Annotated in this window: 216 protein-coding genes, 4 tRNA genes, 1 other RNA gene, 3 pseudogenes and 2 riboswitches (2 of these 226 running past the window's edge); of the genes and pseudogenes, 102 read left to right on the forward strand and 122 right to left on the reverse strand. The window is 56.5% G+C overall.

Features of this window, described 5'->3' with window-relative positions; genetic code table 11:
• From solA to BM007_RS04440, 4 genes are all read left to right on the forward strand, one after another.
• A protein-coding gene (solA, locus tag BM007_RS04425; RefSeq protein WP_090417368.1) for an N-methyl-L-tryptophan oxidase crosses the window boundary here: on the forward strand, positions 1-389 show its end. 730 nt of this gene lie to the left of the window's left edge; 389 of the gene's 1,119 nt are visible here — the last part of the coding sequence; its start codon lies beyond the left edge, outside the window; it ends in the stop codon at positions 387-389.
• A 59-nt stretch (positions 390-448) separates the two neighbouring features.
• Entirely contained in the window at positions 449-562 is a 114-nt protein-coding gene (locus tag BM007_RS04430) for a DUF2770 family protein (RefSeq protein ID WP_032645429.1), read from the forward strand.
• A 208-nt stretch (positions 563-770) separates the two neighbouring features.
• Positions 771-1,337 (forward strand): cytochrome b, encoded by a 567-nt coding sequence (locus tag BM007_RS04435; protein WP_090418219.1) that lies wholly within the window; start codon positions 771-773, stop codon positions 1,335-1,337.
• Position 1,338: 1 nt separating this feature from the next.
• Positions 1,339-1,917: a YceI family protein gene (locus BM007_RS04440; protein ID WP_090417370.1), complete on the forward strand. Its 579-nt coding sequence runs from the start codon at positions 1,339-1,341 to the stop codon at positions 1,915-1,917.
• Positions 1,918-1,958: 41 nt separating this feature from the next.
• On the opposite strand, the gene BM007_RS04445 is transcribed toward BM007_RS04440, so the two are convergent.
• A complete protein-coding gene (locus BM007_RS04445; RefSeq protein ID WP_024909001.1) occupies positions 1,959-3,008 on the reverse strand; it encodes an oxygen-dependent tRNA uridine(34) hydroxylase TrhO in 1,050 nt (349 codons plus the stop codon).
• Between the two features lie 221 nt (positions 3,009-3,229).
• On the opposite strand from BM007_RS04445, the gene BM007_RS04450 reads away from it, so the two are divergent.
• The 3 genes and pseudogenes from BM007_RS04450 to BM007_RS04460 all read left to right on the forward strand — a co-directional run bounded on the left by BM007_RS04450 (position 3,230) and on the right by BM007_RS04460 (position 6,402).
• Entirely contained in the window at positions 3,230-4,156 is a 927-nt protein-coding gene (locus tag BM007_RS04450; protein ID WP_090417373.1) for a Kdo(2)-lipid IV(A) acyltransferase, read from the forward strand.
• Positions 4,157-4,299: 143 nt separating this feature from the next.
• Positions 4,300-5,517, forward strand: coding sequence for a multidrug efflux MFS transporter MdtG (gene mdtG, locus BM007_RS04455; protein WP_090417375.1), 1,218 nt, complete (start codon positions 4,300-4,302; stop codon positions 5,515-5,517).
• Between the two features lie 181 nt (positions 5,518-5,698).
• A pseudogene (locus BM007_RS04460) lies at positions 5,699-6,402 on the forward strand (integrase core domain-containing protein).
• Positions 6,403-6,850: 448 nt separating this feature from the next.
• Here the strand turns inward: BM007_RS04460 and BM007_RS04470 are convergent.
• Positions 6,851-7,417: a DUF2778 domain-containing protein gene (locus tag BM007_RS04470; protein ID WP_322742063.1), complete on the reverse strand. Its 567-nt coding sequence runs from the start codon at positions 7,415-7,417 to the stop codon at positions 6,851-6,853.
• 490 nt (positions 7,418-7,907) lie between these two features.
• Here BM007_RS04470 and BM007_RS04475 point away from each other — a divergent pair, with 490 nt between their 5' ends.
• The 4 genes and pseudogenes from BM007_RS04475 to BM007_RS04490 all read left to right on the forward strand — a co-directional run bounded on the left by BM007_RS04475 (position 7,908) and on the right by BM007_RS04490 (position 9,435).
• Positions 7,908-8,411: a hypothetical protein gene (locus tag BM007_RS04475; protein WP_061715554.1), complete on the forward strand. Its 504-nt coding sequence runs from the start codon at positions 7,908-7,910 to the stop codon at positions 8,409-8,411.
• Complete coding sequence (locus BM007_RS04480) at positions 8,408-8,608, forward strand: hypothetical protein (protein WP_048990092.1); 201 nt, start codon at positions 8,408-8,410, stop codon at positions 8,606-8,608. Before BM007_RS04475 ends, BM007_RS04480 begins: the two co-directional genes overlap by 4 nt.
• A gap of 181 nt (positions 8,609-8,789) precedes the next feature.
• Positions 8,790-8,976: pseudogene (locus BM007_RS04485) on the forward strand (IS4 family transposase); the annotation flags it as partial.
• 84 nt (positions 8,977-9,060) lie between these two features.
• Positions 9,061-9,435 (forward strand): MysB family protein, encoded by a 375-nt coding sequence (locus BM007_RS04490; RefSeq protein WP_014831418.1) that lies wholly within the window; start codon positions 9,061-9,063, stop codon positions 9,433-9,435.
• A gap of 6 nt (positions 9,436-9,441) precedes the next feature.
• Here BM007_RS04490 and BM007_RS04495 read toward each other — a convergent pair whose 3' ends face one another.
• The 3 genes from BM007_RS04495 to mdoG all read right to left on the reverse strand — a co-directional run bounded on the left by BM007_RS04495 (position 9,442) and on the right by mdoG (position 13,827).
• Positions 9,442-9,669 carry a YceK/YidQ family lipoprotein gene (locus BM007_RS04495; RefSeq protein ID WP_090417379.1) on the reverse strand — a complete coding sequence of 76 codons (228 nt, stop codon included), beginning with the start codon at positions 9,667-9,669 and terminating at the stop codon, positions 9,442-9,444.
• A gap of 83 nt (positions 9,670-9,752) precedes the next feature.
• Positions 9,753-12,281, reverse strand: a complete 2,529-nt coding sequence (gene mdoH / locus BM007_RS04500) for a glucans biosynthesis glucosyltransferase MdoH (protein ID WP_048991549.1) — start codon at positions 12,279-12,281, stop codon at positions 9,753-9,755.
• Positions 12,274-13,827, reverse strand: coding sequence for a glucans biosynthesis protein MdoG (mdoG, locus tag BM007_RS04505; protein WP_021240787.1), 1,554 nt, complete (start codon positions 13,825-13,827; stop codon positions 12,274-12,276). The genes mdoH and mdoG overlap by 8 nt, the downstream gene beginning before the upstream one ends.
• A 254-nt stretch (positions 13,828-14,081) precedes the next feature.
• Between mdoG and mdoC the strand changes: the two genes are divergently transcribed.
• Positions 14,082-15,221, forward strand: a complete 1,140-nt coding sequence (gene mdoC, locus BM007_RS04515; RefSeq protein ID WP_024908993.1) for a glucans biosynthesis protein MdoC — start codon at positions 14,082-14,084, stop codon at positions 15,219-15,221.
• Between the two features lie 33 nt (positions 15,222-15,254).
• On the opposite strand, the gene ymdB is transcribed toward mdoC, so the two are convergent.
• From ymdB to csgB, 5 genes are all read right to left on the reverse strand, one after another.
• Complete coding sequence (ymdB, locus tag BM007_RS04520; protein WP_024908992.1) at positions 15,255-15,797, reverse strand: O-acetyl-ADP-ribose deacetylase; 543 nt, start codon at positions 15,795-15,797, stop codon at positions 15,255-15,257.
• A gap of 106 nt (positions 15,798-15,903) precedes the next feature.
• On the reverse strand, positions 15,904-16,224 hold the full coding sequence (locus BM007_RS04525; protein WP_090417381.1) for a type 1 fimbrial protein: 321 nt from the start codon (positions 16,222-16,224) through the stop codon (positions 15,904-15,906).
• A 164-nt stretch (positions 16,225-16,388) separates the two neighbouring features.
• The gene (gene csgC, locus BM007_RS04530; RefSeq protein WP_090417383.1) at positions 16,389-16,721 is read right to left on the reverse strand and encodes a curli assembly chaperone CsgC; all 333 of its coding nucleotides are present in this window, start codon (positions 16,719-16,721) and stop codon (positions 16,389-16,391) included.
• 61 nt (positions 16,722-16,782) lie between these two features.
• Positions 16,783-17,235 carry a curli major subunit CsgA gene (csgA, locus tag BM007_RS04535; RefSeq protein WP_048991545.1) on the reverse strand — a complete coding sequence of 151 codons (453 nt, stop codon included), beginning with the start codon at positions 17,233-17,235 and terminating at the stop codon, positions 16,783-16,785.
• Between the two features lie 41 nt (positions 17,236-17,276).
• Positions 17,277-17,732 (reverse strand): curli minor subunit CsgB, encoded by a 456-nt coding sequence (csgB, locus tag BM007_RS04540; RefSeq protein ID WP_090417385.1) that lies wholly within the window; start codon positions 17,730-17,732, stop codon positions 17,277-17,279.
• A gap of 742 nt (positions 17,733-18,474) precedes the next feature.
• Between csgB and csgD the strand changes: the two genes are divergently transcribed.
• Genes csgD through csgG form a run of 4 tightly spaced genes read left to right on the forward strand, consistent with a single transcriptional unit; the run spans position 18,475 to position 20,816 of the window.
• Positions 18,475-19,125 (forward strand): biofilm master transcriptional regulator CsgD, encoded by a 651-nt coding sequence (gene csgD / locus BM007_RS04545; RefSeq protein WP_090417387.1) that lies wholly within the window; start codon positions 18,475-18,477, stop codon positions 19,123-19,125.
• A gap of 4 nt (positions 19,126-19,129) precedes the next feature.
• Complete coding sequence (csgE, locus tag BM007_RS04550; protein ID WP_048991542.1) at positions 19,130-19,519, forward strand: curli production assembly/transport protein CsgE; 390 nt, start codon at positions 19,130-19,132, stop codon at positions 19,517-19,519.
• Between the two features lie 23 nt (positions 19,520-19,542).
• Positions 19,543-19,956 carry a curli production assembly/transport protein CsgF gene (csgF, locus tag BM007_RS04555; RefSeq protein WP_023311106.1) on the forward strand — a complete coding sequence of 138 codons (414 nt, stop codon included), beginning with the start codon at positions 19,543-19,545 and terminating at the stop codon, positions 19,954-19,956.
• A gap of 26 nt (positions 19,957-19,982) precedes the next feature.
• The gene (gene csgG / locus BM007_RS04560; RefSeq protein ID WP_024908984.1) at positions 19,983-20,816 is read left to right on the forward strand and encodes a curli production assembly/transport protein CsgG; all 834 of its coding nucleotides are present in this window, start codon (positions 19,983-19,985) and stop codon (positions 20,814-20,816) included.
• Positions 20,817-20,859: 43 nt separating this feature from the next.
• Here the strand turns inward: csgG and BM007_RS04565 are convergent, their stop codons facing one another.
• From BM007_RS04565 to ghrA, 4 genes are all read right to left on the reverse strand, one after another.
• Positions 20,860-21,342 (reverse strand): DUF1097 domain-containing protein, encoded by a 483-nt coding sequence (locus tag BM007_RS04565; RefSeq protein WP_139210879.1) that lies wholly within the window; start codon positions 21,340-21,342, stop codon positions 20,860-20,862.
• 96 nt (positions 21,343-21,438) lie between these two features.
• Positions 21,439-21,993, reverse strand: a complete 555-nt coding sequence (locus BM007_RS04570; RefSeq protein ID WP_029740002.1) for a TorD/DmsD family molecular chaperone — start codon at positions 21,991-21,993, stop codon at positions 21,439-21,441.
• 21 nt (positions 21,994-22,014) lie between these two features.
• Positions 22,015-22,752, reverse strand: coding sequence for a phosphatase (locus BM007_RS04575; protein WP_090417389.1), 738 nt, complete (start codon positions 22,750-22,752; stop codon positions 22,015-22,017).
• 84 nt (positions 22,753-22,836) lie between these two features.
• Positions 22,837-23,775 carry a glyoxylate/hydroxypyruvate reductase GhrA gene (ghrA, locus tag BM007_RS04580; protein ID WP_090417391.1) on the reverse strand — a complete coding sequence of 313 codons (939 nt, stop codon included), beginning with the start codon at positions 23,773-23,775 and terminating at the stop codon, positions 22,837-22,839.
• Between the two features lie 232 nt (positions 23,776-24,007).
• Here ghrA and BM007_RS04585 point away from each other — a divergent pair.
• Positions 24,008-24,095, forward strand: a tRNA-Ser gene (locus BM007_RS04585).
• Positions 24,096-24,227: 132 nt separating this feature from the next.
• On the opposite strand, the gene BM007_RS04590 is transcribed toward BM007_RS04585, so the two are convergent.
• Positions 24,228-25,133 carry a LysR family transcriptional regulator gene (locus BM007_RS04590; protein WP_024908979.1) on the reverse strand — a complete coding sequence of 302 codons (906 nt, stop codon included), beginning with the start codon at positions 25,131-25,133 and terminating at the stop codon, positions 24,228-24,230.
• 109 nt (positions 25,134-25,242) lie between these two features.
• Here BM007_RS04590 and BM007_RS04595 point away from each other — a divergent pair, with 109 nt between their 5' ends.
• The 4 genes from BM007_RS04595 to BM007_RS04610 all read left to right on the forward strand — a co-directional run bounded on the left by BM007_RS04595 (position 25,243) and on the right by BM007_RS04610 (position 27,208).
• The gene (locus BM007_RS04595) at positions 25,243-26,103 is read left to right on the forward strand and encodes a pirin family protein (RefSeq protein WP_090417393.1); all 861 of its coding nucleotides are present in this window, start codon (positions 25,243-25,245) and stop codon (positions 26,101-26,103) included.
• Positions 26,104-26,123: 20 nt separating this feature from the next.
• On the forward strand, positions 26,124-26,801 hold the full coding sequence (locus tag BM007_RS04600; protein ID WP_024908977.1) for an isochorismatase family protein: 678 nt from the start codon (positions 26,124-26,126) through the stop codon (positions 26,799-26,801).
• Between the two features lie 137 nt (positions 26,802-26,938).
• Positions 26,939-27,026, forward strand: a tRNA-Ser gene (locus BM007_RS04605).
• 44 nt (positions 27,027-27,070) lie between these two features.
• Positions 27,071-27,208: non-coding RNA, RtT sRNA (locus tag BM007_RS04610), on the forward strand.
• Between the two features lie 200 nt (positions 27,209-27,408).
• Here BM007_RS04610 and phoH read toward each other — a convergent pair.
• From phoH to efeU, 4 genes are all read right to left on the reverse strand, one after another.
• The gene (phoH, locus tag BM007_RS04615; RefSeq protein WP_024908976.1) at positions 27,409-28,197 is read right to left on the reverse strand and encodes a phosphate starvation-inducible protein PhoH; all 789 of its coding nucleotides are present in this window, start codon (positions 28,195-28,197) and stop codon (positions 27,409-27,411) included.
• Between the two features lie 499 nt (positions 28,198-28,696).
• Entirely contained in the window at positions 28,697-29,980 is a 1,284-nt protein-coding gene (efeB, locus tag BM007_RS04620) for an iron uptake transporter deferrochelatase/peroxidase subunit (protein WP_090417395.1), read from the reverse strand.
• Positions 29,981-29,985: 5 nt separating this feature from the next.
• Complete coding sequence (gene efeO, locus BM007_RS04625; protein WP_048989838.1) at positions 29,986-31,113, reverse strand: iron uptake system protein EfeO; 1,128 nt, start codon at positions 31,111-31,113, stop codon at positions 29,986-29,988.
• Between the two features lie 40 nt (positions 31,114-31,153).
• A complete protein-coding gene (efeU, locus tag BM007_RS04630) occupies positions 31,154-31,987 on the reverse strand; it encodes an iron uptake transporter permease EfeU (RefSeq protein ID WP_032648962.1) in 834 nt (277 codons plus the stop codon).
• 251 nt (positions 31,988-32,238) lie between these two features.
• Here efeU and BM007_RS04640 point away from each other — a divergent pair, with 251 nt between their 5' ends.
• On the forward strand, positions 32,239-33,423 hold the full coding sequence (locus tag BM007_RS04640) for a NupC/NupG family nucleoside CNT transporter (RefSeq protein WP_024908972.1): 1,185 nt from the start codon (positions 32,239-32,241) through the stop codon (positions 33,421-33,423).
• A 71-nt stretch (positions 33,424-33,494) separates the two neighbouring features.
• Here the strand turns inward: BM007_RS04640 and BM007_RS04645 are convergent, their stop codons facing one another.
• Together BM007_RS04645 and putP are read right to left on the reverse strand one after the other, a co-directional pair.
• The gene (locus BM007_RS04645) at positions 33,495-33,914 is read right to left on the reverse strand and encodes a DUF3574 domain-containing protein (RefSeq protein ID WP_032648964.1); all 420 of its coding nucleotides are present in this window, start codon (positions 33,912-33,914) and stop codon (positions 33,495-33,497) included.
• Between the two features lie 113 nt (positions 33,915-34,027).
• Positions 34,028-35,536 carry a sodium/proline symporter PutP gene (gene putP, locus BM007_RS04650; protein WP_090417397.1) on the reverse strand — a complete coding sequence of 503 codons (1,509 nt, stop codon included), beginning with the start codon at positions 35,534-35,536 and terminating at the stop codon, positions 34,028-34,030.
• A gap of 423 nt (positions 35,537-35,959) precedes the next feature.
• Between putP and putA the strand changes: the two genes are divergently transcribed.
• Entirely contained in the window at positions 35,960-39,922 is a 3,963-nt protein-coding gene (gene putA, locus BM007_RS04655) for a trifunctional transcriptional regulator/proline dehydrogenase/L-glutamate gamma-semialdehyde dehydrogenase (protein WP_090417399.1), read from the forward strand.
• 51 nt (positions 39,923-39,973) lie between these two features.
• Positions 39,974-40,369 carry a lysozyme inhibitor LprI family protein gene (locus tag BM007_RS04660; protein ID WP_024909640.1) on the forward strand — a complete coding sequence of 132 codons (396 nt, stop codon included), beginning with the start codon at positions 39,974-39,976 and terminating at the stop codon, positions 40,367-40,369.
• Here the strand turns inward: BM007_RS04660 and rutR are convergent.
• On the reverse strand, positions 40,366-41,004 hold the full coding sequence (gene rutR / locus BM007_RS04665; protein WP_045417154.1) for an HTH-type transcriptional regulator RutR: 639 nt from the start codon (positions 41,002-41,004) through the stop codon (positions 40,366-40,368). The two genes, BM007_RS04660 and rutR, sit on opposite strands and share 4 nt — an antisense overlap.
• Before the next feature lie 245 nt (positions 41,005-41,249).
• Between rutR and rutA the strand changes: the two genes are divergently transcribed.
• The 7 genes from rutA to rutG are packed head-to-tail and all read left to right on the forward strand — an operon-like array spanning position 41,250 to position 46,684.
• Positions 41,250-42,341, forward strand: coding sequence for a pyrimidine utilization protein A (gene rutA, locus BM007_RS04670; RefSeq protein ID WP_023617762.1), 1,092 nt, complete (start codon positions 41,250-41,252; stop codon positions 42,339-42,341).
• Positions 42,341-43,030, forward strand: a complete 690-nt coding sequence (rutB, locus tag BM007_RS04675) for a pyrimidine utilization protein B (protein ID WP_090417400.1) — start codon at positions 42,341-42,343, stop codon at positions 43,028-43,030. The genes rutA and rutB overlap by 1 nt, the downstream gene beginning before the upstream one ends.
• 11 nt (positions 43,031-43,041) lie before the next feature.
• The gene (gene rutC / locus BM007_RS04680) at positions 43,042-43,428 is read left to right on the forward strand and encodes a pyrimidine utilization protein C (protein WP_008499822.1); all 387 of its coding nucleotides are present in this window, start codon (positions 43,042-43,044) and stop codon (positions 43,426-43,428) included.
• 7 nt (positions 43,429-43,435) lie between these two features.
• On the forward strand, positions 43,436-44,236 hold the full coding sequence (gene rutD / locus BM007_RS04685; protein WP_090417401.1) for a pyrimidine utilization protein D: 801 nt from the start codon (positions 43,436-43,438) through the stop codon (positions 44,234-44,236).
• 9 nt (positions 44,237-44,245) lie between these two features.
• Positions 44,246-44,836 carry a malonic semialdehyde reductase gene (locus BM007_RS04690; protein ID WP_023327079.1) on the forward strand — a complete coding sequence of 197 codons (591 nt, stop codon included), beginning with the start codon at positions 44,246-44,248 and terminating at the stop codon, positions 44,834-44,836.
• Between the two features lie 9 nt (positions 44,837-44,845).
• A complete protein-coding gene (gene rutF, locus BM007_RS04695; protein ID WP_023327078.1) occupies positions 44,846-45,340 on the forward strand; it encodes an NADH-dependent FMN reductase RutF in 495 nt (164 codons plus the stop codon).
• Positions 45,341-45,361: 21 nt separating this feature from the next.
• Positions 45,362-46,684 (forward strand): pyrimidine utilization transport protein G, encoded by a 1,323-nt coding sequence (gene rutG / locus BM007_RS04700; RefSeq protein WP_090417403.1) that lies wholly within the window; start codon positions 45,362-45,364, stop codon positions 46,682-46,684.
• On the opposite strand, the gene BM007_RS04705 is transcribed toward rutG, so the two are convergent.
• On the reverse strand, positions 46,672-47,595 hold the full coding sequence (locus BM007_RS04705; protein WP_090417405.1) for a DMT family transporter: 924 nt from the start codon (positions 47,593-47,595) through the stop codon (positions 46,672-46,674). The genes rutG and BM007_RS04705 overlap by 13 nt on opposite strands.
• A gap of 117 nt (positions 47,596-47,712) precedes the next feature.
• Positions 47,713-47,886 carry a con-10 family general stress protein gene (locus tag BM007_RS04710; RefSeq protein ID WP_024909630.1) on the reverse strand — a complete coding sequence of 58 codons (174 nt, stop codon included), beginning with the start codon at positions 47,884-47,886 and terminating at the stop codon, positions 47,713-47,715.
• Positions 47,887-48,277: 391 nt separating this feature from the next.
• Here BM007_RS04710 and wrbA point away from each other — a divergent pair, with 391 nt between their 5' ends.
• Positions 48,278-48,874, forward strand: a complete 597-nt coding sequence (gene wrbA / locus BM007_RS04715) for an NAD(P)H:quinone oxidoreductase (protein ID WP_024909629.1) — start codon at positions 48,278-48,280, stop codon at positions 48,872-48,874.
• 20 nt (positions 48,875-48,894) lie between these two features.
• The gene (locus BM007_RS04720; protein WP_008499832.1) at positions 48,895-49,122 is read left to right on the forward strand and encodes a YccJ family protein; all 228 of its coding nucleotides are present in this window, start codon (positions 48,895-48,897) and stop codon (positions 49,120-49,122) included.
• Positions 49,123-49,157: 35 nt separating this feature from the next.
• Here BM007_RS04720 and agp read toward each other — a convergent pair whose 3' ends face one another.
• Complete coding sequence (gene agp, locus BM007_RS04725; RefSeq protein WP_090417407.1) at positions 49,158-50,399, reverse strand: bifunctional glucose-1-phosphatase/inositol phosphatase; 1,242 nt, start codon at positions 50,397-50,399, stop codon at positions 49,158-49,160.
• 152 nt (positions 50,400-50,551) lie between these two features.
• Between agp and BM007_RS04730 the strand changes: the two genes are divergently transcribed.
• On the forward strand, positions 50,552-50,995 hold the full coding sequence (locus BM007_RS04730; RefSeq protein ID WP_090417408.1) for a winged helix-turn-helix transcriptional regulator: 444 nt from the start codon (positions 50,552-50,554) through the stop codon (positions 50,993-50,995).
• A gap of 125 nt (positions 50,996-51,120) precedes the next feature.
• Complete coding sequence (locus tag BM007_RS04735; RefSeq protein WP_090417410.1) at positions 51,121-51,915, forward strand: SDR family NAD(P)-dependent oxidoreductase; 795 nt, start codon at positions 51,121-51,123, stop codon at positions 51,913-51,915.
• A gap of 1 nt (position 51,916) precedes the next feature.
• Here BM007_RS04735 and BM007_RS04740 read toward each other — a convergent pair whose 3' ends face one another.
• Complete coding sequence (locus BM007_RS04740) at positions 51,917-52,276, reverse strand: winged helix-turn-helix transcriptional regulator (RefSeq protein WP_090417412.1); 360 nt, start codon at positions 52,274-52,276, stop codon at positions 51,917-51,919.
• 100 nt (positions 52,277-52,376) lie between these two features.
• On the opposite strand from BM007_RS04740, the gene BM007_RS04745 reads away from it, so the two are divergent.
• Positions 52,377-53,126: an SDR family oxidoreductase gene (locus tag BM007_RS04745; RefSeq protein ID WP_024909624.1), complete on the forward strand. Its 750-nt coding sequence runs from the start codon at positions 52,377-52,379 to the stop codon at positions 53,124-53,126.
• A 1-nt stretch (position 53,127) separates the two neighbouring features.
• On the opposite strand, the gene BM007_RS04750 is transcribed toward BM007_RS04745, so the two are convergent.
• The gene (locus BM007_RS04750; protein WP_090417413.1) at positions 53,128-53,631 is read right to left on the reverse strand and encodes a DedA family protein; all 504 of its coding nucleotides are present in this window, start codon (positions 53,629-53,631) and stop codon (positions 53,128-53,130) included.
• Positions 53,632-53,791: 160 nt separating this feature from the next.
• A riboswitch (M-box (ykoK) riboswitch) is annotated at positions 53,792-53,961 on the forward strand.
• Positions 53,962-54,021: 60 nt separating this feature from the next.
• Between BM007_RS04750 and BM007_RS04755 the strand changes: the two genes are divergently transcribed.
• Positions 54,022-55,023, forward strand: a complete 1,002-nt coding sequence (locus BM007_RS04755; protein WP_032648991.1) for a magnesium transporter — start codon at positions 54,022-54,024, stop codon at positions 55,021-55,023.
• A gap of 45 nt (positions 55,024-55,068) precedes the next feature.
• Here the strand turns inward: BM007_RS04755 and hpxK are convergent, their stop codons facing one another.
• From hpxK to hpxU, 7 genes are all read right to left on the reverse strand, one after another.
• On the reverse strand, positions 55,069-56,307 hold the full coding sequence (gene hpxK / locus BM007_RS04760) for an allantoate amidohydrolase (protein WP_090417415.1): 1,239 nt from the start codon (positions 56,305-56,307) through the stop codon (positions 55,069-55,071).
• The gene (locus tag BM007_RS04765) at positions 56,304-57,545 is read right to left on the reverse strand and encodes a pyridoxal-phosphate-dependent aminotransferase family protein (RefSeq protein ID WP_061715577.1); all 1,242 of its coding nucleotides are present in this window, start codon (positions 57,543-57,545) and stop codon (positions 56,304-56,306) included. The genes hpxK and BM007_RS04765 overlap by 4 nt, the downstream gene beginning before the upstream one ends.
• A 13-nt stretch (positions 57,546-57,558) precedes the next feature.
• Positions 57,559-58,296, reverse strand: coding sequence for an amino acid ABC transporter ATP-binding protein (locus BM007_RS04770; RefSeq protein ID WP_023327069.1), 738 nt, complete (start codon positions 58,294-58,296; stop codon positions 57,559-57,561).
• On the reverse strand, positions 58,277-58,933 hold the full coding sequence (locus tag BM007_RS04775) for an amino acid ABC transporter permease (RefSeq protein WP_072034229.1): 657 nt from the start codon (positions 58,931-58,933) through the stop codon (positions 58,277-58,279). Before BM007_RS04775 ends, BM007_RS04770 begins: the two co-directional genes overlap by 20 nt.
• On the reverse strand, positions 58,933-59,598 hold the full coding sequence (locus tag BM007_RS04780) for an amino acid ABC transporter permease (RefSeq protein WP_090418222.1): 666 nt from the start codon (positions 59,596-59,598) through the stop codon (positions 58,933-58,935). Before BM007_RS04780 ends, BM007_RS04775 begins: the two co-directional genes overlap by 1 nt.
• A gap of 4 nt (positions 59,599-59,602) precedes the next feature.
• Positions 59,603-60,385, reverse strand: coding sequence for a transporter substrate-binding domain-containing protein (locus BM007_RS04785; RefSeq protein WP_090417417.1), 783 nt, complete (start codon positions 60,383-60,385; stop codon positions 59,603-59,605).
• Positions 60,386-60,576: 191 nt separating this feature from the next.
• Positions 60,577-61,416, reverse strand: a complete 840-nt coding sequence (gene hpxU / locus BM007_RS04790; RefSeq protein WP_023311063.1) for a MurR/RpiR family transcriptional regulator HpxU — start codon at positions 61,414-61,416, stop codon at positions 60,577-60,579.
• A 142-nt stretch (positions 61,417-61,558) separates the two neighbouring features.
• Between hpxU and hpxW the strand changes: the two genes are divergently transcribed.
• Genes hpxW through hpxZ form a run of 4 tightly spaced genes read left to right on the forward strand, consistent with a single transcriptional unit; the run spans position 61,559 to position 65,118 of the window.
• A complete protein-coding gene (gene hpxW / locus BM007_RS04795) occupies positions 61,559-63,142 on the forward strand; it encodes an oxamate amidohydrolase (protein WP_090417419.1) in 1,584 nt (527 codons plus the stop codon).
• 10 nt (positions 63,143-63,152) lie between these two features.
• Positions 63,153-63,341: an oxalurate catabolism protein HpxX gene (gene hpxX, locus BM007_RS04800; RefSeq protein WP_024909607.1), complete on the forward strand. Its 189-nt coding sequence runs from the start codon at positions 63,153-63,155 to the stop codon at positions 63,339-63,341.
• Positions 63,338-64,735, forward strand: coding sequence for an AtzE family amidohydrolase (locus BM007_RS04805; RefSeq protein WP_090417421.1), 1,398 nt, complete (start codon positions 63,338-63,340; stop codon positions 64,733-64,735). The genes hpxX and BM007_RS04805 overlap by 4 nt, the downstream gene beginning before the upstream one ends.
• Complete coding sequence (gene hpxZ, locus BM007_RS04810) at positions 64,732-65,118, forward strand: oxalurate catabolism protein HpxZ (RefSeq protein ID WP_032649007.1); 387 nt, start codon at positions 64,732-64,734, stop codon at positions 65,116-65,118. The genes BM007_RS04805 and hpxZ overlap by 4 nt, the downstream gene beginning before the upstream one ends.
• A gap of 42 nt (positions 65,119-65,160) precedes the next feature.
• Here the strand turns inward: hpxZ and puuE are convergent, their stop codons facing one another.
• From puuE to BM007_RS04825, 3 genes and pseudogenes are all read right to left on the reverse strand, one after another.
• Entirely contained in the window at positions 65,161-66,093 is a 933-nt protein-coding gene (gene puuE, locus BM007_RS04815) for an allantoinase PuuE (RefSeq protein ID WP_090417423.1), read from the reverse strand.
• Positions 65,981-66,849 (reverse strand): annotated as a pseudogene (locus BM007_RS04820) (aspartate/glutamate racemase family protein); the annotation flags it as partial. The gene puuE and the pseudogene BM007_RS04820, both read right to left, overlap by 113 nt.
• Complete coding sequence (locus tag BM007_RS04825) at positions 66,849-67,565, reverse strand: GntR family transcriptional regulator (RefSeq protein WP_061715585.1); 717 nt, start codon at positions 67,563-67,565, stop codon at positions 66,849-66,851. The gene BM007_RS04825 and the pseudogene BM007_RS04820, both read right to left, overlap by 1 nt.
• 144 nt (positions 67,566-67,709) lie before the next feature.
• Here BM007_RS04825 and BM007_RS04830 point away from each other — a divergent pair, with 144 nt between their 5' ends.
• A complete protein-coding gene (locus tag BM007_RS04830) occupies positions 67,710-69,206 on the forward strand; it encodes an NCS1 family nucleobase:cation symporter-1 (RefSeq protein WP_070533571.1) in 1,497 nt (498 codons plus the stop codon).
• A gap of 102 nt (positions 69,207-69,308) precedes the next feature.
• The gene (gene guaD, locus BM007_RS04835) at positions 69,309-70,625 is read left to right on the forward strand and encodes a guanine deaminase (RefSeq protein WP_090418225.1); all 1,317 of its coding nucleotides are present in this window, start codon (positions 69,309-69,311) and stop codon (positions 70,623-70,625) included.
• Here guaD and uraH read toward each other — a convergent pair.
• Both uraH and uraD read right to left on the reverse strand, forming a co-directional pair.
• On the reverse strand, positions 70,605-70,928 hold the full coding sequence (uraH, locus tag BM007_RS04840; protein ID WP_090417425.1) for a hydroxyisourate hydrolase: 324 nt from the start codon (positions 70,926-70,928) through the stop codon (positions 70,605-70,607). The genes guaD and uraH overlap by 21 nt on opposite strands.
• Positions 70,925-71,425 carry a 2-oxo-4-hydroxy-4-carboxy-5-ureidoimidazoline decarboxylase gene (gene uraD / locus BM007_RS04845; RefSeq protein WP_090417427.1) on the reverse strand — a complete coding sequence of 167 codons (501 nt, stop codon included), beginning with the start codon at positions 71,423-71,425 and terminating at the stop codon, positions 70,925-70,927. The genes uraH and uraD overlap by 4 nt, the downstream gene beginning before the upstream one ends.
• A gap of 236 nt (positions 71,426-71,661) precedes the next feature.
• Between uraD and hpxO the strand changes: the two genes are divergently transcribed.
• Genes hpxO through BM007_RS04860 form a run of 3 tightly spaced genes read left to right on the forward strand, consistent with a single transcriptional unit; the run spans position 71,662 to position 74,815 of the window.
• Positions 71,662-72,816, forward strand: coding sequence for an FAD-dependent urate hydroxylase HpxO (gene hpxO, locus BM007_RS04850; protein WP_090417429.1), 1,155 nt, complete (start codon positions 71,662-71,664; stop codon positions 72,814-72,816).
• A gap of 17 nt (positions 72,817-72,833) precedes the next feature.
• Entirely contained in the window at positions 72,834-73,868 is a 1,035-nt protein-coding gene (gene hpxD, locus BM007_RS04855) for a molybdenum cofactor-independent xanthine hydroxylase subunit HpxD (protein ID WP_061715591.1), read from the forward strand.
• An 11-nt stretch (positions 73,869-73,879) separates the two neighbouring features.
• A complete protein-coding gene (locus BM007_RS04860) occupies positions 73,880-74,815 on the forward strand; it encodes a PDR/VanB family oxidoreductase (protein ID WP_090417431.1) in 936 nt (311 codons plus the stop codon).
• A gap of 140 nt (positions 74,816-74,955) precedes the next feature.
• Here BM007_RS04860 and BM007_RS04865 read toward each other — a convergent pair whose 3' ends face one another.
• Genes BM007_RS04865 through BM007_RS04875 form a run of 3 tightly spaced genes read right to left on the reverse strand, consistent with a single transcriptional unit; the run spans position 74,956 to position 79,275 of the window.
• Complete coding sequence (locus BM007_RS04865) at positions 74,956-76,146, reverse strand: glycoside hydrolase family 88 protein (RefSeq protein WP_090417433.1); 1,191 nt, start codon at positions 76,144-76,146, stop codon at positions 74,956-74,958.
• 13 nt (positions 76,147-76,159) lie between these two features.
• Positions 76,160-77,440, reverse strand: coding sequence for an oligosaccharide MFS transporter (locus BM007_RS04870; RefSeq protein WP_090417435.1), 1,281 nt, complete (start codon positions 77,438-77,440; stop codon positions 76,160-76,162).
• Positions 77,437-79,275: a DUF2264 domain-containing protein gene (locus BM007_RS04875; protein WP_090417437.1), complete on the reverse strand. Its 1,839-nt coding sequence runs from the start codon at positions 79,273-79,275 to the stop codon at positions 77,437-77,439. The genes BM007_RS04870 and BM007_RS04875 overlap by 4 nt, the downstream gene beginning before the upstream one ends.
• 228 nt (positions 79,276-79,503) lie before the next feature.
• On the opposite strand from BM007_RS04875, the gene BM007_RS04880 reads away from it, so the two are divergent.
• Positions 79,504-80,361: an AraC family transcriptional regulator gene (locus tag BM007_RS04880; protein WP_090417439.1), complete on the forward strand. Its 858-nt coding sequence runs from the start codon at positions 79,504-79,506 to the stop codon at positions 80,359-80,361.
• A 72-nt stretch (positions 80,362-80,433) separates the two neighbouring features.
• Here the strand turns inward: BM007_RS04880 and cobT are convergent, their stop codons facing one another.
• The 21 genes from cobT to BM007_RS04985 are packed head-to-tail and all read right to left on the reverse strand — an operon-like array spanning position 80,434 to position 97,539.
• Positions 80,434-81,489, reverse strand: a complete 1,056-nt coding sequence (gene cobT / locus BM007_RS04885) for a nicotinate-nucleotide--dimethylbenzimidazole phosphoribosyltransferase (RefSeq protein WP_090417441.1) — start codon at positions 81,487-81,489, stop codon at positions 80,434-80,436.
• 11 nt (positions 81,490-81,500) lie between these two features.
• Positions 81,501-82,109 carry an alpha-ribazole phosphatase gene (gene cobC / locus BM007_RS04890; protein WP_090417443.1) on the reverse strand — a complete coding sequence of 203 codons (609 nt, stop codon included), beginning with the start codon at positions 82,107-82,109 and terminating at the stop codon, positions 81,501-81,503.
• A gap of 3 nt (positions 82,110-82,112) precedes the next feature.
• Positions 82,113-82,871 carry an adenosylcobinamide-GDP ribazoletransferase gene (gene cobS / locus BM007_RS04895; protein ID WP_024908231.1) on the reverse strand — a complete coding sequence of 253 codons (759 nt, stop codon included), beginning with the start codon at positions 82,869-82,871 and terminating at the stop codon, positions 82,113-82,115.
• Complete coding sequence (gene cobU, locus BM007_RS04900) at positions 82,862-83,413, reverse strand: bifunctional adenosylcobinamide kinase/adenosylcobinamide-phosphate guanylyltransferase (protein WP_024908230.1); 552 nt, start codon at positions 83,411-83,413, stop codon at positions 82,862-82,864. The genes cobS and cobU overlap by 10 nt, the downstream gene beginning before the upstream one ends.
• The gene (locus BM007_RS04905) at positions 83,410-84,933 is read right to left on the reverse strand and encodes a cobyric acid synthase (protein ID WP_090417445.1); all 1,524 of its coding nucleotides are present in this window, start codon (positions 84,931-84,933) and stop codon (positions 83,410-83,412) included. Before BM007_RS04905 ends, cobU begins: the two co-directional genes overlap by 4 nt.
• Positions 84,930-85,748, reverse strand: coding sequence for an energy-coupling factor ABC transporter ATP-binding protein (locus BM007_RS04910; RefSeq protein WP_090417447.1), 819 nt, complete (start codon positions 85,746-85,748; stop codon positions 84,930-84,932). Before BM007_RS04910 ends, BM007_RS04905 begins: the two co-directional genes overlap by 4 nt.
• Positions 85,749-85,759: 11 nt before the next feature.
• Positions 85,760-86,437 carry an energy-coupling factor ABC transporter transmembrane protein gene (locus BM007_RS04915; protein ID WP_024908227.1) on the reverse strand — a complete coding sequence of 226 codons (678 nt, stop codon included), beginning with the start codon at positions 86,435-86,437 and terminating at the stop codon, positions 85,760-85,762.
• Positions 86,424-86,705, reverse strand: coding sequence for an energy-coupling factor ABC transporter substrate-binding protein (locus BM007_RS04920; RefSeq protein WP_047040056.1), 282 nt, complete (start codon positions 86,703-86,705; stop codon positions 86,424-86,426). Before BM007_RS04920 ends, BM007_RS04915 begins: the two co-directional genes overlap by 14 nt.
• 1 nt (position 86,706) lies before the next feature.
• Complete coding sequence (cbiM, locus tag BM007_RS04925; RefSeq protein WP_024908225.1) at positions 86,707-87,444, reverse strand: cobalt ECF transporter S component CbiM; 738 nt, start codon at positions 87,442-87,444, stop codon at positions 86,707-86,709.
• Positions 87,441-88,154, reverse strand: a complete 714-nt coding sequence (locus tag BM007_RS04930; RefSeq protein ID WP_024908224.1) for a cobalt-factor II C(20)-methyltransferase — start codon at positions 88,152-88,154, stop codon at positions 87,441-87,443. Before BM007_RS04930 ends, cbiM begins: the two co-directional genes overlap by 4 nt.
• A complete protein-coding gene (locus BM007_RS04935) occupies positions 88,151-88,945 on the reverse strand; it encodes a sirohydrochlorin cobaltochelatase (RefSeq protein ID WP_090417449.1) in 795 nt (264 codons plus the stop codon). The genes BM007_RS04930 and BM007_RS04935 overlap by 4 nt, the downstream gene beginning before the upstream one ends.
• A 10-nt stretch (positions 88,946-88,955) precedes the next feature.
• Complete coding sequence (locus BM007_RS04940) at positions 88,956-89,741, reverse strand: cobalt-precorrin-6A reductase (protein WP_048989906.1); 786 nt, start codon at positions 89,739-89,741, stop codon at positions 88,956-88,958.
• Positions 89,738-90,463: a precorrin-3B C(17)-methyltransferase gene (locus BM007_RS04945; RefSeq protein WP_024908221.1), complete on the reverse strand. Its 726-nt coding sequence runs from the start codon at positions 90,461-90,463 to the stop codon at positions 89,738-89,740. Before BM007_RS04945 ends, BM007_RS04940 begins: the two co-directional genes overlap by 4 nt.
• Entirely contained in the window at positions 90,463-91,518 is a 1,056-nt protein-coding gene (cbiG, locus tag BM007_RS04950) for a cobalt-precorrin 5A hydrolase (RefSeq protein ID WP_090417451.1), read from the reverse strand. The genes BM007_RS04945 and cbiG overlap by 1 nt, the downstream gene beginning before the upstream one ends.
• The gene (locus BM007_RS04955; RefSeq protein ID WP_090417453.1) at positions 91,499-92,272 is read right to left on the reverse strand and encodes a cobalt-precorrin-4 methyltransferase; all 774 of its coding nucleotides are present in this window, start codon (positions 92,270-92,272) and stop codon (positions 91,499-91,501) included. Before BM007_RS04955 ends, cbiG begins: the two co-directional genes overlap by 20 nt.
• Complete coding sequence (locus BM007_RS04960) at positions 92,265-92,834, reverse strand: decarboxylating cobalt-precorrin-6B (C(15))-methyltransferase (protein ID WP_090417455.1); 570 nt, start codon at positions 92,832-92,834, stop codon at positions 92,265-92,267. The genes BM007_RS04955 and BM007_RS04960 overlap by 8 nt, the downstream gene beginning before the upstream one ends.
• Positions 92,824-93,429 carry a cobalt-precorrin-7 (C(5))-methyltransferase gene (locus BM007_RS04965; RefSeq protein ID WP_090417456.1) on the reverse strand — a complete coding sequence of 202 codons (606 nt, stop codon included), beginning with the start codon at positions 93,427-93,429 and terminating at the stop codon, positions 92,824-92,826. The genes BM007_RS04960 and BM007_RS04965 overlap by 11 nt, the downstream gene beginning before the upstream one ends.
• The gene (gene cbiD / locus BM007_RS04970; protein ID WP_090417457.1) at positions 93,423-94,562 is read right to left on the reverse strand and encodes a cobalt-precorrin-5B (C(1))-methyltransferase CbiD; all 1,140 of its coding nucleotides are present in this window, start codon (positions 94,560-94,562) and stop codon (positions 93,423-93,425) included. Before cbiD ends, BM007_RS04965 begins: the two co-directional genes overlap by 7 nt.
• Positions 94,559-95,191 carry a cobalt-precorrin-8 methylmutase gene (locus BM007_RS04975; protein ID WP_090417459.1) on the reverse strand — a complete coding sequence of 211 codons (633 nt, stop codon included), beginning with the start codon at positions 95,189-95,191 and terminating at the stop codon, positions 94,559-94,561. The genes cbiD and BM007_RS04975 overlap by 4 nt, the downstream gene beginning before the upstream one ends.
• 12 nt (positions 95,192-95,203) lie before the next feature.
• Positions 95,204-96,163: an adenosylcobinamide-phosphate synthase CbiB gene (gene cbiB / locus BM007_RS04980; protein WP_090417461.1), complete on the reverse strand. Its 960-nt coding sequence runs from the start codon at positions 96,161-96,163 to the stop codon at positions 95,204-95,206.
• Positions 96,160-97,539: a cobyrinic acid a,c-diamide synthase CobB gene (locus BM007_RS04985; RefSeq protein ID WP_090417463.1), complete on the reverse strand. Its 1,380-nt coding sequence runs from the start codon at positions 97,537-97,539 to the stop codon at positions 96,160-96,162. The genes cbiB and BM007_RS04985 overlap by 4 nt, the downstream gene beginning before the upstream one ends.
• 99 nt (positions 97,540-97,638) lie before the next feature.
• Positions 97,639-97,815, reverse strand: a riboswitch (cobalamin riboswitch).
• 453 nt (positions 97,816-98,268) lie between these two features.
• Here BM007_RS04985 and BM007_RS04990 point away from each other — a divergent pair.
• Positions 98,269-99,135 carry a GHMP family kinase ATP-binding protein gene (locus BM007_RS04990; RefSeq protein ID WP_090417465.1) on the forward strand — a complete coding sequence of 289 codons (867 nt, stop codon included), beginning with the start codon at positions 98,269-98,271 and terminating at the stop codon, positions 99,133-99,135.
• On the opposite strand, the gene BM007_RS04995 is transcribed toward BM007_RS04990, so the two are convergent.
• The 3 genes from BM007_RS04995 to cobA are packed head-to-tail and all read right to left on the reverse strand — an operon-like array spanning position 99,127 to position 101,658.
• The gene (locus tag BM007_RS04995) at positions 99,127-99,774 is read right to left on the reverse strand and encodes a precorrin-2 dehydrogenase/sirohydrochlorin ferrochelatase family protein (protein ID WP_090417467.1); all 648 of its coding nucleotides are present in this window, start codon (positions 99,772-99,774) and stop codon (positions 99,127-99,129) included. The genes BM007_RS04990 and BM007_RS04995 overlap by 9 nt on opposite strands.
• A gap of 4 nt (positions 99,775-99,778) precedes the next feature.
• Complete coding sequence (gene cobD / locus BM007_RS05000) at positions 99,779-100,849, reverse strand: threonine-phosphate decarboxylase CobD (protein WP_090417469.1); 1,071 nt, start codon at positions 100,847-100,849, stop codon at positions 99,779-99,781.
• 38 nt (positions 100,850-100,887) lie between these two features.
• Positions 100,888-101,658: a uroporphyrinogen-III C-methyltransferase gene (cobA, locus tag BM007_RS05005; protein WP_090417471.1), complete on the reverse strand. Its 771-nt coding sequence runs from the start codon at positions 101,656-101,658 to the stop codon at positions 100,888-100,890.
• Between the two features lie 518 nt (positions 101,659-102,176).
• Between cobA and glmS the strand changes: the two genes are divergently transcribed.
• From glmS to cobO, 10 genes are all read left to right on the forward strand, one after another.
• Complete coding sequence (glmS, locus tag BM007_RS05010) at positions 102,177-102,626, forward strand: methylaspartate mutase subunit S (protein WP_024907732.1); 450 nt, start codon at positions 102,177-102,179, stop codon at positions 102,624-102,626.
• The gene (gene glmL / locus BM007_RS05015; protein ID WP_024907733.1) at positions 102,626-104,014 is read left to right on the forward strand and encodes a methylaspartate mutase accessory protein GlmL; all 1,389 of its coding nucleotides are present in this window, start codon (positions 102,626-102,628) and stop codon (positions 104,012-104,014) included. Before glmS ends, glmL begins: the two co-directional genes overlap by 1 nt.
• A gap of 18 nt (positions 104,015-104,032) precedes the next feature.
• Positions 104,033-105,478 carry a methylaspartate mutase subunit E gene (locus tag BM007_RS05020; protein WP_024907734.1) on the forward strand — a complete coding sequence of 482 codons (1,446 nt, stop codon included), beginning with the start codon at positions 104,033-104,035 and terminating at the stop codon, positions 105,476-105,478.
• On the forward strand, positions 105,478-106,719 hold the full coding sequence (locus BM007_RS05025; RefSeq protein ID WP_024907735.1) for a methylaspartate ammonia-lyase: 1,242 nt from the start codon (positions 105,478-105,480) through the stop codon (positions 106,717-106,719). The genes BM007_RS05020 and BM007_RS05025 overlap by 1 nt, the downstream gene beginning before the upstream one ends.
• A 3-nt stretch (positions 106,720-106,722) precedes the next feature.
• Positions 106,723-108,093, forward strand: coding sequence for an acyclic terpene utilization AtuA family protein (locus BM007_RS05030; RefSeq protein ID WP_048989929.1), 1,371 nt, complete (start codon positions 106,723-106,725; stop codon positions 108,091-108,093).
• Entirely contained in the window at positions 108,090-108,407 is a 318-nt protein-coding gene (locus BM007_RS05035; protein ID WP_024907737.1) for a DUF4387 domain-containing protein, read from the forward strand. Before BM007_RS05030 ends, BM007_RS05035 begins: the two co-directional genes overlap by 4 nt.
• A 165-nt stretch (positions 108,408-108,572) precedes the next feature.
• Positions 108,573-109,865 (forward strand): dicarboxylate/amino acid:cation symporter, encoded by a 1,293-nt coding sequence (locus BM007_RS05040; protein WP_090417473.1) that lies wholly within the window; start codon positions 108,573-108,575, stop codon positions 109,863-109,865.
• Between the two features lie 54 nt (positions 109,866-109,919).
• The gene (glsA, locus tag BM007_RS05045) at positions 109,920-110,921 is read left to right on the forward strand and encodes a glutaminase A (protein WP_061715612.1); all 1,002 of its coding nucleotides are present in this window, start codon (positions 109,920-109,922) and stop codon (positions 110,919-110,921) included.
• Between the two features lie 72 nt (positions 110,922-110,993).
• Positions 110,994-112,646, forward strand: a complete 1,653-nt coding sequence (locus BM007_RS05050) for a class I fumarate hydratase (protein WP_090417475.1) — start codon at positions 110,994-110,996, stop codon at positions 112,644-112,646.
• A gap of 9 nt (positions 112,647-112,655) precedes the next feature.
• Positions 112,656-113,258 carry a cob(I)yrinic acid a,c-diamide adenosyltransferase gene (gene cobO / locus BM007_RS05055; RefSeq protein WP_090417476.1) on the forward strand — a complete coding sequence of 201 codons (603 nt, stop codon included), beginning with the start codon at positions 112,656-112,658 and terminating at the stop codon, positions 113,256-113,258.
• Between the two features lie 47 nt (positions 113,259-113,305).
• Here the strand turns inward: cobO and BM007_RS05060 are convergent, their stop codons facing one another.
• Positions 113,306-114,211, reverse strand: a complete 906-nt coding sequence (locus BM007_RS05060) for a LysR substrate-binding domain-containing protein (protein ID WP_048989940.1) — start codon at positions 114,209-114,211, stop codon at positions 113,306-113,308.
• 463 nt (positions 114,212-114,674) lie between these two features.
• Positions 114,675-114,762, reverse strand: a tRNA-Ser gene (locus BM007_RS05065).
• 277 nt (positions 114,763-115,039) lie between these two features.
• On the opposite strand from BM007_RS05065, the gene BM007_RS05070 reads away from it, so the two are divergent.
• The 5 genes from BM007_RS05070 to BM007_RS05090 all read left to right on the forward strand — a co-directional run bounded on the left by BM007_RS05070 (position 115,040) and on the right by BM007_RS05090 (position 120,081).
• Positions 115,040-116,176 carry a D-alanyl-lipoteichoic acid biosynthesis protein DltD gene (locus tag BM007_RS05070; RefSeq protein WP_061715613.1) on the forward strand — a complete coding sequence of 379 codons (1,137 nt, stop codon included), beginning with the start codon at positions 115,040-115,042 and terminating at the stop codon, positions 116,174-116,176.
• Positions 116,177-116,304: 128 nt separating this feature from the next.
• Positions 116,305-117,423 carry an MBOAT family O-acyltransferase gene (locus tag BM007_RS05075; RefSeq protein WP_090417478.1) on the forward strand — a complete coding sequence of 373 codons (1,119 nt, stop codon included), beginning with the start codon at positions 116,305-116,307 and terminating at the stop codon, positions 117,421-117,423.
• The gene (locus BM007_RS05080; protein WP_090417480.1) at positions 117,420-118,853 is read left to right on the forward strand and encodes an AMP-binding protein; all 1,434 of its coding nucleotides are present in this window, start codon (positions 117,420-117,422) and stop codon (positions 118,851-118,853) included. Before BM007_RS05075 ends, BM007_RS05080 begins: the two co-directional genes overlap by 4 nt.
• A 17-nt stretch (positions 118,854-118,870) precedes the next feature.
• Positions 118,871-119,089: an acyl carrier protein gene (locus BM007_RS05085; RefSeq protein WP_008499867.1), complete on the forward strand. Its 219-nt coding sequence runs from the start codon at positions 118,871-118,873 to the stop codon at positions 119,087-119,089.
• A gap of 155 nt (positions 119,090-119,244) precedes the next feature.
• Positions 119,245-120,081, forward strand: a complete 837-nt coding sequence (locus tag BM007_RS05090) for an alpha/beta fold hydrolase (RefSeq protein WP_046091808.1) — start codon at positions 119,245-119,247, stop codon at positions 120,079-120,081.
• 106 nt (positions 120,082-120,187) lie between these two features.
• Here the strand turns inward: BM007_RS05090 and BM007_RS05095 are convergent, their stop codons facing one another.
• A complete protein-coding gene (locus tag BM007_RS05095; RefSeq protein ID WP_021240841.1) occupies positions 120,188-120,445 on the reverse strand; it encodes a YjhX family toxin in 258 nt (85 codons plus the stop codon).
• A 314-nt stretch (positions 120,446-120,759) separates the two neighbouring features.
• Between BM007_RS05095 and BM007_RS05100 the strand changes: the two genes are divergently transcribed.
• Positions 120,760-121,164, forward strand: a complete 405-nt coding sequence (locus tag BM007_RS05100) for a GNAT family N-acetyltransferase (protein WP_024907748.1) — start codon at positions 120,760-120,762, stop codon at positions 121,162-121,164.
• A 65-nt stretch (positions 121,165-121,229) separates the two neighbouring features.
• On the opposite strand, the gene BM007_RS05105 is transcribed toward BM007_RS05100, so the two are convergent.
• Both BM007_RS05105 and BM007_RS05110 read right to left on the reverse strand, forming a co-directional pair.
• A tRNA-Ser gene (locus BM007_RS05105) sits at positions 121,230-121,317 on the reverse strand.
• A gap of 130 nt (positions 121,318-121,447) precedes the next feature.
• A complete protein-coding gene (locus tag BM007_RS05110) occupies positions 121,448-123,076 on the reverse strand; it encodes an ABC transporter substrate-binding protein (protein WP_090417482.1) in 1,629 nt (542 codons plus the stop codon).
• 269 nt (positions 123,077-123,345) lie between these two features.
• Between BM007_RS05110 and yccA the strand changes: the two genes are divergently transcribed.
• Entirely contained in the window at positions 123,346-124,005 is a 660-nt protein-coding gene (gene yccA, locus BM007_RS05120; protein ID WP_023335168.1) for an FtsH protease modulator YccA, read from the forward strand.
• Between the two features lie 53 nt (positions 124,006-124,058).
• On the opposite strand, the gene BM007_RS05125 is transcribed toward yccA, so the two are convergent.
• Positions 124,059-124,535, reverse strand: a complete 477-nt coding sequence (locus BM007_RS05125; protein ID WP_048991046.1) for a hypothetical protein — start codon at positions 124,533-124,535, stop codon at positions 124,059-124,061.
• Positions 124,532-125,287 carry a winged helix-turn-helix domain-containing protein gene (locus BM007_RS05130; protein ID WP_090417486.1) on the reverse strand — a complete coding sequence of 252 codons (756 nt, stop codon included), beginning with the start codon at positions 125,285-125,287 and terminating at the stop codon, positions 124,532-124,534. Before BM007_RS05130 ends, BM007_RS05125 begins: the two co-directional genes overlap by 4 nt.
• Before the next feature lie 309 nt (positions 125,288-125,596).
• Here BM007_RS05130 and BM007_RS05135 point away from each other — a divergent pair, with 309 nt between their 5' ends.
• The 6 genes from BM007_RS05135 (at position 125,597) to tusE (ending at position 131,824) form a co-directional block, all read left to right on the forward strand.
• Positions 125,597-126,340, forward strand: a complete 744-nt coding sequence (locus tag BM007_RS05135) for a fimbrial protein (RefSeq protein WP_048991051.1) — start codon at positions 125,597-125,599, stop codon at positions 126,338-126,340.
• Positions 126,341-126,414: 74 nt separating this feature from the next.
• Positions 126,415-126,921 carry a CS1 type fimbrial major subunit gene (locus BM007_RS05140; protein WP_061715619.1) on the forward strand — a complete coding sequence of 169 codons (507 nt, stop codon included), beginning with the start codon at positions 126,415-126,417 and terminating at the stop codon, positions 126,919-126,921.
• Between the two features lie 72 nt (positions 126,922-126,993).
• Entirely contained in the window at positions 126,994-129,711 is a 2,718-nt protein-coding gene (locus BM007_RS05145; protein WP_090417490.1) for a TcfC E-set like domain-containing protein, read from the forward strand.
• A gap of 1 nt (position 129,712) precedes the next feature.
• Positions 129,713-130,864 (forward strand): CfaE/CblD family pilus tip adhesin, encoded by a 1,152-nt coding sequence (locus tag BM007_RS05150; protein ID WP_090417493.1) that lies wholly within the window; start codon positions 129,713-129,715, stop codon positions 130,862-130,864.
• A gap of 10 nt (positions 130,865-130,874) precedes the next feature.
• Positions 130,875-131,426: a LuxR C-terminal-related transcriptional regulator gene (locus tag BM007_RS05155; RefSeq protein WP_090417494.1), complete on the forward strand. Its 552-nt coding sequence runs from the start codon at positions 130,875-130,877 to the stop codon at positions 131,424-131,426.
• Between the two features lie 68 nt (positions 131,427-131,494).
• Positions 131,495-131,824, forward strand: a complete 330-nt coding sequence (gene tusE / locus BM007_RS05160) for a sulfurtransferase TusE (protein ID WP_008499913.1) — start codon at positions 131,495-131,497, stop codon at positions 131,822-131,824.
• Here tusE and yccX read toward each other — a convergent pair.
• The 3 genes from yccX to BM007_RS05175 are packed head-to-tail and all read right to left on the reverse strand — an operon-like array spanning position 131,821 to position 133,470.
• Complete coding sequence (gene yccX / locus BM007_RS05165) at positions 131,821-132,102, reverse strand: acylphosphatase (protein ID WP_024907755.1); 282 nt, start codon at positions 132,100-132,102, stop codon at positions 131,821-131,823. The two genes, tusE and yccX, sit on opposite strands and share 4 nt — an antisense overlap.
• Before the next feature lie 11 nt (positions 132,103-132,113).
• Positions 132,114-132,902 carry an AraC family transcriptional regulator gene (locus BM007_RS05170; protein WP_032649118.1) on the reverse strand — a complete coding sequence of 263 codons (789 nt, stop codon included), beginning with the start codon at positions 132,900-132,902 and terminating at the stop codon, positions 132,114-132,116.
• A 10-nt stretch (positions 132,903-132,912) separates the two neighbouring features.
• A complete protein-coding gene (locus tag BM007_RS05175; protein WP_061715622.1) occupies positions 132,913-133,470 on the reverse strand; it encodes a kinase inhibitor in 558 nt (185 codons plus the stop codon).
• 174 nt (positions 133,471-133,644) lie between these two features.
• Here BM007_RS05175 and rlmI point away from each other — a divergent pair, with 174 nt between their 5' ends.
• Together rlmI and hspQ are read left to right on the forward strand one after the other, a co-directional pair.
• On the forward strand, positions 133,645-134,835 hold the full coding sequence (gene rlmI / locus BM007_RS05180) for a 23S rRNA (cytosine(1962)-C(5))-methyltransferase RlmI (protein ID WP_090417497.1): 1,191 nt from the start codon (positions 133,645-133,647) through the stop codon (positions 134,833-134,835).
• A gap of 60 nt (positions 134,836-134,895) precedes the next feature.
• Positions 134,896-135,213, forward strand: coding sequence for a heat shock protein HspQ (gene hspQ / locus BM007_RS05185; protein WP_008499919.1), 318 nt, complete (start codon positions 134,896-134,898; stop codon positions 135,211-135,213).
• A 37-nt stretch (positions 135,214-135,250) separates the two neighbouring features.
• On the opposite strand, the gene BM007_RS05190 is transcribed toward hspQ, so the two are convergent.
• Entirely contained in the window at positions 135,251-135,664 is a 414-nt protein-coding gene (locus tag BM007_RS05190) for a CoA-binding protein (protein ID WP_008499920.1), read from the reverse strand.
• A gap of 173 nt (positions 135,665-135,837) precedes the next feature.
• On the opposite strand from BM007_RS05190, the gene BM007_RS05200 reads away from it, so the two are divergent.
• Positions 135,838-136,500 carry a curli synthesis inhibitor gene (locus tag BM007_RS05200; protein ID WP_032638793.1) on the forward strand — a complete coding sequence of 221 codons (663 nt, stop codon included), beginning with the start codon at positions 135,838-135,840 and terminating at the stop codon, positions 136,498-136,500.
• A gap of 80 nt (positions 136,501-136,580) precedes the next feature.
• A complete protein-coding gene (mgsA, locus tag BM007_RS05205) occupies positions 136,581-137,039 on the forward strand; it encodes a methylglyoxal synthase (RefSeq protein WP_023311034.1) in 459 nt (152 codons plus the stop codon).
• A 58-nt stretch (positions 137,040-137,097) separates the two neighbouring features.
• On the opposite strand, the gene helD is transcribed toward mgsA, so the two are convergent.
• A complete protein-coding gene (gene helD / locus BM007_RS05210) occupies positions 137,098-139,152 on the reverse strand; it encodes a DNA helicase IV (RefSeq protein ID WP_090417499.1) in 2,055 nt (684 codons plus the stop codon).
• A gap of 123 nt (positions 139,153-139,275) precedes the next feature.
• On the opposite strand from helD, the gene BM007_RS05215 reads away from it, so the two are divergent.
• Entirely contained in the window at positions 139,276-139,722 is a 447-nt protein-coding gene (locus tag BM007_RS05215) for a YccF domain-containing protein (RefSeq protein ID WP_032649128.1), read from the forward strand.
• Positions 139,723-139,742: 20 nt separating this feature from the next.
• Complete coding sequence (gene yccS / locus BM007_RS05220) at positions 139,743-141,905, forward strand: YccS family putative transporter (RefSeq protein ID WP_048991028.1); 2,163 nt, start codon at positions 139,743-139,745, stop codon at positions 141,903-141,905.
• On the opposite strand, the gene BM007_RS05225 is transcribed toward yccS, so the two are convergent.
• Positions 141,862-142,488, reverse strand: a complete 627-nt coding sequence (locus BM007_RS05225) for a TfoX/Sxy family DNA transformation protein (protein WP_023311030.1) — start codon at positions 142,486-142,488, stop codon at positions 141,862-141,864. The genes yccS and BM007_RS05225 overlap by 44 nt on opposite strands.
• A 217-nt stretch (positions 142,489-142,705) precedes the next feature.
• On the opposite strand from BM007_RS05225, the gene sulA reads away from it, so the two are divergent.
• The gene (sulA, locus tag BM007_RS05230; RefSeq protein WP_024907764.1) at positions 142,706-143,215 is read left to right on the forward strand and encodes an SOS-induced cell division inhibitor SulA; all 510 of its coding nucleotides are present in this window, start codon (positions 142,706-142,708) and stop codon (positions 143,213-143,215) included.
• Positions 143,216-143,569: 354 nt separating this feature from the next.
• Positions 143,570-144,625 (forward strand): porin OmpA, encoded by a 1,056-nt coding sequence (gene ompA, locus BM007_RS05235; RefSeq protein WP_024907765.1) that lies wholly within the window; start codon positions 143,570-143,572, stop codon positions 144,623-144,625.
• 63 nt (positions 144,626-144,688) lie between these two features.
• Here the strand turns inward: ompA and matP are convergent, their stop codons facing one another.
• Positions 144,689-145,141, reverse strand: a complete 453-nt coding sequence (matP, locus tag BM007_RS05240; protein ID WP_008499929.1) for a macrodomain Ter protein MatP — start codon at positions 145,139-145,141, stop codon at positions 144,689-144,691.
• A 186-nt stretch (positions 145,142-145,327) separates the two neighbouring features.
• On the opposite strand from matP, the gene BM007_RS05245 reads away from it, so the two are divergent.
• Together BM007_RS05245 and fabA are read left to right on the forward strand one after the other, a co-directional pair.
• Entirely contained in the window at positions 145,328-147,088 is a 1,761-nt protein-coding gene (locus BM007_RS05245; RefSeq protein ID WP_090417501.1) for an AAA family ATPase, read from the forward strand.
• 68 nt (positions 147,089-147,156) lie between these two features.
• On the forward strand, positions 147,157-147,675 hold the full coding sequence (gene fabA, locus BM007_RS05250) for a 3-hydroxyacyl-[acyl-carrier-protein] dehydratase FabA (protein WP_008499931.1): 519 nt from the start codon (positions 147,157-147,159) through the stop codon (positions 147,673-147,675).
• A gap of 71 nt (positions 147,676-147,746) precedes the next feature.
• Here the strand turns inward: fabA and rmf are convergent, their stop codons facing one another.
• The 6 genes from rmf to rlmKL form a co-directional block, all read right to left on the reverse strand.
• Positions 147,747-147,914 (reverse strand): ribosome modulation factor, encoded by a 168-nt coding sequence (gene rmf / locus BM007_RS05255; protein WP_013097261.1) that lies wholly within the window; start codon positions 147,912-147,914, stop codon positions 147,747-147,749.
• 256 nt (positions 147,915-148,170) lie between these two features.
• Positions 148,171-148,737, reverse strand: a complete 567-nt coding sequence (pqiC, locus tag BM007_RS05265; protein ID WP_024907767.1) for a membrane integrity-associated transporter subunit PqiC — start codon at positions 148,735-148,737, stop codon at positions 148,171-148,173.
• On the reverse strand, positions 148,734-150,374 hold the full coding sequence (pqiB, locus tag BM007_RS05270; RefSeq protein ID WP_024907768.1) for an intermembrane transport protein PqiB: 1,641 nt from the start codon (positions 150,372-150,374) through the stop codon (positions 148,734-148,736). Before pqiB ends, pqiC begins: the two co-directional genes overlap by 4 nt.
• 4 nt (positions 150,375-150,378) lie before the next feature.
• Complete coding sequence (gene pqiA, locus BM007_RS05275; protein ID WP_024907769.1) at positions 150,379-151,632, reverse strand: membrane integrity-associated transporter subunit PqiA; 1,254 nt, start codon at positions 151,630-151,632, stop codon at positions 150,379-150,381.
• A 13-nt stretch (positions 151,633-151,645) separates the two neighbouring features.
• Positions 151,646-153,553, reverse strand: coding sequence for an ABC transporter ATP-binding protein (locus tag BM007_RS05280; RefSeq protein ID WP_024907770.1), 1,908 nt, complete (start codon positions 153,551-153,553; stop codon positions 151,646-151,648).
• Positions 153,554-153,565: 12 nt separating this feature from the next.
• Positions 153,566-155,674: a bifunctional 23S rRNA (guanine(2069)-N(7))-methyltransferase RlmK/23S rRNA (guanine(2445)-N(2))-methyltransferase RlmL gene (gene rlmKL / locus BM007_RS05285; protein ID WP_008499936.1), complete on the reverse strand. Its 2,109-nt coding sequence runs from the start codon at positions 155,672-155,674 to the stop codon at positions 153,566-153,568.
• Positions 155,675-155,772: 98 nt separating this feature from the next.
• On the opposite strand from rlmKL, the gene BM007_RS05290 reads away from it, so the two are divergent.
• Positions 155,773-156,882, forward strand: a complete 1,110-nt coding sequence (locus BM007_RS05290) for a YcbX family protein (RefSeq protein ID WP_090417503.1) — start codon at positions 155,773-155,775, stop codon at positions 156,880-156,882.
• Here BM007_RS05290 and zapC read toward each other — a convergent pair.
• Both zapC and pyrD read right to left on the reverse strand, forming a co-directional pair.
• On the reverse strand, positions 156,879-157,421 hold the full coding sequence (zapC, locus tag BM007_RS05295; protein ID WP_090417505.1) for a cell division protein ZapC: 543 nt from the start codon (positions 157,419-157,421) through the stop codon (positions 156,879-156,881). The genes BM007_RS05290 and zapC overlap by 4 nt on opposite strands.
• Before the next feature lie 166 nt (positions 157,422-157,587).
• Positions 157,588-158,598: a quinone-dependent dihydroorotate dehydrogenase gene (gene pyrD, locus BM007_RS05300; protein ID WP_024907773.1), complete on the reverse strand. Its 1,011-nt coding sequence runs from the start codon at positions 158,596-158,598 to the stop codon at positions 157,588-157,590.
• Between the two features lie 248 nt (positions 158,599-158,846).
• Here pyrD and ssuE point away from each other — a divergent pair, with 248 nt between their 5' ends.
• The 5 genes from ssuE to ssuB are packed head-to-tail and all read left to right on the forward strand — an operon-like array spanning position 158,847 to position 163,087.
• Positions 158,847-159,422 carry an NADPH-dependent FMN reductase gene (gene ssuE, locus BM007_RS05310; protein WP_024907774.1) on the forward strand — a complete coding sequence of 192 codons (576 nt, stop codon included), beginning with the start codon at positions 158,847-158,849 and terminating at the stop codon, positions 159,420-159,422.
• Positions 159,415-160,377 carry a sulfonate ABC transporter substrate-binding protein gene (locus BM007_RS05315; protein ID WP_090417507.1) on the forward strand — a complete coding sequence of 321 codons (963 nt, stop codon included), beginning with the start codon at positions 159,415-159,417 and terminating at the stop codon, positions 160,375-160,377. Before ssuE ends, BM007_RS05315 begins: the two co-directional genes overlap by 8 nt.
• On the forward strand, positions 160,374-161,519 hold the full coding sequence (gene ssuD / locus BM007_RS05320; protein WP_024907776.1) for an FMNH2-dependent alkanesulfonate monooxygenase: 1,146 nt from the start codon (positions 160,374-160,376) through the stop codon (positions 161,517-161,519). Before BM007_RS05315 ends, ssuD begins: the two co-directional genes overlap by 4 nt.
• Before the next feature lie 9 nt (positions 161,520-161,528).
• Positions 161,529-162,320, forward strand: coding sequence for an aliphatic sulfonate ABC transporter permease SsuC (gene ssuC / locus BM007_RS05325; protein WP_090417509.1), 792 nt, complete (start codon positions 161,529-161,531; stop codon positions 162,318-162,320).
• Positions 162,317-163,087 (forward strand): aliphatic sulfonates ABC transporter ATP-binding protein, encoded by a 771-nt coding sequence (gene ssuB, locus BM007_RS05330; protein WP_090417511.1) that lies wholly within the window; start codon positions 162,317-162,319, stop codon positions 163,085-163,087. Before ssuC ends, ssuB begins: the two co-directional genes overlap by 4 nt.
• Before the next feature lie 49 nt (positions 163,088-163,136).
• Here the strand turns inward: ssuB and pepN are convergent, their stop codons facing one another.
• Positions 163,137-165,749 (reverse strand): aminopeptidase N, encoded by a 2,613-nt coding sequence (pepN, locus tag BM007_RS05335; protein ID WP_090417513.1) that lies wholly within the window; start codon positions 165,747-165,749, stop codon positions 163,137-163,139.
• Between the two features lie 254 nt (positions 165,750-166,003).
• Here pepN and pncB point away from each other — a divergent pair, with 254 nt between their 5' ends.
• The 4 genes from pncB (at position 166,004) to aspC (ending at position 171,846) form a co-directional block, all read left to right on the forward strand.
• Positions 166,004-167,206: a nicotinate phosphoribosyltransferase gene (pncB, locus tag BM007_RS05340; RefSeq protein WP_048991015.1), complete on the forward strand. Its 1,203-nt coding sequence runs from the start codon at positions 166,004-166,006 to the stop codon at positions 167,204-167,206.
• Between the two features lie 166 nt (positions 167,207-167,372).
• Positions 167,373-168,773 carry an asparagine--tRNA ligase gene (asnS, locus tag BM007_RS05345; protein ID WP_090417515.1) on the forward strand — a complete coding sequence of 467 codons (1,401 nt, stop codon included), beginning with the start codon at positions 167,373-167,375 and terminating at the stop codon, positions 168,771-168,773.
• Between the two features lie 606 nt (positions 168,774-169,379).
• Positions 169,380-170,471, forward strand: coding sequence for a porin (locus BM007_RS05355; RefSeq protein WP_023615888.1), 1,092 nt, complete (start codon positions 169,380-169,382; stop codon positions 170,469-170,471).
• 184 nt (positions 170,472-170,655) lie between these two features.
• Positions 170,656-171,846, forward strand: a complete 1,191-nt coding sequence (aspC, locus tag BM007_RS05360; protein WP_024907783.1) for an aspartate transaminase — start codon at positions 170,656-170,658, stop codon at positions 171,844-171,846.
• Positions 171,847-171,897: 51 nt separating this feature from the next.
• On the opposite strand, the gene BM007_RS05365 is transcribed toward aspC, so the two are convergent.
• From BM007_RS05365 to cmoM, 7 genes are all read right to left on the reverse strand, one after another.
• Positions 171,898-172,545 (reverse strand): MBL fold metallo-hydrolase, encoded by a 648-nt coding sequence (locus tag BM007_RS05365; RefSeq protein WP_023311009.1) that lies wholly within the window; start codon positions 172,543-172,545, stop codon positions 171,898-171,900.
• A 20-nt stretch (positions 172,546-172,565) separates the two neighbouring features.
• A complete protein-coding gene (locus BM007_RS05370) occupies positions 172,566-173,117 on the reverse strand; it encodes a peptidoglycan L,D-endopeptidase MepK (RefSeq protein ID WP_023335137.1) in 552 nt (183 codons plus the stop codon).
• Positions 173,118-173,291: 174 nt separating this feature from the next.
• A complete protein-coding gene (gene ldtD / locus BM007_RS05375) occupies positions 173,292-175,115 on the reverse strand; it encodes a L,D-transpeptidase (RefSeq protein WP_090417519.1) in 1,824 nt (607 codons plus the stop codon).
• 178 nt (positions 175,116-175,293) lie between these two features.
• Positions 175,294-179,745 carry a chromosome partition protein MukB gene (gene mukB / locus BM007_RS05380; RefSeq protein WP_090417521.1) on the reverse strand — a complete coding sequence of 1,484 codons (4,452 nt, stop codon included), beginning with the start codon at positions 179,743-179,745 and terminating at the stop codon, positions 175,294-175,296.
• On the reverse strand, positions 179,745-180,449 hold the full coding sequence (gene mukE / locus BM007_RS05385) for a chromosome partition protein MukE (protein WP_008499954.1): 705 nt from the start codon (positions 180,447-180,449) through the stop codon (positions 179,745-179,747). Before mukE ends, mukB begins: the two co-directional genes overlap by 1 nt.
• Complete coding sequence (mukF, locus tag BM007_RS05390; protein WP_024907787.1) at positions 180,430-181,752, reverse strand: chromosome partition protein MukF; 1,323 nt, start codon at positions 181,750-181,752, stop codon at positions 180,430-180,432. Before mukF ends, mukE begins: the two co-directional genes overlap by 20 nt.
• A gap of 3 nt (positions 181,753-181,755) precedes the next feature.
• Positions 181,756-182,535: a tRNA uridine 5-oxyacetic acid(34) methyltransferase CmoM gene (cmoM, locus tag BM007_RS05395; RefSeq protein ID WP_032649174.1), complete on the reverse strand. Its 780-nt coding sequence runs from the start codon at positions 182,533-182,535 to the stop codon at positions 181,756-181,758.
• Positions 182,536-182,659: 124 nt separating this feature from the next.
• Here cmoM and elyC point away from each other — a divergent pair, with 124 nt between their 5' ends.
• Positions 182,660-183,439 carry an envelope biogenesis factor ElyC gene (gene elyC, locus BM007_RS05405; RefSeq protein WP_090417523.1) on the forward strand — a complete coding sequence of 260 codons (780 nt, stop codon included), beginning with the start codon at positions 182,660-182,662 and terminating at the stop codon, positions 183,437-183,439.
• Here elyC and BM007_RS05410 read toward each other — a convergent pair.
• From BM007_RS05410 to BM007_RS05470, 13 genes are all read right to left on the reverse strand, one after another.
• Positions 183,416-184,309 (reverse strand): YcbJ family phosphotransferase, encoded by an 894-nt coding sequence (locus tag BM007_RS05410; protein ID WP_090417525.1) that lies wholly within the window; start codon positions 184,307-184,309, stop codon positions 183,416-183,418. The two genes, elyC and BM007_RS05410, sit on opposite strands and share 24 nt — an antisense overlap.
• Positions 184,310-184,451: 142 nt before the next feature.
• Complete coding sequence (gene kdsB, locus BM007_RS05415) at positions 184,452-185,198, reverse strand: 3-deoxy-manno-octulosonate cytidylyltransferase (protein ID WP_090417527.1); 747 nt, start codon at positions 185,196-185,198, stop codon at positions 184,452-184,454.
• Positions 185,195-185,377 (reverse strand): protein YcaR, encoded by a 183-nt coding sequence (gene ycaR / locus BM007_RS05420; RefSeq protein ID WP_006174474.1) that lies wholly within the window; start codon positions 185,375-185,377, stop codon positions 185,195-185,197. Before ycaR ends, kdsB begins: the two co-directional genes overlap by 4 nt.
• 45 nt (positions 185,378-185,422) lie before the next feature.
• The gene (locus BM007_RS05425; RefSeq protein WP_090417529.1) at positions 185,423-186,652 is read right to left on the reverse strand and encodes a winged helix-turn-helix domain-containing protein; all 1,230 of its coding nucleotides are present in this window, start codon (positions 186,650-186,652) and stop codon (positions 185,423-185,425) included.
• Positions 186,653-186,696: 44 nt separating this feature from the next.
• Positions 186,697-187,674 (reverse strand): tetraacyldisaccharide 4'-kinase, encoded by a 978-nt coding sequence (gene lpxK / locus BM007_RS05430; protein ID WP_024907791.1) that lies wholly within the window; start codon positions 187,672-187,674, stop codon positions 186,697-186,699.
• Entirely contained in the window at positions 187,671-189,419 is a 1,749-nt protein-coding gene (gene msbA / locus BM007_RS05435; RefSeq protein ID WP_024907792.1) for a lipid A ABC transporter ATP-binding protein/permease MsbA, read from the reverse strand. Before msbA ends, lpxK begins: the two co-directional genes overlap by 4 nt.
• Positions 189,420-189,455: 36 nt before the next feature.
• A complete protein-coding gene (locus BM007_RS05440; protein WP_090417531.1) occupies positions 189,456-191,720 on the reverse strand; it encodes a ComEC family protein in 2,265 nt (754 codons plus the stop codon).
• A gap of 214 nt (positions 191,721-191,934) precedes the next feature.
• Positions 191,935-192,222, reverse strand: coding sequence for an integration host factor subunit beta (gene ihfB, locus BM007_RS05445; protein ID WP_008499965.1), 288 nt, complete (start codon positions 192,220-192,222; stop codon positions 191,935-191,937).
• A gap of 170 nt (positions 192,223-192,392) precedes the next feature.
• The gene (gene rpsA, locus BM007_RS05450) at positions 192,393-194,066 is read right to left on the reverse strand and encodes a 30S ribosomal protein S1 (RefSeq protein ID WP_008499966.1); all 1,674 of its coding nucleotides are present in this window, start codon (positions 194,064-194,066) and stop codon (positions 192,393-192,395) included.
• A gap of 111 nt (positions 194,067-194,177) precedes the next feature.
• Positions 194,178-194,861: a (d)CMP kinase gene (gene cmk / locus BM007_RS05455; RefSeq protein ID WP_024907794.1), complete on the reverse strand. Its 684-nt coding sequence runs from the start codon at positions 194,859-194,861 to the stop codon at positions 194,178-194,180.
• Positions 194,862-195,046: 185 nt separating this feature from the next.
• Entirely contained in the window at positions 195,047-196,330 is a 1,284-nt protein-coding gene (gene aroA / locus BM007_RS05460; protein WP_024907795.1) for a 3-phosphoshikimate 1-carboxyvinyltransferase, read from the reverse strand.
• A 69-nt stretch (positions 196,331-196,399) separates the two neighbouring features.
• Complete coding sequence (gene serC, locus BM007_RS05465; protein WP_024907796.1) at positions 196,400-197,488, reverse strand: 3-phosphoserine/phosphohydroxythreonine transaminase; 1,089 nt, start codon at positions 197,486-197,488, stop codon at positions 196,400-196,402.
• A gap of 162 nt (positions 197,489-197,650) precedes the next feature.
• Positions 197,651-198,343, reverse strand: a complete 693-nt coding sequence (locus tag BM007_RS05470; protein ID WP_023310994.1) for a DUF421 domain-containing protein — start codon at positions 198,341-198,343, stop codon at positions 197,651-197,653.
• Between the two features lie 127 nt (positions 198,344-198,470).
• Here BM007_RS05470 and ycaO point away from each other — a divergent pair, with 127 nt between their 5' ends.
• The 4 genes from ycaO to pflA all read left to right on the forward strand — a co-directional run bounded on the left by ycaO (position 198,471) and on the right by pflA (position 204,773).
• The gene (ycaO, locus tag BM007_RS05475; RefSeq protein WP_090417532.1) at positions 198,471-200,231 is read left to right on the forward strand and encodes a 30S ribosomal protein S12 methylthiotransferase accessory factor YcaO; all 1,761 of its coding nucleotides are present in this window, start codon (positions 198,471-198,473) and stop codon (positions 200,229-200,231) included.
• 406 nt (positions 200,232-200,637) lie between these two features.
• Positions 200,638-201,495 carry a formate transporter FocA gene (gene focA, locus BM007_RS05480; protein ID WP_008499974.1) on the forward strand — a complete coding sequence of 286 codons (858 nt, stop codon included), beginning with the start codon at positions 200,638-200,640 and terminating at the stop codon, positions 201,493-201,495.
• A gap of 51 nt (positions 201,496-201,546) precedes the next feature.
• Positions 201,547-203,829, forward strand: a complete 2,283-nt coding sequence (gene pflB, locus BM007_RS05485; RefSeq protein WP_048990994.1) for a formate C-acetyltransferase — start codon at positions 201,547-201,549, stop codon at positions 203,827-203,829.
• 203 nt (positions 203,830-204,032) lie between these two features.
• The gene (gene pflA / locus BM007_RS05490; RefSeq protein ID WP_024907799.1) at positions 204,033-204,773 is read left to right on the forward strand and encodes a pyruvate formate lyase 1-activating protein; all 741 of its coding nucleotides are present in this window, start codon (positions 204,033-204,035) and stop codon (positions 204,771-204,773) included.
• Positions 204,774-204,808: 35 nt separating this feature from the next.
• Here pflA and BM007_RS05495 read toward each other — a convergent pair whose 3' ends face one another.
• From BM007_RS05495 to lrp, 10 genes are all read right to left on the reverse strand, one after another.
• Positions 204,809-205,330, reverse strand: a complete 522-nt coding sequence (locus tag BM007_RS05495; RefSeq protein WP_090417534.1) for an anti-virulence regulator CigR family protein — start codon at positions 205,328-205,330, stop codon at positions 204,809-204,811.
• Between the two features lie 123 nt (positions 205,331-205,453).
• Complete coding sequence (locus tag BM007_RS05500) at positions 205,454-206,602, reverse strand: MFS transporter (protein WP_023335120.1); 1,149 nt, start codon at positions 206,600-206,602, stop codon at positions 205,454-205,456.
• Between the two features lie 275 nt (positions 206,603-206,877).
• The gene (locus tag BM007_RS05505; RefSeq protein ID WP_090417536.1) at positions 206,878-207,741 is read right to left on the reverse strand and encodes a dimethyl sulfoxide reductase anchor subunit family protein; all 864 of its coding nucleotides are present in this window, start codon (positions 207,739-207,741) and stop codon (positions 206,878-206,880) included.
• Between the two features lies 1 nt (position 207,742).
• On the reverse strand, positions 207,743-208,360 hold the full coding sequence (locus BM007_RS05510; protein WP_021240882.1) for a DMSO/selenate family reductase complex B subunit: 618 nt from the start codon (positions 208,358-208,360) through the stop codon (positions 207,743-207,745).
• A gap of 10 nt (positions 208,361-208,370) precedes the next feature.
• Entirely contained in the window at positions 208,371-210,815 is a 2,445-nt protein-coding gene (gene dmsA / locus BM007_RS05515) for a dimethylsulfoxide reductase subunit A (RefSeq protein WP_090417538.1), read from the reverse strand.
• Between the two features lie 210 nt (positions 210,816-211,025).
• A complete protein-coding gene (gene serS / locus BM007_RS05520; RefSeq protein WP_008499983.1) occupies positions 211,026-212,318 on the reverse strand; it encodes a serine--tRNA ligase in 1,293 nt (430 codons plus the stop codon).
• 92 nt (positions 212,319-212,410) lie between these two features.
• Positions 212,411-213,754 (reverse strand): replication-associated recombination protein RarA, encoded by a 1,344-nt coding sequence (gene rarA, locus BM007_RS05525; protein WP_024907805.1) that lies wholly within the window; start codon positions 213,752-213,754, stop codon positions 212,411-212,413.
• A gap of 9 nt (positions 213,755-213,763) precedes the next feature.
• Positions 213,764-214,378, reverse strand: a complete 615-nt coding sequence (gene lolA / locus BM007_RS05530; protein WP_024907806.1) for an outer membrane lipoprotein periplasmic chaperone LolA — start codon at positions 214,376-214,378, stop codon at positions 213,764-213,766.
• A 128-nt stretch (positions 214,379-214,506) separates the two neighbouring features.
• Positions 214,507-218,190 (reverse strand): DNA translocase FtsK 4TM domain-containing protein, encoded by a 3,684-nt coding sequence (locus tag BM007_RS05535; RefSeq protein ID WP_090417539.1) that lies wholly within the window; start codon positions 218,188-218,190, stop codon positions 214,507-214,509.
• 135 nt (positions 218,191-218,325) lie between these two features.
• Positions 218,326-218,820 carry a leucine-responsive transcriptional regulator Lrp gene (gene lrp / locus BM007_RS05540; RefSeq protein WP_000228469.1) on the reverse strand — a complete coding sequence of 165 codons (495 nt, stop codon included), beginning with the start codon at positions 218,818-218,820 and terminating at the stop codon, positions 218,326-218,328.
• A 545-nt stretch (positions 218,821-219,365) separates the two neighbouring features.
• On the opposite strand from lrp, the gene trxB reads away from it, so the two are divergent.
• The 5 genes from trxB to infA all read left to right on the forward strand — a co-directional run bounded on the left by trxB (position 219,366) and on the right by infA (position 225,189).
• Entirely contained in the window at positions 219,366-220,334 is a 969-nt protein-coding gene (gene trxB, locus BM007_RS05555) for a thioredoxin-disulfide reductase (RefSeq protein ID WP_090417544.1), read from the forward strand.
• 114 nt (positions 220,335-220,448) lie between these two features.
• Positions 220,449-222,215: a heme ABC transporter permease/ATP-binding protein CydD gene (gene cydD / locus BM007_RS05560; protein ID WP_061715647.1), complete on the forward strand. Its 1,767-nt coding sequence runs from the start codon at positions 220,449-220,451 to the stop codon at positions 222,213-222,215.
• Positions 222,215-223,936, forward strand: a complete 1,722-nt coding sequence (gene cydC, locus BM007_RS05565; RefSeq protein WP_090417546.1) for a heme ABC transporter ATP-binding protein/permease CydC — start codon at positions 222,215-222,217, stop codon at positions 223,934-223,936. Before cydD ends, cydC begins: the two co-directional genes overlap by 1 nt.
• Positions 223,937-223,981: 45 nt before the next feature.
• A complete protein-coding gene (gene aat / locus BM007_RS05570; protein WP_090417548.1) occupies positions 223,982-224,686 on the forward strand; it encodes a leucyl/phenylalanyl-tRNA--protein transferase in 705 nt (234 codons plus the stop codon).
• Positions 224,687-224,970: 284 nt separating this feature from the next.
• Positions 224,971-225,189 (forward strand): translation initiation factor IF-1, encoded by a 219-nt coding sequence (gene infA / locus BM007_RS05575; RefSeq protein WP_002211347.1) that lies wholly within the window; start codon positions 224,971-224,973, stop codon positions 225,187-225,189.
• A gap of 71 nt (positions 225,190-225,260) precedes the next feature.
• On the opposite strand, the gene BM007_RS05580 is transcribed toward infA, so the two are convergent.
• The 3 genes from BM007_RS05580 to clpS all read right to left on the reverse strand — a co-directional run bounded on the left by BM007_RS05580 (position 225,261) and on the right by clpS (position 228,637).
• A complete protein-coding gene (locus BM007_RS05580; protein WP_090417550.1) occupies positions 225,261-225,710 on the reverse strand; it encodes a hypothetical protein in 450 nt (149 codons plus the stop codon).
• A 299-nt stretch (positions 225,711-226,009) separates the two neighbouring features.
• A complete protein-coding gene (clpA, locus tag BM007_RS05585) occupies positions 226,010-228,289 on the reverse strand; it encodes an ATP-dependent Clp protease ATP-binding subunit ClpA (RefSeq protein WP_024907813.1) in 2,280 nt (759 codons plus the stop codon).
• A 27-nt stretch (positions 228,290-228,316) separates the two neighbouring features.
• On the reverse strand, positions 228,317-228,637 hold the full coding sequence (gene clpS, locus BM007_RS05590; protein WP_006174393.1) for an ATP-dependent Clp protease adapter ClpS: 321 nt from the start codon (positions 228,635-228,637) through the stop codon (positions 228,317-228,319).
• A 267-nt stretch (positions 228,638-228,904) separates the two neighbouring features.
• Between clpS and cspD the strand changes: the two genes are divergently transcribed.
• Positions 228,905-228,974 carry the 5' portion of a cold shock-like protein CspD gene (cspD, locus tag BM007_RS05595; RefSeq protein WP_006809408.1) on the forward strand. It continues 152 nt past the right edge of the window, so the window shows 70 of its 222 coding nt (coding positions 1-70); it begins with the start codon at positions 228,905-228,907; the stop codon falls past the right edge of the window.

Here is a 228,974-nt window from a genome sequence, read left to right on the forward strand (position 1 = left end):
GCGATCAGTTCTACGGTTTCCCTTCCGAGAAAGACGCGCTGAAAATTGGTAAACACAACGGGGGCCAGGCGATCACCTCCCCTGAAGAGCGTAAGCCTTTCGGCGCCTTTCCTCAGGATGGTTCGGAAGCCTTCTCATTCCTGCGGAATATTCTTCCGGGCGTCGGTGGCTTGCTGTATGGCGCAGCCTGTACCTACGACAACACGCCGGATGAAGACTTCATCATTGATACGCTGCCCGGGCATGACAACACCCTGCTCATCACCGGGCTGAGCGGCCACGGCTTTAAATTCGCTTCCGTGCTGGGTGAAATCGCCGCGCAGTTTGCTCAGGGTATCACGCCGCAGTTTGATCTGACGCCCTTCTCACTCTCGCGTTTTAACGGATAATCCACACGGGCTCCGGACGTCCCGGGGCCCGTTTCACTCACACTGCATTACGGGGCGTTATGCGCAGGATCGTTAGCTTTCTGATGAATAATATTCGCGAGCACTTCATGCTCTATCTCTTATTGTGGGCGCTACTCGCCATTATTGATTTTGTTTACATTGTATTTTATTGAAAAGCCCGACTGACAATAATTGACATTTATTTAGCTTTATTGAAACTCTCAATTTCATCTTGCACGAAGACATTGAATTACCTTTATCAATCCTGTTCAAAAGTGCTGAAATAAATAAAATAAAAATCAATAGACAATTATTTCAGTTGCAATATCCCGCCTTCCCGTTCATTTTTACTTTCCGGTTAATTTGAAAATGGACATTCTGATGCAATTGCGTAACTCCTCCCGGCGCTACGGAATAATATCCATAAGTTTGCACTGGATATTTGCTCTTGCCGTCTACGGTATGTTTGGACTTGGGCTCTGGATGGTCACGCTCAGCTATTACGATGGCTGGTATCACCAGGCACCGGAGTTACATAAAAGCATTGGTGTCCTGCTGATGCTGGGCCTGGTTTTCCGCGTGATCTGGCGACATATTTCCCCACCGCCTGCCGCGCCGAAGACCCACAGCAAATTTACCCGCGTCGGTGCAGTCGCCGCGCATATTGCGCTCTATGCGCTGCTCTTCGCCATTCTGATTAGCGGATACCTTATCTCGACGGCGGACGGTAAGCCGATTAGCGTCTTTGGCCTTTTTGACGTCCCGGCAACGCTCAGCGATGCGGGCGCTCAGGCTGATACCGCAGGGGTCGTACACCTCTGGCTTGCGTGGAGCGTCGTGATCCTGTCCGTACTGCACGGGCTCGCCGCCCTCAAACACCATTTTATTGATAAAGACGATACGCTAAAGCGCATGCTTGGCCGCTCGTCAGTTGACTCTGGAGCATAAAATGAAAAAACACCTGCTGGGTATCGCCCTGGGTTCTCTGTTATTCACCGCCGGTTCCGCCGTGGCGGCTGATTATAAAATTGATAAAGAGGGCCAGCACGCTTTCGTCAATTTCCGTATTCAGCATCTGGGATACAGCTGGCTGTACGGTACCTTTAAGGATTTTGACGGCACATTCACCTTTGACGAGAAAAATCCTGCCGCCGACAAGGTCAACGTGACCATTAATACTAACAGCGTTGATACCAATCATGCTGAACGAGATAAACATCTGCGCAGCGGGGAATTCCTCAATGTCGGGAAATACCCACAGGCTACTTTCACCTCCACGGAAGTGAAAAAAGACGGTGATAGGCTGAATATTACCGGCAACCTGACGCTTAACGGCGTAACAAAACCGGTCACGCTTGATGCTAAATTACTGGGTCAGGGTGACGACCCGTGGGGCGGTAAACGCGCAGGTTTTGAAGCAGCGGGTAAAATTCACCTGAAAGATTTTAATATCACAACCGATTTAGGCCCGGCGTCTCAGGACGTGGAGCTGATTATTTCCGTTGAAGGTGTACAGCAGAAATCATAATAGATTCGCCCGGCAGGCTTTTGCCGTGCCGGGCGTTATTATCATTCCGGGTCAGGGATACCCAGTTTGGTATTCAGACGGCCGCGGGATTTATTGAAAATCTTGTTGCCGTTTTCACGTCCTGCACGACGACGACGCTGCTCTTCTTCCGGCAGGATGCTCTCTTCGCTGCACAGCTCGCTACAGCAGCCGTTAAACTTCTCGGCACAGGCCGGGCACTGAATAAACAGCAGATGACACCCGTCGTTTTTGCAGTTGGTATGGGTATCGCACGGCGCGCCGCACTGGTGGCACTGGGCAATAACGTCTTCCGAGATACGCTCCCCCATACGCTCGTCAAAGACAAAGTTTTTCCCGATAAAGCGTACCGGTAAACCCTGTTCACGGGCGCGGCGGGCATACTCGATAATGCCGCCTTCAATATGCCAGACCTTATTAAAACCGTTGTGCTTCATCCACGCGCTGGCTTTCTCACAGCGGATACCGCCGGTGCAGTACATAACGATCTTTTTATCTTTATGTTCCTGCATCATCTCAACCGCTTTGGGCAGCTGCTCGCGGAAGGTGTCGGCCGGGATTTCCATCGCGTTCTCGAAATGCCCCACTTCGTACTCATAGTGGTTACGCATATCAATGAACACGGCATCCGGATCGTCCAGCATCGCATTCACTTCTGCAGCCTTCAGATATTCGCCGACATCCGCCGGGTTAAACTCAGGATCGTCGATACCGTCCGCCACGATGCGTTCACGCACCTTCATGCGCAGCACCCAGAAGGATTTCCCGTCATCATCCAGGGCAATGTTCAGGCGTAAGCCGTCGAGGGCCGGATCGAAGTGATAAAGAACGTCGCGGAAAGCGCTGACTTTGCTTTCCGGTACGCTAATCTGCGCGTTGATGCCTTCACGGGCAAGGTAGACGCGTCCGAAGACGTTCAGGGCCGTGAACGCCTGATAAAGCGCATCGCGGGTTGCCTGCGGATCGTTGATCGTGAAGTATTTGTAGAAAGAGATGGTGGTGCGCGGTTCGGTTTCAGCCAACATACGCGCTTTTAACATCTCATTCGACACGCGGTTGTGTAACACTGGCATGGTGTACAGTCCTGGAATCGTTAGAGAGAATGAAAAATCGGTCGGCATCATATAGCAAATAAAACTAATTTACATCCACACAATTTACGCTACATTTCACACACCCTGATTAATCAGGCTTAACAATTGCTGTATTCGTGCACGCTTCGAAAGCAGATATTTTGGCTACGTCTAAAAAAATGAGACACTAGCAAAACAGGACGTTTGAACACAGGAAAGACATGACCCAGTTACCAAAATTTACTGCCGCCCTTTTGCATCCCCGCTATTGGTTGACCTGGCTTGGCATTGGCTTTTTATGGCTCCTGGTACAGCTTCCCTACCCTGTAATTTTTCGGTTGGGTAAATTTCTGGGCCGTTTCGCGCAGCTGTTTATGAAGCGTCGCGCCAAAATCGCGTACCGCAATCTTGAGCTCTGTTTTCCGCAGATGAGCGAGACAGATCGTCACGATATGGTCTCGAAGAATTTCGAATCCGTCGGGATGGGGCTCATGGAAACCGGTATGGCGTGGTTCTGGCCAGACAAACGCATGGCCCGCTGGAGCGAGGTGACGGGAACCGGCATGGATCCGGTGCATACGCTTCAGGCCAACCAGACGGGCGTTCTGCTGATCGGCGTCCATTTTCTGACGCTGGAAATCGGGGCACGCATGTTCGGCATGCAGGCACCCGGCATTGGCGTTTATCGTCCTAACGATAACCCGGTCATCGATTTAATCCAGACCAACGGCCGCATGCGCTCCAACAAAAGCATGATCGACCGTAAGGATCTGAAGGGCATGATCCGCGCGCTGAAATCCGGTGAAGTGGTCTGGTATGCCCCCGACCACGACTATGGTCCGCAGGCCAGCGTATTTGTCCCCTTCTTCGCCGTTGACGAGGCCGCCACAACCACCGGCACCTGGATGCTGGCGCGGATGTCCAAAGCTGCCATCGTGCCTTTTGTTCCTCGCCGTAAACCGGATGGTTCAGGCTACGAGCTGATGATGCTGGAGCCGGAACTCGCGCCGCCGCTTGACGATGCAGAAACCACCGCGCGCTGGATGAACAGCGTTGTGGAGAAGTGCATCATGCTCGCCCCGGAGCAGTATATGTGGCTGCACCGTCGCTTTAAAACGCGGCCAAAAGGCACGCCGTCCCGCTATTGATTTTCAACGTGCGGCCCTCAGGGCCGCATGCTGTTTTAGCTTTAAAAGCTCCCCCTCATTGCGGCAATCATAACCCAGGCGCATAATTAGCATGCTTATTACTTCATGCTTCAGGTGCTCAGCACCTCATTATGCGGATTGTTATGTCACCCTCAGATGCCCCCATAAACTGGAAGCGTAACCTCACGGTTGCTTGGCTTGGCTGTTTTCTTACCGGCGCGGCGTTTAGCCTGGTCATGCCCTTCCTGCCGCTCTACGTCGAACAGCTGGGCGTGACGGGTCACAGCGCGCTCAATATGTGGTCCGGCCTGGTATTCAGCATCACGTTCCTGTTTTCTGCGATAGCCTCGCCCTTCTGGGGCGGCCTTGCCGATCGCAAGGGACGTAAAATCATGCTGCTGCGCTCGGCGCTGGGGATGGCCATTATCATGGCGCTGATGGGCGTGGCGCAAAACGTCTGGCAGTTCCTGATCCTCCGCGCGCTGCTGGGCCTGCTGGGGGGCTTTATTCCCAATGCCAATGCCCTGATTGCCACACAAATTCCCCGCCATAAGAGCGGCTGGGCGCTGGGCACGCTTTCAACCGGCGGCGTGAGCGGCGCCCTGCTGGGGCCACTGGCCGGTGGACTCCTGGCCGATAGCTATGGCCTGCGGCCGGTTTTCTTTATCACCGCCAGCGTGCTGTTCCTGTGCTTTATCGTCACCCTGCTCTGTATTCGGGAAAACTTCACGCCTGTCGCCAAAAAAGAGATGCTCCACGCCAGGGAGGTGCTGACCTCGCTTAGAAATCCCAGACTGGTGCTGAGCCTGTTCGTGACGACAATGATTATCCAGGTGGCTACCGGGTCGATTGCCCCTATTCTGACGCTGTACGTTCGCGACCTGGCGGGTAACGTCAGCAATATTGCGTTCATCAGCGGGCTGATTGCCTCCGTACCCGGCGTGGCGGCGCTACTGAGCGCCCCGAGGCTGGGAAAACTGGGGGACCGGGTGGGTCCGGAAAAAATCCTGATCTGCGCGCTGGTGATTTCCGTCCTGCTGCTTATCCCGATGTCGATGGTGCAAACGCCATGGCAGCTGGGCGTCCTGCGCTTTTTGCTGGGTGCCGCCGACGGCGCGTTGCTGCCCGCCGTACAGACCCTGCTGGTCTACAACTCCACGAACCAGATTGCCGGGCGTATTTTCAGCTATAACCAGTCATTCCGGGATATTGGTAACGTCACCGGACCGCTGCTCGGGGCCGGGATCTCTGCCAGCTTCGGCTTTCGCGCCGTCTTTATCGTGACGGCGGGCGTCGTGTTGTTCAATGCCATTTATTCGTGGTTCAGTTTATCCCGCGCGTTACGGCCCGTGACGGAATAAGACGAACGCCTGAAGCTTATTTTCGCATTCATACTTGCAGAATCTTATATTCAGCTATTCTTTCCCTGAAACCTTCTGGAAAACAGGGAGACACTAATGACCATGTACGCTGACCTGCTCCTCGTTGATTAAGACACCGCGATGTAAGTAATGTCTTCATAAGCCACATGAGGACATCCCCATGAAGAAGCGTTTTTCCGACGAACAGATCATCAGTATCCTCCGCGAAGCTGAAGCAGGGGTTTCTGCCCGTGAGCTCTGCCGCAAGTACGCCATTTCCAACGCCACCTATTATACCTGGCGTAAGAAGCTGCTTGCCGAAGCCATGCTGGATAAGGAGGCTCTTCAGTGGCCCTGGGGCGAAAGTACTGACGACAGACCAGAAGCGGGAAGCCGTGGTATTGATGTGTGATGCGACCGGTCGCAGGATCAAGTGCCTGACCTGTGTGGACGACTTCACGAAGGAGTGCCTGACATTACCATCGCATTCGGGATTTCAGGCGTTCAGGTCACGCGTATTCTGGACAGCATTGCACTGTTTCGAGGCTATCCGGCGACGATAAGAACTGACCAGGGGCCGGAGTTCACCTGCCGTGCAATGGATCAATGGGCTTTTGAGCATGGTATTGAACTGCGCTTAATCCAGCCGGGCAAGCCAACGCAGAACGGATTTATTGAGAGCTTTAACGGGCGATTTCGCGATGAATGTCTGAATGAGCACAGGTTCAGTGATATCGTTCACGCAAGGAAAGTCATTAATGACTGGCGGCAGGATTATAACGATGTCGTCCACATTCAGCACTGAATTATCAGACGCCATCAGAGTTTGCAGCACGGTGGCGGAATGGAAAATGTGAAAGTAAACAAACCGACATTACTAACTGATGGTTGTATCTAATACGGGGGGCAGGTCAGGACGGTTATCACATTGCCAATAACTTCATAAACAAAATCGTTAATAATATATTTTTCCATAAACTCACCTCATCTATTGTTGATGTATTTATTGTTATAGTCAGTAATTAAGTACCAAAAAACACCCTCACCATATACAGTGAGGGTACTTAATAAAATGAGGTATTAGCGATTGGCCTGAAACTTTCTTAGTACCAAACGTGTGAGCAAGAACAGTATGATAGCGTAGATAAGTACCATCAGGATTAAGGCGATGAACCTTACCGGATCTGCATCAGCTTCATATGAACCACTCAGGCCGGAACCGAAAGTACTATAGGCGGTATCCATGACCCATTGCGTTAGTCCATTGAGAGGCTTACCGAAACTTGATAGCCACCATGCAAAGACAATACAGATACTGTATATGGCCGCATTCTTAACGAATCCTGCACTTCGCATAGTCGCTCCCCCCTTGCACATCAACATAACCATATGCCATCAATCCAGTCCTTGATCCTGGTACTTTAACCTTTTTAGTACGGAGCAACTGACTACGTACAGTATAGAAATCGGGTCGATTGACGAAAGTAATACACCCCTCAGAGAAACCAGAACCATCCGGCCTGAGTGGATGTAACCGGAAACTACCACGCGATACACCGTTAATCATTATGCTATCTGTCATGGTTTGAGCACTGAAGAGTGCAAACCATTCGGAGTGGTCATTACCTGTGATTGTATCAACGCCCCATGCCCGGATCTTATTCAATGTAGAGCCAGTTGGCCTATCAACTATCCAGTACCGTCCAGTAGGTATTGCACTGTTTGGTAAGTACGCACAGTTGGGATCATTGGTATATGGGTTTTGCCCACTGAATGCAGAGAAAGTTCCTATTCCATAGACGTGTAATTTGGCATAGCCATTTTTATCAATGTCGTCGTATGTCATCCTCATTATTTGCATTTTGTTTTCCCTGCTGTTTGCATAGGGCGATTCTATCATGTGTCGAGTAATCGAACATCACCACTATAAGGTAGGTAAGTACGCGAAGGGATTCAACAGCCCGCAACCCTGACAAGGAGCAAGGCGACGCGTAATTACTCGCAAAGACTTTAGGTACGTAGTACCGACCCCAATCACTTTGATTCAGTACTATCATCTGTCGAGCAAAGTGAGTAATAACGCCTTGCGGGTTTTCGAGTACTGGCGTGACCTGCCTCCATCGGTAGATACATCTTGTTTATTATTCGGAGGTTTATTACTGTTATGTGGAATATGGATAGGGAGAAACATGGGAAGGATTCATGAGCTACAACTCGCTTATACTGAACAAACTTGATGCTGATCGCTACATGGCTAACCTGCTGGATAAAGCCTTGCTGGTGTTCAACAGCAAGCCGTACAACAGGCTCATTTAATATACTCTGGGGTGGAAAGGCTTTCGTGGTATAGCTCGTGCTTCCTCGACAACTACCAGGACGTATGTACACGTTTGAAGCAAGAAGATAAGAGGTTCTTGAAGGCTCTTGTAGTACTCGTAAAACATCATGACACTATAAGAGAGATGCTTGAAATCTATATCAACTATATGTTTGAAAATCTCTCAGACCAGCGCATCAGGAACATTACGTTAATCTTGTCTAAAGCAGGAGCTGGGTTTACAACTGCCACCCTTACCAAGTTTACCATTGCGTACACTATCGCTACGTTAGCGGCTTCAAGTCTTTCAATGCAAGTATCGATCTCCTCGGCACTCACCAAATGGTCAACGCGTGGTGTAGCTGCGGCGGGAATATATGGGTACGCACAGGTAGCTTCACAGGCTGCGGAACGTCTTTTATATAAACATAGTCGGTACTATAGAGATCTCTATAATCGTGATCTGGAAATGTTATACTTCCTGGTTGAACCAATAATTGATCGTGTTGACGTACACAACCAATACCAAAAAAGCGATAACGATATTGTTTCTGATATTCTTAGGATAGTACGATGAAAAAAATGTTTAGCGTGTGGTGGCAGGAATTAGTTAGGCTTGTTATGCAAGTTTATATACCTATTGGTTTAACTATTATTTTCGGTATGCTCGCCGTCACCTTTTGGGAAGATTATGCATTAATATCTACTGTTATATTCCTGATAGTTGCATTTATTGTCAGCGATCGTTTATTCAAACCAAAAAAGAAGCGTTGATATGGAATCAAGAAAAAGCCCCGCTTAATGGGCAATGCCGTTCAGTTAAGGAGCGGTTGACCGATTCTTTACCGCGGCACTATAACGGCTTCCACTACAGGGAGCCGTTTTCTTATGCCATTTCTCAACGACCTGCTCGTTTTCAGCGACGGTTCGCCCATGTCGTCGTCTGCCGCCATCGGAGATGTCAGTACTGGTGAATACCGTCAATCCAAAAACAATTAGAGCACATGTGTGGAGATCTGGAAGCGGTGTTCATAACAAAACGCCTCCAGCCATTAAGGCCGAGGGCAGTTAAGATGTCAAAAATCCGTTACGCGGTGAACTCTCGTGCCGCACCGCTTAAGTGGGCGGCATTGAATGTGTGACGTCTTATTTTCACATTCATACTTGCAGAATCTTATATTCAGCTATTCTTTCCCTGAAACCTTCTGGAAAACAGGGAGACACCAATGACCATGTACGCCACGCTGGAAGAAGCTATTGATGCCGCTCGTGAAGAGTTCCTCGCCGACAACCCCGGCGTTGATGAAGAAGATGCTGACGTGCAACAGCTTAATATCCAAAAATACGTTCTGCAGGATGGGGATATTATGTGGCAGGCCGAATTCTTTGCCGATGAAGGTGAAGAAGGGGAATGTTTGCCGATATTGAGCGGTGAAGGTGCGCAGGCCGTCTTCGATGGCGACTATGACGAAATCGAACTTCGGCAGGAATGGCTGGAAGAGAACACGCTACACGAGTGGGATGAGGGCGAGTTTCAGCTCGAGCCACCGCTGGATACGGAAGAAGGTCAAACCGCAGCCGATGAGTGGGACGAGCGTTAATTTACGCTATTCGTAAGGGCCATGGCTGGCATCAATCGGCAGCAACAGCGTGTCGAAAATCAGCGAAAACGGCAGATCGAGCATGGTCAGGTAACGCCATGCGGAATCACGGAGATCCCATTTTACCCCCGGGTAATACTGATTACCGTGGCCTTGCCCTGGAATGGTGCGACTGATGATACTGCCGCAGCCGCTGAGCAGGCATGCCATCATGACGACGATGGTTATTCTCATCTCTAACCTCTAAAAAAATACCGGCCTCGCAGCCGGTATTTTATCTGGCGGGTAGCGCTTCGCTACCCGCCCTGCTTAACGACTTACTTCGCCTTCAGTGCAAGCGGATTCAGCTTCACGCCCTTATAGTAGTTCACCCACGAAGAGTATTTCTCCGGAGCGGACCACACGCGGTAGTGAAGACGCGCCATGGTCACCGGGTCGCTCAACAGCACCAGTCGACGGTCGCGGTTGAGTTTTTCCGGGGTCTCGTTAAGCGCCTGCTCAACGTGACGATCGCGGGCAATCTCCAGCACCTGGCTGGCACGGTGACGCGCAGTGGCCATCGCCGTTGCCAGGGCGTTGAATGACGGGTTAAACACGGCGTGCATAAAGCCGTCATCCAGCGTGCGATTGCGGTTCTGCTCGAGATAACGATCGGTATCCACCAGCACCTGCGGCGGGGAATACTCTTCCGGGATCAGGAACAGTTTCCAGCGTTTGGTCCGCAGCCCCACCGTTGAACGGCTGGAGATCACGGAGACAAACGGCGACAGGATCAGCGAGAAGACAATCGGCGCCAGCCAGAACAGAAAGCGCAGATCCAGCCAGGCCATTCCGGCCGCCCACACCAGACCCAGCAGCAGCTGAGAACCGTGGCGCATAAAGGCTTCGCTCCACGGCGTGGAGTCGTCATCACGCTGCGGTGAGTTCCAGACCACTTCCCAGCCCAGGAACGCACTGACCACAAATACGGTGTGGAACAGCATACGCACCGGTGCCAGCAGCACGGAGAACAGCACTTCCAGCAGCAGTGAAAGGGTCACGCGGAAGAAACCGCCGTACTCTTTCGAGCCTTTGCACCAGATCAGGATGATACTGAGCAGCTTAGGCAGGAACAGTAGCACCATGGTGGAGGCAAACAGCGCAATCGCCAGCTCCGGACGCCACTGCGGCCACACCGGGAACAGCTGCCGCGGTTGCAGGAAGTATTGCGGCTCCGTCAAGGCATGGACCACCTGCAGCGCAGTGGAGAGCGCAAGGAACATAAACCACAGCGGTGCGGAGAGATAAGACATCACGCCCGTCAGGAACACCGCACGGTGAACCGGGTGCATCCCTTTAACAAGGAACAGACGGAAGTTCATCAGGTTACCGTGACACCAGCGGCGGTCACGCTTGAGCTCGTCCAGCAGGTTCGGCGGCAGCTCTTCGTACGATCCCGGCAGGTCGTAGGCAATCCAGACGCCCCAGCCAGCACGACGCATTAGCGCTGCTTCCACGAAGTCATGCGACAGAATAGAGCCTGCAAATGACCCCTCACCCGGCAACGGCGCCAGCGCACAGTGCTCAATGAACGGCTTCACGCGGATGATGGCGTTGTGACCCCAGTAGTGCGACTCACCCAGTTGCCAGAAGTGCAGACCCGCGGTGAACAGCGGCCCGTAGACACGGGTGGCGAACTGCTGGCAGCGCGCATAAAGGGTGTCCATGCCGGACGCTTTTGGCGAGGACTGAATGATACCCGCGTTAGGGTTGGCTTCCATCAGACGCACCAGACCGCTCAGGCAGTCACCGCTCATGACGGAGTCCGCATCCAGCACGACCATATAGCTGTACTGATTACCCCAGCGACGGCAGAAGTCATCGATGTTACCGCTTTTACGCTTCACACGACGGCGGCGACGGCGGTAGAAGATCTGCCCTTCGCCCTGCACTTCTGCAATCAGCTCCATCCACGCTTTTTGTTCTGCAACGCAGATATCCGGGTTGTAGCTGTCGCTCAGGATGTAAACGTCAAAATGCTCCGCGTTACCGGTCGCCTTTACGGACTCCCAGGTCGCACGCAGGCCCGCAAATACGCGGTCAACGTCTTCGTTACAGATAGGCATAATCAGCGCGGTACGGTGCTCGGGATTGAGGGGTTCATCCCCGACCGTTGACGCCGAAATGCTGTATTTGTCACGCCCCATCAGCAGCTGCAGGAAGCCCATCAGCGCGGTCCAGAAACCGGCCGAGACCCAGCAGAAGAGAACCGCGAACAGCAGAAGGATGCCGCTCTGCAGAATATACGGCAGCAGCTGCATGAAGGAGACCCAGAGATCCTGGCCCATCATGTCCGTCGGGTTGATGAACGCCCAGCCCTGATAAGGCAGGATGGTTTTCATGTACCAGGTCGCGACGACCGTCTGCGCCAGCGTAAGAAGCAGCAGGATATAGCGACGGATGGTCCCCACGGTACGCCATTTCTGTTCGGACGCCTGCTCTTCTTTTGTCAGGCGCGACAGATAGCGCGGCGTCACATCACGCCCGCGCAGGCGATCCCAGAAGCGGCCCACCGGGTTGGTGCGCCATGGATCGGGGAACATTGAGGAACGCGTGGCCTTCGGCATCGCCTGAAGCTGATCGCGTCCTTCATCGTCTTTAATCAACTGCCCTTCCGCCAGCGAGTCCGGCCAGGCCTGCTCCAGACGCGCCTTGACTGACCCGAGCGGCGTATCATCATCACGGGAAAACTGACGATGTTCACCATCCAGCGCGGTGTGAACCGCGCGGATGTCGCTCTTAGGCAGTGCCGCTTTTTCGATATCCGTCAGCGGCATGGCATCAATATATTCAGATGTATTATTCATTGGCAGGTAGCTGATAGCTCCAGGTTTCACTCAGCGGCTGATCGTTACTGACCAGCGCAGCACGCATTTCAGTGGTCTGTTTCGGATCTTTCACTTTCACGCGCAGGGTCAGACGCCAGCCTTTGGTTACCGGGTTGTAACGCACGGTATTCTCAACGATTTCACCGTTATCACCGATGCTGGCCTGAGCGGCAACGGCGGTGTCCGGCGACAGTTTCTTCATATCCTGGCCGGTGAAGTCCACGACAAACGCCACGGTCCCGTCAGGCTGACGGATAAGATTAGACTGCTTCACATCACCCGTTGAGCGGCGAGTCTGCATCACATACGCGTTATCCGGCGCATGCAGCTTATCTTCGTCGCGGCTGAAGGTAATGGTGTACTTGAAGTTCATCTCTTTACCGGCTTCCGGCAGCTGATCCGGTGTCCAGTAAGCGACGATGTTATCGTTGGTTTCATCGTTGGTTGGAATTTCTACCAGCTCGACTTTACCTTTACCCCAGTCACCGTTTGGCGTGACCCAGGCGCTTGGACGCTGGTCATAACGATCGTCCAAATCTTCAAAGCGGGAGAACTGACGACCACGCTGTAGCAGGCCGAAACCTTGCGGGTTTTCCATTGCGAAGCTGCTCACCGCCAGATGTTTCGGGTTATTCAGCGGACGCCAGATCCACTCACCGTTACCGGCATGAATAGACAGACCGTTGGAGTCATGCAGTTCCGGGCGGAAGTTGGTTGCCGGAGACGGCTGGTTCGGCCCAAACAGGAACATGCTGGTCAGTGGCGCAACGCCCAGTTTGCCTACTTTGTCACGCAGGTAAACCTTGGACTGTACGTCAACCACCGTGTCACGACCCGGCATAATCACAAAGCGATAGGCGCCGGTTGCACGCGGGGAATCCAGCAGCGCATAAATGGTCAGACGTTTGTCAGTTGGTTTTGGACGCTCAATCCAGAACTCACGGAAACGTGGGAACTCTTCACCTGATGGCAGCGCGGTATCAATAGCCAGACCACGCGCAGAAAGCCCGTATACCTGCCCCGCGCCAATGACGCGGAAATAGCTGGCACCCAGCATGCTGACGATTTCGTCGTTTTTATCTTTGCTGTTGATCGGGTAAAGCACCTTGAAGCCTGCGAAGCCCAGGTCTTTCACCGTATCTTTATCGTGTTGCACATTGCCAAAATTGAAATAATCCGGGCTGTACTTAATCTTACGAACCGCTGTCGCCGTCACTTCATTGATGGCAACAGGCGTGTCGAAGTACATACCCTGATGATAAAATTCAAGCTTGAACGGGGTTTTGATATTGCTCCAGTACGCTTTATCGTGATTGAACTGGATCTGCTGATAGTCCGCATACTTCATGTCGCGGAAAACGGAGGGCAAGTTACTTTTCGGCGCTTCGTAGCTCTTGCCTGCCATCGATTTTGCCTGTTTTGCGACATCGTCGATGTTAAAGGCCAGTGCCGATGAGGTATACAGTGACAACACCACTGCAGCACCCAACCAACGCATTTTCATCATCTGTGGTTTATGTTTCATAATAAGTAAGCACTTCCCCCTTTGTGTGCTTATATCGATCCGATCCATTTTAATGGAAACTCAGGCAATCCGACAACATTATCACTGCTTTGTTCAGCTGCTGGCTCAGGGATTAAGCAAATGAAAGAACCCGCTATTCACTTTGCGTGCTTATCCTGGAGACAGGGTGTCGGTCTTGGTGTAGGGTTGCCTTCGAATGTAACCATTATGAGTCTTAGGGATAAGACGAAAAGTCTGAGAATGCACAACGTTATATGAGCACAACACCAACAGAACGTGAATATTTCCTCGACTCGATCCGGGCATGGCTGATGCTATTGGGGATCCCCTTTCACATTTCACTGATTTACTCCAGCCACACCTGGCACGTGAATAGCCAGATGCCCTCCTGGTGGCTGACGCTGTTTAATGACTTTATTCACGCCTTCCGTATGCAGGTGTTTTTTGTCATATCCGGCTATTTCTCTTACATGCTGTTTCTGCGATACCCGCTCAAGCGCTGGTGGAAAGTGCGCGTAGAGCGCGTGGGGATCCCCATGCTGACCGCCATTCCGTTGCTGACGCTGCCCCAGTTCATTATGTTGCAGTACGTGAAGGGTAAAGCGGAGAACTGGCCGAATCTGACACTGTATGAAAAGTACAATACGCTAGTCTGGGAGCTGGTATCCCACCTGTGGTTCCTGCTGGTCCTGGTGGTGCTCACCACGGTGAGTCTGTTGATTTTCAGCCGCCTTCGCCACCATCTAAGTACGAAAGCCGACGTCTTTTTCGCCAACGTTACGATGGGCAAACTGTCAGTGCTCTTCTTGCTGTTGGGGATTGCCTATGCCGCTGTGCGACGGACCCTGCTTATCGTCTACCCGCCGATTTTGAGCGACGGGTTATTTAATTTTGTGGTGATGCAGTCGCTGTTCTACATTCCCTTCTTTTTAATCGGCGCGCTGGCGTTTATTCATCCGAAGCTTAAATCGCTGTTTGTCACCCCGTCACCGTGGTGCGCACTGGGAGCCACTCTCGCGTTCGCGGCCTATCTGCTAAATCAGCGCTACGGGAGCGGCGACGCCTGGATGTATGAAACGGAAAGCGTGATCACGATGCTGTTGGGCCTGTGGATGGTGAACGTAGTATTCGCGTTGGGCCACCGTTTGCTGAACTTTAAGTCTCACCGCGTGACCTACTTCGTTAATGCTTCGCTGTTTATCTATCTGGTGCATCACCCGTTGACGCTTTTCTTCGGAGCTTACATCACACCGCACATCGCCTCCAACACGCTGGGCTTCTTTACCGGGCTGGTGTTCGTTGTGGGGGTGGCGATCGTACTCTACGAAATCCATCTGCGGATCCCGCTGCTGCGTTTCCTCTTTTCAGGAAAACCGCAGGCGAAAGCCTCTTAGAACACGCGGCGCACCGGATGCGCCGCGTTTGCTTCAGCTTTCCAGCTCTTGTCTGCGCTGAGTTAGCAGCCGCTGATAAAGATGCGTGGTGTCGTCGTCGAAACAGACAAAAATCACCTTCTCCGGCAGCGGTTTTAACGACAGGTAGCGGTAAACGGTTTCTACGGCGATCGTTGCGGCGGCGGCCTTAGGGTAACCATACACGCCGGTGCTGATGGCCGGGAACGCCATCGTTTTATAGCCGTTGTCGGCGGCCAGCCGTAAACAGTTCCGGTAAGCCTCTTCCAGAATACTCGCTTCGTGCTGGTCCCCGCCATGCCAGACGGGCCCTACGGCATGAATAACCGCTCTGGCAGGCAGATTGCCCGCAAGCGTAATCACCGCGTGACCGGGAGGACATTCGCCCTGCTGTTGCCGCACGGTTTTACAGGCTTCCAGCAGCTGCGGTCCGGCAGCCCGGTGGATAGCCCCGTCCACGCCGCCTCCCCCCATCAGGGAGGGATTGGCCGCATTGACGATAACGTCGACGTGCATGGTCGTAATATCGCCATGAATAATGTCAATTTGCGGTTTCATAAAGCCCCTCTGCAACCCGCCTTTTTCTTAAGTGTATCGCAGAGGAGACCGGGAGAAAAAACTATCAGAAAAAATCCTCTTCCACCGCTGGGCGGGAGAGTGCGCATTAGCGATACTGGATTTCGACAACCGCGAGCGTTTTTTCAGGATTAAGGTATTTCATATTGAGCGTCGCCAGGTTTGAGTCACTCACTTTCCCGTTAAGCGCCTCTTCATAGCTCACCATACGCGTTTGCATACGGTTATTATCTGGACATGACATTGCAAATTGTTGCTTCTGGGGAGTGACTTCACAGGGGTCTGCGACAATGGCACCGCGAAAATGAATGACACCCCCGTCAACAACTGTGGCCGAATAAGCCGGGATACTCAAAGTAGAAACGACCAGACCCAGACCTGCCGCGAGTCGAGCAAAATAGTTATTCATTATAGGTACTCCTCAATGAAAATCGTCCATGAGGGGTAAACGCGCTTCATTTATTACGGCAAACGAAGCCTCACGTTAAGGAACATAACGACCAGGTCCCTGATATCAGCATAGCTCAACGGCACAGACCCGCCACATTCGCAACGCATTGATTTCATGAATATTTAGATCGAACTTCCCGCCGGTGACCACTGTTGTGATAAATGAAGCGATTTTCCATCTGAAACGGTGACCACGATTTTTACCGTGTCTCCTGCGTTAATATTTAAACTCAGGCGCATTAAATCAATCGTCTGATTAGCGGGTATAAAAAGGGTATTTTGCTGTCGGGACGAACTTTGTCCCCCCTGCCCTTCCCGAACAGAAACAATTTGAACCTGACAATCACACGACTTCGCCAGAGTGACCTGCGGAACAATGGTGGTCATGTTTTCCTGCTGCGACGTTTTGAAGGTTATCTGGCTGGAAAGCGCGGCGAGTAGAATTAAGGTATTCATGATGAACTCCCGAAAAAAAACAGGGCTGATGCCCTGTTTTTTTGTAGCACAGATTTCAGTATCAGTACTGATGAGCTGTCGCGTGGTTACCAAAACCGATCTGGGTAACGTTAACAGTTGAGTTGGACGCAGTCTGGTCTACGAGTGCACCGTTAAAGCCGCCGGTCTGGCTAACATTCATGACGGATTTTTTACTGTTCCACTGATCAAGTGTCGCACTGTTGCCAAATCCTTTCTGGGTCAGGTTGATTTTACTGTCATCAGAACCCTGACCAACGTCAGCACCGTTACCGCCACCTTTCTGGGTAATATTCAGCACGGAATTTCTGGCGTCTGTCTGCAGAGCAACCGCGGAGTTACCGCCACCGTCCTGATAAATATTCAGGGTTGAATTAGGGCCACTGTATCCACCGTGACCATGTCCATGACCCCAACCGCCCTGATTAATAGAACCCGCCATAGCACTACCAGAAACTACGATTGCTGCAAGTGCTGCCACTTTGATAAATTTCATGGTAAACCCCCATCGGATTGATTAAAGTCGTCGCGAAAGCGCTAATGTTGAATAACGTTAATAGCCATTTGCGACTGTTTCTGCACTACAACTGCGGTTTTCTGCGTACCGTACTGCGTAATATTTGCTCTATTACCCGACCCTTTCTGGATAATTTTCGCGCTATTACCGTATCCATCTTGCGTAATACCTGCATCATTCGCGTTACCGCTCTGATCGATCCAGGCTAAATTGTAACTCCCTGATTGATCAACCCTCGCTCTGTTGCCTGCCCCATCCTGGGAAACAATGGATAAGAGTCTTGAACCGTCCTGGCGAACCTCAGCGTTATTGAAAACGCCCCGTTGACCAATAATGGCTGCCTGATTTAGTGATGAAAGACTTAATTCGTTAACCGCAAAATTATATTCAGAATTTGCCAAATCTGAATTCGCTGCGGTTACAAATCCAGGCGCACCCAGTAATGTAAACATCATAATTAACGATGTGTTTTTCATGTTGTCACCCTGGACCTGGCTATTTAATCACTCCATGTTTAAACGACTCGTATTGTGTTAACGCGTCGTTACGGTGAAGAGTATGTCCGCTGAAACATTTTAAATATCTCACCCGCGTGGCTTATTTTTATTTATCGGGTCACCACAAAGTCGTAATTTACATCAAAAATCACTTTAATCAGGCCAGCTTATATTTTTTATTAAAGGTGTGTTGCGAAAGGGTGTACAACGAGACGAAGGCTGTCCACGCTTCCTCCCGGGTTGTTTAAACGTAACGGCAGGAGAACATTTTTCTCATCGCGTGACACGTAGCTTCTTTTCTTAAGCCAGACAGTCACTCATTCGCGGGCTTAGAAATAATCTGAAACTCATACTTAATTAATGCTTTACAAAAATAGCAAATAACATTAAAAATCAAATAATTAAAAATATTTGTATGATTTTTAAAATCTGTGCACATCTATTTCTGTGTACAACTTTCTCATCAATTATTGCCATTCCAAACATCCTAATTTCACAAATTAATATTGATTTTTACATCCTGTTACATGTTTAACACTTGCTTTAAACTTCGTAAAAGCTAGATTGAAATTAGATGTACGAAATTGGTTTTATATTTACCTCCCTGTGGAGGTTATGGTCTGATTCTACACACAGCAGTGCAACATCTGTCAGTACTTCTGGTGTCCTCTTTTAAACAGGAGGACAGCTGTCAGGTGCCAAAATAAAGTGGGGTTTCATCATGTATAATGAAGTCCATAGTTTACATGGTCATACATTACTGTTGATCACAAAACCTTCTTTGCAAGCGACAGCATTATTACAACATTTAAAGCAATCTTTATCACTGAACGGGAAATTGCATAATATTCAACGTTCTTTTGATGATATTGCACCTGGCAGCATCATTCTTTTCGATATGATGGAAGCTGATAAAAAGCTTATCCATTACTGGCAGGATATTTTAAGCAGGAAAAACAATAATATCCGCGTGCTATTGTTGAATACGCCTGATGAATATCCTTTCAGAGATATTGAAAGCTGGCCGCATATCAATGGCGTGTTCTACGTCACGGAAGAAGAAGACCGGGTGGTAGAGGGGCTGCAAGGTATATTGCGCGGAGAGTGTTATTTTTCGCAAAAGCTTGCCAGCTATCTCATCACGCACTCCGGAAATTATCGCTATAACAGCACAGAGTCAGCACTGCTCACGCACCGTGAGAAAGAGATCCTGAATAAGTTACGCATTGGTGCTTCAAATATTGAAATCGCCCGTTCGTTATTTATCAGCGAAAATACGGTAAAGACGCACCTTTATAATCTTTTCAAGAAGATAGCTGTGAAAAACCGAACTCAGGCGGTTTCGTGGGCAAACGATAACCTCAGGCGTTAATCACATGAAGCGCACGTTGAGTTGGATCGCCGCAGCGAGTTTCCTGCTCGCTGCTGGGAATCTGAAGGCCGTCGAGGTCGAAGTTCCCGGATTGTTAACAGACCACACTGTCTCATCGGTCGGGCACAGTTTTTACCGTGCCTTCAGCGACAAATGGGACAGTACCTACACGGGTAATATAACAATCAACGAGCGGCCCAGTGCACGATGGGGAAGTTGGATAACAATAACGGCTAATCAGTACGTTATTTATCAAACGTTTTTATTCCCGACCAAAATAGACTTCGATAAAAACGTAGTCTTAGCACTGGCACAATCAGAAGACGCTATTAATCGCCTGCAAATAGATAAAGCCCTATTAAGCACCAGCGATTTAGCAAAAGACGAGTTCTAGCGAACCGATATGCGGAGGCTGTCATGCGTATTGCATATGCAGTTGTTTCGATAATGCTGATCACACCCATCAGCTGGGCCGGAAACATGACGTTTCAGTTCCGTAACCCTAACTTTGGCGGTAACCCTAACAACGGTGCGTTCCTGCTGAATGAAGCTCAGGCGCAAAACTCCTATAAGGACCCAAGCTTAAAGGATTTTAGCATTGATACCCCATCCGCCCTGGACAACTTCACGCAGGCTATCCAGTCGCAGATTTTAGGCGGGTTATTGACCAACATTAATACCGGTAAACCCGGCCGAATGGTGACCAACGATTTTATCGTTGATATCGCCAACACGGACGGACAGCTTCAGCTGAACGTGACCGATCGTAAAACCGGAAGGATTTCCACCATTCAGGTTTCCGGTCTTCAAAGTAATTCAACTGACTTTTAAACAATAGCTAAATAAGGACAACGATCATGCAGCGCTTCCTGATATTTGTTGCAGTGTGCTTATTGAGCGGTTGTTTAACTGCTCCACCTAAAGAAGCTGCAAAACCAACATTAATGCCTCGGGCCCAGAGTTATCGTGATTTAACGCATTTACCTGCTCCAACGGGGAAAATATTTGTCTCCGTATACAATATTCAGGATGAAACCGGGCAATTCAAACCTTACCCGGCAAGTAACTTCTCCACGGCAGTGCCGCAGAGCGCCACCGCGATGCTGGTTACCGCGCTCAAGGATTCGCACTGGTTTATTCCGCTGGAACGTCAGGGTCTTCAGAACCTGTTGAATGAACGAAAAATCATTCGTGCCGCACAGGAAAATGGTACCGTCGCGGCCAATAACCGCACGCCTCTGGAATCTCTGGCGGCAGCGAACGTAATGATTGAAGGATCGATTATTGGTTACGAAAGTAACGTTAAATCGGGTGGTGCGGGCGCGCGGTACTTCGGTATCGGTGCGGATACCCAGTACCAGCTTGACCAGATCGCCGTTAACCTGCGTGTGGTCAACGTCAGTACAGGCGAAGTGCTCTCTTCGGTGAACACCAGCAAAACCATTCTGTCTTATGAAGTTCAGGCTGGGGTATTCCGCTTCATCGATTACCAGCGTTTACTGGAAGGTGAAATTGGCTACACCTCTAACGAGCCGGTCATGATGTGTCTGATGTCAGCCATTGAAACCGGCGTGATCTACTTAATCAACGACGGTATCGACCGCGGGCTGTGGGATCTGCAAAACAAAGCAGACGTGCAGAACCCGATACTGGTGAAATACCGCGATATGTCAGTCCCTCCGGAATCCTGACAGGAAGCGCATAAAAAAGGCGAGATGATTATCTCGCCTTTTTTTATTCACTCACTGCCGTGATGTTTTGCGCTTTTTCCCGCCGCGACGCCAGCCATAGGCCGCTGTTTTTCATGGCATAGCCAAACAGCAACCCCAGCGCCAGTGAAGGGACCACCAGCTTCCAGTCACCCTGCCCTGCAAAGGTCGCGCACGCCCCCATAAAGGTTCCCGGCACAAATGAAAGCAGCAGATGCTTAGCCTGGATGCACATTAAAAAGGCGACGACGCCCGTCATGATATACCCCAGCAACTCCAGATGCGGTGCCAGCGCGCTGCCTTTCATGATCACCAGCGCCCAGATAACGCCGCTCATTAGCGTGCAGCCTGAGATAAAGAGCCCTTTTACGCCCCCCTGCGGACAGGCGAAATAGGCGGTACAGCCGAGGAATCCGGCCCAGCTGAGCAATCCGAGAGACACGGCTACCCATCCCCAGAGCCCGGAGAGAATACCTGTCGTTATTGCGATACAAAGTAATATGTTCATGGCGCGCATCTTAGCAGAAGCGCACCATAGAAATGAGATCATCAGCACATTACATGCAAAATGAACTGATGAGTTGCAGAATTTATGTGACTTACATCACTCTTCGTTCTCTTCTTCCAGCTCATCCCACATTGCCGCGATAGCGTCGCGGGTCAGCGGCGCCAGCGTTCTCCAGAATGGCGAGGTGGCATGCGCTTCAACTTTACCCAGGAACGTCCCGACCCACGGCAGCAGGTACGTTTCGAACAAGGTTTCAATGGCTTCGTTCTCATCATCACCGGCGTTATCTTCAATCCAGGACGCTGCCAGCAGCAGCGTACCGATATGATCGGCTGGCGTATCGCTCAGCGGCATACCGCGAGTGGAGAGGAAAGCACGGACTTCCGCTTCCGTCGCCCCTTCCTGCCAGGCAGAACGGTATGGCGAAACGCGGCACTCATCGCCGACAAACAGCGCATTGTAGTCGGTCGCAATCTGCTGCATGTCGCAGCTTTTTTGCAGACGTTCCAGTAAATCATCCTGTTCCAGCGGCCAGTTCTGCGCCAGTTTACCTTCACGAATTAACGTAAAAAGTGGCACCAGCAGCGGGTCTTGCGGCTGGCGATAATAGAGCGTACCCAGCACGCGGCAGAGGATGGAAAACTCGTTCATTTTTTTTATTCCATTACACAATTAAAGATCGGCAAATTCGGCAATCGGTTCCATTCCGCGCGACTCGAGGAAATCGAGCATGCGGCGTGGGGTCACGTTCAGGATTTGCGCTTCCGGGAAGTTAACATCATTCAGCACTTTCAGGCACTCGCTGAAATCACCCAGCGTAAACGCGGTATGAGAGTCTGAGCCCAACGCCACCATGCCACCCGCTTCACGCACGGCGGCCGCCACGGCGCGACAGTTGTCTTCGCTGCCCTTACGCGAGTGAACAAAGGAGGAGTTATTAATCTCCAGCGCCACGCGGTGTTTTGCTGCCGCCTGCGCGACAGCCTGAATATCAATCGGGTACTTCGGGTTACCGGGGTGGCTGATAATGTGCACATTGCCGCTGGCGATAGTGGCAATCATCGCCGCGGTGTTGGTCTCTTTATCCTGAGGCGGGAAAACCGGCTCATGAAAACCGGCGAGGATAAGGTCCAGAGACGTCAGCATCGGGCCGGTGCAGTCGATCTCACCGTCGATATTTTTGATGTTCGCCTCAATGCCGCGCAGTATCCCAATGCCGTCCACCAGACGTGGCCAGATCCGCATATTCACAAAGTGCCAGTAGTGCGGCGCATCCGCCATGTCCGGGCCATGATCGGTGATCGCGAACAGCTTAATACCTTTAAGCTTCGCCTGAGCGATATAATCATGGAGGTTGCTATACGCGTGGGTACTGGCGACGGTGTGCATATGCAGGTCAACGGGATACATCTCTTTCTCCTCTGCGGTTTTTCCAAAGGATAGCAGTTATCAGCGGCGAATATTAGCAAAAACCCGGCGAACGCCGGGTTTCTCTCAGTAGCCGCGCTGCCTATCGACCTGCCCGGTGACCGCATGACCCTTTTCCATTTCGCTGATGGTATGGGATATATAGGCCACCGCTTCTGCCGGACGCGTCACGGCAGCCACATGTGGCGTCATCGCGACGCGCGGGTGCTTCCACAGCGGGCTTTCAGCGGGCAGCGGTTCACGGCTATAGACGTCCAGCATGGCACCTTTTAGCTTTCCGTTGTCCAGAGCCTTCAGCAGATCGCCTTCCACAACATGAACTCCGCGCGCCAGGTTCATCAGGTAGCTCTGATCGACGAGCTGATTGAGCAAGGTTTCATTGATGATCCCTACCGTTTCCGCCGTGTTTGGCAGCAGGTTGATCAGCACGCGCGTGCCGTTCAGAAAGGCCGGAAGCTCATCCGTTCCGGCAAAGCTCTCTACGCCCGGATAGTCCTTACGGCTGCGGCTCCAGCAGCGCAGCGGGAAGCCCCACGGAGCGAGAGCTTCAGCCACTTTTGAGCCCAGCACGCCCGCACCGAGGATGCCGATCGTAAAGTCTTCGCGACGGTACTCAGGCAGCGGCTCCCAGTGGGCCTGCTGTTTAAAGGCCTGATAGTCATCAAAGCGGCGGAACCAGTGCAGCACCTGGCTGACGGCATATTCCTGCATTTGCTGGCCCATTCCGGTATCTTCGAGACGGAACAGCGGGATCTCTTCCGGCAGCATTTCAGGGTGTGCCTTCAGTTTGCTCAGAATGGAATCCACCCCAGCTCCCAGGGCAAAAACGGCCTTCAGCTTGCGGCCCTGCAGCATCTCAACCGGCGGGTGCCAGACCAGCGCATAGTCGGCATGTTCATTATCGCCACGCTTCCACTCACGTACGCGTGCGCCGGGTAACGCCGCCGTAAGCGCCTTGATCCAGTATGCCGTATCAAACGTGGGGTGATAGAAGAGTATATCCATAGTTATTCCTGCCTTTTATTGCGCTGTTTTGTTTTCATTTTCAAATGGATTGCCAGCATAACAAATTTATTGCGTAACTGTGTTGCTGATAAAAAAGACGCTTTCAGCACATTTAAGAATCATGTTGCCTGAAGTTTGTCTAAACGCGCTAAATTACTGAAAAAGTGAGTTGACGGCAGTTCGGCTTTTCCTTACATTAGCGCCCGTCCCGGCAGCAACGGGATGACAATATGGTGAGGTGTCCGAGTGGCTGAAGGAGCACGCCTGGAAAGTGTGTATACGGCAACGTATCGGGGGTTCGAATCCCCCCCTCACCGCCATATTCGAGATGAGAGCTCGTACGAAAGTACGGGCTTTTTTCTTTTATATTCTCCGAAAGGGGGGATTCGAACCTTGAAACTCCCTGCGCTCTTTATGTCGGGTGGCGCTGCGCTTACCCGACCTACGAAAAGCTACTCTTCCACCATCTTCGCATACTCTTCAGTCAGAAAATCCACCAGCGTCCTGACCGACGGCAGCATGCCGCGCCGCGAAGGATAAACCGCGTGAATCACTTCCCGTCGGGGTTCCCACGCGTCCAGCACCCGTACCAGTTCCCCTGACGCAAGCTGATCCTTCACCATCAATATCGGCAACTGTACAACGCCCACGCCCGCCATCGCCGCTTCCCGCAGTGCCAGCATGTCGGTGGTAATAAAGCGCGGTGCGTAGTGGATCTCCGCTTTCGCCCCCTCTGGACCACTGAGCTCCCATTTATGCACCTGTTTACCGGCCCCCATACTTAATCCAGGCCATTCACTGAGCTCGGAAGGCATTCGCGGTTTACCCATACGTTCAATCAACTGCGGACTTGCCACCAGGCAGTGCCCCCTGTCAGCCAGCACCCTTAAGACCAGATCGCTATCATCAAACGGACGCGGACGCACGCGGATAGCGACATCAATACCTTCGCCAACAAGATCGACCCGACGATTGGTGGCCTCAAGCTGGAGATTAATCCCGGGGTAGCGCGCCATAAACCGCGCCAGCATCGGTCCCACGTGGACGTGCAGTAACGTGACGGGACAGGTGATCCTGACGACGCCGCGCGGCTCAGCCTGCAGCGCAGCAACGGCCTCCTCTGCCGCTTCTGCTTCTATCAGCATTGCCTTACAGTGCTGATAGAAAGTGTGCCCCACTTCCGTCACCGTAAACTGCCGCGTCGTGCGCTGTATCAACCGTACGCCAAGCCGCTCCTCCAGCTGCGCGATCCTACGGCTCAGTTTGGACTTGGGTTGGTCAAGCGCCCTTCCCGCCGCCGCAAACCCCCCGTAGTCCACCACCTTCACAAACCAGACGAAGTCATTGAGATCCTGCATAAGTCCTCATTGTTCTATTTTCGGAACAGTGAATGCCATTTTCACTATCTACCGGGATATTAACCCTGAATATAAGCTAATTACATCAACAGAACATCAGGAGTTAATCATGAAAAACGTAACAGGCGTTTATACCGCTCCTCGTCAGCACTGGGTTGGCGATGGTTTCCCGGTCCGTTCAATGTTCTCTTATCAAACCCACGGCGAGCCGCTGAGTCCGTTCCTGCTGCTGGACTACGCAGGCCCGTACACCTTTCCGGCAGATGGTGCGAAACGCGGCGTAGGCCAGCATCCTCACCGGGGTTTTGAAACGGTCACCATCGTTTATTCAGGTGAAGTGGAGCATCGCGACTCCACGGGTAAAGGCGGTGTGATTGGCCCCGGCGACGTGCAGTGGATGACCGCAGGCGCAGGTATTTTGCACGAGGAGTTCCACTCAAGCGCGTTCTCGCAGAAAGGCGGCGAACTGAAAATGATGCAGCTTTGGGTCAACCTCCCTGCGAAAGACAAGATGGCCGCACCGGGCTACCAGAGCATCACGAAAGCCGACATCCCGGTGGTGACGCTGCCTGACAACGGTGGAACGCTGCGGGTCATTGCCGGTCGCTACGACACGGTTACCGGCCCGGCGCACACCTTCTCACCGCTCAACGTCTGGGACATCGCGCTGAACCAGGGAAGTCATCTGGCGCTCAATCAGCCCGAAGGCTGGAGCACCGCGCTGGTGGTGCTTGAGGGCAACATCACGGTGAACGGTACCACTCAGGCAGGTGAAGCCCAGCTGGTCGTACTGAGTCAGGAAGGCGACAAACTGCACCTTGAGGCAAGCAGCGATGCAAAAGTGCTGCTGATGGCCGGCGAGCCGCTGAATGAACCCATCGTGGGCTATGGCCCGTTTGTGATGAACAGTAAAAGCGAAATCAACGAAGCCATTCGTGATTTCAACTCCGGCCGCTTCGGCCAGATCTGAACGTAATAAAGGAGAAGAAGATGTCTACACCTGCTAATTTTAATGGCTCCCGTCCGGTTATTGATGTGAACGATGCGGTGATGTTGCTTATCGATCACCAGAGCGGTCTGTTCCAGACCGTCGGAGATATGCCAATGCCAGAGTTGCGCGCTCGTGCGGCAGCGTTAGCGAAGATCGCGACCCTGGCGAAGATCCCGGTGATCACCACCGCGTCAGTTCCACAGGGACCGAACGGACCGCTTATCCCGGAGATCCACGCCAACGCACCGCATGCGCAATATGTTGCCCGTAAAGGTGAAATCAACGCCTGGGATAACCCGGAGTTCGTGGCCGCGGTAAAAGCCACCGGGCGCAAAACGTTGATTATCGCGGGCACTATCACCAGCGTCTGTATGGCCTTCCCGTCAATTAGCGCGGTGGCGGACGGGTACAAAGTATTTGCGGTGATTGATGCCTCCGGCACCTACAGCAAGATGGCGCAGGAGATCACCCTGGCGCGCGTGGTGCAGGCCGGTGTGGTTCCGATGGATACGGCGGCGGTGGCCTCAGAGATCCAGCGAACCTGGAACCGTGAGGACGCGGCGGAGTGGGCTGAGGTGTACACCCACATCTTCCCGGCTTACCAGCTGCTGATCGAAAGCTACGGCAAAGCACAGGAAGTGGTTAAAAACAGCGAAGTGCTCGATTCTCAGCGTTAATAACCCGTGCTGCGACAAGAGCTGATTAAGGCTTAACCGAACGCACACTAATACAGAAAATCTGCTTGACCGTTTTAGCGCAACTCCCTATAGTAGCGCCCCGTTGCCCCCCAAGCGGTCAGGCAGCAAAACAATATGGTGAGGTGTCCGAGTGGCTGAAGGAGCACGCCTGGAAAGTGTGTATACGGCAACGTATCGGGGGTTCGAATCCCCCCCTCACCGCCATATTTGAAGAAGAGCTCGCATGAAAATGCGGGCTTTTTTTTCGCATGTTGCACGCCTGCGGGGGGATGAGAATCCCCGACCGGGGTTCGACAACTGGCGACAGCCAGTTGGACAGACTGAGAGCGTAGCGAACAGTCTGCCCGCAGGGCGAGCGAAGCGAGTCAATCCCCCCCTCACCGCCATATTTGAAGAAGAGCTCGCATGAAAATGCGGGCTTTTTTTTCGCATATTGCATGCCTGCGGGGGGATGAGAATCCCCCCGGTGCTATATGCAGCTCGATGCGGCCTGAGCCCCTCACCCTAGCCCTCTCCCCAAGGGAGAGGGGATAAAATGCACAAAAAACAAAGCCCGGTTTCCCGGGCCTTGAACACAACAGCAAACTCAATAATACGCTTGCAGCGTGCGCTGGCAGAGCGCCGAACGCACGCAGTCCTCTTTGGTGAAGCGTACCACCCCAATCATCTCATCTTCCTCAAAACGTGACATGGCGTCGCTCAGCCCGGATTTCACGCCGGATGGCAGGTCACACTGGGTAATATCGCCGTTAACGATAACCGTCACGTTCTCCCCGAGGCGCGTTAAGAACATCTTCATTTGCGCAGCGGTCACGTTCTGAGCCTCGTCAAGAATGACGACCGCATTTTCAAATGTACGTCCGCGCATATAGGCGAACGGCGCGATTTCCACCTTGCCAATCTCTGGTCGCAGGCAGTACTGCATGAAGGATGCACCCAGCCGCTTCACCAGCACGTCATAGACGGGCCTGAAGTACGGGGCAAACTTCTCCGAAATATCTCCGGGCAAGAAGCCGAGATCTTCATCAGCCTGCAGTACCGGACGGGTAACAATGATTCTTTCCACGTCCTTATGGATCAGCGCTTCCGCCGCTTTGGCTGCACTAATCCAGGTTTTCCCGCATCCGGCTTCACCGGTTGCAAAGATGAGCTGTTTACTCTCGATAGCATTCAGGTAGTGCGCCTGAGCCTCATTGCGCGCCACAATTGGAGAATTATCACGGCTGTCTCGGGCCATGCCAATTGCCTCTACGCCACTCATCTGCACAAGCGAGGTGACCGATTCTTCTTCACGCTGTTTATGGCTACGTGAATCCCGTCTCAGCACACGTTTTGCTTCGCGACGAGCTTTGATCACTGCTTTTTGTCTTCCCATGGATAGCACCTTGAGTTGTTGGTATTCATCACACGCGCCAGCTTCGGCACGATTATGCGCACGAACATCAGAGGGTTGGCTTCCTTGTAAGCCATTGCTTGCTTTATCGGATGACGATACGGAACAGCTACGCGCACCGTTCTGCACGTCGGTCGAATCAGATTCTTGAGGAAGGGGGGAGAATTTAGTGGTGAGGAAATCGCTGCCGGAGTCTGAGCCTCCGCGCCGGGTGCTGCGGTTGTTATGTTTACCTTGTCCAGTACAGGACGCAACCATTCGCGATCTCCATAGTGATTCAGCATCACTGCCGGGAACTACCGCTGTCTTATCTTAAGTACATCAGGAGTTATCACAAATGCAACATTTATTTTACCTGAATGCAACTTTTAAGACTGCACCTGCAGTAGATTCAGTCTTATATAGAAATATTACAGAAATATAACAACAAGATAGTCATATGAAAAAATAATGTCCCCGCGAACTATCGCAGGGACGATTATCAGGCTTCGATCAGCCCTTGAGCGAGGTACGCGTTACTGTCGCGCGCCCCTGGCAGGGCAAAGAAATAGCCGCCGCCGATAGGTTTAATGTACTCTTCCAGCGCTTCACCGTTGAGCCGCTTCTGCACGGTGAGAAAGCCCTTTTCCAGATCGTGCTGATAGCAGACGAACAGTAGCCCCATATCAAGCTGACCGGAGTTGGTCACGCCGAGCGAGTAGCTGTAGCCCCGACGCATCATCAGGCTCGACTGCGTCTCTTTGGTTCGCGGATTGGCAAGGCGAATATGGCTGTCGAGCGCAATTACATCGCCATTGGGATCGCGGGCGTAGTCAGGCACATCATGCTCGTTCTTCATACCGAGCGGTGCCCCGCTTTGCTTATCCCGACCAAAGATCGTCTGCTGCTCTTTCAGCGGCGTGCGGTCCCAGAACTCCACGTGGAACTGAATAATCCGCACCGCCTGATAGCTGCCGCCCACCGCCCATGCCGGTTCGCCCTGATCGGCAGTGACCCACACCACCTCCTTCATGAGCGCACCGTCGTGGCTGTCCGGGTTGGCCGTACCGTCCTTAAAGCCCAGCAGGTTCACCGGTGTCTCTTTTCCTTTGCTGCGGGCGGCGTGGTCCGAGATAAACCCTTCCCGCTTCCAGCGCACGCTCAGCAGATCCGGCGTGTGCTTGATGATGTCGCGCAGGGCGTGGATCACCGTGTCCTGGGTATTGGCGCAGATCTGCAGGAGCAGGTCGCCGTGACACAGCGCCGCATCCAGGGAGTCATTCGGGAAGCGCGTCATTTTTTGCAGCGCCTTCGGCTTCTGTTTTGCCAGCCCATAGCGCGCGTCAAACAGCGATTCACCGAGCGAAACGGTAATGGTCAGGTTATCCGGGGCGATAAACGGCCCCAGAATGCCGGAGTCCATTGGCGGCAGACGCGGGTTCGGCGTATCGGGCGCCGGTCCACCGGCGGTAAGAAACGCGATGCGCGTCGTCAGCAGGCGGAACAGGCGTTCCAGATCGGCTTTATCGCTGGCCAGCGAATCAAAGGCCACCAGCATCATAGACGCCTGCTGCGGCGTCAGGATACCCGACTGATGCTCGCCATAAAACGGCTGCGTCTCCATGCGGGCATTGGGTGACAGCGTGCCGGGTGCGCTTTGCGGTTTCGCCGCATGCGCCACCGGACAACCACCGGCCAGAGCAAGCGCGCCCCCCAGCGCCCCTACTCCCTTTAACAACCGACGACGTGAAGGCTCAACCACGTCGTTCTCGCTATGCTTATTCATCGTGCTTAGTCCAGACCCAGTACGCCACGCAGCAGAGAGAGATCTTCCGCCAGGGCGGTGATCGGACCTTTCAGCGCGTTGCGGTCGGCATCGGTCAGCTTGTCGTAGGTCTCAAACCCGTCTTTGGTGCGGTACTTCGCCAGAATGGTGTCGACCTTTTTGAAGTTGGCATCCACTTTGGCCAGCAGCTCGCCGTTCTCTTTCTGCAGCTGAGGACGCAGCAGGTTAACAATTTTCTGCGCGCCGTCGACGTTAGCCTGGAAGTCCCACAGGTCGGTATGGCTGTAGCGATCTTCTTCGCCGCTGATTTTGCTCGCGGCCACTTCTTCAATCAGCCCGGCCGCACCGCCCACCACTTTTGATGGCGGGAAGGCCAGCTCGCTGATGCGCTTTTGCAGCTCCAGCACGTCGCTGTTCAGCTGGTCGGCATACTTCTCCATCCCTTTGGCAGAATTATCGCCAAACAGGGCTTTCTCCAGACGGTGGAAACCGGTGAATTTCGGATCGGCCGCTTTCTGCTCGAAATCATCTTCGCGGGCGTCAATGCTGCCATCAAGGTCAGAGAACAGCTCGGCGATCGGCTCGATGCGCTCGTAATGCTGACGGGTTGGCGCATAGAGGGATTTCGCTTTTTCGATATCCCCGGCCTTCACCGCATCGGTAAAGGCTTTGGTTGCCGTCGCCAGCTCCGCCGTCTCTTTGGTGACGTAGGCTTTATACGCGGTAATCGCATCGCCCAGGCTCAGCACCGCAGCGCCTTTCGCCGCATCGGCCGTCGCTTCACCTTTGACGATCAGCTTCCCTTTAGGGTTGGTCAGCAGACCGCAGGTCATCTCATACTCGCCCGGCTGCAGGTTGGCGGTCATCTTCTGGCTGAAGCCAGGGGCGATATTTTCACGCTCCTCCACCACCAGAACCCCTTTCAGGATCTCCCACTCCAGCGCCTTCTGGCTGTGGTTCTGAATAATGAACTGGGTTTTGCCGCTGTTCACCGTGAGGGTCATCGGCTCGCACTGCTTGTCGTTGACGGTGACCTTTACCTGTGGAACATCCGCGCCCCAGGCGGAGAATGCAGAAGCGAACAGCGCGGCAATGCCTGCGCATAACGCACTACGACGGAACTGAATTGCCATGACTCTTCCCTTTAAAAGTATGTTGTAACTAAATCTAAGATTACGGCGCAACGCGCGACGCCTGCGTGCCGGTACGCGGCGGCATAGCGAACAGCACCAGCGCCGGAACCAGATAAATAAAGTACATCGCCACTTCGCTGACGCTCGGCGTTTCCTGATAGCCGAAGATACCTTCGAGCAGGGTGCCGGTCAGAGAGTGCGTGGAGAGGACGTTGCTGAGGTCGAACGCCACGTCCTGGAAGTGGTTCCACAGGCCCGCTTCATGGAAGGCGCGAATCGCCCCTGCCGCCAGACCCGCGGCCACCAGCAGAATAAACAGGCTGGTCCACTTGAAGAAGGCGCCCAGGTTCAGGCGGATACCGCCCCAGTACAGCAGAAAACCGAGCACCACGGCCGTGGCGAGGCCCAGCATGGCCCCCAGCGGCGGCCAGATCCCCACATCCTGCTGAAACGCCGCCAGCAGGAAGAAAACAGACTCCAGCCCTTCGCGCGCGACGGCGAAAAAGACCATCATAATGAGCGCCCAGCCGTGGTTATTGCCCTTTTGCAGCGCGTTATCCACCGCCTGCTCCAGCTGCACCTTCACGTTACGGGAGACCTTACGCATCCAGAACACCATCCAGGTGAGGATCACCACCGCAATCACGGCGACGATACCCTCAAACAGCTCCTGCTCTTTCTGCGGAAACTCGCCGGTGGTTTCGTTGATGAGAATACCGAGGCCCAGACAGAGCGCCGCGGCAAGGAATACCCCGATCCACATGACGCCAATCCAGCGCCCGCGCTGGGTTCGCTTCAGATAACTGGCGATGAGGCTCACGATAAGGGCGGCTTCGAGCCCTTCACGTAACATAATGAGAAATGGAACAAACATGCCGACACCTTAAATGTTTATCGCGGTCAACTGATGCAAAGAAAGGTAAATTCTTGTGATAGTGATTATCATTACGGCAGAAAGAAACACAAGCGAAATGTGCGGTGTTTTGATAACGAGTTGTAAACGCCCAGCCTGATAATAGTTTCAGGTGTTATCGTTAAGTTTATAAGTTATAACGAAAATGCCCATTTACGCTGATTCAGGGCTGTGGCTAAATAACCGCCTCAAACACCTGGTGAAATTAAATTATGTTTAAAATTGTCCATTTCCTGCTGGCGCTGGTCATTATTCTCGCGCTTGCCTGGCTGGTGAGTTTCGACCGCCGAAAAATTCGCATTCGTTTTGTTTTACAGCTGATTGTCATAGAAATTGCTCTGGCGTTCTTTTTCCTGCACGCCGAAAGCGGGTTATTCCTGATTAAATACGTCTCAGGATTTTTTGAGTCGCTGCTCAAATTTGCCGGTGAAGGTACCAATTTCGTCTTTGGCGGCATGGGAGAAAAAGGGCTGGCGTTCATTTTCCTCGGCGTACTTTGCCCGATTATTTTTATTTCCGCGCTGATTGGTATTCTTCAGCACTGGCGGATCCTGCCGATTTTTATTCGGGTAATCGGTACGCTGCTGTCAAAACTGAACGGTATGGGCAAGCTGGAATCCTTTAACGCGGTGAGTTCGCTGATCCTCGGTCAGTCAGAAAACTTCATTGCCTACAAAGGCGTGCTGGGCGATCTCTCCTCTCGTCGTCTCTTCACCATGGCAGCCACGGCGATGTCGACGGTCTCCCTGTCGATTGTCGGGGCGTATATGACCATGCTCGACGCTAAATTTGTCGTCGCGGCGCTGATTCTGAACATGTTCAGCACCTTTATTATTCTCACGGTCATCAACCCGACGCGCCCGGAAGCGGAGCCGGATATCAAACTGGAAAAACTGCATGAATCGCAGAGCTTCTTCGAGATGCTTGGCGAGTATATTCTGGCCGGTTTTAAGGTGGCGATGATTATTCTGGCGATGCTGATTGGTTTTATCGCGCTTATTAGTGCCGTTAACGCCCTCTTCTCCAGCGTATTTGGTATGAGCTTCCAGCAGATCCTCGGCTATGTATTTTATCCCCTGGCATGGCTGGTAGGGATTCCGCTGAGCGATGCCTTAAACGCGGGCAGCATTATGGCAACCAAGCTGGTGGCGAATGAATTTGTGGCGATGATTGAGCTGCAAAAAATAGCGCACCAGATGTCCCCGCGCGGGCTGGGCATTTTATCCGTCTTCCTGGTGTCGTTCGCGAACTTCGCCTCCATCGGCATCGTGGCCGGGGCGATTAAGGGCCTGAACGAGCAGCAGGGTAACGTGGTGTCGCGGTTTGGTCTGCGCCTGGTGTACGGTGCGACCCTGGTGAGCCTGCTGTCGGCGAGCTTTGCGGGGTTGGTGCTGTAAGTTTTGTGCCGGGTGGCGCTGCGCTTACCGGGCCTACAAAACAACAACGGCGGGTTATCCCGCCGTTTTCATTAAAACTGCACGCACACCGGCTGGTCGACACGCATCACCGACTCCTGCGCGAAGCGTGATTTATAAATCCCGCGCAACGCTTCGATGTTCTTCTCGCTCTGCGCATCTTTACCGTGGATCAGCATCAACGCCTTGCTCGGTTCACGCGCCACTTTTCCGTCGTTCCCCAGCCACTGCCCGCGGGCATCAAACACCGTTAGGCCATCGCGGAAACGCGGCGTCACGTCCTGGTCAACAAACTGCTGCCATTCGTTGCTGGTGATCTGCGCCCCGGCAGGACGGTTTAAGCCGAAATAGAGCGTGGTTTGCTGCATCTGGTTATCCGCTTTGCAGGTTTCTACCGCCGCATGTTGCGATGGCGCGTTGCAGCCCGCCAGCATCAATAATGCTGCCGCCATTAACCCTGTTTTGATTGTCATGCTTCGCTATCCTCATTGTTATAAGCACAGCGATATCAACGTAAATTGCAGAATTTAGCAAGAGAGGTTTATTCCCTCTCCCCTTTGGGGAGAGGGTTAGGGTGAGGGGAGAATTATTCCGGCTGCAGCTTAGACGGCGGTGCGGAGTGGTAGTGCGCGTCTGCTTCCGCAAAGCGTTTCTGCATGGAGGCAGACGGTGCTTTACCCAGCAGGCTGAAGACCACGATACCGATGCTGCCGAAGATGAAGCCTGGGATGATTTCGTACAGGCCCAGCCACGCGAACTGTTTCCAGACGATAACGGTCAGCGCACCGATAATCATTCCCGCCAGCGCGCCGTTACGGGTCATACGTGACCACATGACGGAGAACAGCACGACCGGACCAAACGCCGCACCAAAGCCCGCCCACGCGTAGCTCACAAGGCCCAGCACGCGGTTTTCCGGGTTGGCCGCCAGCGCGATGGCAATCAGCGCCACCACCAGCACCATAAAGCGCCCTACCCACACCAGCTCTTTCTGGCTCGCGTTTTTACGCAGGAAGGCTTTGTAGAGGTCTTCGGTGATCGCACTGGAGCAGACCAGCAGCTGGCAGCTCAGGGTGGACATTACCGCCGCCAGGATCGCGGAGAGCAGAATACCGGCAATCCACGGGTTAAACAGAATCTGCGCCAGCTCGATAAACACGCGCTCGGCGTTCTGGTTTACCGCGCCCGCCTGCGCCGGGTTATTGCTGAAGTAGGCAATACCGAAGAAGCCGACCGCACACGCGCCCGCCAGACACAGAATCATCCACGTCATACTGATGCGGCGCGCATGAACGATGGTATGGTGAGAATCCGCCGCCATAAAGCGCGCCAGGATGTGCGGCTGACCGAAGTAGCCCAGACCCCAGCCCATCAGGGAGACGATGGCGACAAAGTTCAGCCCTTTCAGCATGTCGACGTTTTCGATGCTCTTCTGCTTGATCACTTCCAGCGAATCGCCAAAGCCGCCAACGGTGAAAATCACAATCACCGGGGTCAGGATCAGGGCGAAGATCATCAGGCTCGCCTGCACGGTGTCGGTCCAGCTTACGGCCAGGAAGCCGCCCACGAAGGTATAGAGGATGGTCGCCGCCGCACCGGCCCACAGGGCGGTTTCGTAGCTCATGCCGAAGGTGCTTTCGAACAGACGCGCGCCGGCCACAATGCCGGAGGCACAGTAGATGGTGAAGAACAGCAGGATAACCACCGCGGAGATAATGCGCAGGATGCGGCTGTTATCTTCAAAACGTCCGGTGAAGTAATCCGGCAGCGTCAGGGCGTTGTTGTTGGCCTCGGTGTGCACGCGCAGACGGCCTGCCACCAGCTTCCAGTTGATCCACGCGCCGACGGTCAGGCCGATGGCGATCCAGCTTTCCGAAATACCGGAGATGAAAATCGCGCCCGGCAGCCCCATCAGCAGCCAGCCGCTCATGTCGGATGCGCCCGCAGAAAGTGCGGTCACCATCGGGCCTAAACTGCGTCCGCCCAGAATGTAGTCGTCAAAGTTCTTCGTTGACCGCCACGCCAAAAACCCTATCAGGATCATGCCAAAAATATAAACGAGAAATGTCACCAGCATCGGTGTGCTAATAGCCATTCAAATTCTCCAAAAGTGTCGAGCGACAGCCGTCCGGGCTGCCTTGTTATATGATCACCGGAACGAGGTGAATGTATCTTGTGTTTCGGTTGGGCGCGCTATCCTGCCGTATGCGCCTTCCGCTGACAAACGATTTAACACTGCATTTACATCAATTTCATCCCCGGTTTGATACAAGTTTCCTGTAGGTTGCACTCGCTCACGCTTTTACGGGTTGCACCTTTTAAAAGTGTTAACTCCCGCATAAAAACAGGCTTCCCGGGACAAAGGCAGCACGTTTTTCCAGCTAACCATCCGTTAACAATTCATTCATTTCCCGGGTTGCAAACCAGGTCACATTTAACACGGTTGCACAAAGTTGCAACATGGTGGATATTTCACGCTAACGACCAAACACGATGAAAGCACAACAGGAGCTTTGGCATGGGTATGACCACCATGGGGGTTAAGCTGGATGACGCAACCCGCGAACGGATTAAGACCGCAGCGACCCGCATTGACCGCACGCCGCACTGGTTAATTAAGCAGGCGATTTTTAACTATCTCGAAAGACTCGAGAGCGACGAGGGCCTGCCGGAGCTGCCTGCCCTGCTCGCCGGTGCCGCCAATGAAAGCGAGGAAGCGCCAGCCGCTGGCGATGAAAGCCATCAGCCGTTCCTCGAATTCGCCGAGCAGATCCTGCCGCAGTCCGTCAGCCGTGCCGCCATCACCGGCGCGTACCGCCGCGCCGAAACCGACGCCGTACCGATGCTGCTGGAGCAGGCTCGCCTGCCGGAAGCCGTTGCCGCCCAGGCGCACAGCCTGGCGTACCAGCTGGCTGACAAACTGCGTAACCAAAAAACCGCCACCGGCCGCGCCGGGATGGTTCAGGGTCTGCTGCAGGAATTTTCCCTCTCCTCACAGGAAGGCGTGGCGCTGATGTGCCTGGCAGAAGCGCTGCTGCGTATTCCGGATAAAGCCACCCGCGACGCGCTGATCCGTGACAAGATCAGCAACGGTAACTGGCATTCCCACATTGGCCGCAGCCCGTCGCTGTTCGTTAACGCGGCAACCTGGGGCCTGCTGTTTACCGGCAAGCTGGTCTCTACCCATAACGAAGCCAACCTGTCCCGCTCCCTGAACCGCATCATCGGCAAGAGCGGCGAGCCGCTGATCCGCAAAGGCGTGGACATGGCAATGCGCCTGATGGGCGAGCAGTTCGTCACCGGGGAAACCATTGCCGAAGCGCTGGCGAACGCCCGCAAGCTGGAAGATAAAGGTTTCCGCTACTCGTACGACATGCTCGGCGAAGCGGCCCTGACCGCCGCCGACGCGCAGGCCTATATGGTCTCTTACCAGCAGGCGATCCACGCCATCGGTAAAGCGTCCAACGGTCGCGGTATTTATGAAGGCCCGGGCATCTCGATTAAGCTTTCCGCCCTGCACCCGCGCTACAGCCGCGCGCAGTACGACCGGGTGATGGAAGAGCTCTACCCGCGCCTGAAGTCCCTGACCCTGCTGGCGCGCCAGTATGACATCGGCATCAACATCGACGCCGAAGAGGCCGACCGTCTGGAGATCTCCCTCGACCTGCTGGAAAAACTGTGCTTCGAGCCGGAGCTGGCGGGCTGGAACGGCATCGGCTTCGTTATCCAGGCCTACCAGAAGCGCTGCCCGTTCGTCATTGATTACCTGATTGACCTGGCCAGCCGCAGCCGCCGTCGCCTGATGATCCGTCTGGTGAAAGGGGCCTACTGGGACAGCGAAATCAAACGCGCCCAGATGGAAGGGCTGGAAGGCTATCCGGTCTATACCCGCAAGGTCTATACCGACGTCTCTTACCTCGCCTGCGCGAAAAAGCTGCTCGGCGTGCCGAACCTGATCTATCCGCAGTTCGCCACCCACAACGCCCACACCCTGGCGGCAATCTACAGCCTGGCCGGGCAGAACTACTACCCGGGCCAGTACGAATTCCAGTGCCTGCACGGCATGGGTGAACCGCTGTATGAGCAGGTGACCGGTAAAGTGGCGGACGGCAAGCTGAACCGCCCGTGCCGTATCTATGCTCCGGTGGGTACCCACGAAACCCTGCTGGCGTACCTGGTGCGTCGCCTGCTGGAAAACGGCGCGAACACCTCCTTCGTTAACCGCATCGCTGACACCACCCTGCCGCTGGACGAGCTGGTGGCCGACCCGGTGCAGGCCGTAGAGAAGATGGCGGCCCAGGAAGGCCAGATTGGCCTGCCGCATCCGAAGATTGCCCTGCCGCGCGAGCTGTACGGCAAAGGTCGCGTTAACTCGGCGGGCCTGGATCTCGCCAACGAACACCGTCTGGCATCCCTCTCCTCTGCCCTGCTCAACAGCGCATTGCAGAAGTGGCAGGCCAAACCGATGCTGGAGCAGCCCGCTGCTGACGGCGACATGCAGCCTGTTATCAACCCGGCAGAGCCAAAAGATATCGTCGGCTACGTGCGTGAAGCCACCGATGCGGAAGTGGATCAGGCGCTGGACAGCGCTGTGAATAACGCTCCTATCTGGTTCGCCACGCCGCCACAGGAGCGTGCCGCCATTCTGGAGCGCGCGGCGGTGCTGATGGAAGATCAGATGCAGTCGCTCATCGGTATTCTGGTGCGCGAAGCGGGTAAAACCTTCAGCAACGCCATCGCCGAAGTGCGCGAGGCGGTCGACTTCCTGCACTACTACGCCGGTCAGGTGCACGATGATTTCGACAACGAAACCCACCGTCCGCTCGGCCCGGTCGTCTGTATCAGCCCGTGGAACTTCCCGCTGGCGATCTTCACCGGCCAGATTGCCGCCGCGCTTGCCGCAGGCAACAGCGTGCTGGCAAAACCGGCAGAGCAGACCCCGCTGATTGCCGCACAGGGCATCAATATTCTTCTGGAAGCCGGCGTACCGGCGGGCGTGGTCCAGCTGCTGCCGGGCCGCGGTGAAACCGTGGGCGCCAAACTGACCTCCGATAACCGCGTGCGCGGCGTGATGTTTACCGGTTCGACCGAAGTGGCCTCGCTGCTGCAGCGCAACATTGCCACTCGTCTGGATGCACAGGGTCGTCCTACGCCGCTCATCGCGGAAACCGGCGGCATGAACGCCATGATCGTTGACTCCTCCGCCCTCACCGAGCAGGTGGTGGTCGACGTGCTGGCCTCCGCCTTCGACAGCGCAGGTCAGCGCTGCTCCGCCCTGCGCGTGCTGTGCCTGCAGGACGACGTGGCGGACCACACGCTGAAAATGCTGCGCGGCGCGATGGCCGAATGCCGCATGGGCAACCCGGGCCGTCTCACCACCGACATCGGGCCGGTGATCGACGCGGAAGCCAAAGCCAACATCGAAAACCACATTCAGACCATGCGCGCGAAAGGCCGTCCGGTGTTCCAGGCGGTGCGTGAAAACAGCGAAGATACCCGCGAGTGGCGTACCGGCACCTTTGTGCCGCCTACGCTTATCGAGCTGGCGAGCTTCGACGAGCTGAAAAAAGAGGTCTTCGGTCCGGTACTGCACGTGGTGCGCTACAACCGTAACAACCTCAACGAGCTGGTTGAGCAGATCAACGCCTCCGGCTATGGCCTGACGCTTGGCGTACATACCCGTATCGACGAGACCATCGCGCAGGTAACCGGCAGCGCCAAAGTGGGCAACCTGTACGTTAACCGCAACATGGTTGGCGCGGTCGTGGGCGTGCAGCCGTTCGGCGGTGAAGGCCTTTCCGGCACCGGTCCGAAAGCGGGCGGTCCACTCTACCTGTACCGTCTGCTGGCGAACCGACCGGAGAACGCGCTGGGCGTCACCCTGGCACGTCAGGATGCGGAATATCCGGTGGATGCACAGCTGAAAACCGTGCTGACGCAGCCACTTGAAGCCCTGATCGCCTGGGCGGAAAAACGTCCTGAACTGCGTGCCGTGGCGCAGCAGTACGGCGAGCTGGCACAGGCCGGTACGCAGCGTCTGCTGCCGGGGCCGACCGGCGAGCGCAACACCTGGACGCTCATGCCGCGCGAACGCGTACTGTGCGTGGCCGATAACGAGCAGGACGCGCTGGTGCAGCTGGCTGCCGCGATGGCAACCGGGTGTGAAGTGCTGTGGCCGGACGATGCGCTACATCGCGATCTCGCCAAACAGCTGCCGAAAGCGGTCTCGGCCCGCATTCACTTCGCGAAAGCCGATGCGCTGCTGACGCAGCCGTTTGATGCCGTGATTTATCACGGTGATTCCGACCAGCTGCGCGAACTCTGCGAGCAGGTTGCGGCCCGCAGCGGGGCAATTGTTTCGGTGCAGGGCTTCGCCCGCGGTGAAACCAACCTGCTGCTGGAACGCCTGTATGTAGAACGCTCTCTCAGCGTCAATACCGCGGCGGCAGGCGGTAACGCCAGCCTGATGACAATCGGCTAACGCTGTGCTAATAAGGCTCCGGAGACGGAGCCTTATTTAATTGGGGAGTGTATGAAACGATTTCTTATCGCAGGCGCAGCACTGCTGCTAAGCGCCAGCGCGCTGGCCGACGAGTGCGACAAAGCGACCACCCAGCTTGAACTGAATACCTGTAGCGCGCAGCAGTACCAGGCTGCCGATAAAAAGCTCAACCAGACCTATCAGGCCGCCATCAAGCGTGCGGCTGCCCCCCAGCGCGATCTGCTGAAAAAAGCGCAGCAGGCGTGGATTGCCCTGCGCGACGCGGACTGTGCGTTTATCGGTTCGGGGACGGAAGGCGGGAGCGTCCAGCCAATGATTGTTAACCAGTGCCTGGCGGAAAAAACCGTGGAGCGCGAAGCGTTTCTGGCCTCGCTGATGCAGTGCGAAGAGGGCGACTTAAGCTGCCCTCTCCCACCGGGGAACTAACGCAGGCGGATCCCTTCGATAATCATCCGCTGCACGTTTTCCAGGGTGCTGTGGAAAAACGCTTCGTCCTGGAGCGTTTTTCCAGTCACCGCCTCGACCTGGGCCGCAAAGTCAGCGTAATGCTGGGTGGAGGCCCAAATCATAAAGATCAGATGATGCGGATCGACCGGAGCCAGTTTTCCGCTGGCCACCCATCCGGCGATAATGGCCGACTTATCGTCCACCAGCTGTTTTAAATCTCCGGTTAATTCCGCCTGCAACAGCGGCGCCCCCTGCAGCATCTCAAGACAAAACAGTCGTGAAGCCTGCGGGTAATCGCGCGACACCTCCAGCTTCAGGCGAATGTACTCTTTGATCGCCACCAGCGGGGCCAGCTCTTCGCGGAACGCTTTCAGCGGCGCCAGCCAGATATCGAGGATCTGCTGCATCACCGCGACATACAGCGCCTCTTTCGACGGGTAGTAGTAGAGCAGATTGGTTTTGGATACCCCGGACTGCTCCGCCACCTGCTCCAGGCGCGTGCCGTGAATACCAAACTGCGAAAAGGTCTCCAGCGCCGCGCTGAGGATCGCCTGTTTCTTAGCGCTCACCGCCTGCGAACGTTTACCTGGTGTTTTCACTGCGCCTTGTGCCATTCCCGCTCTCCTTATTCTGCGTTGCCCTCAGCATAGCAAAACCCCCGTCTCGTCACGACATTCTGCACTCCGATCGCGCATGAATGCCTGTTTTCTGTGCAATGTTTTTGACCAGTTAGTCCACATTTAATCCAATCAAACCACCAACTTCTGATTAACACATTAATAACACAGCCATTTTCAAAACTGGCACTGCCTTTGCAAAAACACCGTTACACCTGCGACGTAATGAAGAGAGGTTCGTGATGAAAATTGGCGTATTTGTACCCATCGGCAACAACGGCTGGCTTATCTCGACCACTGCACCGCAATACATGCCGACCTTTGAGCTAAATAAAGCCATCGTGCAGAAAGCGGAGCACTACCATTTCGACTTTGCGCTTTCGATGATCAAGCTGCGCGGCTTTGGCGGCAAAACCGAATTCTGGGACCACAACCTGGAGTCCTTCACCCTGATGGCCGGGCTGGCCGCAGTCACCTCGCGGATCCAAATCTACGCCACCGCCGCCACGCTCACCCTGCCCCCGGCGATCGTGGCGCGCATGGCCTCCACCATCGACTCCATCTCCGGCGGGCGCTTTGGCGTCAATCTGGTCACCGGCTGGCAAAAACCGGAGTACGAGCAGATGGGGCTCTGGCCGGGGGACGATTACTTCTCGCGTCGCTACGACTACCTGACCGAGTACGTGCAGGTGCTGCGCGATCTGTGGGGTACCGGAAAAAGCGATTTCAAAGGTGACTTCTTCACCATGAACGACTGCCGCGTCAGCCCGCAGCCGTCGGTGCCGATGAAGGTGATTTGCGCCGGGCAGAGCGACGCGGGAATGGAATTCTCGGCGAAATACGCCGACTTTAACTTCTGCTTCGGTAAAGGTGTGAACACGCCTGCCGCCTTCGCCCCGACCGCCGCGCGCATGAAAGAAGCCGCCGACAAAACCGGGCGCGACGTGGGCTCCTACGTGCTGTTTATGGTGATTGCCGACGAAACCGACGACGCGGCGCGCGCAAAATGGGAGCGCTATAAGGACGGCGCCGACGAGGAAGCCCTGAGCTGGCTCACCGAGCAGAGCCAGAAGGATACCCGCTCCGGCGCGGACACCAACGTTCGTCAGATGGCCGACCCGACCTCCGCCGTCAATATCAACATGGGCACCCTGGTCGGCTCGTACGCCAGTGTTGCGAGAATGCTCGATGAAGTGGCGGCCGTTCCCGGGGCGGAAGGCGTCCTGCTGACCTTCGATGACTTCCTCACCGGTGTGGAGACCTTCGGCGAGCGCATCCAGCCGCTGATGCAGTGCCGCGCCCACATTCCTGCCGTCACGAAGGAGGTGGCGTAATGACAACCCTTAACGCACGCCCGGAAGCCATCACCTTTGCGCCGCAGCAGAGCGCGCTGATCGTGGTGGACATGCAAAACGCCTACGCCAGCCAGGGCGGCTATCTGGATCTGGCGGGGTTCGACGTCTCCGCCACCCGACCGGTGATTGAGAACATTAAAACCGCCGTCGCCGCCGCGCGCGCCGCGGGCATGCTCATCATCTGGTTCCAGAACGGCTGGGACGATCAGTACGTCGAGGCCGGCGGCCCCGGCTCGCCCAACTTCCACAAGTCGAACGCCCTGAAAACCATGCGTAAACGGCCCGAGCTGCAGGGCAAACTGCTGGCGAAGGGCGGCTGGGATTATCAGCTGGTGGATGAACTGGTCCCGCAGGCGGGTGATATCGTCCTGCCGAAACCGCGCTACAGCGGCTTTTTCAACACCCCGCTCGACAGCCTGCTGCGCAGTCGGGGCATTCGCCATCTGGTGTTCACCGGCATCGCCACCAACGTCTGCGTGGAGTCGACCCTGCGCGACGGCTTTTTCCTCGAGTATTTCGGCGTGGTGCTGGAAGACGCGACCCATCAGGCCGGGCCGGAATTTGCCCAGAAGGCGGCCCTGTTCAATATCGAAACCTTTTTTGGCTGGGTCAGCTGCGTCAATGATTTCTGCGACGCCCTGAATCCTCCGCTCGCCCGTATCGCCTGAGGAGACACACGATGCCGAAATCCGTAATTATCCCGCCGGGCACCAGCACGCCCATCGCCCCGTTTGTTCCCGGCACCCTCGCCGACGGCGTGGTGTATGTCTCCGGCACGCTGCCGTTTGATAAAGACAACAACGTGGTGTTTATCAACGACCCAAAGGCGCAAACCCGCCACGTGCTGGAGACGATCAAAACCGTGATCGAAACGGCGGGTGGCACGATGGAGGATGTGACCTTCAACAGCATCTTTATCACCGACTGGAAAAACTACGCCGCGATTAATGAAATCTACGCGGAGTTCTTCCCCGGCGATAAACCGGCCCGTTTCTGCATTCAGTGCGGGCTGGTGAAGCCGGACGCGCTGGTTGAAATCGCCACCGTTGCGCACATCGCGAAGTGAGGCGGCCATGAAACTCTCCGTCTCACCGCCCCCGTATGAGGGTGCGCCCGTGGTGGTCCTTATTTCCGGTCTCGGCGGCAGCGGCAGCTACTGGCTGCCCCAGCTGGCCGCGATGGAACCGGAGTATCAGGTGGTGTGCTATGACCAGCGCGGAACGGGCAATAACCCCGACGCCCTGCCGGAAGGGTACAGCCTGGCACAGATGGCGGACGAACTGGCCCAGGCGCTGGCAGAGGCCGGGATCGCGCGCTACAGCATCGTCGGCCACGCGCTGGGGGCGCTGGTCGGCCTGCAGCTGGCCCTCGACAGGCCCGACGCCCTCACCGCGCTGGTGTGCGTCAACGGCTGGCTGAGCCTCAACGCCCACACCCGCCGCTGCTTTCAGATCCGCGAGCGCCTGCTGCATTACGGCGGCCCGCAGGCGTGGGTTGAGGCGCAGCCGCTGTTTCTCTACCCGGCAGACTGGATGGCCGCTCGCGCCCCCCGTCTCGAGGCCGAAGAGGCCCTGGCGCTGGCCCACTTTCAGGGAAAAACCAACCTGCTGCACCGGCTTAGCGCCCTGAAAAAGGCCGACTTCAGCCGCCACGCCGCACGCATTCGCTGCCCGGTCCAGATCATCTGTTCCGCCGACGACATGCTGGTGCCCTCTGTCTGCTCGTCTGAGCTGCAGGCTGCGATCCCGCACAGCCACAGCGCGGTGATGCGCCAGGGCGGACATGCCTGTAACGTCACCGAGCCGGACACCTTTAACACCCTGCTGCTGAACGGGCTGGCCAGCCTGCTGCACAGTCATGAACACGCTTTATAAGGAGCTGTAATGAGCGAAGCCATTAATCCCACCGCGCTGGAAACGCTGTTCACCGGCGCCCGCACCCATAACGGCTGGCAGGATATTGCCGTCAGCGACGAGACGCTGCGCGAAATCTACGACCTGATGAAATGGGGGCCAACCTCCGCCAACTGCTCCCCGGCGCGCATTGTGTTTGTGCGAAGCGCGGAGGGAAAAGAGAAGCTGCGCCCGGCGCTCTCCAGCGGCAACCTGGAGAAAACGCTCACCGCTCCGGTCACGGCGATTGTGGCCTGGGACAGTGAATTCTACGAACGCCTGCCTGAACTGTTCCCGCACGGCGATGCCAGAAGCTGGTTTACCGCAAGCCCCGCGCTGGCGGAAGAGACCGCCTTTCGCAACAGCTCGCTGCAGGCCGCCTACATGATTTTCGCCTGTCGCGCGCTGGGGCTGGACACCGGCCCGATGTCGGGCTTTGACCGCCAAAAGGTCGACGAGGCCTTTTTCACCGGCACGACGCTTAAAAGCAATCTGCTGATCAACATTGGCTACGGCGACCCGGGCAAACTTTACGGCCGCCTGCCGCGCCTGACCTTCGACGATGCCTGCGGGCTGGCGTAAGGAGCGATGATGACGACACCGGATAAACAAACCTTTCGCGACGCCATGGCCTGCGTCGGCGCGGCGGTGAATATCATCACCACCGACGGTCCCGCGGGGATGGCAGGCTTCACCGCTAGCGCGGTGTGCAGCGTCACGGATTCCCCACCCACCCTGCTGGTGTGCCTGAACCGCGGCGCGTCCGTCTGGCCAACGTTCAGCGAAAACCGCACGCTGTGCGTGAATACCCTGAGCGCCGGGCAGGAGCCGCTCTCAAACCTGTTTGGCGGCAAAACGCCGATGGAAGAACGCTTCGCCGCCGCCCGCTGGCAGACGGGCGACACCGGCTGCCCGCGCCTGGAGGATGCGCTGGCCTCGTTTGACTGCCGCATCAGCCAGGTGGTGAGCGTCGGTACCCATGACATTCTGTTTTGCGACATTGTTTCGATTATTCGCCACCCCGCGCCGCAAGGGCTGGTGTGGTTTGACCGCGGCTACCACGCGCTTATGCGCCCCGCCTGTTAACCCGCTTTAAGGAGACAGACCATGTTCGGATTTCCCCACTGGCAGTTGAAATCGACCTCCACAGAAGCAGGCGTGGTCGCGCCGGATGAACGCCTCCCGCTCGGGCAGACGATGGTGATGGGCGTCCAGCACGCGGTTGCGATGTTTGGCGCCACGGTGCTGATGCCGATGCTGATGGGGCTCGATCCCAACCTCTCTATTCTGATGTCGGGTATCGGCACCCTGCTGTTCTTTTTTGTCACCGGCGGGCGCGTGCCCAGCTATCTGGGATCCAGCGCCGCCTTTGTCGGCGTGGTTATTGCCACCACCGGGTTTAACGGCCAGGGGATCAACCCCAACCTGAGCGTGGCCCTCGGCGGCATCATCGCCTGTGGTCTGGTGTATACCCTGATTGGTCTGGTAGTGATGAAGATTGGCACGCGCTGGATCGAGCGCATGATGCCCCCGGTCGTGACGGGCGCCGTGGTGATGGCGATTGGCCTGAACCTCGCCCCGATTGCGGTCAGAAGCGTCTCCGCCTCGCCGTTTGAAAGCTGGATGGCGGTGATCACCGTGCTGTGCATCGGCCTGGTGGCGGTGTTCACGCGAGGCATGATCCAGCGGCTGCTGATTCTGGTCGGGCTGATTGTTGCCTGTCTGGTGTATGCCCTGCTGGCGAACGTTTTTGGTCTCGGCAAGCCGGTGGATTTTACGCTGCTGCATCAGGCCGCCTGGTTCGGCCTGCCGAAAGTGACCTCGCCCACCTTTAACACCCAGGCGATGATGCTTATCGCACCGGTGGCGGTGATCCTGGTGGCAGAGAACTTAGGTCACCTGAAGGCGGTCGCGGGAATGACCGGGCGCAGCATGGATCCGTACATGGGCCGCGCGTTCGTCGGTGACGGGCTGGCAACCATGCTCTCCGGTTCCGTGGGCGGCAGCGGCGTCACCACCTATGCCGAAAACATCGGCGTAATGGCGGTGACCAAAGTCTACTCGACGCTGGTCTTCGTGGCGGCGGCGGTAATGGCGATGCTGCTCGGCTTCTCACCGAAATTCGGCGCGCTGATCCACACCATTCCGTCACCGGTTATCGGCGGGGCATCGATTGTGGTGTTTGGGCTGATCGCCGTGGCCGGCGCGCGCATCTGGGTGCAGCATCGGGTCGATCTCAGCCAGAACGGCAACCTGATTATGGTGGCGGTCACGCTGGTGCTGGGCGCGGGCGATTTTGCCCTGACGCTGGGCGGCTTTACGATCGGCGGGATTGGCACGGCGACCTTCGGCGCGATCCTGCTTAACGCCCTGCTGAGCCGCCGGATGGCTGATGCGCCGCAGGGCGCCGTCGTGCATCAGGATTCCTGATTTAACGTCGCGCTGTCATTTTCTGGCAGCGCGTTTTTCTTCCGTTTGAGCTTCAACTCGCTCACCAGCACCCCGGCGACAATAAATGCCGCGCCCACCAGGGCCAGCAGCGGCAGACGTTCCCCAGCCAGTCGCCCGAAAATGCCCGCCCAGACAGGTTCACCGGTATAAATCACCGTCGCGCGGGTTGGCGATACGCTGCGCTGCGCCCAGTTCATGGTGACCTGAATAATGGCGCTGAAGATACCCAGACCCAGTGCGACCACAATCAGCCCAGTGGACATCGGCGGCACGGACTCCCCTGCCGGAACCATCGTCGCAAAGGCCACCAGCGACGCGGTAGCAAGCTGTACTACCGTAACCCGCTTGACGTCCACCTTGCCCGCCCAGGCGCTGATCAGGATAATTTCCGCCGCAATCGCAACCGCCCCGACGAGGGTGATGATCTCGCCCGGCCCCAGCGCCAGGAGGTTGTTTTCCGGCCCGGCCAGCAAAATCAGACCGATAAACGCCAGCACGATGCCAATACAGGACATCAGACCGGGCAGCCGCCCCAGGCACAGCCACTGCAATAGCGGCACCAGCGGCACATACATCGCGGTGATAAACGCGGATTTGCTGCTGGAGATGGTCTGCAATCCCCACGTCTGCAGGCTGTAGCCCATCGCTATCGCGACACCAATGGCCACGCCGGCCTTCAGCTCTTTGAGCGTCAGACCCCGCAGCGTGTTAAGCGAAATCAGCCCTACGGCAAGCGCCGCCGTCGCAAAGCGCAGACCAACGAAGAAGAACGGATCGCTGAGGGTCACCGCGTACTGAACGGCCAGAAACGTCCCGCCCCAGAACATGGTGATGAGAATGAGGATGGCTTCCTGCGGTTTTACGGAGAATTTAAAGCGTGAGACAGACATGCGGCACCAGCAAGTGAGAACAATTCTGTAGTGTGCGTTGCCTTTGGTTACAGTTCAATGTTGCAGAAATAAAAAAACCGCCGGGAGATCCCGGCGGCAGGGGTTCAACCCGGCGTGTTACTTACTGCTGCTGCCGTGGCTGTTTTTACCCCCTTTCTTGCCAGCTTCAGATGCGCGTTGCGGGTCATTCTTGAAGTTGCCCCCGCTATGCTGGCCACCTTTACGGCCTGCTTCTGATGCTCTTTCACGGTCTTCTGCGAAATTACCTGAACCACCACGATGGTTTGCCATTTCTAACCTCCAGAATGTGAAACATTAGACATCATATTGCATTCAGTAAAAGAGGATTCTTTCACCTCGCAACACAAGGACAGTGCCTTTATCTGTGCCGCGTGAAACTAAGCTTAGTGGAATGCCGCTATCCGGCAAGCCGCAGGTAATATTCTGCAACATGAACTCAGCCTTTCGGGTGAGATGACGCGACGGGAATGCATAAACCTTTCTTATCATTTTAAAAATCCGCACCGGGAAAGTTGTATCATTTTGCTACAAAGTCATTTTTCTACGCATGTTGTTATAAATCAAATAAATGGCGTTCATTTTTGCAGTCTGGCTGTGATGACATATCTTTAAAAGAACGCAGCGATCCGCTGTCAGAAAAACCAACGAGGAGTGATGCAAAATGGCAAAAGTTCTGGTGCTCTATTATTCCATGTATGGACACATTGAAACCATGGCTCACGCGGTAGCAGAAGGTGCAAACAGGGTTGATGGCGTTGAGGTTGTGGTCAAACGCGTACCGGAAACCATGCAGGCGGAAGCCTTCCTGAAAGCCGGGGGTAAAACACAAAACGCCCCGGTCGCCACCCCGCAGGAGCTGGCGGATTATGATGCCATTATCTTCGGCACCCCGACCCGCTTCGGTAATATGTCGGGCCAGATGCGCACCTTCCTCGATCAAACCGGCGGACTTTGGGCATCCGGGGCGCTTTACGGCAAACTCGCGAGTGTATTCAGCTCTACCGGGACCGGCGGCGGCCAGGAGCAGACGATTACCTCAACCTGGACTACCCTTGCTCATCACGGGATGGTGATTGTGCCGATTGGCTACGGCGCACAGGAGCTGTTTGACGTTTCCCAGGTGCGCGGCGGTACGCCGTACGGCGCAACCACCATTGCCGGTGGGGATGGCTCACGTCAGCCAAGCAATGAAGAACTGTCTATCGCCCGCTATCAGGGTGAATATGTCGCGGGTCTGGCCAAAAAACTGAACGGCTAACACCCAACAGGAGGACAAGCATGCCAACTCAAGAATCCAAAGCTCACCACGTGGGCGAATGGGCAAGTTTACGCAACACCTCTCCGGAGATTGCCGAAGCTATCTTTGAAGTCGCGAAGTACGATGAAAAGCTGGCCGAGCAGATTTGGGAGGAAGGTAACGATGAGGTGCTGGTGCGCGCCTTCGAAAAAACGGACAAAGACTCGCTCTTCTGGGGCGAGCAAACCATCGAACGTAAAAACGTCTAAGCGTTTCCCCCCGCTATCACGCGGGGGGTGCTCCTTTACTTCGCCGCGTTATTCATCACCGCATTGAATTTGTCGACAGGACAGAAGCCGTTCGCATCTACCGGGCAGCCCTTCAGCTCCAGCGTCACGCGCTGTGCCGGAGACTGCAGCGAAAGCACGCTGGCGTTACGCAGTTGCTCTGAGCTCTGGTAGACATACTCAATTTTCATCAGCTCCTGGTTGGCATTTTTGTCGTGCCAGCGCTGGAAGACAATTTTGCCGCCAATCGGGGTGCGCTCCTGCTGGTCGTGCAGCTGATAGGGTTTGAAATCCAGGGCGGTGAGCAGGGAAGCAATGTTCGAGTCATGCCCCACCAGCAGGGTGATCTTAGGTGCTTTCGCCTGGTCGGTGACCAGGGTTCTATCGATATATTTCACCAGCGGCTTCGCCACGTTTTGTGCCACCTCGGTGGAGGTAAACAGCGAATCCTGATAGCCGTTCTTCAGCTTCGACAGCACGCGCCACTGCTGGTCGGTCTTGATTTCACCCCAGGCGACCTGGTCGGCCGGGAAGCCTTCGTAATATTGCAGCGTGAACGCATCCACCAGCGAGTTACCCACCTTCAGCGGCCCGGATACGCCAGGCTCTTTTTCATAGTCGGCGCTGAAGGTATCTTTCGCATCCGCCAGCGAGCAGACTTTTTTCTCTTTGCACGACGGCGAGTCGGCGTAGTTTGTCATCTGCTCCAGCAGCTTGTAGCTGTCTGCGAGCTGCATTTTCTGCCGCTCGGCCTCCATCGCCTTCAGCGCTTTTTCGCGGAATTCCGATGAGTTGTCGGTAATCACCGGATTGAAGGTCGGATCCATGGTGCCCATTTTTTCCTGATGGTGCACAGGAACGTCGCAGCCCGGGAACGCGCCGGTAATGAAGAACTGTGCGGTCGCGACGGTACGCTGCAGGCTGTTGGCATAAGCGTAAACGCTATCCGCCGCTGGACATTCTCCCGTCTTCACCATCCCCTGCTGCGCCAGCCACTCGCGCATGTAATGGCCCATATAGACCTCCAGCACGCCGCCTTTAGTGGTGAGCTGACCGCCCGGCACCTCCCACTCCGGCCACTGCTTCGGCGTGGACTGCTCCAGCACGCTGCCGTTGTTGGCGAGCGGCGCGCGCAGGTTATGGCGACTCATGATTAAAACTTGCTCCAGCTGATACCCTTCCGGCGTCTCTTGCGCCTGCACGCCAAACGTTGCTGAAATGGAACCGGCGACTGCCAGCGCGAGTAGTGCTTTTCTCATCCCTAATTCCTCACTCGTTTTAAAATGTCGCGCTCAGTGTGACAGATTCGTCACAATTTTCCGGGAAGCATTTCTCAAACTGATGATTAACGTGCTTACGGTGTGTGCCAATTAGTTTTATAATAAAACCACACCCTGCCGGAGAATTCGCTGTGAAACGTACCCGCCTCGAAGAGAGCACCTGCCCCGTCGCCCGTTCGCTGGATATCATCGGCGACTGGTGGTCGCTGCTGATTGTTCGCGACGCGCTCCGCGGGATTAAACGCTTCGGCGAGTTTCAGAAAAGCCTCGGTATTGCGAAAAACATGCTGACCACGCGGCTCAAGCTGCTGGTAGACGAAGGCATTCTCCGGCTTCAGCCCGCCTCCGACGGCAGCGCCTGGCAGGAGTATGTCCTGACCGACAAGGGACGCGCCCTGCAAACCGTGCTGGTTGCCCTGTCCCAGTGGGGGAATGAATTTTTGTTTACTGAAAACGAATGCGGCACCGTGCTGGTCGATTCCGAACAGCGCAAACCCCTGCGCAAACTGGCGCTTATCGCCGACGATGGGCGCGAACTGACGCCTGAAGAGATAGTGGCTAAACTCCCCTCCTGACCGTTCCCGACGGCAAAAGCACAAAATGATCGCCAACATGGTTGCATTATAAAACCAAATAGCAGAGAGTTAATTCAGTTTCATCTTGAAACCAAATAACCCACTTTGCTTTGAGGTAACACACGATGACTACGCAAATCACCACCGCCCTGATCACGGGTGCCTCCTCCGGGATTGGCGCCGTTTATGCCGATCGTCTTGCCGCGCGCGGTGCCAACCTGGTGCTGGTCGCTCGCCGCGAAGATCGCCTGAAAACCCTCGCCGCCGACCTGCGCGCGCGCTATGGCGTGGCCGTCGATATACTGGTGGCCGATCTTACCGATGAAGCCGGGATCCGCGCCGTGGAAGAGGAGCTGCGCAGCAATACCGCCATTGATACGCTCATCAACAACGCGGGCACCGCGCAGATGGCACCGTTCCTCGCGGGCGAGGTAGCGCAGCATCAGGCCATTAATACCCTGAACACCACGGCGCTGATGCGTTTGACCTACGCCATCCTGCCCCGCCTGGCGCAGAATAACCGCGGCACGCTGATCAATATCGCGTCCGTGCTGGCCCTGCACGTCCGGGCGGGAAGCGCGCTCTACAGCGCCACTAAGGCGTGGGTACTGAGCTTTACCCGTGGGTTACAGGAAGAATTTGCCGACAGCAGCGTGCGTATTCAGGCCGTACTGCCCGCCGCCACCGCAACGGAGATCTGGAGCCATTCAGGCGTCACGGTGGACGATCTGCCGGAAGGTTCGGTAATGACCACCGACGATATGGTGGATGCGTCGCTGGCGGGTCTGGATCAGGGCGAACCGATCACCATCCCGCCGATGCATGATGCAGGCCTGTGGGAGCGCTACGAAGCGGCGCGCCTTGAGCTGTTTAGCAGCGCACGCACCGGCATCCCGGCACCGCGCTACGTAAAACAGTAGCCTAACGCTGAAGCTGGTCGCCGTACTCGCTCATCCAGGCGGCCAGCGGCGAGAGTGCGTCCTGCAGGGTTAACCCCAGCCCGGTGATCTGATACTCCACGCGCGGCGGGATCTCCGGGTAGACCGTCCGCGTCACCAGCCCGCGCTGTTCAAACAGGCGCAGCTGCTTCGTCAGCTCTTTCTGGGTGATGGGTGCAGCCGCCCGCAGCAGGTCGCCAAAGCGTACGGGCGTATTAAAGACAATCAGGCGATAGAGAATGGGGATCGCCCATTTGCCGGAAATCAGGTTCACAAACTGCGTCATCGGGCAGGTATACGCCTCAGATTTTTTTTCACAGCACACCTCCAGCATTTCTGCCATAGCATACCTCTTGCCTAGTTAGTATCCATTTGGTACCTGGTTTCCTTTCGATACTAACGTTTCTATAGTGCTTTCTCCAGAGACATTTCAGGAGAAGAACATGGGTCGTTTAACCGATAAGTATACGTTGATTACCGGCGGCACCAGCGGCATCGGTCTTGCCACCGCGCAGGCGTTTATCGCCGAAGGGGCGCGCGTCGCCGTGACCGGACGCAACCCGGACACCCTCGCCGAAGCAGAGCGCATTCTGGGCGATAAGGCCTGGGTGATCCCAACCGATGCGGGCGATATCGCGTCGCAGAAAGCGCTGGCGGAAACCCTCGCCGCCCGCTGGCCGCGCCTCGACGCGGTGTTTCTCAACGCCGGCGACGTAACGCACGCGCCGCTGGAAGCCTGGCAGGAGGATGCGTGGGATCGCCTGATGAACATCAACCTGAAGGGACCGTTCTTTTTAATTCAGGCGCTGCTGCCGCTGCTGAATAACCCGTCGTCGGTGATCCTCTGCGGCTCCGTGAGCGCGCGCATCGGCCTGCCCACCAGCAGCGTGTATGCCGCGAGCAAGGCCGCCCTGCTGTCGCTGGCGCGCACGCTGTCGGCGGAGCTGCTGCCGCGCGGGATCCGCGTTAACGGTCTGAGCCCCGGTCCGGTGGAAACCCCGGCCTTTACCAAAACGGGCTTAAGCGAAGAAGCGCTTAACGCGATGATGGCGGAGATCATCAAGCTGGTGCCGCTCGGCAGAATGGGCTCGACGACGGAGCTGGCAAAAGCCGCGCTCTATCTGGCGTCCGACGAGTCGAGCTACACGGTAGGAACGGAGCTGCTGGTGGACGGCGGCATGGGGAGTTTGTAACTCAAAAGGCGCTGATGCCGGTGACGATGCCGACATACAGCGCCGCCCATACGCAGGCGGAAATCAGGCTGACGGCGTAGACCTTTGCTGCATTCAGCCTGAGCATCCCCGCCGCCAGCGGGACGATGTAACGCAACACCGCCAGAAATCGCGACGTAAAGAGCACGATGACACTGTTCTTTTGCAGCTGATGCTGTACCCGCAAGAACTTGTCGGCATGCTTTGAGGTAAAACGCGTGACCAGCCGGGTGTGCCCCATCAGCTGGCCGATATGGTAGTTCAGCACCGAGCCCGCCGTTGCCCCCAACACCACGGCCAGCCACGCCAGCGCAGGATGCATGCTCGCCTGGCTGACGGTCATGCCCGCCAGCAGCATCACCGAGGCGGGCGGCAGCACGGAGGAGATCAGCACCGTCGACTTGCTCAGCGCCATCATAAATAACAGCGCGAACAGATGTGCCGGATACAGCGCAAAATGATTCAGCAGATTATCAAACCACGCCATTTGCTTCTCCTCCGTTGATTATATAATCCTCCATTAGAAATGAATGACCTTAAATAAACCATCAACGCTTTATTAAATAAGATTCTCCTAAACCGTTCTTAAACATTATTTAATTTCCCGAGCGGCAATATCAAATAAGCGTATTATTTCCCTCGTTTTACAACGATCTCGTTATGGCGAGGCTCCTGTACAAATACACGTTATCGCTCTGGTAGGTTCGAGAGAATCGACACAGGGTAAAACAGGCACTGTCGAATCAAGGCTTTGTCAGTATAACTTCCCTCACGGGATACGGTGTACAGTGCTGAACCCAGGACGTGGGGATCTCCTCTTCGACATGCCCTGTCTTGCTCGCCCCTGAGAGATTTTATTATTCAAAGGGAATTCACTATGTCTTACGCTATTCACAACCAAAACCTGGCATTCAATGACAGCGCGATCGCGCAATATATGAATACCGATTTTATTGTCCTCGATATTTCATTATGCGTGGCGCTGGCGCGCGAGCAATTCTTCGAAAAATTAAAAGACGACGATATTCCGTCTCATATTTTTATTGAAGACAATGGCCGCCTGGCGGGCATGATTGCCGTGCGTAAATTGCTGCAGACCGCCGATACGGTACAGCCGGTGAAATCGCTGATGATTTCGCAGTTTTTGCAGGTCAAACCGGAGGATGAACGTGCCGACGTTGCCGGGCTGCTGGCGCACGGCGGCGCGGACGTGGTGCCCGTGGTCACCCACGGCAAGCTCGTCGGCTGTCTGACCGAGCGCGAAATCGCCCATCTGCTGGAAGATGACGTCACCGAGGATGCTCAGCTTCAGGGGGCGACGCTGCCGCTGGAGAAGCCCTATCTGGACACCAGCCCGTATAGCCTGTGGAAAAAACGCTCCGTCTGGCTGCTGCTGCTGTTTGTCGCGGAGGCCTACACCAGCTCGGTGATCCAGCATTTTGAAGAGGCGCTGGAGTCCGCCATCGCGCTGGCGTTCTTCATTCCGCTGCTGATCGGCACGGGCGGCAACAGCGGAACGCAGATCACCTCCACCCTGGTGCGCGCCATGGCGCTGGGGGAAGTGCGTCTGCGCGACGTTGGCCGCGTGCTGCGTAAAGAGATGACCACCTCGCTGATGATTGCCGCCACGCTGGGTCTGGCCGGATGCATCCGCGCCTGGATGATGGGGATTGGGCTGGAAATCACGCTTATCGTCAGCCTGACGCTGGTGTGCATTACGCTCTGGAGCGCGATTGTGTCGTCCGTCATTCCGATGGTGCTTAAGCGCTGCGGCATTGACCCGGCGGTCGTCTCCGCCCCGTTTATCGCGACGCTGATCGACGGCACCGGGCTGATTATCTACTTTAAGATCGCGCAATATACGCTGGGGCTGGAGTAACGCTGTTCCCTGCCGGGTGGCGCTACCGCTTACCCGGCCTACAAATTAACGCGCAACACCGTCAGCCAGCGTTCTCACCGCCCGCCCAAACGCCTCAATCGCCAGGGCGACATCCTCAGCCATCACCGATTCGGCCGGATGGTGGCTGACCCCGCCCTTACAGCGCACAAACAGCATCCCCACCGGCCAGCGTTCGGCCAGCGCTATGGTGTCATGCCCGGCGCCGCTGGGCAGGGATAACGAGCGCCCCTGCACCGTTTCAACGGCCTGCCCCAGCAGATCCTGCAAACGCGCATCGCACGGCGTGGCGGCGATACGGTAAAACTCCTCGGCGCTGAAGCTCAACCCGCGACGCGCGGCAATCGCCTGCGCCTGCGCCAGCAGTTCAGCGAGCAGCGCGTCAAGCGGGGCATCCTGCGGGCCGCGAATATCCAGCGAGAGCGCAACCTCGCCCGGGATCACGTTGACCGCGCCGGGCAGGCAGCGCAGCTCACCGACCGTCGCCACCCGGTTGCCGCCCTGCTGTCGGGTGATGTTTTCGATCACCACCATCCATTCGGCGGCGGCGGCCAGGGCATCCTTACGGTGACTCATCGGCACGGTACCCGCGTGTCCGGCCTCGCCGGTGAAGCGGCAGCTGAGGCGGCGCGCGCCGTTAATGGCTTCCACCACGCCCAGCGCCAGCCCTTCCTGCTCCAGACACGGCCCCTGTTCGATGTGCAGTTCCAGACAGGCGCTGAAATCGTCCTGATGACGTGCCGCGAGCGCCACGCGGGCAGGATCGAGCCCCGCCTGCACCATCGCCTGCGCCACGCTGATGCCCTGAGCATCGCACGTCTCCAGCCAGCCCTGCGGCCAGGAGCCCGTAATACCCCGGCTGCCTAACAGGGTGATCCCAAAACGGGTTCCCTCTTCGTCGCCAAAGCCGACAATTTCTATGGCCTGCGCCAGATGCAGACCCTGCTGGTGCAGGCTGTCCACCACTTCGATGGCGGTGAGCACCCCGAGCATGCCGTCGTAGCGCCCGGCGTTGCGCACGGTATCCAGATGAGAGCCGAGCAGCACCGCCTGCGCCCCTTCCTGCGCGCCCTCATAGCGACCGCAGATATTGCCCACGCTGTCCTGCCAGACGGTCATGCCCGCCTGGCGCATCCACTCCCCGACCAGCTGGTTGGCCTGCAGATGCTGCGTGGAGAGATAGACCCGTGTCAGCGCATCCGGGGTTTCGCTGATGGCGGCCAGCGCGTCGGCCCGCGCCATCACCCGCTCTGCCACCGGGCTCATTGCGGCGTCTCGCGGCTATAGTGGTCCCACGCGGCCTGCATGGCGGCCCCCTGCGTGGTGGTGAATTTGAGGTAGTTCAGCACCGACTCCAGCGCGCTCAGGGTGGTCATCACGCAGTCCTTGCGCGCGTTATAGCCCATGGTGCCAATGCGCCACACTTTACCGTGCAGCGGGCCAAACGAGGTGCCGATTTCAATCCCAAAATCCTCCAGCATCAGCTTACGCACCTGGTCGCCGTTGATCCCCTGCGGAATGACCACGCCCAGCACGTTGTTCATCTTGTGCTTCAGGTCGCCGAAGGTCTCCAGCCCCATCGCCTGAATGCCCTTCAGCAGCGCATCGCCGTGCAGCCTGTGGCGGGCGATGCCGTTATCCAGCCCTTCCTGCAGGATCAGCCGCGCGCATTCGCGGGCGCCAAACAGCGCGGTAGTGGCTTCGGTGTGGTGGTTCAGGCGTTCCGGCCCCCAGTAGTCCATCACCATGCCGAGATCGAAATAGTTGGAGTAGATCATCTCCTCGTCGCCGTCGCGGTGGGCGTCGGTGCGAATGCCCTCTTCCACGCACTTGCGGCGGCGGATCGCCTCTTCCATCCGCGCGCTAAGCGTGATCGGCGACGTGCCCGACGGGCCGCCGAGGCACTTCTGCATCCCGGCCGAGACGGCGTCCAGCCCCCAGGCGTCGGTCTCCAGCGCGTTACCGCCGAGCGACGCGGTGGCGTCGGTATAAAACAGCACGTCGTAGCGGCGGCAGATCGCGCCCAGCTCCGCGAGCGGTTGCAGCATGGTGGTGGAGGTGTCGCCCTGCACGGTCAGCAGCAGGTGCGGACGAATACGCTTAACCGCATCCTCGACCTGGTCTGGGGTAAACACCTCGCCCCACGGCACCTCGATGGTATGCACCTCCGCGCGGCAGCGGCGGGCAATTTCGCACAGCAAGTGGCCAAAGCGGCCAAAGACCGGCACCAGCACCTTATCTCCCGGGCGAATGGCGGAGACCAGAATGGCTTCAATTCCCGCGCGGGAAGTGCCGTCCACCAGCATCGTCCAGCGGTTTTCGGTGCGGAACACCCCGCGGTAGAGCGCCATCACCTCGTTCATGTAGTGGGTCATGGCCGGATCGTACTGGCCGATCAGCTGGCTCGACATGGCGCGCAGCACGCGCGGGTCGGCGTTGATCGGGCCCGGCCCCATCAGCAGGCGCTGGGGCGGATTGATTTGCGGAAAGCGTGCGATATCCATTGTTCAGTCCTTATCAGTTGAGGCCGCGCACGGAGGAGATGAACTGCTTCAGTTCCGTGGTCTGCGGGTTGGCGAACAGCGTTTTGCTGTCGCCCTGCTCCCAGACTTTCCCCTGGTGCATAAACACCACGCGGTCGCCCACTTCGCGGGCAAAATTCATTTCATGGGTAACCAGTATGAGCGTCATCCCCTCGGCCGCCAGCTGCTCCAGCACTTTGAGCACTTCGCCTACCAGCTCCGGGTCAAGGGCGGAAGTGATCTCGTCGCAGAGTAATACTTTAGGCGACATCGCCAGCGCGCGGGCAATCGCCACGCGCTGCTGCTGGCCGCCGGAGAGGCTCGACGGGTAGTAATCCAGACGATCGCCGAGGCCAACCTTCTCCAGCATCTGCTGCGCCAGCGCCCGGCATTCGGCGGCGCTTTTCTTCAGCACCCGACGCGGGGCGAGCATCACGTTCTCCAGCGCCGTCATGTGCGGGAACAGGTTGAAGCTCTGGAACACCATCCCGACCGAGCGGCTGATTTCACGCGCCTGGGAATCCCGGTCGGTAATGGTCATGCCGCCCAGCTTGATGCTGCCGTCCTGATAGCCTTCCAGTCCGTTGATGCAGCGCAGCAGCGTGCTTTTGCCCGATCCGCTGCGCCCGATAATGGAAATCACCTGGCCCATGTCGATATCCAGATCGACGCCCTTGAGCACGTGGTTATCGCCGTAGTACTTCTGCACCTGATTAATGGTGATGAGAGGCATTGAATTTCGTCTCCAGATAGCGGCTGTAGCGCGACAGCGGATAACACAGAATAAAGTAGCCGAGCGCCACCAGCGCAAAGACCTTAAACGGCTGATAGGTCACGTTGGTCAGCATGGTCCCGGCCTTGGTCAGCTCGATAAAGCCGATAATCGACGCCAGCGCGGTGCCCTTGATCACCTGCACGGCAAAGCCGACCGTCGGCGCAATGCCGATGCGCAGCGCCTGCGGGGCGACCACGCGAAACAGGGTCTGGCCGAAGGTCAGCCCCAGGCAGCGCGACGCTTCCCACTGCCCTTTCGGCAGGGCGCGAATGCTGCCGTTCCAGATATCGAGCAGAAACGCGCTGGTGTAGAACGTCAGCGCCAGCGAGGCGGCGGTCCACGGCGAGACGTCGATGCCGAACAGCGCCACGCCAAAGAAGGCCAGGAACAGCTGCATCAGCAGCGGCGTGCCCTGAAACAGCTCGATATAGCCGCGGATGATGCGCTTCACCGTGCGCCCGCCCGTCAGGCGCAGCAGCAGCAGAGGCAGCGTCACCGCCGCGCCGCCGACGAAGGCCACCAGCGACAGCAGTACCGTCCAGCGCCCGGCCAGCAGCAGGTTGCGAATAATGTCCCAGTCGGTAAAGGTGGTCATCATGCCTGCACCCCCAGCCATTTGCGTCCCGCCGCCATCATCAGCTGGCGCAGGGTAATCGACAGCGCTAAGTAAATCCCGGTGGTCACCAGATAAACCTCAAAGCTTAAAAACGTTCTGGACTGGATCAGGTTGGCGGCGAAGGTCAGCTCTTCATAGGAGACCTGCGATACCACCGACGAGCCGAGCATCACGATGATGCACTGGCTCACCAGCGCCGGGTAAATGCGCTGCAGTGCGGGCGGCAGCACCACGCGAATAAAGGTCTGCAGGCGGGTCAGCCCCAGCACGCGTCCGGCCTCCCACTGCCCTTTCGGCGTGACCTGAATGCCCGCGCGGATAATCTCGGTGCTGTAGGCGCCCAGGTTCACCACCATGGCCAGCAGCGCCGCTTCCCCCGCCGTCATCTTCAGCCCCAGATTCGGCAGGCCGAAGACGATGAAAAACAGCTGGACCACAAACGGCGTGTTGCGGATAATTTCCACGTACGCGCCCCAGATGCGGCTGAGCCAGGTCGTGCGTCCGCTGCGGATCGCCGCCCCGACAATCCCCGTTGCCAGCCCGCCGACGGTTGCCATCACCGTCAGCTGAACGGTGACCCACAGCCCGGCCAGCAGCTCCGGCCAGTGCGGCCAGAGGGCTGAAAAATCAAGTTGCTCAGTCATCGGCTCAGGCGCCAAGGTTTGCCGGCAGCGGGGCCTTAAGCCATTGCTCGGACAGGCCGTTCAGCGTACCGTCCTTGATGCCCTGCTCAATCAGCGCATCCACTTTTGTCTTCAGGGCCGGTTCGTTCTTCTTCAGGCCAATAAAGCACGGCGAATCTTTCAGCATAAAGCTCGGCACCGGGGCTTTCGCCGCGTTCTGGCGCGAAATGGCCGCCACCACAAGGTTGCCGGTTGCCACGTACTGCACCTGACCGGAGAGGTAAGCGGAGAGCGTGGTGTTGTTGTCTTCGTAGCGCTTCACCTCCGCGTCTTTCGGCGCCAGGCCGGTCAGCACCATGTCCTCCACCGCCCCGCGCGTCACGCCGATGGTTTTTCCGCTGAGCGCGGCGGCATCCTTCAGTTCAGCCCCTTTCGGACCAAACACGCCGAGGAAGAACGGGGCGTAGGCGCGGCTGAAGTCGATCACCTTCTCGCGCTCCGGGTTTTTACCGAGGCTGGAAATGACCAGGTCCACCTTGTCGGTTTGCAGGTACGGCACGCGGTTGGCGCTGGTTACCGGTACCAGCTGCAGCTTGAGCTTCATCTGTTTAGCCAGGTAGCGCGCCATGTCAATGTCGTAGCCCTGCGGCTGCAGATCGGTCCCCACCGAGCCAAACGGCGGGAAGTCCTGCGGCACGGCAATGCGAATGGTGCCGCGCTTCTCGATATCCTGAAGCTGGTCAGCCTTTGCCGGCAGCTGTGTGAAGAGGCATGCGGCCCCGGCCAGTGCAATCAACAATTTTTTCATGGTGCTTCCCCGTAACGTTAACATGAAACAAAAGATTCTTAGAATGTGATTTTGCAACTAATGTGCCAGATAAGACGAAGCGGGAAATATTGTTGTAAAGCCTGATAAAACGCGGGCGGGTCGAAAAAACGTGCGTTTCTCCGCCCCGTCAGCTGCACCATTTCAATGCAAAGCACCAGCCTGATGCCCCATTATCGTTGTTCGAGTTCGTCCAGCTGCTGGTAGAGGGAGGCAATTTCGTGAATGCGCGGACGGCCTTTATCGAGAATTTCATGCAGGAAGGCGTTCGCCAGCAGGTTGATCAGGCTGTTGACCGAGGAATAGCTGTCATAGGCCGAGACGCTGTCCAGCGGGGCGCAGAGCTGCCAGCTCGCCAGCGGGAACAGGCTGTGCGCCTGCGGCTCGCACATCAGCAGCACCGGAATACCGCTGCTCTGAAGCTGCTGCATCAGCGGGCGGATAATGCGCGGGCGGCGGCGGAAGGCCATCATGACCACCAGATCGTCCGGCGTTAAATCCACCAGCTCCTCGCCCAGGCTCTGCCCCGGCTGCGGCAGGACCAGCACCTGACCGCGCGCCTGCAGCAGCTGCTGGCGCAGGTGCAGCGCCGCCGGATAGGCGTTACGCATGCCGATAATGACGATGCGCCGCGCCTTAACCATGCAGGCCATGGCGTCGGCAAACTGCTGCGCGTCGAGGGCATTGACCCACTGGGTCAGGTTCGCCATCTCCTGCTTATAGTGACGCGCCAGCAGCGTATTGCCCTGCACCGCATCGCGGTTATCGGTGAGCGGCATCCCGCTCTGGCGCAGGGTGCGCAGCTCGTCGCGCATGTCTTTATATTTCTCATAGCCCAGACGCTTAAACAGACGGCTGACCGTGGCTTTCGACACCCCGCTCAGCTGCGCCAGCTCGGCGCTGTTGTAGCTAATGAGATCGTCAAAATGGTCGAAAATAAAGTCCGCCACCCGCTGCTCCTGCGGCGACAGCGACGGGTACTGTGCTTTCAGACGTTCATCCAGTTGTTCCATAGCGCCTCTGTAACTTTTGTTTCATCACATTTTGCCTTTCATTCTACCTTTCATTATACGTGCCAGTTTACTGAAACTTTTCTTTCAGAACTGGAACAGCTTTTGCAGCACCTTGTGACCTTCAGGGTTACGAGGACTCCTCATGCAAAGTAATGTCTCCACACACGGTATGGCGGTTGCGCCCCACCACCTCGCCAGCCAGAGCGCGCTGGCCGTGCTGCGCGAAGGCGGCAGCGCCATTGAAGCGATGGTCGCGGCGGCGGCCACCATTGCCGTGGTTTATCCACATATGAACGGGCTGGGCGGCGATGGCTTCTGGCTTATCGTGCCCCCGGAAGGCGAACCTGTCGCCATTGATGCCAGCGGCGCGGCGGGATCGCGCGCGACGCTGGCTGCCTACGACGGGCTCACGCAGACCCCCCATCGCGGCCCCCGTGCGGCGCTAACCGTCGCTGGCACGGTGAGCGGATGGGACGAGGCGCTGAAGGTCTCGCGCGAGATGACCGACAGGGCGCTGCCGCTGGCTCGCCTGCTGGCCGACGCCATTGACTATGCGCAGAACGGCACGCCGGTCACAGCCTCTCAGGCCCACGCCACGGCCAGTAAATTCAACGAGCTGAAGGACGTTCCCGGCTTCGCGGAAACCTGGCTGGTGGACGGCAAGCCGCCGCAGGTCGGGAGCCGTTTTTATCAGCCCGCCATGGCCACGACCCTCACGCGCCTGGTGGAGGACGGCCTGGACAGCTTTTATCGCGGCCCGCTGGCGGAAGTCCTGGCGCGCGGCATGGAGACGCTGGATCTCCCCGTGACGCTGGCCGATCTCAACGCTCACGCCGCCCGACGCACCGCGCCGCTGAAGCTGCAGCATCAGCAGGGGGAGATCTTTAACCACGCCCCGCCGACGCAGGGACTGGTCTCGCTGGCGATACTCGGCATTACCGACCGCCTGAACATGGCGGAAGCCGACGACGCCGAAACCCTTCACCGCATTGTTGAAGCCACCAAGCTGGCCTTTGGCCTGCGGGATGCCCACATCACCGACCCGCGCGCGCTGAAAACCGATATTCAGGGTCTGCTGGATCCCGCCGCTCTGCAGGCGCTTGCCGACAGGGTTGACGACGGCCGCGCCGCGCCGTGGGGAGCCGGCAAAGGCCCCGGCGATACGGTGTGGATGGGGGTAATGGATAAAAGCGGGCTCGCCGTGTCGTTTATCCAGAGTATCTATCACGAGTTCGGCAGCGGCGTGGTGCTGCCCGATACAGGCATCGTCTGGCAGAACCGGGGCGCATCGTTCAGCCTCGATCCGGCTCATCTTCTGGCCCTCGCGCCGGGCAAACAGCCGTTCCACACCCTGAACCCGGCGGCGGCGCGTCTGAAGGACGGTCGCGTGATGGTCTACGGATCGATGGGCGGCGACGGGCAGCCGCAAACCCAGGCCGCGCTCTTTACCCGCTACGTTGTTCAGGGCGTCCCCCTGCAGGAGAGCATCACCCGCCCGCGCTGGCTGCTGGGACGTACCTGGGGACAAACCTCGGATACCTTAAAGCTTGAAGGGCGTTTTTCACCCGAGACGGTCGCGCGCCTGCAGGCCCTCGGTCACGAGGTGGAGCTTTTTCCTGACTTTAGTGAAGCCATGGGCCACGCGGGCGCCATTGTTCGCCACCCCAACGGGCTGTTCGAAGGGGCATTTGACCCGCGCAGCAACGGCGCGACAGCCGGATTCTGAGGAGAAAAAAATGACGACACACCAACCCGACTGGCAGGCCTATCTGGCGCAAATGGAAACCGTGCTCGGCGTTGAGCTGGACGACGCCCGCCGCGCCGAGCTGCAGCTGCAGTTCAGCCGCATTGCCAGCATGGCCGCTCCGCTGATGGCGCTGCCGCTCGACGACCGTCTGGAGATCGCAGGAGTGTATAAAGCATGAGGCTACACGAGATGAGTATCGGCGCGATCCAGCATGCGCTGAACGCGGGAGAGCTGAGCGCTCGTGAGATTGCCCGCCAGACGCTGGAGGCGATTGCGCGCGTGAACCCACAGATCAATGCCTGGACCGCCGTGACGGAAGCACGCATGCTCGCCGAAGCCAACAATATAGATACCCTGCGACGGGAAAAGCGTCCCCTGCCGCCGCTGGCGGGCGTGCCTTATGCGGTGAAAAACCTGTTCGACGTTGCCGGCCATACCACCCTCGCCGGGGCCGAGCTGTTCAGCCAGCGTCCTGCCGCCGCCGCTGACAGCTTCGCGGTGCGCCAGCTGCGCAGCGCGGGCGGGCTGCTGACCGGGATGGTGAATATGGACGCCTACGCCTACGGCTTTACCACCGAAAACAGCCACTACGGCACGACGCGTAACCCGCACGACCTGGCGCGCATTGCAGGCGGTTCGTCCGGCGGCTCAGCCGCCGCCGTGGCCGCCGGGCTGGTGCACTTCTCGCTCGGCACCGACACCAACGGCTCAATTCGCGTTCCGGCCTCCCTGTGCGGCATCTATGGCCTGAAGCCCACCTTTGGCCGCCTGTCGCGATCCGGCAGCCATCCGTTTGTCGCAAGCCTGGATCATATCGGCCCCTTTGCCCGCCGCGTGTGCGACCTGGCGTCCGTGTACGACGCCCTGCAGGGGCGGGACACCAGCGACGGTTTTCAGGCAGAGAGCTCCCGCGAGCAGACGCGCCCCCTGCTCGATCGCGGGCTTGACGGCCTGCGCTGCGCGGTGCTCGGCGGCTACTTCACCACCTGGTGCGACACGGACGCCAGAGACGCCGTGGCGCGGGTGGCGAAGGCGCTCGATGTGCAGGATGAGCTGCAGTTCCCGGACGCCGAGCTGGCGCGCTCTGCGGCGTTTATCATCAGCGCCTCGGAAGGGGGAAACCAGTACCTGCCCGCGCTTCGCCGCGAGCCCGAGCGCTTTGAGCCGCACTCCCGCGAACGCCTGCTGGCCGGGGCGATGATCCCCTCCGCCTGGTACATTCAGGCCCAGCGGTTCCGCGCACACGCCCGGCAGGCGTTTAAAACCCTGTTCGCGCAGGCCGACGTGCTGATCGCCCCGGCCACCCCGCGCAGCGCCACGCTGGCGGGCGAGCAGACCATGGAAATTAACGGTCAGCCGCTTCCCATTCGCGCCAGCATGGGGATGCTGACTCAGCCAATTTCGTTTTTGGGCCTGCCCGTGACCACCGTTCCGCTGCGTACCGCGCAGGGTGCACCTATCGGCCTGCAACTGATTGCCGCGCCGTTTAACGAGCAGGCCTGCCTGCGCGTCGCGCGGGTTCTGGAGGAGAGCGGCATCACCGATGCCCGTCCGGCGGAGATAGCAGCATGATGAATCACGATGACATTAACCTCCCGTGGGTGGTTGCCGAGGTGACGGCCGCGTTTTACCGCTATGAGGACGCGCTGGTGAGCAACAACGTTGCGGTGCTGGACGAGCTGTTCTGGCACGACAAAAACACGGTTCGGCTGGGGGCGGGTGAAAACCTGTACGGGATTGATGAAATCCGCGCCTTTCGCGCGGCGCGCCCCGCCGCCGGGCTGCAGCGGACGCTGCGCCACACCGTCATCACCACCTTCGGGGAGGATTATGCCGTGTGCAGCACCGAGTTTACCCGCGAGAGCACAGAACGTATTGGCCGCCAGCAGCAGACGTGGGTACGGTTTGCCTACGGATGGCGGATCGTGGCGGCGCAGGTGAGTTTGATGTCGTAGGCCGGGTAAGTCGCAGCCGCCACCCGGCAAAACATCGCACACTTACTTCTGAAACGGATGCACCTCCCGCCAGTGGTCTGCAATCTGCTGGCGGGTACAGACCCACACCCGCTCGTGCTGCTGCACATAATCCAGGAACCGCTGCAGCGCGCGAAAACGCCCCGGTCGCCCCAGCAGGCGGCAGTGCATGCCGATGGACATCATCTTCGGCGCGCTTTCCCCCTCTTCGTACAGCACGTCAAAACTGTCCTTCAGATACGTATAAAACTGCTCGGCGGTGTTAAACCCCTGCGCGGTGGCGAAGCGCATGTCGTTCGCATCCAGCGTATAGGGCACAATCAGGTGCGGTTTGCGGGCGCCGTCGCCGCAGGCCACTTCCGTCCAGAAGGGCAAATCGTCGCCGTAGTAGTCGCTGTCGTAGTCGAAGCCGCCATGCTCCACCACCAGTTGGCGGGTGTTGGGGCTGTCGCGCCCGGTGTACCAGCCCGTCGGCGGCTTGCCGAACAGGTCGGTCAGCACCTGCACCGCTTTGTGCAGGTGTTCGCGCTCCTGTTGGACATCCATGTGCTGATAGTGGATCCAGCGCCAGCCGTGGCTGACCACGTCGTAATCCGCCGCCTTGATTGCCTCGACGATCTCCGGATGACGCGCCAGCGCCATCGCCACGCCGAAGACCGTCAGCGGCAGGCCGCGTTTCTGAAATTCATTGTGGATCCGCCAGAACCCGGCGCGGCTGCCGTATTCGTAGAGGGAGTCCATCGACATGTGTCTGTCCGGGTAGCTGGCCGCGCCGATGATGTCCGAAAGGAACTGCTCGGAACCGGCATCGCCGTGCAGAACGTGGTTTTCCGCCCCTTCTTCGTAATTGAGCACAAACTGCACGGCGATGCGCGCCTGATTCGGCCACCGCGCGTGCGGCGGGTTGCCCGCGTAGCCGCGCAGATCCCGCGGATAATCCTGTTCGAAAAGCCCCATTGCCACCCCCAAAAATTAAAATGAATTCAATGCCTGAAAATGCCCGCTTAACGCTTTGTTCTCCGGGAACGCCAGATCCCCGTGCTTGCTGGTCGACAGCCCCAGCGCCACCAGCGATTCCACCATCTTCACCGCCGCGCTGACGCCGTCGATCACCGGCACGCGCAACTCGCGGGTCAGCTCCTGCGCCAGGGTCGCCATGCCGCCGCAGCCCAGCACGATGGCGCCGCAGCCGTCCTCTTTCAGCGCCTGTATACAGCGCGCGCGCACTTTTTCCTGCGCCAGACCGCTACCGTCTTCCAGCGCCAGTACCGGAAGGTCGATGGCATGCAGCGCCGCGCAATGGTCCTGAAAGCCATACTGGTGCAGCAGATGACGGGCAATAATCAGCGTGCGCGGCAGCGTGGTGACCACCGAAAAGCGCGTCGCGACCAGCGTCGCCATATGCATAGCGGCTTCGGCGATGCCGATAACCGGCCCCTGCGCCAGCTCGCGCGCCGCCAGCAGGCCCGGATCGCCAAAGCAGGCGATCACGTGACCGTCCACGCCCTGCTCCCTGCCTTTTTTGATCTGTTCCAGGACACCAACGGCGGCGATGGCCTCATCAAAGTGGCCTTCTATAGACGGCACGCCCGCGCTCGGGCAGACCGCGAGGATCTCCGTCCCGGGTGCCGCCACCGCGCGGGCCGCCGCGCCGATGGTTTCCGTCATGGCGAGGCTGGTGTTGGGGTTGATCACTTGTATACAGACAGACATTACGACTCCTTGTGGCCGGCAAACAGCCGGGCAAAATCAGGCAGGCACTCGCCCGCCCGCTCGAAGCAGAGGCTGGCGACAATATGTTCAAAATGGTGCATTAGGGCATCGCTTAATGGCTCAAGCGCCTTCTGGCGCAGCAGATCCACCAGCTGCTCGTGATCGTTGCAGCGGCAGCCCTGACGCCACGGCGCGCCCCAGGTGGCGATCACCAGCGACGAGCGCTGGCTCAGGCCGATCACCATCTCAGTGATCACCTGGTTGCCGGAGATGGCCTGTAGCTGAATGTGGAAATTGGCGGAGTGGCGAATCGCCGCCGGGCCGTCATAGGCCTCGTGCGCCTGCTGTTCCTGCCGAATAATGGCCTCCAGCGCGGCAAGATGCGGCGGCTGGCAGTGCGCCAGCACGTCCGGCAGGTTGGCGACCTCCAGCAGGGCGCGGGTGCGGAAGATGTGCCTCGCCTCTTCCACCGTCGGGCTGGCGACGTGTGCACCACGCTTGGGCGTCAGGGTGACCATTTGCACAGCCGCGAGTCGTTGAAGCACCTTGCGGATGCCCGTGCGGCTCACGCCAAAGACCTCGGCCAGCGCCTCTTCCGGCAGTTTGCTCCCCGGCAGCAGCTGGTGTTCGACAATCGCGGTCATCAGCGCCTGAAAGATGGATTCGTCTTTGTCATGCAGGTCTGGCGCGGTCTGCAGGGCGTTTATGTTGTTCATTTACCACTCCGAATTTTACTTTCCGTTATCGAATCGTATACATAAAAATAAAATTTTGCATACAAGATTTATTATTTTGGCCTGAATCCTGCAACACCGTTTGCACTCCCACTCAACGGGTTTTCATTCACAGGAGCAGGTTTCATGCCAAACAGTCAAAACGCGCAGCAGGGTACGGCCGCTGATTCCGGTGCGGTTTACAGCCCACGTCTTTGCAATGAGGATCTGGCACCGACGCGTGACCAGAACTGGAGCTGGTACAACATCTTTTCGTTCTGGATGTCGGACGTTCACAGCATGGGGGGTTATGTTGTCGCCGCGAGCTTCTTTACGCTCGGGCTGGCAAGCTGGCAGGTGCTACTCTGCCTGCTGGTGGGGATTTGCATCGTGCAGCTGTGCGCCAACCTGGTGGCCAAACCGAGCCAGATGGCGGGCGTGCCCTATGCGGTGATCAGCCGTCAGGCGTTTGGCGTGTTCGGGGCCAATATTCCGGCGGTGATCCGCGGGCTTATCGCCTTTGCGTGGTACGGGATTCAGACCTATCTCGCCGCCAACGCCCTGATGCTGGTGGCGCTGAAGTTCTGGCCGTCGCTCTCTTCACTCACTACCGGCGCATTCCTGGGCCTGTCGCATCTGGGCTGGATCTGCTTTGCCATTATGTGGGTCCTGCAGGCGATGGTCTTCTGGCATGGCATGAGCGCCATCAAGCGCTTTATTGATATCGCCGGTCCGGCGGTCTACGTGGTGATGCTGGCCCTCGCCGGCTGGATTGTATACAAGACCGGATTTGACGGGATCTCCTTTACCCTCGCCAGTAAATCCCTGAGCGCGGGCGAGCAGACCTGGCAGATGATCACCGCCACCGCGCTGGTGGTCTCCTACTTCTCCGGCCCGCTGCTCAACTTTGGCGATTTCTCCCGCTACGGCAAAAGCATGGGCGAGATCCGCCGCGGCAACCGCTGGGGCCTGCCGTTTAACTTCCTGCTGTTCTCCATCGTCACCGTGGTGATTGTGTCCGGCACCCAGTCGCTGTTTGGCCGCATGATCACCGACCCGATTGAGACCGTCAGCCGCGTGGGCAACGATCTGGCCGTGGCGATTGGCCTGCTGACGATGATCACCGCCACCATCGGGATCAACATCGTGGCGAACTTCGTCTCCCCGGCGTTTGATTTCTCGAACTGCTCGCCGCAGAAGATCAGCTTCCGCACCGGGGGCATGATTGCCGCCGTCGGCTCGATCCTGCTCACCCCGTGGAACCTGTTCAACTCGCCGGAACTTATCCACTACACCCTGGACGTGCTCGGGGCGTTTATCGGCCCGCTGTTCGGCATTCTGATTGCCGACTTCTACCTGATTAAGCGCGGCAAGGTGTCGGTTGACGATCTATTCGACGACACGCCAAAGGGCAAATACTGGTACCGCAACGGCTTTAACCCGAAAGCCATTGGCGCGCTGATCCCGTCCGTTGCCGTGGGCCTGATCATCAGCTTTATCCCGGCCCTGCATGAGGTGGCGAACTTCAGCTGGTTTATCGGCGTCTTCCTGGGCGGCGTCACCTACCGCTGGCTGGCGCGGGAAGAGCGCGAAACGGCAGGCGCGACGTCGTTCGGTTCCCGCGTGGCGACGCAAAAAGAGTAACCCCTCCCTCCGGCCGCAGCGTATCTGCGGCCCGTTCATTCTGGCACCGTTCTTGCTGAGCCTTCTTACCCCCGCTACGCAAACACGAAGGCAAGAACCATGATGGAATACCAGACTGCGATACGCGGTGCATTTTTTGATATTGCCCGGGTCTGCGACAGCGCAGACGCCATTGCCGAGCACGCGCGCTACCTTGAGGACGGACTGCTGTTTATCCAGAATGGAAAAATTCTGGCACAGATGCCGTGGCAGGAGGGCGAGCAGTATCTTGACCCGCACATAGGCTATACCGACCTGCGCGGCAGGTTGCTGCTGCCCGGTTTTGTTGACACCCACGTCCACTATCCGCAAACGGAGATGATCGGCGCCTTCGGCGAACAGCTGCTGGAGTGGCTGACCACCTACACCTTCCCGGTGGAGAGCCAGTTTTCCGATGAAGCCTACGCGAAAGAGATCGCCGAATTTTTCATACAGCAGCTGGTGAGCAACGGCACCACCACCGCACTGGTGTTTTGCACGCTGCATCCGGAATCGGTCGAGGCGCTGTTTACCGAGGCCCTGCGCCTGAACATGCGCCTTATCGCCGGAAAGGTGATGATGGACAGACACACGCCGGACTACCTGAGTGAAGACGCGAAGCAGAGCTACCGACAGACGCGGGCGCTGATCCAGCGCTGGCATCACCGTGGACGGTTGGGCTATGCGATTACGCCGCGCTTTGCGCCGACGTCATCACCCGAGCTGCTTGCGGCGGTCAGCCTGCTCAGAGAGGAGTTTCCGGATACCTGGCTGCAGACCCACCTGAGCGAAAACCCCAACGAAGTGGCCTGGGTAAGCGACCTCTGGCCGGAGCACGAGCGCTATCTGGACGTGTATCACCACTACGGCCTGACCGGCGAGCGCAGCGTGTTTGCCCACGCGATTCACCTTCACCACAGCGAGTGGCAGTGCCTGCATGACACCGGCTCGGCGGTGGCGTTTTGCCCCACCTCGAACCTGTTTCTCGGCAGCGGGCTGTTTCGCCTGCCCGCCTGCTGGCAGCACAGGGTGCGGATGGGCATCGGCACCGACGTCGGTGCAGGCACCACCTTCAGCATGCTGCGCACCCTGGGGGAAGCCTACAAGGTGGGCCAGCTTCAGAGCTACCGCCTGCGCGCCAGCGAGGCGTTTTATCACGCCACGCTGGGCGGCGCGCACGCCCTCCGGCTGGACGATAAGATTGGCAACTTCGCGCCCGGCAAAGAGGCGGATTTCGTGGTTATCGATCCTGACGTAACGCCGCTGCAGCGCCTGCGCAATCGCCGCTGTCAGAATATCTACGAGCAGCTCTTTGTGCTGATGACCCTGGGCGACGAGCGCAACATCAGTGAGACCTGGGTCAACGGCGAGCGGGTGTGGTCAACTGCCCCGGTAGGTTGACCACCCGCCGGGCGCAATCACAAACGGCAGATGGAAATGCTCGTCTGCCGTTTCTCCCGTCACAAAATCAATTTGCGCACAGGGGTAGAGCGTGTCGCGACCGGTTTCGCGAAACCACGCGCCGAACTCCGCCACCAGTTGGTAACGGCCCGCGGGCAGAGAGGGAACGAACGCGGCGATGCGCCCCTGGGCGTTGGTCACCCCCGTGGCCAGCGTCTTCCCGTCCTGTTGCAGATGAACCGTTACGCCTTCTGCGGGTTTGCCCGTCGAAATATCAAGAATATGGGTGCTGAGTGTGCTCATTCGCTAATGACTCCTTCCAGCCGTAGCAGCGTAATTTCCCGCAGCTGTTCCAGCGCGGCACGGATTTCCTGCGCATCGCTGTTTTCCAGCCGCGCGTGCAGGGCCTGTAATATCTCCTCGCCGCTGCGGCCCTTCGCGCGGATCAGAAAGACGCGTCCGAAGCGGGCCTCGTAGCGAGCATTTCCTTCACGCAGCGCCTGCGCAAGGGCGGCATCGCGATCGTTCACCGCCCCCTGCTCCTGGCGCGACAGCGCCGCCTCCGCCTGCGCGCCCGCGGGCTTTTCCCCGATGCGCGGATGAGCGCTCAATGCTTGCGTTAATACCGCTTCATCCCAGCGTTGCGCCAGGGCCTGCGCCGCAATGAACAAGGCTTCCCGGCTCGAATAAGGCCGTCCGTCAACCAACGCGTCGGCCCAGCCGGGTATCGCCACGCAGGGTTGAAGCAGCGTAAGAGCGTCTTTCTCAGGCAGCTGATTGAAATCGTGCAGTGCGATCATAGGTTCTCCTTGATTATCCTCCTGCTTATTGCACAAACCACGCCACTCTTGAGGCAGACGTGAAACAGTCGATTCCGGATGGCTGACCAGGAAATTTTTGATTCAAAAAAAGGCACGCTCACCGCGTTTGCGCACCTTAGCAGTGCAAACCTCTCACTCACAACGCCGTTTTCGCCACTCTGCAGCCTGGTACGCAAATTGCTGAACGTCTTTACACCCTGCAAAAGGAGAGAAGCATGAGAGCAATCGTTATTGGTGCGGGTATTGGCGGCCTGAGCGCCGCCGTCGCGCTGAAAAAAGCGGGCATCGACTGTACCGTATTTGAAGCCGTAAAGGAGATCAGGCCCGTCGGGGCGGCCATCTCCATCTGGCCTAACGGCGTGAAATGCATGCAGCACCTCGGCATGGGCGACATCATCGAGACCTACGGCGGACCGATGCGTTTTATGGCCTATAAGGATTACCGGCGCGGCGATACCCTGACCCGCTTTAGCCTTGCTCCGCTGGTTGAGCGTACCGGCGGGCGTCCCTGCCCCGTCTCGCGCGCTGAGCTTCAGCGCGAAATGCTGGACTTCTGGGGGCGCGACAAAGTGCAGTTCGGCAAGCGCGTCGAACGCGTAAATGAAGACGACTCGGGCGTAAGCGTGACCTTCACCGACGGCACCACGGCATCCGGCGATTTCCTGATTGCCGCCGACGGCAGCCACTCGGCGGTTCGCCCGTACGTGCTGGGGTATACCCCCGAGCGCCGCTACGCGGGCTATGTGAACTGGAACGGACTGGTGAAGATTGACGAAGAGATCGCCCCGGCGCACCAGTGGACCACCTTCGTTGGCGAAGGCAAGCGCGTGTCGCTGATGCCCGTCTCCGGCGGACGCTTTTACTTCTTTTTTGACGTGCCGCTCCCTGCGGGCCTGGCGGAGGATCGCACCACCCTGCGCGCCGATCTCACGGGCTACTTCCGCGGCTGGGCGCCGCCGGTGCAGACGCTTATCGCCGCGCTGGATCCTGACACCACCAACCGCATTGAGATCCACGACATTGAGCCGTTCGACAGCCTGGTGCGCGGCAACGTCGCGCTGCTCGGCGATGCCGCGCACAGCACCACGCCGGATATCGGCCAGGGCGGCTGCGCAGCGATGGAAGACGCCGTCGTGCTGGGGGAATGCCTGCGCGAAAACCACAGCATCACGCTGGCGCTGCGGCAGTACGAGGCGCTGCGCTGCGACCGGGTACGCGACCTGGTGCTGAAGGCGCGTAAGCGCTGCGACGTCACCCACGGCAAAGACATGGCGTTGACGCAGGCCTGGTATCTGGAGCTTCGAGAGGAGACCGGAGAGCGCATCATCAACGGTCTGTGCGAGACCATTCAGGGCGGCCCGTTAGGCTGAACGTAAGAGGGACAACGATGAAAAGAGAACCGACTCCACCCGCCCACTGCACGTTTGAGCCAGAGGACTGGCTGCGTCTGGCGAAATGCTGGCATCCGGTCGCGCGCGCCTGCGACGTCGGTCCGGCGCCGGTCAAAGCGACGCTACTGGATGAACAGCTGGTGATTTACCGCATAAACGACCAGGTCGTGGTCGCCCGTGACGTTTGCCCGCACCGCGGCGTGCCGCTGACGCTCGGCTTTCACGACGAGCACGGGATTATCTGCCCCTATCACGGCCTCCGCTTTGGAGAGGACGGGCGCTGCAACCGTATTCCCTCCAGCCCCGACCAGCCCGTTCCGGCGAAGCTGAACCTGATTAACTACGCCGTGGAGGAGCGCTTCGGCCTGATCTGGACCTGCCTGGCCTTTGATCCGGATAACCCTGCGCCGCTGCCCGCCATGCCGCACTGGGATGACGACGGATTTCAGCAGATTAACTGCCCGGCGTTTGAGGTGAATGGCTTTGCCGGGCGACAGGTGGAGGGGTTTCTGGACGTGGCGCACTTTGCGTGGATCCACACCGATACTTTTGCCGATCCCAATAATCAGCTTGTGCCCGCCTATCAGCCGCAGGAGACGCCGTTCGGCTTCGTGGCGGATTACTGGAGTTCAGTGAGCAACTATCCCGCCAGTTCCCCCGTGCAGGCGCCAGAAGGCTTCCAGTGGCTTCGACATTTTGAAATGCATCTGCCGTTTACCGCCACCCTGACGATTCATTTTCCGGGAGAGTCGAGACTGGTGATCATGAACGCCGCGTCGCCCGTGTCGTCGCGCGTTACCCGCATGTTCGCCCCTATCGCCCGTAATTTTGACCTGCATATACCGGTGGAGGACGTGCATGCCTTCAATCTGCGCATCTTCGAAGAAGATCGTCTGATGGTGGAAACCCAGCGCCCGGAAAGCCTGCCGCTGGACCTCACCCTGGAAGCCCATATTCCCGCCGATAAAAGCTCAATTGCCTACCGTCGGGGACTGAAGAAGATGGGCTTTGGCGAATTTTTCCTGGTATGACGGAGGCCGCTATGCTGAGCGTAATTGTTGACGGGCTGTGGCGCGAGGGCGACAAAAGCCTCGCCGTCAGGCTGGTGGCTGAAGACGGCGAAGCGCTGCCGCCGTGGCAGCCCGGCGCGCACATTGATGTCCACCTGCCCTGCGGCGTGGTACGCCAGTATTCCCTGACCGGGGCCTGTGAGGAAGAGAGCTATCTTATCTGCGTGGGGCGGGAAACCGCCTCGCGCGGCGGATCGCGCTACGTTCACGAAACACTGCGTCCGGGGCAGAAGCTGCTAATTTCAGCCCCGCGCAATCTGTTTCCGCTGGTTCAGGCAGAACGGGTTTTATTGCTGGCGGCGGGGATTGGCATTACGCCGCTGTATGCGATGGCCCTGCAGCTGAAGGCCGCCGGCACGTCGTTTTCGCTGCACTATTACGTCAGGAAGCGCGAAAGCGCGGCGTTTGCGCGCGAACTTTCGCAGTGCGGTGAGTGCATCATTCATACTATCAGCCCGCGCACAGCGCTGGCAGAGCATCTCCCCATGCCTGAAGCGGGTTTGCGAGCCTGGGTCTGCGGACCTGCGGGGTTCATGGAAAAAGTGCGTGAGGTCGCCACGGCGAAGGGATGGGATGACGCCCATCTTCACAGCGAGGCGTTTCAGCCCGCGTCCCCTGCCACAGGCGACGTCGCGGGCGAGATCTTTACGGTCAAGCTGGCCTCCACCGGGGAGCGCTGGCCGGTGCCTGCGGACAAAACCATTGCCCAGGTGCTGCAGGCAAACGGCGTGGACGTTCCGCTGTCCTGCGAAATGGGGATCTGCGGCGCCTGCCTGACGCCGGTGATTGACGGCGTAGTGGATCACCGGGATAGCGTGCAGTCGGAGGCGGAAAAAAGCGCAACGGACCAGCAGGTGGCGCTGTGCTGTTCGCGGAGCCATTCCGGGGAGCTGGTGATTGGGCTGTAAACCGTCTGCACACGCTTTCTTGCCGGGTGGCGCTGCGCTTACCCAGCCTACAATCCGTAACAATATCAATATATTGCACTATTCATTGTAGGCCCGTGCAAGCGTAGCGCCGCCGGGCGAAACGCACAAGCGCTTAAGGATTACCAGTACGGGTGCCAAATCTGTCGCAGCCGCGCCAGCAGCTCAAGATAGAAATAGTCCCCCCAGCTACAGCACTGATCGACCCCCTTACCGCTGCCCATATGATAAACCGAGTGCTGCAGCAGCCCTTCGGTCGGATCGTCGTCGTGAGCAAGGTAGTTATCGGTCAGCGACAGCGCGATACGCAGCGCCATCTCTTCATAATATGCACGGTTTGCGTCGAGTGTCGGCAGCGCCTTAACCAGCTCCAGCAGGCCACAGGCGGCAATCGCCGCCGCTGAACTGTCGCGCACGGCGTCGGTACCGAGCAGCGCCAGATCCCAGTGGCAAACATCATCTTCCGGCAGACGGTTGAGGAAGTAATGCGCCAGGCTGCGCGACAGCTCAACCATCTGCTTATCGCCGGTGTGCTGATAGCTGAGCAGAAAACCGTAAATGCCCCATGCCTGGCCGCGCGACCAGCACGAGGTATCGCTGTAGCCCTGATGGGTGTTGCCAAAGCGCGGCTCGCCCGTCTGCACATCCATATAGTAGGTGTGATACGTCGAGGCATCTTCACGCACGATATAGGCCGCGGCCTGTCCTGCGTGCGCCGTCGCCGCCTGCGCATAGCGCGGATCCCCGGTCTGTTCGCTGGCCCAGTACAGCAGCGGCAGGTTCATATTGCAGTCGATGATCATTCTTCCCTGCTGCTCCGGGTCGTTTAAATCACCCCACGCCTGAATAATGTTGGCCGTCGGATTAAAGCGCTCCATCAGGCGATCGGCAGCCAGCAGCGCCGACTGACGAGCGGCTTCGTTGCCGGTGAGGCGCCAGGCGCTGATGCAGGAGAGCGAATAGAGGAACCCGAGATCGTGCGTTGCGGTGTCGATGCGCTGCTCAATACGCCGGGCGAACGACGGTAAATAGCGCTCTGCGGCTTCGCGATAATGCGCTTTGCCGGTCATCTCCCACGCCAGCCACAGCTGGCCAGGCCAAAAGCTGGTGGTCCATTCCACGTTATCGGTGCGCGGCCAGACCCCCTTCTCACAGGCCTCACCGGGGAACTTATCGCCGAAGGCGACAATATTTTTGTCGAGCTTGCGCGTGACGCGGGCTAACGCCGCCTCCAGCTTCTGGCTCAGTGCCAGGCGATCGACCTGATGCAGTTCGATTGGCCGCAGCGCTTCGGTGATAACAGATTTGGTCATAACAACTCCTGAATTAATGTTTGGCCGGTTCAACCGGGGCGGTATCTAAAGCCGGAGCAAAGGATCGTGAGTCATCGCGCGTCGACTGACAGCGCGACAGCGTAAAGGCGGAAATCAGCGTAAATACCAGGGCGCAGCAGCCCATCAGCAGATAGGTATGCTCAAAGCCAATCCTGTCGTACAGATAGCCGGCAGGTGGGGCGACCACAATCGAACCCACGTAAATCATCGCCTGGTAGCCCAGCAGGTACATCGTGGCGTTAACCCGACGATGGAAATGCTCCGCGATGTATTTGAAGACCGAGATGAGCAGCAGCGCGATCTCGACGCCATAAAACGGTTTGATGATGGAGATAACAATCGGGTCGCTGGTCAGCCCGGAGGCGATCAGCCGCGCTCCGACCACACAGCCGCAGAACAGCAGGCCGCGCTTGGCGCCGTAGTGATTCACCAGCCACGGGATAAACATCATCATCACGAATTCCATCCCCGACTGGACGGTACTCAGGTAGCCGTACCAGGCATTCCCCTGCTCTTTGGTGGCGAAGAACGACACGAAGTAGCGCGGGAACTGCTGTTCGGCGATAAACATCATCCACGCCACCCCGGCGACGTAGAGGCTGAACATCCAGAATTTGCGGTTTTTCAGGAGCATCAGCACGTCGGCGAAGACGATCTTATTTGCGGAAATAACGCTGTTATTGCGCAGCTGCTCGTCGCCGATTTTGAGGCTAATCAGCACCAGCAGCATCAGTACCGAGGTCCCGCTGCTAAGCAGAAAGTTGGCCAGCGGGGTGACGTTAAACAACAGCCCGGAGACCGACGCCGCCATCGCCCAGCCCAGTGAACCCCACATTCTGATGCGGCCAAACTCCAGCCCGTACAGGCGGCTAAAGCGGTCGGCGTAAGATTCAGACGCCGCCACGCCGGCGTACCAGCCCAGGCTCAGATACAGCGCGCCGATGATAATCCCCGCCATCGCATGGCTTTGCAGCAGCGGCTGGTACACCAGCGCGAAGAACGGCGCCATCAGCGCGGAAATGGCGCAGACAAAATAGAGCAGCCACTTGCTCATGCCGATTTTGTCCATGATGTAGCCGTACACCGGCTTCAGAACCACCGCGAAGACACCGTTGATGGCGAACACGCTGCCGATGGTGACGCTATCGAGGCCCACTTTCTGGCTCAGCCACAGGGCGTACAGGCCAAAGCTGGATGACCACGTGAAGAAGTAAAGGAAAATAAAGGTACTCATTTTGTACTGCGCGGCGCGTACGGACGATGATGTGCTCATAGCGATGCCTCCGGAGCCAGAACGAGCGTCGTTTCTTGTCGTGCCGTCACGAAGCGTACCGCGTCATCGCTAATGAAGGCCTGCGGGCAGCGTTGCGGATCGAAGTCGGCGGCATTTCCCGCCCACACCGCGCTGATTAACATATGCTTGCCGGGGTCGAGCTCGCCGCGCAGCACCGGCACCGCCGCGCGCTCGGCGAACAGCAGATTACTGTTCGGCGGCGTCACCACCGTCTCGCCGCGGCGGGCGTGCGGGTGTAGACAGAAAATGGCTGAGACATCCCGGGCACTGCGTAACCAGCAGGCACCGTCACTCTCGTGTACCTGCGGCTGCGGGCGGTTCGCCAGGCTAAAGCCACCCTCCGCGCAGTCCAGCGCGCGCCGGGTATTGATGCGATGGACGCGTAGCTGCCAGTCGCCCAGCGCCAGCAGCCAGCTCTCAATCTCCACGTCGCGCCACGGCAGCCAGCGGCTGTAAATGGTGCCGTTAGAAGTGACCACGTGCTGGCATTCGCGGCGGCCACGCCAGTAGTTATCCTTTTCGGCCAGCAGCAGCATCGAATCGGGCGCGGCATGGTTCAGGCCGTAGCGCCCGCGTTCGATGGTGAAGCCAAAGCGGGTGGAATAGGCAAATTTGCAGTATTTCGCTTCGGTGTTCACGAAGTTGTTCAGCTCCAGCTGGCCGGACGTCAGCATCCACAGGTGATCGTCCTGATGCACCACCACCTGATCCGCGTGGGCTATCGTGTGCCGGGCGGGCAACGGCGGCAGCGGCAGCTCGGCCGCCTGCCAGAAAGCATCGCCCTCATCTAATGCCAGCACCAGCAGGGTCTTCAGGCCCCAGTACGGCGACCCCGGCGCGTTGTAGTCTTCCGCCATCGCCAGATTCGGGTAGCTGTAACCGACGCTCAGCACGCCGTCGCGGTCGAATATCGGCTGCTTTAGCCACCAGCGCAGATGACGCAGAACGATGCCCTTAATCGCGCCGGGCGAAAAGACCTCCAGCCCGGCGAAGGCCGCCGCACTCCAGAACGCCGCCTCGGCAAAGCGGTAGGTCAGGCTACGGCCAAACGGGATCGCCGCGCCGTCTTCGGCAAAGAAATGGATGAAGTCAGAGGAGAAACGCGCGGCCCGCTGACGCAGCGTTGCACAGCGCTTTGGATCGACCCCGGCCATGAGCTTCGCGTAAATCAGGCCATAGAAATGGAAGCCCATCGAGATGTAATAGTCGCGCGGCCGTCCCGGACCATCGGCGTACCAGCCATCGCCGAGGTAGTAGTGTTCCATGGCAGCAAAATGATCTTCCAGCGCCTGCGGGTTGGTCGGCATGCCGCAATAATGGAAGCCGACCTGCACCAGAATCGGGAAGAAGTGCCAGTTGTTATCGGGGATTTCCTGGGTCTCGCACTGCTTTAGCCAGCGCCATAAATTCTCTTTCTCCGTCTCAGTGAAGTGTGCCAGTACGGTTTCACCCGCCAGCGCCAGCAGCAGCCCGTAGGCCGCCATCTCGACGATTCGCTGATCGTAAGGCCCGACGTCTCCCCAGTAATCGGCATGCTGCGGATCGGTGCCGTTTTTTATCGCCTGTAAATAGAATGAGAAGTGCTGCGGCTCGCTGCCGCCAGCTAACAGCGGCGTCACGCCCCACAGCAGGCGGGAAAACGTTTCCATGCTCGCCACCTGCTGGCCGTAGTGAGCGGTAAAGTTCGCTAAATCAATGCGGCTGGCGTCTTTTTTAAACCAGGGCGACACCGCGTTCAGCATGTCGTTAACCAGCCGTAGCACCTCTTCCCGGCTTGTCAGTGGATTATCCAGATGAATATTTTCAGGTTGCACAGGGTCCTCCCGCATTACACGAGGGTAGAGATAAGTTATTGTTATTAGGCTTTTTAAAGCCACGAGTGCGACGTCTGAATGAAGAGTAACTGCTTTTATTCCCGGCGCTGAGTGAGCAGACTCACAAAATTAAACCGCCATTTCATTTTTGCTGGATTTTGTCGAACGCGAGGGGGATAAATTACAAATGATGGCCTAAAAATTTAAATCTGTTGTCCTGGAGGTAATATGGGTGAAACGCAGCTGCTGGAACGGATTACGCTCGATCGGCAGGCCATTTCTTTTAACCGCATGTCCACCACCAGCGCAATTTACTACCACTGGCATCAATGCGTTGAATTGCTCTATATCTCCAGCGGCTACGGCATCGTGGTGGTGGATAATCAGCACTACACCGCCCGTCCGGGGCGATTATTTATCTTCCCGCCCTTCCGTTTGCACAAAGTGCAGGTCGATCATAGCGATAAGAATCCCTATCACCGCACCACCATGCACATTGAGCAATCGGTGGTCGAAAGCGCACTCAGCACGTTCCCGCGCCATCAGGCCCGGTTCGCCGCGCTGGCCGCCAGCAATCTTCCGGCGCAAATCTACGATCTCAGCGAGCACGCAGCGTTTATCGAAAGGATCCTTGAACAGTTTCAGCGCCTGGAGGGCAACGAGCAGACCGAGGCGTGCGAGGTGGCCTTTCTGATGATGCAGCTCATGACGTTTCTGCCCGAGCAGCCGCAGCCCTACCCGCCGCGCCAGCAGACCGTCGCCTCGCGGATTATGAGCTGGGTCGAAGCCCACTATGCCAGCAAGTTTTCACTCGACCAGCTAGCGCACGACCTGGGGCTTTCGCGCAGCTATACCTCACGCATTTTTCGCCAGCAGACCGGCGGTAGCATCCACGAATATTTGCTGACCCGGCGGATAAAAAGCAGCTGCGAGCTGTTGCGGTACAGCGATGAGCCAATTGACGCTATTGCGCTGGCAGTCGGGTTTAGCGAGGTGACCTATTTCATTACCTGCTTTAAAAAGATGATGCGTCAGACGCCGCTGCAGTATCGACGTCGTATCCGCTGCACCAGAATGCCCTGTTAAGGGGGGGTTGACCGCTGGCCCAAAGCTGGACGCTTTCCGGCGTCCAGCCTGGCTGGGGTTTTTGCCTTTCCGTCATGCCGGAACGGGCAACTCAATGCCGCTTTGCGCCAGTTGCCCCATCTCGCAGTACATTGCGCAGGCCGCGCTGACGATAGACATTGCCAGCGCGGCACCGCTCCCTTCGCCAAGACGCATGTCAAGATGGATAAACGGCGCCAGCCCAAGGTGCTCCAGCGCGCGCCTGGCCCCCTTTTCGGCGGAAAAATGAGAGGGAATACAGTAGTTCTTCACTTCTGGCGCAATCTGACAGGCGGCGATGGCGGCGGCATACGAGAGAAAACCGTCTAACACCACGGGCAGTCCGCATGCGCCAGCGCCCAATATCACCCCGGTCATGCCCACCAGGTCATAGCCGCCGACTTTGGCCAGCACATCAACCGCATCGCGCGCATCCGGCTGGTTTATGCGTATCGCCTGCCGGACTATGGTTTCCTTATGCTGCACCCGGTCCTGCGGCAAATTGGCCCCAATCCCCACCACATCATGCGGATCGCTGTCGGTCAGCACGCTGATGATTGCCGAGGCCGGCGTCGTATTGGCAATACCCAGCTCGCCTACGCCAAAGACGGAGATCCCCCCCTGCGCGCGTTTTTTAACGAGGCTGGCACTCGCCAGCAGCAGGTGCTCGGCATCCTGACGGCTCATCGCCGGTCCCTGAGCGATATTCCCGCAGCCGCGCGAGAGTTTAAGGCTGAGCATATTGTCGATAGGCTCGCCGTCAATACCGATGTCAACGGGCAGTACCGACGTCTGGCTATTGCGGGCCAGCACACACACTCCGGTCAACCCCTTTTGCATATTGACGGCCTGAAGCCAGGTCACCACTTTCGGCGTCACGGCCACGCCTTCATCAAACACGCCATGGTCGGCGCACATGACGATAATCTCTTTTTGCAGATTATCGAGCCTGTCGATGCCCCACATTCCCGAAAGCTGTATTGCCAGACTTTCCAGCCGACCCAGGCTGTTTGTCGGCTTTATTAAGCCATCAACATGCCTTGAGGCCGCCTGAATCTTCTGTTTATCAAGCGGTCTGATGGCCGCCGCCAGCGCCTTCACTGTCCCCATCCTCATCACCCTCACTCTTCTGTTTGCCAAACGCTTCTGCCATTAAATACCCGTAACACCCAATGCCCGCCCCGATTTTCAACGACCGTGTAGGCATCGTGACTGAACGGGAAATGCCACATCGCCGCCACGGGCATCCCTAACCAGGTTGCCAGCAGCAGGCTCAGCACGCCCTGATGCGCCACAATGAGCATGTCTTCACGCTGCTGCAGCTGACTCATCGCATCCGCCGCCGCCCTGACGCGCGCGGCGAAATGCGGGAAGGCTTCGCCGCCGTCTGGCGTTGCGTTTTGCCAGTCATCCATCCAGCGCTGCCACGACGCGGGACTTTCTTTTTCGATGTCGCTGAAGTGACGCATCTCCCATTCGCCAAAATCCAGCTCGTTAAGCCGCGCATCGACGTGGACATCATGGGCTGTCGGCACGATAAGCCGCGCCGTTTGCTGAGAACGCTGCAGCGCGCTGACGCGCGCGTGCCCGAACGCGACCCCGGACAGGTACCCGGCAACACGCTGGCTTTGGGCAATGCCCTGCGGCGAGAGCGCCAGATCGGTACTCCCGTAAAATACGCCGCTGATGTTAGCGGTTGTTTGACCGTGACGAACCAGAAAAAGACGCATACATCAGACCCACAGTAGCGACAGCAGGAAGACCATTTCACCGATCTCCTCCATCGCGCCCAGGGTATCCCCCGTCAGCCCGTTCAGTCGGCGGCTTAAAAATGTCTTTACCGCGTTGACGACCATCCAGGTGATGACGCTGGCGATAAGCCCGTGCGCCCCGGCCAATAGCCCCACGAGCGCCACGCCGATGCAGAGGGTGATGACCGTCTCTTTGCCGCTGATATGGCCGAGATAGGCGTTTGCCATTCCAGCCCCTTCGCGCGCATAGCGCTGCCGGTACATGGCCAACACCATTGCCGTTCGCCCGACGATCGGCGCGCAGACCAGCAGCGCAAACAGGGTATTAACCGGAAGGTGGGCCAGGGAAATTACCGCAGCGACTTTGATAAGGATGCAGAATACGATGGCCAGACCGCCGTAGGTTCCCAACCGGCTATCGCGCATAATCTCCAGCATTCGTTCGCGGGTGCGGGCAGAAAAGACGCCATCGCAGGTGTCCGCCAGACCGTCCAGATGAAACCCGCCGGTCAGCAGCACCAGCGCCAGAACCCAGGCGACCGCGCCGATATAGATCCCACCGCCGGTCTGGCTCACCGCCAGATAGCCCAGGGCAGCCAGCACGCCAACGATCAGACCCACTACCGGGAACCAGGGGACGCCACGGCCATACTGCGAAAATTCAACGCCGTCGCTCCACTTTTGCGGCACCGGAATGCGGGTAATGAATCCCAGCGTCGCCCACAACATTTTTAACGGCATTTAATCTTTACTCCAATTCCCGAGACAACCAGCCACACTTCCTGCGCCGCCTGCGCCAGCCTTTGGTTCGCGCGCCCGGCAATATCGACAAAATGACGCGCCAGCCGATTCTCTGGCGTGATGCTCATGCCCAGCTCATTGGTCACAATATAAACCGGCGCCGCCGACTGCTGGCAGGCCGCAATCAGGTCGTCCACCTGCTGTTGCAGCACCGCCTCAAGCGCGGAAAAATCGAGGGTCTCCGGCGACGCGCCGCCGCTGGCGTCATAGAGCAGGTTCGACAGCAGGGTAGTGACGCATTCCAGAACCACGCCTTCGCCCGGCTGCACCTGGTGGCGAATCACGTCGCCCAGATCGCGATACCCTTCCCAGGTTCGCCAGTGCGCAGGACGCTGAGCGCGGTGCTTGTCAACGCGCAGCGCCATCTCTTCATCGGTAATCACCGACGTCGCGATATACAGCACGCGCTCGCACTGCTGCGCCGCCAGCTGTTCGACGTGCGCACTTTTCCCGCTGCGCGCGCCTCCGGTGACCAAAATCATGCGCCTTCCTCCTGATGCTCCCGCATTATTTGATAGATCTTTTTAATATCAATATGTTCTCTCATCGCGCTCGCCAGGATATCAAACTGTTGCGCTTTCCAGGCGGCGTAATCTACCGCAACGTCTAAGGGCGCCAGTCCTTTGCGCTGGCGCAAGCCGTCCACCATCGCGCGCGTGAAGGCATCGTTATCGAATAGCCCGTGGAGATAGGTCCCTATCACCTGCCCGTCAGCGCTGATGGCACCGTCCGCGATGCGCTCGCCCTCTTTTTCCAGAAACAGCGCCGGGCTACCGTCGGATGTCAGTTGGGTCTCTCCCATATGGATCTCGTAGCCCTGCACCTTAATGCCCGCTGCCGACTTAAGCCACGCCGGGAGCGCCGACGCCATCTGCGCCGAGACCTGCGTCGTGGTTTTTCGCTGCGCGAAGCGGGTCACGGTATGGAGCAGACCCAGCCCCGGCTGGGTTCCCAGCCCCGACTCCACCTCATCAATGATGGTGTCGCCAAGCATCTGGTAGCCGCCGCAAATGCCCATGACGGGCACGTTCTGCTGGTGGGACTGGAGCACCGCGTGCGCCATGCCGCTTTCCCGCAGCCAGGCCAGATCGCCCAGCGTATTTTTACTGCCGGGGAGAATCACGAGATCGGCCCCCGCCAGCTCCTGGGGATAACGGACATAGCGCACGCGAACATCGGGCTGCGCCGCCAGGGCGTTAAAATCGGTGAAGTTGGAGATATGCGGTATCTGCACCACGGCAATGTCGATATCGCGCTGGGCCGTTCGCAGGTATTTTCCCTTTTGCAGCGCCACGCCGTCTTCATCTTCCAGATCCACATCCAGCCATGGCATCACGCCCAGCACCGGCACGCCGGTCAGGTTTTCTATCTGCTCAATACCCGAGTAAAGCAGCGCAACATCGCCACGAAATTTATTGATGATGACCCCTTTCACCCGCGCCCGCTCGTGGTCGTGCAAAAGCGCCAGCGTGCCGTAGATGGCGGCAAACACGCCGCCTCTGTCAATGTCCGCCACGAGGATCACCGGGCACTGCGCCATTTCGGCCATCCCCATGTTGACGATATCGCGATCGCGCAGGTTAATCTCCGCCGGGCTGCCCGCGCCTTCCAGCACCACCACGTCATACTCTCCGGCCAGGCTGTTATAGACGTCGCGGATCTGCTCCCGCAGGCGCGGTTTGTACTCGTGGTAGCTGACCGCGTCCATATCGGTCGCCACCTGCCCCATCAGCACCACCTGCGCTTTACGATCGCTGGTCGGTTTTAACAGCACCGGATTCATCCGTACGTCCGGCGTTATCCCCGCCGCCTGAGCCTGAAATATCTGCGCGCGGCCCATCTCTTTACCCTCCGGCGTAATACCGGAGTTGAGCGCCATATTCTGCGACTTAAACGGTGCGGTACGCAGGCCATCCTGATAAAAAATCCGGCACAGCCCCGCCACCAGGACGCTTTTACCCACGTCAGAAGCGGTGCCCTGCAACATAATTGCCTGCGTCATGAGGCCTCCTTCATTACGTTTTTTTGTCGCATACGGCTGAAAAATTCATCTTCGGTTTTACATAACGGCAGGCCAAGCTGCGCGTGCAGCTTGACGAGCCAGGGCTGCGTTAATCCGGCCCGTTCAATCAGTTCGCCGCGGGCAAAGACCTCACCCGGCGCGCCGTGCGCCAGCACTTCTCCCTGACGCAGCACGTAAACGGCATCGCTCACTTCGTAAATCAGGTCAATATCATGACTGGAGATCACCACGTGGTTCCCCTGCGCCACAATGCGCCTGATAATCTCGATCATCTGCGTGCGTCCTGAAGGATCAAGCCCGGCCGTGGGCTCGTCCAGCAGAAGATAGCGGGCGCCCAGCACCAGCGCCCCGGCAATGGCGACGCGCTTCTTTTGCCCGTGGCTCAGGCACTGGATCGGCTGCTGGCGAAAACGCTGCGCGTCAACCAGCGTCAGCGCATCGTCGACGCGCCGTGCAATCTCCGGTTCCGCCACGCCCAGATTGCGCAGGCTGAAGGCGATGTCGCTATCAATATCGGTATAAAAGATCTGCTGATCGGGATCCTGAAACACCGTTGCCACCTGCTGACGGAGCGCCAGCAGTCCGCGCTTGCTGTAGTCCAGCGGCTTCCCCTGCCACAGCACCGCACCCTGCTGCGGCTTCAGCAGGCCGCTCAGATTCATAAATAACGTCGACTTTCCGCAGCCGTTAGCTCCGACCAGCCCGGTGACGGGATGGGCCGAAAAATCCAGCGTCAGCCCTTTGAGCACCTGCGCCTCCTGATAGCGAAACCAGAGATCGGCGGTGGTAAGCATGGTGCGATTCCTTACAGGGGAAAATCACCCTGGTAGAGTTTAATATCCAGCGTGGTCGCCATCTGCTGATAGCGAATCAGCACCCGGGTAAACAGCAAACCAACCAGCATCGCCAGCGAGCGATAGCCCTTTGGCAGGCTACGATAGCCAAAACGCAGCGTCTGCGCGCGGTGAATTGCCAGCGCTTCGTCTAACAGAATAAAAATAAAGCGCCAGGTCAGCAGGATCTGCTCGGTAAGCAGGCGCGGCACGCGCGCCCGCTTAAGCAGCACAATCAGCTGCGGAAACGGCAGGTTCAGCACCAGCCAGAAGGTCGCCGCCAGCGCGGCAAGGCTGCGCCAGAAGGTTTCATTGGCGGCAGTCAGCCCGGACGCGGTTATCCCCAGCCAGTAGTGCCCCACCGGGACGCCTGCCGCCAGCGTGTTCGGGTCACGGGTGACGCTAAAGAGGATCGTCAGCACGCCGACCAGCAGAAAGCCAAACGGCAGCGCCATCCAGCGGCACCAGCGCCAGAAGGTCATCCGCAGCAGCCAGCAGGTCAGTCCCGCCGTCAACGCCAGGACGATCCCCTGCCCCAGCGGCGGCAGCGCAAACGCCAGCGTCATCAGCGCCAGCCAGAGCAGAAACTTGCGTTCCGGCGCCACGTGAGCCCAGCGGCTCTGATAGCTTAGCCTGTCAAGCCCGGTCATCACGGCGCTGTCTGCCTTTGGTGTAGCCCAAAATATAGAAAATCACCGCTGCGCCAATGGAGCCCTGGAGCGTAAACAGCAGGCTTTCAATTTCGCCGCTGGCGGGTTCATAGAGCGGCGTGAACCACGGCGTGTAATGCGGCGCCACAACCTGAATTTGATTTTCGGCTTCACCATCCGAGCCGCCAAACTCCCCCCCGTGATCGATAAAAAATGGTAGTACGATCAGAGCAACCACCATCGCCAACAGCATCAGCGTCTTTTTCATCTCAGTGTCCTTGTGCGGTAATCAGCTGACGTTTGGTCAACTGGTCATAAATCATGACGGTTAACAGTCCCTCCGCGATGGCGATGGGGATCTGCGTCAGGCAGAAAATGCCCATGAATTTCACAATCGACCCCGTTGCACCTGTCGCCGGGTCCGGGAACGCCGCGCCAAGCTGGACTGAGGTGACAAAATAGGTCACCAGATCCGCCAGCATCGCGCACAAAAATACCCCGACATCACGACGGAGCCCGGCACGGCAGGCCATTTTCCACACCATGTACCCGACAACCGGCCCAATCACCGCCATCGACATGCCGTTCGCGCCAAGCGTGGTTAACCCGCCGTGCGCCAGCAGCAGCGCCTGAAACAGGAGCACGATGGCGCCGAGAATAGCGACGACGCCCGGCCCGAACAGAATCACGGCGAGCCCGACGCCGGTCGGATGCGAGCAACTGCCGGTCACCGAGGGGATCTTCAGCGCCGACAGCACGAAAATAAACGCCCCGCACAGCGCCAGCAGGACTTTCTGGTGGCTATCCTCCTGCACGATACGGCGCAGGCGCACCAGTCCATACCACAGACACGGTAAGAAGATCAGCCACCACGCCAGCGCCCACATGGGCGGTAAAAAGCCTTCCATGATGTGCATCGCGAACGCCTGCTCCGGCACCACCATCAGCAATAGCGCCGCCGCCAGGCCACTTAATGACAGCTGTTTAAGCTGTTGTTCGAGTTTCATTGCGCATACTCCCACTGTTTGTTGACCAGAATGGTCGAGAAATAGGGTAACGGCTGGTCGTCAGCAACCTCATCCAGATGCCGCCAGCACTGCTCGCCGGGGAGCGTGGCCTCTGACATCATCAGCGCGCAGTTCAGCAGCCCGGCCTGCGTCAGCAGCGCTTTGATGCGCGCAAACCGGCCATAGACCTTCATCAGCACCAGGCTGTCGTGCTGCTGCAGCGCCTGCGCAATCTCCGCTTCCGGCGCGGTGCATGCGATCACCGCCAGCGACTGCTGTTCCATCGCCAGCGGCGTTTTGGACCGCGCGGCAATCGCGGCAAACGACGTCACGCCGGGCACAATTTCCAGCCAGTCCGGGCTGCCGATGCGCTGGAGTAAGAACACCCAGGTACTGAACAGCATCGCGTCGCCCAGGGTGATAAAGCCAACCTGTTTTCCGTCGTTCACCTCCGTTACTAACGCGTCGGCCACCGCATCCCACACCGCCTCCTTTTCAGCGCTGTCGGCGCTCATGGGAAAGTGGCAGCAGCGGATTTCAGTCTGCTCGCCGACATATTCACGAACGATAGAAAGCGCCAGACTGTCGCCCCCTTTTCGTCCCGCCGGGGCGTAGAGAATATCCAGCGAACCGAGGATCCGTGAGGCTCGCACGGTGATAAGGTCCGACGCGCCCGGCCCGGTGCTGAGGGCGTACAGTTTGCCGCTCATGCTGCCTCCTCCATCGCCACGCTCAGCGCCTGCTGTAAATGGGCGACGAACATCGCGCGCACCGCCGGGTTTTCGCCCAGCCCGCTCAGCCACGGCGTTGCCGGGATCCCGGCAGCGTTAAACAACGTCTTCCAGGAGTCCTCGTCATCAGAGGCCATATCGTTAATGGCGTGATCGCCCGCCACCAGCATCAGCGGCATCAGATGCACGGCGGTGACGCCTTGTTTACAGAGGCTCTCAATCAGGATGTCGACTTCCGGATAGCTCTCCACCGCGCCGACGCGGGCCGGGAAGCCCTGGGCCATCATCATGTGGTCGAGGCAGGCATAGGCCGCAAAGGCGTGATGGCTGGCGCCGTGGCCCATAAACACCACTTTTTCCGTGGCCCCAAGCGTCGGCATTTGCTGTTGTAAGGCGCGCATCAGCTGCGCGTAATCGTCGTGGCTGCTCAGCAGCGGTACCCCCAGCGTCAGGCGGGTAAAGAGCGGGCGCAGGCTCTGCACTTCACGGACGATTTTCTCGTACTCATCGCCGTTGATGATGTGCAGGGACTGGATCGCCACGTCCTGATATCCCTGAGCCGCAAGCTTTTTCAGCGCCTGCAGCGGCGTATCGATCTCAATGCCGTCACGCTGTTTGAGCTTGCGAATGATCATCCCGGAGGTGAATGCCCGAAACAGCTCGCGGTCAGGGCAGCTTTCCGCCAGCGCACGCTCGCAGGCCACAATGTTTTTCTCGCAGGTATCGTGGTAGCTGGTACCAAAGCTGACCACCAGAAGCGCCTTTTTCATCTCTAACTCCTTAAGCAGCGGCCAGCCAGCGGGCTAAGCGCCCGGCGAATGCGGCCTGACTTTCCAGTAACTCGTCTCCCGTCACCAGCGGCGCCGGGCGTGTAATCACGATGCAGGGGATGCCCGCATCCAGACAGGGTTGAACCTTTTCCCGATAGCCGCCTTCCGCACCGGACGCTTTGGTGATCATCACGTCAGCCCGGCACTGGCGATAAAACGCCGCGTTAAACTCAGCGCTGAATGGCCCGCACATCGCGAAGATCTCGGTAACGCCAAAGCCAAGCCCGGCGCATTGCTCAAGGACCTCGGGCACCGGCAGCACCCGGGCCAGCAGCGTTTTCTCCGGCAGCCCGGCGCGCCAGCGCGCCAGATCTTTACTGCCGGTGGTCAACAGCACGCGTTCGCCCAGCCGCCGCGCGATGTCGCAGGCCTCTTCTATGCCCGGCACGCTGTAGAGCAGCGGATGCGTCAGCTCGCTGAGCTGTTCGGGGCGCTGATAGCGGCTAAGCAACACGCCCACCGTTTCACAGGCCGCCAGGATGTTGCGGCTGACCACCTCAGCGTAGGGATGCGATGCGTCAATCACCCAGCGGGTCCTGTTTTGCGCAAGCCAGTCAACCATCTGCTGCGGCTCCAGGCGGCCACAGCGCACCCGGCCATTAATGTCGCCCGCCAGCCGCTGCCCGGTGGCCGTCGCCACCGACAGGGTGTAGGCCACGCCGGCCGCATCCAGCTGCTGGCAGATCGCGCGGGCATCGCTGGTGCCGCCCATGACCAGCACGTCGCCATAGTTCACAGCACATAGCCCCGGGGTGTGATCATCAGCCCCTCCTGAACGTAAGTGGCCTTATTTCCGACGATCACCAGGCTTGTCATATCGACCGGCTCAAAGTCCATGTCGCCCAGCGTGGTCAGCCACTTCTCCTGCTTTTTGCGCCCGGCAGACTTCACTACCCCTACCGGCGTTTGTGGGCTTTTGCTGGCGGACAGCAGCTCAAACGCCCGTGCCAGATGGCCCTCGCGACCCCGGCTGCGCGGGTTATAGAAGCAGATGACGAAGTCCGCTTCTCCCGCAGCAACAATGCGTTTTTCAATGACCGGCCACGGCGTCAGCAGATCGCTTAAGCTGATGTGGCAAAAATCGTGCATCAGCGGCGCGCCAAGCAGAGACGCGGCGGCGATACTGGCCGTCATCCCGGGGATCAGGCGAACCTCAACGTCCAGCTTCTGTTTGCTGACCAGTTCCAGCACCAGCCCCGCCATGCCATAAATACCGGCGTCGCCGCTGCTGATAAGCGCGACGTTATGCCCGGCCTGCGCCAGCTCGATCGCCGCCTGACAGCGTTCAATCTCTTTGCACATCCCGGTTTTGATCACCTGTTTGTCGCCGGTGAAGGCCTTCACCAGATGGGTATAGGTTTTGTAGCCAACGATGATTTCTGCCGCCTGCAGCGCGTCTACGGCTTCCATGGTCATCATGGCCTGCGAGCCCGGGCCGATTCCAATTACGGTTAACATCAGTGTGAAACTCCCAAAGTGATAGTGACGCCCTGTTCGCGCAGGGTTTCTCCTCGTAGTTGCCCATGGCTCAGCAGCCACGCTGCCGGTCCCGAGACGCTCCCCACCCCAACCGTCTGGCGTACAAACGGTGAAGTCGGAAAGCGGTGTTCGTGCTCACGCAGCGCGTCAGCGGTAAAGGTTTCAAACGGCACACCCCAGCAGGCGGCAAGCTGAAGCAGGCCCGCTTCGTCTTTTTTAAGGGAGACGCTGCCAATCGCTTTCAGCGCCAGCGGATCGAACTGATGCGCCGCAAGCTGGCGCATTAACAGGGTCGCCAGCAGCGGATACGGCGTGTCGCGTCGACAGCCGATGCCCGCCACGACCCGCTGGGGAACCAGCGTCCAGTGCGGTAACGGCAGTTCCGGCAGCGTGTTGCGCAGCGTAATGCACACCAGCGCATCCAGTTCCGGGAGGTGCTGCAGGTCGCTCACGGTGATAAACCCGCGCCGATCGCACTGACTGACGTCGTCGTCGAGTTCCGCATCCCACCACAGCCCTACCCGCTGATGGCTCACCAGCATCTGGTTGACGATTTTCACCGTCGTTCGGAAATCGCGCATTCGGGCATTCAACTGGAAGGCAAGGGTATCCAGCGCGGCCATCTCGTTGACGTCCGTGGCGGTGGTAATCACCGGATCCGCCCCCAGCATTTCCGCCAGATAGCGGGTCAGCGCATTCGCCCCGCCAGCATGGCCGGAAAGCAGGCTAATCACGTGCTGCCCACGCTCGTCGATCACCACCACCGCCGGGTCGCTCAGCTTGTCGTGGATGAGTGGCGCCAGAACGCGCACCGCAATGCCGGTGGCGCCGATAAAAATCAGCGCCGGGTAGCGCGTGAACGCCTCGCGCACCGCCGGGGCAAAGCCGCCATCGAAGGAGATAAAGCCCTCTTCCCGCAGGCCCTCGCTGGTAAAGCAGGTGACCGGCAGCATTGCCGCCAGACGCTTCGCCAGCCGCACGCCGCCCGGCGTCAGGCAAAACAGCGCGATGGGCTCAGGCTTTACGGTATTCATGGCTAAAATCCGCGGCATAGAGTTTTGAGTAGTGATACTCCTCGCCCAGGAACTTCCCGACCAGAATGAGCGCCGTTTTGCGGATCCCCGCCTCGCGTACTTTGTCGGCGATATCCGCCAGCGTGCCGCGGACGGTGTGGCTTTCCGGCCAGGTCGCTTTATAAATGACGGCAACGGGCGTGGTGGCCGGATAACCGCCTTCAATCAGGCGTTCCGCCACCCGGTGAATACGCTGGACCGAGAGATAAATCGCCATGGAGGTCTGATGGCTGGCAAATGACTCCAGCTGTTCACGTTCCGGCACCGGAGTGCGGCCTTCGAGACGGGTAATAATCAGGCTCTGCGAGACTTCAGGCACGGTGTATTCCGCCCCAAGCTCCGCCGCGGCGCCGAGGAAAGCGCTGACGCCGGGCACCACCTGCCAGGCAATACCGCGCCTGGTCAGCTCTTCGCCCTGCTCGCGGACGGAGCCGTAGAGCGAGACATCGCCGGTCTGCAAACGTACCACCGTTTTTCCGGCCTTCACGCCCGCCGCCATCAGGTCGATTATCTGTTCTAAATGGAGTTCCGCGCTGTCGTGGCATTCGGCTCCCTGCGGGCAATACGCCAGCAGCTCGGTATTGATCAGCGAACCGGCATAGATAACCACCTGCGCCTGCTGCAGCAGCCGGTAGCCCTTGAGCGTGATGAGCTCACGGTCACCGGGACCGGCACCGACAAACCACACGCAACGGGAATCAAACGTCTCAGACATGGTGTTCTTCCTTCTGACAGGCGATAACAAAAACGGGATTATTCGGTTTGAAAAAGTGGCCGCTGCCGAGCGGGGTCAGCGCGGAGACCTGCATTTGCAGGCAATCAATGTTCTGGACGCCGATCTGCTGCAGATGGGCCATCGCGATAGTGAGGTTTTCCATCAGGATAAACGTCATCACCAGACGTCCGCCGGGATGTAGCTGGCGCAGGGACCAGTCAATAAGCGAGGTCAGATGGCCGCCGCTGCCGCCCATAAAGACCGCATCGGCCTTATCCGCCACCGGTAACGGCGCAACGCCCGGCAAAATCGCGATATTGCGACAGGCAAAATGCTGGCGATTTTCCGCAAGCAGCTGCAGAGCCGCAGGGTTACGCTCTATGGCCGTCACGTGCAGCGAGGGAAACAGCAGCGCCGCCTCTATCGACACGCTCCCGGTTCCCGCACCGACGTCAATCAGGTGGCTGGCGCGATGCAGCTCGAGCTTCGTGAGGGCCAGCGCGCGTACCGCCTCTTTGGTCATCGGCACCGTTTCGCCGCGCAGAAACAGTTCATCTTTCATCGAGGATCACCACCGCATTCATCTCATAGTCGGCACTGACCTCACTGACGGGCAGCCAGTGGATCCGTTCATTTTCCATCGCCAGGTTTTCACCAATCACCATCCAGCGATGGCCCTTCCCGCGCGCCACCAGCTGCGCGGCAATCTCTTTCGGCCCGCACTGGCTATCGGTGACCATCGCCACTTTGCGATGCCGTGCCAGCTCGTCAACGTTCACGCTGCGGCCATGGCTGCTGGTGAGCCACATCTCATTCATATCAATGCCCGCCTGCGCGCACAGGTACTGCACCGCGCTGATACCGGGAATAATGCGCACGCGCGCCATACCGAAATGCGCCACCATCCGCGATCCGATGCCGTAAAAGAGCGGATCGCCGGAGGCCACGATCACCACCTTTTTCTCCTGACGCGCCTCAACCCAGGCCAGCAGCGCCGGAATGTTGGCCCCCAGGACAAACGTCTCGCCGCAAAACGCCGGGAACTGCAGCAGATGGCGTTTTCCGCCGACCAGCGCATCGGCGCGATCGATCGCTTCACGCGCGGCGGGCGTCATCAGGCGCAATCCCGCAGGCCCCATTCCCACGACCGTTAACATTGCAGCGCCCGGGCAATCGCCTCGACCGGGCGGTTGCTGCCCAGCACCTGGTTATCAAAGGAAAACAGAATGGCGTCACAGGTCGGCGGATTTTTGGTAAAGCGCAGCATCTGCATTACGCGCAGGCAGATCCGTTCGGCGAGATGGCTGTAAAGCGCCTGAAAACCCCAGGTGTCGATGTGTTCCATCGCCGCTTCGGTGGTATCGCACTCGCTGACGACGGTGAGTAATTCCAGCGGCGCACCGAGCAGCGCCAGATGCGCCACCAGCGTTTCCATGCGCGCATCGGCGATATGGCTGTGGGTGTGGAATATCCCGGCGGCAATTTTGATGAGCTTGCCGGGATGGCCGACCAGCACTATCTGGCGAAACCCCAGCCGCACCGCCTCTTCAATCATGTAGCCGACAAAGTTGCTCATGGTGACCACGACATCTTGAACAATGCCCATCTGCTCGCGCACAAAGCGCTCGCCATGATTGCCCGGCACCAGCACGACCCGCTCCAGCCCGGCCGCGCGTTTAATTTCCAGCTCCAGAGAAAGCGAGCGTTTCCAGCTCTCCTCTGACATCGGCGTGACAATGCCGGTGGTGCCGATGATCGAAATACCGCCCAGGATCCCGAGGCGTGAGTTGTAGGTTTTCTGCGCACGCTCTTCGCCTTCAGGGGCGAAGATTTCCACGTTGGCCCCGCGCGTCGGGCCAATCGCCTCGCGCACGGCGGACTCAATGGTGTGACGCGGCGTGCGGTTGATCGCCGCGCTGCCGATAGCCAGGCCAATGCCTTTGCGCGTCACGGTCCCCACGCCTTCGCCGCCCGCCAGCGTAATCTCGCCGCTGTCGTTGAGCGTCACGCGGGCGAAAATCAGCATGCCGTGGGTGGCGTCGACGTCATCACCGCCGTCTTTGCGGATGGCCGCAATCGCCTGCTGCCCTTCAATGTGCGGCGATTCCACGTTCAGACACAGCGTGACGCCGGAGGGTGTCACAATGGAGACCTGATGAATGAGGTGCTGGCGCAGCACCATCAGTGCGGCGACTTTCGCTGCCGCGGTCGCACAGGAGCCGGTGGTGTAGCCTTTACGTAATGCCTTCCCGTTATGCCATACCGGGGAATCGAAGGTGGAATCGCTCATCGCGCCCCCTGCAGGTAATAGAGCATGGCGTTTACAATCGCCGCCGCCACATTGCTGCCGCCTTTGCGCCCGAGTGCCGCAATCGCGGGCAAATGGCTGTGCGTCAGCGCCTCTTTCGATTCCGCCGCCCCCACAAACCCCACCGGGACGCCCACCACGCCGCTGACGGCAACATCATGCTCAAGCAGGCGAAACAGCGCCGTGGGCGCATTGCCAAAGACGAAGATCTTCTCGCTCTCTTCCGTCACCGCGATATCCACGGCCGCCATCGAGCGGGTGATTCCCTGGGCCTTTGCCTGCGCCACCACCCGCGGGTCGCTGATATAGCAGCGGCATTCGCCCCCGAATGTGGACAGCAGCGTTTTGTTGATCCCGGAGAGCGCCATCGTGGTATCGGTATAGATAACGGACGGGCGACGGAGCGCCGCGCAAAGCTGATCCAGCGCGTCATCTGAAAACCAGAGAATATCCAGCCAGTCGAAATCTGCGGTGGTATGGATCACCCGCTTGACGATCGCCTCATGCAGCGGGCTGGCGAACCGGTACTCCGGCCGCGTTTCGCGAATGATTTCGCCAATGATGTCGAAACTTTTGGCTTCAATCGCCTGGGGTTGCTGGATGTATTGCATTGTCTTTTGTCCTCAGGCCACGCCAGCCATCAGCCAGCGTGCTGCGATAAACAGCGCCAGCGCCAGGGTGGAGGAAACCCACATCAGTCGAATCGTTCGGGAAATGTCGTCTACCGCAATCGGGCGCAGGGCGTCGCCGATCCACGGCTTTTCCACGCGCTGGCCAAAATAGGTGTTGGGTCCGCCAAGCCGGATGCCCAGCGCACCGGCAACCGTTGCTTCAGACCACGCGCAGTTGGGGCTGCTGTGGTTATAGCGGTCGCGCCAGCCGACGCGCAGCGCGCGGGAGGGATCCTCGCGGCATAGCCACGCCGCAACGCCCAGCAAGAGCCAGCTCAGGCGCGCGGGGATAGCGTTCGCCACGTCATCCATACGGGCGCTGATCATGCCGATCGCGCGGTATTTTTCATGCTTGTAGCCCACCATTGAATCGAGGGTATTCACCGCCTTATAGGCCATCGCCAGCGGCGCGCCGCCCAGCAGGAGGAAGAACAGCGGGGCGATAACGCCGTCAACCGTGTTCTCCGCGACGGTCTCCACCACCGCCCGGTTGATCTGTTCCGGCTGAAGCTGAGAGGTATCGCGCCCCACTATCCAGGAGAGCTTTTCGCGGCTTTCATCAAGGTCGCCTGCCCGCAGCGGGCGTTCAACGTCCAGCGCGGCGTTTGCCAGACTGCGCCCGGCCAGCACGGTAAATATCATCCACACCTCAATCGCCCAGCCCAGCCAGGGATGCACCCATCGTCCGAGCGCCAGCACGCCCCAGGCTATGCCCCAGGTCAGCCCCACGACGGCCAGCCACATGACGCCGCCGCCAATGCGTAACGCCGCGTCGCTATGGCAGCAGCGGCGAACACCCCGCTGCACCGCATTGATCAGGTTGCCTATCCAGCGCACCGGATGCGGCCAGTGTTGCGGGTCGCCGATGATGACATCGAGCAGCCACGCGACGCACCATGCCATCAGGGTCATAGCGCCCCCCTCGCCGCCGTCAGCCAGCGGCTGAGCATCGTGGGGCGTTGGGCAAAGTGGAGGTGCAGGTAGCTTGCGAACGTGTTGCCAACCTGCCAGCCACCCGCCCATTCCTGCATCGTCACGCCATCACGCACTTTGCGGCACGCCAGTACCGCAGGGGTTTGGGGGGAGAAGTCGGAATAGTGAAACTCATGCCCACGCAGCACCTCCCCGCTATCGGCCAGCAGCGTGGGCTGGCGCGCCTGCGCCTCACAATAGCCAAAACGGGTCAGCCGTTTACCCATCCTGCTGTGGCCGGGGATAATATTGGCCATCCGGTGGGTAACCCCCTCGCTATCTTCCAGCGTGCTGCCGAGGTACATCAGCCCACCGCATTCGGCGTAGATCGCCACCCCGCGCCGGTGCGCCTCCCGCAGGCTGGCGAGCATCGCGGTGTTTTCCGCAAGCCGTGCCGCATGCAGCTCCGGGTAACCGCCCCCGAGCCAGACCATCTGGCAGTCAGGTAAGCGGCTATCGCGCAGCGGGCTAAAGCGGATAATGTCGACCCCGGTACGTTCAAGCAGCGTGATGTTATCCGGGTAATAGAAATTGAAGGCCTCGTCATCGGCCATCGCGAGCGTTAACCCGCGCCCGGCGTCCCCGTCAGGGCGCGCGGGCCAGGCGCCCTGCGGTAGCGACGCCATCTGGCTGAGCGCGAGAAGTTGTTCGATATCCAGCGTACGTTCAAGAATGGAGGCAAAATTTTGCCAGGTCTGCGGGTCCGCGGCCGACTCCCGGGCGGTGACCAACCCAAGATGGCGCTCGGGCAAACCGACGCCCTCAACGTGCGGCACATAGCCCAGGACGGGTAGCGTGCAGTAGTGCTCAATGGCCGTTTTGAGCAGTTGATAATGTGATTCGCTGTTGACGCGATTGACAATCACCCCGGCAATATTGAGGGTAGGATCGAACCGCTGAAAGCCCATTACGGTCGCGGCAATCGACGTAGAAACCGCCTTGCCGTCCACCAGCAGAACCACCGGACAGCCCAGCTGTTTTGCCATCGCGGCGGTGCTGCAATAGTTCGGATCGGTGCCGTAGCCGTCATACAGCCCCATCACGCCTTCAATGACCGCGATATCCGCCTGCTGCATATGCTCGCAAAACAGCGCATTGAGTATTGGCTCAGGAAGCATGAAGCTGTCGAGGTTGCGGGAGGAGGTGCCGCTGACTTTGGTATGCCAGCCGGTATCAAGATAGTCAGGGCCCACTTTATACGGCTGGACGCGTAATCCACGCTGTTTTAACAGACTCAACAGGCCAAGCGTCACCGTGGTTTTACCACAACCGCTTCCGGTACCTGCCAGAACAAACGCGTACTGCTTTGCCGCCATGACCCCGATCCTGTCCAGGGTGGTTGGGAGGTATAGATACACGTCGTCCCAGTCTTTCGACTGTATGATGCATCAGTACAACCCACTTCCCACCGAAGTTGTTGAACGTTCCCGACAGGCAGGTCTTCTGGCTTAGCGTCCTCCTCGCCCGTCCTTCCCAATCTCGCGATCAGTGGTCATTACGGGGTCGTCAGCATCACAGCAGCGGGGGCTGCGGGGGATTGTCACCCCCTTCCCTGCCACAAATGTGGCAAAACCTGTCGGCTTACATTATGAGAAAGAGTTCGTTCTCAAAACAGCAATGCTATTTGCGGCGCTTCAATTCACCTTAGGCAAATACTTAACCACAAATGAAAACCATGCTGAGTAAAACGTGGCGCCAGAATAATTGACACCTTTCTCAATAACTCAACGTTTTATCACAAAAAATAAAAAGCAAAGATAATCACGCTTAAAATCTCAATATTTATTGTTCTATGACAAGTTATTGCACTACTTGATATTTTTTCATTTTATTGTGATCAAAATTCATCAGGATATTAAAGCCCGGTAAAAACATAATATTGCTGTTCAACGTAAGTCAGTGTGATTTCATTGATGCATTACGCGTTCAGCAGGATCGCAAAATAATATGGAGACTATCCAGGTCGGAATTTGCGGTATATCAAGGTAAGAGGAATATCCTCATGACACTATGCTCCAGAAATTTCTGACCAGTAAGGTGGAAACGTGGCTGTTGCGCAATGCCCCGCGTCGTGCGGTGAGCTTATCCAGGGCTGGATTTTGGGCAGTGAGAAGCTGGTCTCCTGCCCTGTCGAATGGTACAGCACCGTTGAGGTGAGCCACGGCTCACCCGTGGCGGATGAACGCCCGCTGTCGCGCGCGATGGTCGAGCGATTGTTGCAGCACTGGCATTATCCGGCGCAGCTAAGCCAGGATATCCGCATTGACGTGCACTCGACCATCCCGGTTGCCAAAGGGATGGCCAGCAGCACCGCGGATATCGCCGCCACCGCCGTCGCCACCGCCCACCATCTGGGGCGTCAGCTCGACGAAAGCACGCTGGCAATGCTTTGCGTTTCGCTCGAACCCACCGACAGCACCGTGTTTCGCCAGTTGACCCTTTTCGATCATAACGACGCTTCCACGCAGATCGCCTGCCACGCCCAGCCCGCTCTCGACCTGCTCGTTCTGGAAAGTCCGCAAACGCTGCGTACGGCAGATTACCACCGCATCCCGCGTCAGGCGGGGCTACTGGCCGGTGCGCCAGCGCTGGAACGCGCGTGGGGAAAAGTCCAGGAGTCCTGCATAACGCAAAACCCTTATCGGATGGGCGAAGCGGCCACCCTCAGCGCCATCGCCAGCCAGACGCTGTTGCCTAAACCGGATTTTGACGCACTGCTCTCACTGGTGGAGGAGTGCGGTATTTACGGGGTAAACGTGGCGCACAGCGGCAGCGTCGTGGGTCTGATGCTGGACAGAAATAAAGACGATGTCGATTATGTGAAATGGCTGCTGGTAAAAAAACAGCTCACCCGCCACTGGCCTGAACAACACCTGCTGCGGATGGTAAAAGGCGGCGTGACGCTACTCTGACAGCAGCCTGTGCTGAATGAGCCACTCGACCTGCTGTCTGACCTCTTGCTCGTGCTCCTGCGCTAAAGCCTGCTGCAGCGGAGCATGCCGGAAGAACGCGCCCCAAAATGCACGCTTGCGCTCCCGGTCACCGCATGCGCGATTAATCCGTTCACGCAGCGTCCCCGCCAGCCGCACGCTTTCCCGCATGCCCGGAGGAAGGTGGGCGGCGACATGCGCTTTGAGGATCTTGCTGTACACCGGCGCGTTGCCCCCGCAGCTCAGCGCAATAATGACCGGCGAATGGTCGATAATGGCCGGTGAGATAAAGGTGGCAGTCGAAGGATCGTCCGTGACATTGCAAAAGATACGCTCCGCGCTGGCGGCTGCGGCGACCTGACGGTTCACCTGCGGATCGCTGGTCGCGGCAATGACCAGCCAGCACGATTGCAGATACTGCGGCGAAAACGTCGCCGGAAACCACTTGATGTCACCGCTCGCGTGCAGGCTGGCGAGTTCCGGCGTCAGGGTGGGCGCAACCAGATGCAGCACCGCTCCGGCGGCCAGCAGCCCCTTCGCCTTATGCGTCGCCACCTGCCCGCCACCGACGATCAGACAGCGTTTCCCCTTCAGGTTGCAAAAAATCGGGAAATAGTCCATCGCCTTAGCCTTGTAAAACGTGAGTCAGCGCGGCAATAAACCGGCGGTTCTCCGCCTCGGTACGCACGGCAATCCGGTAGTAGTCGCGATCGAGCCCTGGATAGTTTTCGCAGTGGCGGATAAGAATGTGATGGCCGAGCAGCGCCGCCTTCAGGTCGAAACCCGGACGAAGACAGCGGAAGAAAATAAAGTTGGCCTGCGGATTCCAGACCGCCAGCGATGAAAAGCGCGCCATCGCCTGCCACAGGAAATCCCGCTCCCGGGCGATAAAGGCGTGGCTGCGAGCAATATAGTCCTCATCCGACAGCAAATGTTGCCCCACAAGCGCCGAGAAGGCATTCACGGACCAGGGCTCACGGGTGCGTTTCAGCTGGTGAATGGTTTGCGTATTGCCGCTCAGCAGATACCCAAGGCGCAGCCCGGGAATAGCAAAAAACTTGGTCAGGGATCGCAGCAGGTAAAGATAGCGTGACTCCGCCAGCCGCGGCGCCAGCGTGGAGCCCTGCGGCAGAAAATCGATGAACGCCTCATCCACAATCAGCGCAATCTGCAGCGATTCGCACAGCGAGGCCAGCCGGTCGAGAAGACCGGCATCAGGCATGAGTCCGGTAGGGTTGTTTGGCGTCGCGATGAACAGGCAATCGGGCCTGTGCGCGCGAACGGCGTCCAGTATGGAAACATCCACCTGGAACCCGTTCTGCTCACTCAGCGCATAGTCAATTATCTCGCAACCCTGCTGCTGTAATGCCCGGCGATATTCGGCGAAGCCCGGTACCAGCAGCATCGCCCGGCGAGGGGCAAGCGTTCGCACCAGGCCATAGATCAGCTCCGTTTCGCCATTCCCGGCAATCGTCTGGTCATAGTCACACCGGCTGGCGGTGGCCAGCGCCTGGTGAAGATGGCGGTATTCAACGTCCGGGTACTGCATGATGATATCCAGATGGGACACAATGAGCGACCTGACGCGATCGGGCAGCCCTAACGGATTGATGTTCGCGCTAAAGTCCACCAGCAGCTCGGGATCGATCCCCAACTGCAGCCCCGTTTCCAGAACGTTACCACCATGCTCACTCATTCGTTTCACTCGTCCATTTCGAAAATGTCAGGATAACATCAGACCACAACCTGATTCAGCGCGATATGTGATGCGGTAAACGCCAGTATCTCCTGCAGGCTGACCACCTCACCGATGACGATAAGCGCCGGAGCATGCAGTTTTTGACGTTCAACCTCGAGGTGGATATCGGTCAGCGTACCTTTGGCGATCTGCTGACGCGACTGGCTGGCATACATCACCACCGCCACCGGCGTTTCAGCGGACATGCCTCCCTCGATGAGCTGCTGGCAGATTTCCGTCAGCCGCGTCATTCCCATCAGAACGATCAGCGTTCCGTTGATTTGCGCCAGGGCATGCCAGTTTTGCGGGTCGTTCCCCTGGCACATATGACCGGTCACAATATGAAAGCTGGAGGCGTAATGACGGTGCGTGACCGGGATCCCGGCATAGGCCAGTCCGCCAATCGCGGAACTGATCCCCGGCACAATTTCGAACGTCAGGCCGGCTTTCGCCAGCTGCTCGGCCTCTTCGCCCCCGCGGCCAAAAACGTAGGGGTCCCCGCCTTTCAGGCGCACCACCTGGCGCCCTTCCCCGGCATGCTTGACCAGCAGGGTATTGATTTGTTCCTGAGGCACCGGATGATGGCTTGGGGTTTTACCGACATCAATAATCAGACAGCCTGCCGGAGCCTGAGCCAGAAGTTCAGGGTTTACCAGGCGATCGTGAACAATCACCTCCGCATGGCGGATACAGTGCAGACCTTTTACCGTAATCAAAGACGCATCGCCAGGCCCTGCCCCTACAAGCCAAACCTTCCCTTTACTCATCGTTATATCCTCAGATTAAATATTTAAAGACGCAAGAAAGCGGGTAATTAAAATTAGTGCTGAATTATACATCCCCTCCACACGTCAAAAATTTGATGTATTTATCACTCTTTCTTAATTTTACGAATGGCGTTTATGACCAATATCAATAAAACAGTGAATACCGTCTTCCCTCTGCCATTACGACATTATTGCTTTGGTCATCATGCTTAAAAAAACATATAAATCGCCTTCAGCAATAAAACAGGCGCGCGATCACAAATATTAAAATGGTTTTGTCAGCGACGTTTACAGATAAATATCAACCCTAAAATAAATCGCACACAAGTAACTGATATAAAACATTTTTCAATGCAACATCGTTACCATCATCATTTTTGGAAGGATTTTTTGAAAATAGATCAATTGCATCCCTTTCGCCTTCAAAACACACTCCAACACCATTAACAGACCCAATGTACATTAACCGTTTTTAATACCCATTTTATTTTCACTATCAGCCCTACAGAGGATTACCCATGAAGAAATCAACACTTGTTATTGGCGTCATTGGTGCTGACTGCCATGCGGTAGGCAATAAAGTTCTGGATCGTGTTTTTACTTCCCATGATTTTCACGTCATCAATCTTGGTGTGATGGTGAGCCAGGATGAATATATTGATGCGGCCATCGAAACGGGTGCTGATGCTATTGTCGTTTCATCCATCTACGGCCATGGCGACATCGACTGCCTGGGGCTGCGCGAGCGCTGCATCGAACGCGGTATCGGCGACATTCTGCTTTTTGTTGGCGGTAACCTGGTCGTGGGTAAGCACGATTTCGCCGATGTCGAAGCCAAATTCAAAGAGATGGGTTTCAACCGCGTGTTCGCTCCGAGCCACGACCTGGAGGACGTCTGTCAGCTGATGGCGAACGATATACAACAGCGTCAGCGCGTTGAAGAGCTCTGTCTTGAAGAGGGCTTCTGATGCAAATCGTCTCAGTCGACATTGGTTCGACGTGGACCAAAGCCGCGCTCTTCACGCCGGAGGGTGATGCGCTAACGTTGGTCAACCACGTTCTGACCCCGACGACGACCCACCATCTGGCGGAGGGTTTCTTTACCAGCCTGAACCAGGTGCTAAACGTTGCCGATGCGCGACCGTTGCTGAACAGCGGGGACGTTACGCTGAAATACTCGTCGTCGGCAAAAGGCGGGCTCGCCGTTGCCGCAATGGGTCTGGTGCCGTCAATAACCCTGGAATCAGCCAAAGTCACCGCCCATTCAGCGGGTGCCAAAATCGCCCAGTACTACTCGTACAAACTGAACCGTCACGATATCCAGGCGCTGGAGGACTCCCCGCCGGACATTCTGCTGTTCACGGGCGGTACGGACGGCGGCGAAGAGAGCTACGGACTTGCCAATGCCCGCGCGCTGGCAGCGTCAACGCTGGACTGCGCCATTATTTACGCCGGAAATCGCGATATTCAGGACGACGTGCAGGCCATTCTTGGCCACAAAGATCTGATCGTGGTCGACAACGTTTTGCCTGACCTCGATCACCCGAATCCGTATGCCGCCCGCAAGGCTATCTGCGATGTCTTTCTCTCCCGCATCGTGAAGGGGAAAGGGCTGGACGTTATCGTCGGGGAAACCGGCGAAGAGCCGATGCCCACGCCGTGGACCGTCTACGAGCTGGTGAAAGCGATAAGCGACATCGACAGCGCGTGGAAAGAATTCATGCTGATCGACATGGGCGGAGCCACCACCGACGTCTATTCCGCCAGCGCCAACATGCTCTCCCCGGATACCGTCCTGCACGGCGTGCCTGAGCCGTTTGTGAAACGCACCGTAGAGGGCGACCTCGGCATGCGCGTCTCGGCGGTGGTGGTTGGCGAGAGTACGCAGGAACTGGTGAACGCGGTGTTCGCCCACCAGCCTCAGCGCAGGGAAGCGTTCTATGGCTATCTGCGCCATCTGGTCGCGCATCCGGACTACCTCCCTGCTACCGAAGAAGAAAAGCATTTCGACACGCTGCTGGCCGGGCTGTGCGTGGGGTACGCCAGCGAGCGCCATGCCGGCACCAAAAAACAGGTCTGTACCTGCGTAGGCAACGTCGATTTGCAGATGGGGCGCGATCTGACCACCGTGCGCAAAGTGGTGGGTTCCGGGGGATGGCTCTCCCGCGCCAGCCAGTTCGATATTCACCGCTGGCTGAAGTACCGCGAGCTGGACGACAGCAGCAGACGCGTTCTTTTACCCGGGCAGTTTGACTATTACCGCGATGCAAAAGGTCTGCTTCCTCTGCTGGCGAACGTCGCCAGGCTGGACCCGCAGGCGGCGGCTCGCACCAGTATTCAATGTTTAACCCTATAAAACCTAAGGCAGCAACGAATGGAACTTCGAAATAAAAAGCTAACCCATGACGAATTCATGACTGAGCGGCAACAGGTCTTGCAGACCTGGCAAACCGGCAAGGACGTTGAGAACTTCGAAGATGGCGTGAAGTACCAGCAAACCATTCCTGAGCAAAAACGCTTTTCTCACGCCCTACTGAAGGCGGACCAGGAAGGTAAAACCCTGAGCCAGCCGCGCGCAGGCGTAGCGCTGATGGATGAACATATCGCCCTGCTCAAAACGCTGCAGGAAGATTGCGATTTGCTGCCCAGTACCATCGATGCCTACACCCGTCTGAATCGCTATGAAGAGGCGGCGGTAGGGATCCAAAAATCCATCGAAGCGGGCACCTCCAAACTTAACGGCTTACCGGTCGTTAACCACGGCGTCGCCGCCTGCCGCCGCATGACTGAAGCGCTGGAGAAACCGATTCAGGTACGTCACGGCACGCCGGATGCGCGCCTGCTGGCGGAGATCGCGATGGCCAGCGGCTTTACCAGCTATGAAGGCGGCGGTATCTCCTACAACATTCCGTACGCCAAGCGCGTCACTCTGGAAAAATCTATCCGCGACTGGCAGTACTGCGACCGCCTGATGGGCCTGTACGAGGAGAACGGCATTCGCATTAACCGTGAACCGTTTGGCCCGCTGACCGGCACCCTGATCCCGCCGTTTGTGTCCCACTCGGTGGCGATTATCGAAGGTCTGCTGGCGCTGGAGCAGGGCGTGAAGTCAATTACCGTCGGCTACGGCCAGGTCGGTAGCCTGACGCAGGATATCGCCGCGATTCAGGCTCTGCGCGAGCTGTCCCACGAATATTTCCATAACCACGGCTTTGACGATTACGAGCTGAGTACCGTCTTCCACCAGTGGATGGGCGGCTTCCCGGAAGATGAGTCGAAAGCGTTTGCCATTATCTCCTGGGGCGCAGCGGTTGCCGGTATGTCCGGGGCGACCAAAGTGATCACCAAGAGCCCGCACGAGGCGTTCGGTATTCCGACCGCCGCCGCAAATGCCCAGGGGCTGAAGGCCTCGCGTCAGATGCTCAACATGGTCAGCGATCAGAAGTTCCCGCCGTGCGCCGCCGTCGAGCAGGAAGTCGAGCTCATTAAGAGCGAAGTCCGCGCCGTGCTGAAGAAAGTCTTCGAACTGGGCAACGGCGATGTCGCGCGCGGGACGGTGCTGGCGTTTGAAGCGGGCGTGCTGGACGTACCGTTCGCCCCTGCCTCCTGCAACGCAGGCAAAATTCTGCCGGTGCGTGATAACGCCGGTGCCATTCGCGTGCTTGAAGCCGGTGCGGTTCCGCTGCCGAAAGATATCCTCGCCCTGCATCACGATTACGTCGCCGAGCGCGCGCGTTTTGAAGGCCGTAAGCCCTCATTCCAGATGGTTGTTGATGACATCAACGCGGTATCCCACAGTAAATTAATAGGAAGACCATAATGAAAATTAAGCAGGCCCTTTTCACCGCAGGCTACTCCTCGTTCTATTTCGACGATCAGCAGGCCATCAAAAACGGCGCCGGTCATGACGGGTTTATCTATACCGGCAATCCGGTAACGCCTGGATTTACGTCCGTTCGTCAGGCGGGTGAATGCGTATCCGTACAGCTGATTCTGGAAAACGGCGCGGTGGCGGTGGGCGATTGTGCAGCGGTGCAATATTCAGGGGCAGGCGGTCGTGACCCGCTGTTCCTGGCTGAACACTTCATTCCGTTCCTCAACGATCACATCAAGCCGCTGCTGGAAGGCCGTGACGTTGACCGGTTCCTGACGAATGCCCGTTTCTTTGACGAACTGCGTATAGACGGCCATCTGCTGCATACCGCCGTACGCTATGGTCTGTCGCAGGCGCTGCTCGACGCGGCGGCACTGGCGACCGGCCGCCTGAAAACGGAAGTCGTGTGTGATGAATGGCAGCTGCCGTGCGTTCCGGAGGCCATTCCGTTATTTGGTCAGAGCGGCGACGACCGCTATATCGCCGTCGACAAGATGATCCTCAAAGGCGTTGACGTACTGCCACATGCGCTTATCAACAACGTGGAAGAGAAGCTGGGCCTGAAAGGGGAAAAACTGCGGGAATATGTACGCTGGTTATCCGACCGCATCCTGAGCCTGCGCACCAGCCCGCGCTATCGCCCGACGCTGCACATTGACGTGTACGGCACCATCGGTCTGATTTTCGATATGGATCCGGTACGTTGCGCCGCCTATATCGCCAGCCTCGAAAAAGAGGCCCAGGGCCTGCCGCTGTACATTGAAGGGCCGGTGGATGCGGGTAACAAGCCGGATCAGATCCGCCTGCTGACCGCCATCACCCACGAGCTGATGCGTCTGGGTTCCGGCGTGAAAATCGTTGCCGATGAGTGGTGTAACACCTATCAGGACATTGTGGACTTCACCGATGCGGGCAGCTGCCACATGGTGCAGATTAAAACCCCGGACCTGGGCGGTATTCACAACATCGTTGATGCGGTGCTGTATTGCAACAAGCACGGCATGGAAGCCTATCAGGGCGGTACCTGTAACGAAACGGAAATCAGCGCCCGCACCTGCGTGCACGTGGCCCTCGCCGCTCGCCCGATGCGCATGCTGATCAAACCGGGCATGGGCTTCGATGAAGGTCTTAACATCGTGTTTAACGAAATGAACCGCACCATCGCACTGTTGCAGACTAAGGATTAAAAGATGGCACGTACATTTAAGATCTTATCGCCAACGGCTATCCTGGGCTATGGCTTCCCGGAAGAGAGCTTTCGGAAGGCCATGGAAGCGTCGCCGGATCTTATTGCGGTCGACGCAGGCTCTTCCGACCCTGGCCCCCACTACCTGGGGGCAGGTAAGCCTTTCACCGACCGGGCGGGGGTAAAACGCGATCTGCGCTATATGATCGTGGCTGGCGTTAAGCACAACATTCCGGTGGTGATCGGTACCGCCGGTGGGTCCGGCGCCGCGCCTCATCTGGAGTGGTGCCGCCAGATAATCCTTGAGATTGCTCAGGAAGAGAAACTCTCATTCTCCATGGCGCTGATCCCGTCGGATGTCGATAAAGCCACCGTGCATCAGGCGCTGGATGACGGGAAAATCACCGCCCTGGATTTCGTTCCGGAACTGACCCACGAGGCTATCGAAGAGAGCACCTATATCGTGGCGCAGATGGGTATCGAGCCTTTCCAGCGGGCGCTGGCGGCCGGGGCGCAGGTGGTGCTGGGCGGACGGGCGTACGATCCGGCCTGCTTTGCCGCGCTGCCCATCATGCAGGGCTTCGATGAAGGTCTGGCGCTGCACTGCGGTAAGATCCTCGAGTGCGCGGCGATTGCCGCTACGCCGGGGTCCGGCTCCGACTGCGCGATGGGCATCATTGACGATAACGGCTTTACGCTGAAAACGTTTAACCCGAAGCGTAAATTCACCGAAACGTCGGCGGCGGCGCACACCCTGTACGAGAAATCTGATCCGTACTTCCTGCCGGGGCCGGGCGGCGTCCTGAACCTGAAAGGGTGCAGCTTCAAAGCGGTCAACGAGGGCGAAGTGTACGTCAGCGGTTCCCGCCACGAAGAAACGCCGTACGCGCTGAAGCTGGAAGGCGCCCGCCGGGTCGGCTTCCGCTGTCTGACCATTGCCGGTACGCGCGACCCGATCATGATTGCCGGGATCGATAATATCCTCGAAGAAGTGCAGGTCAGCGTGAAGCGCAACCTCTCGCTGAATGACGACAGCATCCGCATGACGTTCCACCTGTACGGAAAGAATGGCGTGATGGGCAACCATGAGCCGATGCAGTCCGCCGGGCACGAACTGGGTATTTTGCTGGACGTAGTGGCCCCCACCCAGGATATCGCCAACAGCGTCTGTTCGCTGGTGCGCTCTACCCTGCTGCACTACGGCTATGAAAACCGGATCGCAACAGCGGGCAATCTCGCGTTCCCGTTCTCCCCTTCCGACATTCAGAGCGGCCCGGTGTATGAGTTCTCAATCTACCACCTGATCGAAGCGAGCGACGCGCTGCGTTTTGATTTCCACCTCGAGCAGGTCACGCCAGAAGGAGTTCAGCTATGAAACAGGGTATTTGCTCACTGGCGCAGGTCATTCGTTCTAAAAACGCCGGACCGTATGAGCTGGTTCTGGATATTTTATTTAAAACGCGTGAAGACTATCAGCGGGTAAAAGCCTCGGAGCAATTAACGCCGCAGCTTATTGCCCGTTTATATAACGTTAAGCCTGACTTTATTCATCGCATTATCTGGTTCGATCCGGCCAATGCGGTCAAAATCGTCATGCCTCGCGATATTATCTCCGGTAACGTCGGTGACAATGATGTCTATGGTGCCCAGCAGCATGCACCGTTATTAAGTATCGAGTTTGATCTGTAACACTACAAATACAACAACGTCCATTGGGATATAGATATTTGCTGTATCACTGTATTCCAGATAATTCATGCGGTTGGTCACAACAAACGTGCGTCTGAGCGGTTCATCAGGGCTCAGGCGCACGCGACCCTACACATTAACCAACCTTTATCCGATGGAGTAAACATGAAAAAAATAAGCTTAACGAAAATGATCATATTAGGTTTGATACTCGGCATGATTGCCGGGGTGGTCATTAATAATATGGCATCAGCAGATACAGCAAAAACGTACGCACAGGATATCTCTATTTTCACTACCATATTCTTACGCATGGTGAAAATGATTATCGCCCCGCTGGTCATTTCCACCCTGGTGGTCGGCATAGCCAAAATGGGTGATGCTAAAACGCTTGGCCGTATATTCTCCAAAACCTTTTTCCTCTTTATTTGCGCCTCGCTGCTGTCCATCGCCCTGGGGCTGGTTATCGTCAACATCTTCCAGCCTGGCGCAGGCATTAACTTTGTTCCCCATGACGCCGGGGCCGTTGCGGCCGTTCAGTCCGAGCCGTTCACGCTGAAAGTGTTTATCTCTCACGCGGTACCGACCAGCATCGTTGATGCGATGGCCCGCAACGAGATTCTGCAAATCGTGGTGTTCTCGATTTTCCTCGGCTGCAGCCTGGCAGCCATTGGTGAGAAAGCCGACCCCATCATTAAGGTGCTCGACTCTCTGGTGCATGTGATGCTGAAGCTGACGGGTTACGTCATGCTGTTTGCCCCGCTGACCGTATTTGCCGCGATCTCCGGACTGATTGCCGAACGCGGTCTGGGCGTGATGGTCAGCGCCGGTATTTTCATGGGTGAGTTCTACATGACGCTCGGCCTGCTGTGGGCGATTCTGATTGGCCTGTCCACGATGATTGTCGGTCCGTGCATCAGTCGTCTGACTAAAGCGATTCTCGAACCTGCGCTGCTGGCCTTTACGACCTCAAGTTCAGAAGCGGCTTTCCCGGGCACGCTGAACAAACTGGAAAAATTCGGCGTCTCCTCCAGGATTGCCAGCTTTGTCCTGCCCATCGGCTACTCCTTTAACCTGGTCGGCTCAATGGCCTACTGCTCGTTTGCGACCGTGTTTATCGCCCAGGCGTGCAACATCGAACTGAGCATTGGCGAGCAGATCACCATGCTGCTGATCCTGATGCTGACCTCTAAAGGTATGGCGGGCGTGCCGCGCGCATCGATGGTGGTTATTGCCGCCACGCTCAACCAGTTCAACATTCCGGAAGCGGGTCTGATTCTGCTGATGGGCGTCGATCCGTTCCTCGACATGGGCCGTTCCGCCACCAACGTGATGAGTAACGCAATGGGTGCCGCTATCGTCGGTCGCTGGGAAGGCGAGCACTTCGGCGCCGGCTGCCGCGGCAAGGTTCCGGCCAAAGAAAGCTCTGCTTCAGAAACTGAAATCGCCATGTATTGATTACAAAGGCCAACCGTGGTTGGCCTTTCGTCTTCCGATGTACAGGAAAGCCCCATGAAGATAAACATTTTCGGCGTCAGCCTCTTATCCGTCAGCCTGATGTTTAGCGCTGCCACGCTGGCGCAAACCGCGCCGGACTATACGCAGCTGCTTGAACAGGCTCACCAAAAATTCAAAGGTAATCATGAGGGGAAGGTCGCCGACTACATCCCTGCCCTGGCGACCTATAGCCCCGACAATTTCGCCATCACCCTCGCCACGGTCGACGGCAAGATTTACCAGGTTGGCGACGTGAAAAAAGCGTTTCCAATGGAGTCGCTGAGCAAGGTTTTCACCCTGGCGTTGGCGATGGAGCAGCGCGGTCCGCAGGAGGTGCTGGATAAACTCGGCGCCAGTGCGACCGGTCTGCCCTTCAACTCCGGTTTAGCCATTGAGCTGACCAAAGGTGCGCCGGAAAACCCGCTGGTGAATGCGGGGGCGATGAGCACGGTTAGCCTGATTGAGGCGAAAGATAAGACCGACCGCTGGAACACGATCCTCAATAACCTGAACGCGTGGGCCGATGCCTCGCTGACCGTCAACGAGCCGGTGTTCAAATCGGAAATGGAGACCAATCAGCATAACCAGGCGCTGGCGATGCTGATGGCCTCCTACAACAGCTTTTATGGCGATACCCGTGAAGCCGTCGAAATCTACACCCGCCAGTGTTCCGTAGACATCACCGTTGAGCAGCTCGCCAAAATGGGCGCGGTGCTGGCGAACAAGGGCAAATCGCCTTTCAACGGTAAGCAACTGCTGAATGAACGCTACGTGCCGCAGGTTCTGGCGGAAATGGCGATTGCCGGGCTGTACGACGGCAGCGGCAAATGGCTGTACACCGTTGGGATCCCGGCGAAGAGCGGCGTCGGCGGCGGCATGGTTGCCATCGTGCCCGGTCAATACGCCATCGCGGTCTACTCGCCACCGCTGGATGCCGCCGGGAATAGCGTCCGCGCCCAGCAGACGATTGCGTATGTTGCCGGGGCGACGCAGGCCAGCCTCTTTTTAGCCCATTGACTGTGATTTTGTCAGCCGGGCGCGGCAGCTGCGCCAGCGCCCGGCAAAAACAACCACAAAGTGAGAAGTACTATGTCTAAACCATTTGTCTGGCAGGAACTGTTTGTTCAGAGTAACGATACGACGGAATATGAACTCCTCAGCACACAGCACGTTACGGTGACGGAGTTAGAGGGCGAAGAGGTCATTAAGGTGGCGCCTGAGGCATTGACCCTGTTGGCCCAGCAGGCCTTTTATGAAGCCTCATTCTTCCTGCGCGCCGGACATTTAACGCAGATAGCCAGCATTCTGCACGACCCGCAGGCCAGCAGTAACGATAAGTATGTCGCCCTGCAGCTGCTGCGCAACGCCGAAGTGTCGGCAAAAGGCGTCCTGCCAAACTGTCAGGATACCGGCACGGCCACCGTTGTGGCGAGCAAAGGCCAGCACGTCTGGACCGGCGGTGATGATGCCGAAACGCTGAGCAAAGGGATTTATACCACCTTTAGCGAGTGTAACCTGCGCTACTCGCAAAACGCACCGCTGGACATGTATACCGAGGTTAATACCCAAACCAACCTGCCGGCGCAGATAGACATCAGCGCGACGCCGGGGAGCGAATATCGCTTCCTGTTTGTCAATAAAGGCGGCGGATCGGCTAACAAAGCCGCGCTGTTCCAGGAAACGAAATCGATTCTGCAGCCGGAGAAGCTCACCGCGTTCCTGATCGAGAAGATGAAGTCGCTCGGTACCGCGGCCTGTCCACCGTATCACATTGCCTTTGTGGTCGGCGGCCTCTCTGCCGACCAGGCGCTGAAGGTGGCGAAGCTGGCCTCAACAAAATATTATGACAACCTGCCCACCAGCGGGAACGAGCTGGGCCAGGCGTTCCGCGATACGGCGCTGGAATCCACGCTGCTCAACGCCAGCCGCGAATTCGGCATCGGTGCCCAGTTTGGCGGCAAGTATTTCGCGCACGATATTCGCGTCATCCGCCTGCCGCGTCACGGCGGCTCCTGCCCTGTCGCCATGGCGCTCTCCTGCTCCGCCGACCGAAATATCAAAGCGAAAATCAACAAGCACGGTATCTGGCTGGAGAAGCTGGAACATAACCCAGGGAAATATATCCCCGACGCCAGCCGTGAGGAACACGACGCCCGAACCGTACAGATCAACCTGAACCGCCCGCTGCGCGAGATCCTGCGCGATATGTCTGCCCTGCCGATCGGCACCCGGCTGTCGTTAAGCGGCCCTATCGTGGTCGCACGCGATATTGTTCACGCAAAAATCAAAGCCCGGCTGGATAACGGCGAGCCGATGCCGGAGTACATGAAAAACCATATCGTCTATTACGCCGGTCCGGCGAAAACACCGGAGAATCAGGCCTGCGGCTCCCTCGGTCCGACCACCGGCGGGCGGATGGACGGCTACGTCGATGCTTTCCAGGCCGCGGGCGGAAGCCTGATCATGCTTTCCAAGGGCAACCGCAGCCAGCAGGTTACCGATGCCTGCCATAAGCACGGCGGCTTCAACCTCGGCAGCATCGGCGGTGCGGCGGCGCTGCTGGCGCAGCAGTATGTGAAAAGCCTGCGCTGCCTTGAGTATCCCGAACTGGGCATGGAGGCGGTATGGATGATGGAGGTCGAGAATCTGCCCGCCTTTGTGCTGGTTGACGACAAAGGGAATAATTTCTTCAGCCAGTTTGAGCAGCAGCATCGCTGTGCATCCTGCCCTGCGGGACATTAAGGAGCCACTATGGAAGCGCGAGCTAACGCAGAAAAACACCGCCAACGACAGCAAAAGCGCAAAGAGCAGGTTGATATCCGCGTGGCGGCGGCAACAGAGAAGAAAGGCATTCTGATCGTCTTCACCGGCAACGGAAAAGGCAAGTCCACCGCCGCCTTCGGTACGGCGACGCGTGCCGTCGGCCACGGTAAAACCGTTGGCGTCGCGCAGTTTATTAAAGGCCAGTGGGATAATGGTGAATACAACACCCTGCATCCGCTCGGCGTCGAGTTCCACATTATGGGCACCGGCTTTACCTGGGAGACACAAAACCGGGAGACGGATATTCAGGCCGCAGCGGCGGTGTGGCAGGAGAGCAAGCGCATGCTGGCTGACCCGAGCTACGACCTGGTGGTTCTCGATGAGCTCACCTATATGCTGGCTTATCACTATCTGGATACTCAGGAGGTGATCGCGGCAGTTGAGAACCGTCCGGCGCAGCAGACCGTGATCGTCACCGGACGCGGCTGTCACTCGCAGTTACTGGCGCTTGCCGACACGGTCAGCGAAATGCGCCCGGTAAAACACGCATTTGACAGCGGTATTCAGGCGCAGGAGGGCATTGACTGGTAAGCGTGTCGGTACCGGATGGCGCGCCGCACTGCCGCCATCCGGTGTTATTACGCGGCCGGCGATACCACTGATTTTTGTAATAGCCACTCGCGGAAGGTTTGTAACGGCAGGGACTGAGCCTTTTCCTCCCGCCACGTCATGATGAAGCGGTTGCCGGTGCGGATAGGAACATCACAGGGGATCACCATCTCGCCGCAGTCCAGGTCATGCTGGATGGCGAAGCGGGGAAGCAGCGCGACCCCAAGATTCGATCGTACTGCGGCAATCAGCATCGAGAGGAGGTCAAAGCGCGGGCCAAGGTTCACGTCCGGACTGGTGATACCGGACAGCGCAAACCACTCCTGCCAGCCATTGATGCGAGTGCTTTGGTGTAACAGCGGAAACTCACTGAGCAGCTCCTCAACCCCCAGCTTCTGCTCCGCGCTGGGGAGCAAGCTTCGGCTGCATACCGGCAGGATCTCCTCTTCAAATAAATAATCGACTTCCGACCACGGGGGACAAAAATCGGCGCGCATAATAGCCGCATCGTATTCACGATTTAAAAAATCGCCGATATTGGCCAGCGAGTGAATGTTAACAATAATATCAGGATTTAATTTATTAAACTCCCATAAATTAGGGATCAGCCAATGCGTACTGAAGGTGGGATTTACCGCCAGCTCCACAACCTGAACGGCAGGCTGCCAGGACATTATCATATTTGTATCGCGTTCCAGCTTATTAAGCGTCTCTTTGACGATATTCAAATAATGCTTGCCTGCTGCATTCAGAAAAATCCGCTTTTTGGCATGATTGAATAATGAGGTGTGTAAAAACTCCTCCAGGGCCGTCACCTGTCTGAACACTGCACTCTGCGTTAACGCCAGCTCTTCTGCCGCGCGGGTATAGCTTTCGTGACGCGCCACAACTTCGAACGTCACCAGCAGCTCGCTCTTGGGGATTTTTCCTCTCATCATGTCTTCCATTCATGGTGGGTAACAGTAATTTTTTGAAGCGAATAAACCCTGCTTCAGAACGATACCGCCATTATATTTTAGTTATGCTCTGTCGGCAGTGATCCACACCATGATTTAATCAGTTTTGCGCGTCAGGCCAAACTACTTGCAGAAAATGAAATGAAACATGAAAGATTATTAAGAACCTGTTCTCTTTTGTGCCTCGTGTAATGGAGACAGCGTCTTATTATATGAAAAATCATATGGCCATTAAAAACAGGAATAGCATAGGGCTGGACGTTAAAAAATATAAAACAAAACGTTGTGCTAAAAATAGAACAGGGTTCTGTGTACGTCTTTTGATCAGCGGCGCACCCGCGTGACGGATGCCAGAGCACCGTTCCAGCGCCTCTTCAGCACGCAAGCAGAAACCGGCTCAAAACAAAAAACCCAGATCGTATAACGATCTGGGTTTCGAATTTGGCGGAAGCGTAGAGATTCGAACTCTAGAACCCTTTCGGGTCGCCGGTTTTCAAGACCGGTGCCTTCAACCGCTCGGCCACGCTTCCAAAGTGAGGCGCACTATAAACATCTATTAGCGCCTTGTAAAGCAGGAATTTTTCTATTTTTAGCCACCGGCGTTTGACTGCGCAAAAATCACCCAGGCGCTTACCGCGCATCGGTCTCTGCTCCCTTGTACATACCGTTACACAGCAACGCTCATCCTTTTAAATCGCTCTGGTATAGAATGCCACAAAAATAGACGGCCATTTGTTGTGTAATTGTTATAAATCTGAGTACCGACAGATTTTAGAAATTACTGCCATGCAGTGTTACTGGTTGATGATGAAAATCAAAAATACGCTTTGCTTACATATCCTGATGGCGACCCTGGCCATTTTGTTCCTGTGTGTTCACCCGCTGGTGACGAGCTTCGATCCGCCCCTCACCTTCCAGCCGCTGATTAAATCAATGGAGGGCACGCCGAAAGAACAAGCGGAAAAAATTGCGACTATTTCCCATGCCTTACAAGGTAATGCGATTTTCTTCATTGGCGCGTCTGAGGTTGCCACCTCAGAAGATGAACATTACGCTGTATATAATTACTTTAATAAGCAATTGCACACACCCGTTGTGGCGTATGGCGATGCGTTTGTCGATGACGAAACGCAGTTTTTACTGTTCTCGCGTTTTAAAAATAGCCTTAACGCAAACAGTAAAGTTGTTTTACTTCTGGCACCTGACAGCTTTTACTCAAAAGGGCTGCCACCGGCTATCTATGCCGATAATTTCCCCGGTTCTATTTTTAATCCGCTGATGAAGGACCCGCAGGCGCGCCCGCTGCTGGTTAATTATTTAAAGCATATTAATAGTAAAGAGATAAGCCATTTAACCTTTGGCCAAATGCGCGTCTTTGGCTGGCACCCCGATCTGATGTGGGACGAGCTGAGCTTCCAGTTTGCGAACGTCTGCACAATGATAAAAAACGACTGGCTGGCGCTGCTCAACGTCACGCCCCAGACGGTACAACCGTGGCCGCAGCAGCCCACCGCCCACATTACCCCTGACTGGGATAAAGAGCTGGCGAACGCGCGCGAGTTAAATAAAAAACGCCAGCAGAGCGCAGCCACGCTGTGGATGGACAAAACGATTTACGAAGAGGACGGTAAGCCGCAACAGTGGGATGACACGCCGGTCGTGCCTGCGCAAATCGCCGCGTTCAGTAAAACCGTCCAGCTGCTGAAGGAACGTCACGTGCAGGTAATTGCTATCGTCGACCCGGTTAACCCCTGGGCGCTTTACAATACCGATACCTTCCGCCCGGTTGATAAGCAAATTAAAACCATTCTGGAAAAGAACCAGATCCCTTATTTAGATATGTACGCCATGCCTTATCAGAATGGCTGGAACTGGGATCGTTTGCACCCTTCCGAACTGGCCTGGGTTCCTATGATTCGCTTTATTGCACAGAGCTTTAAATAATGAAAATCGCGATCCGTCTTTTTTTCCTTTATCTCCTGCTGGCGATCACTATCGTCGCGTGGACCTCTGTCGATGACAGCATGAGTATGCAGCTGCATTTTGAATATCAAAAGTTCTGAGGCCGAATGATGTATAGCTCAGGAATGTTTTTTGTCTATTTGTTTTCATCCGCTCTGGTGTTTGCGCTGGTCAATCGCGTATTACGTCATCGCCTGACTTATTTATCGGCCTTATCTGTCCTGGCTGCATTAGGCTGGGGCTATATTTTTCAGGGTGATTACCGTGTTCCCGCGGTCGTTTTTATCAGTTTTTACCTTGTCGCCGCGTTAAAAGAAAAAGGATGGTTAAAAACCTGGCAAGCTATTGTATTAACGCTGCTTCCTTTATTTTTAGTGAAATTACACGTTAATCATCATCTCGGCATGATCGGCCTCTCTTTTATGACGTTCCGCGCAGTGGACGTGCTGCTCTATCGCAGTAAAAAAGAAGGCCAGAATTTCCTGCACTATTTCTGCTATCTGTTTATGCCCTTTATCATCCTGGCAGGCCCCATGTACCGCTGGCGGACATGGATGAGTGACGTCAGCAAGCCCGTGTTTGCCCTTAACCGTGAACAGTTTTTGGTCGCGTTAGAGCAAATCGTTACCGGCATTATCCAGAAGTTCCTGTTTGCCATGCTGGTTGATTCACTTGTCGTGCAGCCCTGGAACCATAAGCCGTTTACGCTGACCGTGGGCGTGGTGATGTCGATTGCCTATAGTGCCTACCTCTACTTTGATTTTGCGGGCTACAGCAATATGGCCATCGGTGCGGGCCGCCTGTTTGGGTTGAACATTCCGGCAAACTTCAATATGCCCCTTCTGGCAAAGAACCCGCAGGACTTCTGGCGCCGCTTCCACATCAGTTTGTCTGAATGGCTGCGCGATGTAGTCTTTATGCCCGTCTATATGAACCTGATGAAGTTCAACTTTTTCCGTCAGAACAAAACGCTGGCGCAAAATATCGGTATTTTTTGCACCCTGTTCTGCATGGGGGCATGGAATGGCCTGGAACGCCATTACGTCATCAGCGGCGCGCTGTTTGGCGCGATTTCCGTTACTCATAACATGCTGCTGTGGTCAGCCAAGCGCAGCCCGGCATTGCACCGCGGTTTGCAGTATCCGGCCGTTGCGTTTTTAGGGAGAATTCTGACGCTGGGAAGCGCCGCGGGATCCCTTTACATCTTTAGTGGAATGTCACCTCTATGAAAAATCACTCCGATCTTCAGGAACTGCAGGATTTCTTACGTGCGGCATTATGCGATCCCGCCTCCCCGCAGCAACTGGCCATCAGCGGCAGCGACGAAGCCTTAAGCTGGCTACAGCTTTCTGCTGCCGTGACGGACTGGGCACAGCGCTATCAGCGTTGCCAGCCTGTTGCCGGTACGCCGGTCGTCTTGTACGGACACCAGCAGGCCGAGTTCGCCGTGGCGATTTATAGCTGTCTGCTGCACAACATTCCGTACATCCCGGTGGACTGCATCTACCCACAGGAGCGCCTGCGGGAGATCTGCCATCTGGCCAATGCCCCTTACTATTACGACGTTGCGACCCGGCAGTTCATCGCCACGGGTGAACCGGGCAAGGTGCTGGAGGAGCAGGATCTGGCCTATATCATGTTTACCTCAGGCAGCACCGGCAAGCCTAAAGGGGTGCAGATTGGGCGTGAAAGCGTATGGCACTTCATGAAATGGGTCAGTCAGGACTTTTCGCTGCCGGAAAAACCGGTGCTGATGAACCACGCGGTGTTCAGTTTTGACCTCTCCCTGATCCCTTTGCTAGCGAATCTGGCGATGGGCGGACACATTGTGCTGAACGCCAAAGACGATATTCAGAAAGAGAACTGGCTGGAGCGACTGAAAAGTAATGCGGTCTCCGCCTGGGTTTCCACCCCCTCTTTTGCATACCAGCAGCTGCTTTCCCCGCAGTTCAACAGCGAGTATTTGCCTGCGCTCAACGTCTTTATCTTCATTGGTGAAGTGTTAAATAAGGCGCTGGTTAAACAGCTCCGCCGCCGTTTCCCGCAGGCCAAAATCATCAACTCCTATGGCCCAACGGAAGCGACCATCGCGACGACCGTGGTTGAAATCACGGATGAGATCCTGAACAGCGACAGCGCCGTGCTGCCGGTGGGGGTCATGATGCCTGAGAGCAGAATGGAAATTTCCTCTGAGGGCGAGCTGATTATCTGGGGTAAAAACGTCATGCGCGGCTACCTCGGCCTGCCGCAGGAGAATGCAGAAAAATTACTCCGTCGGGAAAATGAAGCATTTCGCGGCTACCGGACAGGCGATCTGGGCTATGAAGCGGGGCTTATCTATTGCCAGGGCCGCAACGATAGCCAGGTCAAACTGAATGGCTACCGTATTGAAATCAATGAGATTGAAAACCGCCTGCTGGCGATGTCCGGCATCAACGAAGCGGTGGTTCTGCCGCTGATGAAATCCTGCGGCAGCGTGCTGCGCATTGCCGCATTCTGCGTGACAGAGTTGGCGCCGGATACCATCAAAACGTCGCTGTCGAAGGTGGTTCCCCACTATATGGTGCCTTCACAAATTATCGTAAAAGACGCTTTGCCGCTGAATCCTAACGGCAAAATTGACCGCAAGCTGCTGGACGCTTACGCCCGCACAAATTAATGACCCCAGGAAAAATTATGGAACAAGAAATTCTCGCCCTGTTCGAAAAAGTGTTATCCCGCAAGGTGGGCTTTCACGATGAACTGATTGAATCCGACATTCTCGACTCCATTCTGGCGGTCGATATGGTCCTGGAGGTGCAGGACGTTTACGGCTGCATGATCCCGCCAACTGACGTGGCGACAGTGCTGAAAACCCCGGCGGACCTGGCCCGCTATATTGAAGAAAACCGTTAAACGCCCCTGCTGTTAATCCTGTCCTGAAGGCTCTGGCGCATCGCGCCAGAGCCCAGACGCAAAATGAATATCCATCACCGGAATTAAACCAACCGCTTTTGTGATTTCTCCTACACTTTAGGGGGCGTGTTGTTCTTAACAGAGGAGTCTGCGGTATGGCATTCGTAACCACGAAAGACGGCGTCAATATTTACTACAAAGACTGGGGCCCAAAAGAGGCCCAGCCTATTGTCTTCCACCACGGCTGGCCGTTGAGTGCCGATGACTGGGATAACCAGATGCTCTTCTTCCTTGCAGAAGGCTATCGCGTTATCGCTATCGATCGCCGCGGACATGGACGATCGGACCAGGTGAGTGAAGGCCACGATATGGATCATTATGCGGCCGATGCGTCAGCCGTGGTTGAAAGCCTGGATCTGCACAATGCCGTGCATGTCGGCCACTCCACCGGCGGCGGCCAGGTCGCCCGCTATGTTGCGCGGTATGGACAACCACAGGGGCGCGTCGCCAAAGCGGTGCTCGTCAGCGCCGTTCCCCCTCTGATGGTAAAAACCGAAACTAACCCCGGCGGCACGCCCATTGAGGTTTTCGACGGCTTCCGCAAAGCGCTGGCGGCTAACCGCGCCCAGTTTTACCTCGACGTTGCCAGCGGTCCTTTCTACGGCTTTAATCGGGATGGCGCGGACGTTTCGCAGGGGACGATCCAGAACTGGTGGCGTCAGGGGATGATCGGAAGCGCCAAGGCCCACTACGAGGGGATTAAGGCTTTTTCAGAGACCGACCAGACGGAAGATTTAAAAACCATTACGGTTCCCGTTCTGGTGTTGCAGGGCGATGACGATCAGGTCGTGCCGTATAAAAATGCTGCCCTGCTGCAGGACAAGCTGCTGGCGAACAGCGTGCTGAAAATTTATCCGGGCTTCCCGCACGGGATGCATACCACCCATGCGGATACCATCAACGCGGACATTCTGGCTTTTATTCGCTCATAACGCCGTGTTTCTTGCCGGGTGGCGCTGCGCTTACCCGGCCTACATTCCGCCACGATATCCCGTTCAATGCATCAACGCCACCCGAGGGTGGCGTTGTTTATTCTGCTCAGCGATTATCCAGCTGGGCGCGAACGTTGTTCAGCCCGGTGGTGTTGATTCGGTAAGGCTGCCCGTTCACGGAACGGATCAGCTTTTTGGTGCGGAGTTTTTTAAAGACGCTGAGCGTACAGTCGCTCAGCACCAGCCCTTCGCGGGTGTAGCACTCAACGGACGTGACGCGGCCAGAACTGTCGCGGACGTGCACAATACGTCCACCTTTGGCGAGAACGTGTAAGGTACGTTGTTCCTGACGGGATAAATTCATACTGGAAAACCTGTGTAATCATCATGCGTAAAAACGAGCCCACACCCGCAGGTGCGTGCGTAAGGTTTAAGCGCAGCGATAACCAGTCCGTCCTGAAAAGGGCGAGAAGCTGATTATCTGATGAAAACATTCTCCAGCATCAAAGCCTCGGTAAGAGATGAAAAGGCATTTACGGGGTGAATGATAACGCGAGTTTTTTACAGGGGAATAGCGGGAAGTTAAAAGTGTGAACGGGATCGGTCCGTAAAATCGTCTTTCGTCAATTTTACTGCCAGACTGAAACCCTTTACTGAACACCGACTGGAGCTCCTCTTATGCCTGATAACTATACCGTGGTTGAAACCGTCCCCACTGCAGAAGCGTTTTGCCGGCTGCGCGAGATCTCGGGTCTTAGCCCTCGCCCGCTGGAAGCGGCACAAAAAGCGCTGCCCGGCAGCTGCTATGGCATGCATATAGTGTTTCAGGGAAAACCGGTCGGTATGGGGCGCATCGTGGGGGATGGTGCGTTGAATTTTGATATTGTCGACGTCGCGGTTGATCCGCTTCATCAGGGGAAAGGGCTGGGCAGAATCATTATGGAAACGCTTGTTGCCTGGCTGGATAACCACGCCTGTAAAGGAGCGTACGTTTGCTTAATGGCGGATGTTCCTGAGCTTTATGCAAAATTTGGTTTTACGCTCGTTCGCCCGGCAAGCGAAGGGATGGCCAGAGTCTGGTGAAGGGCAAATCCGCGTTAAGACAAAAATAAAAACCCCAGGTTAACGAGTAACCTGGGGTTTATATCTGGCGGAAGCGCAGAGATTCGAACTCTGGAACCCTTTCGGGTCGCCGGTTTTCAAGACCGGTGCCTTCAACCGCTCGGCCACACTTCCTAAGTGAGGCGAACTATAAACACCTCACCGCGTGCTGTAAAGAGTGGTGGCACTCGTTCGCTGTAAAAATAGTCAAAACGTGTTTAATCGGTTGAACTGACAACACATCGACGATTTTATCAGCACAGGCCTAGTGTTTTTTGATGTACATGTCTTTCGTGTAATAGTACCCCAGCTTATCCGGCGTAAATCCACCGACCCACGGTTTAACCAGGTGCGTTCGGACGTAGTGATAAACCGGAATGGCGGGCACATCGCGTCCCAGCAGATCTTCCGCCTGCTGGTAGAACTTACCCCGCTCTTCCGTTGTTTTGGCTTTTGCGGCATTCACCAGCGCCTGGTCATATTCCGGATTGCTGTACTGGCTGGTGTTTTCGCTGTCGCCGGTGCGGAAGGTGTTCAGGAAGGTCGCCGCATCGTCGTAATCGGCAATCCACGCGTAACGCACCGCGTCAAAGTTGTGGGTGTGCATGGTATCCAGCATGGTTTTCCACTCCTGATTTTGCAGCTTCGCCTCCACGCCGAGGTTCTTTTTCCACATGGAACTGGCCGCAATCGCGATACGCTGGTGCGATTCAGAAGTGTTATAGAGCAGGTTAAAGCTCAGAGGGTGGCTTTCGTTGTACCCAGCCTCGTTGAGAAGTTTTTTCGCCTCCGCGATGCGCTTGTCCAGCGGCCAGCTGGCGTAATCCGGGTTCTGGAGCTTAACGCCGCCAATATCCGGCTGGCTGATGAGCCACGCCGGGCGCTGCCCCTGCCCTAATACTTTTCCGGCAATGATGTCTTTATCGAGCGCCATGTTCAGCGCCTTGCGCACGCGCGCGTCGTTGAACGGCGGACGGGTGGTATTGAATTCGTAGTAATAGGTCGCAAGCTGAGGTGAAACGTCAAGTTGGCTGCCCAGGGTTTTCTTGAGCTGGGCAAACTGGTTAATCGGCACCGTGTAGACAATGTCAATTTCGCCCGCTTTATAGCGGTTCACATCTGCGGCCTCGGAGGTGATAGGCAGATACGTCACCTTGTTAATCACGGTATGGTCATTATCCCAGTAGCGCGGGTTGCGCTCCGCCACAATGCGTTCGTTGACCACCCACTGCGACAGCTTATACGCCCCGCTGGTGACGATATGTTCAGGCTTGGTCCACTTGTCGCCAAAGCGGCCAATCAGCACTTTGTCCACCGGCACCAGTGACGGGTGCGCCAGCATGGCCAGGAATGCCGCATTAGGCTGCGTCAAAGTGACTTCCAGCGTGGTGTCGTTTATCGCTTTCACGCCCAGCGTATCGGGGGCTTTTTTCCCCTGCGCAATATCCGCACCATTCACAATGTGCATGTTGCCTGGATAGCTGGCATACGGAGAAGCGGTTTTAGGATCAACCAGACGCTGCCAGCTCCAGACTACATCTTCCGCGGTGATGGCAGTGCCGTCGCTCCAGGTGATGCCCGGGCGCAAATGGAACGTCCAGACGGTGTTGTCCTTGTTCTCCCATTTTTCCGCCAGTCGGGGCTGAATGTCCCCCGTCGGGGAGACACTGACCAGCCCATCGAATAAATCGCTGATAATATTGAATTCGACGTCGCTTTCGACTTTATGCGGGTCGAGCGAGGCCGGCTCATTACCGTTGTTCCTGACCAGTTCCTGCTTCTCTGCCAATTGGGTTCCTGCCGGCACGTTAGCCGCCCAGGCAGCCGTGCTGGCGCACAGGATCCCTGCGGTTAACAAAGAGAGTGTAAAGTTCGTGCGTGTTTGTGGTTTCATTTCCTTCGCCTTATTGTCTGTTTTATGACGATCCGGAAATAACTCTTAGCGTTCGAATGGTAATAACGCAATATTTTTCAGTAACCTATAAGAGCTTGATCTGGTAAATTGTCGCAAACCGCTGTTCATACTGGTGAAACGCACTTCTGCAGAATAAATAACCACCTCCAGCACTAACGTGCTGAGTAAAGATGGGTAAAACCACTTTGAGACTGGCGCCCCGTTTCCTATTCTTTCCGCTAATTACATCTGTCATAAGAGAGTGACTCATGGATCGTATAATTACTTCTTCGCGCGACCGCACATCGCTACTCAGTACCCACAAGGTGCTGCGCAATACCTATTTCATGCTTAGCCTGACGCTGGCATTTTCGGCGATCACCGCCACCGCCAGCACCGTGCTGATGCTGCCGTCTCCGGGGCTGATCCTGACCCTGGTGGGCATGTATGGTCTGATGTTCCTGACCTACAAAACCGCTGACAAACCGGTCGGTATTCTGTCTGCGTTTGCCTTCACCGGCTTCCTGGGCTACATCCTGGGGCCGATGCTGAACGCATATCTGTCTGCCGGTATGGGTGACCTTATCGGCATGGCGCTGGGCGGTACCGCGCTGGTGTTCTTCTGCTGCTCGGCCTACGTGCTGACCACGCGTAAGGACATGTCCTTCCTCGGCGGTATGCTGATGGCGGGTGTGGTAGTTGTGCTGGTGGGTATGGTGGCAAACATCTTCCTGCAGCTGCCTGCCCTGCATCTGGCGATCAGCGCCGTGTTTATTCTGATTTCTTCCGGCGCGATCCTGTTTGAAACCAGCAACATCATTCGCGGCGGTGAGACGAACTATATCCGCGCCACCGTGAGCCTCTATGTGTCGCTGTACAACATCTTCGTCAGCCTGTTGAGCATCCTGGGCTTCGCCAGTCGGGATTAAGCACAACGGATATGAAAAAGGAGAATGCCCCGGCATTCTCCTTTTTTTATGCCCTACTCACCCCGGCAAATATAGGTCGGATAGCGCCGGTCCTGAATCAGCCACACGGAAGGCGAGAGTTCAGAGATCGTGAGGTAGTAGCGTGCAGTCGGACTGGCAAAGCTCCCCCACTGGGCGTCAGGCGTATTGTCGTTGTGTCGACGCCAGGTTTCAGTGTAGCTCAATACAATGACGTTATCATCGTCCCGCTGCTGCCAGGTAAAGTCCACGTCCCTGTCAACGATCAGATTTTGCCCGTCAGCCCTTGCCGCGCCTTTATAGGTGGTCACTCCGGTACCGTCCCGATGAAAATAGAACTGGGCAACGGTATTGACCTTCACTTCGCTGGTTTTTCCCTCATTGCGCGTAAAGTTAAATTCGGTGCTACAGGCCAGCACATCCTTTTTAAACACACAGCCGGAATAGTAAAACAGCGCCAGGGCACTGCCGACCAACACACCACCCAGACCAAAGAGAAGTTTTATTTTCATATTTGGGCCCCGCTTTTATAACGGATGGTTTTGCACAGGCTGGATTTACTGACCGGGCAGGCGCCAATGAACACCTCATCTGCGGCGGCAATAGAAAAACGGGCGCTGAAATAATAAATGTCGTACTCCTCACGTTCGCACGCCACGTTATTGGCCGCCAGCTGCGCCGCTAATTTCGATAACACCAGCGGTCTTCCGTGATCGTTGATAATCCAGAGACGACAACGCGCGATTTTCTCCTTAACCGGCATGAGTTTCGCCGGGACGAATATCCCCTGCTGCCGGCTAAAGTAGAAGCTCGCCCCCAATGCAGCAATAATCAATATGGCCGGAATCCCCCACCTTTTCAGGGAAGCGCGCTGAGGCTTTTCCACTTGCGGTGCAGACGGAGGCTGCGGATCAGCGGGTTGAATACTCTCTCCGGGCTGAAAAATCACATCGGCCTCAAAACGAAACCCATAACGGGGTACGGTTACGATAAATTCGTACCCCTCTCCCAGTGCCTGGAAGCTTTTACGTAATTCGCTCACCGCTTTATTGAGATTATTTCCCGATGGCGTAAAGCCAAACTCCTCCCACACGCGGGTAATCAATTCCTCCCGACTCAGGTCATGCCCTTTGTGTTTAATAAATTCCTGTAAGAGGCGAACGGCGGGTGCCGAAAGCGTTAATACAGATTCCGGTTGTCCAACAAGACTTATTGCATGTGCTTCAGGATCAAATAACAACGAATTATTGCATATAAAAAACATCTTTTATTCTCGGCTGTTACCGCATGCTTTTTAATCCCTGGTACATCGACATGAAAACCCTCTCCTGACTTGCTTATTTTCTCATCAGAAGGAATTTTCTCCCCATCCCTGGTCGCGGTATTTTCGCTTAACTATACAACCTTAAAGCCAGAAAATCAGGATAAAAAACTGTATATAACGAGTTAATTAATACAAATTTTCACAAACCGCTGTTCTGGTTAAAGTTTCCCTGCCCTGAAGCGATACGAAAGCAGACGGTGTCCTGGTGTTAACGCGCCGCCTTTAAACTCAGAGCAGGCAGACTTGATTGTGAAACAGAAAAAAAGAGTGAGCGTCACAACCGCCCTTTATGTCGCCGCGCTGTCACTGCCATTTTTCCCGGAAATGGCACTGGCCAATATGAGCGTGTATCCCATGGAACTTAACGTAGATAAGTCCGGTGCGGCGCAAATTAAGGTGGCGTCAAAAACGGATGATATTCAGTTCATTCGGGTGAGGCAAAAGAAAATTCTTAATCCCGGCACGGCCCTGGAAAAAGAAATTGATGTGGCGTCGTGGAAAGAGGGTGGCGTTGTTGTCACGCCGGAAAAATTCGCCCTTGCGGCAGGCGCAATGCGCGTGGTTCGCCTGGTATCGCTTACGCCCCCGGAAAAAGAGACGACCTGGCGCGTCTATTTTGAAGGGGTCAAGCAGCCTGACAGCATTATTCCGGGCAAGGCAGAAAGCCCTGCTGCGACGGCAAGACTGGGCGTCAATGTGATCTGGGGTGCCCTGATCCATCTCGCACCGAAAAAAAGCGTGGTTGCGCTGTCAATTGACCCTCAGAGGGGAACGTTAAAAAACAGCGGCACGTTGCGCGTGCCGCTCAGAGAGATCGGTATTTGTGATGCGGATTCGTCGTGCAGATGGATTAAAGAAGACGCGACGATTTATCCGGACACCGAACGGAAATTAAAAACGCTCTCGAAGGTACAAGGCCAGAAATATAAATTCCGCTACTTCAACTGGCTGAATAAAACCGCTGAAGAAGCTGATTTACCCGTCGTGCAATAACACGACGTTACCGTAAAGACCCAAAGGGTTTGTTTAAAGAGCCAGGGTGCTCATTTGTAAATATGGAGATATCAATGCGTAAGTATTTTAAACCTCTGATGATTGTTGCCGCGATGACCACGTCCGTTAGCGCGCTGGCGATTCAAAAAGATATTACCGTCAACGCCAGCGTTGATTCACAGCTGGATATGACCCAGGCCGATAACACACCGCTGCCGGCAAGCATCGATATGCAGTACCTGCCTGGCCGTGGCCTGGAAAGCTACCGCCTGAATACCAAGGTGTGGTCTAACTCCGCGACCAGCAACGTAAAAGTCCGTCTGGTTAGCGCCGCGAAGCTGGCGAATGCTGACGGTGCTGAGACCATCCCAATGACGGTGATTCTGGGTGATAAAACCCTCTCTACCGCAGATGTGGAATATACAGGCGCCGAACTGTTCCCGGGGAGCATTGAAAACGGTTCAGCGGTACTGCCGCTGACCATTTCCCAGACCACCAAAGGCATTCTGAAAACCGGTCAGTACAGCGGCGTTGTCAGCCTGATGCTGACGCAGGCGACGACCACGGAAGGCGGTGCGTAACACCACTGCACCTAAGGAATAACGTCAGAGGGTGCTCACCCTCTGACGTCAGGATGATGTCGAGGCTCGTTCATGGCGTTTCACAGAAATACCCTCCTCTTTGTTGCTTTGTTACCCGCTTCCATCCAACTCGCCTGCGCCGGAATGGCCGTCCCGCCAGGTTTTGAAGATCTGGCGAAGACGCAGCGCCTGTGGACAGAGGTGAACCTCTATGGCGAGGCGCTTGGCCTTTTTGAAACGGATATCACGCTTGAAACGGTCAGCTTTGTCGCACCTGAAACCGTGGTAGCGGCCATCAAACGCCGGTTTAATGACGACCCATCGCTTGTTGCCACCGTGTCTGCCGCGCTGGCTGTTCCGCTTGCCCGTAACGGCAACCTGGCCTGTAACAGCAACGGCTCCGCAACGGGCTGTGATTACATCGATACCGACCGTGCGGCCATTATTTATGACGAGAATAACGCCCGCATTAACCTGTTCCTGGACAAGAAATTTCTGCCTAAGCAGACGGCAGAGAATCAATGGTATCAGCCTACTCAGGGCACCGAAAATGCGCTGATCCATCAGCAAAACATTAACTTCGTTGCCGACAGGGATTATCAGTCGGCAACCGTGCAGGGCAACGGCGCGCTGGCGCTCACGCAGGACGGCTATGCGAATCTCGACTGGACCTGGCTGGGGCAGCGTTCACGGCAGAAGCAGCTGCAGGAGGTCACCGTCAACAACGCCTGGTTTCGCCAGGATATCCTGCGTCAGTACTATGTTCAGCTGGGCGAGATGGATACCCGCGATCTGTTCAGTAACGCCGGTGGGAATATCAACCTCAGCCAGCTGCCGCTGGGCAAAATTCGCGGCCTGCGCACGGGTTCAACAAGGGCATGGATGAACCCGGTTCAGCAGTCGAAGGGAACCCCTGTGACCGTGCTTCTTTCCCATGACGCGCGTATCGACGCCCGCCGGGGCAATCAGCTGCTGGCGAGCTTTTATCTGAATGCCGGGGCGCAAACCCTGGACACGCGTTCGTTCCCGGACGGGAGCTACACCGTGACGCTCTCCATCTATGAAAATAACCGGCTGACGCGCACCGAGCAGGTGCCGTTTACCCGAACCGGCATTACGCCATTCGACCGCGTCGAGTGGTTCCTGCAGGCGGGCGAAACCGATAATAGCGATCAAAACGAAGAACGCCGCGCGGTTGCGCAGGCGGGCGTACGCCTGCCCGTCACCCCGACGCTGGCGCTGACCAGCGGCGCAACTTTCAAGAAAAACCAGCGTTTCCTGGAAAATGCGATCGACTGGAGCCGGGGCTTCAACGCGGGCCCGATCGATGGCGTGCTGAGTACCCGGTTTAGCTACCTCTACGGCAGCGAAGGCCAGCGCGGCAATATTCAGCAAATCAGCTACAACGACGGTTTTTCTTTGAGCGTCTATCGCAACGCGTTATCCGCTGAAAACTGCACCACCCAAAGCGCGGGATTTGACGCCGTGAACGGCTGTTATCGCACCCTCTCGGTGATGTTCTCCGTCCCGGTCGGCGCCTGGTATGCGAGCCTGGGGTATTCGGATAACCGCAACGAAGGCCGGTACGTTTCACGCCGTGAGCTCCCGGACAGCGACGATCGCCACGATGCGGGTCTGCCGTGGGAATCGGTCTATATGACCCGCACGCGCACGCGGGCCTGGCAGGGAGGCCTGAGCAACGCCTTCAGTACCCATGGCCTGAACATTAACAGCAGCATTAACCTGTTTATGCGTAACGATGACTCCCGCGACGGCAGGGATAAAGGCGGCTACCTGAGCGTGAGCCTGTCCATGGCGCATAACCGTCAGGGTGATGCGTCAAGCTACACCTCTCTGGGCGCAACGTGGCAGCACCAGCAGCGTGAAAAAAACCAGCTGAGCTACAGTGTGGCGCATAACTGGTATGCCGATGCCCGCGGTGAAAATGAGTATGGCCTCAGCGCGTCGGGCATTAACAGCGACTCGCTGAATACCTCAGCCTATACGCGCCAGGGCGGACGATATGGCAACGGAAGCCTGACGGTCAGCGATGCCTGGGATCGACAGGATCGGCGCCATACGCTGAGCAGCAGCGGTAACTACAGCTCAACGCTCGCGCTGTCCCGTTCTGGCCTGTGGCTGGGCCGCTGGAGCGACGGTCGCCCTGCTTCCGCCGTCGCGGTGAACGTGGCCACGCCGGAAGATGCTCAGGATCCGCGCGTCGCCGTATCGCTGGATAATAGCGGCAGTGCAGACATTCCGGGCAATAGCCGCGCCCTCTTCGCGGTACCGGGCTATCAGCAGACGACGTTGACGATTAACGAATCGCTGGACGTCTCCCGGGGAGCCAGCAGTGAAATCACGCAAGGGTCAGGCAGCAGAACGCTGTTTATGGTGCCAGGCAAACTGCTGCGCCGGGACGTGCAAACTACCGCAAGCTACACCTGGCTTGGCCAGTTAACCGACGAGCGCCATTCGCCGTTTATCGGCGGCGTGCCGCTGAACGTGAACGGCTGGAGCGACCTTGGCAATGGCGGGTTTAGCGCGCAAAGCGACGCCCTGCTGCATAACCTCTACCTGGTGCGTCAGCAGCAATTTTATCAGTGCGCGCTGAACGTGAAGAGCATGCGCGACGTCGTGCGTTACGTCGGTTCGATTCCCTGTAAGGAATTAACCTTCTCCGCCCTGCCGGATGCAGTCCAGCAGCAGGCGCAGCTGATGCTGGCCGGACGGTCGGTCCCTGCTGGCCCGACTGCCATGAATACCGATAGCCTCACTAAAGGGAAATGATGTGATTAAACGCCTCTTTATTTTACTGCTGTTAAGCCTGTGGGCCGGCCAGACGCTGGCGGGCGCCCCCGCGGGACGTAACTCCAGCGTTGGGATCAGCTTCGATCGTATGGCACCGCCTGCGCGTTTTGACATCTGGTTTCATGAATCGGGCGGTTATGACCCCGCCGATCCGCAAAAGTGGGGGCGTAATACCCTGACCTGTGAGTCCCGGACTGACACCACGAACGGGGCCTGCATGAACGCCCCGGTCTGGTGGAAACCAGAGGCGTCTAATGCCATCAATTTACGATTTACACATTCGCTCACCAGCAAGACGGTGGATATCAAGGTGTTTGCCGATCACTATATGTTTATCAACAACATAGTACATACTTTCGCCAGTTTTGTGACTGCGGGATCGCACACAATCGCTGACTGGAACAGGGAGCCCTACTTCGATTTCTATATCGTTAAAAGCGAACTCGATAAGCTCACCCAACCGGGGATCTGGACAGCAACGCTGAAGCTGAACCTGCGTGAATGGGGAACAGCCAACTGCAGTGGGAACTTCAATGACGTGAATGTCGGCTGTCCGGGCTATCTCACCCTCGCCAAATGGCAGGCCAATATTCGCATTGAGGTGGTCGACCCGGGAAACCAGCAGATTTATCTGCCGGCCTTTCCGCACTCCACGCCCATCGTTAACCTCAACCTGACCAACTTCCCGGGGCGCCCCGGGGGCAGCGAGATCCAGGGGGAAAACACGCTGGATATGTGCCTGTACGACGGCAAAAACAGTACCAGCACCCGTGCCTATCTTCGCTTTGAGGACGACGGACTGACGTCAGCGGACCGTGCCGAAGGCACATTTTCTATCCGGCGGCGCGGCGGTAGCCAGACCGATGTGCGGGACCGTCTCGATTATCGGGTCTCCGTCACCAATCCAATCACAGGCGCAACCGAAACGGTCGCGAACGGTAAAACCCTGGTCTGGCAAGGCACAAACGATCCGCAGCATCTGCGTCAGGTCGTGCTGCCGGGCGGACGCGAGAGCGTACTGTGCATTCCTGCGCCGATTATCCTGAAAACGCCTGCGTTTGCCGCCAGCAGCAAAAACGCAGGCGACTATACCGGCACGCTGCGCGTTATCTATACGCCCAGCACGTTATAACGAGGTCACCGTGAGTTACGCCATTCTCGACAATAATCGATTTTACGCCGAAGGGTTGCGCTATGCGCTGCTGCGTCGGGGCGTCCAGCCAGAGGTCATAAGCGATACCGTACAATGGCAGCCAACGCTGCTTACCCGCCGCGTTGTGGTCGTCCGCTGCCGTTTTTCCGTGGCGGCGACGCATCAGGCGCTGATCAACATTTTGCTCAGGCTTGAAGCCGCCCGCTGGAAAGGCAGCCTTTATCTGGTCTGCAACGAAAAGGGGTGGGCGCTGGCGACGCATTTACGCAAGCGTTTCGGTACGCTAACGGTTTATATCATCGACGACAGGATCGCCGTTGCCGATGCGGCATATTTGCTGGCAAAAGAGCCCCGCCGCGTTCGAAGCCTGGACTGTTGCCTGACCGTTCCTGAATTCAACGTGCTCGATCTGATGCTGACCGGGTTGCCGGTCCGCCACATTGCCATCGTGACGCACATGTCGGAGAAACAGGTTTCAACCCATAAATGCAACGCGCTGAAGAAGCTCAATGCCAACAACCTGCTTCAGCTGCTCCTGTAGGTCACGGTTTATCCTGAGCCCGCTTTTTTGCTACACTGTCGCTGATTTTTTACCTACGACAGAAGATTATGTTCATTTTTGCAGGCCAGGAAATTGAGACCGATAGCGAAGGCTATCTGAAAGATACTACGCTCTGGAGCGAACCGCTGGCGGAGAAAATTGCGGAAAACGAAGGGATTACCCTCTCCCCCGAACACTGGGAGGTGGTGCGTTTTGTCCGCGAGTTTTACCTTGAATTCAACACCTCTCCGGCCATCCGCATGCTGGTCAAGGCGATGGCCAATAAGTTCGGTGAAGAGAAAGGCAACAGCCGCTATCTGTATCGTCTGTTCCCGAAAGGCCCGGCAAAACAGGCCACCAAAATTGCCGGCCTGCCAAAACCGGTGAAGTGCATTTAGTAGCGAATACCGAAGTTCATATATTCCCGCCCGGGCTGATGCGGTTCTGTTAAGACCTTATCAACCCGTGCGCTACGCGGCCCACCCGCTTTCAGCCACGCCACCAGCTTGTCGACCTGCTCCGCTTCGCCGCAGGCGACCACCTCAACGCTGCCGTCGTCCATGTTTCGCGCGTATCCCGTTAGCCCAAGCTGAACGGCCTCGCGCTGGGTGCTGTAGCGGAACCCCACGCCCTGAACAACGCCGTGAACCCAGGCAATGGTGCAGACTTTAGACATTCTTTTTCTCCTTAACGTAGCGTTTTCGGCAAACAGCCGTAGTGCTGCCGGAAACGGGCGGTGAAACGAGAGCTGGAAAGATACCCACATTGTAATGCGATTTCGCCGATCGGTAATCGGGTTGACTGTAGCTGTGATAAAGCAACGGCCATCCTCACCTCCTCCACAATCTGGCGAAAACTCTGTGACTCCTCGCGTAACCGCCTGCGCAGCGTCGGTACGCTTAAGGCCAGACGGCTGGCGACGTCCTGCGCGCTCCAGGCTCTGGCGGGCGACAGCATAATGAACTGCCGCACCTGCTCGGTCAGGTTACTGTGTCGCTCAATAAGCAGCGGACCTGCCACGCCGTCATGCAGCAAGGCCAGCAACAGACCGAAAGCCTGATGCTTTTGTAGCGCCTCCGGTAAATCCTGACGCACGGCGTGCAGCAGGTTATCCCACATAAACGCCAGCCCCTCGCTCAGCGGCGCGCAGAGCGAATGCAACGTCGTGCGCGGCCAGGATTTCAGGTAATGCGCTTTAAACTCGGCAACGATCTCCGGAGATAACATGAGCAAATCCGAGCGAAACATGCCGTTCGCGGGCTGATTGATAATCTCCATCACCGTATTGGCAGGGATAATAATGAGTTGATCCCGTGTCGCCTCCAGGCGGTTATCGTCCTGAACAATCACCTTACTGCCGTGAGTGATATGACAAATAGCCGGAAAGAAGAGTTTAACCTGGTGCAGGCGGTGCATTTTGCTGGCAGTCACTTCGCCCGCAGTAAGATGTTTATGTCGAAAATGGAACTCCTGCACCCTGTCATCCTTATCTGCTGTAGGTTGCTGTTAACTGAGCCTTTGCCAGAGTGTGACTATTAATCATAAAACCGACCAGCGCGCCGCTGGCATTTTTGTCGACGGGCAGTGTATCCACGTCCAGCGCCCAGACGGTAACCTGATAGCGGTGAGGCTTGTCCCCGGCAGGTGGACATGCGCCGCCGAATCCAGAATAGCCGAAATCATTGCGCCCCTGCACCACGCCGGCAGGTAATTTCTCGCCGTTCGGGTTACCGGCATCAGCGGGCAGCGTCATTGTATTCGCCGGTATATTGGCTACGGTCCAGTGCCACCAGCCACTGCCGGTGGGCGCATCAGGGTCATAGACCGTAACGGCAAAACTTTTTGTACCGGCGGGCGGATTTTTCCAGGCCAGTTGGGGAGAGGTATTCCCACCATGGCAGCCAAATCCCTCAAATACCTGCTGCTGCGCCAACCGCCGATCGCCGGAAATATCCCGGCTGGTCATGCTGAAAGACGTTGCTGCGAAAACCTGAAAACTCATTGCCGTCAGAGCGGCTATTGTGATGACACTGCGCTTTTTCATGGGTGCTTCCTCTGCTGAACTGGAGGCCCTACTGTAAAGCCTGCTGCAATGCCGTAATGTGCCTAAGCGATTCGATTTTGTGCCGAAACGCTCAACGGCATCCGCAGATGATTGCGCCTTGCTGAATGTGGTAATCTACGCGCCATTTCCCTGAAATCGACAGAACAGCAAATTATGAGTGTACGTTTAGTGTTAGCCAAAGGGCGCGAGAAATCATTACTGCGCCGTCATCCCTGGGTCTTTTCCGGCGCGGTTGCCCGTATGGAAGGCAAAGCCAGCCTCGGTGAAACCATTGATATCGTTGACCATCAGGGGAAATGGTTAGCGCGAGGCGCTTACTCGCCAGCGTCCCAGATCCGCGCGCGCGTCTGGACGTTTGATAAAGATGAAACCATCGACATCGACTTCTTTGTGCGTCGTCTTCAGCAGGCGCAGCAGTGGCGCGACTGGCTGGCAAAACGCGACGGGCTGGACAGCTACCGTCTGATTGCCGGTGAGTCCGACGGCCTGCCGGGCGTGACCATCGATCGCTTCGGTAACTTCCTTGTGCTGCAGCTCCTGAGCGCCGGAGCGGAATACCAGCGTGCCGCGCTGATTAGCGCGCTGCAAACGCTGTTCCCGCAGTGCGCCATCTATGACCGCAGCGACGTTGCTGTGCGCAAAAAAGAAGGTATGGAGCTGACTCAGGGGCCCGTAACGGGCGAACTGCCACCGGCCCTGCTGCCGATTGAAGAGCACGGCATGAAGCTGCTGGTGGATATTCAGGGCGGGCACAAAACCGGTTACTACCTCGACCAGCGCGACAGCCGTCTGGCTACGCGTCAGTACGTTGCCGACAAACGCGTGCTGAACTGCTTCTCCTATACCGGCGGTTTCGCCCTTTCGGCACTGATGGGCGGCTGTGCCCAAGTGGTCAGCGTGGACACCTCACAGGAAGCGCTCGACGTGGCAAAACAGAACGTCGAGCTGAATAAGCTGGATCTGAGCAAAGCGGAGTTTGTGCGTGATGACGTCTTCAAGCTGCTGCGTAAATATCGCGATCAGGGCGAAAAGTTCGACGTCATCGTGATGGATCCGCCAAAGTTTGTGGAAAACAAAAGCCAGCTGATGGGCGCGTGCCGTGGGTATAAAGATATCAACATGCTGGCTATCCAGCTGCTGAACCCGGGCGGGATTCTGCTCACCTTCTCTTGCTCAGGCCTGATGACCACAGATTTATTTCAGAAAATCATCGCCGATGCCGCAATAGATGCTGGCCGTGATGTACAATTTATAGAGCAGTTCCGTCAGGCAGCCGATCACCCCGTGATTGCTACCTACCCGGAAGGACTGTATCTGAAAGGGTTTGCCTGTCGCGTCATGTAACTTGAAAAGAGAAATATTGCCCGCACATAACGTGTAAGTCGTATTTCCCGGGAGGTGACTATGATTGCCAGCAAATTCGGTATCGGCCAGCAGGTCCGCCACACTTTGCTCGGGTATTTGGGTGTGGTCGTGGATATCGACCCGGAGTATTCCCTTGATGAACCATCAGCAGACGAGCTGGCGGTGAATGCAGAGCTTCGCGCCGCGCCCTGGTACCATGTGGTGATGGAAGGTGATGATGGACAGCCCGTTCACACCTATCTTGCCGAAGCGCAGCTGAGCAGCGAGCTGCAGGAAGAGCATCCGGAGCAACCCACAATGGATGAGCTTGCTCAGACTATCCGCAAACAGTTACAGGCTCCGCGCCTGCGGAACTAAGCGTGTAAAAAAAGCCCGATGAACGGGCTTTTTTTTATTATTTCGCCAGCCCCAGACGGGGGATGTCGATCGCCGGACAGCGATCCATGACGACGTTTAACCCCGCATCCCTCGCCAGCACCGCAGCCTGCTCATTAATCACGCCCAGCTGCATCCACAGCGTTTTCGCCCCGACGGCGATAGCGTCCTGCGCCACTTCCCACGCCGCCTCGGAATTTCGGAAGACATCAACCATATCAATTTTTTCCGGCACGTCAGCGAGCGTGGCATAACCCTGCTGGCCCAGTAAGGTTTTCCCCGCCACTTTTGGCGAGACCGGGATGACGTGGTAGCCCTGATCGAGAAGGTATTTCATCACCCGATAGCTTGGACGATCGGGTTTATCGCTCGCGCCCACCAGCGCAATGGTACGCGTGGATGTCAGAATCTCGGCAATATCGTTCTCTTTCATGGTTTTTCTCCTGGCTTTTTTAAAAGTGTACGCCAAACCGCACATCTCAACCATCCATCCCATACCGACGCATGAGGGCAAAACGGCGAAATATGTCTATATGTTAGTAAACATGATTCTCGAAAAATTTAGATACATTAATGCGGCGACAGGATTTCTGACGGGAGCCTTCTATGAAAACCGGTATTGCCACTGCTCTGATTGCGTTAGTGATGCCGGTCTGCGTTTTTGCTACCACGCTCCGGCTCTCTACCGATATTGATCTCCTTGTACTGGACGGAAAAAAGGTCTCCAGTTCGTTATTGCGCGGTGCGGACAGCATCGAGCTGGATAACGGGCCGCATCAGCTGGTATTCCGGGTGGAAAAATCGATCGGTCTGGCGAATCACGAGCAAAGGATGTATATCTCGCCGCCGCTGATCGTCAGCTTTAATACCCGGCAAATCAGTCAGGTGAACATTACCCTGCCTCGTCTTGAAACGGAGAAAGAATCGGCGGCCTTCGACGCGTCTCCCCGCATTGAACTGCTGGACGGGGATGCGATGCCGATTCCGGTGAAGCTGGATATTCTGGCGCTGACGACCTCACCAAAAGGTCCGGACTACGAGGCCGCGACCCAGACCTATAACAAAGCGGGTAAACGCGCGTCGCTTCCTCAGTTTGCTACCATGATGGCTGACGACAGTACGCTGCTTTCCGGCGTCTCTGAACTGGACGTCATTCCTCCCCAGTCCCAGACCCTGACGGAACAGCGCCTAAAATTCTGGTTCCAGCAGGCCGATCCCGACACGCGGGCCCGGTTTTTACAGTGGGCAAAACAACAACCTTCATCATAAGCCACATTTTTTACGCCTTTCTCTTGCAGCGTCAGACGGTTCCCGTCATCGTGTAGGCAGTTAACCTGATGGATATGATTATGGAACTGACAACACGCACGCTACCTGAACGCAAACACATTGCGCTGGTGGCGCACGATCACTGTAAACAAATGCTGCTTAACTGGGTTCGCCGCCATCAGTCTTCGCTGGAAAAGCACGCTCTGTCGGCGACCGGTACCACCGGTAACCTGATCCAGCGCGAAACGGGTCTGCAGGTGAATGCCATGCTGAGCGGCCCGATGGGCGGCGATCAGCAGGTCGGCGCGCAGATCTCCGAAGGGAAGATTGATGTGCTGATCTTCTTCTGGGACCCGCTGAACGCGGTTCCGCACGACCCGGATGTCAAAGCCCTGCTGCGTCTGGCGACGGTGTGGAATATTCCGGTGGCGACGAACCTGTCGACGGCGGATTTCATCATCGAATCGCCACAGTTTAACTCGCCGGTTGATATCCTTATTCCGGACTATCAGCGTTATCTTTCCGACAGATTGAAGTAGCTTTTTTGCCGGGTGGCGGCTACGCCTTACCCGGCCTACAAAACCTTGCCTGGCGTCGTTATGGTTTACGCGCTACCGGCACATCAATACTCTTCAGGATATCGACAAACACGGATGGCTCCTCTTTATTGAACAGCAGCCACACGCGATGGCGCGCGCGGGTGATAGCCACATACAGCAAACGCCGCTCTTCGGCATCCGGGAAGTCTTCCGGCACCGGCAGCAAGGCCTGTTCCATTACCGACTCGCGGGCCGGAGCCGGGAAACCGTCGCTGCCCTCTTTCAGCCCCATGACAATCACATAGTCGGCCTGCTGCCCTTTGCTGGCGTGAATCGTCATAAATTCAAGCTGCAGCTTCGGCCAGCGGGTGGCCGCCTTTTCCAGCGCCTCGGGTTTGAGGTGATGGTAGCGCGCCAGCACCAGGATACGCTCATCGGGCTTCGCATAGCCGCTGAGCTTGTCCAGCAGCGGTTCCAGCTGATCGTCCGCCAGCAGGGTCACGGCTTTTTTATCCCCTGGCCGCAGGCTATTGAGCGGCTTTGCCAGCTGATGCGGGTTCTGCTGGATAAAGCGGTTGGCGATTTCACCAATCCGTGAATTGAAGCGGTAGGTCGTGTCCAGATCGCTGCGATCGCCTTCGCCAAAATAGTGGTGGAATGCGGTCGTCAGCGAAAGCTGTGCCCCGCTGAAGCGATAGATGGCCTGCCAGTCATCCCCCACCGCAAACAGCGAGGTATGTTTATTTTGTGCCCGCAGCGCTGAGAGCAACGCTGCACGCTGCGGAGAGATGTCCTGGAACTCATCCACCAGAATATGCTTCCACGGGCTGACAAAACGCCCCTTCTCAAGAATGATGATGGCCTGATGGATCAGGCCGGAGAAATCAACGGCATTTTCCGCTTTCAGCGCGGTTTTCCAGGCTTTCAGTAGCGGAGCCATCAGCTTGACCCGCTTCGAAAACAGATCGCGGATCGCCTCCGGCGCGCTTTCAATCATCTCTGCCTGCGATCCACCGTGCATTCGCATCAGGCTGACCCAGCGGTCAAGTCGCGAACCCAGCCGACGCGCCAGCTTATCATCCTGCCAGAAGCTGCCCTCCGGCACCTCCCAGCTGAGCTCCTCCTCCAGCCACTGACGCCACCCTTTTGCCTGCGCTTTTTTCTCACTGCACTGCTGGCGCCACGTTTTGATGAACAGCGCCTGACGCGCCTGCGCGTCGTTTTCCAGCTTACTGATGGAAGGCACTTTTTTACTGCCCTGCTGAATAATATGCAGCGCAAGGGCATGGAAGGTTCTGGCCGTGATATCCCGGGTGTGCAGGCGTTCCTGGATACGTTCGTCCATCTCCTGGGCAGCCTTGCGGCCAAAAGCCAGAAGCAGAATTTGATCGGCTACCGCTTCACCGGTCGTAAGCAGCCAGCCGGCACGCGCCACCAGCACCGACGTTTTACCGCTACCGGCCCCCGCCAGCACCAGCAGCGACTGCTCGCCGTTGACCACCGCGCGCGCCTGGGCCGGATTGAGCGGTGACGATTCCACCGTACTGAAAAAGTCGGCGTATTGGGTGAGCATGGCGTCTGTCCAGGCCTGATTATGGGCGAGACGGCTTTTATCCTTATCATTCAGCCAGGCCTGACACTGGCGCCAGGCGTCGCGACAGTTGTCAAACTCGTCGAGACGCGTCACGGAAAGCGGCAGCGCCGAGAGTGCCTGTCGGATCTTTTGCTGCAGCCCGGCGGTCTGCTGACGGGTCAGCCACGCGTGTTGCGCGTTGCTTTGCGCGATATCGTCCAGCACCTGCTGGAGCACCTGGGCGGCAATCACGCTCATATCCTGGCTCCACTGCTGCCAGAGCGCGTTCAGGTGATGGTGGAAACGCTGAGTTTCCGCCCACTCGGTGCCGTGAAGACGCACGACTTTATCGTCAGGCAGAACGAACTCCAGCTCGCCCCACACCAGCCCGCGTTTGCAGTGGATAGCCAGAAGCTGATTAAACGGAATAAGGTATTCGTGGCGTTCCCCGGAGACTTTCACCCCGGCATTAAGGAGAACAACCCTGTCGTAAGGGTGTTGCGCCAGGCGTTTGCCTAACGACGTTGCTTTCAGTTCCATGTTCCGCCAAATCCACGAAGAGATAATTTACCTGACAGTTTAACTGCCAGTTTTAAGGTGCTCCAGCCTAAAAAAACGTTACAATCATTGGGCGTTAATTTTATCGAAAGGAAGTGAGGGTTTATGCGTACCGTTCTGAATGTGTTGAATTTTGTCTTGGGCGGTTTTGCCACCACCCTTTCCTGGCTTTTTGCCACGCTGGTGAGCATCGTCCTGATTTTCACGCTTCCCCTGACCCGTTCCTGCTGGGAAATCACAAAACTCTCCTTAATCCCCTACGGGAATGAAGCCATCCACGTTGACGAGCTGAATCCGGAGAACAAAAACGCCCTGATGAATACGGGCGGAACCCTGCTGAACATTCTGTGGCTCATTTTCTTCGGCTGGTGGCTGTGCATCATGCATATTTTTGCCGGTATTGCACAGTGCATCACGATTATTGGTATTCCGGTGGGGATCGCGAACTTTAAGATCGCCGCTATCGCCCTTTGGCCCGTCGGTCGCAGGGTTGTTCCGGTAGAAGTGGCCCAGGCGGCGCGTGAAGCAAACGCTCGTCGTCGTTTTCAGTAAAATAAGGACTGGCCGCGTTTATGCTAAGCCCACTGCTTCGCCGTTATACCTGGAACAGCACCTGGCTTTATAACGTCAGGATATTCATCGCGCTTTGCGGCACGGTTGCTCTGCCCTGGTGGCTGAATGATGTCAAACTCACTATTCCACTCACGCTGGGAGTGGTGGCCGGGGCGCTGGCGGACCTGGACGATCGTCTGGCCGGGCGTTTGCGTAATCTGGTCATTACGCTTGTCTGCTTTTTTATTGCGTCAGCGTCCGTTGAGCTGCTTTTCCCGTGGCCCTGGCTGTTTGCCCTGGGTCTTACCCTCTCAACCAGCGGGTTTATTTTGCTCGGTGGCCTTGGGCAGCGCTATGCCACCATCGCTTTTGGTGCATTGCTGATCGCCATCTACACTATGCTGGGCGTTTCCTTGTACGACCAGTGGTACCAGCAGCCGGTTCTGCTGTTGCTGGGTGCCATCTGGTATAACCTGCTGACGCTAACCGGTCATCTGATCTTCCCGGTTCGCCCTCTGCAGGATAATCTTGCCCGCAGCTTTGAGCAGTTAGCCCACTATCTGGAACTGAAATCCCGGCTGTTCGACCCGGATATCGAGGAAGAAAGCCAGGCGCCGCTCTACGATCTGGCGCTGGCAAACGGCCAGCTGGTTGCCACCCTTAACCAGACAAAAGCCTCTCTGCTTACCCGTCTGCGCGGCGATCGCGGTCAGCGCGGAACGCGAAGGACCTTACACTACTATTTTGCCGCCCAGGATATTCATGAACGCGCCAGCTCCTCGCACGTTCAGTATGCCGCCCTGCGCGAGAGATTCCGCTACAGCGACGTGATGTTCCGCTTCCAGCGCCTGCTCTCCATGCAGTCTCAGGCGTGTCAGCGGCTCTCGCGCTCCATTCTGCTGCGCACGCCCTATCAGCATGATCCCCGCTTTGAACGCGTATTCAGCCACCTTGATGCGGCGCTCGACCGCGTTCAGGCCAGCGGAACGTCACCGGAACACATCAAAGCGCTGGGCTTTCTGCTGAACAACCTGCGGGCGATTGATGCACAGCTGGCAACCATTGAGTCCGAACAGGCGATGGCACTGCCGGGCAGTGAGGTGGAAAACCAGCTTGCTGATGACAGCGTGCACAGCGTTAGCGATATGTGGCTACGCCTGAGCCGGAACTTTACGCCGGAGTCAGCTCTCTTTCGCCACGCGGTGAGAATGTCGCTGGTGCTGTGTGTGGGGTATGCCTTTATCCAGATAACCGGGCTGCACCACGGCTACTGGATCCTGCTCACCAGCCTGTTTGTCTGCCAGCCGAACTATAACGCCACCCGACATCGTCTTGCGCTGCGTATTATCGGTACGCTGGTTGGCGTCGCGATCGGCCTTCCGGTGCTCTATTTCGTGCCTTCCGTCGAAGGTCAATTGATTCTGATCGTGATCACCGGCGTGCTGTTCTTCGCGTTTCGCAACGTGCAGTATGCCCACGCCACCATGTTCATCACGCTGCTGGTGCTGCTCTGCTTTAACCTGCTGGGTGAAGGCTTTGAAGTCGCCCTGCCCCGCGTGATCGATACCCTGATTGGCTGCGCAATTGCCTGGGCCGCGGTCAGCTTTATCTGGCCGGACTGGCGTTTCCGTAATTTACCGCGCGTGGTCGACAGGGCGATGAATGCCAACTGTCGATACCTTGACGCTATCCTGGAGCAGTACCACCAGGGGCGCGATAACCGCCTGGCTTACCGGATAGCACGTCGTGATGCGCACAACAGTGATGCAGAACTGGCCTCCGTTGTCTCTAACATGTCAACGGAGCCTCGCGCCACGGCGGAAATTCGTGAGACCGCGTTCCGCCTGCTCTGCCTGAACCATACGTTTACCAGCTATATTTCGACGCTGGGTGCCCACCGCGAGAAACTCACCAACCCGGGTATTCTCAACCTGCTCGATGACGCCGTCTGTTATGTCGATGACGCGCTTCATCACCGCCCAGCCGATGAACCGCGCGTACAACAGGCGCTGAATGAACTGGCGCAACGCATTGCGCATCTTGACCCGGGAAACGACAGCAAAGCGCCGCTGGTTCTTCAGCAGATAGGCCTGCTTATCGCTCTGCTGCCTGAAATTTGCCGGCTGCAACAGCAAATCGCTACCTGGAGGAGTGATTCTCCTGTGGCTCAGGCAGCGCATTAAACCACTCCGTTAGCTCCCGGCGAATGCCTGCCGGGAGTGCCGCCTCATGCAGCCCTTCAATAGCCCCTTCGAGCGCGAAGAGGACTTTAATACTGAGCGCTTTATTTTTCGCCCGCATCTTCAGCCAGCTGGCTCTGGCGCCCAGCGCCCGGAGTGTTTCTTCATTGGTAATTCCGGCTTCAAAGAGCAAGACTTCAAGCTGAAAGGTCAGGTTTGGCAGATCCTTGAGTCGGTTTCGTTGATGGCGCTGATAGCGCTCTTTTCTTGCCGCACTGAGCGCAAACGAAGAGAGCTGAAGCAACCGCTCCCTGTCCTGCCATAATCCGTCATCCACACGATAATAGTTGAGCAGCACCGGGCGGCCTCGCTTCATCAATGTCAAAAATGAGGAGGCATTCTTTACGCAGTATTTCGCACTCTCCTCACAAGCCCGAAGATAAAGCTCGCCATCAGACACCATGGCAAAAACCGCATCATCCACCGCCAGGGTGTACCCTCCAAACAGCGCACGATGATGAATCTCGCCCAACGGGGAGAGGTATTCCTGGGATTTATAAATCCGTTCATAAGATATCTTTTTCATGATATTTCCCTTCAAAATCATAAAATAACAACGAAATTTCTTACTAGCGGATCCGTTAGCAGGAAAATAGGCAACTTATCGCCGTTGAGCAAGATGATTTTTCGAGGGGCATCAAGATTGAATGAATTTTGCGAGTCGCTTTCCGAAAATGAGGTTGATCTTTATGCATACAGGGGTTACTGTATATCCATACAGTAACTACAGGGCTGGAATGAATATGCACACTTCAGGCTATGCAAATCGCGCAATCTCTCTCTCTTCTGCCGCAGGCAATGTCGCGCAGAATTCCGTCGAGCGTGTTTCCACAGGGCTTATCAGTGAAGTGGTTTATCGTGAAGACCAGCCCCTGTTGACGCAACTTCTGTTGTTGCCGTTATTACAACAGCTTGGTCAGCAATCGCGCTGGCAGCTTTGGCTCACGCCTCAACAAAAACTGAGCCGTGAGTGGGTTCAGTCCGCTGGCCTTCCGCTGACCAAGGTCATGCAGATTAATCAGCTCTCGCCGTGCGATACCGTTGAGTCGATGATCCGCGCGTTACGCACCGGAAATTACAGCGTGGTAATTGGATGGTTACCCGAAGAATTGACGGAAGAGGAACATTTCCGTCTGACTGAAGCCGCTGAAGAAGGGAGTGCGATCGGGTTCATTATGCGTCCGGTTCGATCGGATTCTTACCGCAGAGGACAACTTTCTGGGCTAAAAATTCACTCAAATTTGTATCATTGAGTGAAATTAAGATTTTTCCTGGAATTTTTTTCGACCACAAGATGGCATTAAAGTTCCCGGTCTGAAAATTGCGGCAAGGCTTGTCTGGTGCGGTTCTCCTTCATTTTATTGCACAAAATTCGTTCTAAAAATGTTAAATAATCGGTATACGGAACTTTTTTTTTCATATGCCTGACAGACTTCACACTTGTAAGTTTTCAGCTACGTTGTAGACTTTACATCGCCAGGGGTGCTCGGCCTAAGCCGAAGATATCGGTAGATTTATATTTGACCACGCCCCCCGGTGAAGGATTTAACCGTGATTCTCTCTTGAGACTTTCATGGCGAATTTTGGATGATAACGAGGCGCAAAAAATGAAAAAGACAGCTATCGCGATTGCAGTGGCACTGGCTGGCTTCGCTACCGTAGCGCAGGCCGCTCCGAAAGATAATACCTGGTATGCAGGTGGTAAACTGGGCTGGTCTCAGTTCCACGACACCGGCTGGTACAACAAAGACCTGAACAACGATGGCCCGACTCACGAGAGCCAGCTTGGTGCAGGTGCGTTCGGTGGCTATCAGGTTAACCCATATGTTGGTTTTGAAATGGGTTACGACTGGTTAGGTCGTATGCCATACAAAGGCGACACCGTAAACGGCGCTTTCAAAGCACAGGGCGTTCAGCTGACCGCTAAACTGGGTTACCCAGTAACTGACGATCTGGACGTGTACACCCGTCTGGGCGGCATGGTATGGCGCGCTGACTCCAGCAACAACCAGGTTGGTAGCGACCATGACACCGGTGTTTCCCCAGTATTCGCTGGTGGCGTTGAGTGGGCTATGACCCGTGACATCGCTACCCGTCTGGAATACCAGTGGGTTAACAACATCGGCGACGGCAACACCGTTGGTGTTCGTCCAGACAACGGCATGCTGAGCGTAGGTGTTTCCTACCGTTTCGGCCAGCAGGAAGAAGCAGCACCAGTTGTTGCTCCAGCGCCGGCTCCAGCTCCAGAAGTACAGACCAAGCACTTCACTCTGAAGTCTGATGTTCTGTTCAACTTCAACAAAGCGACTCTGAAACCAGAAGGTCAGCAGGCACTGGATCAGCTGTACTCTCAGCTGAGCAACCTGGATCCTAAAGACGGTTCTGTAGTGGTTCTGGGCTTCACCGACCGTATCGGTTCTGACGCTTACAACCAGAAACTGTCTGAGAAACGTGCTCAGTCTGTTGTTGATTACCTGATCTCTAAAGGTATCCCAGCTAACAAGATCTCCCCACGTGGTATGGGCGAATCTAACCCAGTTACTGGCAACACCTGTGACAACGTGAAAGCTCGCGCTGCACTGATCGACTGCCTGGCTCCAGATCGTCGCGTAGAGATCGAAGTTAAAGGCATCAAAGACGTTGTAACTCAGCCAGCGGCATAAGTTAACGTCTTATAAAAAAACCCCGCCATGCGGGGTTTTTTATTGTCTGAAGAAAAGAAAAATCTACTTTTTACCCAACAGCGCCTGAAGGTCGTTCTTCAGCGTCGACATCTGGTTGGCGTACTTCTCTTTATGTTCGGCATCCTCAATCAACTGCACGATGGTTTCCGAAAGCGTTTTACCCCGTCGTTGTGCCAGCCCAGCCAGACGTTGCCAGACAACAAATTCCAGGTCGATTGATTTTTTGCGAGTGTGCTGATGCTCAGCATTAAAATGCCGTTTGCGTCGCGCACGGATAGTTTGCTTCATCCGGTTTAACAAGGCAGGATTGATGTGTTTCTCAATCCAGCCGTTAACCTGTACCGGTTCATTTTCGAGGGTCAGCAAAATATCCACGGCTTCTTGTGCAGCGCTGGCTTCGATGTAGCAGGTGATCAGCTCCCCTTCACGGTGCTTTTTGACCAGGTACTTCCATTTCCAGCCGCTTTCGAGATTTTCCAGTTGTTGATATTTCATTGCGATCTCAGTGTTACCACGTAACTCTGTTCAGAATATCAGTTTTTTAGCAATCTGCTGAAAAGAAATCATATCCTGTGAGTGAATGCAGCCAATCGCCCTGTCGAAATACCCGATCCTGCTTGGGTACAGCCCCCCGCTTACGGTATACTCCACGCTTTTACATCTGACTAAAAAACATCAACTTTGACCATTACGAAACTTGCATGGCGTGACCTTGTTCCGGATACCGAAAGTTATCAGGAACTGTTTGCACAGCCCGAACTCGCAAAAGAACACGAATTCATCCTTAGCGATACGCAGCCCCGTTTGCATTACGCGCTGGAGCAGGTCTTAAGCCCATGGGCAACTGCGCCTTTCATGCTGCTCAAAGCCCCGGAAGAAGCGGAATACCTGACGTTGTTCGGGGATGCCGTGCGTCAGTTAAAGCCGGAAGCGAACGCCGTTTTTGGCGGCCAGTATCGTATTGCGGGACATGATGTCACTTTCGAACCGGCGGCACAGGCCGACGGCCATTTTGCCGCTAAGGGTGAGGTGATTACCGCTAACTGGGTCGAGGCTGAACAACTCTTTGGTTGTCTGCGCCAGTTTAACGGCGAGCTTTCGCTGCAGCCTGGGCTGGTACATCGCGCAAATGGCGGTGTTCTGATCATTTCACTGCGCACCCTGCTCTCGCAGCCGCTGCTGTGGATGCGTCTGAAAACCATCGTGCACCAGCAGCGTTTCGACTGGGTCGGCTACGATGAGTCTCGTCCTCTACCCGTCTCTGTTCCCTCTATGCCGCTGTCGCTGACCGTCGTGCTAACGGGCGACCGTGAATCGCTGGCGGACTTCCAGGAAATGGAGCCGGAACTGGCTGAGCAGGCCGTGTATAGCGAATACGAAGACAACATCCAGATTGCTGATGCCGACGATATGGCGCAGTGGTGCCAGTGGGTGATGGCTGTAGCAGAACGTTCTGCGCTGCCAACCCCTGCGGCTGACGCGTGGCCGGGCTTAATCCGCGAAGCGGTACGCTACACCGGTGACCAGGAAACGCTGCCGCTTTGCCCGCTCTGGATCGGCAAACAGCTGCGTGAAGTGGGTGTGATCAGTGGTGACGGGGCGTTCACCGGTGAACAGCTCACTCAGATGCTGGCTCAGCGTGAGTGGCGAGAAGGCTATCTTGCTGACCGTATGCAGGATGAAATTCTGCTCGAACAAATTCTGGTGGAAACCGAAGGCGAACGCGTCGGGCAGATTAACGCCCTGTCTGTGATTGAATTTCCAGGCCATCCGCGCGCATTCGGGGAGCCGTCCCGTATCAGCTGCGTTGTGCACATTGGCGATGGCGAGTTTACCGATATTGAACGGAAAGCCGAGCTGGGCGGCAACATACACGCCAAAGGCATGATGATCATGCAGGCGTTTTTGATGTCAGAGCTGCAGCTTGAGCAACAGATCCCCTTCTCCGCCTCGCTGACGTTTGAGCAGTCCTACAGCGAAGTGGATGGCGACAGCGCCTCTATGGCCGAGCTGTGCGCCTTAATCAGCGCCCTGGCGGAAGTGCCCATCAATCAGAACATCGCGATCACCGGTTCGGTGGACCAGTTTGGCCGCGCCCAGCCAGTGGGAGGCCTCAACGAGAAAATTGAAGGCTTCTTCTCTATCTGTCAGCAGCGCGGTTTAAACGGCAAGCAGGGTGTGATTATCCCGGCTCCCAACGCACGCCATTTAAGCCTCAGTCAGGAGATTCTGGATGCGGTGGAACAAGAGCAGTTCGCTATCTGGGCCATCGAAGGGATTGAGGATGCACTACCCTTACTGACAAACCTGGTATGGGATGGCGAAGGGCAAACCACCCTGATGCAGACTATCCAGGAGCGCATTGCTCAGGCGACACAGCAGGATGCTCGTCATCGTTATCCATGGCCGTTACGCTGGCTGGGCTGGTTTAGTTCGAACTGATCGGACTTGTTCAGCGTACACGTGTTAGCTATCCTGCGTCCTTCACTAAAATAAGGCTTACTGAGAACATGGTAGATAAACGCGAATCCTATACAAAAGAAGATCTTCTTGCCTCTGGTCGCGGTGAACTGTTTGGCGCAAAAGGCCCACAGTTACCGGCCCCGAACATGCTGATGATGGACCGTGTCGTGAAAATGACCGAAACCGGCGGCAACTTCGATAAGGGTTACGTAGAAGCAGAACTCGATATCAACCCGGACCTGTGGTTCTTCGGTTGCCACTTTATTGGCGATCCGGTAATGCCTGGCTGTCTGGGCCTGGATGCGATGTGGCAGCTGGTTGGCTTCTATCTGGGCTGGCTGGGCGGCGAAGGTAAAGGCCGCGCACTGGGCGTGGGCGAAGTCAAATTCACTGGCCAGGTTCTGCCTACAGCGAAGAAAGTGACCTATCGTATTCACTTCAAGCGCATCGTTAACCGCCGCCTGATTATGGGCCTGGCAGATGGCGAAGTGCTGGTAGACGGGCGTCTGATCTATAGCGCAAGCGACCTGAAAGTTGGCCTGTTCCAGGATACTTCTGCGTTCTGATCGTGCTTTTCGCACTCCCGGAAAGGCGAAACCTCCGCATTGCGGAGGTTTCTTTTTTGAAAGAGACGTTATCAGGCTATGAGTGCCCTGTCGCCGATGGCTTCTCGCCAGCCTCCAAGCCATTGTGACCTTTGATTTATCGTCTGATAAGGACACATTTCTTTAGAACGTCCAGCGATGCCGGCCTGATAACCACGTTGATGAGCCCGTTCCAGGCGATCTCGTTTCTGTCTCTTCATGCCTCGTTTCCCTCATTCTTTTGTCTGGTGGAAAGAAAACAGTGTCTGCACTCAATGTACAGGCACAGATAACGAATACCCCGAATTAGCCCCATCGTCAATGTTCAAAATTCATACGGGTGTCATATTTGTGAGCTACCTGGAAGTTCATTTGTACAAAAATTGTGACGCAGCACAAGTAACAAACTGAAGTGAAAACGAAAAAAAAACCGCAATCAGCGAGAGGCCAACTGCGGTTTTTGATGATGAATTTTACTTATGGCAGCCGGGAGATTTCCCTCGCGATGCTGGCCGACTCCTGTGCCCAACCCTGAGCCAGGACTTTCACCATTTCGTCATAGCCATCTTTCTGCTGCTTCAGCTCCAGATGGAAAGGACGCTTAATCAGCTGTCCCTGATGATTCAGCAACCACTCCCCGCTGATCACCACCGCACCATCATAACGACCGTGGAAGCCCGTTACGGTAACGTTCAGCGTATCCTGGTCGTTACCCAACGGCTGCGACGCGACAACCCAACCCGGTAGCTGACTGCCCAGATTGGCCACCAGCGTGTTGCGCAGCTGTTGATCCAACGGGCTGGCCCACAGGTTGTTCGTCGCAATCACGTATTTAACGTCGCTGGTCTGATAGACCACGCCGTTTCCTGCCAGATAATCCGGCACCGCAACCTGCTCAACCCACAGCTGACGGTTTCCCTGGCTGGCCGTGCTTTGCCCACCGCTGTGGGTCGCCACAGGCAGCTGATAGTAGCTTTTATTATCTACTCCTGAACTGCACGCCGTTAACAGCAGAGCACCAACCATCAATAGCCACTTTTTCATTCTTTTGCCCTCTTCGGCTCAGGATCCTTTTTATCTTTCGCTTCGAACACCAGCGCATTGCTCTTCTCGTTGAGCGTTTTCAGCACCGGCTGCAGTTCACGTAAGACCTGATCAAGACGCTGCATATCTGCCACCATCTTGTTGTAGGCCGCTGAACCCGGCTGGAAGCCCTGCATACTGCGGTTCAGCTCACGCAGCGTTTTCTGCATGTCCTGCGGAAGCTGCTGCATGCTCTGGCTCGCCGTAATCTTGTTGATGTTATCCAGCGTGGTTTGCAGACGCTGCATTGTCTCCTGGCTCTGATGCAACGACCCGGTCGCCGCTTCAATCATCGGGTTCAGTGGCAGATTGTTGATCTTATCCAGCGTCTCCATCAGACGCTGCTGGATCTGCGCCAGGCCGCTGCTCACCGTTGGGATGATCTTATAGCCACCGAATTCACGGATACCGGTAATCGGCGGCGCTTTCGGGTAGAAGTCCATATCCACATACAGCGCACCGGTCACCAGGTTACCCGTCTTCAACGATCCACGCAGGCCGCGTTCCATCAGCTGAGAGATATGGGCTGCAATATCCTGATTTTCGCCAATCTGGTTTAGCAGACGCTCCGGCTCAATGCGGATCAGCACCGGAATGCGATAGTCATCATCCAGCATCTGGCTCAGACCCGGGACGAAGAACGGCACTTGCCCAACCGTACCGAGGCGAATACCGCGGAACTCAACAGGCGCCCCCGGCTGCAGGCCGCGAACGGAGTCTTTAAAGAACATCAGGAAGTCAACGTGATCGGTATAGAGCGCATCCTGAATGCTTTTTTGATCGTCAAAGAGACGGAAAGCGGTGTTCTCTGCAACCGGCTGGCCCAAATCCAGGCCCTCCGGCACATCAAAACTCACGCCGCCGCCAAACAGCGTGGTCAGCGAACCCATTTCAACGCGCATACCTGCCGAAGTCAGATCCACCGCGATCCCGCTGTCTTTCCAGAAGCGGACGTTGCTGGTGACCAGGCGATCGTTTGGCGCATTGATAAAGAGCTGATAGCTGATCGCGCGTTTCTGCGGATCAAACGTGCTTTTCTCAACCGACCCGACCCGGTAGCCGCGGAACAGAACCGGGTCGCCCGCCGTGAGCTGACCTGCTTTTTTACTGTCGAGGATCACGCGGATACCCTTGGCATCAGGCGGTGCAAGCGGCGGTGAGTCCAGGAGCTGGTATTTGGCTGGCTGGTTACCCTTAGCGCCGGGCTGCAGCTCAATGTAAGCGCCCGAAAGCAGCGTCCCTAAGCCGCTGATTCCCTCACGCCCCACCTGCGGCTTAACGACCCAGAAAACGGAATCGCCGTGCAGCAGTTTTTCCATGCCGGCATTAAGGCGCGCCTTGATCTCCACATGGGTTAAATCGTCGGTCAGGGTTGCACTTTCCACCACGCCCACATCCACGCTTCGGCTTTTGATAGTCGTTTTACCGCCCTCAATCCCCTCGGCATTGGTGGTTATCAGCGTGACTTCCGGTCCCTGATGGCTGTAATGATAAAACAGGATCCATGCACCGATCAGCGCAGTCACGATGGGGAAAATCCACACCGGCGACCAGTTTTTGACCTTCTGCACTTTCGCCTCTCCACTCTTATTTTCCATGCTCTTACTCTTCCTCATGGCTTGATTCAGGCTCACGGTCCCACGATAAACGAGGGTCGAAGGTCATGGCCGCAAACATGGTCATAATCACGACCAGTGCAAACATTAAAGCCCCCATCGCGGGATAAATACTCATCAAACCGCCCATCCGCACCAGTGCAGAGAGAACGGCGATGACAAACACGTCAATCATTGACCAGCGTCCGACAAACTCGACCACTTCATAAATCAGGTGCATGCGTTCGCTATCGCGTTTTCCATGCCCTTTCGCATCCCAACAGAGCCAGGCAATGGCAATCATTTTTAAGGTGGGCACCATAATACTGGCGATAAAGATGACGCCGGCGACCGGATAAGAACCTTCGCCCCAGAGCAGTATCACCCCGGCGAGGATCGTCGAGGGCATTTTGTCGCCGAGCAAATCGGTGATCATGATCGGCAGAATATTGGCTGGCAGATACAGCATGATGGATGTGACCAGCAGCGCCATCGTCCACTGCAGACTATTTTTACGGCGTACGTGACCTTTCGTTTCGCAGCGCGGACAAACGTCGAGATCGGCGGGCAGCACGGCGGTGCAGCACGGGCAGGAACGCAGCCCCTGACGAATACCGGGCACGCCGACCTTCACCGTCTGCGCAAGCGTCGGTGCCGGAGCGATATCATCCCACGCCCAGCGCCTGTCCACGCACTGGAATGCGCGCAGCTGCAGAACGCAGTACAGACACCAGGGAATAAAGCTGCTGCCGATCCCCACGTCGCCGTACGCCATGAGCTTCACGAAGCTGACCAGAATACCCGCCAGAAAGATCTCGGCCATGCCCCAGCTTTTGAGCTGAAAAAGGATACGCGCCAGTCGGATTTTCAGCGGTGCCGGCATCCTGACGCGGTTGACCAGCAAAAGGATAACGACCAGGCAAAAAGCCGGGACTATCTGGACAAACAGGAGAAAAAAGGTACCGAGGCTGGCGTAATCTTCCGAGAACATCACGCCCGGAATTTCAAGCAAATCTACCTGGCTGGTGATCCCCCCCACCTTCATATAGATGAAGGGGAAGAGATTGGAGAGCAGCAGCATGAACAATGCTGCCAAAGCGTAAGCAGTGGGACGCTGCCGCGGCGCGTCCCACTCGGTTGTCAACGTCGCACCGCAACGTGGACACAGGGCTTTATGTCCGTGACCAAGCTCTGGCAACGCCACGAGCATATCGCATTGCGAGCATAAAATATGCCTGTCGGCATGGTGCTGGTCACACATATGTTATCCCTGTTTATGCGCCGTTTTTCAGAGACTCAAGGTACTCCCAGCGCTCAAATGCTTCTTCCAGGGCTTTTTCAGCCGCGGACATTTCTGACAGTACTTTCTGAGTATAGTCATGCGATTGAGTAAAGAATGACGCATCAGCAACCTGTTTTTGCAAATCCTCAAGCGCGGCTTCCAGCTCTTCAAGACGCTGCGGTAGCCCCTCCAGTTCGCGCTGCAGGTTATAGCTTAGTTTAGCCGAGGTTTTCTTGACAGTTTCTGCTTTTGTTACAGCAGGTTCAGAACTTATTTTGGACTTTGACTGTTTCTGCGCCAGAGACTGCAATTGCTGCCCTTTTGCATCATGATAACCGCCTACGTATTGCCCAATTCGCCCTTCACCTTCGAAGATCCAGCACTCGGTCACGGTGTTATCCACGAACTGGCGATCGTGGCTGACCAGCATCACGGTACCCTGATAGCCGTCAATCAGTTCTTCGAGCAATTCCAGCGTTTCGACATCCAGGTCGTTCGTCGGTTCATCGAGGATCAGCAGGTTGCTTGGCTTAAGGAACAGGCGAGCCAGCAGCAGACGATTTCGCTCACCGCCGGACAGCGCGCGCACCGGCGTCATGGCGCGTTTCGGATGGAACAGGAAGTCCTGCAGGTAGCCCAGCACGTGACGCGGCTTACCGTTTACCATCACCTCCTGCTTACCTTCGGCGAGGTTGTCCATCACCGTACGGTCCGGATCCAGCTCCGCGCGGTGCTGGTCGAAGTAGGCGACCTCCAGCTTGGTCCCGCAGTGAATGCGGCCGCTGTCGGCCTGCAGCTGGCCCAGCATCAGTTTCAGCAGCGTGGTTTTACCGCAGCCGTTCGGGCCGATGAGCGCAATTTTATCGCCACGCTGCACCTGCGCGGAGAAATCGTTCACCAGCACTTTACCGTCAACCTGATAGTTGACGTTTTCCATTTCGAAGACAATTTTGCCGGAACGGGACGCCTCTTCCACCTGCATTTTGGCGCTGCCCATCACTTCACGGCGTTCGCTGCGCTCGCGACGCATCGCCTTCAGGGCACGCACGCGGCCTTCGTTACGGGTACGGCGGGCTTTGATGCCCTGGCGGATCCAGACCTCTTCCTGCGCCAGCTTGCGGTCGAACTCGGCATTCTGCAGCTCTTCCACGCGCAGGTTTTCTTCTTTCTCCAGCAGATACGTATCGTAATCGCCGGGATAGGTCACCAGCTTGCCGCGGTCGAGGTCGACAATGCGCGTCGCCATATTGCGAATAAACGAACGGTCGTGCGAGATAAAGATGATGGTGCCGCTGAAGGTTTTCAGGAAACCTTCCAGCCAGTCGATCGCTTCAATATCCAGGTGGTTGGTCGGTTCGTCCAGCAGCAGCACCTTCGGTCCGCTGACCAACGCGCGGCCCAGAGCCGCTTTACGCAGCCAGCCGCCGGAGAGCGCCGACAGTTCCATATCGGGTTCCAGACCGAGCTGCGCCAGTACTTCATTAATGCGGTTTTCAAGCTGCCACAGACCGTGGTGATCGAGCATCTCCTGCACTTTCGCCAGTTCGTTGAGGTTTTTGTCGCTCGGATCGGTCATCACCAGATGCGAAATCTCGTGATAGCGCTTCAGGTATTCAGCCTGCTCGGAGATCCCTTCCGCCACGAAATCGTAAACGCTGCCGGTCACGTGACGCGGTGGATCCTGCTGCAGGCGGGAGACAATCAGATCCTGCTCGTAAACAATACGCCCGTCATCCAGACCCTGTTCACGGTTGAGGATTTTCATCAGCGTGGATTTACCCGCGCCGTTACGGCCCACCAGACAGACGCGCTCGTTATCTTCGATGTGCAGTTCTGCATTGTCGAGAAGCGGTGAGTCGCTGAAAGAGAGCCACGCGCCGTGCATACTAATTAAAGACATTTATTTTTCCTTTCAGACCGCGGTAATCAACCAGCAGTTATGGATTTGACGGTTACGGGCAAAGTCCTGAGACAGCGTTTTTTGGCTGATTTCTTGTGCTTTCAGTCCCAGGGCTGCTAAGCCGTCATGATCCATACGGAAGCCGCGTTTGTTGTTCGAGAACATAATGGTGCCGCCTTTGCGCAGCAGGCGCTTCAGGTCGGTCATCAGGCGCAGGTGATCGCGTTGTACATCAAAGCTATCTTCCATGCGCTTGGAGTTGGAGAAGGTCGGCGGATCGATAAAGATCAGGTCGAACTGCTCGTCGGTGTCGCGCAGCCAGCCCAGCACGTCAGCCTGCATCAGGCGATGCTGACGTCCGGTTAAGCCGTTAAGACGAAGGTTGCGCTCCGCCCATTCCAGATAGGTGCGGGACATATCCACCGTGGTGGTGCTGCGCGCGCCCCCCAGACCGGCATGCACGCTGGCGCTGCCGGTATAGGAGAAGAGATTCAGGAAGTCCTTGCCTTTACTCATCTGGCCCAGCATGCGTCGGGCGATACGGTGGTCGAGGAACAGACCGGTATCCAGATAGTCGGTCAGGTTGACCCACAGGCGCGCGTTGTATTCGCCCACTTCGATAAAGTCGCCCTTCTCGCCCATCTTCTGATACTGGTTTTTCCCTTTCTGACGCTCGCGGGTTTTCAGCACCAGCTTGTTCGGCGCAATGCCGAGCACGGCGATGGTGGCCGCGATAACGTCCAGCATGCGCTGACGCGCTTTTTGCGCATCAATGGTTTTCGGTGGCGCATATTCCTGAATCACCACCCAGTCCGCGTAGCGGTCAACCGCCACGTTGTATTCCGGCAGGTCGGCATCGTACAAGCGATAGCATTCAATGCCCTCCTGCTTCGCCCACTTCTCAAATTTCTTCAGGTTCTTGCGCAGGCGGTTGGCGTAATCTTCCGCCACGCCGGACGGCTTGCTGTCGGCCGCCTTCTCCGCCAGATGGTAGTTTTTCTGCACGCAGTCCAGCGGGCCGTTTTTGGCCTTAAACTGGCGATCGGCGCGCAGCTGGAGGCAGCTCAGCAGCTCCGGCGAGGCGCTAAACAGAGACAGGTTCCAGCCGCCGAAGTGGTCCTTCATATTGCGGCCCAGCAGGCTGTGCAGGGCAATCAGCGCCGGCTCGCTGTCGAGACGCTCGCCGTATGGCGGGTTGCTGATCACGGTACCGTACGGGCCTTTTGGCAACGGGTTGGTCAGGTTCGCCACGTCTTTCACTTCGAAGGTGACCAGCTCGCCGATACCGGCGCGACGGGCGTTGCTGCGCGCGCGTTCAATGACGCGCGGGTCGCTGTCCGAACCATAAAAGTGGGAGGTGTACTCCGCCAGGCCTTTGCGTGCGCGGGTTTGCGCGTCGTCTTTGACCTCTTTCCAGAGCGCTTCATCGTGCTGTGCCCAGCCTTTAAAGCCCCAGTGACCGCGATGCAGGCCCGGCGCGCGATCGGTTGCCAGCATGGCCGCCTCAATCAGCAACGTACCGGAACCACACATCGGATCGAGCAGCGGCGTACCCGGCTGCCAGCCGGAGCGCATGACAATGGCGGCCGCCAGCGTTTCTTTAATTGGCGCCATACCGGTACGATCGCGGTAGCCGCGAAGATGCAGGCCTGCACCGCTCAGATCAAGAGAAATGCTCGCCGTGTCACCGTTCAGCCAGACGTTAATACGCAGATCGGGGTTTTCACGATCGACGTTCGGACGTTCCTTATTTTTACGCGTGAAGCAGTCCACAATGGCGTCTTTTACGCGCAGGGCACCGTACTGGCTGTTGCGGATCTCGTCGTTCACGCCGTTAAAATGCACCGCAAAGGTGGCATTCGGGGTGAAGATCTCTGTCCAGTCGATCATCTGTACGCCGGTATAGAGGTCAAGGTCGCTATAAACCTTGCACTCCTTCATCGGCAGCATGATGCGCGACGCCAGACGGCTCCACATCAGGCTCTGGTAAATAAGCCGCGTGTCGCCCTCAAAATGGACACCACCCTGAACCACCTGGCACTCTTGTGCGCCCAGGCTTTCCAGTTCAGTTTTTAACAGCTCTTCCAGCCCACGGGCCGTACTGGCAAACAGAGAATTCATATCGTCACTTTTACTCTTAGAAAATTGTCGCGCATTATAGCTAATATGGCGTGTATGTCATAAAGTTGAAGGCTTATTTTCATTTGTGGGAGTGTGCAGTGGCGACGTTATCCAGGCTTTTTATTCATCCGGTGAAATCCATGCGCGGCATCGGCGTCTCTCACGCGCTGGCCGACATGAGCGGATTCGCCTTCGATCGTATTTTTATGGTCACCGAGCCTGACGGTACGTTCATTACCGCACGCCAGTTCCCGCAGATGGTTCGCTTTACTCCTTCCCCACTTCATGACGGTTTGCACCTGACCGCGCCGGACGGTTCCAGCGCGGTGATTCGCTTTGCTGATTTTGCGCCCGTCGATGCGCCAACGGAAGTGTGGGATAACCATTTTACCGCGCGTATCGCCCCGGATGAGATTAACCGCTGGCTGAGCGGCTTCTTCTCCCGCGACGTGCAGCTGCGCTGGGTTGGGCCTGAACTGACGCGTCGCGTGAAGCGCCATGACGCCGTTCCCCTCTCCTTCGCCGATGGCTTCCCGTTCCTGCTGACTAACGAAGCCTCTCTGCGTGATTTACAAGGCCGCTGCAAAGCCAGCGTTCAGATGGAACAGTTTCGTCCGAACCTGGTGGTGACCGGTGTCGACGCCTGGGACGAAGACACCTGGAAAGTGATCCGCATTGGCAGCGTCATTTTTGACGTGGTGAAGCCGTGCAGCCGCTGCATTTTCACGACGGTCAGCCCGGAGAAAGGCCAGAAGCACCCTTCCGGCGAACCGTTGAAGACGCTGCAGTCATTCCGCACCGCGCAGGATAACGGTGATGTCGATTTCGGCCAGAACCTGATCCCGCGCTCCAGCGGCGCGATCCGCGTTGGTGATGAGGTAGAAGTGCTCGCCCGTGGGCCAGCAAGGGTGTACGGCTCGGGTCAGGAAGAGGAGTTTGTCGACGTTGAGACAAACGTCGCCGCTGCGGTAGAGATTCACTGGCAGGGCAACGTGATCCGGGGTAATAACCAGCAGGTATTGCTTGAGCAGCTGGAACAAGCAGGGATCCGCATCCCCTATTCCTGTCGCGCGGGAATTTGCGGATGCTGCCGCATCAGGCTGGTGGATGGCGAAGTGAGTGCGTTGAAAAAATCGGCAATTGGAAATGACGGCACAATTCTGTGCTGTAGCTGCGTCCCGAAAACGTCCGTACAGCTGGAAGCTTAAACCGCCTGCTCGAGGCTGAAGGCATCCACGCGAAGCTGGGGCTTCAGCCTGTCGTTCATAACCTTAATGGCATCCCCAAGCTGCATTGTCCGCCCGGCAATCGTCACGCCGGGCTGGGCCAGCAAACAGAGCGCGGCATTTTCGCCGGGCTCCACCACCAGCAGGCTCACCTCTTCTGCGGTATCGCTCAGATTGACGCTGGCCGCATCAGCCGTTGCCGGGGTCCAGTTCATACCGTGCGGCAGGAAATGCCAGCTTTTCGGCATTTGCGGTTTCAGGAAGCGGATAGCCACCAGCGCATTTAATACCAGCTCGGCACGCTGCTCTTTAGAAAGCACCAGATCGCGGCATTTTTCTTCGAAAGAGAAATAAAGCGCCGCATCGTCAACGCAAAAGCCCGACGGGGAAAACGCGTCCGGGGTTAACATTCGGCGGGCGAAACGAGAGCGAAACAACATGCCATTGGCTAAATCGAGCATCATTCGATCATGCTCGTCGCAAAAATACCAGCGCCAGTTATCGTCAGGTTTAATTCGCATGTTTCTCTCCCGTCCCCGAAACGTCCTGTACTAAAAATGTCCTGATCGCCGCTTCGTTTATAACACCATTAATAAAAGACTATAATGTCTAAATAAGCAACAGTGACGGAATATAAAACAACCAGGGCTGGAAATAAAGCCCTGGTTGTCTGATTAAGAGAAAAGATTAGATATGAGTAACGATTTCTTTAATCAGCGGCGGTCCTTTAAAAATAAAGCCGGAATAGATTTGCACCAGTGACGCACCCGCCGCCATCTTCTCGCGCGCAGCAATCACGGAGTCGATGCCACCGACGCCAATAATCGGCAGGCGTCCTTTTAATTCCGCAGACAGGGCGCGAATAATCTCGGTGCTTTTTAATTGTACCGGACGTCCGCTTAACCCACCCGCTTCGTCACAGTTTTTCATTCCCTGCACGAGGGAGCGATCGAGGGTGGTATTGGTTGCAATCACACCATCAATATTATGGCGAACTAAACTGTCGGCAACCTGGATCAATTCTTCGACAGAAAGATCCGGGGCGATCTTAACCGCGACCGGAACATATTTATGGTGGACCGTCTGGAGTTCATTTTGCTTATTTTTAATGGCGCTCAGAAGATCGTCCAGCGCTTCGCCATATTGTAAGGAGCGCAACCCCGGAGTATTGGGTGAAGAAATATTCACCGCAATATAACCGGCATAGGCGTAGACTTTTTCCATACAAATCAGATAGTCATCTTTACCCTGCTCGACCGGTGTGTCTTTATTTTTGCCGATATTGATGCCCAGAATTCCGTCAAAGTGGGCTTTTTTAACGTTCTCAACAAGGTGATCAACGCCAAGGTTATTAAAGCCCATGCGGTTGATCAGCCCTTCGGCTTCAACCAGGCGGAACAGGCGCGGCTTGTCATTTCCCGGCTGCGGGCGCGGCGTGACGGTCCCGATTTCAATAGAGCCAAAGCCCATCGCGCCCAGGGCATCAATACACTCGCCATTTTTGTCCAGACCAGCCGCCAGACCCAGCGGGTTTTTAAAGGTCAGACCCATGCACTGCACAGGTTTTACCGGGACATTCTGACGCACCAGCGCGGCCAGCGGCGTTCCGGTAATACGACGTAATTGCTGCATTGTAAATTCATGAGCGCGCTCAGGGTCGAGCTGGAAAAGAGCTTTACGAACGAAGGGGTAGTACATGAACTCTCCTGGATTCCCGGTGTGCAAACCGGGAGGGGATTATGGGCGATCCACGCGCGAAAGGGAATTGACCTGCGGCAAAAAATCAGCGTAAAACGCAATCGTTTACCTCCCTGTCTATTTCTTATGCACTTTTTCGCATTTTAATTGCAGATAAATCATTTAGTGGAATAACCGCGCGGTGTCACACTCCTGAAAATTGTTATGAATGTTAGATAAAAGCAAACAATTAGTTATAAGGAGGAAGTATGCGCGTCATTACCCTGGCCGGAAGTCCACGATTCCCTTCGCGCTCCAGCGCCCTGCTGGAATATGCCCGCGAAAAACTCAATGCCCTGGATGTGGAAGTGTGCCACTGGAACCTGCATAACTTCGAACCTGAAGATCTGCTTTATGCCCGTTTCGACAGCCCTGCGCTTAAAACGCTCATCGAGCAGCTTAACGGCGCTGACGGCCTAATTGTGGCAACGCCCATTTATAAAGCCTCTTTTTCCGGGGCGCTGAAAACCCTGCTCGATCTGCTTCCGGAACGTGCCCTGGACGGCAAAGTCGTACTGCCGCTGGCAACGGGCGGTACGGTTGCCCATCTACTGGCCGTGGATTATGCCCTGAAGCCGGTGCTGAACGCGCTGAAAGCGCAGGAGATCCTCCACGGCGTTTTCGCCGATGACTCCCAGGTTATCGATTATCAACATAAACCTCATTTTACGCCGAACCTGCAAACCCGCCTCGATACTGCCCTGGAAACCTTCTGGCATGCTCTGCACCGCAGGGATATCCAGGCGCCGGCGTTTGGTCAGGCTCAAGGAGTCGCACATGTTTAAAACATTAACCCGTATCGGCCTGGCAGGTCTGATGGCGCTTTCCTCGCTGGCCCATGCCGCAGAAACGGCTCCGGAAAGTTTACGCATTGGCTATCAGAAAGGCAGCGTCAGCATGGTGCTGGCGAAAAGCCACCAGCTTCTGGAAAAACGCTTCCCGGACACCAAATTCTCCTGGGTGGAGTTCCCGGCTGGCCCGCAGATGCTGGAGGCCCTGAACGTCGGCAGTATCGATCTCGGCAGTACGGGTGATATTCCGCCGATATTCGCCCAGGCGGCGGGAGCGGACCTCGTCTATGTTGGCGTTGAGCCGCCCAAACCGAAGGCCGAAGTGATTCTGGTGCCAGAAAACAGCGACATTAAAAGCGTCGCCGATCTTAAAGGGCATAAAGTTGCTTTCCAGAAAGGTTCCAGCTCACACAACCTGCTGCTGCGTGCCCTGCAAGAAGCCGGACTCAAGTTCACTGACATTCAACCTGTTTACCTGACGCCTGCCGACGCGCGCGCCGCATTCCAGCAGAAGAACGTTGATGCCTGGGCCATCTGGGATCCGTACTACTCCGCCGCATTACTGCAGGGCGGCGTTCGCGTGCTGAAAGACGGCACCACGCTGAAGCAGACCGGTTCGTTCTATCTGGCCGCGCGTCCTTATGCGGAAAAGAACGGCGCATTTATTCAGGGCGTACTGGATTCCTTTACCCAGGCCGATGCGCTGACCCAGACCCAGCGCCAGGAGAGCATTACCCTGCTGGCGAAAACCATGGGCTTACCTGAGCCGGTGATCGCGAGCTATCTCAACCACCGTCCACCGACCACCATCACGCCCGTGGACGCCCACGTCGCCGCGCTTCAGCAACAAACGGCTGACCTTTTCTATCAAAACCACCTGGTGCCGAAACAGGTCACTATTCGCGAACGCATCTGGCAGCCCGCAGGCAAAGAAGGAGCTAAATCATGAGTCTGAATCTTTTCTGGTTTTTACCCACCCACGGTGATGGACACTATCTTGGTACAGAAGAGGGTTCGCGCCCGGTTGACCACGGCTACCTGCAGCAGATTGCGCAGGCGGCGGACCGAATCGGTTTCACCGGGGTGCTGATCCCGACCGGACGTTCATGTGAAGATGCCTGGCTCGTGGCCGCGTCGATGATCCCGGTCACCCAGCGTCTGAAGTTCCTGGTTGCGTTACGCCCGAGCGTTGTCTCCCCCACCGTGGCGGCGCGTCAGGCGGCAACGCTGGACAGACTGTCCAACGGCCGCGCCCTGTTTAACCTGGTGACGGGCAGCGATCCGCAGGAGCTGGCGGGCGATGGGGTATTTCTCGACCATACCGAGCGCTATGAAGCCTCCGCCGAGTTCACCCGCGTCTGGCGACGTCTGCTGGAAGGTGAAACCGTTACCTTTGAAGGCAAGCATATCCACGTTCGCGACGCGAAACTCTACTTCCCGCCGGTGCAGCAGCCGCGCCCGCCGCTCTATTTTGGCGGATCGTCGGATGTGGCCCAGGATCTGGCGGCAGAGCAGGTCGATCTCTATCTGACCTGGGGCGAACCGCCTGCGCTGGTGAAAGAAAAAATTGCCCAGGTCCGCGCTAAGGCGGCCGCCCATGGCCGCAAGGTGCGCTTCGGCATTCGCCTGCATGTGATTGTCCGCGAAACCAATGAAGAAGCCTGGCAGGCGGCGGACCGCCTGATTTCGCATCTGGATGATGAAACGATCGCCAGAGCCCAGGCCGCATTTGCCAAAACCGACTCCGTCGGGCAGCACCGAATGGCGTCCCTGCACAACGGCAAGCGCGAGAACCTGGAGATCAGCCCGAACCTGTGGGCAGGCGTCGGTCTGGTGCGCGGCGGTGCGGGTACGGCGCTGGTTGGCGACGGCCCGACCGTGGCCGCGCGAATTAATGAATACGCCGAGCTGGGCATCGACAGCTTTATTCTCTCCGGCTATCCGCATCTGGAAGAGGCGTACAAGGTGGGCGAGCTGTTATTCCCGCATCTGGATGTCGCCATTCCGGAAATTCCACAGCCGCAGCGGCTTCAGCTTCAGGGCGAAGCCGTGGCGAACGAGTTTATTCCACGCAAAGCCGCGCAGAGCTAAGGAGTGACCATGTCTGCCACCTCACAAAAATGGCTGCTGCGCGCCGCGCCGTGGTTTTTACCCGTCGGCATTGTGGCACTCTGGCAGCTCGCGTCGTCCACCGGCTGGCTGTCGAGCCGCATTCTGCCCTCCCCGGAGGGCGTCGTAGAAGCGTTCTGGTCGCTGAGCGTGAGCGGTGAGCTGTGGCAGCATCTGGCGATCAGCTCCTGGCGCGCCGTGATTGGGTTTTCCATCGGCGGCGGCATCGGTCTGGTTCTGGGCCTGATCAGTGGCCTTTCCCGCTGGGGCGAGCGGCTGCTGGATACCTCAATTCAGATGCTGCGCAACGTGCCGCATCTGGCGCTGATCCCGCTGGTTATCCTGTGGTTTGGGATTGATGAGAGCGCCAAGATCTTCCTCGTGGCGCTGGGCACATTGTTCCCGATCTACATCAACACCTGGCACGGGATCCGCAATATCGATCGCGGTCTGGTGGAGATGGCGCGCAGCTACGGCTTATCGGGTTTTTCTCTCTTTATACACGTGATCCTGCCGGGCGCCCTGCCCTCCATTATGGTCGGGGTGCGTTTTGCGCTCGGCCTGATGTGGCTGACGCTGATTGTAGCAGAGACTATCTCGGCCAATTCAGGCATTGGTTACCTGGCGATGAACGCCCGCGAATTCCTGCAAACGGACGTGGTGGTGGTTGCCATCATTCTGTATGCCCTTCTCGGCAAACTCGCCGACGTTAGCGCCCAGTGGCTGGAGCGCAGCTGGCTGCGCTGGAATCCGGCCTACACTCTTCAGGAGGCGAAAGCATGAATACTGCACGACTGAACCAGGGAACACCGTTACTGCTGAACGGCGTGACCAAACGCTACGGCGAAAACACCATTCTTAACGGGCTGGATCTGCATATTCCCGCCGGACAATTTGTGGCCGTTGTCGGGCGCAGCGGCGGCGGCAAGAGTACCCTGCTAAGGCTGCTGGCCGGACTGGAAGCCCCTAACGGCGGCGACATTCTGGCAGGAACAACGCCGCTTTCGAATATTCAGGACGATACCCGCATGATGTTTCAGGACGCGCGGCTGCTGCCGTGGAAAACGGTTATCGACAATGTCGGGCTCGGTCTTAAGGGCAGCTGGCGGGATGAAGCCCGCCAGGCGCTGGCCGCCGTTGGGCTGGAAAATCGAGCCGATGAATGGCCTGCCGCCCTCTCGGGTGGGCAGAAGCAGCGCGTGGCGCTGGCGCGGGCGTTGATTCACCGTCCTGGCCTGCTGCTGCTTGATGAACCGCTCGGCGCGCTGGACGCCCTGACGCGAATCGAAATGCAGGATTTGATTGGATCCCTGTGGCAGGCGCACGGCTTTACGGTACTGCTGGTGACGCATGACGTGAGCGAAGCCGTCGCGATGGCGGACCGGGTGCTGTTAATAGAGGACGGGAAAATAGGTCTGGATCTGACGGTGGATCTTCCGCGGCCTCGTCGCGTGGGCTCGGCAAGACTGGGGGAGCTCGAAGCTGAGGTATTAGATCGAGTGATGAAGCGCGGGAGCACGGAGTTACAGCGAGCTAAGGCTAATGCCTGATGCCCTCACCCAGGCCCTCTCCCACAGGGAGAGGGAGGGTTAACTTATATTACGCTAACGCTTTAGCAATCTTCTCGTACAAATCACCAGACAGATTTTCCAGCCCTTTCAGCTGCTCAAGCGCGGCACGCATCTTCGCCTGACGCTTCGCATCGTAACGCTTCAGACGGATCAGCGGCTCAATCAGGCGCGACGCCACCTGCGGGTTACGGCTGTTCAGCTCGGTCAGCATTTCCACCATGAACTGATAACCGCTGCCGTCTTCGGCGTGGAACGCCGCCGGGTTGCTGCTGGCAAACGCGCCAATCAGCGAACGCACGCGGTTTGGGTTGCTCAGGGTAAAGGAACGATGCTTCAGCAGGCTGCGTACGTTGCTGAGTGCATCGGCCGCCGGGCTGGTCGCCTGCAGGATGAACCACTTGTCCATCACCAGGCCATCCTGATGCCACTTATCGTCGTACTCCTGCATCAGCGCATCGCGGCACGGCAGTTCGGCAGCAACGCTTGCGCCCAGCGCGGCCAGGGCGTCGGTCATGTTATCCGCCTCGTGATACTGCTTGCTCACCAGGGTGTTCGCCAGCTCGGTTTCACCAAACGCCAGATAGCGCAGGCAGGTGTTGCGCAGAGAACGTTTACCAATGTCCGCGTGCTCAACGCGATAAGCGTCAAGCTTGTTGGCGTTATAAATGGCGAGGAACTCGTCCGCCAGCTCAGCAGCCAGCGTACGGGTCAACGCTTCACGCACCGCCACGATCGCGATCGGATCGATAATCTCGAACAACTCCGCGATTTCAGTCGCTGACGGCAGAGTCAGAATTTCTGCGGCCAATGCCGGGTCAATCTTCTCATCCAGCAGGATCGCGCGGAACGCGTCAGCTACGTGAACAGGCAGCGACAGCGGCTGGCCCTGCTGATGACGGTTTACGTTGAGCTTGATGTAGGTCGCCAGCAGGCTTTGTGCGGCATCCCAGCGGGAGAAATCGTTACGCGCGTGACGCATCAGGAACGTCAGCTGCTGATCGCTCCACTTGTACTCCAGCTTCACCGGCGCGGAGAATTCACACAGCAGCGCAGGCACCGGCTGGAAATAGACGTTATCGAAGATAAAGGTCTGCTCGGCCTGGGTCACGTTCAGCACGTGGTGTACCGGGTGACCGCCCTTCTGCAGTGGAATGACTTTGCCTTCGTTATCGTACAGCTCAATGCTGAACGGAATATGCAGCGGGTATTTCTCTTCCTGCTCTGCCGTCGGCGGCGTGCGCTGGCTGATGGTCAGCGTGTACTGCTCGGTTTCAGGATTGTAGTCGTCTTTGACGGTAACAATCGGCGTACCGGCCTGGCTGTACCAGCGGCGGAAGTGAGAGAGATCGACATTAGAGGCATCTTCCATTGCCTGCACAAAATCGTCGCAGGTGGCCGCGCTGCCGTCATGACGCTCGAAGTAGAGCTGCATCCCTTTCTGGAAGTTCTCTTCCCCCAGCAGGGTGTGGATCATGCGGATAATTTCGGCGCCCTTCTCGTACACCGTCAGGGTGTAGAAGTTGTTCATCTCGATGACTTTATCCGGGCGGATCGGATGCGCCATTGGGCTGGCATCTTCCGCAAACTGCAGGCCGCGCATGGTACGCACGTTGTTGATGCGGTTTACCGCGCGTGAACCCAGATCGGAGCTGAACTCCTGGTCACGGAAGACGGTCAGGCCCTCTTTCAGGCTCAGTTGGAACCAGTCGCGGCAGGTGACGCGGTTGCCGGTCCAGTTGTGGAAATATTCGTGGCCGATGACGCGTTCGATATCGAGGTAGTCTTTGTCCGTTGCAGTATCGGTACGCGCCAGAACGTATTTGGAGTTAAAGACGTTCAGGCCTTTATTCTCCATTGCGCCCATGTTGAAGAAATCGACGGCGACGATCATATAGATGTCGAGGTCATATTCGAGGCCGAAGCGCTCCTCGTCCCACTTCATGGAGTTGATGAGGGAGGTCATCGCCCACGGCGCGCGGTCAAGGTTGCCGCGGTCAACAAACAGCTCCAGCGCCACCTCACGGCCTGAGCGCGTTTTGAAGGTGTCGCGCAGCACGTCGAAGTCCCCCGCCACCAGCGCAAACAGGTAGCACGGTTTCGGGAACGGATCCTGCCACTGCACCCAGTGACGGCCATTCTCCAGCTCGCCTTCACCTACGCGGTTACCGTTGGAGAGCAGGAAGGGATACAGGGTTTTATCGGCGATGATTTTGGTGGTGAAGCGCGCCAGGACGTCCGGACGGTCGAGATACCACGTAATGTGGCGGAACCCTTCCGCTTCACACTGGGTACACAGCGCCACGCCTGACTGATAAAGCCCTTCCAGCGCGGTGTTGGCAGCCGGGCTGATTTCATTCACGATGCGCAGCGTAAACTGTTCCGGCAGGTTGTCGATGACCAGCTGGTTGTTTTCTTCTTTATAGTCTGACCAGGCTTCATCATTAATATGCAGGGAGACCAGCGTCAGGTCTTCACCATCCAGACGCAGCGGCACCGCAGTTGCGCTGTGGCGCGTCACCTTGCTTACCGCCGTGACAACGGTTTTAGTGGCATCCAGGTCAAAAGTCAGATCGATTTCGCTAATCAGGTAATCCGGCGCACGGTAGTCGTGGCGGTATTTGGCTTGTGGCTGTTGTGTCATAGAAAACCTTATGCATCGTTTGTCGAGTAACGTTTCAATATATTCCTGTTGCGCAAAACGCGCTATGCAGAATGTTCATCTTTTCAGGGTCAAAACCTTTTTTTGCTACATTTGTATAACACGGGGCACAAAATGCCCTCGACCATAAAACGCGCTTATGTTGTGATCGGGGTTCAATAAATCACTAAACAAGGTATACTCCGGAGTTGTTTATTGTACTAAACGCTCCTGTGAGAGGATGCTACTGCGCACCTATGACTCAATTCGCTTCTCCAGTTCTGCATACGTTGCTGGATACCGACGCGTATAAACTGCATATGCAGCAAGCCGTTTTCCACCATTACTATGACGTTCATGTCGCGGCGGAATTCCGCTGCCGTGGCGACGACTTGCTCGGTATCTACGCAGACGCCATTCGTGAACAGGTCAATGCTATGCAGCATCTGACGCTGCAGGACGAGGAATATCAGTGGCTTTCTGGCCTGCCTTTCTTCAAAGCCGACTACCTGAACTGGCTGCGCGATTTCCGCTATAAGCCGGAGCAGGTCACCGTGCTTAACGATAACGGCAAGCTGGATATTCGCCTTGAAGGTCCATGGCGGGAAGTGATCATGTGGGAAGTGCCGCTTCTGGCGGTGATCAGTGAGCTGGCTCACCGCTATCGTTCGCCGGAAACGGGCGTCGAGCAGGCGGTCGCCGCGCTGGAAAATAAACTCGCGGCCTTCTCCACGCTGACCGAAGGGTTAGACATGTCCCGCTTCCGCCTGATGGACTTTGGCACCCGTCGTCGTTTCTCGCGCGACGTTCAGGAGGCCATCGTTAAACGTCTTCAGCAGGAGCCGTGGTTTGTAGGCACCAGTAACTACGATCTGGCACGTCGCCTCAGCCTGACGCCAATGGGTACCCAGGCGCACGAGTGGTTCCAGGCGCATCAGCAGATCAGCCCCGATCTGGCTAACAGCCAGCGCGCGGCACTGGCCGCATGGCTTGAGGAGTACCCGAATCAACTCGGGATCGCCCTCACCGACTGTATTACGATGGATGCCTTCCTGCGCGACTTTGGTCCCGAGTTCGCTGAACGTTACCAGGGATTACGCCACGACTCCGGGGATCCGGTTGAATGGGGCGAGAAGGCCATTGCCCATTACGAGAAACTCGGCATTGATCCGATGAGCAAGGTGCTGGTCTTCTCCGATAATCTCGACCTGGCGAAAGCCGTCGAACTCTATCGCCATTTCAACACCCGGGTGAACCTGAGCTTCGGGATCGGAACCCGTCTGACCTGCGATATTCCTCAGGTAAAACCTCTGAATATTGTCATCAAACTGGTGGAATGTAACGGCAAGCCGGTGGCGAAGCTCTCCGACAGCCCGGGCAAAACCATCTGCCATGACAAAGCGTTTGTTCGCGCGTTGCGCAAAGCCTTCGATCTTCCTCAGATCAAAAAAGCCAGTTAAGCGCTTACGGGAGCCTCTATGGCTCCCCTCTTCTTATTTATTTCTTAATTCTTCTCTTTTGACTGCGAAATTTACTTGTCTGATAGCGGATGGCAGGTAACATAGATATCCCCCCATAAGGGTGGACAAGTGTTTATTTTTTCCGACTATTAACAGAGAGAATATTATGAGCGTTGTGCCTGTAGCCGACGTACTCCAGGGCCGTGTCGCCGTTGACCAACAGGTCACCGTGCGCGGATGGGTGCGTACCCGCCGAGATTCTAAAGCTGGCATCTCCTTCCTTGCCGTCTATGACGGTTCCTGCTTTGATCCTGTACAGGCCGTCATTAATAATTCTCTGCCCAATTACAATGATGACGTTCTGCGCCTGACGACGGGCTGTTCCGTTATTGTCACCGGCGTGGTTGTGGCATCCCCGGGCCAGGGCCAGAGTTTCGAAATTCAGGCCTCAGCCATTGAAGTCACCGGCTGGGTTGAAGATCCAGATACCTACCCGATGGCAGCAAAACGTCACAGCATTGAATACCTGCGTGAAGTGGCGCACCTGCGTCCACGTACCAACCTGATTGGTGCGGTGGCGCGCGTGCGTCATACGCTTGCGCAGGCGCTGCATCGTTTCTTCGACGAGCAGGGTTACTTCTGGGTGTCTACCCCGCTGATCACCGCGTCCGACACAGAAGGTGCGGGTGAGATGTTCCGCGTCTCGACGCTGGACATGGAAAACCTGCCGCGCACGCCGGAAGGTAAAGTGGACTATGACAAAGACTTCTTTGGTAAAGAAGCTTTCCTGACGGTATCCGGTCAGCTCAACGGCGAAACGTACGCCTGTGCGCTGTCTAAGATCTACACCTTTGGCCCAACCTTCCGTGCCGAAAACTCCAACACCAGCCGTCACCTGGCGGAATTCTGGATGCTGGAGCCGGAAGTGGCGTTCGCCGACCTGGACGATGTTGCGGGTCTGGCGGAAGCGATGCTGAAGTACGTGTTCAAAGCGGTGCTGGAAGAGCGTCCTGACGACATGAAATTCTTCGCAGAACGCGTGGACAGCGATGCTGTGGCGCGTCTGGAGCGTTTTGTGTCTGCCGACTTTGCGCAGGTGGACTATACCGACGCGGTGGCGATCCTCGAGAAATGCGGTGAGACGTTCGAGAACCCGGTTTACTGGGGCGTTGACCTGGCGTCTGAACACGAACGCTATCTGGCCGAGAAACATTTCAAAGCGCCGGTTGTCGTTAAAAACTACCCGAAAGACATTAAGGCCTTCTATATGCGCCTTAACGAAGACGGTAAAACCGTGGCAGCGATGGACGTCCTGGCGCCGGGCATCGGTGAAATCATCGGAGGCTCTCAGCGTGAAGAGCGTCTTGGCGTGCTGGACGCGCGTATGGAAGAGATGGGGCTCAACCCAGCTGACTACAGCTGGTACCGCGATCTGCGTCGTTACGGTACCGTACCGCACGCCGGTTTTGGTCTCGGCTTCGAGCGTCTGATCGCCTACGTTACCGGAGTTCAGAACGTTCGCGACGTGATTCCATTCCCACGTACACCACGTAACGCCAGCTTCTAATCGGTAAAAGACTAAAATGGCCAGCCTGTGCTGGCCATTATTTTATTCTGCATTGTCAGTTTTCGTCAGCGCAAAGTCAGCATCTTTAAACCTTCACCCCGTCACAACCACTACCTGTTACGTTTTGTTTCCACGAAATATCCAGCCACAAAAAATAAACCCCATTCTTATTGCGATTATTACATCCTCAAGCGATAGCACAAATTTCAACCACTTTTTCAGCCATCCAGAAGTCTTTCTGCAGTCATAAGAAAAACTGAGTCGTTTAGCCTCTGTTTATATGAATCGCCGTTATCTCAATTAATCATAAGGAATTCATATATATAGGATATGTCCTGTCGCTTAATTCGCCAGGGCACTCTGAAGTTTGAGGTGGTTCACAAAGTTCCCAAAAATAAATATTTAGTTACACATATTTTCTTTCGGTTACTTAATCTTGAGAATTGTAGCACTTTCAGGCTAGCGAAACGCTTCGCCGAATGGAAAGATGCCTGTCAGATACATAAAGACACCAAACTCTCATCAATAGTTCCGGAAATATTTATTGACAGAATTTATTGACGGCAGTGGCGAGTGTCATAAAAAAACCAATGAGGGTAATAAATAATGATGAAGCGCAATATTCTGGCAGTGGTTATCCCTGCTCTGCTGGTAGCTGGTGCAGCTAACGCTGCAGAAATCTATAACAAAAACGCTAACAAGCTGGACTTCTACGGTAAAGCTGTAGGTGAGCATCAATGGACTACTAACGGTGCATCTAATAACAACGATACCACCTATGCCCGTATCGGTTTCAAAGGTGAAACCCAGGTTAACGACCAACTGGTAGGTTACGGCCAGTGGGAATACAACATGGACGCTTCCTCTCAGGAAGGTGCTCAGGGTACCAAAACCCGTCTGGCTTTCGCGGGTCTGAAAGCGGGTGAATACGGTTCATTTGATTACGGCCGTAACTACGGTGTGTTCTATGATGCGCTGGCTTCAACCGATATGCTGGTTATCTGGGGTGGCGACTCTCTGGCCGCAACTGATAACTTCATGACCTCACGTAGCACCGGTTTAGCTACCTACCGTAACTCTAACTTCTTCGGTCTGGTTGATGGTCTGGCACTGGGCCTGCAGTACCAGGGTAAAAATGAAAACGGCCACACCACTTCTCGCCAGAACGGCGATGGCGGCAGCTACTCTCTGGGTTATGACTTCGCAGACGGCTTCAACGTAACCGCGGCATACACCAACTCTGACCGTTCCACTAAGCAGACTGCCGATGGTAAAGGTGAACGTGCTGAAGGTTGGGCAACGTCACTGAAATATGATGCGAACAGCGTATACGCATCTGTTATGTACGGTGAATCCCGTAACATGACTCGTGAAAACGATGACGAATTCGCGAACAAAACGCAGAACTTCGAAGCTGTGGTTCAATACCAGTTCGACTTTGGTCTGCGTCCATCCATTGGCTATGTGCAGTCTAAGGGTAAAGACCTGACAGGCCGTACTGCTAACGGTGCTACTTTCGCAGGTGGCGATGCTGATCTGGTTAAATACATCGAAGTGGGTACCTGGTACTACTTCAACAAGAACATGAACGTTTATGCTGCGTACAAGTTCAACTTGCTGGATGAGAATGATTACACCCGTGCAACAGCTCTGTCTACCGACGACCAGGCTGGTGTTGGTATCGTTTACCAGTTCTAATCAGAACACCACTTTGTTATATGCTTAATGAACAGGGCTTCGGCCCTGTTTTTTTATGTGTGATAGAAAATAATGGCGACTTTTGAAAAGCCGCACGCTTTTCGTCGCAAACGGTTGGCATTTTGTAAATCTACCGTTAACCTGATAGCGGATTTCACTTCTGTAATCACAATGGAACTTCGTCATGTTTGAGAACATTACCGCCGCTCCTGCCGACCCGATTCTGGGCCTGGCCGATCTGTTTCGTGCCGACGACCGCCCTGGCAAAATCAACCTGGGTATTGGTGTATATAAAGATGAAACCGGCAAAACTCCGGTACTGACCAGCGTCAAGAAAGCTGAGCAGTATCTGCTGGAAAACGAAACCACCAAAAACTACCTCGGTATTGATGGTATCCCTGAATTTGGTCGCTGCACCCAGGAGCTGCTGTTCGGTAAAGGCAGTGCAATTGTGAGTGACAAACGTGCCCGCACAGCACAGACCCCAGGCGGTACCGGTGCGCTGCGAGTGGCGGCGGATTTCCTGGCGAAAAACACCTCTGTTAAGCGCGTATGGGTAAGCAACCCAAGCTGGCCGAACCACAAGAGCGTGTTTAACTCTGCGGGTCTGGAAGTGCGTGAATACGCCTACTACGACGCGGCAAACCACTCTCTCGACTTTGACGGCCTGCTGGCGAGCCTGAGCGAAGCACAGGCGGGTGACGTGGTGCTGTTCCACGGCTGCTGCCATAACCCAACCGGTATCGATCCGACGCTTGAGCAGTGGCAACACCTGGCGAAGCTGTCCGTAGAAAACGGCTGGCTGCCGCTGTTTGACTTTGCCTACCAGGGCTTCGCCCGTGGTCTGGAAGAAGATGCCGAAGGCCTGCGCGCGTTCGCAGCCGTGCATCAGGAGCTGATTGTCGCTAGCTCCTATTCCAAGAACTTCGGTCTGTACAATGAGCGTGTGGGTGCCTGTACGCTGGTTGCTGCTAACGAAGAGACCGTCGATCGTGCGTTCAGCCAGATGAAATCGGTTATCCGCGCTAACTACTCTAACCCACCGGCACACGGTGCGTCTGTTGTTGCCACTATCCTGAGCAACGATGCGCTGCGCGCTATCTGGGAACAAGAGCTGAACGATATGCGCCAGCGTATTCAGCGCATGCGCCTGCTGTTTGTGAACACCCTGGCTGAGAAAGGCGCAGACCGCGACTTCAGCTTTATCATCAAACAGAACGGCATGTTCTCGTTCAGCGGCCTGACCAAAGAGCAGGTTCTGCGTCTGCGTGAAGAGTTTGGCGTGTACGCCGTGGCCTCTGGCCGCGTGAACGTTGCAGGCATGACGCCTGACAACATGGCGCCACTGTGCGAAGCGATTGTCGCCGTACTGTAATTTGCGCCCATAAAAAAAGCCTGCGTTATGCAGGCTTTTTTTTTATTCGGGTTACCAGACAGGCATTTCATCCTGAAGGAACGGGTTATGGAGCCGTTCATAGCCCAGCGTCGACATCGGACCGTGCCCAGGGATAAACGTAACGTCATCACCCAGCGGCAATAACTTTTGTTTAATCGACTGAATCAGCTGCCCGTGGTCGCCGCGCGGAAAATCGCTGCGTCCTACGCCACCTTTGAAGATCACATCGCCGGAAATCAGCAGACGAGACTGGTCATCAAAGAAGACGATATGGCCTGGCGTATGCCCAGGACAATGCAACACCTGTAAAGTCACATTCCCTACGTTAACGCGCTCTCCCTCGTTCAGCCAGCGATCGGGCGTCAGGGGCTGACACTCATCAAGGCCAAACATGCGGCTTTGGGCGGGTAACCCCTGCAGCCAGAACTCATCTTCTTTTTCCGGGCCGATCACCGGCACACCGTAGTGTTCAGCCAGTTCAGCGGCAGCGCCTACATGGTCAAGATGACCATGAGTGAGCAAAATCTGCATCAGCGTGACGCCGCTTGCTGCGACTTCCTGCTTGATTTTCTCAGCGTCACCGCCGGGATCGACAAGCGCGGCCAGTTTAGTCTGTTCGCACCAGATCAATGAACAATTCTGGGAGAACGCGGTAACCGGAATAATACGATAGTTCATACTGCTCCTGTGTTTCGTTATTACCAGTGCCGAACCGGACCGGTATCAATATGTACAAAGTTGCTGCTGGGGTAATATCCTACACCACCTGCACGCATAGATAACGCAGCTTTGCGAATATTGGCTAACGAAACGCCTTCAATATGGAAATCCATTGCCTGTCCCTTCGTGTGATAGCTTTTTTTCGCTACCCCGCGACTGTGGGCGCGCAGTTCATTGTTGGTATCAATCGAGCGATAGCCAGAAATGAGCTGCACCGGCTTGCTGGTGCCCAGCAGGCCCTGAAGGCGGAAAATCTGATCAAACAGTCCTGGATCGATGGCTTTTATTTTATTCGCGCGGAAATCACGGAAAAAATGGTTAAGTCTTGCTAATTCATCCTGAATATAGCCTCTGCCATCGAAAAACTCCGCTTTTAGCGACTCACCGGTATGAAGATTGTTGAGCGTTAAAACTCGCGGACGAGGTGTCGAGAGGGTGGCAAATGCTGGCGTCGGCAGGATGGCCGCTGCGCCGAGCGCAACGCCACCTAACGCCAGCAGTTTGCGGCGATTAGCGTCAAATTTGTCCATGATAATCAGGTCTACAGGTAAAAGAAATCGTAATATGCTTAGCGCACGAAGGGCACCATAACTGGCAAAACCAGGTACGTCAAGGCGCCCAACCCCAGTGAATACGCGGCTTGCAGCGATATAGCCGCTTATTCACCATAACTTACGACAATCATTTTTCCCGAACTGCTTCATTTACCTGATTAATTGTTCCGCTTTTGGCAAAATTTGTGCGCCGGATCGCGCGGTGAGATCATAATTGTAAATATCTGTACGATACTGGGTACGCCCGTCCTCGCCCACAAACGCCGTCAGATAGTAAAGATTGACCGGAATATTGTGGCGAATATTAACGTAACGCGTATCCCCCTGCTTCAGGGCATCCGAAATACGCGTATCGTTCCAGCCCGCATCCTGAAGCAGCATGTTGGCCAGCTCCGAGGCTTTGTTCACGCGCACGCAGCCAGAACTCAGCGCGCGAGTATCTTTCTGGAACAGGTTGTGGTTCGGCGTATCGTGCAGATAGATAGCTTCTGAACTCGGCATATTGAATTTGTAGCGCCCTAAAGAGTTATGCGCCCCGGGAGCCTGCTGGAAACGGAACGGCAGATTTGACGCTGTGATCGTCGACCAGTCGACCATATAAGGATCGATGGCCTCTTTACTGTTCCATCCACGCATCACCGTATAGCCATGACGTTCCAGATAACCCGGGTCGTTCCAGACCTTCGGCAGAATGTCTTTTCGCGCCAGAGTCGGCGGCACGTTCCACGGCGGGTTTACCACCACGTTATTCAGCGCGCTGCTCATCATCGGTGTTTTGCGATCCGGACGCCCGACAATCACGCGCGATGCCAGTTTTTCGCTACCGTCCTGGTAATAGACCAGGGAATACGCCGGAATGTTAACCATAATCCCGGTAGAGAGCGTTCCCGGCAGCAAGCGCAAACGCTGGATATTGAGCGCCAGCACCCCTGCCCGCTGCGCAGGCGATACGTTCAGCCAGTCACGCGTCGTCTGGCCAATGACGCCATCGGCCCCCAGCCCCTGAGCGGCCTGGAATTGCTTAACGGCCGCAACCAGCTCGCGATCGTAAGCCGCGGGTTTGTCGCTCAGGACAACGGCTTTCTTCTCTTTCACGGGCGCTGACGGGCTGACGGCGACGTTTTGTGGATCATCACCCGGGAGAGCAATCTTTGGCCCGCCTTCCAGAATACCGGAACGCACCAGGATCTCGCGCAGGGCGGGCACATCGCTGCTCCACTGCCCCGGACGCAGCGTCGCGGTACCGCGCATTTGCGGCCACGGACGCGTGTCCCCCACCAGCGCGAGGAGCGACTGGTGCAGAGTGGCATATTGTGGGTGCGTCGGTGCCAGGCTGGCGATAAAGCGCGGCAGTTCGCCATTATCCAGCGCTAGCTGCCATTGATTAATCACCGACAGCGCTGGCGTCGCCAGTTTGTAAGGTTTATCGCTGTACAGCCAGCGGTTGCCATTGACAGGAATACCCGCCACGAACTGCAGGTAGCCCATCATGGCATCGGAAAGCACCACGTCCCGCGCCTGCCCGGTGACAGCAGGATCGGTTAACAGCTCAACCCATTTTGTAAACTGCGGCTGAAACCCTGCAATCGCGACCTCCGCCAGCTGTTGCTGGAAGGCGCGCACGGCATCGCGGTTTTCCCACATCGGTTTCATATCGCGGGCAGCATAGAGGAGCGTGAGCTGATTGATATAGACAGGCGTGTAGCCTGACGGCAGCCCTGACTGCAGCTGCTGACTGAGCGATTCGGCATCGATGCCTTCCGGCAGCGGTTTAATACCGGCCATGACAGCCGTCGCCGGAGACTGGTCCAGCGGCTGGGACAACGACGTAGGCTGTGCGCCTGTCGTTGCCGAGCTGTCAGTCGGCACAATTTCAGGCTCGTCCGCCTGGGCGGTTAACAGTGGAGCAAACATCACTGCCAGGCATAAACTTAGCGCCGACAGCTGACGACCACATTCTTTCTTAAGCAACATCCCTTGCCCCCTGTTTTCACGACATGCCCATCACGTTGGGGCTTTCTTTCATTATAGGTAGACGGCTAAGCTGTTGCCTTACCTTATGTAAAGAAGTTTAAAGATAACGCAGCCCTAAGCACAAGTTAAGTTTAAAAAAAAAGCGGCGCCAGGGCGCCGCTTCGGGTCAGAAGATACTTCAGGAAGCGTCGGCTGTGGTTTCTGGCAATGACTCTGGCGGCTGCGGCGCAAAGCCACGCAGCCCCACAACGTGAACGTGTTCGCTGTTCTGGAACACTTTACGCACCAGTTTGTAGGTAGTGCCTTTCTCGGGGCTGATGTTCTCCGGCGCCGCAATAATGAGCTGCATATCGAGACGTTCGCAAAGCTCGAACAGCGTGGCAATGGAGCGGGCATCAAGACGCGCCGCCTCATCCAGGAACAGCAGTCGGCATGGCGAGATGTCTTTGCCGCGCAGACGGCGCGCTTCATCTTCCCAGCTCTGGACAACCATCACCAGAATTGACATCCCGGTACCGATCGCTTCACCGGTAGAGAGCGCCCCGGATTCCGCACGCAGCCAGCCGTCTGAGCCACGGTTTACCTCTACCTCCATTTCCAGGTAGTTACGGTAATCCAGCAGCTCTTCACCGATGGTTTGCGGCGTACGCTGGCCCATATCAATCTGCGGATTCAGGCGCTGATACAGCTTAGCCAGCGCTTCGGAGAAGGTCAGACGGTTGCTGTTGAACAGATCCTGATGCTGCTCGTGCTGCTCAGACAGCACTTCCAGCAGCGTCGCGTGGGCTTCGCGCACGTTGACGTTGAGGCGCACGCTGTTCACCTGGCCAAACGACACGCTCTGCAGACCCTGGTTCAGCTGGCGGATACGGTTCTGCTCGCGCTGAATGGTTTTACGAATGATGTTCGCCACGCTGCGGGAGCTGATAGCCAGCTTCTGCTCGCGGGAGGTCAGCTCCTCCGTCAGGCGACCCAGTTCGATTTCCATCTGTTCGATAGCCTCGACCGGATCGTCGGTACGAATGATGTCCTGACGAATACGTTCGCGCAGGTGCTGGTAAACCGCCACGAAGAACTGGATTTTACGTTCCGGACGTTTAGGATCCTCCGACATACGCAGCACGTCGCGCAGGTGTTCGTTATCCGCCACCGCCAGACGCAGCGCACCCAACGCCTTATCCGACATGGAACGCAGCTCGTCGGCTGAGAGATATGCCAGTTCACGACGGTGCAGACGACGCTCAACGTTATTGTCTTTCACCATGCGCATCACCGCGCACCAGCCCGCCTTCGCGGTCACAACCTGCTCACGCATCTCAAAGTAGTCGCGCTCCAGCTTGCGCAGGCGACGGGTCAGGTTATCCATTTCCGCTTCGCAGAAGGTCAGCGCTTTTTCCAGCTGATTACGACGCGCGCGGTTATTGCTGAGCTGTGCATGCAGCTCGTCACGACGAATACGCGCGCGCTCTTCTGCCCCGCTGTCGGCACGAACGCCGATGTCCTGAAGCTCTTTCTGAAGATCGTTTAACAGCTCTTTCTTGGTGTCGAAGGAGCTTTTCAGCGAGGCCAGCACCTGGTTGTACTGGTTCAACTGAGCGGAGTGGCTGCGCATTGCTTCACGGGCGCGAGTACGTTCCGCTTCCGCCTGCTCAAGGCGTTGACGCAGTTTTTCGTTCAGGTCGCTGTTACCGCTCAGCATTTCAGCCGAATCGGAGTAGCCGAAGTGGGCGCGACGCTGCACCACCTCCGTCAGGGCAAACGCCTGCTGACGCGCCTCGCGCTGCACCTGCTGTGACCAGGCATAGTCTTCTTTTAACTGCTCGAACTGTTCCGGGTCGCTCTGCAGTACAGACACGACGGGCTCCAGCTTCGCCAGCTGATTGCCGTGCTGCTGAACGAAACGCGCGGCTTCCTGCGCTTCATCCAGACGCTCCTGGATCTCATCCACACGGTCAGCCAGCGTGTCATCCGCCAGCAGATTCAGGCGCGGCAGAATGCGGTTAAGGGCCGCGACGCCCTCTTTCGCCTGCTCGAACTGGACGCGGCTCTGCTGGTTGTCGCTTTCATGACTGGCAATGGCACGTTCCAGCTCGCCACGGCGGGTATTGAGCTTGCGAATTTCCGCTTCCGGGTCAGCTTCAAAGGCCACGGCCAGATGGCTGCCGATAAAGCGGCTGAACGCCTGATGCAGGCGCTGGGTTTTCTGCACGTCAAACGACAGCGTCGCGAAACGTTCAGACAGCGTTTCACGCTCGGCGTGCAGGCTTTCGATGCGGCTTTCGCGCGCGGCGCGGCCAAACAGCGGCAGCTCAGGGAAGCGGGAATAACGCCATTGACGATCGGCGATTTTCACCACCACCGCTTTTTCCAGCTCGTCGACGCTGAAGACGCTGTCATCGAACGACTGCGGATCTCCTTCGATCAGGTAGAGATCTTCCGGGCAATCTTCCAGGCCGGCAAGCTGCTCAGAAATCAGTGACAGATCCGGGACCACAATCGCGTTACGGGATGGACCGTACAGCGCGGAGAAGTACGGGGCATCGTCAAGGCCAACGTCGTCATAAATCTCGGACAGCAGCACGCCGCCAAAACGCTCGGCCAGGGCATTGAGGCGCGGGTCTTCCGCACCGCCCGGCTGACTTAAGCGTTCAATTTCTTCGTCGACTTCACGCTTGCGCGTGCCGACTTCGTCACGCTCAACAATGGCTTCGCGCTCGCGCTCCAGCAGCTGCTGCAGATATTCGGTCACGTCCTGGCTGGATTCGAACTGCTCGCCGCACTGTTCGCTGAGCTGATTCAGGCTGCTTTGAGCCGCCAGCCAGACCGGCGCTCGTTGCAAGAGCGTCTTCGAACGAGACTGAATCTGCTCCAGCTCCTGACGCAGCGTCATACGCTGTTCGCTGGCGTTTGATACGGTATCGGACAGGGCCGCAATACGCGCTTCCAGCTCCTGATGCAGGGCCTCAAGCTCGTCGAAATCGTAATTTTTTCCCTGACGCTTGCAGAATTCCGCCAGAAGACGCTCGGCCTCCTGCTGCTCGCGCAGGCGCTGTTCTAGCTCGTTCAGACGCATCCGCAGCGGCTGAACCTGCTCGGCCAGATGGCGCTGGTTCACACCGTCGCGCAGCAGTTCACGGGCAACGTCCCAGGCTTCGTTACGCGCCAGCGGACCGTTAATCGCCACAACCAGCTGATAAGCCTGCTCAAACTGGCTGTGCGCCGTTTGCGCGACGCTCATTTTCTGTTCGAGGGACAGCAGTTTCTCGGTGGCTTCCTGCTCTTTGGCCTGGAAGGTGTCCAGCCACTCGTCGGCGCTATCCGGCGTCAGGTCAGGCAGATGGCACAGCTCTTTCGCACGCTGTAATGCCTGCAATGCCTGGGTGTACTGAATCGCTCGCGTCTGCTGCACGTCAAGTGCCTGCTGGTAATCGGCAAGCTGGCTTTTCAGCTCATCCACTTCCAGCTCGGCCGCTTCGGCGCGGGCTTCGTTCTCTTCCTGCATGTCGGCGGCTTCGGCCACCACTTCATTTTGCTCTTCGAGACGAATTTGCAGCTCGTCGAGATCCGCTTCATAGCGCTCGATTTTTTCCTGCTGACGCAGCGCGGTCTGCACCAGGTTCAGGTGATCGCTGGCGGCCTGGTAATCGGCTTCCAGGTCGCCTTCGGCACCGTTGTGCTCGCCCAGCTCGCGCGCCATTTCGACGTGCTTGTACTGCTCGGCCACCAGCTGTTTACGGGAGGTAAAGAGCTCGCGGCGATATTCTAATGCCTGATCGAGATGCACGCGTCGCTCGTTGGCGTGACGCATGTAGTCCGCCGCCACGTAGTTGGTAGCTTCGCTGATCAGGTGTTTAAACAGGTCGCGGTCGGACTGGGTAACGCGAATCGCTTCCAGCGTCATGCGGTTTTCACGCAGCGCCGCTTCCATATCCTGGAAGGCCTTACGTACGCCGCTGTTTTCCGGCAGCAGGTAGTCGCGCAGGGAGCGGGTGATGGCGCTGGAGATACCGCCATAAAGGGACGCTTCGATCAGGCGATAGTATTTGCTACGGTCTGATGCCGAGCGCAGACGACGCGCCACCACGCCCAGATCAAACATCAGCGCATGGTAGTCGGTAATCGAGTTGAACTGTTTGAACTGCACGCCTTCGATAGCTTCGAGCTTATCTTTCAGCTCCTGCAACGTCAGCACACGCGCCTGACGTTCGTTCAGGGTTTCCGTCAGCAGCGCCGTCGGCTGCACGGACGTTGGCAGCCCCTGGATCGCAAACGGTTTGATATCCACTTTACGGTCGCGACCAGCGACCTGCTGCAGGCGCACGCCCACCACCACACGCTGATGACGGGAGTTAATGACGTCCAGAACCGAATAACAGACGCCGGCCTTCAGCTTCCCGTGCAAACCTTTATCACGGGAACCGCTTGTGGCCCCCGCTTCGGTGGTGTTACGGAAGTGAAGCAGCGTCAGGTCAGGGATCAGCGCCGTGACAAAGGCCGCCATGGTGGTGGATTTACCCGCTCCGTTACCGCCGGAGAGCGTCGTGACCAGCTCATCCAGATCGAACGTTCGGGCAAAGAAGCCGTTCCAGTTAATCAGCGTCAGTGAGCGAAATTTACCGCGTTCAATCATTACTCTTCCTCCCCGCTATCCGGCAGATTCTCTTCATGCTCATCATTGAGCTGCAAATGGTTTTCCACCGGCATCGCTTCACCGTCGCGGATCATGCGAAGCTGCGCTTCACGCGCGTCATCACCCGCACGCACGTCGGCGCCAAAGCGGAAGACAGATTCCGTGATGCGGAATTTGCTGCTGTCGTGGCCCATAAACCAGACCATCCCCAGACGACGCAGACGGTTCAGGGAAGAGCGAACCTTTTCCTGTAATTTCTGACGGTCAAGATCCGACCCCGTGGAGCGGTTGTTCACCAGCTTGAGCAGTTTGCTCTCATCTGCCAGCGTCAACAGCTCGTCGTAAAGTTCCTGCTGGGTGAAGATCCCTTCATTCGCCAGACGTTCCGGGCTGAGATAGAGGTAGCAAAGAATTTTGCCGACCATCATATCCAGCTCCGAGAGCACGGAACGCGGAATCAGCGTCGTGGAGCGTGGACGCAGGTAGAAAAACCCTTCCGGCGCGCGAATAAGCTCCACGTTGTAGCGTGCGTAAAACTCTTCCAGGTACTCCTGGAAGTCCATCAAAAAGGCGTGATTATCCAGCTCGTCTAAGCCAATGTGACGACCGGCACGCAGCTGGCTGTCCAGCGCCGGAAATAACGGATTCGCCAGCGCCTGTGCCAGCTTAACCGGCATCACTTGTTCAATATTTGTCAATGACATGCGCCTGTACCTTGGCTCCGTAATCGTTAATTGGCTGCCACTTCGGCGGCAGTCCGGTGAAATCTGCTTGCGCGACGCCCAGGCGCACCGCCTGGTCTACCACAATGCGGGCAACGTCGAAGTGGCGCGCGCGCGGATATTGCGCCAGATAGTCGCGCACCACGAGCCCAAGATCCAGCGGCACTTGTCTGGTTTTGTAGACAGCGAGCTGTTCTTCGATCATCGCCGCAAGCTGCTCGCGAATTTCGTTAAATTCTTCGTATTCCAGATCCGGTGGCAGTTCACCGGTCACCTCTTCATCGCGCAGCGCCATCTCTTCGTCGCGCATATCCAGCAGACGATCGGCATTGGCGTAGGTCAGCGCCCACGGCGCATCGAAATAGGTCTGCACCGACTGACGCAGACGCTGGGCAAAGACGCGGTTTTTATCCATATCAATCGCGGTACGGATAAATTTATGCACGTGTCGGTCGTAGCCGATCCACAGGTCGATCGACTGCTGGCCCCAGCTAATAATGCGGTCGAGTTTGCTCTGCAGATCGAATACCAGACGGTCGATAAAATGCAGATCGTCATGCGCCAGCGTCGCGTCCTGGATGCGCAGCAGGTTAGCCTGCAGCTTGTCCCCTGCGGCTTCCAGCGTATCCTGGAGTTCGCGCAGCGTGCCGGAGGTTTCTGACAGCAGAAGTTCACAGCTGGAGATAGCCGCTCGCCAGTCTTTATTCAGCAACTGCGCGATATCGTCTTTCACCTGCTGCTGCTGTTCGTCCATCAGGCGCTGGGTGAGATCGATACTGTCGAAGATTTCCGCCACCGAATATTTCAGCGGCGCGTAGACGTTACGGTGCCAGTGGAATTCGTCACCGTTTTCATCCGCCGCGTCGGCGGCGCGCTTAAGCTCACCCGCCACGATCGACAGCTGCATGGAAAGACGCAGCGTGGAAAATTCACGCTGGCGAATGTAGTAATCGGTGATGCCGATGCCCAGCGGCGTCAGGCGATAGATGGCGTTTCCTTCCGCCTGCTCGCTGGTAAAGCGGTTCAGCAGACGTTGACGCACCATATCGTTGATCGCGTTGTTGGCACGCACGCTAATGGTTTCGCTGGTTTGCTCAAACGCATCACTGACGTGGCGGAACGCATCCACCAGTTCACCCTCGCTCATTTCACCATCCAGCCGCTCGCCGTTCAGCGTGGCGACCGCCAGCAGGAAAGAGAGTCTGTCTACCGGCAGCGAGATGGAGAAATCGTTTTTCCTGGCCCAGGCAACCAGTTCGGGGACTGTCTGGGAAAATTCACTCATAGGTTATCCTTGCATCTGCGGCTTGTGCGCGGTGACGTGAATATAGCGGCCAAGGCTGACAAAAGGCTCCTGACGGCAATACCGCGTTTCCAATTCTGTTAAGGTGTCAAAACAGTCACGCTGTTTGTGTTTTTCACGCAGATAATCATGAAACACCCTGACGCCCGTCTTCCCGACAATCTGCCAGCCAATCGCTTCCAGCCAGCCATAAACCTGCTGTGGATCGCGCGGATAGTCCGGGGAAAGCGTGCGCTTTTTCTTTTTGGGCATCCCGACCTGAACATAGTCGAAGTTTCCCGCAACCATGTTGTGCATCAGGAAGCCGTTAGCATTGTAGAACATCAGCGACAGCGTGCCGCCCGGGCGCAACATCGACCACAGGGTTTGTAACACGCTTTGCGGATCGGCAACCCACTCCAGCACCGCATGAAACAATATCAGATCAACCTGGGTTTCCAAATGCTGCGCGATGTCCTGAGCGGCGCATTGTATAAAATGCATGTTGTCGCTCACACCTTTCTCTTCTGCCGCACGCGTCGCGCGGGCGACCATTTCAGCAGAAAGATCGCAAAGCGTGACGTGATGACCGCGCTCGGCCATTTTTATCGCCGTCTGCCCTTCACCGCCACCAGCGTCCAGCACGCGCAACGTTTGACCGCCAAAGGTAGCCAGAATGGTGTCCAGATCCTGCCAGAGGATCGTCTGACGGAGCTGCCCTTTCGTGGTGCCATAAATGTTGCGCGAAAACTTTTCCGCGATGTCATCAAAATTGCGATCCCGCATTGGGAGAGTTCCACTCGCTAACTGCAAAACCGCTATTTTGTCACACCCGCGCGGAGAATGAACCTCTCTGGTGTAATATCACCGGTAATCACCTGCTATATGGTCAAAAAAGGAACCAAAAAGGATGCTTTTTACCCTTAAGAAATACATTGGAGGGATGATGCTTCCCCTTCCGCTGCTGCTCATCATCATCGCGCTGGGGCTGGCGCTGGTGTGGTTCAGTCGCTTTCAGAAGAGTGGCAAAACGCTTATCACGCTCGGCTGGTTTATCCTGCTGCTGTTGAGCCTGCAACCGGTCGCGGATGGTTTGTTACGCCCCATCGAAAACAAGTACCCGACATGGCAGGGAAATCAGAGAGTGGCGTACATCGTGGTACTGGGAGGCGGATATACCTGGGATCCTGACTGGGCCCCCAGTTCAAACCTGATCAACAACAGCCTGCCACGGCTAAACGAAGGCATTCGCCTGTGGCTGGCGAATCCGGGATCAAAAATGATCTTCACCGGCGCGGCGGCCAAAACGAACCCGGTGAGTACGGCTGAAGCGGGCGCCAGAGTCGCGGAATCGCTCGGCGTACCGCGTTCCTCCATCATCACCCTGGACAGCCCAAAAGATACCGAAGAAGAGGCTGTCGCAGTGAAGCAGGCGATTGGCGATGTCCCGTTCTTGCTGGTGACCTCCGCCTCGCACCTGCCACGCGCGATGATTTTCTTTGAGAAGCAAGGCCTGCACCCGCTTCCCGCACCGGCAAACCAGATGGCTATCGACGCGCCGCTCAACCCGTGGGAACGGGCGATACCGTCCCCGGCGTGGCTGATGCATAGCGATCGCGTCGGTTATGAGACGCTCGGACGCCTCTGGCAGTGGCTGAAAGGATCGTCAGGCGAGCCAGGGCAGGAGTGATTTTGTTGCCAGATCGAAGTTTGCGCGATTAAAACGTCCGGTATTGACCAGTTGCGCAACTTCGTCCCAGAGCAGATAAAGCCAGCGCCGCCAGAGAAACGCTTCTGCAACGGGCGCGCGTTGAAGGTAATGCCACAGTAAACCTTCCGCCGCCCCGCTGTCGTTGAGCCTGAACAGCTCGTATTCGCGCGGAGCCCAGAGCATGATCCCCGGCCCCAGCATCGCCAGAAGCTGATCGCTGCGGGAGTCTTTGAGCATGCTGCGCAGGGTGAAATTACCGTGGATCAGCACGCAGTTGTCATTAAAACCGTCGAACAGCGCCGGTAAACACTCGCGGGTGCGAAACAGAATTCGCTTATCCTGCATGGTTAAACCGGTATTGTTGAACTGGTTAAGCGTCCCCCACAGAACCTCAACCCGCTGGCGATACCACAGCGGCCACAGGTTTTCCTGAGTGCTGTCGACCGGACCGACAAGTCCGCGGCTATCCTGACGGTGCCAGGCCAGCAGCGCCTCGACAATCTGGTCTTTTAACTGCTCCCAGCGCTCCGGCGTGCGCGCGGGCGCTTCAACGGGCACGCCGCGCAAGCGCTCAATCAGCAGCACGTCCGGGCCGGGATGTTCCTCATGGGTCATCACGCCGTACACCGTCGGCATACGGACGGTTCCCTCCCGCGCCAGCATCGACATTTTCCAGGCAAGCTGCCTGGCCACACCCGGTGAGGTGAAACTTCTGGCCATCAGCGGCATTGGGTTGCCCTGACTGTCATACAACGACCAAAGCGCGGTATCGACCTTTTCACTCACGCATTCGACACGGCTTAATTTCTCACCCAGCAGATGGCTAAGTTCGGCACGCAGCTGTTCCATATGAGATTACCCCCATTAAGACTACTGCTTTTATAATGAGCGTCCTGAAGGAAGATGTCACCCGGAAGAGATCAATTAGGGAAAAGAAAGGGAAATTAACGAGGAGAGGAACATCCCCCCGTCAGGAGGGATGCAGGCGGTATTAGCGCAACTCAGCGCGAACGCGCTCAAGATCTTCCGGCGTGTCAACGCCCGTACCAGGCACTTCGCTGGCAACGGCAACGTGAATTTTTTCGCCATACCAGAGCACGCGAAGCTGCTCCAGCATTTCGATATGCTCCAGCGGACTCGGCGCCCAGGTCACATATCGACGAATAAAACCGGCCCGATAGCCGTAGATCCCAATATGACGCAGGAAGGTATCACCGATGGTCTCTTTAGAGAGCGCAAAGCGATCGCGATCCCACGGGATCGTGGCGCGGGAGAAATAGAGCGCATAGCCTTCGGCATCCATGACCACCTTCACCGCATTCGGGTTGAACGCCTCTTCCGCATGGTGAACAGGCACCGCGAGCGTCGCCATACCGACCTGACGCTGCGCCAGGTTTTCTGCCACCTGACGGATAATCACCGCCGGGATCATCGGCTCGTCACCCTGCACGTTAACGATGACCGTATCATCACTGAAACCGCATTTCTCAACCACTTCCGCCAGACGTTCGGTCCCGGACTGGTGATCGGCGCGGGTCATGCATACCTCACCGCCTGCCGCCTCAACCGCACGGGCGACGTCGGGATGATCGGTAGCAACAATCACACGGTCGGCACCGGATTCCCTTGCACGCTCAAGGACATGCACAATCATTGGCTTGCCGTTGATATCTACCAGCGGTTTACCCGGCAGACGCGTAGACGCGTAGCGCGCAGGAATAATGACAACAAAACTCATGGTTTGCTCTCTTCTGCCACCAGGGAACGCGCTTCATTTTCCAGCAGTACCGGAATGCCGTCACGCAGCGGGAAAGCCAGGCTGTCCAGCTTGCAAATCAGCTCCTGTTTGTCCTGGCTGTAGTAGAGTTTGCCGTTGCATACCGGGCAGGCAATAATTTCAAGTAAACGGTGATCCATAGTTCCTCCGTATGGGTAATCGCTAAAGCTTAACACATTCCCTTTTCAGGGCGTGCCTGTTTCCCAGCCACTTCGACAGGATGTAAACAGTCCGTCGGGTACCCGGCCCAGCGTCACGTCGTCGGCACCCTGCCAGCGCGCGAATTCGCTAATGGCGGACGTTAACCCTTTTTCCAGGCTCGCCGTCACCCTGACGCCCTCTTGCAGATAAAGCGCAATGATTTCAAGCGTGCCGGTCTTGCGGTGCATTTTGGCGTCCATGCGCCCGACCAGCTGTCCCTTATGCAGCAGCGGTAAAACAAAGTAACCATACTGGCGCTTTGGGGCCGGGGTATAACATTCCAGCCGGTAGCTGAAATCAAAGAGCTGCTCGGCGCGTTTTCTGTCCCAGACAACCGGGTCGAAAGGCGACAATACCGCGCTGTGGGTTGCCTGAAGTTTCCCCTCCAGAGCCTGAGGCAATAACGGGAGGAGATCCGCATGCAGCCACATTTCGCCCAGCGTTTCCACGGTGACGGGGATGACGCGCTGTTCGCGTTGCCACATGTCCAGCAGCGGTTTTAGCGCGGGCTGACGCAGGCGATAATAATCTGCCAGCCACTGCGCGCGAAAAATCCCCAGGCTACGGGCGCTATTCTCCAGCATAATGGCCTCGGCCGCCTCCTGGGTAAGCAGGTCGCGCTCGTCGTCCCAGTGCGGCATCACGCGATGCGTCAGGTCGTAGACGCGCTGAAAATTACGCCGTTCAATCACCATGACTTTGCCAGAGGTAAACAGCCCTTCGAGATGACGTTTGTGCGGCTTCCACTCCCACCAGCCGCTTGTACCCTTGCGCGGGTGTTCAAAATCGGCGGAGCGTACGGGACCGTTTTCCTGAATATGCGCGATAAGCTGCTCAATTTCGGCCGCATGTTCCAGCATCCACGCCTGTCGGTATTTCCAGCCCATCTTTTCAGGGGCAAGCATACGGTGGCGAACCAGGGCAAAATCGCTGCGGGGCAGAAAGCAGGCTTCGTGCGCCCAGTACTCCATTAATTCCCCCTTGCTGAGCGCCTCATCCAGCCACTGAGAAGGATAACTCCCCAGGCGGCTAAACAGGACAAGGTAAGGGCTGCGGGCCACAATGTTAATGGTGTCGATTTGAAGTAGCGACATGCGCTGAACGGTCGAGAGAATATCGGCAGGCTGCGCGCGGCGGCGGGGCTTTTTGAGCAGCCCCTGCGCGGCAAGGTGTAAATGACGTGCAGCTGAAAGCGAGAGTTGCGGTAAAGACATGCGTTTTCCTGTCAGTCAAAGCGCCACCAGAACCGCGTAAGCCTTTACTGCACCAACGCAATCAGTTCCTTGAGCAATTGTTCCGGCTGCTCGCCGCTGAGTTCAGCGTCAACCGGCAGATACCACCAGTTATCTTTCGCAAAGGTACGGCATTTCACCGCATCTTTTTCGGTCATGATCAGCGCCTGTCCGGGTACGGTCAGGGCGTCTACCTGCCCTTCCACCAGCGCCTGATGGTCGGCCAGCGGAACGCGTTTTTCCAGCCGGGCACCACACTGTTCCAGCGTCGCGAAGAAGCGTGGCGGATGGCCAATCCCCGCCATCGCCACCAGTGAAGGCAGCTCCGCAACCGACCGACGTTCCCCCGTCACCAGGTTGATCGCCAGACCCGGCTGAAGGTACATCGGGATTTCACCCGTTTTCGCCTCCCCCCCGTTCACGATCACCGCATCAACGGACTTAAGACGCGAAGCGCGTTCGCGCATGGGCCCTGCAGGTAACCACCAGCCGTTACCAAAACGGCGAACGCCGTCGATGACCACAATCTCTTTATCACGCGCCAGGGCGTAATGCTGCAGGCCATCGTCAGTGATAATGATTTGCACCGCGTGTTCGGCAAGCAGTGCCTGAACGGCGTCGCTGCGCACCGGGGAGACCGCAACCGGTGCGCCGGTACGCTGGAAAATCAATACCGGTTCATCACCCGCTTCGGCGGTCGTGGTTTCCGCCGTCAGCAGCAGCGGATAACGCGCCGCTTTACCACCATATCCGCGCGATACCACCCCCGGGCGGATGCCGCGTTTTTGCAATTGCTCCACCAGCCAGATCACCACCGGCGTTTTACCGTTGCCACCCGCCGTAAGATTACCGACAACCACAACCGGAACCGGCGCGCGCCAGGCACGCTTCAGCCCCAGACGGTAAAGCAGACGGATTGTGCCGCTCACCAGGCCGTATAGCCAGGAGAGCGGCAAAAGCAGCAGCCACAGCGGGGATTCACCGGACCAGATGCGTGCAATCATTCGCCAAACTGCATCTTATGAAGCTGGGCGTAAACGCCGCGGTGTTCCAGCAAATCAGCATGGCTTCCGCGTTCAACAATGATGCCGTCCTCAACCACGACGATTTCGTCAGCCTGCTCGATAGTCGACAGGCGGTGCGCAATCACCAGCGAGGTACGGTTCTTTTGCAGTTCATCCAGTGCCGACTGAATAGCGCGTTCAGATTCCGTATCCAGCGCCGAAGTCGCTTCGTCCAGAATCAGAATCGGGCTGTCACGCAGCAGCGCACGCGCAATGGCGATACGCTGACGCTGACCACCGGAGAGCAGTACCCCATTCTCACCGATTATCGTATCCAGACCGTTATCCATCTTGTTGATAAAGTCCATTGCGTAGGCCATCCGCGCGGCGTTCTCAATCTGCTCGCGGCTGTACTCATCCGTGCGCGCATAGGCAATGTTGTTAGCCACGGTATCGTTGAACAGGTGCACGTTCTGGGAAACCAGCGCCACCTGATTACGCAGCGACTGCAGGGTATATTCCCGCAGGTCATGACCGTCTAACAGGATCTCACCTTCGTTAATATCGTAGAAACGGGTGATCAGGCTGGCAATGGTCGATTTACCCGAGCCGGAACGCCCCACCAGCGCCACAGTTTTACCCGCCGGAATGGACAGATTGATATTACGCAGCGCCGGCGTTTCACGACCAGGGTAGGCGAAGGTAACGTTGCGGAATTCGACATCGCCACGGGCGCGCTCAATTTCGCGTGTACCTTCGTCTTTTTCCTGCTCGGAATCCAGAATGCTGAACAACGTCTGGCAGGCGGCCATCCCGCGCTGGAACTGGGCGTTGACGTTCGTCAGTGATTTCAGCGGACGCATCAGGGCAATCATAGAGGAGAAGACCACTGTGATGGTACCCGCCGTCAGCGTCTCCATGACGCTCGGGAAGCTTGCTGCATACAGGACGAATGCCAGTGCCAGGGAGGCAATCAGCTGAATAATCGGATCTGAGATGGAAGAGGCCGAGACCATTTTCATCCCCTGCAGACGCATTTTATTGCTGACTTTGTCAAAGCGGTGGGTTTCGACTTCCTGACCGCCAAAAATCAGGACTTCTTTGTGTCCTTTCAGCATCTGTTCCGCGCTGGTCGTTACCTGTCCCATCGTATTCTGCATATTCTTACTGATATTGCGGAAGCGCTTTGAAACGACACGGATGGCAATAGAAACCACCGGCGCCAGCACGATAAGGATGATTGACAGCTGCCAGCTGTAATAGAACATCATTGCGAACAGGCCAATGATCGACGCGCCCTCACGCACGACGGTGATCAGTGCGCTTGATGACGAGGAGGCAACCTGCTCTGAGTCGTAGGTAATACGGGACAGCAGCGTCCCGGTAGACTGCTTATCGAAGAATGAGACCGGCATCCCCATCATGTGACTGAACAGGCGACGGCGCATGGTCATCACCACTTTCCCGGATACCCAGGAAATACAGTAGCTGGAGATATAGCTGGTGATGCCGCGCAAGATCATCAGTCCGATAACCACCAGAGGCATCCATAGCAACACTGAGCGATCCGTTTTACCAAAACCGTCGTCCAGTAACGGTTTGAGAAGCGATAGCATAAAAGTATCGCTGGCTGCGTTGAGGATTAACGCTACTCCCGCCACGATCAGGCCTGTTTTAAAGGGCGCAATCATCGGCCAGAGTCGGCGGAAGGTTTGCCACGTGGAGAGATCTTTGTCGTTATGCATTCAAAAAACCAGCATTCGTTGAAATAGCCGCATATTCTACCCGTTATCGACGGGCGCGCCAAACCACTGATGATACCAAACGGGTAAATATTGTTCTCGCAAGCGCCGGATTTGCCAGTGATGTTGCGAGAATGTCACCGATATTTGTCCAGAATGAGGAGTATCATGCCAGATATACCCCTCTTTTCGATAACGTCGGACAACTTTTGTCGACGGGAATCGCCATGCGTTATAGCGGGCTGCTGAATCCAGGGCGATCTGACCTTCTACCCGCTGGACCAGCGGCAATGAAGACGAAGTGTTGCTGCCATGATGAGGCACCTGGATTAGCGTGGACGTCAGATAACGCCAGTAATGGCTAAGCATAGCCTGTTCCGCTTGTGCTTCAATATCCCCTGTTAGCAGCACGCTCTGCTTGCCGTCGCCCACCTTTACCACGCAGGAACGGTTGTTTCCCTGAGCCGGGTAATTTTCAGGGGGCCAGTGGACGCTGAAGGTAAGTCCCTGCCATTGCCATCTCTGCCCGCGAAAACAGGGGCGATGTCCCGCCTGGCGCAAGGGGCTTCTTACCCACACGTCAGGCCACGTTTTTTGCAACGATGCGAGGCCTCCCGCATGGTCGAGGTGTTCATGACTGAGAATTACGCCTTCAGGCCGCAGGTGATGCCAGCGCAGCCAGGGAATAATTAACCGCTGCGCGCTATCCCCGCCCGGCCAGGCGAGTCCGGTATCATAAAGAATGGCTTTTCCCTGTCGTTCAATGACCATGGCCAGCCCCTGCCCCACGTCCAGCATATGCAGCGTCCAGCTCTCGCTTTTTGCCGTTCGCCAGAGAGGAAATGCCAGTAAGACGCTTCCTGCAAGACAAACGGCAGGAAGGGTTTTCCATGCGCGAAAACGCCAGGCAATGATGCTCAACCACGGCAGTAATGTCATGTATTGCCAGCGTTGGTCGACATTCTGCCAGCCGTCAGGCAGGCGCATGAGGAGCCAGAACAACCCCGCTAGTGACTTATCTGCTGCGAACCAGACGACGCTTTCCAGTGCCGCCAGCGGCAGCAGATGAAGCAGCATACCGAGCAGGATCAGCGGCACGGAGACAAACGTCACCAGGGGAACGGCGAAGAGATTCGCGACCAGGGAGGAGATACTGAAGCCATGGAAAATCAGGACCTGTAACGGCATGAGCAGCATCAGCATGCCGACCTGCAGATGGAGCAGATTCAGTAGTGGCCTTATAGGTCGAGCTCGTTGCCAGTCAGGAAGAGGAAGCCACTGAAACCAGAAAATGAGCGCGGCGACGGCAAATGCGGACAGGGCCAGACTCTGCGAAAGTACGGCTAGGGGATCGCTTATGAGGATCGCCGCGATACAGCACACCCATACCTGCCAGGGAGACCATTGACGGGCCGCGATCCGCAATATGGCAAGCACAGCAAGCGCGATGACCGTTCGTAGCGCAGGAGGTTGCAGACCGGTAAGCCAGGCGTAGAAAGCGGCAAAGCACAACCCGGCCAGGAGAGGCATCTGCCAGTGGACCCGGTGGCTGGGTAATAAAAACTGGAGCCCACGTGCGAGTAACCAGACGAGGGATGCTGCCAGCGCGATATGCAGACCCGAAATCGCCATCAAATGCAGCGTGCCGGTTTCACGCATCAGGTCTTTTATTTCCCGGGGCACATCCAGACGTTCCCCCATTCCCAGTCCGAGGATAACCGCCCCCCAGCGGTAAGCCGAAAGTCGGTTTTGCAGTGACATCAGGTATTGCGCTCGCAGGCTGCAGCGCCCATCGACGAGTTCAGCACGGGTGAAGCGCCCGCTTAGGGTTTGATGTTGGGCAAAAGCGCTGCGCTGAGAATCATATCCGCCGTCGTTCAGTTCGCCATGGGCAGGCCTGAGCCTGAGCGTCATGGTCCAGCGCTGACCGGCGCACGATTTCTGGGGCAGATAATTGCCATACAGCGTTACGCCGGTGGAGGCCCACCAGCGCTTGCCATCGACGCTGCGAATGTTTCCCTGATGCAGAGTGGCGCCGTCGGTCGCGGTGAGCTCTACCTCGGCCTGCACGGCCCCCGTTGTTAAATGCTGCATCGGCCAGACGCTCTCCTGTGCGGCCAGAATGCCCCACGCACAAAATAACAGCGTAATACCAGCATACTTCACTCGATGGTTTTGCCATGCAGCAATCACTATCCCGCCAGCCACCATGACCCACACGGTGTAAGGTGATGGCAGTTCAGGTAACCAGAGTAACGGAACTATCGCCAGAATGGCGCAGACGCTAAGCGCGGGAATTCCCATTGCTACCTCCCTGTTTCAGGGTGGCAGTATGCAAGCAGGTTGAGCGGGTCGTCAGGTGTGAAGGATGCGATTTACAGCAAGCGCAGCAAGGTATTTAACGGGTTGCAGAAAACGAAACGAAAAATGCGGGGCACCTTCAGAATGAAAGCGACAGAGACAAAAAAAGCACCCGCAGGTGCTTTCTTTCGAACCCAGTTTAACCGGCTGGCTAAACTCAGTTGCCGTAAATATTGGCGCGATCGCGCAGTTCTTTACCCGGCTTAAAGTGTGGAACGTACTTACCTTCCAGCTCGACTTTATCGCCAGTTTTCGGGTTACGCCCGGTACGTGGAGCACGATAGTGCAGAGAAAAACTACCGAAACCGCGGATTTCAATGCGCTCGCCCTGGGCAAGAGTGGAGGCCATATGCTCCAGCATCTCTTTTACGGCATCTTCCACTGCCTTGGCAGGGATATGCGGTTGCTGACTGGCAAGTCTTTCAATCAATTCTGACTTGGTCATGATTCCTCCGGTTCCTTTCAAACCAATTAGCTGAACAGCTCATTAAACAAGGGCGGCCGTAGCCGCCCTTTGTTATTGATTACAGGACGAATCCTGCAATCTGTCAAGTTTGCTCCTCATCCTTCGCGCTGTAAATGCGTTACAGCGCAACTGATGCTGAGAACCTGATATTACTCGCCTTTAGCTGCTTTGAAAGCTTCAGCCATTGCGTTGTTAGAGAAGTTTGCATCTTCCTGTTTGTTAACAGTTGCGATTGCATCTTTCTCATCAGCTTCGTCTTTAGCACGAACAGACAGGCTGATTGCACGGTTCTTACGGTCAACACCGGTGAACTTAGCTTCAACGTCGTCGCCTACGTTCAGAACCAGAGTGGCATCTTCAACGCGGTCACGTGAAGCTTCAGAAGCGCGCAGGTAACCTTCAACGCCGTCAGCCAGTTCTACGGTTGCGCCTTTAGCGTCAACTGCAGTCACTTTACCGTTTACGATTGCGCCTTTCTTGTTCAGTGCAACCCAGTTGTTGAACGGATCTTCTGCGAGCTGTTTAACGCCCAGGGAGATACGCTCACGCTCTGCGTCAACCTGCAGAACAACTGCAGCGATTTCGTCGCCTTTTTTGTATTCACGAACTGCTTCTTCGCCTGCAACGTTCCAGGAGATGTCAGACAGGTGAACCAGGCCATCGATGCCGCCGTCCAGGCCGATGAAGATACCGAAGTCAGTGATAGACTTGATTTTACCTTCAACACGGTCGCCCTTGTTGTGGGTTTCCGCGAACTGCTGCCATGGGTTGTTTTTGCACTGTTTCAGGCCCAGGGAGATACGACGACGTTCTTCGTCGATATCCAGAACCATCACTTCCACTACATCACCAACGTTAACAACTTTGGATGGGTGGATGTTTTTGTTGGTCCAGTCCATTTCGGAAACGTGCACCAGACCTTCAACGCCTTCTTCGATTTCAACGAAGCAGCCGTAGTCAGTCAGGTTGGTTACGCGACCAGTCAGTTTAGTACCTTCTGGGTAACGCTTAGCGATAGCTACCCATGGATCTTCGCCCAGCTGTTTCAGGCCGAGGGATACACGAGTACGCTCGCGGTCGAACTTCAGCACTTTAACAGTGATTTCGTCGCCCACGTTCACGATTTCGCTTGGGTGCTTAACGCGTTTCCACGCCATGTCGGTGATGTGCAGCAGGCCATCAACGCCGCCCAGGTCAACGAATGCGCCGTAGTCAGTGAGGTTCTTAACGATACCTTTGACTTCCATGCCTTCCTGCAGGTTTTCCAGCAGCTGATCGCGTTCTGCGCTGTTTTCGGATTCGATAACGGCACGACGGGAAACAACAACGTTGTTACGCTTCTGGTCCAGCTTGATTACTTTGAACTCAAGCTCTTTGCCTTCCAGGTGCAGAGTGTCACGAACTGGACGAACGTCTACCAGAGAACCTGGCAGGAACGCACGAATACCATTCAGCTCAACAGTGAAGCCACCTTTAACTTTGCCGTTGATAACACCGACCACAGTTTCAGCTTCTTCGTAAGCTTTTTCCAGCGTGATCCATGCTTCGTGACGTTTCGCTTTCTCACGAGAAAGCAGGGTTTCACCGAAGCCGTCTTCTACTGCGTCCAGAGCAACGTCAACTTCGTCGCCAACCTGGATTTCCAGCTCGCCCTGGGCGTTTTTGAACTGCTCTGCCGGAATGGCGGACTCAGATTTCAGACCGGCGTCAACCAGTACTACGTCTTTGTCGATAGCAACAACAACACCGCGAACGATGGAACCCGGGCGGGTTTCGATTTCTTTTAAGGATTCTTCAAACAGTTGAGCAAAAGATTCAGTCATGTTTAATCTTCAGGTTAATATTAACGTCCACCTGGCTCCGTGCCGGATGGGGTTGTTTCACATACCCGCCGTCAATCCATTGCAGCGGGGGTACTGCTAAATCGGTCGCGATTACGCGAGTGCCAGTTTTTGGCGCGCATATTGTAGCGCTTTTTCAATCACTTGCTCAATAGTTAAACTGGTTGAATCCAGAACTAATGCATCTTCTGCTGGAACAAGTGGGGCGACGGCGCGGTTACGATCGCGGTCATCGCGCTCTTTTATCTCGGATAAAAGGCGATCAAAGTTAACACTAAACCCCTTTTCCTGCAACTGAAGCATGCGGCGTTGCGCACGTTCTTCCGAAGAGGCGTCAAGGAAAATTTTCACAGGTGCATCAGGGAAGACCACGGTTCCCATATCACGTCCGTCCGCGATCAGACCCGGGGCTTCACGAAACGCGCGCTGACGACGCAACAGCGCCTCGCGAACGCGCGGGAAGGCCGCGACCTGCGAGGCCGCATTCGCCACTTCCTGAGTACGGATTTCCCCGCTCACGTCTTCCCCTTCAAGGATGACTTCCAGGTTGCCATCGGTTGACACGAAGCGCACATCCAGATGCGCAGCCAGCGGAACCAGCGCCTCTTCAGACGCGACATCCACGTGATGATGCAGCGCGGCCAGCGCCAGCACGCGATAGATTGCTCCCGAATCTAAAAGATGCCATTGCAATGCTTCCGCCATCGCTTTGCACAGAGTCCCTTTCCCTGCGCCACTCGGCCCATCAATGGTGATTACCGGGGCAATTGCCGTCATCTTTTTCTCCTTAAATAAGGCATACCGTTTACATGAACGCCGCGCATTATACGCGCCAACGTGCGCAACTGTTACCTTTGCGTGCAAATTACGGAATGATTGAAGCAGAGTGTAGAAGAAATGAGCGGAGGTGTTCGTAATGAAGCGTAAGCAAATGCCGCATCGAGTGATGCGGCAAGGCGTTATCAGGCCAGCGTGCTAATGCGTGCCAGCTGTTCAAAGTAGTCCGGGAAGGTTTTCGCGGTACATTTCGGGTCAAGGATCGTGACAGGCGTATCTGACAGCGCCACCAGCGAGAAGCACATCGCCATACGGTGATCGTTGTAGGTTCCGATTTCCGCAAACTGCAGTTTTGCAGGAGGCGTGACGCGAATGTAGTCTTCGCCCTCTTCCACCTCGGCACCGACTTTTCGCAGCTCTGTCGCCATCGCGAACAGGCGGTCCGTCTCTTTTACGCGCCAGTTGTAGATGTTACGCAGCGTGGTCGTGCCTTTGGCGAACAGTGCCGCCGTGGCAATGGTCATCGCCGCATCCGGGATATGGTTCATGTCCATGTCGATGGCGTTCAGCTCACCGTGGGTACAGGAGATAAAGTCATCGCCCCAGGTGACAATGGCGCCCATTTTTTCCAGCACGTCCGCAAAACGGATATCGCCCTGCACGCTGTTACGGCCAATACCGGTCACTTTTACCGTTCCGCCCTTAATCGCACCCGCGGCCAGGAAGTAGGACGCGGATGACGCATCCCCTTCAACCAGGTAGTTGCCCGGAGACTGGTACTGCTGTGCCCCGCGCACCACGAAGCGCTGATAAGACTGGTTTTCCACCTCAACGCCGAAAGTTTTCATCAGGTGCAGCGTGATATCAATATACGGTTTGGAGACCAGCTCGCCTTTAATCGTGATAACTGTATCCTGCGGGGCCAGCGGCGCGGTCATCAGCAGTGCCGTCAGGAACTGGCTGGAGACGCTGCCGTCAACCTCGACGTGACCGCCGGTAAAACCGCCGCGCAGACGCAGTGGCGGATAGTTTTCCTGCTCCAGATAGTCAATCTGCGCGCCGCCCTGACGCAGGGCATCCACCAGGTGACCAATCGGGCGCTCTTTCATGCGCGGCTCGCCGGTCAGCACAATATTGTTGCTTCCCAGGCACAGGGCCGCCGCCAGCGGGCGCATAGCGGTACCCGCGTTGCCCAGAAAAAGCTCAAGCTCTTCACCCGAGCGCAGCGCGCCGCCGTTGCCGGTCACTTCGCAGCGGGTACGATCGTCGGAGAGAGTGTAATGAACGCCCAACGCTTTCAGCGCATTGAGCATATGGCGCACGTCATCGCTGTCCAGCAGGTTTGTGAGGACGGTGGTGCCGTTTGCCAGAGCTGCCAGCAGCAGAGCGCGGTTCGAGACACTTTTTGAACCAGGCAGATTGATGGTGCCATCTACCCGCGCGATAGGTTGTAACGTCAGGGATTCCATGAAAACTAAACTCTCAACTCAACATAATAAAAACCCCGCAGGGGCGCTGCGGGGGTGAAAAACAGCAAATTAACCGTGACGACGTTCGAAGTCGATCATGAAATCCGTCAGGGCTTTAACGCCTTCCAGCGGCATCGCGTTATAGATGGAGGCGCGCATGCCGCCCACGACACGGTGACCTTTGAGCGCGTGCAGGCCTGCCGCGAAGGACTCTTCCAGGAACACTTTGTCCAGGTTGCTGTCCGCCAGCTGGAACGGTACGTTCATGCGGGAACGGTTAGCGTTCGCCACATCGTTGCGGTAGAAATCACTCTTGTCGATCACGCCATAAAGCAGTTCAGCTTTCTGCTGATTTACTTTGTCCATCTGCGCCACGCCGCCGTTTTGCTTCAGCCATTTGAAGACCAGGCCGGAGAGGTACCAGGCAAACGTCGGTGGGGTGTTGAACATAGAATCGTTGTCGTTCAGCACGGTGTAATCGAGAATCGACGGGCAGGATGTATGTGCTTTACCCAGCAGATCTTCACGCACGATAACAATCGTCAGGCCTGCAGGGCCGATATTTTTCTGTGCGCCCGCGTAGATCACGCCATAACGGCTGACGTCAATTGGGGCAGACAGAATGGTGGAGGAGAAGTCAGCGGCAACCACGACATCGCTGCCGAAGTCTGGCGTCTCGTCGATGGCAATCCCATCAATGGTTTCGTTCGGGCAGTAGTGCAGATACGCTGCATTATCAGAAAGCTGCCACTCGCGCATTGGCTTCACGGCGCGCAGACCGTCAACGGTCACTTTGGCGTCGATCACATTCGGCGTGCAGTATTTATGCGCTTCTTTAATGGCGCTTGCTGCCCAGTAACCCGCATCAACGTAGTCAGCCGTCGTTTTGTCACCGAGGATATTCAGCGGAATACCCGCAAACTGGCCGCGTCCACCGCCGTGACAGAACAATACTTTGTAGTTCGAGGGAATATTCAGCAGATCGCGAAAATCCTTTTCTGCCTCTTCTGCCACCTGAATAAACTCTTTACCCCGGTGGCTGATTTCCATCACCGACGTACCGAGACCGTTCCAGTCACAAAGTTCCTGTTGAGCCTGTTTAAGCACGTCTGCCGGCAACATTGCCGGACCTGAACTGAAATTAAAGACTTGAGCCATTTCCCCTCACCACGCTAAAAGCCATAAGTTATAACTGTGGATATCGGTTTTATCATTCAGTGACACGCGCCGCAATGTCTAAAACTTATGACCCGTGAAATGTGCCCCGCGTCACACAAAACAATCTGCCGCCTCGTTAAGACAAAACCGACAAAATGGCTGTCAGGTGATGCGTTTGGCCCGGCTAACCTTCGTCCATTCCGGATTTGCGCAGCGAGGGCATAATTGACGATCCCCCGGCTGCATCGCTACAACATGGCTACATCTTACGCAAGCATACTCGCCTGATTCAGGCACCGTTCTGAAACGCTCAATGAGCATATCCGGCAGGATACACAGCCCCGGCTTCACCTCGTCGTCAGAATAGTAATAAACGCTGATCTGCCCATTAGTTTCCATGATCGCCAGACGCACCTGCCCGAGCTGTTCCACGCTGTTCAGGCGTAGCTCCATAAAGAACTCAAACTCGGTCATATTGGCGCTTTGTACATTTTCCCAGGCCAGCTGTCCGTCCTCGACGATAACGACCGGCTTCCCTTCAAGCAGATCTTCCAGCTTTTCGCTTTTCGACATCAGCCACATGACAAGACGATAAAGTAGCGCCAGTGAGACAAAAACGATAAACACCGGCACCATCGGCACATCATCATAGAAGGCGACGTCCCCCGCCGCTGAACCCAGCGTCAGAATAATCAACACCTCAAAGAGCGACATCTGCCGTACGCCGCGACGGCCGGTGATTTTAAGAAACAGGAAGACAAGTACGAAGGTATACAGGCTGCGCAGCGCCACTTCGCCCAGAAATTCAGGAGGAACTTTATCAAACGCCATCCGCTGGAGATCAAATGCTTTCATTTTTCTATGCCTTAACAGTCAGTTACTGCCACTAAGCATAGTCCAGCCATTTATTTTCGCCGAAGATAGCACCCGTCACGCAAAACCCGTATCATTGCGCGCTTTACGTACGATAAAAGTGACCGCCATGACTCAAACGTTTATCCCCGGCAAAGACGCCGCCCTGGAAGATTCCATCGCTCGCTTCCAGCAGAAACTGACCGACCTGGGTTTTAACATCGAAGAAGCCTCCTGGCTCAATCCGGTGCCTCATGTCTGGTCCGTGCATATTCGCGACAAAGAGTGTGCCCTGTGCTTTACCAACGGTAAAGGCGCGACAAAAAAAGCGGCACTGGCCTCTGCGCTGGGTGAGTATTTTGAGCGTCTGTCCACCAACTATTTCTTCGCTGATTTCTGGCTGGGCGAGACCATCGCTAACGGCCCGTTCGTTCACTATCCAAATGAAAAATGGTTCCCGCTGACCGAAGATGACGAACTGCCGAAAGGTATTCTCGACGCTCGCCTGCGTGCCTTCTACGATCCAGACAACGAACTGACCGCCAGCATGCTGATCGATCTGCAGTCCGGTAACGAGGATCGCGGTATCTGCGCCCTGCCGTTTACCCGTCAGTCTGACGAGCAGACCGTTTATATCCCGATGAACATCGTCGGCAACCTGTATGTGTCCAACGGTATGTCCGCCGGTAACACCCGCAATGAAGCACGCGTGCAGGGTCTGTCTGAAGTCTTTGAGCGCCACATCAAAAACCGCATCATCGCTGAATCTATCAGCCTGCCTGAAATTCCGGCAGACGTGCTGGCACGCTACCCGGGCGTGGTGGAATCCATCGCCAAACTGGAAGCAGAAGGTTTCCCAATCTTTGCCTATGACGGCTCTCTGGGCGGTAAGTACCCGGTTATCTGCGTCGTGCTGTTTAACCCAACCAACGGCACCTGCTTCGCCTCTTTCGGCGCGCACCCGGACTTCGGCGTGGCGCTGGAGCGTACCGTTACCGAACTGCTGCAGGGCCGTAGCCTGAAAGATCTCGACGTGTTTACGCCGCCAACGTTTGACGACGAAGAAGTGGCCGAGCATACCAACCTCGAAACCCACTTCATCGATTCCAGCGGCTTAATTTCCTGGGATATGTTCAAGCAGGACGCCGACTATCCGTTCGTGGACTGGAGCTTTGCCGGAACCACGGAAGAAGAGTTCGCCACGCTGATGGCGATCTTCAACTCGGAAGATCAGGAAGTGTATATTGCCGATTACGAGCATCTTGGCGTCTACGCGTGCCGCATTATTGTTCCGGGCATGTCCGACATCTACCCTGCTGAAGATCTGTGGCTGGCGAATAACAGCATGGGTGCACACCTGCGCGAAACGCTGCTGGCACTGCCGGGCAGCGAATGGGAGAAAGAAGATTATCTGAACCTGATCGCCCAGCTGGACGAAGAAGGCCACGATGACTTCACCCGCGTACGCGAACTGCTGGGTCTGGCGACCGGTAAAGACAACGGCTGGTATACCCTGCGTATCGGTGAGCTGAAAGCAATGCTGGCCCTGGCGGGTGGCGATTTGGATCAGGCTCTGGCCTGGACCGAGTGGACCATGGAATTCAACCAGTCGGTCTTCTCTGCCGAGCGCACCAACTATTACCGCTGCCTGCAAACCCTGCTGCTGCTTGCACAGGAAGAGGATCGCGAACCGCTGCAATACCTGAATGCTTTCGTGCGTATGTACGGTGCTGAAGCCGTAGAAGCAGCCAGCGCGGCCCTGAGCGGCGAAGCGCCGTTCTATGGCCTGCAGGCTGTTGATAGCGATCTGAAAGCCTTCCCGGCGCATCAGTCGCTGCTGAAGGCCTACGAAAAGCTGCAGAAAGCAAAAGCCGCTTACTGGTCAAAATAAGCGCACATAACATTACCAGCAGTAGGCGTATTCAATCGTCTGGGCTATATTACGGGGCAATTTCATTGCCCCGTTTTTTATTTTCTTCGGCAATGATTGTTGATTGTAATAATAAAGTTAAATACGGGTAAATATAATAATATTGATCTGGGCTTTACTGTTACTTTTTATGGTTAATACTCCATATTAATTAACTGCTTCAGAGGTGGCTGAACGAAAAAATTCAACTCTTTTCATAACTTTTAAAATTTATTTTTATACGGATAATCAAACACTTACTCCGCATTTGTCGTAAAACCATACACACTGCGGGCCTATAAGCCAGGCGAGATATGATCTATATCAATTTCTCTTCTATAATGCTTTGTTAGTATCTCGTCGCCGACTTAATAAAGAGAGAGTTAGTGTGAAAGCTGACAACCCTTTTGATCTTTTACTCCCCGCTGCAATGGCTAAAGTTGCCGAAGAAGCGGGTGTCTATAAAGCAACGAAACACCCGATGAAGACGTTCTATCTGGCGATCACGGCTGGTGTGTTCATCTCTATCGCTTTCGTCTTCTACATCACCGCCACCACCGGTACAGCCGGAATGCCTTTCGGCATGGCCAAACTGATTGGCGGCATTTGCTTCTCACTGGGTCTGATTCTCTGCGTCATCTGCGGCGCCGACCTCTTCACCTCAACGGTGCTGATTGTCGTGGCCAAGGCCAGCGGAAGAATTACCTGGGGTCAGCTGGCACGTAACTGGCTTAACGTCTACGTGGGTAACCTGGTTGGCTGTCTGCTCTTTGTTTTGTTGATGTGGCTTTCTGGCGAGTACATGACCGCCAACGGTGGCTGGGGCCTTAACGTCCTGCAAACCGCCGACCACAAAATGCACCACACATTTATCGAAGCCGTTGCTCTCGGCATCCTCGCTAACCTGATGGTCTGCCTGGCTGTATGGATGAGCTACTCGGGTCGTAGCCTGATGGACAAAGCCTTAATTATGGTTCTGCCGGTTGCGATGTTCGTTGCCAGCGGCTTTGAGCACAGTATCGCGAATATGTTCATGATCCCAATGGGCATTGTTATCCGCGACTTTGCGAGCCCGGAGTTCTGGACCGCAGTTGGTTCATCCCCGGAAAGTTTCTCTCACCTGACTATTATGAATTTCATTACTGATAACCTGATCCCTGTCACTATCGGGAACATTATCGGTGGGGGTCTGTTAGTTGGGTTGACATACTGGGTCATTTACCTGCGTGGCGACGATCATCATTGATGGTTTTCTCAGGCAGTAAATAAAAAATCCACTTAAGAAGGTAGGTGTTACATGTCCGAGCTTAATGAAAAGTTAGCCACAGCCTGGGAAGGTTTTGCGAAAGGTGACTGGCAGAATGAAGTAAACGTACGTGACTTCATTCAGAAAAACTATACCCCGTATGAAGGTGACGAATCCTTCCTGGCTGGCGCAACTGAGGCGACCACCAAGCTGTGGGACAGCGTAATGGAAGGCGTTAAACTGGAAAACCGCACTCACGCGCCAGTTGATTTTGACACCTCCGTTGCTTCCACCATCACTTCTCACGATGCTGGCTATATCAACAAAGCCCTTGAGAAAATCGTTGGTCTGCAGACTGAAGCACCACTGAAACGCGCAATCATCCCGTTCGGTGGCATCAAAATGGTTGAAGGTTCCTGCAAAGCGTATAACCGCGAGCTGGACCCAATGCTGAAAAAAATCTTCACCGAATACCGCAAAACCCACAACCAGGGTGTATTCGATGTTTACACCAAAGACATTCTGAACTGCCGTAAATCTGGCGTTCTGACTGGTCTGCCAGATGCGTATGGCCGTGGCCGTATCATCGGTGACTACCGTCGCGTTGCGCTGTACGGTATCGACTTCCTGATGAAAGACAAATACGCTCAGTTCGTGTCTCTGCAGTCCGATCTGGAAAACGGCGTAAACCTGGAAGCGACTATCCGTCTGCGTGAAGAGATCGCTGAACAGCACCGCGCGCTGGGTCAGATCAAAGAGATGGCAGCTAAATATGGCTGCGATATCTCTGGTCCTGCTACCAACGCTCAGGAAGCTATCCAGTGGACCTACTTCGGCTACCTGGCCGCAGTTAAGTCTCAGAACGGTGCAGCAATGTCCTTCGGTCGCGTATCCACCTTCCTGGATGCGTACATCGAACGTGATATCAAAGCAGGCAAAATCACCGAGCAAGACGCTCAGGAAATGATTGACCACCTGGTCATGAAACTGCGTATGGTTCGCTTCCTGCGTACTCCAGAATACGATGAGCTGTTCTCCGGTGACCCAATCTGGGCAACTGAATCCATCGGCGGTATGGGCGTTGACGGCCGTACTCTGGTAACCAAAAACAGCTTCCGCTTCCTGAACACCCTGTACACCATGGGTCCTTCTCCGGAGCCGAACATCACCGTTCTGTGGTCTGAAAAACTGCCTCTGAACTTCAAGAAATTCGCCGCTAAAGTGTCCATCGACACCTCTTCTCTGCAGTACGAGAACGATGACCTGATGCGTCCGGACTTCAACAACGACGATTACGCTATCGCTTGCTGCGTAAGCCCAATGGTTGTTGGTAAACAAATGCAGTTCTTCGGTGCGCGTGCAAACCTGGCGAAAACCATGCTGTACGCAATCAACGGCGGCGTTGATGAAAAACTGAAAATGCAGGTTGGTCCTAAGTCTGAGCCGATCAAAGGCGACGTTCTGAACTTCGATGAAGTCATGGACCGCATGGATCACTTCATGGACTGGCTGGCTAAACAGTACGTCACTGCGCTGAACGTTATCCACTACATGCACGACAAGTACAGCTACGAAGCCTCTCTGATGGCGCTGCACGACCGTGACGTGATCCGCACCATGGCGTGTGGTATCGCTGGTCTGTCCGTTGCTGCTGACTCCCTGTCTGCAATCAAATATGCGAAAGTTAAACCAATTCGTGACGAAGACGGCCTGGCTGTAGACTTCGAAATCGAGGGTGAATATCCGCAGTTTGGTAACAACGACTCTCGCGTTGATGACATGGCGGTTGACCTGGTAGAACGTTTCATGAAGAAAATTCAGAAACTGACTACCTACCGTAACGCTATCCCGACTCAGTCTGTTCTGACCATCACCTCTAACGTTGTGTATGGTAAGAAAACCGGTAACACCCCAGACGGTCGTCGTGCTGGCGCGCCATTCGGCCCAGGTGCTAACCCAATGCACGGTCGTGACCAGAAAGGTGCGGTTGCCTCTCTGACCTCCGTTGCTAAACTGCCGTTTGCTTACGCGAAAGATGGTATCTCTTACACCTTCTCTATCGTGCCAAACGCACTGGGTAAAGACGACGAAGTGCGTAAAACTAACCTCGCGGGTCTGATGGATGGTTACTTCCACCACGAAGCGTCCATCGAAGGTGGTCAGCACCTGAACGTGAACGTTATGAACCGTGAAATGCTGCTCGACGCGATGGAACACCCTGAGAAATATCCTCAGCTGACCATCCGCGTATCTGGCTACGCAGTACGTTTTAACTCCCTGACTAAAGAACAGCAGCAGGACGTTATCACCCGTACTTTCACTCAGTCCATGTAAGTGGAATTGACTGAAATCACGCGTTAACAAGCGTACAATAAAGGCTCCACGTCAGTGGGGCCTTTTTAGCACCCTCTCCACCTCAGTCTCTTTTGTCCGCTATCTATACTGAATGGATAACAGCCAAAACAGACTTAACACAGCCGGCTTTGAGCTGTGCATACACAGGCCCGGGACGGGCCGATGATGGAGATATCACCGCAATGTCAACTATTGGTCGTATTCACTCCTTTGAATCCTGTGGCACCGTCGATGGCCCGGGTATCCGCTTTATCACTTTTTTCCAGGGCTGCCTGATGCGCTGCCTGTACTGCCATAACCGCGACACCTGGGACACGCACGGCGGTAAAGAAGTCACCGTCGACGATCTGATGAAAGAGGTGGTGACCTATCGCCACTTTATGAACGCCTCCGGCGGCGGCGTCACCGCATCCGGCGGTGAAGCCATTCTGCAGGCTGAATTTGTCCGCGACTGGTTCCGCGCCTGCCGCAAAGAAGGCATTCATACCTGTCTCGATACCAACGGCTTTGTACGTCGCTACGATCCGGTTATCGACGAGTTGCTCGAAGTGACCGATCTGGTGATGCTCGATCTCAAACAGATGAACGATGAGATCCACCAGAACCTCGTTGGTGTTTCAAACCACCGCACGCTGGAATTTGCCAAATACATTGCCGATAAAGGCATTAAAACCTGGATCCGCTACGTGGTGGTGCCTGGCTGGTCAGACGACGACGACTCCGCGCACCGCCTCGGGGAATTTACTCGCGATATGGGCAACGTCGAGAAAATCGAGCTTCTGCCCTATCACGAGCTGGGTAAACATAAGTGGGTGGCAATGGGTGAAGAGTACAAACTCGATGGCGTGAAGCCGCCGAAGAAAGAGACGATGGAACGCGTCAAAGGTATTCTTGAACAGTACGGCCACAAGGTAATGTATTAAAGAAAGGCCCGGTGAGAACCGGGCCTTTTTATATTCTATTTAAAGACGCCGTTAATAACGGACGTCACAATAGCTGTACTCAGTGCAATTAAGACCAGGTCGTCACCCACTACCCGCCACTCATAGCCTGGATAGGAAGGAAGCTGACCCAGCATTGAGGCTGGCACGGCCTTCTTCGCAATACCTGGAGGCAGTGGTTTACCGCGCGCCAGGTTTTTTGCGATCCCCGGAGGCAGTGACTTATAGCCCGTTAAGCCGTAATTCACGGCCAGATGGCGGGCATGATCGAAACTCACGCGAGCGTCGACATCGCTACCGACATCTTTACTGCTTTTAACGCTCTTATCCGATTTTCCAGGATTATCCTGACCGTTATTTTGCTTATTGCCATGGTTACCAGAATTCCCGTTACCATGACTGCCGCTGTTACCCTGTCCGCCACCGTTTCCGTGACCATTGCCATTCCCGTTTCCAGGATTAGCCATGACCGGAGCCGTTGCAAACGTTAAAGACAACACTACGGCAAGTGCGGTAGTGGAAAAACGACGAGTAGACATGATTGATGCCTTATAGTGGTAGGACTCACATGAATTATCGTCTGGCGCAATAAACAAACAATAAGTAAAACTCTGAGTTGTGGTGGGGACAAAAAAGCCTGTCATCGACAGGCTTTTAATTCATCAGGCATGAGCCACAGGCGTTGGGTGTTCGCCCACTTTGCGCAGCAGCATTAAGAGATAAATAAACGATACGCTGGCGATCATGATAAACAATAAATTATCAGAGTAATTCTGCATCAGCATCGCGGTAAACGTCGGCCCTAATAAACTGCCGATGGTATAGCTCAGTAACAGCGCCTGGTTCATTGCCACCAGCTGGTGATGTTCTACTTTCTCACAGGCCCAGGCCATCGCAACCGGATAGAGCGTAAAGCCGGCGGCCCCGAGAATAAACAGCGCAGGCGCCATCGCGGCGTTGCTGAGCATGGCAAGACAGCCCATGATCACCACGAAGACCTGAACGCGCAGCACCAGCAGACGACCGAAACGATCCGCCAGACGGCCAATCGGCCACTGCCCGACAATACCCGCGCTTACCATGACCGCCATCCAGAAGCCAATTCCGGAATCGCTGACGCCCTGATGATTCAGATAGAGCGGCATCAGGCCATAGAGCGAGCCCAGTACAATCCCCGAGATAATGCAGCCGTTAACGCCCAGACGCGCCTGACGGAGTCTGAGCATTGGCCAGACGTGTGTCGCTTCCTGATGCTCGCTGTTCTGGTTCACAATGCGCGTGAAGAGCAGCGGCAGGATCGCGGCCAGCACCATGCCCGTTACCCACGGCAGAACGCTCATCAGGTCGGTTGGCAGCTTGCTGACCATCAGTTGTCCCAGCACGGTGCCGACATAGTAAACCATCATGTAGGCAGCCAGCAGGCGACCGCGGTTGCGGGAGGTGCCGCTGCACATCAGCGCACTTTCAACGACCACCCAAATCATCGCGCAGCCGACACCGGCGATAAAGCGCCATGCCATCCAGCTCCAGAAGCCGACCATCAGGCCCAGCCCGGCACACCCGGCGGCGAAAATCAGCGAGGCCAGATAATAGCTGCGGTTAAAGCCAAAGCGCTTAATCAGGCTCCCGGTCACCAGCGTACCCAGCAGGTTCCCGGTAAAAAAGGACGAGCTGACCATACCCACCTGCCAGGTCGGTAAGTTTTCATGGGCGAGCCACAGCGGGACGAGCGTATTTAACACTGCGATCGCCAGGGTCAACAAAAGCAGGCCACAGAGCAACAGCAGCACTGGCCGGGTATAGGTGGTCATGGATTAAAAACCGTGAGGAAGTTCAGATTTCGTGCGCATCATGCCACTGGCAAAAACAAAGTCAATCCACTGATTTAGCCGCCTCGCACAATATGTTCCCTGTCGATTTAAAAAACTTATCCTGCTAATGCCACGCCTGCTATAGATATTAATTATGTCTCTGTTTTCATTTATTAATGGGCAAAATTAAAACAAAACGACAGTCGAAAAATTTCATGATCGAAAAAGGAAAAAGCCGGGCACTCAGGCCCGGCTTGATATAACCCAATACACCGTTAACTGGCGACAGCCATACCAACGGTCATATGCAACCCGTAGAACACGCCGCGACCAATCAGTTCACCCGCCAGTACCAGCACAAAAGCCAGTGACAACAACGGCAGCGCAGGCTGATAGCCTTTGAGCTGAGGAGCAATCCAGAATACCAGCGCAGCGACCAGCAGAACGATACGCCAGGCCATCAGCGCACCGTAGTCCGGCACAAGGGCAGAGGCCTGCTGGATAGAGCTGTGAATGGTTGCCAGTTCAGAACCCTGCATCAGAGCGACCATCGCACTCACTACCAGCGCCAGAAGCGAAACAGCGGGCAGCAAACGCATAGCCCATCCGTCGACACCCGCCACGCGCAGCAGCAGGTAGCCCAGCAGCGGCCCGCCGATAAACATCGTCAGGAAGAAGCTCATTGGCGTCCAGACGCTGTACCAGGTGGGGACGGTATCAATGGTGTTATAGACACGCACCATCATCCACACGAACACCACGCCCAGCACCATGGTCAGGATCAGCCACAGGCTGCGCAGACCCGCAGGCAACTTCTTCATAGCGGCCAGCAGCCAGCCTAGCCCACCGACGGCAAAGAAAATTGCGCCACTGGCAATCTCGTTACTCAGTGATGAGGCCCCCACGCGGTTCAGGGAGTTAAACGCGCGCATCGGCGAGCCCAGGTGCAGCGTTGAGGCAATAAAGCCAAGCCCCATCAGCACCCACAGGCCAAACATGCTCAACACCAGACGCTGCTGCTGTTCAGCGTTGAGATTACCCTTCAACAGCGCCAGCGCCAGTACAATGAAGCCACCCGCCACGCACTGACCAAAGACCGTGAAGATCATCAGCGGCCATTCATGCCATCCACTTCCCATCTCACACCTCCTTCGGATTTGCCAGGTAGCCGGTGGTGTCACCTGTAGGACGGCTGTTGGCGTTAGGTTTAATCACAATACTTGGCTTCGTGAAGTGCGCAGACGGCAGCGGCGCCACGGCGGCAAGCTGACCATGTTTTTGACGCAGCTCTTCAATGGGACCAAAGTCCAGCGCGCGCAGCGGACAGGACTCGACGCAAATCGGCTTTTTGCCATCCGCTACGCGGGTGTGGCAACCATCGCATTTGGTCATATGGCCCTTGGCAGCGTTGTACTGTGGCGCGCCATACGGGCAGGCCATATGACAGTAGCGACAGCCGATGCAGACATCTTCATCCACCACCACAAAACCGTCTTCGCGCTTGTGCATCGCCCCGCTCGGACAGACCTTCGTGCAGGCAGGATCTTCACAGTGGTTACAGGCAATCGACAGGTAATACGCAAAGACGTTCTGATGCCAGACGCCGTTATCTTCCTGCCAGTCGCCCCCGGCGTATTCATAGATGCGACGGAAGCTCACGTCCGGCGTCAGGTCTTTGTAATCTTTGCAGGCCAGCTCGCAGGTTTTGCACCCGGTACAACGGCTGGAATCAATAAAAAATCCATACTGGGTTGTCATCGGCTACTCCTTAAACCTTTTCAACCTGGACAAGGTTTGTGTGGGATGGGTTGCCCTTCGCCAGCGGCGACGGACGCTGCGTGGTCAGCACGTTAATACTGCCCGCCTGGTCGATGCGGTTGGCATCAGGGCTGTACCAGGCCCCTTCCCCCAGCGCCACCACGCCTGGCATCATGCGCGGCGTCACTTTGGCCTCAATGTGCACCTCGCCGCGACCGTTGAAGATGCGTACGCGATCGCCATTGCTGATGCCGCGTGCTTTAGCATCCATCGGGTTGATCCACATCTCCTGACGGCAGGCGGCTTTCAGCACGTCTACGTTGCCGTAGGTGGAGTGCACGCGCGCTTTGTAGTGGAAACCGGTCAGCTGCAGCGGGAATTTCGCCGTCAGAGGATCGTTGTAGTTTTCGAAACCTGGCGTGTAGATCGGCAGCGGATCGATAACGTCCCCTTCCGGCAGCTCCCAGGTCGACGCGATTTTTGCCAGCTCTTCGGAGTAGATTTCGATTTTGCCCGACGGCGTGGTCAGCGGGTTCGCCTGCGGATCTTCACGGAACGCTTTGTACGCCACGTGGTGCCCTTCCGGATCGCGCTGTTTGTACATCCCCTGCTTGCGGAAGGTATCAAAGTCAGGGAGGTCCGGGATCGCCTTGCGGGAGAGTTCATGCAGATGGCGCATCCACCCTTCCTGAGTACGTCCCTCGGTAAACTGCTGCTCAACGCCAAGACGTTTCGCCAGCTCAGAGGTCATCTCATAGATGGTTTTGCACTCGAAGCGCGGTTTAATAGCCTGGTCAGTAAAGATCACGTAGGACATGTTGCCGCAGGAGGCGTCCAGCGCGAAATCCATCTGCTCAGAGGCGGTGCAGTCCGGTAGCAGGATATCGGCATATTTCGCCGAGGAGGTCATGTGGCAGTCGATCACTACAATCATCTCGCACTTCTTGTCATCCTGCAGGATTTCATGGGTGCGGTTGATTTCTGAATGCTGGTTAATGAGACAGTTACCGGCATAGTTCCAGATCATCTTGATCGGCACGTCCAGCTTGTCTTTGCCGCGTACGCCGTCGCGCAGGGCGGTCATTTCCGGACCCCGTTCGATCGCATCGGTCCACATAAACATGGAGATGCTGGTCTGAACCGGGTTATCCAGCGTCGGCATACGTTCGAACGGCACTTCATATGAGCCTTCACGCGCGCCGGTGTTACCGCCGTGAATGCCGACGTTGCCGGTCAGAATGGAAAGCATGGAGATGGCACGGGTCGCGATTTCGCCGTTCGCATGACGCTGCGGACCCCAGCCCTGGCTGATATAGGCCGGTTTGGCTGAGCCAATCTCACGCGCCAGCTGAACGATACGCTCTGCCGGGATGCCGGTGATGGTGGAGGCCCACTCCGGCGTTTTCGCCACGCCGTCGCTGCCCTGTCCAAGAATATACGCTTTGTAGTGACCGTTTGCCGGCGCACTGGCTGGCAGAGTTTTCTCGTCATAGCCAACGCAGTATTTATCCAGGAAAGGCTGATCGACAAGGTTCTCAGTGATCATCACCCAGGCCAGCGCCGAGACCAGCGCCGCATCAGTGCCCGGACGAATGGGGATCCACTCATCTTCGCGTCCGGCACCGGTGTCGGTATAGCGCGGATCGATGATGATCATGCGGGCATTGGATTTAGCGCGGGCCTGTTCGAGGTAGTAGGTCACCCCGCCACCGCTCATGCGGGTTTCACCCGGGTTGTTACCGAACAGCACGACCAGCTTACTGTTTTCGATATCGGACGGGCTGTTGCCGTCAGCCCAGCCGCCGTAGGTGTAGTTCAGCCCTGCCGCGATCTGCGCCGAGGAGTAGTCGCCATAGTGATTGAGATAACCGCCGCAGCAGTTCATCAGGCGCGCCACCAGCGTTTTTCCCGGTGGCCAGGAGCGGGTCAGCGTGCCGCCAAGCGTCCCGGTACCGTAGTTCAGGTAGATAGATTCGTTACCGTACTCTTTGATAAGGCGCTGCATATTGGTGGCGATGATGTCGTAGGCTTCATCCCAGCTAATTCGCTCGAACTTCCCTTCCCCGCGCTTACCGACGCGCTTCATCGGGTATTTCAGGCGGTCCGGATTATAGACACGACGACGCATGGAGCGACCACGCAGGCAGGCACGGACCTGATGTAACCCTTCGTAGTTATCGTCCCCGGTATTGTCGGTTTCGACATATTTAATTTCACCATCCACCACATGCATACGTAGCGGACAACGGCTACCGCAGTTTACGGTACAGGCACTCCACACCACTTTTTCCGGGGCAGTGGCCGGGGACAGAGCCTCTGCCGCCGACGCCAGTCGGGTAAAGGGGAGCGTGAAGGCACTGCTGGCTACGGCCAGGCCGCCTATGGCCGTGGTTTTCATCAACCCACGGCGAGTGACCTCGGCAGCCATTAATGCTTCAGGCGCGTTGATTTTCATAGAGACTCACTTTGGTTGCTCACAAAGAAAAGAGAGGCGGCTCATACCGCTATGTAGTTTTATATATAACGAATATCTTCGTTATCAGCTTTTTGTGCTGACTTTCATTCGGAGGAGTATTACTACTTTAGAGGGAGAGGTTATTGCTTCGTATCAAATCAAAGGCATAAAAAAAGCGCCCTGAGGCGCTTTTTTGTTTTAAGACAAATATTAGCCGATGTACTGCTGGCCTTTCATGTATGGACGCAGCACTTCAGGGATCTCAATACGACCGTCTGCCTGCTGGTAGTTTTCCAGCACGGCAACCAGCGTACGGCCTACAGCCAGGCCAGAACCGTTCAGGGTATGCACCAGACGGGTTTTCTTGTCAGATTTGCTGCGGCAGCGAGCCTGCATGCGGCGCGCCTGGAAATCCCAGACGTTAGAGCAGGAGGAGATTTCACGGTAGGTGTTCTGCGCAGGCACCCACACTTCCAGGTCGAAGGTTTTGCAGGCGCCAAAGCCCATATCACCGGTGCACAGCGCCATACGACGGTACGGCAGACCCAGCAGCTCCAGCACTTTCTCAGCGTGGCCGGTCATCTCTTCCAGCGCGTCCATGGATTCTTCAGGACGGACGATCTGCACCATCTCAACTTTGTCGAACTGGTGCATACGGATCAGACCGCGCGTGTCGCGACCGTAAGAACCGGCTTCAGAACGGAAGCACGGAGAGTGCGCCGTCAGTTTGATTGGCAGGTCGTCTTCGTCGATGATCTCATCACGCACGAGGTTAGTCAGCGGCACCTCCGCGGTTGGGATCAGCGCGTAGTTGCTGCTGTCGGCTTCCTCGTCCAGCGGACGGGTGTGGAACAGATCGCCAGCAAATTTCGGCAGTTGGCCCGTACCGTACAGCGTATCGTGGTTAACCAGATACGGTACGTAGGTTTCGCTGTAACCGTGCTGCTCGGTGTGCAGATCCAGCATGAACTGCGCCAGCGCACGGTGCAGATGGGCAATCTGGCCTTTCATCACCACGAAGCGAGAGCCGGTCAGCTTAACCGCTGCCGCAAAGTCCAGGCCCGCGTGCATTTCGCCCAGCGTCACGTGATCGCGCACCTCGAAGTCAAACTCACGAGGCGTGCCCCAGCGTTTCACTTCAACGTTGTCGTTTTCATCTTTGCCGACAGGCACGCTGTCGTCAGGAATATTCGGGATAGCCAGGGCAATATCACGAATCTCGGCCTGAAGAACGTCCAGCTCAGCTTTCGCCTGATCCAGTTCTTCACCCAGTTTGTTCACTTCCAGGCGTAATGGCTCAATATCTTCCCCGCGCGCTTTCGCCTGGCCGATGGATTTCGATCGAGAGTTACGCTCTGCCTGCAGATTTTCAGTTTGTACCTGCAGAACTTTACGACGCTCTTCAAGAGCGCGCAGCTTATCTACATCCAGCTTAAAGCCCCGGCGTGCCAGTTTTTCAGCGACTGCGTCTGGCTCATTACGCAGCAGATTGGGATCGAGCATGCTTATCCTGTGCTTATCGAATTAAAATAGGAAAATGTGACCACAGCCTGCGGCCACAAGGATACATTGCCAACATTACCGCAACGATTGAACTAACGGTAGCGTTTTATAGGGCTATTTTGATCCTGTCCGGCGAGCCAGGTGAGCTTTTCACCAATCTTGCCCTCAAGACCTCTGTTTGTGGGGTGATAATAGCGCGTTTGTGCCATCTCCTGCGGGAAATATTCCTCCCCGGCAGCGTAGGCATTGGGTTCGTCGTGAGCGTAGCGATACTCCTGCCCGTAACCCATCTCTTTCATCAGCCTGGTCGGCGCGTTACGCAGGTGAACCGGCACATCGTAGTCCGGCCGTTCGCGCGCGTCGGACATCGCCGCTTTGAAGGCGGTATAAACCGCATTGCTTTTCGGCGCGCAGGCCAGATAGACAATCGCCTGCGCTATGGCACGTTCGCCTTCCGCGGGTCCAACGCGGGTGAAGCAGTCCCAGGCCGAAAGCGCGACCTGCATGGCGCGAGGATCGGCATTGCCGACATCTTCTGATGCAATCGCCAGGCAGCGACGCGCGACGTATAACGGATCGCCGCCCGCAGTGATAATGCGCGCGTACCAGTAAAGCGCCGCATCCGGCGCGCTGCCGCGCACGGACTTATGCAGCGCCGAGATCAGGTCGTAAAAACGGTCGCCTTTGTTATCGAAACGCGCGCTGCGCTCCCCGGCAATTTCGGTGAGCAGCTCCTGCTTCAGCACCCGCTTCCCGGCATCGTCAACTTCGGCCATATCGGCCATCATTTCCAGCGTATTCAGCGCCCGACGCGCATCGCCGTTGACCAGCTCGGCAATCGCACGACGCGTGTCGTCAGGCAGAACGATATCCTGCCCGCCGTAGCCCCGCGCTTTGTCGTCCATCGCCTGAGTAAGAACCTTTTCGATATCCTCGGTCGTCAGCGATTTGAGCAGGTAAACGCGCGCGCGGGAAAGCAGCGCCGAGTTCAGCTCAAACGACGGGTTTTCGGTGGTCGCGCCGATGAAGAAGATCGTGCCGTCTTCAATATGCGGCAGGAAGGCATCCTGCTGGCTCTTGTTGAAGCGGTGGACTTCGTCCACGAAGAGGATGGTGCGCCGCCCGGCATTGCGGTTCTGCCGCGCACGCTCGATCGCCTCACGGATCTCTTTCACGCCGGAGGTGACCGCCGAGATACGTTCGACGTCCGCGTTGGCATAACGGGCGATCACTTCTGCAAGCGTGGTCTTGCCGGTACCAGGGGGCCCCCAGAGGATCATGGAGTGAAGATGCCCGGCCTCAATGGCGCGCGGCAATGGCTTACCGGCAGCCAGCAGGTGTTGCTGGCCGATGTACTGCGCTAAATTTTCTGGCCGCATGCGAGCGGCCAGAGGTTGAAACGCGTTATCTGAAAAATCGAGCGACAGATTGCCCACTCACGCCTCTTACTTATTGCGTTGGTCGTCCACCGTTACGCCCTTCGGCGGGGTAAAGGTGAATTTCGATGCATCAACGGCGCCGTTCTGCTGAGATTTAAGCTGGTAGCTGCTGCGCTGATCGTCCTGCTCAACCGCGCCGAACTGATTAATGGTACCGTTGGTGCTTACGTTAATGGTGAACTGCTTCAGGTTGCCGTTGCTGCCTTTCGGCGTCAGGACAAACTCGTCACCCGTCTGTTTAATATTATACTGCTGCCAGTCGCTGGCCTGGTTACGGGCAATCAGCATAAACGGCGTATTGCTGGTGGCATCCTTCAGCCAGGTCGCCGTAGCCTGCTCAACGAACGGGTTGAAGAACCATAAGGTTTTGCCGTCAGACACCAGGATGCTCTCATCCGGCTGGGTCATGTGCCAGTTGAACAGATTCGGGCGTTTTACCCACAAATCTCCCTGGCCTTCCTGCACCGCGTTGCCGCTGCCGTCAGTCACTTTTTGCGTGAAGCTGGCGTGGAAGCTGCTTACTTTATCCAGTCGGCTTTTAAGGTCGCTGGCTGCATCAGCCCAGACGCTGCTGGCGACAAAACTGGTGAGTAATGCACAGGCGATGGCGATTTTTTTCATTGTTATTCCTTAAAATACGTCTTCCCGATATGGGGTTTCCGTCTTCTATTCTGGACCTGCCCGAAGGCAGGCGACAGAAGAAAATGCTTAATTTTGGCTGATTTACCCTTCTTTGCAATCGCTGAAGGTTAATCAAACGGCGGCGGTGCCAGCACCTCGCGATTACCGTTATGCCCCTGCTCGCTCACAATGCCCTGCGCTTCCATCTGCTCGATGATACGCGCCGCGCGGTTATAGCCGATGCGGAACTGACGCTGCACCCCAGAGATGGAGGCTTTGCGTTTTTCGGTAACGAAGCTAACCGCCTGATCGAATAACGGATCCAGCTCTTCGCCGCCGTCGAAGCCACCGCCGCCGCCTTCGCTTTCCGTATCGCTGGTAATGCCGTCAACATATTGTGGACGACCGCGCGCTTTCCAGTCCTGGACGACGGCGTGAACTTCCTCATCGCGGACGAACGCACCGTGGACACGCACCGGAGAGGTGGAGTTCGGGCCGGAATAGAGCATGTCACCCATACCCAGCAGCGACTCTGCACCGCCCTGGTCAAGAATGGTACGGGAGTCAATTTTACTTGATACGGTAAAGGCGATACGCGTCGGAATGTTCGCTTTGATAAGGCCGGTAATAACGTCTACGGAAGGACGCTGGGTCGCCAGCACAAGGTGAATACCGGCCGCACGCGCTTTCTGCGCCAGACGGGCAATCAACTCTTCCACTTTCTTACCGACGGTCATCATCAGGTCAGCGAATTCATCGACCAGCACGACGATATAAGGCAGTTTTTCGAGCACCGGATGCTGGGCATCCATGCTGTCACCCGGTTTCCAGTAAGGATCCGGAATCGGACGTCCCATGCGCACCGCCTGGGCGATTTTCTCGTTATAACCGGCCAGGTTACGCACGCCCAGCGCAGACATCAGCTTGTAGCGGCGTTCCATCTCATTGACGCTCCAGCGCAGGGCGTTGGCAGCATCTTTCATGTCGGTCACAACTTCGGTCAGCAGATGCGGGATGCCTTCATAGACCGACAGTTCGAGCATTTTCGGGTCGATCATGATGAAACGCACATCTTCCGGCTGCGCTTTATACAGCATGCTGAGGATCATGGCGTTCACACCGACAGACTTACCGGAACCGGTAGTACCCGCGACCAGCAGGTGAGGCATTTTCGCGAGATCCGCCACCACCGGATCGCCCGCGATATCTTTACCCAGCACCACGGTCAGCGGGGATGGGTTATCGCGGAACTTGGTGTTATCCAGCACTTCACGCAGGTAGACGGTCTGACGTTTCTTGTTCGGCAGCTCAAGCCCAACGTACGGTTTGCCCGGAATCACTTCCACCACACGTACCGCCACGGTCGACAGAGAACGCGCCAGGTCGCGGGACAGGTTGGAAATGCGCGCGGCTTTAACGCCAGGCGCCAGGTTCAGTTCAAAACGGGTGATAACAGGACCCGGCGAGTAGTTCACCACGTCCGCTTTGATGCGGAAGTCAGCCAGACGGGCTTCGACCAGACGCGCCATTTGTTCGAGCGCGAAGGTATCGACCGGTTCCACTTCTGACGGCGGCGGCGTTAACAGATCCAGAGACGGCAGCGGCGTGCTTGGACGCTGCAGCGGACGGCTGTCACCGTTACGCATCAGCAGCGGGTGAATCAGGCTCTCCTGAGGCTGAGGCGCAGGCTGCTGGAACTGCGGCGGCTGTGGTGCCTGCTGCGGTTGAGCATACGGCTGCTGAACTGGTTGTTGAGGCTGCGAGTATGTCTGTGGTGCTGGCTGCTGGCGCAGAGGCGCTGCTTCCGGCATCACGCTCGGGGTAAATAAAGGCTCGCTCGGGCCATCATCCACCAGATCCTTCATCGGCGAAAATTCAAAATCAGACAGCGAGAACGGGTTTGCACCCGCCGGTTGCTCACCGGAATAGCGCTGCTGCTGGGTGGCGGCAAACTGGCGCGCCAGTTCTGCTTCTGCCGCGTCCTCTTCATCTTCCAGCATCGGTTCATCGTGCTGGTATTCTTCACCGTAGCGCTGATTCTGCTGCGCAGCGAACTGGCGGGCCAGCTCGTCCTGCTGCATTTCATCGGCGTCATCTTCGTAGTCAGGCTCGCGCGCTTTCTCTTCAGCCATACGCTGGGAAGGCAGCTTGATACCATAAGAGGCAAGCTCTCGGCGGGTTGGAACGCGAACGCGGTTAGGGCGAGGCAGTTGCGGACCAATCCCCTCCTTCACCTGAGGACGTGGCGCGCCCCCTGTTGCCAGACTAAAGACAGGTGCAGCTGCGGCAGCGGTAGCCTGCTTCACGCTTTCCGCTACGGGTGCGACTGCAGGCGTCGGGTCGATCGGTGGAACGGAAACAGAAGGCGCTTTCGTCACCGGCTCCTGCACCGGTTCAGGCACCGGCTGGTACCAGGCCGCCAGCTGCTCGCGTTCACGCGCACGTCGCTCTTCGACTTCTTCGAAATAGTACAGCGGTGGACGGGCGGGCTTCACCTCTTCCACGATTTCAGGTTCAGGCTGCGGCTCAACATAAGGCTGCACAGGTTCAACCGGTTCAGGCACATACTCCTGATAAGGTTGGGCCACCGGCTGTTCATCGTGCGGGTAATTTTGCGGTTCATACGCAGGCTGCGGCGGCTGATAAGGCTGCTGCCACTGCTCCTGCTGAACAGGGACGTAGCTTTCAGGTTCAGGCGCGATAACGGGCTCCGGCGTGTGAACACCGGGCGCAGTCTGCCAGTCAACCTGCGGCTGCTGAATAACGGATTCCGGCGGCGAAACCGGCGCGGATGGCATCACAGCGTCGACCGGCGCGGCATACGCCTGCGCAGCGGTCGTCGCGGCGGCTGCTGCCGCAACCGGCTCGGTAACCGAGTGGCCATTTAACAGCGGATCGTATTCGTAGAAGTCACCCGGCATGGCCCGGCTGCCGGAGAAGAGCACATCGTCAGGATCGACGGCGACACCCGCCGCGCGATACGCCACCTGCTCGTCTTCATCCATGCGTTTACCGGAGAAGAGCGCCGCATCGGTTTTACGGCCAAGCGGGTTGGCAAATTTCTCAGCAACACGCTGACGACGCGCCAGCGCGCCGCGCAGAATACGCGCACGACGAGACTCGCGACGCTGCACAGGCGCGTCATCTTCCTCTTCCTCTTCGTACTCGTCTTCATCAACCCACGTATCGTCACGACGGGTACGGTTGCTGGCGAAGGTCAGAATAGTGAGGATAAAACTGCCGATTTTCTCGGCAATGCTCACCCAGGACCAGCCGGTAAACAATGTCAGCCCGGCCGCCCAGATGCAGAGCAATGCGAGCGTGCCGCCGCTGCTGTGCAGCATCGGTTGTAGCGCAGAGCTCAACAAACTGCCGATCACCCCGCCAGAGGCGAAGTACCAGATATCATCCGCATTAATCGCTGCCAGCCCGCACGAGGTGAGGATCAGCGCCAGCGCGCCAATCAGGCGCAGCGACACGGCGAAATAGTCGATGTAATCATCGTTCTGACGATGACGCCACGCAAACCAGCATCCGCCAATGATAATGACGGGAAGGGTATAGGCCATCACACCGAAAATGAAAAACAGCGTGTCCGCAAGCCAGGCACCGGGGACACCGCCTAAATTATGGATAGGCTCATGCCATGCAGTTTGTGACCAGCTGGGATCCGAGGGGTTGAAACTGAGTAAGGCTGCCATCAGCCAGACGGCAAAAAGGGCAATAACAATCAGCAAAGCCTCGAGGAGACGACGTCCGCTGCTTAGCTTCGATAGTGTGACTTCTTTGTCTTCAGTGTATTCCTGGCTCAAGAAAGGCTCTCCAGGTATCAGGCATATCCTGCCTGTTTGCTAAAACGGACAACAGTGCCGGGACTCCCCGGCACTGTTGCTGTATGGATTAACAGGAGTGTAATCAAACTACGCTGATTTTGCACCTGTTCCGTGTTAGCGCGTCTTAATAACCAGACGATTGCTCTGTTTGACCTCTTCCATCACCACATAGGTACGGGTGTCATTCACGCCTGGCAGACGCAGCAGGGTTTCACCCAGCAGCTTACGGTAGGCGGACATATCAGGCACACGGGTTTTCAACAGGTAGTCGAAATCACCGGATACCAGGTGACACTCTTGAATTTCTTCAAGTTTCTGTACAGCGGCGTTAAATTGCTCAAACACATCCGGCGCACCACGATTCAGAGTAATCTCAACAAATACCAGAAGTGAGGCATCCAGATAATGCGGGTTCAGCAGAGCCGTATAGCCCTGAATGAAACCCTGTCTTTCCAGTCGACGCACACGCTCAAGGCACGGCGTCGGGGAAAGTCCCACACGTTTTGAAAGCTCGACGTTGGAAATACGCCCATCCTTTTGCAATTCATTAAGAATGTTACGATCGATACGGTCGAGATCTTTGCCAGGGCGCTTCTTGCTATCTACCATTATTATTGTCTCTCTGTATTCCTTCCCTACTCCTGCCTGGACCCTGTGCACATCACTGTTCAGAGCCTGTACCCGTTAGTCATCACATCGCCTGATTATGTATTAGACGCGATGCGGATTCGGGTTCTGTTGGTAAGAAGACCGTTGCCCGAAGGCAGTCACCGACATCACGTATGGCGTCTGTCCACGCCATGCGTAGATTTCACTGACCCGGTAAAAATGGCATTTACGTGCATGCCTATGCGGCATACGGTTAACACGGTTTTTTCTTCTTCCTTGAATGTTTTCGCAAAAGCGCAGGGGATTGTCAAAGCAAAACATCGTTTTTTAGTACAACATGCCGGATATTCATTGCGGCAGGGTATTAATCCTCATTTTATTGCCTTACAAACGACCGGTTTTCAAGAGAAAGCGTGATGTTATCGCGCGCTATTCATCGTCCGTGGCTATTACACAGATTGATATCAAAATTGCTGCGCTCTTTTTTTACGACAACAAATTCCCTACAATCCAGCCAAATGTCTGCCAACAACAATGGGGATCTCATGGGCACGGCCAAACACAGTAAGCTGCTAATCCTTGGTTCTGGACCTGCGGGATATACCGCGGCGGTCTATGCTGCACGCGCTAACCTGCACCCGGTACTCATCACCGGCATGGAAAAAGGCGGTCAGCTGACCACCACCACCGAAGTGGAAAACTGGCCAGGGGACCCGAACGACCTGACCGGGCCGCTGCTGATGGAGCGTATGCACGAGCATGCTGCTAAATTCGAAACCGAAATTTTGTTCGATCATATCAATAAGGTCGATCTGCAGAACCGTCCGTTCCGCCTGACGGGCGACAGCGGCGAATACACCTGTGACGCGCTGATCATCGCCACCGGCGCCTCTGCCCGTTACCTCGGTCTGCCATCCGAAGAAGCGTTCAAAGGCCGCGGCGTTTCTGCCTGCGCAACCTGCGACGGTTTCTTCTACCGCAATCAGAAAGTCGCGGTCATCGGCGGCGGCAACACCGCCGTGGAAGAAGCGCTCTACCTGGCGAACATTGCCTCTGAGGTGCACCTGATCCACCGTCGCGACACCTTCCGCGCGGAGAAGATCCTGATCAAACGCCTGATGGATAAAGTGGAAAGCGGCAACATCGTGCTGCACACCAACCGTACCCTGGAAGAGGTGACGGGCGACCAGATGGGCGTTGCCGGTCTGCGTATCCGTGATACCCAGAACACCGATAACGTCGAAACGCTGGAAGTGGCGGGTCTGTTTGTGGCGATCGGTCACAGCCCGAACACCGCGATCTTCGACGGTCAGCTGGAGCTGGAAAATGGCTACATCAAAGTGCAGTCCGGCATTCACGGTAACGCGACCCAGACCAGCATCCCGGGCGTGTTCGCGGCCGGCGACGTGATGGACCATATTTACCGTCAGGCGATCACCTCTGCGGGCACCGGCTGTATGGCCGCGCTGGACGCTGAACGCTACCTCGATGGACTGGCTGAACAAGGTAAATAATCTTTACAAGTCAGTAACAAACGTAAATAAAGGCGGCGATAAGTCGCCTTTATTGTCTCCCCGTTGTAACATTGCGCTGCCCAATTTCTAATAACGTCACCTGCAAAGTACGCAATGGAAAAAACCCGTCAACAAGAGTTAACACGCTGGCTGAAACAGCAAAGCGTTATTTCCCGCCGCTGGCTTACGATTTCCCGTCTCCTGGGATTCGTTAGCGGCCTGTTGATTGTTGCCCAGGCATGGCTGCTGGCCCGCATTCTTAATCACATGATCATGGAGAACATTCCACGCGAAGCGCTCCTGCTGCCCTTTATTGTCCTGATCCTGATTTTTATCCTGCGCGCCTGGGTGGTGTGGCTGCGTGAGCGCGTCGGTTTTCACGCCGGACAGCACATCCGCTACGAGATCCGCCGTCAGGTGCTCGACAGGCTTCAGGAAGCCGGGCCCGCGTGGATCCAGGGTAAACCAGCCGGTAGCTGGGCGACGCTGATCCTTGAGCAGATTGACGATATGCACGACTACTATGCGCGCTATCTGCCGCAGATGGCCCTTGCCGTCTTCGTTCCGCTGCTGATCGTGATCGCCATCTTCCCGGTGAACTGGATGGCTGCGCTGATTCTGATGGGCACCGCCCCGCTGATCCCACTGTTTATGGCGCTGGTCGGGATGGGGGCTGCGGATGCCAACCGCCGTAACTTCCTGGCACTGGGTCGCCTGAGCGGCCATTTCCTCGATCGTCTGCGCGGCATGGAGACGTTACGCATTTTTGGCCGCGGTGAAGCGGAAACCGAAAACATTCGCCAGGCGTCACAGGACTTCCGTCAGCGCACTATGGAAGTGTTACGCCTCGCCTTCCTGTCTTCCGGCGTACTGGAATTCTTTACCTCTCTGTCGATTGCCCTCGTGGCGGTCTACTTCGGTTTCTCCTACCTCGGCGCGCTGGATTTTGGCCATTACGGCACGGCGGTGACCCTTTCTGCCGGGTTCCTGGCGCTGATCCTGGCCCCGGAGTTTTTCCAGCCGCTTCGCGATCTGGGGACCTTCTATCACGCCAAAGCCCAGGCGGTTGGCGCAGCCGATAGCCTGAAAACGTTCCTGGAAACGCCGCTGGCACACCCGGAGCGCGGTGACGTGACGCTGAATGCTAAAGAGCCCGTGACCATCGAAGCGCAGGACTTTTCCATTCTGTCACCCGAAGGCAAAGTGCTTGCGGGTCCGCTGAACTTTACCTTACCTGCAGGACAGCGCGTGGTGCTCGTCGGCACCAGCGGTTCCGGGAAAAGTTCTCTGCTGAATGCGCTATCCGGATTTATGGCCTATACGGGTTCACTGCGGATCAACAGAACCGAACTGCGTAACCTCGATCCTGACGCCTGGCGTAAACAGCTCAGCTGGGTGGGCCAAAACCCGCAGCTTCCCGCCGCTACGCTGCGTGAAAACGTCCTGCTGGCGCGCCCGGATGCGCGTGAAGATGAACTGCAGTCGGTTCTCGACCGCGCCTGGGTCAGCGAGTTTCTGCCGCTGCTCCCGCAAGGGGTAGATACCGTGGTCGGTGACCAGTCCGCCGGGCTGTCGGTCGGACAGGCGCAGCGTGTGGCCGTTGCCCGCGCGTTGTTGAATCCTTGCCAGCTGATGCTGCTGGATGAGCCCGCCGCCAGCCTGGATGCCCACAGCGAGCAGCGCGTAATGGAAGCACTGAACGCCGCCTCCCGGCAGCAAACTACCCTGATGGTCACCCATCAGCTGGAAGGCATTGCCGACTGGGACCAGATCTGGGTCATGGAGAACGGCCGTATTGTTGAGCAAGGCGATTACGCCTCTCTCGTTGCCGCGCAGGGACCGTTTGCCGCCCTGCTGGCGAACCGTCAGGAGGACATCTGATGCGTGCTCTGCTGCCTTATCTTGCGCTCTATAAACGCCACAAATGGATGCTGACGCTGGGGATTGTGCTGGCCATTGTCACGCTGCTCGCCAGCATCGGACTGCTCACGCTTTCCGGCTGGTTCCTGTCGGCCTCGGCCGTCGCGGGGTTCGCCGGATTATACAGCTTCAACTACATGCTTCCGGCTGCCGGGGTTCGCGGTACCGCCATCACCCGTACTGCCGGACGCTATTTCGAACGGCTGGTCAGCCACGACGCCACTTTCCGCGTGCTGCAGCACCTGCGCATCTACACCTTCAGCAAGCTGCTGCCCCTCTCCCCTGCCGGGCTGGCGCGTTTTCGTCAGGGTGAGCTACTCAACCGTGTCGTTGCGGATGTCGACACGCTGGATCACCTGTACCTGCGCGTGATCTCCCCGATCGTGGGCGCGTTTGTGGTGATTGTCGTGGTCACGCTGGGGCTGTCTGTTCTGGATGTTCCCGTGGCGCTGACGCTGGGCGGGATCATGCTGCTGACGCTCATCATTCTGCCGCCGCTGTTTTACCGCGCCGGGAAATCCACCGGGGAAAACCTGACGCGTTTGCGCGGAGACTACCGCCAGCAGTTAACCTCCTGGCTTCAGGGGCAGGCTGAGCTGACCATTTTTGGTGCCAGCAAGCGCTACCGCGCGCGGATGGAAAGTACGGAGCTGAACTGGCATGAAGCCCAGCGCCGCCAGTCGGAGCTGACGGCCTTCTCTCAGGCGCTGATGATGCTGATCGGCGGCGTGGCGGTGATAGCCATGCTGTGGCTGGCCTCCGGCGATGTCGGGGGGAATTCACAGCCGGGTCCTCTTATTGCCCTTTTCGTCTTCTGCGCGCTGGCGGCGTTTGAAGCGCTGGCCCCGGTGACGGGCGCCTTCCAGCATCTGGGTCAGGTCATCGCCTCTGCCCTGCGCATCACCCAGATTGCGGAGCAGGAGCCTGAAGTTACGTTCAGTGCCGGGCAAACCGCTGTTCCAGAGCAGGTTGCGCTGACGCTTGAAGATGTCACCTTCGCCTACGACAAACAGGCGCAGAACGCGCTGGACAGTATCAACCTTTCTGTTAAGGCAGGACAGCGGATTGCGATCCTCGGCCGTACCGGCTGCGGTAAATCGACACTGCTGCAGTTGCTGACCCGCGCCTGGGATCCGCAGCGCGGTCATATTCGTTTTAATAATACGTTGCTGACTGATTTCAGCGAGCAGGCCCTGCGCAAGGCCGTGAGCGTCGTTCCGCAGCGCGTGCATCTGTTTAGCGCCACGCTGCGCGATAACCTGCTGCTGGCCGCGCCAGAGGCCTCTGATGATGCGCTTTGCACCATGCTGGAGCAGGTCGGACTGCAAAAGCTGCTTGAGGACGAGGGATTGAACAGCTGGCTGGGCGAAGGCGGCCGCCAGCTCTCCGGCGGTGAGCTGCGCCGTCTGGCCATTGCGCGCGCGCTGCTGCACGATGCGCCGCTGATGCTGCTCGACGAGCCCACCGAAGGGCTGGATGCCACGACCGAGAGCCAAATCCTTGATTTACTGGCGAATGTTATGACCGGCAAAACCGTGCTGATGGTCACGCACCGCCTGCGCGGACTGGCGAGCTTTGATCGGATAATTGTGATGGACAACGGACACATTATTGAGCAAGGTAGTCACGCAGAGCTGTTGGCGAAACAGGGTCGCTACTACCAGTTTAAACAGCGTCTGTAGACTATATTTGTAGCGTCCTCACTCGCGTACTGGAGTTTTGCTGTCATGCGCCTGGTCCAGCTTTCTCGTCATAACATCGCGTTCCCTTCTCCGGAAGGGGCGCTGCGTGAGCCCAACGGGCTGCTGGCCCTCGGTGGTGACCTCAGTCCCGCTCGACTATTAATGGCGTACCAGCGCGGAATATTCCCCTGGTTTTCCCCCGGCGATCCGATTTTATGGTGGTCTCCCGATCCGCGTGCCGTGCTGTGGCCAGGGCAGTTTCACGTGAGCCGCAGCATGAAGCGTTTCCATGCGAAATCACCGTACCGCGTCACCCTCAACCACGCCTTTGGTCAGGTCATTGAAGGCTGTGCTGAAGACCGTTATGAAGGGACATGGATAACCCGCGATATTATTACCGCCTACCACCAGCTCCATGAGCTTGGCTACGCCCACTCCATCGAGGTGTGGGAAGGCGGAGCGCTCGTTGGCGGCATGTACGGCGTGGCGCAGGGGACGCTGTTCTGCGGCGAGTCGATGTTCTCCCGCGCGGTGAATGCCTCGAAAACGGCGCTGCTGGTCTTCAGCCAGGCGTTTGCCCAGCGCGGTGGACGCCTGATCGATTGTCAGGTGCTTAACGAGCACACGGCTTCCCTCGGCGCCGTTGAGATCCCGAGACGCCAGTACATCGAGCATCTGGATGCCAGCCGTCAGGAGAAGCTCCCCCGCGACTTCTGGATACCGAGAACGCTCTTTATGCCCAATGTCTAAATGTTTTCCGCATATTTTTTGTGAGGGTGTTATAATTATGCCGCAGAGTAGCTTCTGCCTGTTGCCCCGCCGCCGTTTGGGACCCTCGCTTCAGATAACGTCCTGACGTTTATCCTGTTGTCTCCCCTTTACGAATGCGCTTCCTGTTCGGTTGTACCGTGACGCTTGGGCAATGCGCCGAAACTGTTTTGCTGCGTTTTAATCGCGCAATTCTTTACTTAATTGATGAATTTCGGCATTATCTTGCCGGTTCAAAACTTGGTAGTGATACCCCAGAGGATTAGATGGCCAAAGAAGACAATATTGAAATGCAGGGTACCGTACTTGATACGTTACCTAATACCATGTTTCGCGTAGAGCTGGAAAACGGTCACGTGGTAACTGCGCACATCTCCGGTAAAATGCGCAAAAACTACATCCGCATTTTGACGGGCGACAAAGTGACTGTTGAACTGACCCCGTACGACCTGAGCAAAGGCCGCATTGTCTTCCGTAGTCGCTAATTGTTTTCGCCTGTAATGGCAGATGAATATTTAAAAGGTCGGGATTATCCCGGCCTTTTTTATTTATGGCTTTAGTGTTGCTGCGTCGGAAGATGTATTGTCATCCATGGTTGTACAGGAGCGATTAAATCTCCTGCCATAGAATGCGCCATGTCGTGAAGTAATCCCGTAAGATGCGGCAGCATATCGCGGTCAAAATGCGACACCAGCAGCACGTGGTTTAACGCCCGGCAGTAGTCACATTTCGTTTCTGTATCTTCCAGCAGCCACTCTTTTTGCCGCGGTTGTTCCGCTTCTTCCTCAAATTCCAGTATCTGAATATCACGCATGGATTCCGTGAGGCCGGTTTTCACCTCTTCCAGATAAGCCCCGAGGCAACGGCAAACGGGCTGCGTTTGGGGGAGTGATTTGCAGTCGAGAAGGATTTCGGTGAGCAGTTTGCAGCGCTCGGCAAGGGTTGGGAGATCGGGGTTGAGGGAGAGTTCGCTGTAAAGTTGGGCGAAATTATTAATATCAGTCATATGTGATCCTTTATGCACGTAAGATTGTTTGTGCACACTTTCAGGACGCCAATCCCGGCACCTGATTTTGCAGGTGCGACACTATTTTATTACTGTATATTTACCCAGCAACTAACTTCGAAAGAAACTGGAAAGCGCCTCGCAAAATTCCTCTGCGGCCTGTTGCCCTCACCCCAACCCTCTCCCACAGGGAGAGGGAGAAAACACTAAAAACGACAACACTGTTGTCGTTTTGCTTTTACCTTGGCAGACATAAAAAAACCGGGCTATTGCCCGGTTTTTAAGACCTACGTTACAACTCAGTGAGCCGCTTCCGGCTTGTGCTTCGCCGCACTCTGGAAATCGTACGTCAGTTCGTTCTTCGCCTGGTCCAGCGCCACGGTCACCTGGCCGCCGTCCACCAGCGAGCCAAACAGCAGCTCGTTCGCCAGCGGTTTCTTCAGGTTGTCCTGAATCACGCGCGCCATCGGACGGGCACCCATCGCACGGTCGTAGCCTTTCTCGGCCAGCCAGTTGCGGGCCTCCTGGCTCACTTCCAGCGACACGCCTTTCTGATCCAGCTGAACCTGCAGCTCGACGATGAACTTGTCCACCACCTGATGGATCACCTCAGTAGACAGGTGATCGAACCAGATAATGTTGTCCAGACGGTTACGGAACTCCGGCGTGAAGATCTTCTTGATCTCCTCCATCGCATCGGTGCTGTTATCCTGGTGGATCAGGCCGATGGATTTACGCTCGGTTTCACGCACCCCGGCGTTGGTGGTCATCACCAGCACCACGTTGCGGAAGTCCGCCTTGCGCCCGTTGTTGTCGGTCAGCGTCCCGTTGTCCATCACCTGCAGCAGGATGTTGAACACGTCCGGGTGCGCCTTCTCGATTTCATCGAGCAGCAGGACCGCGTGCGGATGCTTGATCACCGCGTCGGTGAGCAGGCCGCCCTGGTCAAAGCCCACGTAGCCCGGAGGCGCACCAATCAAACGGCTGACGGTGTGACGCTCCATATACTCGGACATATCAAAGCGCAGCAGCTCAATGCCCAGCGCTTTGGAAAGCTGAACCGTCACCTCGGTTTTCCCCACGCCGGTCGGGCCAGCGAACAGGAAGGAACCGACAGGCTTGTGGTCATGCCCCAGTCCGGCGCGGGCCATCTTGATCGCTTCGGTTAAGGCCTCAATGGCTTTATCCTGACCAAAGACCAGCATTTTCAGGCGATTGCCGAGGGTGCGCAGCGTGTCGCGGTCGCTCTGAGAAACGCTCTTCTCAGGGATACGCGCGATGCGGGCCACCACGGACTCAATATCCGCCACGTTAACGGTTTTCTTACGCTTGCTGGCCGGCATCAGACGCGCACGCGCCCCTGCCTCGTCAATCACGTCTATCGCCTTATCCGGCAGATGACGATCGTTGATGTATTTCACCGCCAGCTCCACCGCCGCACGGACCGCTTTTGCGGTGTAACGCACGTCGTGGTGCGCTTCGTACTTCGGCTTCAGGCCGTTGATGATCTGCACCGTTTCCTCGACGGACGGTTCGGTCACGTCGATTTTCTGGAAGCGGCGCGCCAGCGCACGGTCTTTCTCAAAGATGTTGCTGAACTCCTGGTAGGTCGTGGAGCCAATCACGCGGATCTTGCCGCTGGAGAGCAGCGGTTTGATCAGGTTAGCCGCATCCACCTGGCCACCGGAGGCCGCACCTGCGCCGATGATGGTGTGGATCTCATCGATAAACAGGATGCTGTTGGTGTCCTGCTCCAGCTGTTTTAACAACGCCTTGAAGCGTTTTTCAAAATCACCGCGGTATTTGGTGCCCGCCAGCAGCGAGCCGATATCCAGCGAGTAGATGGTGCAGTCGGCAATCACTTCCGGCACGTCGCCCTGCACAATGCGCCAGGCAAGACCCTCGGCAATCGCGGTTTTACCCACGCCTGATTCCCCCACCAGCAGCGGGTTGTTCTTGCGGCGACGGCACAGCACCTGGATCGCGCGCTCCAGCTCTTTATCGCGACCAATCAGCGGGTCGATACCGCCAACGCGAGCAAGCTGGTTAAGGTTGGTGGTGAAGTTTTCCATACGATCCTCCCCGCCTGCTTGCTCTTCATTGTTATTGACCTGATTGCTGGAATCCGATGACTGGTTAGGCTCGTCTTTGCGCGTTCCGTGAGAGATAAAGTTAACCACGTCGAGGCGGCTGACTTCGTGTTTGCGCAGCAGGTAGGCAGCCTGTGACTCCTGCTCGCTGAAGATGGCGACTAAGACGTTTGCGCCAGTCACTTCGCTACGTCCGGAAGACTGGACGTGGAAAACCGCGCGCTGCAGCACGCGCTGGAAGCTGAGCGTCGGCTGCGTGTCGCGCTCTTCTTCACTGGCTGGCAGCACCGGTGTGGTTTGTTCGATGAAGGCTTCGAGTTCCTGACGTAGCGCCACCAGATCCACGGAGCAGGCTTCCAGCGCTTCGCGGGCAGATGGGTTGCTAAGCAGTGCGAGCAGTAAATGCTCGACGGTCATAAACTCATGTCGGTGCTCACGCGCTCTGGCGAAAGCCATGTTTAAACTGAGTTCCAGTTCTTGATTGAGCATAGGCACCTCCCCCAATTTTATGCCTTATCAGGCCTTTTCCAGCGTACACAGCAACGGATGCTCGTTCTCCCTCGCATAGTCGTTCACCATCGCTACTTTGGTTTCCGCCACTTCGGCTGTGAAGATGCCGCAGATAGCTTTGCCACGATAATGAACGGTAAGCATCAGTTGCGTTGCACGTTCTACATCATAAGAAAAGAACTTTTGTAGCACGTCAATAACAAATTCCATCGGCGTGTAATCATCGTTCATTAACATAACTTTATACATAGATGGCGGTTTTAGCGCGTCGCGCACTTTATCTTCCGCCAGCTGGTCAAAATCCAGCCAATCGTTGGTCTTACCCATTATGCATAACCACTTTGAATCTACCTCAGATGTTAGATAACAATCATCTATTACTGTCATCCGCGATGTCTGTCACAAACTATTGCAATAGCGTTAACTGCTTCAAACTTTGGTTGATTATTGTCCCATCTCCAGCGCCAAACGCTTGACGACTTCTTTCGTTTCTCTAAATTGTACAAGCGTGAGATGGCGAGGTTTTGAACAGCCCCCACTCCACCACCGGTTCATTCCATCTTAACTTATAAGATTTACGAAGGATGTCGAAGCATGGAAATGGGTACTGTTAAGTGGTTCAACAACGCCAAAGGGTTTGGCTTCATCTGCCCCGAAGGCGGCG

The sequence above is a fragment of the Enterobacter sp. NFIX59 genome (assembly GCF_900113755.1).
Classification (GTDB): Bacteria; Pseudomonadota; Gammaproteobacteria; order Enterobacterales; family Enterobacteriaceae; genus Enterobacter; species Enterobacter pseudoroggenkampii.

Coding starts and splice junctions, on each gene's coding strand:
- BM007_RS05100 (WP_024907748.1), top strand. CDS start 120,760: ATGCCTGATAACTATACCGTGGTTGAAACCGTCCCCACTGCAGAAGCG.
- BM007_RS04860 (WP_090417431.1), top strand. CDS start 73,880: ATGCTGAGCGTAATTGTTGACGGGCTGTGGCGCGAGGGCGACAAAAGC.
- serC (WP_024907796.1), bottom strand. CDS start 197,488: ATGGCTCAAGTCTTTAATTTCAGTTCAGGTCCGGCAATGTTGCCGGCA.
- BM007_RS04435 (WP_090418219.1), top strand. CDS start 771: ATGCAATTGCGTAACTCCTCCCGGCGCTACGGAATAATATCCATAAGT.
- BM007_RS04775 (WP_072034229.1), bottom strand. CDS start 58,933: ATGACCACCTTTACCGACTGGGACATTATTCGCAACCTGCTGCTGGCC.
- BM007_RS05470 (WP_023310994.1), bottom strand. CDS start 198,343: ATGAAAGCATTTGATCTCCAGCGGATGGCGTTTGATAAAGTTCCTCCT.
- BM007_RS04430 (WP_032645429.1), top strand. CDS start 449: ATGCGCAGGATCGTTAGCTTTCTGATGAATAATATTCGCGAGCACTTC.
- BM007_RS05060 (WP_048989940.1), bottom strand. CDS start 114,211: ATGAGAGGAAAAATCCCCAAGAGCGAGCTGCTGGTGACGTTCGAAGTT.
- BM007_RS05200 (WP_032638793.1), top strand. CDS start 135,838: ATGAAAACCGGTATTGCCACTGCTCTGATTGCGTTAGTGATGCCGGTC.
- cmoM (WP_032649174.1), bottom strand. CDS start 182,535: ATGCGGGATCGCAATTTTGATGACATCGCGGAAAAGTTTTCGCGCAAC.
- csgF (WP_023311106.1), top strand. CDS start 19,543: ATGCGTATTGCATATGCAGTTGTTTCGATAATGCTGATCACACCCATC.
- aroA (WP_024907795.1), bottom strand. CDS start 196,330: ATGGAATCCCTGACGTTACAACCTATCGCGCGGGTAGATGGCACCATC.
- aat (WP_090417548.1), top strand. CDS start 223,982: ATGCGCCTGGTCCAGCTTTCTCGTCATAACATCGCGTTCCCTTCTCCG.
- BM007_RS05040 (WP_090417473.1), top strand. CDS start 108,573: ATGAAAAAAATAAGCTTAACGAAAATGATCATATTAGGTTTGATACTC.
- lrp (WP_000228469.1), bottom strand. CDS start 218,820: ATGGTAGATAGCAAGAAGCGCCCTGGCAAAGATCTCGACCGTATCGAT.
- efeU (WP_032648962.1), bottom strand. CDS start 31,987: ATGTTTGTTCCATTTCTCATTATGTTACGTGAAGGGCTCGAAGCCGCC.
- mukB (WP_090417521.1), bottom strand. CDS start 179,745: ATGATTGAACGCGGTAAATTTCGCTCACTGACGCTGATTAACTGGAAC.
- BM007_RS04720 (WP_008499832.1), top strand. CDS start 48,895: ATGCCAACTCAAGAATCCAAAGCTCACCACGTGGGCGAATGGGCAAGT.
- cobU (WP_024908230.1), bottom strand. CDS start 83,413: ATGATTTTGGTCACCGGAGGCGCGCGCAGCGGGAAAAGTGCGCACGTC.
- BM007_RS04825 (WP_061715585.1), bottom strand. CDS start 67,565: ATGAACAACATAAACGCCCTGCAGACCGCGCCAGACCTGCATGACAAA.
- ghrA (WP_090417391.1), bottom strand. CDS start 23,775: ATGGATATACTCTTCTATCACCCCACGTTTGATACGGCATACTGGATC.
- clpA (WP_024907813.1), bottom strand. CDS start 228,289: ATGCTCAATCAAGAACTGGAACTCAGTTTAAACATGGCTTTCGCCAGA.
- hpxO (WP_090417429.1), top strand. CDS start 71,662: ATGAGAGCAATCGTTATTGGTGCGGGTATTGGCGGCCTGAGCGCCGCC.
- asnS (WP_090417515.1), top strand. CDS start 167,373: ATGAGCGTTGTGCCTGTAGCCGACGTACTCCAGGGCCGTGTCGCCGTT.
- mgsA (WP_023311034.1), top strand. CDS start 136,581: ATGGAACTGACAACACGCACGCTACCTGAACGCAAACACATTGCGCTG.
- wrbA (WP_024909629.1), top strand. CDS start 48,278: ATGGCAAAAGTTCTGGTGCTCTATTATTCCATGTATGGACACATTGAA.
- cobD (WP_090417469.1), bottom strand. CDS start 100,849: ATGAGTGAGCATGGTGGTAACGTTCTGGAAACGGGGCTGCAGTTGGGG.
- BM007_RS05215 (WP_032649128.1), top strand. CDS start 139,276: ATGCGTACCGTTCTGAATGTGTTGAATTTTGTCTTGGGCGGTTTTGCC.
- BM007_RS05030 (WP_048989929.1), top strand. CDS start 106,723: ATGGCACGTACATTTAAGATCTTATCGCCAACGGCTATCCTGGGCTAT.
- mdtG (WP_090417375.1), top strand. CDS start 4,300: ATGTCACCCTCAGATGCCCCCATAAACTGGAAGCGTAACCTCACGGTT.
- hpxU (WP_023311063.1), bottom strand. CDS start 61,416: ATGGAACAACTGGATGAACGTCTGAAAGCACAGTACCCGTCGCTGTCG.
- BM007_RS04995 (WP_090417467.1), bottom strand. CDS start 99,774: ATGGACTATTTCCCGATTTTTTGCAACCTGAAGGGGAAACGCTGTCTG.
- BM007_RS04490 (WP_014831418.1), top strand. CDS start 9,061: ATGACCATGTACGCCACGCTGGAAGAAGCTATTGATGCCGCTCGTGAA.
- rutD (WP_090417401.1), top strand. CDS start 43,436: ATGAAACTCTCCGTCTCACCGCCCCCGTATGAGGGTGCGCCCGTGGTG.
- cobA (WP_090417471.1), bottom strand. CDS start 101,658: ATGAGTAAAGGGAAGGTTTGGCTTGTAGGGGCAGGGCCTGGCGATGCG.
- pqiA (WP_024907769.1), bottom strand. CDS start 151,632: ATGTGTGACCAGCACCATGCCGACAGGCATATTTTATGCTCGCAATGC.
- BM007_RS04930 (WP_024908224.1), bottom strand. CDS start 88,154: ATGAGCGGCAAACTGTACGCCCTCAGCACCGGGCCGGGCGCGTCGGAC.
- rmf (WP_013097261.1), bottom strand. CDS start 147,914: ATGAAGAGACAGAAACGAGATCGCCTGGAACGGGCTCATCAACGTGGT.
- lpxK (WP_024907791.1), bottom strand. CDS start 187,674: ATGATTGCACGCATCTGGTCCGGTGAATCCCCGCTGTGGCTGCTGCTT.
- BM007_RS04880 (WP_090417439.1), top strand. CDS start 79,504: ATGGGTGAAACGCAGCTGCTGGAACGGATTACGCTCGATCGGCAGGCC.
- BM007_RS04870 (WP_090417435.1), bottom strand. CDS start 77,440: ATGAGCACATCATCGTCCGTACGCGCCGCGCAGTACAAAATGAGTACC.
- rutA (WP_023617762.1), top strand. CDS start 41,250: ATGAAAATTGGCGTATTTGTACCCATCGGCAACAACGGCTGGCTTATC.
- puuE (WP_090417423.1), bottom strand. CDS start 66,093: ATGGGGCTTTTCGAACAGGATTATCCGCGGGATCTGCGCGGCTACGCG.
- BM007_RS05140 (WP_061715619.1), top strand. CDS start 126,415: ATGCGTAAGTATTTTAAACCTCTGATGATTGTTGCCGCGATGACCACG.
- BM007_RS04920 (WP_047040056.1), bottom strand. CDS start 86,705: ATGAAAAAGACGCTGATGCTGTTGGCGATGGTGGTTGCTCTGATCGTA.
- csgB (WP_090417385.1), bottom strand. CDS start 17,732: ATGAAAAACACATCGTTAATTATGATGTTTACATTACTGGGTGCGCCT.
- putA (WP_090417399.1), top strand. CDS start 35,960: ATGGGTATGACCACCATGGGGGTTAAGCTGGATGACGCAACCCGCGAA.
- BM007_RS04965 (WP_090417456.1), bottom strand. CDS start 93,429: ATGTTAACGGTCGTGGGAATGGGGCCTGCGGGATTGCGCCTGATGACG.
- zapC (WP_090417505.1), bottom strand. CDS start 157,421: ATGCGAATTAAACCTGACGATAACTGGCGCTGGTATTTTTGCGACGAG.
- hpxX (WP_024909607.1), top strand. CDS start 63,153: ATGACGACACACCAACCCGACTGGCAGGCCTATCTGGCGCAAATGGAA.
- BM007_RS04735 (WP_090417410.1), top strand. CDS start 51,121: ATGACTACGCAAATCACCACCGCCCTGATCACGGGTGCCTCCTCCGGG.
- aspC (WP_024907783.1), top strand. CDS start 170,656: ATGTTTGAGAACATTACCGCCGCTCCTGCCGACCCGATTCTGGGCCTG.
- clpS (WP_006174393.1), bottom strand. CDS start 228,637: ATGGGTAAGACCAACGATTGGCTGGATTTTGACCAGCTGGCGGAAGAT.
- BM007_RS05190 (WP_008499920.1), bottom strand. CDS start 135,664: ATGAAAGAGAACGATATTGCCGAGATTCTGACATCCACGCGTACCATT.
- BM007_RS05500 (WP_023335120.1), bottom strand. CDS start 206,602: ATGACCACCTATACCCGGCCAGTGCTGCTGTTGCTCTGTGGCCTGCTT.
- fabA (WP_008499931.1), top strand. CDS start 147,157: ATGGTAGATAAACGCGAATCCTATACAAAAGAAGATCTTCTTGCCTCT.
- BM007_RS04915 (WP_024908227.1), bottom strand. CDS start 86,437: ATGACCGGGCTTGACAGGCTAAGCTATCAGAGCCGCTGGGCTCACGTG.
- hspQ (WP_008499919.1), top strand. CDS start 134,896: ATGATTGCCAGCAAATTCGGTATCGGCCAGCAGGTCCGCCACACTTTG.
- cobT (WP_090417441.1), bottom strand. CDS start 81,489: ATGGGGACAGTGAAGGCGCTGGCGGCGGCCATCAGACCGCTTGATAAA.
- BM007_RS04570 (WP_029740002.1), bottom strand. CDS start 21,993: ATGAACGAGTTTTCCATCCTCTGCCGCGTGCTGGGTACGCTCTATTAT.
- serS (WP_008499983.1), bottom strand. CDS start 212,318: ATGCTCGATCCCAATCTGCTGCGTAATGAGCCAGACGCAGTCGCTGAA.
- ssuE (WP_024907774.1), top strand. CDS start 158,847: ATGCGCGTCATTACCCTGGCCGGAAGTCCACGATTCCCTTCGCGCTCC.
- BM007_RS04780 (WP_090418222.1), bottom strand. CDS start 59,598: ATGACTGAGCAACTTGATTTTTCAGCCCTCTGGCCGCACTGGCCGGAG.
- BM007_RS04575 (WP_090417389.1), bottom strand. CDS start 22,752: ATGTATCCCGTTGACCTGCATATGCACACCGTCGCCAGTACCCACGCG.
- cobC (WP_090417443.1), bottom strand. CDS start 82,109: ATGCGTCTTTTTCTGGTTCGTCACGGTCAAACAACCGCTAACATCAGC.
- BM007_RS04450 (WP_090417373.1), top strand. CDS start 3,230: ATGACCCAGTTACCAAAATTTACTGCCGCCCTTTTGCATCCCCGCTAT.
- glsA (WP_061715612.1), top strand. CDS start 109,920: ATGAAGATAAACATTTTCGGCGTCAGCCTCTTATCCGTCAGCCTGATG.
- cydD (WP_061715647.1), top strand. CDS start 220,449: ATGGAAAAAACCCGTCAACAAGAGTTAACACGCTGGCTGAAACAGCAA.
- elyC (WP_090417523.1), top strand. CDS start 182,660: ATGCTTTTTACCCTTAAGAAATACATTGGAGGGATGATGCTTCCCCTT.
- BM007_RS04985 (WP_090417463.1), bottom strand. CDS start 97,539: ATGGCGGCAAAGCAGTACGCGTTTGTTCTGGCAGGTACCGGAAGCGGT.
- yccS (WP_048991028.1), top strand. CDS start 139,743: ATGCTAAGCCCACTGCTTCGCCGTTATACCTGGAACAGCACCTGGCTT.
- tusE (WP_008499913.1), top strand. CDS start 131,495: ATGTTCATTTTTGCAGGCCAGGAAATTGAGACCGATAGCGAAGGCTAT.
- efeB (WP_090417395.1), bottom strand. CDS start 29,980: ATGAATAAGCATAGCGAGAACGACGTGGTTGAGCCTTCACGTCGTCGG.
- pncB (WP_048991015.1), top strand. CDS start 166,004: ATGACTCAATTCGCTTCTCCAGTTCTGCATACGTTGCTGGATACCGAC.
- csgD (WP_090417387.1), top strand. CDS start 18,475: ATGTATAATGAAGTCCATAGTTTACATGGTCATACATTACTGTTGATC.
- mdoH (WP_048991549.1), bottom strand. CDS start 12,281: ATGAATAATACATCTGAATATATTGATGCCATGCCGCTGACGGATATC.
- rutF (WP_023327078.1), top strand. CDS start 44,846: ATGACGACACCGGATAAACAAACCTTTCGCGACGCCATGGCCTGCGTC.
- BM007_RS04470 (WP_322742063.1), bottom strand. CDS start 7,417: ATGATAGAATCGCCCTATGCAAACAGCAGGGAAAACAAAATGCAAATA.
- BM007_RS05070 (WP_061715613.1), top strand. CDS start 115,040: ATGAAAATCAAAAATACGCTTTGCTTACATATCCTGATGGCGACCCTG.
- BM007_RS04690 (WP_023327079.1), top strand. CDS start 44,246: ATGAGCGAAGCCATTAATCCCACCGCGCTGGAAACGCTGTTCACCGGC.
- rlmKL (WP_008499936.1), bottom strand. CDS start 155,674: ATGAATTCTCTGTTTGCCAGTACGGCCCGTGGGCTGGAAGAGCTGTTA.
- cbiB (WP_090417461.1), bottom strand. CDS start 96,163: ATGACCCTGATGGCATGGTGCGTCGCGTGGCTGCTCGATGTCATCATC.
- pflB (WP_048990994.1), top strand. CDS start 201,547: ATGTCCGAGCTTAATGAAAAGTTAGCCACAGCCTGGGAAGGTTTTGCG.
- cbiM (WP_024908225.1), bottom strand. CDS start 87,444: ATGAAACTCGAACAACAGCTTAAACAGCTGTCATTAAGTGGCCTGGCG.
- ycaO (WP_090417532.1), top strand. CDS start 198,471: ATGACTCAAACGTTTATCCCCGGCAAAGACGCCGCCCTGGAAGATTCC.
- glmS (WP_024907732.1), top strand. CDS start 102,177: ATGAAGAAATCAACACTTGTTATTGGCGTCATTGGTGCTGACTGCCAT.
- BM007_RS05020 (WP_024907734.1), top strand. CDS start 104,033: ATGGAACTTCGAAATAAAAAGCTAACCCATGACGAATTCATGACTGAG.
- BM007_RS05130 (WP_090417486.1), bottom strand. CDS start 125,287: ATGTTTTTTATATGCAATAATTCGTTGTTATTTGATCCTGAAGCACAT.
- pqiB (WP_024907768.1), bottom strand. CDS start 150,374: ATGGAAAATAAGAGTGGAGAGGCGAAAGTGCAGAAGGTCAAAAACTGG.
- BM007_RS05280 (WP_024907770.1), bottom strand. CDS start 153,553: ATGTCTTTAATTAGTATGCACGGCGCGTGGCTCTCTTTCAGCGACTCA.
- ymdB (WP_024908992.1), bottom strand. CDS start 15,797: ATGAAACCGCAAATTGACATTATTCATGGCGATATTACGACCATGCAC.
- BM007_RS04945 (WP_024908221.1), bottom strand. CDS start 90,463: ATGTTAACCGTAATTGGAATCGGCCCGGGCTCGCAGGCCATGATGACC.
- BM007_RS04640 (WP_024908972.1), top strand. CDS start 32,239: ATGTTTAAAATTGTCCATTTCCTGCTGGCGCTGGTCATTATTCTCGCG.
- cydC (WP_090417546.1), top strand. CDS start 222,215: ATGCGTGCTCTGCTGCCTTATCTTGCGCTCTATAAACGCCACAAATGG.
- BM007_RS04705 (WP_090417405.1), bottom strand. CDS start 47,595: ATGTCTGTCTCACGCTTTAAATTCTCCGTAAAACCGCAGGAAGCCATC.
- BM007_RS05090 (WP_046091808.1), top strand. CDS start 119,245: ATGGCATTCGTAACCACGAAAGACGGCGTCAATATTTACTACAAAGAC.
- BM007_RS05145 (WP_090417490.1), top strand. CDS start 126,994: ATGGCGTTTCACAGAAATACCCTCCTCTTTGTTGCTTTGTTACCCGCT.
- BM007_RS04745 (WP_024909624.1), top strand. CDS start 52,377: ATGGGTCGTTTAACCGATAAGTATACGTTGATTACCGGCGGCACCAGC.
- yccA (WP_023335168.1), top strand. CDS start 123,346: ATGGATCGTATAATTACTTCTTCGCGCGACCGCACATCGCTACTCAGT.
- BM007_RS04960 (WP_090417455.1), bottom strand. CDS start 92,834: ATGAAAGATGAACTGTTTCTGCGCGGCGAAACGGTGCCGATGACCAAA.
- msbA (WP_024907792.1), bottom strand. CDS start 189,419: ATGCATAACGACAAAGATCTCTCCACGTGGCAAACCTTCCGCCGACTC.
- lolA (WP_024907806.1), bottom strand. CDS start 214,378: ATGAAAAAAATCGCCATCGCCTGTGCATTACTCACCAGTTTTGTCGCC.
- BM007_RS04785 (WP_090417417.1), bottom strand. CDS start 60,385: ATGAAAAAATTGTTGATTGCACTGGCCGGGGCCGCATGCCTCTTCACA.
- BM007_RS05580 (WP_090417550.1), bottom strand. CDS start 225,710: ATGACTGATATTAATAATTTCGCCCAACTTTACAGCGAACTCTCCCTC.
- phoH (WP_024908976.1), bottom strand. CDS start 28,197: ATGGGAAGACAAAAAGCAGTGATCAAAGCTCGTCGCGAAGCAAAACGT.
- mukF (WP_024907787.1), bottom strand. CDS start 181,752: ATGAGTGAATTTTCCCAGACAGTCCCCGAACTGGTTGCCTGGGCCAGG.
- dmsA (WP_090417538.1), bottom strand. CDS start 210,815: ATGAAAATCAACGCGCCTGAAGCATTAATGGCTGCCGAGGTCACTCGC.
- rutC (WP_008499822.1), top strand. CDS start 43,042: ATGCCGAAATCCGTAATTATCCCGCCGGGCACCAGCACGCCCATCGCC.
- hpxD (WP_061715591.1), top strand. CDS start 72,834: ATGAAAAGAGAACCGACTCCACCCGCCCACTGCACGTTTGAGCCAGAG.
- BM007_RS05110 (WP_090417482.1), bottom strand. CDS start 123,076: ATGAAACCACAAACACGCACGAACTTTACACTCTCTTTGTTAACCGCA.
- cobS (WP_024908231.1), bottom strand. CDS start 82,871: ATGCCGTTAAAAATGTTGTGGGCGACGCTGGGATTCATTACCCGCATT.
- BM007_RS05425 (WP_090417529.1), bottom strand. CDS start 186,652: ATGTCTTTACCGCAACTCTCGCTTTCAGCTGCACGTCATTTACACCTT.
- BM007_RS05175 (WP_061715622.1), bottom strand. CDS start 133,470: ATGAAAAAGCGCAGTGTCATCACAATAGCCGCTCTGACGGCAATGAGT.
- BM007_RS05050 (WP_090417475.1), top strand. CDS start 110,994: ATGTCTAAACCATTTGTCTGGCAGGAACTGTTTGTTCAGAGTAACGAT.
- BM007_RS05355 (WP_023615888.1), top strand. CDS start 169,380: ATGATGAAGCGCAATATTCTGGCAGTGGTTATCCCTGCTCTGCTGGTA.
- sulA (WP_024907764.1), top strand. CDS start 142,706: ATGCACACTTCAGGCTATGCAAATCGCGCAATCTCTCTCTCTTCTGCC.
- BM007_RS05075 (WP_090417478.1), top strand. CDS start 116,305: ATGTATAGCTCAGGAATGTTTTTTGTCTATTTGTTTTCATCCGCTCTG.
- glmL (WP_024907733.1), top strand. CDS start 102,626: ATGCAAATCGTCTCAGTCGACATTGGTTCGACGTGGACCAAAGCCGCG.
- BM007_RS05085 (WP_008499867.1), top strand. CDS start 118,871: ATGGAACAAGAAATTCTCGCCCTGTTCGAAAAAGTGTTATCCCGCAAG.
- rutG (WP_090417403.1), top strand. CDS start 45,362: ATGTTCGGATTTCCCCACTGGCAGTTGAAATCGACCTCCACAGAAGCA.
- BM007_RS05440 (WP_090417531.1), bottom strand. CDS start 191,720: ATGGGAATTCCCGCGCTTAGCGTCTGCGCCATTCTGGCGATAGTTCCG.
- BM007_RS05365 (WP_023311009.1), bottom strand. CDS start 172,545: ATGAACTATCGTATTATTCCGGTTACCGCGTTCTCCCAGAATTGTTCA.
- BM007_RS04440 (WP_090417370.1), top strand. CDS start 1,339: ATGAAAAAACACCTGCTGGGTATCGCCCTGGGTTCTCTGTTATTCACC.
- BM007_RS04935 (WP_090417449.1), bottom strand. CDS start 88,945: ATGAAAAAGGCGCTTCTGGTGGTCAGCTTTGGTACCAGCTACCACGAT.
- guaD (WP_090418225.1), top strand. CDS start 69,309: ATGGAATACCAGACTGCGATACGCGGTGCATTTTTTGATATTGCCCGG.
- BM007_RS04480 (WP_048990092.1), top strand. CDS start 8,408: ATGAAAAAAATGTTTAGCGTGTGGTGGCAGGAATTAGTTAGGCTTGTT.
- BM007_RS04590 (WP_024908979.1), bottom strand. CDS start 25,133: ATGCAGGATCTCAATGACTTCGTCTGGTTTGTGAAGGTGGTGGACTAC.
- BM007_RS05125 (WP_048991046.1), bottom strand. CDS start 124,535: ATGAAAATAAAACTTCTCTTTGGTCTGGGTGGTGTGTTGGTCGGCAGT.
- BM007_RS04755 (WP_032648991.1), top strand. CDS start 54,022: ATGTCTTACGCTATTCACAACCAAAACCTGGCATTCAATGACAGCGCG.
- cbiG (WP_090417451.1), bottom strand. CDS start 91,518: ATGAATACCGTAAAGCCTGAGCCCATCGCGCTGTTTTGCCTGACGCCG.
- rpsA (WP_008499966.1), bottom strand. CDS start 194,066: ATGACTGAATCTTTTGCTCAACTGTTTGAAGAATCCTTAAAAGAAATC.
- cobO (WP_090417476.1), top strand. CDS start 112,656: ATGGAAGCGCGAGCTAACGCAGAAAAACACCGCCAACGACAGCAAAAG.
- BM007_RS04600 (WP_024908977.1), top strand. CDS start 26,124: ATGTCTACACCTGCTAATTTTAATGGCTCCCGTCCGGTTATTGATGTG.
- yccX (WP_024907755.1), bottom strand. CDS start 132,102: ATGTCTAAAGTCTGCACCATTGCCTGGGTTCACGGCGTTGTTCAGGGC.
- BM007_RS05510 (WP_021240882.1), bottom strand. CDS start 208,360: ATGACAACCCAGTATGGATTTTTTATTGATTCCAGCCGTTGTACCGGG.
- rutB (WP_090417400.1), top strand. CDS start 42,341: ATGACAACCCTTAACGCACGCCCGGAAGCCATCACCTTTGCGCCGCAG.
- csgE (WP_048991542.1), top strand. CDS start 19,130: ATGAAGCGCACGTTGAGTTGGATCGCCGCAGCGAGTTTCCTGCTCGCT.
- csgA (WP_048991545.1), bottom strand. CDS start 17,235: ATGAAATTTATCAAAGTGGCAGCACTTGCAGCAATCGTAGTTTCTGGT.
- BM007_RS04865 (WP_090417433.1), bottom strand. CDS start 76,146: ATGACCAAATCTGTTATCACCGAAGCGCTGCGGCCAATCGAACTGCAT.
- BM007_RS04770 (WP_023327069.1), bottom strand. CDS start 58,296: ATGCCTCTCATCACCATTAATCAGGTGCAGAAGTACTACGGCGATAAC.
- BM007_RS04975 (WP_090417459.1), bottom strand. CDS start 95,191: ATGCAATACATCCAGCAACCCCAGGCGATTGAAGCCAAAAGTTTCGAC.
- BM007_RS05370 (WP_023335137.1), bottom strand. CDS start 173,117: ATGGACAAATTTGACGCTAATCGCCGCAAACTGCTGGCGTTAGGTGGC.
- BM007_RS05225 (WP_023311030.1), bottom strand. CDS start 142,488: ATGAAAAAGATATCTTATGAACGGATTTATAAATCCCAGGAATACCTC.
- BM007_RS04955 (WP_090417453.1), bottom strand. CDS start 92,272: ATGTCTGAGACGTTTGATTCCCGTTGCGTGTGGTTTGTCGGTGCCGGT.
- pqiC (WP_024907767.1), bottom strand. CDS start 148,737: ATGAAAAAGTGGCTATTGATGGTTGGTGCTCTGCTGTTAACGGCGTGC.
- BM007_RS04740 (WP_090417412.1), bottom strand. CDS start 52,276: ATGGCAGAAATGCTGGAGGTGTGCTGTGAAAAAAAATCTGAGGCGTAT.
- mukE (WP_008499954.1), bottom strand. CDS start 180,449: ATGTCATTGACAAATATTGAACAAGTGATGCCGGTTAAGCTGGCACAG.
- csgG (WP_024908984.1), top strand. CDS start 19,983: ATGCAGCGCTTCCTGATATTTGTTGCAGTGTGCTTATTGAGCGGTTGT.
- kdsB (WP_090417527.1), bottom strand. CDS start 185,198: ATGAGTTTTGTTGTCATTATTCCTGCGCGCTACGCGTCTACGCGTCTG.
- ihfB (WP_008499965.1), bottom strand. CDS start 192,222: ATGACCAAGTCAGAATTGATTGAAAGACTTGCCAGTCAGCAACCGCAT.
- BM007_RS05315 (WP_090417507.1), top strand. CDS start 159,415: ATGTTTAAAACATTAACCCGTATCGGCCTGGCAGGTCTGATGGCGCTT.
- ycaR (WP_006174474.1), bottom strand. CDS start 185,377: ATGGATCACCGTTTACTTGAAATTATTGCCTGCCCGGTATGCAACGGC.
- pepN (WP_090417513.1), bottom strand. CDS start 165,749: ATGACACAACAGCCACAAGCCAAATACCGCCACGACTACCGTGCGCCG.
- efeO (WP_048989838.1), bottom strand. CDS start 31,113: ATGGCAATTCAGTTCCGTCGTAGTGCGTTATGCGCAGGCATTGCCGCG.
- BM007_RS04525 (WP_090417381.1), bottom strand. CDS start 16,224: ATGAATAACTATTTTGCTCGACTCGCGGCAGGTCTGGGTCTGGTCGTT.
- BM007_RS04910 (WP_090417447.1), bottom strand. CDS start 85,748: ATGCTTACCACCGCCGATCTCTGGTTTCGCTATCAGGAGGCGCAGGTG.
- BM007_RS04495 (WP_090417379.1), bottom strand. CDS start 9,669: ATGAGAATAACCATCGTCGTCATGATGGCATGCCTGCTCAGCGGCTGC.
- BM007_RS04905 (WP_090417445.1), bottom strand. CDS start 84,933: ATGACGCAGGCAATTATGTTGCAGGGCACCGCTTCTGACGTGGGTAAA.
- BM007_RS04830 (WP_070533571.1), top strand. CDS start 67,710: ATGCCAAACAGTCAAAACGCGCAGCAGGGTACGGCCGCTGATTCCGGT.
- pyrD (WP_024907773.1), bottom strand. CDS start 158,598: ATGTACTACCCCTTCGTTCGTAAAGCTCTTTTCCAGCTCGACCCTGAG.
- BM007_RS05080 (WP_090417480.1), top strand. CDS start 117,420: ATGAAAAATCACTCCGATCTTCAGGAACTGCAGGATTTCTTACGTGCG.
- csgC (WP_090417383.1), bottom strand. CDS start 16,721: ATGAATACCTTAATTCTACTCGCCGCGCTTTCCAGCCAGATAACCTTC.
- trxB (WP_090417544.1), top strand. CDS start 219,366: ATGGGCACGGCCAAACACAGTAAGCTGCTAATCCTTGGTTCTGGACCT.
- BM007_RS05505 (WP_090417536.1), bottom strand. CDS start 207,741: ATGGGAAGTGGATGGCATGAATGGCCGCTGATGATCTTCACGGTCTTT.
- agp (WP_090417407.1), bottom strand. CDS start 50,399: ATGAGAAAAGCACTACTCGCGCTGGCAGTCGCCGGTTCCATTTCAGCA.
- BM007_RS04750 (WP_090417413.1), bottom strand. CDS start 53,631: ATGGCGTGGTTTGATAATCTGCTGAATCATTTTGCGCTGTATCCGGCA.
- rlmI (WP_090417497.1), top strand. CDS start 133,645: ATGAGTGTACGTTTAGTGTTAGCCAAAGGGCGCGAGAAATCATTACTG.
- cmk (WP_024907794.1), bottom strand. CDS start 194,861: ATGACGGCAATTGCCCCGGTAATCACCATTGATGGGCCGAGTGGCGCA.
- BM007_RS05095 (WP_021240841.1), bottom strand. CDS start 120,445: ATGAATTTATCCCGTCAGGAACAACGTACCTTACACGTTCTCGCCAAA.
- BM007_RS04805 (WP_090417421.1), top strand. CDS start 63,338: ATGAGGCTACACGAGATGAGTATCGGCGCGATCCAGCATGCGCTGAAC.
- uraH (WP_090417425.1), bottom strand. CDS start 70,928: ATGAGCACACTCAGCACCCATATTCTTGATATTTCGACGGGCAAACCC.
- BM007_RS04710 (WP_024909630.1), bottom strand. CDS start 47,886: ATGGCAAACCATCGTGGTGGTTCAGGTAATTTCGCAGAAGACCGTGAA.
- ompA (WP_024907765.1), top strand. CDS start 143,570: ATGAAAAAGACAGCTATCGCGATTGCAGTGGCACTGGCTGGCTTCGCT.
- cbiD (WP_090417457.1), bottom strand. CDS start 94,562: ATGAGCGATTCCACCTTCGATTCCCCGGTATGGCATAACGGGAAGGCA.
- matP (WP_008499929.1), bottom strand. CDS start 145,141: ATGAAATATCAACAACTGGAAAATCTCGAAAGCGGCTGGAAATGGAAG.
- BM007_RS04565 (WP_139210879.1), bottom strand. CDS start 21,342: ATGAACATATTACTTTGTATCGCAATAACGACAGGTATTCTCTCCGGG.
- BM007_RS05035 (WP_024907737.1), top strand. CDS start 108,090: ATGAAACAGGGTATTTGCTCACTGGCGCAGGTCATTCGTTCTAAAAAC.
- rutR (WP_045417154.1), bottom strand. CDS start 41,004: ATGGCACAAGGCGCAGTGAAAACACCAGGTAAACGTTCGCAGGCGGTG.
- BM007_RS04765 (WP_061715577.1), bottom strand. CDS start 57,545: ATGGATATCGCACGCTTTCCGCAAATCAATCCGCCCCAGCGCCTGCTG.
- hpxW (WP_090417419.1), top strand. CDS start 61,559: ATGCAAAGTAATGTCTCCACACACGGTATGGCGGTTGCGCCCCACCAC.
- putP (WP_090417397.1), bottom strand. CDS start 35,536: ATGGCTATTAGCACACCGATGCTGGTGACATTTCTCGTTTATATTTTT.
- BM007_RS05025 (WP_024907735.1), top strand. CDS start 105,478: ATGAAAATTAAGCAGGCCCTTTTCACCGCAGGCTACTCCTCGTTCTAT.
- BM007_RS04445 (WP_024909001.1), bottom strand. CDS start 3,008: ATGCCAGTGTTACACAACCGCGTGTCGAATGAGATGTTAAAAGCGCGT.
- ssuC (WP_090417509.1), top strand. CDS start 161,529: ATGTCTGCCACCTCACAAAAATGGCTGCTGCGCGCCGCGCCGTGGTTT.
- ldtD (WP_090417519.1), bottom strand. CDS start 175,115: ATGTTGCTTAAGAAAGAATGTGGTCGTCAGCTGTCGGCGCTAAGTTTA.
- ssuB (WP_090417511.1), top strand. CDS start 162,317: ATGAATACTGCACGACTGAACCAGGGAACACCGTTACTGCTGAACGGC.
- BM007_RS04595 (WP_090417393.1), top strand. CDS start 25,243: ATGAAAAACGTAACAGGCGTTTATACCGCTCCTCGTCAGCACTGGGTT.
- BM007_RS05495 (WP_090417534.1), bottom strand. CDS start 205,330: ATGTCTACTCGTCGTTTTTCCACTACCGCACTTGCCGTAGTGTTGTCT.
- helD (WP_090417499.1), bottom strand. CDS start 139,152: ATGGAACTGAAAGCAACGTCGTTAGGCAAACGCCTGGCGCAACACCCT.
- ssuD (WP_024907776.1), top strand. CDS start 160,374: ATGAGTCTGAATCTTTTCTGGTTTTTACCCACCCACGGTGATGGACAC.
- mdoC (WP_024908993.1), top strand. CDS start 14,082: ATGAGCACAACACCAACAGAACGTGAATATTTCCTCGACTCGATCCGG.
- BM007_RS04660 (WP_024909640.1), top strand. CDS start 39,974: ATGAAACGATTTCTTATCGCAGGCGCAGCACTGCTGCTAAGCGCCAGC.
- uraD (WP_090417427.1), bottom strand. CDS start 71,425: ATGATCGCACTGCACGATTTCAATCAGCTGCCTGAGAAAGACGCTCTT.
- pflA (WP_024907799.1), top strand. CDS start 204,033: ATGTCAACTATTGGTCGTATTCACTCCTTTGAATCCTGTGGCACCGTC.
- hpxZ (WP_032649007.1), top strand. CDS start 64,732: ATGATGAATCACGATGACATTAACCTCCCGTGGGTGGTTGCCGAGGTG.
- BM007_RS05410 (WP_090417525.1), bottom strand. CDS start 184,309: ATGGAACAGCTGCGTGCCGAACTTAGCCATCTGCTGGGTGAGAAATTA.
- BM007_RS04645 (WP_032648964.1), bottom strand. CDS start 33,914: ATGACAATCAAAACAGGGTTAATGGCGGCAGCATTATTGATGCTGGCG.
- mdoG (WP_021240787.1), bottom strand. CDS start 13,827: ATGAAACATAAACCACAGATGATGAAAATGCGTTGGTTGGGTGCTGCA.
- hpxK (WP_090417415.1), bottom strand. CDS start 56,307: ATGAGCCCGGTGGCAGAGCGGGTGATGGCGCGGGCCGACGCGCTGGCC.
- infA (WP_002211347.1), top strand. CDS start 224,971: ATGGCCAAAGAAGACAATATTGAAATGCAGGGTACCGTACTTGATACG.